This is a genomic window from Thalassotalea euphylliae (assembly GCF_042682785.1).
GTDB classification, from domain to species: domain Bacteria; phylum Pseudomonadota; class Gammaproteobacteria; order Enterobacterales; family Alteromonadaceae; genus Thalassotalea_F; species Thalassotalea_F euphylliae.
This window is the reverse complement of record NZ_JBHUIB010000012.1, coordinates 632879-863564: the sequence shown is the minus strand read 5'-3', so window position 1 is coordinate 863564 and position 230686 is coordinate 632879. Positions and strand designations below refer to the sequence as shown.

General features: G+C 41.7%; 233 protein-coding genes and 1 pseudogene (2 of these 234 cut by a window edge). 59 read left to right on the top strand and 175 right to left on the bottom strand.

Annotated elements, in window-relative coordinates; genetic code table 11:
• A protein-coding gene (locus ACFSJY_RS18335) for an NAD-dependent epimerase (RefSeq protein WP_386037826.1) crosses the window boundary here: on the bottom strand, nucleotides 1–340 show its start. The gene continues 668 nt to the left of window position 1, outside the view; 340 of the gene's 1008 nt are visible here — the first part of the coding sequence; the start codon lies at nucleotides 338–340; its stop codon lies off the left edge, out of view.
• Nucleotides 341–343: 3 nt separating this feature from the next.
• Nucleotides 344–1690 carry a UDP-glucose dehydrogenase family protein gene (locus ACFSJY_RS18330; RefSeq protein ID WP_386037823.1) on the bottom strand — a complete coding sequence of 449 codons (1347 nt, stop codon included), beginning with the start codon at nucleotides 1688–1690 and terminating at the stop codon, nucleotides 344–346.
• Nucleotides 1691–1974: 284 nt separating this feature from the next.
• Between ACFSJY_RS18330 and ACFSJY_RS18325 the strand changes: the two genes are divergently transcribed.
• The 4 genes from ACFSJY_RS18325 (at nucleotide 1975) to serA (ending at nucleotide 6219) form a co-directional block, all read left to right on the top strand.
• Nucleotides 1975–3462, top strand: coding sequence for a peptide MFS transporter (locus ACFSJY_RS18325; protein ID WP_386037820.1), 1488 nt, complete (start codon nucleotides 1975–1977; stop codon nucleotides 3460–3462).
• A 99-nt stretch (nucleotides 3463–3561) separates the two neighbouring features.
• Nucleotides 3562–4188, top strand: a complete 627-nt coding sequence (locus tag ACFSJY_RS18320) for a 5-formyltetrahydrofolate cyclo-ligase (RefSeq protein ID WP_386037817.1) — start codon at nucleotides 3562–3564, stop codon at nucleotides 4186–4188.
• A gap of 49 nt (nucleotides 4189–4237) precedes the next feature.
• The gene (gene rpiA / locus ACFSJY_RS18315; protein ID WP_386037814.1) at nucleotides 4238–4897 is read left to right on the top strand and encodes a ribose-5-phosphate isomerase RpiA; all 660 of its coding nucleotides are present in this window, start codon (nucleotides 4238–4240) and stop codon (nucleotides 4895–4897) included.
• Between the two features lie 92 nt (nucleotides 4898–4989).
• Complete coding sequence (serA, locus tag ACFSJY_RS18310; protein WP_386037811.1) at nucleotides 4990–6219, top strand: phosphoglycerate dehydrogenase; 1230 nt, start codon at nucleotides 4990–4992, stop codon at nucleotides 6217–6219.
• A gap of 79 nt (nucleotides 6220–6298) precedes the next feature.
• Here serA and ACFSJY_RS18305 read toward each other — a convergent pair whose 3' ends face one another.
• From ACFSJY_RS18305 to ribH, 4 genes are read right to left on the bottom strand one after another with little or no spacing between them, the layout of a single operon-like run.
• A complete protein-coding gene (locus ACFSJY_RS18305; RefSeq protein ID WP_386037808.1) occupies nucleotides 6299–6772 on the bottom strand; it encodes a phosphatidylglycerophosphatase A family protein in 474 nt (157 codons plus the stop codon).
• Nucleotides 6765–7730, bottom strand: a complete 966-nt coding sequence (gene thiL / locus ACFSJY_RS18300) for a thiamine-phosphate kinase (protein ID WP_386037805.1) — start codon at nucleotides 7728–7730, stop codon at nucleotides 6765–6767. Before thiL ends, ACFSJY_RS18305 begins: the two co-directional genes overlap by 8 nt.
• A gap of 26 nt (nucleotides 7731–7756) precedes the next feature.
• Nucleotides 7757–8173: a transcription antitermination factor NusB gene (nusB, locus tag ACFSJY_RS18295; RefSeq protein ID WP_386037802.1), complete on the bottom strand. Its 417-nt coding sequence runs from the start codon at nucleotides 8171–8173 to the stop codon at nucleotides 7757–7759.
• 15 nt (nucleotides 8174–8188) lie between these two features.
• Entirely contained in the window at nucleotides 8189–8653 is a 465-nt protein-coding gene (ribH, locus tag ACFSJY_RS18290) for a 6,7-dimethyl-8-ribityllumazine synthase (protein ID WP_386037799.1), read from the bottom strand.
• Between the two features lie 159 nt (nucleotides 8654–8812).
• Here ribH and ACFSJY_RS18285 point away from each other — a divergent pair, with 159 nt between their 5' ends.
• The 6 genes from ACFSJY_RS18285 to ACFSJY_RS18260 are packed head-to-tail and all read left to right on the top strand — an operon-like array spanning nucleotide 8813 to nucleotide 14644.
• On the top strand, nucleotides 8813–9088 hold the full coding sequence (locus ACFSJY_RS18285; protein WP_386037796.1) for a DUF6170 family protein: 276 nt from the start codon (nucleotides 8813–8815) through the stop codon (nucleotides 9086–9088).
• A gap of 6 nt (nucleotides 9089–9094) precedes the next feature.
• The gene (locus ACFSJY_RS18280) at nucleotides 9095–10351 is read left to right on the top strand and encodes a lipopolysaccharide biosynthesis protein (protein ID WP_386037793.1); all 1257 of its coding nucleotides are present in this window, start codon (nucleotides 9095–9097) and stop codon (nucleotides 10349–10351) included.
• Nucleotides 10352–10382: 31 nt separating this feature from the next.
• Nucleotides 10383–11297, top strand: coding sequence for a polysaccharide pyruvyl transferase family protein (locus tag ACFSJY_RS18275; RefSeq protein ID WP_386037790.1), 915 nt, complete (start codon nucleotides 10383–10385; stop codon nucleotides 11295–11297).
• 8 nt (nucleotides 11298–11305) lie between these two features.
• Nucleotides 11306–13057 carry a glycosyltransferase family 2 protein gene (locus ACFSJY_RS18270; RefSeq protein ID WP_386037787.1) on the top strand — a complete coding sequence of 584 codons (1752 nt, stop codon included), beginning with the start codon at nucleotides 11306–11308 and terminating at the stop codon, nucleotides 13055–13057.
• Nucleotides 13058–13867, top strand: coding sequence for a glycosyltransferase (locus tag ACFSJY_RS18265; protein ID WP_386037784.1), 810 nt, complete (start codon nucleotides 13058–13060; stop codon nucleotides 13865–13867).
• Between the two features lie 9 nt (nucleotides 13868–13876).
• The gene (locus ACFSJY_RS18260) at nucleotides 13877–14644 is read left to right on the top strand and encodes a glycosyltransferase family 2 protein (protein WP_386037781.1); all 768 of its coding nucleotides are present in this window, start codon (nucleotides 13877–13879) and stop codon (nucleotides 14642–14644) included.
• Here the strand turns inward: ACFSJY_RS18260 and ACFSJY_RS18255 are convergent.
• Both ACFSJY_RS18255 and ACFSJY_RS18250 read right to left on the bottom strand, forming a co-directional pair.
• Nucleotides 14641–15942, bottom strand: coding sequence for a hypothetical protein (locus ACFSJY_RS18255; RefSeq protein ID WP_386037778.1), 1302 nt, complete (start codon nucleotides 15940–15942; stop codon nucleotides 14641–14643). The two genes, ACFSJY_RS18260 and ACFSJY_RS18255, sit on opposite strands and share 4 nt — an antisense overlap.
• 7 nt (nucleotides 15943–15949) lie before the next feature.
• Nucleotides 15950–16879, bottom strand: coding sequence for a Wzz/FepE/Etk N-terminal domain-containing protein (locus tag ACFSJY_RS18250; RefSeq protein WP_386037775.1), 930 nt, complete (start codon nucleotides 16877–16879; stop codon nucleotides 15950–15952).
• A gap of 222 nt (nucleotides 16880–17101) precedes the next feature.
• On the opposite strand from ACFSJY_RS18250, the gene ACFSJY_RS18245 reads away from it, so the two are divergent.
• Nucleotides 17102–17938 carry a sulfotransferase family protein gene (locus ACFSJY_RS18245; protein WP_386037772.1) on the top strand — a complete coding sequence of 279 codons (837 nt, stop codon included), beginning with the start codon at nucleotides 17102–17104 and terminating at the stop codon, nucleotides 17936–17938.
• 3 nt (nucleotides 17939–17941) lie between these two features.
• Here ACFSJY_RS18245 and ACFSJY_RS18240 read toward each other — a convergent pair whose 3' ends face one another.
• From ACFSJY_RS18240 to ACFSJY_RS17985, 52 genes are all read right to left on the bottom strand, one after another.
• The gene (locus tag ACFSJY_RS18240) at nucleotides 17942–19171 is read right to left on the bottom strand and encodes an oligosaccharide flippase family protein (RefSeq protein ID WP_386037769.1); all 1230 of its coding nucleotides are present in this window, start codon (nucleotides 19169–19171) and stop codon (nucleotides 17942–17944) included.
• Between the two features lie 3 nt (nucleotides 19172–19174).
• The gene (locus ACFSJY_RS18235) at nucleotides 19175–20104 is read right to left on the bottom strand and encodes a sulfotransferase domain-containing protein (RefSeq protein WP_386037766.1); all 930 of its coding nucleotides are present in this window, start codon (nucleotides 20102–20104) and stop codon (nucleotides 19175–19177) included.
• Nucleotides 20105–20129: 25 nt separating this feature from the next.
• Complete coding sequence (locus ACFSJY_RS18230) at nucleotides 20130–20915, bottom strand: putative capsular polysaccharide synthesis family protein (RefSeq protein ID WP_386037763.1); 786 nt, start codon at nucleotides 20913–20915, stop codon at nucleotides 20130–20132.
• Nucleotides 20916–20949: 34 nt separating this feature from the next.
• Nucleotides 20950–21675, bottom strand: a complete 726-nt coding sequence (locus ACFSJY_RS18225; RefSeq protein WP_386037760.1) for a sulfotransferase family 2 domain-containing protein — start codon at nucleotides 21673–21675, stop codon at nucleotides 20950–20952.
• Between the two features lie 17 nt (nucleotides 21676–21692).
• Entirely contained in the window at nucleotides 21693–22595 is a 903-nt protein-coding gene (locus tag ACFSJY_RS18220) for a hypothetical protein (protein WP_386037757.1), read from the bottom strand.
• A gap of 4 nt (nucleotides 22596–22599) precedes the next feature.
• Nucleotides 22600–24282 (bottom strand): tetratricopeptide repeat-containing sulfotransferase family protein, encoded by a 1683-nt coding sequence (locus ACFSJY_RS18215; protein WP_386037754.1) that lies wholly within the window; start codon nucleotides 24280–24282, stop codon nucleotides 22600–22602.
• A 114-nt stretch (nucleotides 24283–24396) separates the two neighbouring features.
• Nucleotides 24397–26121 (bottom strand): hypothetical protein, encoded by a 1725-nt coding sequence (locus ACFSJY_RS18210; protein ID WP_386037751.1) that lies wholly within the window; start codon nucleotides 26119–26121, stop codon nucleotides 24397–24399.
• A 361-nt stretch (nucleotides 26122–26482) separates the two neighbouring features.
• Nucleotides 26483–28534 (bottom strand): type II secretion system protein GspD, encoded by a 2052-nt coding sequence (locus tag ACFSJY_RS18205; protein WP_386037748.1) that lies wholly within the window; start codon nucleotides 28532–28534, stop codon nucleotides 26483–26485.
• 28 nt (nucleotides 28535–28562) lie between these two features.
• Nucleotides 28563–29111, bottom strand: a complete 549-nt coding sequence (locus tag ACFSJY_RS18200) for a hypothetical protein (RefSeq protein ID WP_386037745.1) — start codon at nucleotides 29109–29111, stop codon at nucleotides 28563–28565.
• Nucleotides 29101–29721 (bottom strand): hypothetical protein, encoded by a 621-nt coding sequence (locus ACFSJY_RS18195; RefSeq protein WP_386037742.1) that lies wholly within the window; start codon nucleotides 29719–29721, stop codon nucleotides 29101–29103. Before ACFSJY_RS18195 ends, ACFSJY_RS18200 begins: the two co-directional genes overlap by 11 nt.
• Nucleotides 29718–30800 (bottom strand): hypothetical protein, encoded by a 1083-nt coding sequence (locus ACFSJY_RS18190; protein WP_386037739.1) that lies wholly within the window; start codon nucleotides 30798–30800, stop codon nucleotides 29718–29720. Before ACFSJY_RS18190 ends, ACFSJY_RS18195 begins: the two co-directional genes overlap by 4 nt.
• A 27-nt stretch (nucleotides 30801–30827) precedes the next feature.
• A complete protein-coding gene (locus tag ACFSJY_RS18185; RefSeq protein WP_386037736.1) occupies nucleotides 30828–31730 on the bottom strand; it encodes a type II secretion system minor pseudopilin in 903 nt (300 codons plus the stop codon).
• Between the two features lies 1 nt (nucleotide 31731).
• Nucleotides 31732–32409 (bottom strand): prepilin-type N-terminal cleavage/methylation domain-containing protein, encoded by a 678-nt coding sequence (locus tag ACFSJY_RS18180; protein ID WP_386037733.1) that lies wholly within the window; start codon nucleotides 32407–32409, stop codon nucleotides 31732–31734.
• Complete coding sequence (locus ACFSJY_RS18175; RefSeq protein ID WP_386037730.1) at nucleotides 32409–32849, bottom strand: type IV pilus modification PilV family protein; 441 nt, start codon at nucleotides 32847–32849, stop codon at nucleotides 32409–32411. Before ACFSJY_RS18175 ends, ACFSJY_RS18180 begins: the two co-directional genes overlap by 1 nt.
• A 14-nt stretch (nucleotides 32850–32863) precedes the next feature.
• On the bottom strand, nucleotides 32864–33283 hold the full coding sequence (locus ACFSJY_RS18170) for a pilus assembly FimT family protein (RefSeq protein WP_386037727.1): 420 nt from the start codon (nucleotides 33281–33283) through the stop codon (nucleotides 32864–32866).
• Nucleotides 33267–34469, bottom strand: coding sequence for a type II secretion system F family protein (locus ACFSJY_RS18165; RefSeq protein ID WP_386037724.1), 1203 nt, complete (start codon nucleotides 34467–34469; stop codon nucleotides 33267–33269). The genes ACFSJY_RS18170 and ACFSJY_RS18165 overlap by 17 nt, the downstream gene beginning before the upstream one ends.
• On the bottom strand, nucleotides 34469–36121 hold the full coding sequence (locus ACFSJY_RS18160) for a GspE/PulE family protein (protein WP_386037721.1): 1653 nt from the start codon (nucleotides 36119–36121) through the stop codon (nucleotides 34469–34471). Before ACFSJY_RS18160 ends, ACFSJY_RS18165 begins: the two co-directional genes overlap by 1 nt.
• Nucleotides 36121–36519, bottom strand: coding sequence for a type II secretion system major pseudopilin GspG (gene gspG, locus ACFSJY_RS18155; RefSeq protein ID WP_386037718.1), 399 nt, complete (start codon nucleotides 36517–36519; stop codon nucleotides 36121–36123). Before gspG ends, ACFSJY_RS18160 begins: the two co-directional genes overlap by 1 nt.
• A gap of 83 nt (nucleotides 36520–36602) precedes the next feature.
• Nucleotides 36603–37652 (bottom strand): UDP-N-acetylglucosamine--undecaprenyl-phosphate N-acetylglucosaminephosphotransferase, encoded by a 1050-nt coding sequence (gene wecA, locus ACFSJY_RS18150; RefSeq protein WP_386037715.1) that lies wholly within the window; start codon nucleotides 37650–37652, stop codon nucleotides 36603–36605.
• A 136-nt stretch (nucleotides 37653–37788) separates the two neighbouring features.
• Complete coding sequence (locus ACFSJY_RS18145; protein WP_386037712.1) at nucleotides 37789–40527, bottom strand: SLBB domain-containing protein; 2739 nt, start codon at nucleotides 40525–40527, stop codon at nucleotides 37789–37791.
• Nucleotides 40528–40648: 121 nt separating this feature from the next.
• A complete protein-coding gene (locus tag ACFSJY_RS18140; protein ID WP_386038453.1) occupies nucleotides 40649–41413 on the bottom strand; it encodes an MlaA family lipoprotein in 765 nt (254 codons plus the stop codon).
• A gap of 98 nt (nucleotides 41414–41511) precedes the next feature.
• Entirely contained in the window at nucleotides 41512–41982 is a 471-nt protein-coding gene (locus ACFSJY_RS18135; protein ID WP_386037709.1) for a DUF2802 domain-containing protein, read from the bottom strand.
• 47 nt (nucleotides 41983–42029) lie between these two features.
• A complete protein-coding gene (locus ACFSJY_RS18130; protein ID WP_386037706.1) occupies nucleotides 42030–42524 on the bottom strand; it encodes a chemotaxis protein CheW in 495 nt (164 codons plus the stop codon).
• Nucleotides 42525–42568: 44 nt separating this feature from the next.
• Entirely contained in the window at nucleotides 42569–43321 is a 753-nt protein-coding gene (locus ACFSJY_RS18125) for a chemotaxis protein CheW (RefSeq protein ID WP_386037703.1), read from the bottom strand.
• Nucleotides 43322–44098 carry a ParA family protein gene (locus ACFSJY_RS18120; RefSeq protein WP_386037700.1) on the bottom strand — a complete coding sequence of 259 codons (777 nt, stop codon included), beginning with the start codon at nucleotides 44096–44098 and terminating at the stop codon, nucleotides 43322–43324.
• A gap of 11 nt (nucleotides 44099–44109) precedes the next feature.
• On the bottom strand, nucleotides 44110–45075 hold the full coding sequence (locus ACFSJY_RS18115; protein ID WP_386037698.1) for a flagellar motor protein MotB: 966 nt from the start codon (nucleotides 45073–45075) through the stop codon (nucleotides 44110–44112).
• A complete protein-coding gene (locus ACFSJY_RS18110; protein WP_386037695.1) occupies nucleotides 45072–45818 on the bottom strand; it encodes a flagellar motor protein in 747 nt (248 codons plus the stop codon). The genes ACFSJY_RS18115 and ACFSJY_RS18110 overlap by 4 nt, the downstream gene beginning before the upstream one ends.
• Nucleotides 45811–46974 carry a protein-glutamate methylesterase/protein-glutamine glutaminase gene (locus ACFSJY_RS18105; RefSeq protein WP_386037692.1) on the bottom strand — a complete coding sequence of 388 codons (1164 nt, stop codon included), beginning with the start codon at nucleotides 46972–46974 and terminating at the stop codon, nucleotides 45811–45813. Before ACFSJY_RS18105 ends, ACFSJY_RS18110 begins: the two co-directional genes overlap by 8 nt.
• Before the next feature lie 20 nt (nucleotides 46975–46994).
• Nucleotides 46995–49106 carry a chemotaxis protein CheA gene (locus ACFSJY_RS18100; protein ID WP_386037689.1) on the bottom strand — a complete coding sequence of 704 codons (2112 nt, stop codon included), beginning with the start codon at nucleotides 49104–49106 and terminating at the stop codon, nucleotides 46995–46997.
• Nucleotides 49107–49120: 14 nt separating this feature from the next.
• Complete coding sequence (locus ACFSJY_RS18095) at nucleotides 49121–49861, bottom strand: protein phosphatase CheZ (protein ID WP_386037686.1); 741 nt, start codon at nucleotides 49859–49861, stop codon at nucleotides 49121–49123.
• Nucleotides 49862–49883: 22 nt separating this feature from the next.
• Nucleotides 49884–50267 (bottom strand): chemotaxis response regulator CheY, encoded by a 384-nt coding sequence (gene cheY, locus ACFSJY_RS18090; protein WP_115999548.1) that lies wholly within the window; start codon nucleotides 50265–50267, stop codon nucleotides 49884–49886.
• A 47-nt stretch (nucleotides 50268–50314) separates the two neighbouring features.
• Nucleotides 50315–51034, bottom strand: coding sequence for an RNA polymerase sigma factor FliA (locus ACFSJY_RS18085; protein WP_386037682.1), 720 nt, complete (start codon nucleotides 51032–51034; stop codon nucleotides 50315–50317).
• Between the two features lie 19 nt (nucleotides 51035–51053).
• A complete protein-coding gene (locus tag ACFSJY_RS18080) occupies nucleotides 51054–51896 on the bottom strand; it encodes a MinD/ParA family protein (protein ID WP_386037679.1) in 843 nt (280 codons plus the stop codon).
• A gap of 19 nt (nucleotides 51897–51915) precedes the next feature.
• Nucleotides 51916–53385 (bottom strand): flagellar biosynthesis protein FlhF, encoded by a 1470-nt coding sequence (gene flhF / locus ACFSJY_RS18075; RefSeq protein WP_386037676.1) that lies wholly within the window; start codon nucleotides 53383–53385, stop codon nucleotides 51916–51918.
• Between the two features lie 54 nt (nucleotides 53386–53439).
• The gene (gene flhA / locus ACFSJY_RS18070) at nucleotides 53440–55542 is read right to left on the bottom strand and encodes a flagellar biosynthesis protein FlhA (RefSeq protein WP_386037673.1); all 2103 of its coding nucleotides are present in this window, start codon (nucleotides 55540–55542) and stop codon (nucleotides 53440–53442) included.
• 119 nt (nucleotides 55543–55661) lie between these two features.
• Nucleotides 55662–56792, bottom strand: a complete 1131-nt coding sequence (gene flhB / locus ACFSJY_RS18065; protein ID WP_386037670.1) for a flagellar biosynthesis protein FlhB — start codon at nucleotides 56790–56792, stop codon at nucleotides 55662–55664.
• Nucleotides 56793–56794: 2 nt separating this feature from the next.
• The gene (gene fliR / locus ACFSJY_RS18060) at nucleotides 56795–57571 is read right to left on the bottom strand and encodes a flagellar biosynthetic protein FliR (protein WP_386037667.1); all 777 of its coding nucleotides are present in this window, start codon (nucleotides 57569–57571) and stop codon (nucleotides 56795–56797) included.
• A 2-nt stretch (nucleotides 57572–57573) separates the two neighbouring features.
• Entirely contained in the window at nucleotides 57574–57843 is a 270-nt protein-coding gene (gene fliQ / locus ACFSJY_RS18055; protein WP_386037664.1) for a flagellar biosynthesis protein FliQ, read from the bottom strand.
• 2 nt (nucleotides 57844–57845) lie between these two features.
• The gene (gene fliP, locus ACFSJY_RS18050) at nucleotides 57846–58571 is read right to left on the bottom strand and encodes a flagellar type III secretion system pore protein FliP (RefSeq protein WP_386038451.1); all 726 of its coding nucleotides are present in this window, start codon (nucleotides 58569–58571) and stop codon (nucleotides 57846–57848) included.
• A 29-nt stretch (nucleotides 58572–58600) separates the two neighbouring features.
• On the bottom strand, nucleotides 58601–58975 hold the full coding sequence (gene fliO, locus ACFSJY_RS18045) for a flagellar biosynthetic protein FliO (protein ID WP_386037661.1): 375 nt from the start codon (nucleotides 58973–58975) through the stop codon (nucleotides 58601–58603).
• Nucleotides 58976–59018: 43 nt separating this feature from the next.
• Nucleotides 59019–59429: a flagellar motor switch protein FliN gene (gene fliN / locus ACFSJY_RS18040; protein WP_386037658.1), complete on the bottom strand. Its 411-nt coding sequence runs from the start codon at nucleotides 59427–59429 to the stop codon at nucleotides 59019–59021.
• 13 nt (nucleotides 59430–59442) lie between these two features.
• A complete protein-coding gene (gene fliM, locus ACFSJY_RS18035) occupies nucleotides 59443–60510 on the bottom strand; it encodes a flagellar motor switch protein FliM (RefSeq protein ID WP_386037655.1) in 1068 nt (355 codons plus the stop codon).
• A 24-nt stretch (nucleotides 60511–60534) separates the two neighbouring features.
• Nucleotides 60535–61080: a flagellar basal body-associated protein FliL gene (fliL, locus tag ACFSJY_RS18030; protein WP_386037652.1), complete on the bottom strand. Its 546-nt coding sequence runs from the start codon at nucleotides 61078–61080 to the stop codon at nucleotides 60535–60537.
• Nucleotides 61081–61161: 81 nt separating this feature from the next.
• A complete protein-coding gene (locus ACFSJY_RS18025; protein ID WP_386037649.1) occupies nucleotides 61162–63072 on the bottom strand; it encodes a flagellar hook-length control protein FliK in 1911 nt (636 codons plus the stop codon).
• Between the two features lie 122 nt (nucleotides 63073–63194).
• Nucleotides 63195–63638 (bottom strand): flagellar export protein FliJ, encoded by a 444-nt coding sequence (fliJ, locus tag ACFSJY_RS18020; protein ID WP_386037646.1) that lies wholly within the window; start codon nucleotides 63636–63638, stop codon nucleotides 63195–63197.
• A gap of 9 nt (nucleotides 63639–63647) precedes the next feature.
• Nucleotides 63648–65018 (bottom strand): flagellar protein export ATPase FliI, encoded by a 1371-nt coding sequence (gene fliI / locus ACFSJY_RS18015; protein ID WP_386037643.1) that lies wholly within the window; start codon nucleotides 65016–65018, stop codon nucleotides 63648–63650.
• Nucleotides 65019–65038: 20 nt separating this feature from the next.
• A complete protein-coding gene (gene fliH, locus ACFSJY_RS18010) occupies nucleotides 65039–65833 on the bottom strand; it encodes a flagellar assembly protein FliH (protein ID WP_386037640.1) in 795 nt (264 codons plus the stop codon).
• Nucleotides 65834–65858: 25 nt separating this feature from the next.
• Nucleotides 65859–66917, bottom strand: coding sequence for a flagellar motor switch protein FliG (gene fliG, locus ACFSJY_RS18005; RefSeq protein WP_386037636.1), 1059 nt, complete (start codon nucleotides 66915–66917; stop codon nucleotides 65859–65861).
• A complete protein-coding gene (fliF, locus tag ACFSJY_RS18000; RefSeq protein ID WP_386038448.1) occupies nucleotides 66910–68601 on the bottom strand; it encodes a flagellar basal-body MS-ring/collar protein FliF in 1692 nt (563 codons plus the stop codon). Before fliF ends, fliG begins: the two co-directional genes overlap by 8 nt.
• Nucleotides 68602–68663: 62 nt before the next feature.
• Nucleotides 68664–68987 carry a flagellar hook-basal body complex protein FliE gene (gene fliE, locus ACFSJY_RS17995; RefSeq protein ID WP_386037633.1) on the bottom strand — a complete coding sequence of 108 codons (324 nt, stop codon included), beginning with the start codon at nucleotides 68985–68987 and terminating at the stop codon, nucleotides 68664–68666.
• 184 nt (nucleotides 68988–69171) lie between these two features.
• Complete coding sequence (locus tag ACFSJY_RS17990; protein WP_386037630.1) at nucleotides 69172–70509, bottom strand: sigma-54-dependent transcriptional regulator; 1338 nt, start codon at nucleotides 70507–70509, stop codon at nucleotides 69172–69174.
• Nucleotides 70502–71674 carry a sensor histidine kinase gene (locus ACFSJY_RS17985; protein ID WP_386037627.1) on the bottom strand — a complete coding sequence of 391 codons (1173 nt, stop codon included), beginning with the start codon at nucleotides 71672–71674 and terminating at the stop codon, nucleotides 70502–70504. The genes ACFSJY_RS17990 and ACFSJY_RS17985 overlap by 8 nt, the downstream gene beginning before the upstream one ends.
• A 265-nt stretch (nucleotides 71675–71939) precedes the next feature.
• Between ACFSJY_RS17985 and ACFSJY_RS17980 the strand changes: the two genes are divergently transcribed.
• On the top strand, nucleotides 71940–72230 hold the full coding sequence (locus ACFSJY_RS17980) for a hypothetical protein (RefSeq protein ID WP_386037624.1): 291 nt from the start codon (nucleotides 71940–71942) through the stop codon (nucleotides 72228–72230).
• Between the two features lie 43 nt (nucleotides 72231–72273).
• Here the strand turns inward: ACFSJY_RS17980 and ACFSJY_RS17975 are convergent, their stop codons facing one another.
• The 12 genes from ACFSJY_RS17975 to pseB all read right to left on the bottom strand — a co-directional run bounded on the left by ACFSJY_RS17975 (nucleotide 72274) and on the right by pseB (nucleotide 86440).
• Nucleotides 72274–73758 carry a sigma-54 dependent transcriptional regulator gene (locus ACFSJY_RS17975; RefSeq protein ID WP_386037621.1) on the bottom strand — a complete coding sequence of 495 codons (1485 nt, stop codon included), beginning with the start codon at nucleotides 73756–73758 and terminating at the stop codon, nucleotides 72274–72276.
• A gap of 99 nt (nucleotides 73759–73857) precedes the next feature.
• Nucleotides 73858–75768 (bottom strand): hypothetical protein, encoded by a 1911-nt coding sequence (locus tag ACFSJY_RS17970; protein WP_386037618.1) that lies wholly within the window; start codon nucleotides 75766–75768, stop codon nucleotides 73858–73860.
• Between the two features lie 8 nt (nucleotides 75769–75776).
• Nucleotides 75777–77003: an ATP-grasp domain-containing protein gene (locus ACFSJY_RS17965; protein ID WP_386037615.1), complete on the bottom strand. Its 1227-nt coding sequence runs from the start codon at nucleotides 77001–77003 to the stop codon at nucleotides 75777–75779.
• Complete coding sequence (locus ACFSJY_RS17960; protein WP_386037612.1) at nucleotides 76993–77757, bottom strand: SDR family NAD(P)-dependent oxidoreductase; 765 nt, start codon at nucleotides 77755–77757, stop codon at nucleotides 76993–76995. Before ACFSJY_RS17960 ends, ACFSJY_RS17965 begins: the two co-directional genes overlap by 11 nt.
• Nucleotides 77757–79526, bottom strand: a complete 1770-nt coding sequence (locus ACFSJY_RS17955) for a 1-deoxy-D-xylulose-5-phosphate synthase (RefSeq protein WP_386037609.1) — start codon at nucleotides 79524–79526, stop codon at nucleotides 77757–77759. The genes ACFSJY_RS17960 and ACFSJY_RS17955 overlap by 1 nt, the downstream gene beginning before the upstream one ends.
• Before the next feature lie 24 nt (nucleotides 79527–79550).
• Nucleotides 79551–80756 (bottom strand): class I SAM-dependent methyltransferase, encoded by a 1206-nt coding sequence (locus ACFSJY_RS17950; protein WP_386037607.1) that lies wholly within the window; start codon nucleotides 80754–80756, stop codon nucleotides 79551–79553.
• Between the two features lie 15 nt (nucleotides 80757–80771).
• A complete protein-coding gene (locus tag ACFSJY_RS17945) occupies nucleotides 80772–81692 on the bottom strand; it encodes a class I SAM-dependent methyltransferase (protein WP_386037604.1) in 921 nt (306 codons plus the stop codon).
• Nucleotides 81693–81755: 63 nt separating this feature from the next.
• A complete protein-coding gene (locus tag ACFSJY_RS17940; protein WP_386037601.1) occupies nucleotides 81756–82745 on the bottom strand; it encodes a hypothetical protein in 990 nt (329 codons plus the stop codon).
• On the bottom strand, nucleotides 82738–83598 hold the full coding sequence (locus tag ACFSJY_RS17935; RefSeq protein WP_386037598.1) for an N-acetylneuraminate synthase family protein: 861 nt from the start codon (nucleotides 83596–83598) through the stop codon (nucleotides 82738–82740). The genes ACFSJY_RS17940 and ACFSJY_RS17935 overlap by 8 nt, the downstream gene beginning before the upstream one ends.
• Entirely contained in the window at nucleotides 83591–84331 is a 741-nt protein-coding gene (locus ACFSJY_RS17930; RefSeq protein WP_386037595.1) for a cytidylyltransferase domain-containing protein, read from the bottom strand. The genes ACFSJY_RS17935 and ACFSJY_RS17930 overlap by 8 nt, the downstream gene beginning before the upstream one ends.
• Entirely contained in the window at nucleotides 84324–85442 is a 1119-nt protein-coding gene (gene pseC / locus ACFSJY_RS17925; RefSeq protein ID WP_386037592.1) for a UDP-4-amino-4,6-dideoxy-N-acetyl-beta-L-altrosamine transaminase, read from the bottom strand. Before pseC ends, ACFSJY_RS17930 begins: the two co-directional genes overlap by 8 nt.
• Nucleotides 85439–86440 carry a UDP-N-acetylglucosamine 4,6-dehydratase (inverting) gene (gene pseB, locus ACFSJY_RS17920; RefSeq protein ID WP_386037589.1) on the bottom strand — a complete coding sequence of 334 codons (1002 nt, stop codon included), beginning with the start codon at nucleotides 86438–86440 and terminating at the stop codon, nucleotides 85439–85441. The genes pseC and pseB overlap by 4 nt, the downstream gene beginning before the upstream one ends.
• A gap of 274 nt (nucleotides 86441–86714) precedes the next feature.
• On the opposite strand from pseB, the gene ACFSJY_RS17915 reads away from it, so the two are divergent.
• Genes ACFSJY_RS17915 through ACFSJY_RS17905 form a run of 3 tightly spaced genes read left to right on the top strand, consistent with a single transcriptional unit; the run spans nucleotide 86715 to nucleotide 90705 of the window.
• A complete protein-coding gene (locus ACFSJY_RS17915) occupies nucleotides 86715–87983 on the top strand; it encodes a motility associated factor glycosyltransferase family protein (protein ID WP_386037586.1) in 1269 nt (422 codons plus the stop codon).
• Nucleotides 87968–88252, top strand: coding sequence for a hypothetical protein (locus tag ACFSJY_RS17910; RefSeq protein ID WP_386037583.1), 285 nt, complete (start codon nucleotides 87968–87970; stop codon nucleotides 88250–88252). Before ACFSJY_RS17915 ends, ACFSJY_RS17910 begins: the two co-directional genes overlap by 16 nt.
• Nucleotides 88249–90705 carry a 6-hydroxymethylpterin diphosphokinase MptE-like protein gene (locus tag ACFSJY_RS17905; protein WP_386037580.1) on the top strand — a complete coding sequence of 819 codons (2457 nt, stop codon included), beginning with the start codon at nucleotides 88249–88251 and terminating at the stop codon, nucleotides 90703–90705. The genes ACFSJY_RS17910 and ACFSJY_RS17905 overlap by 4 nt, the downstream gene beginning before the upstream one ends.
• Nucleotides 90706–90792: 87 nt before the next feature.
• Here ACFSJY_RS17905 and ACFSJY_RS17900 read toward each other — a convergent pair whose 3' ends face one another.
• The 19 genes from ACFSJY_RS17900 to ACFSJY_RS17810 all read right to left on the bottom strand — a co-directional run bounded on the left by ACFSJY_RS17900 (nucleotide 90793) and on the right by ACFSJY_RS17810 (nucleotide 107994).
• Nucleotides 90793–91122, bottom strand: coding sequence for a hypothetical protein (locus ACFSJY_RS17900; protein ID WP_386037577.1), 330 nt, complete (start codon nucleotides 91120–91122; stop codon nucleotides 90793–90795).
• Nucleotides 91122–91562 carry a flagellar export chaperone FliS gene (fliS, locus tag ACFSJY_RS17895; RefSeq protein ID WP_386037574.1) on the bottom strand — a complete coding sequence of 147 codons (441 nt, stop codon included), beginning with the start codon at nucleotides 91560–91562 and terminating at the stop codon, nucleotides 91122–91124. The genes ACFSJY_RS17900 and fliS overlap by 1 nt, the downstream gene beginning before the upstream one ends.
• A gap of 23 nt (nucleotides 91563–91585) precedes the next feature.
• Nucleotides 91586–92956, bottom strand: coding sequence for a flagellar filament capping protein FliD (gene fliD, locus ACFSJY_RS17890; protein ID WP_386037571.1), 1371 nt, complete (start codon nucleotides 92954–92956; stop codon nucleotides 91586–91588).
• Between the two features lie 20 nt (nucleotides 92957–92976).
• Nucleotides 92977–93423 carry a flagellar protein FlaG gene (locus ACFSJY_RS17885; protein WP_386037568.1) on the bottom strand — a complete coding sequence of 149 codons (447 nt, stop codon included), beginning with the start codon at nucleotides 93421–93423 and terminating at the stop codon, nucleotides 92977–92979.
• A gap of 89 nt (nucleotides 93424–93512) precedes the next feature.
• Entirely contained in the window at nucleotides 93513–94331 is an 819-nt protein-coding gene (locus ACFSJY_RS17880; protein ID WP_386037565.1) for a flagellin N-terminal helical domain-containing protein, read from the bottom strand.
• 228 nt (nucleotides 94332–94559) lie between these two features.
• Nucleotides 94560–95381: a flagellin N-terminal helical domain-containing protein gene (locus tag ACFSJY_RS17875; RefSeq protein ID WP_386037562.1), complete on the bottom strand. Its 822-nt coding sequence runs from the start codon at nucleotides 95379–95381 to the stop codon at nucleotides 94560–94562.
• Between the two features lie 115 nt (nucleotides 95382–95496).
• On the bottom strand, nucleotides 95497–96723 hold the full coding sequence (gene flgL, locus ACFSJY_RS17870; protein WP_386037559.1) for a flagellar hook-associated protein FlgL: 1227 nt from the start codon (nucleotides 96721–96723) through the stop codon (nucleotides 95497–95499).
• A 9-nt stretch (nucleotides 96724–96732) separates the two neighbouring features.
• The gene (flgK, locus tag ACFSJY_RS17865) at nucleotides 96733–98709 is read right to left on the bottom strand and encodes a flagellar hook-associated protein FlgK (protein WP_386037556.1); all 1977 of its coding nucleotides are present in this window, start codon (nucleotides 98707–98709) and stop codon (nucleotides 96733–96735) included.
• A 46-nt stretch (nucleotides 98710–98755) separates the two neighbouring features.
• Nucleotides 98756–99706 carry a flagellar assembly peptidoglycan hydrolase FlgJ gene (gene flgJ / locus ACFSJY_RS17860; protein ID WP_386037553.1) on the bottom strand — a complete coding sequence of 317 codons (951 nt, stop codon included), beginning with the start codon at nucleotides 99704–99706 and terminating at the stop codon, nucleotides 98756–98758.
• Nucleotides 99707–99726: 20 nt separating this feature from the next.
• On the bottom strand, nucleotides 99727–100833 hold the full coding sequence (locus ACFSJY_RS17855) for a flagellar basal body P-ring protein FlgI (RefSeq protein ID WP_386037550.1): 1107 nt from the start codon (nucleotides 100831–100833) through the stop codon (nucleotides 99727–99729).
• 19 nt (nucleotides 100834–100852) lie between these two features.
• Nucleotides 100853–101536, bottom strand: coding sequence for a flagellar basal body L-ring protein FlgH (flgH, locus tag ACFSJY_RS17850; RefSeq protein WP_386037547.1), 684 nt, complete (start codon nucleotides 101534–101536; stop codon nucleotides 100853–100855).
• Nucleotides 101537–101550: 14 nt separating this feature from the next.
• Nucleotides 101551–102339, bottom strand: a complete 789-nt coding sequence (flgG, locus tag ACFSJY_RS17845; RefSeq protein WP_386037544.1) for a flagellar basal-body rod protein FlgG — start codon at nucleotides 102337–102339, stop codon at nucleotides 101551–101553.
• Between the two features lie 21 nt (nucleotides 102340–102360).
• Complete coding sequence (gene flgF, locus ACFSJY_RS17840; protein WP_386037541.1) at nucleotides 102361–103104, bottom strand: flagellar basal-body rod protein FlgF; 744 nt, start codon at nucleotides 103102–103104, stop codon at nucleotides 102361–102363.
• 134 nt (nucleotides 103105–103238) lie between these two features.
• Nucleotides 103239–104576 (bottom strand): flagellar hook protein FlgE, encoded by a 1338-nt coding sequence (flgE, locus tag ACFSJY_RS17835; RefSeq protein ID WP_386037538.1) that lies wholly within the window; start codon nucleotides 104574–104576, stop codon nucleotides 103239–103241.
• A 29-nt stretch (nucleotides 104577–104605) separates the two neighbouring features.
• Nucleotides 104606–105295, bottom strand: a complete 690-nt coding sequence (locus ACFSJY_RS17830; protein WP_386037535.1) for a flagellar hook assembly protein FlgD — start codon at nucleotides 105293–105295, stop codon at nucleotides 104606–104608.
• 16 nt (nucleotides 105296–105311) lie between these two features.
• Entirely contained in the window at nucleotides 105312–105731 is a 420-nt protein-coding gene (gene flgC / locus ACFSJY_RS17825) for a flagellar basal body rod protein FlgC (RefSeq protein ID WP_386037533.1), read from the bottom strand.
• A 2-nt stretch (nucleotides 105732–105733) separates the two neighbouring features.
• On the bottom strand, nucleotides 105734–106132 hold the full coding sequence (gene flgB / locus ACFSJY_RS17820; protein ID WP_386037530.1) for a flagellar basal body rod protein FlgB: 399 nt from the start codon (nucleotides 106130–106132) through the stop codon (nucleotides 105734–105736).
• A gap of 64 nt (nucleotides 106133–106196) precedes the next feature.
• Nucleotides 106197–107030, bottom strand: coding sequence for a CheR family methyltransferase (locus ACFSJY_RS17815; RefSeq protein ID WP_386037527.1), 834 nt, complete (start codon nucleotides 107028–107030; stop codon nucleotides 106197–106199).
• Between the two features lie 34 nt (nucleotides 107031–107064).
• Nucleotides 107065–107994 carry a chemotaxis protein gene (locus ACFSJY_RS17810; protein WP_386037524.1) on the bottom strand — a complete coding sequence of 310 codons (930 nt, stop codon included), beginning with the start codon at nucleotides 107992–107994 and terminating at the stop codon, nucleotides 107065–107067.
• A gap of 183 nt (nucleotides 107995–108177) precedes the next feature.
• Here ACFSJY_RS17810 and flgA point away from each other — a divergent pair, with 183 nt between their 5' ends.
• The 3 genes from flgA to ACFSJY_RS17795 all read left to right on the top strand — a co-directional run bounded on the left by flgA (nucleotide 108178) and on the right by ACFSJY_RS17795 (nucleotide 109696).
• The gene (gene flgA / locus ACFSJY_RS17805; RefSeq protein ID WP_386037521.1) at nucleotides 108178–108870 is read left to right on the top strand and encodes a flagellar basal body P-ring formation chaperone FlgA; all 693 of its coding nucleotides are present in this window, start codon (nucleotides 108178–108180) and stop codon (nucleotides 108868–108870) included.
• Between the two features lie 74 nt (nucleotides 108871–108944).
• Entirely contained in the window at nucleotides 108945–109259 is a 315-nt protein-coding gene (gene flgM, locus ACFSJY_RS17800; RefSeq protein WP_386037518.1) for a flagellar biosynthesis anti-sigma factor FlgM, read from the top strand.
• An 8-nt stretch (nucleotides 109260–109267) separates the two neighbouring features.
• Nucleotides 109268–109696, top strand: a complete 429-nt coding sequence (locus tag ACFSJY_RS17795; protein ID WP_386037515.1) for a flagella synthesis protein FlgN — start codon at nucleotides 109268–109270, stop codon at nucleotides 109694–109696.
• 111 nt (nucleotides 109697–109807) lie between these two features.
• On the opposite strand, the gene pssA is transcribed toward ACFSJY_RS17795, so the two are convergent.
• Nucleotides 109808–110707: a CDP-diacylglycerol--serine O-phosphatidyltransferase gene (pssA, locus tag ACFSJY_RS17790; RefSeq protein ID WP_386037512.1), complete on the bottom strand. Its 900-nt coding sequence runs from the start codon at nucleotides 110705–110707 to the stop codon at nucleotides 109808–109810.
• 181 nt (nucleotides 110708–110888) lie between these two features.
• Between pssA and ACFSJY_RS17785 the strand changes: the two genes are divergently transcribed.
• The gene (locus ACFSJY_RS17785) at nucleotides 110889–111371 is read left to right on the top strand and encodes a DUF4124 domain-containing protein (protein WP_386037509.1); all 483 of its coding nucleotides are present in this window, start codon (nucleotides 110889–110891) and stop codon (nucleotides 111369–111371) included.
• Here ACFSJY_RS17785 and clpB read toward each other — a convergent pair.
• From clpB to rluD, 3 genes are all read right to left on the bottom strand, one after another.
• The gene (clpB, locus tag ACFSJY_RS17780) at nucleotides 111361–113934 is read right to left on the bottom strand and encodes an ATP-dependent chaperone ClpB (RefSeq protein ID WP_386037506.1); all 2574 of its coding nucleotides are present in this window, start codon (nucleotides 113932–113934) and stop codon (nucleotides 111361–111363) included. The genes ACFSJY_RS17785 and clpB overlap by 11 nt on opposite strands.
• A 124-nt stretch (nucleotides 113935–114058) precedes the next feature.
• Nucleotides 114059–114832 carry a peptidoglycan editing factor PgeF gene (gene pgeF / locus ACFSJY_RS17775; RefSeq protein ID WP_386037503.1) on the bottom strand — a complete coding sequence of 258 codons (774 nt, stop codon included), beginning with the start codon at nucleotides 114830–114832 and terminating at the stop codon, nucleotides 114059–114061.
• Nucleotides 114813–115787 (bottom strand): 23S rRNA pseudouridine(1911/1915/1917) synthase RluD, encoded by a 975-nt coding sequence (gene rluD, locus ACFSJY_RS17770; protein WP_386037500.1) that lies wholly within the window; start codon nucleotides 115785–115787, stop codon nucleotides 114813–114815. Before rluD ends, pgeF begins: the two co-directional genes overlap by 20 nt.
• A 152-nt stretch (nucleotides 115788–115939) precedes the next feature.
• On the opposite strand from rluD, the gene ACFSJY_RS17765 reads away from it, so the two are divergent.
• Entirely contained in the window at nucleotides 115940–116701 is a 762-nt protein-coding gene (locus ACFSJY_RS17765; protein WP_386037497.1) for an outer membrane protein assembly factor BamD, read from the top strand.
• A gap of 74 nt (nucleotides 116702–116775) precedes the next feature.
• Here ACFSJY_RS17765 and glnB read toward each other — a convergent pair whose 3' ends face one another.
• A complete protein-coding gene (glnB, locus tag ACFSJY_RS17760) occupies nucleotides 116776–117114 on the bottom strand; it encodes a nitrogen regulatory protein P-II (protein WP_386037494.1) in 339 nt (112 codons plus the stop codon).
• A gap of 179 nt (nucleotides 117115–117293) precedes the next feature.
• On the opposite strand from glnB, the gene nadE reads away from it, so the two are divergent.
• Both nadE and ACFSJY_RS17750 read left to right on the top strand, forming a co-directional pair.
• Nucleotides 117294–118127 (top strand): ammonia-dependent NAD(+) synthetase, encoded by an 834-nt coding sequence (gene nadE, locus ACFSJY_RS17755; protein WP_386037491.1) that lies wholly within the window; start codon nucleotides 117294–117296, stop codon nucleotides 118125–118127.
• A gap of 95 nt (nucleotides 118128–118222) precedes the next feature.
• The gene (locus ACFSJY_RS17750; protein ID WP_386037488.1) at nucleotides 118223–118768 is read left to right on the top strand and encodes a GspH/FimT family pseudopilin; all 546 of its coding nucleotides are present in this window, start codon (nucleotides 118223–118225) and stop codon (nucleotides 118766–118768) included.
• A gap of 20 nt (nucleotides 118769–118788) precedes the next feature.
• Here ACFSJY_RS17750 and ACFSJY_RS17745 read toward each other — a convergent pair whose 3' ends face one another.
• The 13 genes and pseudogenes from ACFSJY_RS17745 to murJ all read right to left on the bottom strand — a co-directional run bounded on the left by ACFSJY_RS17745 (nucleotide 118789) and on the right by murJ (nucleotide 132782).
• Nucleotides 118789–119103, bottom strand: a complete 315-nt coding sequence (locus tag ACFSJY_RS17745; protein ID WP_386037486.1) for a hypothetical protein — start codon at nucleotides 119101–119103, stop codon at nucleotides 118789–118791.
• A gap of 4 nt (nucleotides 119104–119107) precedes the next feature.
• Nucleotides 119108–119512 carry a type IV pilin protein gene (locus ACFSJY_RS17740; RefSeq protein ID WP_386037483.1) on the bottom strand — a complete coding sequence of 135 codons (405 nt, stop codon included), beginning with the start codon at nucleotides 119510–119512 and terminating at the stop codon, nucleotides 119108–119110.
• Nucleotides 119502–123074, bottom strand: coding sequence for a pilus assembly protein (locus tag ACFSJY_RS17735; protein WP_386037480.1), 3573 nt, complete (start codon nucleotides 123072–123074; stop codon nucleotides 119502–119504). The genes ACFSJY_RS17740 and ACFSJY_RS17735 overlap by 11 nt, the downstream gene beginning before the upstream one ends.
• A gap of 2 nt (nucleotides 123075–123076) precedes the next feature.
• Nucleotides 123077–123550 (bottom strand): hypothetical protein, encoded by a 474-nt coding sequence (locus ACFSJY_RS17730; protein WP_386037477.1) that lies wholly within the window; start codon nucleotides 123548–123550, stop codon nucleotides 123077–123079.
• Nucleotides 123541–124386 (bottom strand): PilW family protein, encoded by an 846-nt coding sequence (locus tag ACFSJY_RS17725; RefSeq protein ID WP_386038445.1) that lies wholly within the window; start codon nucleotides 124384–124386, stop codon nucleotides 123541–123543. The genes ACFSJY_RS17730 and ACFSJY_RS17725 overlap by 10 nt, the downstream gene beginning before the upstream one ends.
• Before the next feature lie 66 nt (nucleotides 124387–124452).
• Nucleotides 124453–124521, bottom strand: a pseudogene (locus ACFSJY_RS17720) (prepilin-type N-terminal cleavage/methylation domain-containing protein); the annotation flags it as partial.
• Nucleotides 124522–124530: 9 nt separating this feature from the next.
• Entirely contained in the window at nucleotides 124531–125064 is a 534-nt protein-coding gene (gene pilV, locus ACFSJY_RS17715) for a type IV pilus modification protein PilV (RefSeq protein WP_386037474.1), read from the bottom strand.
• A gap of 291 nt (nucleotides 125065–125355) precedes the next feature.
• Nucleotides 125356–126285: a 4-hydroxy-3-methylbut-2-enyl diphosphate reductase gene (gene ispH / locus ACFSJY_RS17710; RefSeq protein ID WP_386037471.1), complete on the bottom strand. Its 930-nt coding sequence runs from the start codon at nucleotides 126283–126285 to the stop codon at nucleotides 125356–125358.
• A gap of 10 nt (nucleotides 126286–126295) precedes the next feature.
• Nucleotides 126296–126724 (bottom strand): FKBP-type peptidyl-prolyl cis-trans isomerase, encoded by a 429-nt coding sequence (fkpB, locus tag ACFSJY_RS17705; RefSeq protein WP_386037468.1) that lies wholly within the window; start codon nucleotides 126722–126724, stop codon nucleotides 126296–126298.
• Between the two features lie 3 nt (nucleotides 126725–126727).
• Nucleotides 126728–127246, bottom strand: coding sequence for a signal peptidase II (lspA, locus tag ACFSJY_RS17700; RefSeq protein ID WP_386037465.1), 519 nt, complete (start codon nucleotides 127244–127246; stop codon nucleotides 126728–126730).
• 62 nt (nucleotides 127247–127308) lie between these two features.
• On the bottom strand, nucleotides 127309–130131 hold the full coding sequence (gene ileS / locus ACFSJY_RS17695; protein ID WP_386037462.1) for an isoleucine--tRNA ligase: 2823 nt from the start codon (nucleotides 130129–130131) through the stop codon (nucleotides 127309–127311).
• A gap of 43 nt (nucleotides 130132–130174) precedes the next feature.
• On the bottom strand, nucleotides 130175–131101 hold the full coding sequence (gene ribF / locus ACFSJY_RS17690) for a bifunctional riboflavin kinase/FAD synthetase (RefSeq protein ID WP_386037459.1): 927 nt from the start codon (nucleotides 131099–131101) through the stop codon (nucleotides 130175–130177).
• Nucleotides 131102–131186: 85 nt separating this feature from the next.
• Nucleotides 131187–132782, bottom strand: a complete 1596-nt coding sequence (murJ, locus tag ACFSJY_RS17685; RefSeq protein WP_386037456.1) for a murein biosynthesis integral membrane protein MurJ — start codon at nucleotides 132780–132782, stop codon at nucleotides 131187–131189.
• A 241-nt stretch (nucleotides 132783–133023) separates the two neighbouring features.
• Between murJ and rpsT the strand changes: the two genes are divergently transcribed.
• The 4 genes from rpsT to ACFSJY_RS17665 all read left to right on the top strand — a co-directional run bounded on the left by rpsT (nucleotide 133024) and on the right by ACFSJY_RS17665 (nucleotide 137431).
• Entirely contained in the window at nucleotides 133024–133284 is a 261-nt protein-coding gene (gene rpsT / locus ACFSJY_RS17680) for a 30S ribosomal protein S20 (RefSeq protein ID WP_115999434.1), read from the top strand.
• Nucleotides 133285–133452: 168 nt separating this feature from the next.
• The gene (locus ACFSJY_RS17675; protein WP_386037452.1) at nucleotides 133453–135108 is read left to right on the top strand and encodes a dipeptidyl-peptidase 3 family protein; all 1656 of its coding nucleotides are present in this window, start codon (nucleotides 133453–133455) and stop codon (nucleotides 135106–135108) included.
• A 138-nt stretch (nucleotides 135109–135246) separates the two neighbouring features.
• Entirely contained in the window at nucleotides 135247–136848 is a 1602-nt protein-coding gene (locus ACFSJY_RS17670; protein WP_386037449.1) for a GMC family oxidoreductase, read from the top strand.
• 100 nt (nucleotides 136849–136948) lie between these two features.
• Nucleotides 136949–137431, top strand: a complete 483-nt coding sequence (locus ACFSJY_RS17665; protein ID WP_386037446.1) for a TlpA disulfide reductase family protein — start codon at nucleotides 136949–136951, stop codon at nucleotides 137429–137431.
• A 1-nt stretch (nucleotide 137432) separates the two neighbouring features.
• Here the strand turns inward: ACFSJY_RS17665 and ACFSJY_RS17660 are convergent, their stop codons facing one another.
• From ACFSJY_RS17660 to ACFSJY_RS17640, 5 genes are all read right to left on the bottom strand, one after another.
• On the bottom strand, nucleotides 137433–138596 hold the full coding sequence (locus ACFSJY_RS17660; protein ID WP_386037443.1) for a tetratricopeptide repeat protein: 1164 nt from the start codon (nucleotides 138594–138596) through the stop codon (nucleotides 137433–137435).
• Between the two features lie 140 nt (nucleotides 138597–138736).
• Entirely contained in the window at nucleotides 138737–140533 is a 1797-nt protein-coding gene (locus ACFSJY_RS17655; RefSeq protein ID WP_386037440.1) for an acyl-CoA dehydrogenase C-terminal domain-containing protein, read from the bottom strand.
• Nucleotides 140534–140729: 196 nt separating this feature from the next.
• A complete protein-coding gene (locus ACFSJY_RS17650) occupies nucleotides 140730–141155 on the bottom strand; it encodes a DUF3010 family protein (RefSeq protein WP_386037437.1) in 426 nt (141 codons plus the stop codon).
• Nucleotides 141156–141206: 51 nt separating this feature from the next.
• Nucleotides 141207–141809, bottom strand: a complete 603-nt coding sequence (locus ACFSJY_RS17645; protein ID WP_386037434.1) for a hypothetical protein — start codon at nucleotides 141807–141809, stop codon at nucleotides 141207–141209.
• Complete coding sequence (locus ACFSJY_RS17640) at nucleotides 141809–143236, bottom strand: amidohydrolase family protein (protein ID WP_386037432.1); 1428 nt, start codon at nucleotides 143234–143236, stop codon at nucleotides 141809–141811. Before ACFSJY_RS17640 ends, ACFSJY_RS17645 begins: the two co-directional genes overlap by 1 nt.
• A 93-nt stretch (nucleotides 143237–143329) precedes the next feature.
• On the opposite strand from ACFSJY_RS17640, the gene ACFSJY_RS17635 reads away from it, so the two are divergent.
• The 3 genes from ACFSJY_RS17635 to ACFSJY_RS17625 all read left to right on the top strand — a co-directional run bounded on the left by ACFSJY_RS17635 (nucleotide 143330) and on the right by ACFSJY_RS17625 (nucleotide 145641).
• Entirely contained in the window at nucleotides 143330–143956 is a 627-nt protein-coding gene (locus tag ACFSJY_RS17635; RefSeq protein WP_386037429.1) for a TetR/AcrR family transcriptional regulator, read from the top strand.
• Between the two features lie 93 nt (nucleotides 143957–144049).
• Complete coding sequence (locus tag ACFSJY_RS17630; protein ID WP_386037426.1) at nucleotides 144050–144775, top strand: SDR family NAD(P)-dependent oxidoreductase; 726 nt, start codon at nucleotides 144050–144052, stop codon at nucleotides 144773–144775.
• A gap of 8 nt (nucleotides 144776–144783) precedes the next feature.
• Nucleotides 144784–145641 carry an amidohydrolase family protein gene (locus ACFSJY_RS17625; RefSeq protein ID WP_386037423.1) on the top strand — a complete coding sequence of 286 codons (858 nt, stop codon included), beginning with the start codon at nucleotides 144784–144786 and terminating at the stop codon, nucleotides 145639–145641.
• 68 nt (nucleotides 145642–145709) lie between these two features.
• On the opposite strand, the gene ACFSJY_RS17620 is transcribed toward ACFSJY_RS17625, so the two are convergent.
• Nucleotides 145710–146228 (bottom strand): type II secretion system protein, encoded by a 519-nt coding sequence (locus ACFSJY_RS17620; protein WP_386037420.1) that lies wholly within the window; start codon nucleotides 146226–146228, stop codon nucleotides 145710–145712.
• Nucleotides 146229–146352: 124 nt separating this feature from the next.
• On the opposite strand from ACFSJY_RS17620, the gene ACFSJY_RS17615 reads away from it, so the two are divergent.
• Complete coding sequence (locus tag ACFSJY_RS17615; RefSeq protein WP_386037417.1) at nucleotides 146353–146979, top strand: hypothetical protein; 627 nt, start codon at nucleotides 146353–146355, stop codon at nucleotides 146977–146979.
• A gap of 60 nt (nucleotides 146980–147039) precedes the next feature.
• Here the strand turns inward: ACFSJY_RS17615 and ACFSJY_RS17610 are convergent, their stop codons facing one another.
• The 5 genes from ACFSJY_RS17610 to ACFSJY_RS17590 all read right to left on the bottom strand — a co-directional run bounded on the left by ACFSJY_RS17610 (nucleotide 147040) and on the right by ACFSJY_RS17590 (nucleotide 151971).
• Entirely contained in the window at nucleotides 147040–148293 is a 1254-nt protein-coding gene (locus ACFSJY_RS17610) for an amidohydrolase family protein (RefSeq protein WP_386037414.1), read from the bottom strand.
• Nucleotides 148294–148307: 14 nt separating this feature from the next.
• Complete coding sequence (locus ACFSJY_RS17605; protein ID WP_386037411.1) at nucleotides 148308–149690, bottom strand: amidohydrolase; 1383 nt, start codon at nucleotides 149688–149690, stop codon at nucleotides 148308–148310.
• A 180-nt stretch (nucleotides 149691–149870) separates the two neighbouring features.
• Nucleotides 149871–150455, bottom strand: coding sequence for a protein-methionine-sulfoxide reductase heme-binding subunit MsrQ (gene msrQ, locus ACFSJY_RS17600; RefSeq protein ID WP_386037408.1), 585 nt, complete (start codon nucleotides 150453–150455; stop codon nucleotides 149871–149873).
• 53 nt (nucleotides 150456–150508) lie between these two features.
• Entirely contained in the window at nucleotides 150509–151513 is a 1005-nt protein-coding gene (gene msrP / locus ACFSJY_RS17595; protein ID WP_386037405.1) for a protein-methionine-sulfoxide reductase catalytic subunit MsrP, read from the bottom strand.
• A gap of 89 nt (nucleotides 151514–151602) precedes the next feature.
• A complete protein-coding gene (locus ACFSJY_RS17590) occupies nucleotides 151603–151971 on the bottom strand; it encodes a glutaredoxin family protein (protein WP_386037401.1) in 369 nt (122 codons plus the stop codon).
• A gap of 145 nt (nucleotides 151972–152116) precedes the next feature.
• On the opposite strand from ACFSJY_RS17590, the gene ACFSJY_RS17585 reads away from it, so the two are divergent.
• Nucleotides 152117–154120 (top strand): tetratricopeptide repeat-containing diguanylate cyclase, encoded by a 2004-nt coding sequence (locus ACFSJY_RS17585; RefSeq protein ID WP_386037398.1) that lies wholly within the window; start codon nucleotides 152117–152119, stop codon nucleotides 154118–154120.
• A 192-nt stretch (nucleotides 154121–154312) separates the two neighbouring features.
• Here the strand turns inward: ACFSJY_RS17585 and ACFSJY_RS17580 are convergent, their stop codons facing one another.
• The 9 genes from ACFSJY_RS17580 to ACFSJY_RS17540 form a co-directional block, all read right to left on the bottom strand.
• The gene (locus ACFSJY_RS17580; protein WP_386037395.1) at nucleotides 154313–154939 is read right to left on the bottom strand and encodes a hypothetical protein; all 627 of its coding nucleotides are present in this window, start codon (nucleotides 154937–154939) and stop codon (nucleotides 154313–154315) included.
• Between the two features lie 616 nt (nucleotides 154940–155555).
• Nucleotides 155556–155765 carry a hypothetical protein gene (locus ACFSJY_RS17575; protein ID WP_386037392.1) on the bottom strand — a complete coding sequence of 70 codons (210 nt, stop codon included), beginning with the start codon at nucleotides 155763–155765 and terminating at the stop codon, nucleotides 155556–155558.
• Nucleotides 155766–155986: 221 nt separating this feature from the next.
• Nucleotides 155987–156403 (bottom strand): hypothetical protein, encoded by a 417-nt coding sequence (locus ACFSJY_RS17570; protein ID WP_386037389.1) that lies wholly within the window; start codon nucleotides 156401–156403, stop codon nucleotides 155987–155989.
• A gap of 112 nt (nucleotides 156404–156515) precedes the next feature.
• Nucleotides 156516–156806 carry a hypothetical protein gene (locus ACFSJY_RS17565; protein ID WP_386037386.1) on the bottom strand — a complete coding sequence of 97 codons (291 nt, stop codon included), beginning with the start codon at nucleotides 156804–156806 and terminating at the stop codon, nucleotides 156516–156518.
• A 95-nt stretch (nucleotides 156807–156901) separates the two neighbouring features.
• Nucleotides 156902–157204 (bottom strand): hypothetical protein, encoded by a 303-nt coding sequence (locus ACFSJY_RS17560; RefSeq protein ID WP_386037383.1) that lies wholly within the window; start codon nucleotides 157202–157204, stop codon nucleotides 156902–156904.
• A 140-nt stretch (nucleotides 157205–157344) separates the two neighbouring features.
• Nucleotides 157345–157668, bottom strand: coding sequence for a hypothetical protein (locus tag ACFSJY_RS17555; protein WP_386037380.1), 324 nt, complete (start codon nucleotides 157666–157668; stop codon nucleotides 157345–157347).
• A 104-nt stretch (nucleotides 157669–157772) separates the two neighbouring features.
• Nucleotides 157773–158381 carry a hypothetical protein gene (locus tag ACFSJY_RS17550; RefSeq protein WP_386037377.1) on the bottom strand — a complete coding sequence of 203 codons (609 nt, stop codon included), beginning with the start codon at nucleotides 158379–158381 and terminating at the stop codon, nucleotides 157773–157775.
• Between the two features lie 130 nt (nucleotides 158382–158511).
• On the bottom strand, nucleotides 158512–158889 hold the full coding sequence (locus ACFSJY_RS17545; protein ID WP_386037374.1) for a hypothetical protein: 378 nt from the start codon (nucleotides 158887–158889) through the stop codon (nucleotides 158512–158514).
• A 458-nt stretch (nucleotides 158890–159347) separates the two neighbouring features.
• Nucleotides 159348–160352 carry an MBL fold metallo-hydrolase gene (locus ACFSJY_RS17540; RefSeq protein ID WP_386037371.1) on the bottom strand — a complete coding sequence of 335 codons (1005 nt, stop codon included), beginning with the start codon at nucleotides 160350–160352 and terminating at the stop codon, nucleotides 159348–159350.
• Between the two features lie 174 nt (nucleotides 160353–160526).
• Between ACFSJY_RS17540 and ACFSJY_RS17535 the strand changes: the two genes are divergently transcribed.
• Nucleotides 160527–161135, top strand: coding sequence for a TetR/AcrR family transcriptional regulator (locus ACFSJY_RS17535; RefSeq protein WP_386037368.1), 609 nt, complete (start codon nucleotides 160527–160529; stop codon nucleotides 161133–161135).
• Nucleotides 161136–161228: 93 nt separating this feature from the next.
• Here the strand turns inward: ACFSJY_RS17535 and ACFSJY_RS17530 are convergent, their stop codons facing one another.
• The 3 genes from ACFSJY_RS17530 to ACFSJY_RS17520 form a co-directional block, all read right to left on the bottom strand.
• Nucleotides 161229–161990, bottom strand: a complete 762-nt coding sequence (locus ACFSJY_RS17530; protein ID WP_386037365.1) for a PEP-CTERM sorting domain-containing protein — start codon at nucleotides 161988–161990, stop codon at nucleotides 161229–161231.
• A gap of 212 nt (nucleotides 161991–162202) precedes the next feature.
• On the bottom strand, nucleotides 162203–164875 hold the full coding sequence (locus ACFSJY_RS17525; RefSeq protein WP_386037362.1) for a TonB-dependent receptor plug domain-containing protein: 2673 nt from the start codon (nucleotides 164873–164875) through the stop codon (nucleotides 162203–162205).
• 73 nt (nucleotides 164876–164948) lie between these two features.
• Nucleotides 164949–166565 (bottom strand): hypothetical protein, encoded by a 1617-nt coding sequence (locus ACFSJY_RS17520; protein ID WP_386037359.1) that lies wholly within the window; start codon nucleotides 166563–166565, stop codon nucleotides 164949–164951.
• A gap of 394 nt (nucleotides 166566–166959) precedes the next feature.
• On the opposite strand from ACFSJY_RS17520, the gene ACFSJY_RS17515 reads away from it, so the two are divergent.
• From ACFSJY_RS17515 to ACFSJY_RS17505, 3 genes are read left to right on the top strand one after another with little or no spacing between them, the layout of a single operon-like run.
• On the top strand, nucleotides 166960–167391 hold the full coding sequence (locus ACFSJY_RS17515; RefSeq protein WP_386037356.1) for a cytochrome b562: 432 nt from the start codon (nucleotides 166960–166962) through the stop codon (nucleotides 167389–167391).
• Nucleotides 167392–167408: 17 nt separating this feature from the next.
• Nucleotides 167409–168044 (top strand): cytochrome b/b6 domain-containing protein, encoded by a 636-nt coding sequence (locus ACFSJY_RS17510; protein ID WP_386037353.1) that lies wholly within the window; start codon nucleotides 167409–167411, stop codon nucleotides 168042–168044.
• 39 nt (nucleotides 168045–168083) lie between these two features.
• Nucleotides 168084–168425, top strand: coding sequence for a VOC family protein (locus ACFSJY_RS17505; RefSeq protein WP_386037351.1), 342 nt, complete (start codon nucleotides 168084–168086; stop codon nucleotides 168423–168425).
• Nucleotides 168426–168488: 63 nt separating this feature from the next.
• Here the strand turns inward: ACFSJY_RS17505 and rpoS are convergent, their stop codons facing one another.
• From rpoS to ACFSJY_RS17455, 10 genes are all read right to left on the bottom strand, one after another.
• The gene (gene rpoS, locus ACFSJY_RS17500) at nucleotides 168489–169418 is read right to left on the bottom strand and encodes an RNA polymerase sigma factor RpoS (protein ID WP_386037348.1); all 930 of its coding nucleotides are present in this window, start codon (nucleotides 169416–169418) and stop codon (nucleotides 168489–168491) included.
• Between the two features lie 83 nt (nucleotides 169419–169501).
• A complete protein-coding gene (locus tag ACFSJY_RS17495) occupies nucleotides 169502–170341 on the bottom strand; it encodes a peptidoglycan DD-metalloendopeptidase family protein (protein WP_386037345.1) in 840 nt (279 codons plus the stop codon).
• A 43-nt stretch (nucleotides 170342–170384) separates the two neighbouring features.
• Nucleotides 170385–170966 carry a YqaA family protein gene (locus tag ACFSJY_RS17490; RefSeq protein WP_386037342.1) on the bottom strand — a complete coding sequence of 194 codons (582 nt, stop codon included), beginning with the start codon at nucleotides 170964–170966 and terminating at the stop codon, nucleotides 170385–170387.
• Nucleotides 170963–171625, bottom strand: coding sequence for a protein-L-isoaspartate(D-aspartate) O-methyltransferase (locus ACFSJY_RS17485; RefSeq protein WP_386037339.1), 663 nt, complete (start codon nucleotides 171623–171625; stop codon nucleotides 170963–170965). Before ACFSJY_RS17485 ends, ACFSJY_RS17490 begins: the two co-directional genes overlap by 4 nt.
• Nucleotides 171622–172374 (bottom strand): 5'/3'-nucleotidase SurE, encoded by a 753-nt coding sequence (gene surE, locus ACFSJY_RS17480; RefSeq protein ID WP_386037336.1) that lies wholly within the window; start codon nucleotides 172372–172374, stop codon nucleotides 171622–171624. Before surE ends, ACFSJY_RS17485 begins: the two co-directional genes overlap by 4 nt.
• Before the next feature lie 15 nt (nucleotides 172375–172389).
• Nucleotides 172390–173442: a tRNA pseudouridine(13) synthase TruD gene (gene truD, locus ACFSJY_RS17475; RefSeq protein WP_386037333.1), complete on the bottom strand. Its 1053-nt coding sequence runs from the start codon at nucleotides 173440–173442 to the stop codon at nucleotides 172390–172392.
• Nucleotides 173442–173918, bottom strand: coding sequence for a 2-C-methyl-D-erythritol 2,4-cyclodiphosphate synthase (gene ispF / locus ACFSJY_RS17470; protein ID WP_386037330.1), 477 nt, complete (start codon nucleotides 173916–173918; stop codon nucleotides 173442–173444). Before ispF ends, truD begins: the two co-directional genes overlap by 1 nt.
• Nucleotides 173918–174616, bottom strand: a complete 699-nt coding sequence (gene ispD / locus ACFSJY_RS17465; protein ID WP_386037327.1) for a 2-C-methyl-D-erythritol 4-phosphate cytidylyltransferase — start codon at nucleotides 174614–174616, stop codon at nucleotides 173918–173920. The genes ispF and ispD overlap by 1 nt, the downstream gene beginning before the upstream one ends.
• A gap of 2 nt (nucleotides 174617–174618) precedes the next feature.
• A complete protein-coding gene (gene ftsB, locus ACFSJY_RS17460; protein WP_386037324.1) occupies nucleotides 174619–174921 on the bottom strand; it encodes a cell division protein FtsB in 303 nt (100 codons plus the stop codon).
• A gap of 111 nt (nucleotides 174922–175032) precedes the next feature.
• Nucleotides 175033–175656, bottom strand: a complete 624-nt coding sequence (locus ACFSJY_RS17455) for a hypothetical protein (RefSeq protein WP_386037321.1) — start codon at nucleotides 175654–175656, stop codon at nucleotides 175033–175035.
• Between the two features lie 122 nt (nucleotides 175657–175778).
• Here ACFSJY_RS17455 and ACFSJY_RS17450 point away from each other — a divergent pair, with 122 nt between their 5' ends.
• Entirely contained in the window at nucleotides 175779–176228 is a 450-nt protein-coding gene (locus ACFSJY_RS17450) for a RidA family protein (RefSeq protein ID WP_386037318.1), read from the top strand.
• Between the two features lie 187 nt (nucleotides 176229–176415).
• Here the strand turns inward: ACFSJY_RS17450 and eno are convergent, their stop codons facing one another.
• Nucleotides 176416–177714 (bottom strand): phosphopyruvate hydratase, encoded by a 1299-nt coding sequence (gene eno, locus ACFSJY_RS17445; protein WP_386037315.1) that lies wholly within the window; start codon nucleotides 177712–177714, stop codon nucleotides 176416–176418.
• A gap of 89 nt (nucleotides 177715–177803) precedes the next feature.
• Nucleotides 177804–179438: a CTP synthase gene (locus tag ACFSJY_RS17440; RefSeq protein ID WP_386037312.1), complete on the bottom strand. Its 1635-nt coding sequence runs from the start codon at nucleotides 179436–179438 to the stop codon at nucleotides 177804–177806.
• 215 nt (nucleotides 179439–179653) lie between these two features.
• Between ACFSJY_RS17440 and ACFSJY_RS17435 the strand changes: the two genes are divergently transcribed.
• Together ACFSJY_RS17435 and ACFSJY_RS17430 are read left to right on the top strand one after the other, a co-directional pair.
• On the top strand, nucleotides 179654–180238 hold the full coding sequence (locus tag ACFSJY_RS17435) for a DUF4202 domain-containing protein (RefSeq protein WP_386037309.1): 585 nt from the start codon (nucleotides 179654–179656) through the stop codon (nucleotides 180236–180238).
• 116 nt (nucleotides 180239–180354) lie between these two features.
• Nucleotides 180355–181959: a GGDEF domain-containing protein gene (locus tag ACFSJY_RS17430; protein ID WP_386037306.1), complete on the top strand. Its 1605-nt coding sequence runs from the start codon at nucleotides 180355–180357 to the stop codon at nucleotides 181957–181959.
• A gap of 28 nt (nucleotides 181960–181987) precedes the next feature.
• On the opposite strand, the gene ACFSJY_RS17425 is transcribed toward ACFSJY_RS17430, so the two are convergent.
• Genes ACFSJY_RS17425 through rlmD form a run of 4 tightly spaced genes read right to left on the bottom strand, consistent with a single transcriptional unit; the run spans nucleotide 181988 to nucleotide 186752 of the window.
• Complete coding sequence (locus tag ACFSJY_RS17425) at nucleotides 181988–182374, bottom strand: YbaN family protein (protein ID WP_386037303.1); 387 nt, start codon at nucleotides 182372–182374, stop codon at nucleotides 181988–181990.
• Complete coding sequence (gene mazG, locus ACFSJY_RS17420; protein WP_386037301.1) at nucleotides 182374–183180, bottom strand: nucleoside triphosphate pyrophosphohydrolase; 807 nt, start codon at nucleotides 183178–183180, stop codon at nucleotides 182374–182376. The genes ACFSJY_RS17425 and mazG overlap by 1 nt, the downstream gene beginning before the upstream one ends.
• A gap of 21 nt (nucleotides 183181–183201) precedes the next feature.
• Nucleotides 183202–185397 carry a GTP diphosphokinase gene (gene relA / locus ACFSJY_RS17415; RefSeq protein ID WP_386037298.1) on the bottom strand — a complete coding sequence of 732 codons (2196 nt, stop codon included), beginning with the start codon at nucleotides 185395–185397 and terminating at the stop codon, nucleotides 183202–183204.
• A gap of 38 nt (nucleotides 185398–185435) precedes the next feature.
• Nucleotides 185436–186752, bottom strand: a complete 1317-nt coding sequence (gene rlmD / locus ACFSJY_RS17410) for a 23S rRNA (uracil(1939)-C(5))-methyltransferase RlmD (protein WP_386037295.1) — start codon at nucleotides 186750–186752, stop codon at nucleotides 185436–185438.
• Between the two features lie 100 nt (nucleotides 186753–186852).
• On the opposite strand from rlmD, the gene barA reads away from it, so the two are divergent.
• Nucleotides 186853–189636 carry a two-component sensor histidine kinase BarA gene (barA, locus tag ACFSJY_RS17405; RefSeq protein ID WP_386037292.1) on the top strand — a complete coding sequence of 928 codons (2784 nt, stop codon included), beginning with the start codon at nucleotides 186853–186855 and terminating at the stop codon, nucleotides 189634–189636.
• 42 nt (nucleotides 189637–189678) lie between these two features.
• Here the strand turns inward: barA and ACFSJY_RS17400 are convergent, their stop codons facing one another.
• The 12 genes from ACFSJY_RS17400 to rpoE all read right to left on the bottom strand — a co-directional run bounded on the left by ACFSJY_RS17400 (nucleotide 189679) and on the right by rpoE (nucleotide 198845).
• The gene (locus tag ACFSJY_RS17400; RefSeq protein WP_386037289.1) at nucleotides 189679–189927 is read right to left on the bottom strand and encodes a hypothetical protein; all 249 of its coding nucleotides are present in this window, start codon (nucleotides 189925–189927) and stop codon (nucleotides 189679–189681) included.
• A gap of 70 nt (nucleotides 189928–189997) precedes the next feature.
• Entirely contained in the window at nucleotides 189998–190378 is a 381-nt protein-coding gene (gene acpS / locus ACFSJY_RS17395) for a holo-ACP synthase (RefSeq protein WP_386037286.1), read from the bottom strand.
• On the bottom strand, nucleotides 190378–191109 hold the full coding sequence (gene pdxJ, locus ACFSJY_RS17390; RefSeq protein WP_386037283.1) for a pyridoxine 5'-phosphate synthase: 732 nt from the start codon (nucleotides 191107–191109) through the stop codon (nucleotides 190378–190380). Before pdxJ ends, acpS begins: the two co-directional genes overlap by 1 nt.
• 2 nt (nucleotides 191110–191111) lie before the next feature.
• Nucleotides 191112–191792: a DNA repair protein RecO gene (gene recO / locus ACFSJY_RS17385; RefSeq protein ID WP_386037280.1), complete on the bottom strand. Its 681-nt coding sequence runs from the start codon at nucleotides 191790–191792 to the stop codon at nucleotides 191112–191114.
• Between the two features lie 13 nt (nucleotides 191793–191805).
• The gene (gene era, locus ACFSJY_RS17380) at nucleotides 191806–192717 is read right to left on the bottom strand and encodes a GTPase Era (RefSeq protein ID WP_386037277.1); all 912 of its coding nucleotides are present in this window, start codon (nucleotides 192715–192717) and stop codon (nucleotides 191806–191808) included.
• The gene (rnc, locus tag ACFSJY_RS17375; protein ID WP_386037274.1) at nucleotides 192704–193399 is read right to left on the bottom strand and encodes a ribonuclease III; all 696 of its coding nucleotides are present in this window, start codon (nucleotides 193397–193399) and stop codon (nucleotides 192704–192706) included. Before rnc ends, era begins: the two co-directional genes overlap by 14 nt.
• Nucleotides 193399–194331: a signal peptidase I gene (gene lepB, locus ACFSJY_RS17370; protein WP_386037271.1), complete on the bottom strand. Its 933-nt coding sequence runs from the start codon at nucleotides 194329–194331 to the stop codon at nucleotides 193399–193401. Before lepB ends, rnc begins: the two co-directional genes overlap by 1 nt.
• Nucleotides 194332–194338: 7 nt before the next feature.
• Nucleotides 194339–196129 carry a translation elongation factor 4 gene (gene lepA, locus ACFSJY_RS17365; protein WP_386037268.1) on the bottom strand — a complete coding sequence of 597 codons (1791 nt, stop codon included), beginning with the start codon at nucleotides 196127–196129 and terminating at the stop codon, nucleotides 194339–194341.
• A gap of 114 nt (nucleotides 196130–196243) precedes the next feature.
• On the bottom strand, nucleotides 196244–196708 hold the full coding sequence (locus ACFSJY_RS17360; protein ID WP_386037265.1) for a SoxR reducing system RseC family protein: 465 nt from the start codon (nucleotides 196706–196708) through the stop codon (nucleotides 196244–196246).
• On the bottom strand, nucleotides 196708–197667 hold the full coding sequence (locus ACFSJY_RS17355) for a MucB/RseB C-terminal domain-containing protein (RefSeq protein ID WP_386037261.1): 960 nt from the start codon (nucleotides 197665–197667) through the stop codon (nucleotides 196708–196710). The genes ACFSJY_RS17360 and ACFSJY_RS17355 overlap by 1 nt, the downstream gene beginning before the upstream one ends.
• Entirely contained in the window at nucleotides 197664–198254 is a 591-nt protein-coding gene (locus ACFSJY_RS17350) for a sigma-E factor negative regulatory protein (protein ID WP_386037258.1), read from the bottom strand. Before ACFSJY_RS17350 ends, ACFSJY_RS17355 begins: the two co-directional genes overlap by 4 nt.
• 12 nt (nucleotides 198255–198266) lie before the next feature.
• Nucleotides 198267–198845, bottom strand: a complete 579-nt coding sequence (gene rpoE / locus ACFSJY_RS17345) for an RNA polymerase sigma factor RpoE (protein WP_386037255.1) — start codon at nucleotides 198843–198845, stop codon at nucleotides 198267–198269.
• Nucleotides 198846–199096: 251 nt separating this feature from the next.
• Between rpoE and nadB the strand changes: the two genes are divergently transcribed.
• The gene (nadB, locus tag ACFSJY_RS17340; protein WP_386037252.1) at nucleotides 199097–200701 is read left to right on the top strand and encodes an L-aspartate oxidase; all 1605 of its coding nucleotides are present in this window, start codon (nucleotides 199097–199099) and stop codon (nucleotides 200699–200701) included.
• Here nadB and ACFSJY_RS17335 read toward each other — a convergent pair.
• Entirely contained in the window at nucleotides 200670–201179 is a 510-nt protein-coding gene (locus ACFSJY_RS17335; protein WP_386037249.1) for a hypothetical protein, read from the bottom strand. The genes nadB and ACFSJY_RS17335 overlap by 32 nt on opposite strands.
• Nucleotides 201121–201372, bottom strand: coding sequence for an FAD assembly factor SdhE (locus tag ACFSJY_RS17330; RefSeq protein WP_386037246.1), 252 nt, complete (start codon nucleotides 201370–201372; stop codon nucleotides 201121–201123). The genes ACFSJY_RS17335 and ACFSJY_RS17330 overlap by 59 nt, the downstream gene beginning before the upstream one ends.
• Nucleotides 201373–201496: 124 nt before the next feature.
• Here ACFSJY_RS17330 and ygfZ point away from each other — a divergent pair, with 124 nt between their 5' ends.
• Complete coding sequence (gene ygfZ / locus ACFSJY_RS17325) at nucleotides 201497–202447, top strand: tRNA-modifying protein YgfZ (protein WP_386037243.1); 951 nt, start codon at nucleotides 201497–201499, stop codon at nucleotides 202445–202447.
• 12 nt (nucleotides 202448–202459) lie between these two features.
• On the top strand, nucleotides 202460–202972 hold the full coding sequence (locus ACFSJY_RS17320; RefSeq protein WP_386037240.1) for an FKBP-type peptidyl-prolyl cis-trans isomerase: 513 nt from the start codon (nucleotides 202460–202462) through the stop codon (nucleotides 202970–202972).
• Between the two features lie 65 nt (nucleotides 202973–203037).
• On the opposite strand, the gene ACFSJY_RS17315 is transcribed toward ACFSJY_RS17320, so the two are convergent.
• From ACFSJY_RS17315 to prfB, 4 genes are all read right to left on the bottom strand, one after another.
• The gene (locus ACFSJY_RS17315) at nucleotides 203038–203304 is read right to left on the bottom strand and encodes a hypothetical protein (protein WP_386037237.1); all 267 of its coding nucleotides are present in this window, start codon (nucleotides 203302–203304) and stop codon (nucleotides 203038–203040) included.
• A 220-nt stretch (nucleotides 203305–203524) separates the two neighbouring features.
• A complete protein-coding gene (locus ACFSJY_RS17310; protein WP_386037234.1) occupies nucleotides 203525–204073 on the bottom strand; it encodes a YkvA family protein in 549 nt (182 codons plus the stop codon).
• A 203-nt stretch (nucleotides 204074–204276) separates the two neighbouring features.
• The gene (lysS, locus tag ACFSJY_RS17305) at nucleotides 204277–205836 is read right to left on the bottom strand and encodes a lysine--tRNA ligase (protein ID WP_386037231.1); all 1560 of its coding nucleotides are present in this window, start codon (nucleotides 205834–205836) and stop codon (nucleotides 204277–204279) included.
• A 197-nt stretch (nucleotides 205837–206033) separates the two neighbouring features.
• Complete coding sequence (gene prfB, locus ACFSJY_RS17300) at nucleotides 206034–207131, bottom strand: peptide chain release factor 2 (protein WP_386037228.1); 1098 nt, start codon at nucleotides 207129–207131, stop codon at nucleotides 206034–206036.
• Nucleotides 207132–207303: 172 nt separating this feature from the next.
• Here prfB and ACFSJY_RS17295 point away from each other — a divergent pair, with 172 nt between their 5' ends.
• Nucleotides 207304–208032 (top strand): hypothetical protein, encoded by a 729-nt coding sequence (locus ACFSJY_RS17295; protein WP_386037225.1) that lies wholly within the window; start codon nucleotides 207304–207306, stop codon nucleotides 208030–208032.
• Here the strand turns inward: ACFSJY_RS17295 and recJ are convergent.
• Both recJ and dsbC read right to left on the bottom strand, forming a co-directional pair.
• Nucleotides 208029–209753, bottom strand: coding sequence for a single-stranded-DNA-specific exonuclease RecJ (recJ, locus tag ACFSJY_RS17290; RefSeq protein WP_386037222.1), 1725 nt, complete (start codon nucleotides 209751–209753; stop codon nucleotides 208029–208031). The two genes, ACFSJY_RS17295 and recJ, sit on opposite strands and share 4 nt — an antisense overlap.
• A 117-nt stretch (nucleotides 209754–209870) precedes the next feature.
• Nucleotides 209871–210611, bottom strand: a complete 741-nt coding sequence (gene dsbC / locus ACFSJY_RS17285; protein WP_386037219.1) for a bifunctional protein-disulfide isomerase/oxidoreductase DsbC — start codon at nucleotides 210609–210611, stop codon at nucleotides 209871–209873.
• 171 nt (nucleotides 210612–210782) lie between these two features.
• Between dsbC and fldB the strand changes: the two genes are divergently transcribed.
• Nucleotides 210783–211310, top strand: coding sequence for a flavodoxin FldB (gene fldB / locus ACFSJY_RS17280; protein ID WP_386037216.1), 528 nt, complete (start codon nucleotides 210783–210785; stop codon nucleotides 211308–211310).
• 82 nt (nucleotides 211311–211392) lie between these two features.
• Nucleotides 211393–212637 (top strand): ATP-dependent RNA helicase SrmB, encoded by a 1245-nt coding sequence (gene srmB, locus ACFSJY_RS17275; RefSeq protein WP_386037213.1) that lies wholly within the window; start codon nucleotides 211393–211395, stop codon nucleotides 212635–212637.
• 119 nt (nucleotides 212638–212756) lie between these two features.
• Here the strand turns inward: srmB and ACFSJY_RS17270 are convergent, their stop codons facing one another.
• The 4 genes from ACFSJY_RS17270 to yaaA form a co-directional block, all read right to left on the bottom strand.
• Entirely contained in the window at nucleotides 212757–213383 is a 627-nt protein-coding gene (locus ACFSJY_RS17270) for a CCXG family PEP-CTERM protein (protein WP_386037210.1), read from the bottom strand.
• 207 nt (nucleotides 213384–213590) lie between these two features.
• Complete coding sequence (locus tag ACFSJY_RS17265; RefSeq protein WP_386037207.1) at nucleotides 213591–215378, bottom strand: TIGR03545 family protein; 1788 nt, start codon at nucleotides 215376–215378, stop codon at nucleotides 213591–213593.
• Nucleotides 215375–215893: a TIGR03546 family protein gene (locus ACFSJY_RS17260; protein ID WP_386037204.1), complete on the bottom strand. Its 519-nt coding sequence runs from the start codon at nucleotides 215891–215893 to the stop codon at nucleotides 215375–215377. Before ACFSJY_RS17260 ends, ACFSJY_RS17265 begins: the two co-directional genes overlap by 4 nt.
• A 53-nt stretch (nucleotides 215894–215946) precedes the next feature.
• On the bottom strand, nucleotides 215947–216726 hold the full coding sequence (gene yaaA / locus ACFSJY_RS17255; RefSeq protein WP_386037201.1) for a peroxide stress protein YaaA: 780 nt from the start codon (nucleotides 216724–216726) through the stop codon (nucleotides 215947–215949).
• A 286-nt stretch (nucleotides 216727–217012) separates the two neighbouring features.
• Between yaaA and tal the strand changes: the two genes are divergently transcribed.
• From tal to ACFSJY_RS17240, 3 genes are all read left to right on the top strand, one after another.
• Nucleotides 217013–217963 (top strand): transaldolase, encoded by a 951-nt coding sequence (tal, locus tag ACFSJY_RS17250; RefSeq protein WP_386037198.1) that lies wholly within the window; start codon nucleotides 217013–217015, stop codon nucleotides 217961–217963.
• Nucleotides 217964–218270: 307 nt separating this feature from the next.
• Nucleotides 218271–218444, top strand: coding sequence for a DUF3545 family protein (locus tag ACFSJY_RS17245; protein WP_386037195.1), 174 nt, complete (start codon nucleotides 218271–218273; stop codon nucleotides 218442–218444).
• 89 nt (nucleotides 218445–218533) lie between these two features.
• The gene (locus tag ACFSJY_RS17240) at nucleotides 218534–219043 is read left to right on the top strand and encodes a DUF6942 family protein (RefSeq protein WP_386037192.1); all 510 of its coding nucleotides are present in this window, start codon (nucleotides 218534–218536) and stop codon (nucleotides 219041–219043) included.
• A 48-nt stretch (nucleotides 219044–219091) separates the two neighbouring features.
• On the opposite strand, the gene ACFSJY_RS17235 is transcribed toward ACFSJY_RS17240, so the two are convergent.
• Complete coding sequence (locus ACFSJY_RS17235) at nucleotides 219092–220096, bottom strand: ABC transporter permease (protein ID WP_386037189.1); 1005 nt, start codon at nucleotides 220094–220096, stop codon at nucleotides 219092–219094.
• Nucleotides 220097–220098: 2 nt separating this feature from the next.
• Nucleotides 220099–220980, bottom strand: a complete 882-nt coding sequence (locus tag ACFSJY_RS17230) for an ABC transporter ATP-binding protein (RefSeq protein WP_386037186.1) — start codon at nucleotides 220978–220980, stop codon at nucleotides 220099–220101.
• A gap of 104 nt (nucleotides 220981–221084) precedes the next feature.
• Between ACFSJY_RS17230 and ACFSJY_RS17225 the strand changes: the two genes are divergently transcribed.
• Together ACFSJY_RS17225 and ACFSJY_RS17220 are read left to right on the top strand one after the other, a co-directional pair.
• Nucleotides 221085–221267 carry a hypothetical protein gene (locus ACFSJY_RS17225; protein WP_386037183.1) on the top strand — a complete coding sequence of 61 codons (183 nt, stop codon included), beginning with the start codon at nucleotides 221085–221087 and terminating at the stop codon, nucleotides 221265–221267.
• A 3-nt stretch (nucleotides 221268–221270) separates the two neighbouring features.
• A complete protein-coding gene (locus tag ACFSJY_RS17220; protein ID WP_386037180.1) occupies nucleotides 221271–221486 on the top strand; it encodes a hypothetical protein in 216 nt (71 codons plus the stop codon).
• On the opposite strand, the gene ACFSJY_RS17215 is transcribed toward ACFSJY_RS17220, so the two are convergent.
• Entirely contained in the window at nucleotides 221476–223575 is a 2100-nt protein-coding gene (locus ACFSJY_RS17215; RefSeq protein WP_386037177.1) for a tRNA(Met) cytidine acetyltransferase TmcA domain-containing protein, read from the bottom strand. The two genes, ACFSJY_RS17220 and ACFSJY_RS17215, sit on opposite strands and share 11 nt — an antisense overlap.
• Nucleotides 223576–223717: 142 nt before the next feature.
• On the opposite strand from ACFSJY_RS17215, the gene napE reads away from it, so the two are divergent.
• The 9 genes from napE to pdxH all read left to right on the top strand — a co-directional run.
• The gene (napE, locus tag ACFSJY_RS17210) at nucleotides 223718–223876 is read left to right on the top strand and encodes a periplasmic nitrate reductase, NapE protein (RefSeq protein ID WP_386037174.1); all 159 of its coding nucleotides are present in this window, start codon (nucleotides 223718–223720) and stop codon (nucleotides 223874–223876) included.
• 14 nt (nucleotides 223877–223890) lie between these two features.
• Entirely contained in the window at nucleotides 223891–224409 is a 519-nt protein-coding gene (locus tag ACFSJY_RS17205; protein WP_386037171.1) for a ferredoxin-type protein NapF, read from the top strand.
• Nucleotides 224406–224681 (top strand): chaperone NapD, encoded by a 276-nt coding sequence (locus ACFSJY_RS17200; RefSeq protein ID WP_386037168.1) that lies wholly within the window; start codon nucleotides 224406–224408, stop codon nucleotides 224679–224681. The genes ACFSJY_RS17205 and ACFSJY_RS17200 overlap by 4 nt, the downstream gene beginning before the upstream one ends.
• 1 nt (nucleotide 224682) lies before the next feature.
• Nucleotides 224683–227178 carry a nitrate reductase catalytic subunit NapA gene (gene napA, locus ACFSJY_RS17195; protein WP_386037165.1) on the top strand — a complete coding sequence of 832 codons (2496 nt, stop codon included), beginning with the start codon at nucleotides 224683–224685 and terminating at the stop codon, nucleotides 227176–227178.
• Between the two features lie 10 nt (nucleotides 227179–227188).
• A complete protein-coding gene (locus ACFSJY_RS17190) occupies nucleotides 227189–227644 on the top strand; it encodes a nitrate reductase cytochrome c-type subunit (protein ID WP_386037162.1) in 456 nt (151 codons plus the stop codon).
• Between the two features lie 10 nt (nucleotides 227645–227654).
• Nucleotides 227655–228242: a cytochrome c3 family protein gene (locus ACFSJY_RS17185; protein WP_386037159.1), complete on the top strand. Its 588-nt coding sequence runs from the start codon at nucleotides 227655–227657 to the stop codon at nucleotides 228240–228242.
• Between the two features lie 151 nt (nucleotides 228243–228393).
• The gene (locus tag ACFSJY_RS17180; protein ID WP_386037156.1) at nucleotides 228394–228573 is read left to right on the top strand and encodes a PA3496 family putative envelope integrity protein; all 180 of its coding nucleotides are present in this window, start codon (nucleotides 228394–228396) and stop codon (nucleotides 228571–228573) included.
• A gap of 84 nt (nucleotides 228574–228657) precedes the next feature.
• Nucleotides 228658–229959, top strand: coding sequence for an amidohydrolase (locus ACFSJY_RS17175; protein ID WP_386037153.1), 1302 nt, complete (start codon nucleotides 228658–228660; stop codon nucleotides 229957–229959).
• Nucleotides 229960–230047: 88 nt separating this feature from the next.
• Nucleotides 230048–230686 carry the 5' portion of a pyridoxamine 5'-phosphate oxidase gene (gene pdxH / locus ACFSJY_RS17170; protein ID WP_386037150.1) on the top strand. Its footprint extends 15 nt past the window's final position, so only the first 639 of its 654 coding nucleotides appear in the window; its start codon is at nucleotides 230048–230050; its stop codon lies beyond the right edge, outside the window.

Genomic DNA, 230686 nt, shown 5'->3' with positions numbered 1-230686 from the left:
AGCCTTCCAGAATCGTCAAATGGCCAACCAAATTTGCATCGGCATAAGCCATTGGGTTGTCTATAGAATAACGCACACCTGCTTGTGCCGCTAAATGGATTACCCGCTGAAATTGATGTTGCGTAAAAAGGTTCGCTACACCAGAGCGGTCAGATAAATCCAATTTACAAAACGTAAAACCTTCATGAATGTCGAGTTGCTTCAATCTCGCTTGTTTGAGCGCAACGTCGTAATAGTCGTTGAGGTTATCAATTCCGATAACCTCATGGCCTTGTTCTAGCAGCCTAGCACTGACGAAAAAGCCAATAAAGCCAGCTGCACCAGTTACTAAATATTTCAATGGCTAAGCACTCGTTACCTTAACGCTGTCACCACGCCCGATAGCATAATAGCTAAACCCTTGATTATTAAGGCTTTGCGGGTCGTAAAGGTTACGCCCATCAACAATAACCTTATGAGATAATGAAGAGGCTATTAATTCAAAATCAGGTGCACGGAATTGGCTCCACTCGGTACAGATAATTAATGCATCAGCACCCTGCAACGCTTGTTCCTTGGTACCAACAAGTGTCAAATCATCTCTATTACCATATATACGCTGACACTCTTCCATAGCCTCTGGGTCGAACGCTTGTACATTAGCGCCAGCAGCCCAAAGCGACTCCATTAAAACTCTGCTCGATGCTTCACGCATATCATCGGTTTGTGGCTTAAATGATAGTCCCCAAACAGCGAAAGTTTTTCCTTTTAAATCACCTTTAAAATGGTTATTCAAGTTGCCGAACAATTTTTGTTTTTGACGATAATTAACGCCTTCAACAGCCTCTAGAAGCTCAGGTTTGTAGTCAATCCCATGCGCAGTTTTTACTAACGCTTGCACGTCTTTAGGGAAACAAGACCCGCCATAGCCACAACCAGGGTAGATAAACTGATAACCAATACGCGAGTCCGAGCCTATGCCATGTCGCACAGCTTCTATGTCAGCACCCAACAACTCTGCCAAGTTTGAAATTTCATTCATAAACGAAATTTTGGTTGCAAGCATACAATTGGCGGCATATTTGGTTAACTCTGCAGAACGTACATCCATAAAAATCATTCGGTCATGATTACGGTTAAAGGGTGCATAGAGTTCTCGCATAGCAGAACGCGAACCCTCATTGTCTGTACCTACCACGATTCGATCAGGCTTCATGCAGTCATTAACTGCCGCACCTTCTTTTAAAAACTCTGGGTTTGATACGACATCATAATCGATAGTTTTATTACGCTCGTTCAGCACTTCTAAAATTTGCGCTGAGACCTTATCTGCGGTACCAACAGGTACTGTCGACTTATCAACGATGATTTTGGGCGACTCCATGTATGTTGCTATTGTTTTCGCAACCGCAAGCACGTATTTCAAATCGGCGGAGCCATCTTCATCTGGCGGCGTACCGACAGCAATAAATTGAATAGCGCCGTGCTCAACACCTTCTTTTGCATTGGTGGTAAAATTAAGCAACCCATCTTTGAAAGTCTGCTCAACAATCGGTGTTAACCCTGGTTCGTATATAGGGATAATTCCCTTTTTTAGGTTATCCACTTTGTTTTGGTCAACATCAACACAAACCACGTCGTGACCTACGGATGCTAAAATAGCGGCTTGAACCAAGCCTACATAGCCAATTCCAAAAACTGTAACTTTCATTACCTTAAAAACTCAAAAAACGTAAATCCATATAGATGTAGCTATCATACCCAAACTGGCTCTGTCTTTATAGTGGCCACTTAGCAATGTAGATGAAAAATATTTAACTAAAATTAAAAAGCAAAAGAATTGTTCAAAATGACAGCAAAAGTGAAATTATTGCATAAATATTTCATCTTATATTTCAGTGCCCCGACCTCTCGCCCCTTGCCTTTCGCCCCCCTCGCATGTATAACACGGGCTGTATTTGAAAATAATGATGCATTATTGGAAAGGATAATTATATGAATAACCCTAATACGGGGACTTTTTTAGGTCACCCGAAAGGACTCTTCCTCTTATTTGGTACTGAGATGTGGGAGCGCATGAGCTACTACGGTATGCGCGGTATCTTCGTACTTTATTTAGTGGCATTTGCCAGCAGTTTCGGTTGGGATATGGCGTACTTTGGTATTGATCCGAGTGCAGCTGATGCTCAGCAACAGTTAACAAAAGAATTAAACAAAAATGCGTTAGGCATCTTAGGTTTTTACGCGTTTTGGGTTTATGTAACGCCAGTGTTAGGTGGCTGGATTGCCGATAACCACTGGGGCCAACGCAAAGCAATTATCGTTGGTGGCGTGTTGATGGCATTAGGCCAGTTCTCTCTAGGCACACCGCACGCAATGATCCCAGGGTTAGAAGTCGAGTTTTTATACCTTGGTCTATTCTTGCTTATTATGGGTAACGGCTTCTTCAAGCCAAATATTTCTACCATGGTAGGCGATTTATACGAAGAAGGTGACAAGCGCCGTGACGCTGCATTTACCATTTTCTACATGGGTATCAATTTAGGCTCAATCTTGGGTTATTTCGTTGTTGGTACTATCGGTGAAAAAGTTAACTACCAATACGGTTTCTTGGTAGCAGGCATTGGTATGTTATTAGGTGTAATCTTACAGATGTCTATGTCTAAAAAGTTTTTAGGTGATGTTGGTGTTGAACCGGCAGCGAAAAAGACAAAAGGCAATCAACAAGCATCTAATGCACCTTTAACCTCTGAAGAACGTGATCGTGTGAAAGTTGTATTAATTATGTCTTTCTTCACGATTATTTTCTGGTTAGGTTTCGAACAAGCGGCAGGTTCTATGAATCTATTTGCTAAGCAGAAAACTGATCTGGTTATGTTTGGCTTCGAAATTCCTGCGTCTTGGTTACAGTCTGTAAACCCTATATTCGTTATTTTATTTGCCCCAATGTTTGCTGCTATGTGGCTTAAAATGGGCGAGGCAGAACCAAACTCTCCTAAGAAATTTGCGCTAGGTATGTTCTTCTTGGGCTTGGGCTTTATTTCTATGGTAATGGCAGCTATCCAAATTGGTGATAGCGAAACAGCAAAAGCAAGCATTATCTGGCTAATCCTTGCCTACATGTTCCACACCATGGGTGAACTATGTCTATCGCCAATTGGCCTTTCATTAGTAACTAAGCTAGCACCGCTTAAATACACATCACTACTAATGGGTATGTGGTTCTTCTTCTCTGGTGTTGGTAACTACGCGGCAGCTTGGGTCGGTCAAATGGTTGGTGATGTTGGTCCTTTCGCAGCGTTCATGGGCGTTGCTATTATGGCTTTCGTAGCAGGTATCATTCTATGGTTAATCAGTGGCAAGCTAGTTGACTGGATGCATGGCGCTGAAGACAGCCACCCAACCGACATTGACGAAGCTATTGCTAAAGAAATTGCGGTAACAGGTACTCACGAAGGAGCGCCTGAAAAACATACCTCATAGCTCGTAGAGAGCTACAAAGTTAAGGTTAAAAAAGCTAGTCGCGAAAGCCACTAGCTTTTTTGTTATTTGTCATTCATAAAAGTGAGAAATTGGTGAAAAATGACCAAAGCATTCGAAAGAACAGCCATAAGAGAGTCAGTACGAAGCATACGTAATGCGCTTTCCGCCTCTGAACACGTCGCGGCCAGCAAAGGAATTGTCAAAAACATTATGTCAAACGAACGCTTTAGTGCAGCGAGTGCTATCGCCATTTACTTAACGAATGACGGTGAACTGAGAACAGAAAAACTTATCGAAAAAGCTTGGGAGCTCAAAAAAACGGTAGCTCTCCCGGTTTTACACCCTTTTTGTAAGGGGCATTTATTATTCTTGCGCTACGACCGGCAGAGTAAAATGAAAACGAATAAATTTGGTATAGCCGAGCCAGTATTAGATGTAACAAAAGTAGTGCCTATTAATACTATAGACATAGTGTTTACGCCCCTTGTCGCGTTTGATTGGAAAGCTCAACGCTTGGGTATGGGAGGTGGATTTTATGATAGAACCTTATCAAGATGGTACAAGTCGGTTGCTCATACCCCAAGTGCCAAGCCCTATCCTATCGGCCTAGCTCTAGACTGTCAGCAGGTAGAAGAAATACCAACTGAATCCTGGGATATACCGCTACCAGAAATAATTACCCCTTCACAACAAATTATCTCAGATCATTTCCGTAATCTGATCTAAAATAGCGCCTATAAAAATAATCCAAATCATTCAATTCAACGAGCAAACTATGACACAAGATGAATTAAAAAAGTTAGTCGGCCAAGAAGCCGTAAAGTACGTTAAAGCAGACTCTATCGTTGGCGTTGGCACAGGTTCAACTGTTAATCATTTTATCGATGCTCTCGCCGAGGTTAAAGATAAAATCACTGGCGCCGTTTCTAGCTCAGAACAATCAACTGAACGACTTAAGTCATATGGTATTGAAGTTTTTGATTTGAATAGTGTTGATCAATTGGACGTGTATATTGATGGTGCAGATGAAATTACAGAACATATGCACATGATAAAAGGTGGTGGTGCCGCACTTACCAGAGAAAAAATTGTAGCGGCGGTTGCTAAAGAATTTATCTGTATAGCGGATGACTCAAAGCAAGTAGGTGTATTGGGTAAATTCCCTTTGCCTGTTGAAGTAATCCCAATGGCAAGAAGCTATGTCGCACGTGAATTAGTGAAGCTTGGTGGTGACCCTGTATATAGAGAGGGGGTTGTTACCGATAATGGTAATGTCATCCTAGACGTCCATAACATGAGCATTCTAAACCCTGTAGAAATGGAAAAAAGCATAAATGCTATTGTTGGTGTTGTTACCAATGGCCTATTCGCGAACAGAGGTGCTGACGTACTTCTACTCGGCACATCAACTGGTGTAAAAACCATCGAAAAATAGCTAAATTTTGCCAAAAATAAAGCTTTAGAGTTTTAACACTATATGTTAGTTTAGAAATCTAGCCATCTAAACTAACATATAGAACGTAAACCATGAACAAACCGTCACTAGCCAAAGATAAAATCAAAATCTTGCTTTTAGAAGGTGTACACCAAAGTGCCCTTGAAGAGTTAAAAGCAAAAGGCTACACCAACATTGAATATCTTAAAACTTCACTTGCAGAAGCGGATTTAAAAGAGAAAATTAAAGACGTTCATTTCATTGGTATTCGTTCTCGCACTCAACTCACTGAGAGCGTTCTCGAACACGCTAAAAAACTGGTAGCCATTGGTTGTTTCTGTATTGGTACAAACCAAGTGGAGCTGCCTGCCGCACAAATTCGAGGGATCCCAGTATTTAATGCGCCGTTTTCTAACACCCGTTCTGTTGCAGAACTTGTGTTAGGTGAAATTTTACTGTTGCTTCGAGGCATTCCACAAAAGAATGCTCAAGCACATCGCGGCGAATGGAATAAGTCTGCTGCTGGTTCAGTCGAAGCGCGCGGTAAAACGCTAGGCATCATTGGTTACGGCCACATCGGTACACAATTGGGCATTATGGCCGAGACCATCGGTATGCGCGTTCGTTTCTATGATATTGAAACAAAACTTCCACTAGGTAACGCCAGCCAAGCGCCATCCCTTACCGCACTTTTAAAAGAAGCTGATGTTATCAGTCTTCATGTACCTGAAACTGCTCAAACACAAAACATGATTGGCGCAGCAGAATTCGAAGTAATGAAACAAGGCGCTATTTTTATTAATGCATCTCGCGGTACAGTTGTTGATATTGACGCACTTGCAGAGGCGTTGGCCGACAAAAAAGTTGGTGGTGCCGCTATCGATGTTTTCCCTGTAGAGCCAAAGAGCAATGACGAAGAGTTTGTCTCACCACTTCGCGAGTTTGACAACTGTATTTTGACTCCACATATCGGTGGCAGTACGCAAGAAGCACAAGAGAATATTGGATTAGAAGTGGCTAGCAAATTAGCAAAATACTCTGACAATGGCTCTACGCTATCAGCTGTTAACTTCCCTGAAGTGTCACTGCCTGAACACGTAGGCACTTCACGACTGCTGCACATACACCACAACCAACCTGGTGTGCTTACTGCTATTAACAATGCTTTTGCGAAGCTAAACGTAAACATTGCAGCACAGTACCTTCAAACTGATGACAAAATAGGCTACGTGGTTATTGATGTTGAAACTGAAAATAGTGACGACGCACTAAAAGAGTTAAAGCTTATTGATGGCACAATTAGAGCTCGTGTTTTGCATTAGCAACTCATGGGTTAAATAGATATAAAAAAACGAGCTAAATGCTCGTTTTTTTATGTTTACGTTTATAAAGACTCTAATATTAAGCAATTATGAGCATAAACCCCAACGCCAAAACACCAGCTAAAACATCGTCCAACATTATCCCCAACCCACCATGCACTTTCTTATCAGCAATCGAGATGGGCCAAGGTTTCCAGATATCAAATATACGGAAAAGGATAAAGCCTAACAAAATATTTAAGGTGGTCAATGGGACAAATGCCATTGTGACGAGGAAACCTGCGATTTCATCCCAAACTATGGCAGGGTGATCATGCACCCCGACGTCATCGGCGGCTTTTCCGCAGATATAAACACCAACCACACAAGCTAACAAAGTCGCTACCACATAGACGGTTGTGCTAAATTGCATCAGCACTAAATACAACGGAATTGCTGCAAGGGTACCAAATGTACCTGGCGCTTTGGGTGCTAATCCACTACCGAAGCCAAGAGCTAAAAATTGTATTGGATCTTTTAAAGAGAAGAGTTCCCTAGCGTTTTTATTACTCATTTGAGAAGTGCTCGTATCCCTTCGAGTCTATTTGAATAGGTTCACTGTTAAGTGTGGTGGTAATTTTGTCGTTTCCATTCAACTGGCCAATACAGGTATGCTTGATGCCAGCATTTACCAACGCTGTCTCTAAACCTACTTTATTGGTTTCAGACACTGTAAACAGTAATTCGTAGTCTTCGCCACCTGTAAGCGCCAACTTAACAGCTTCTTGTTGTGGCAAAGTGTCTAGCATAGCTGTTGATAATGGTAAGTCATCTAATACGATATTTGCACCAACACCGGAGGCTGAACATATATGGCCTAAATCTGAAATGATGCCGTCTGAAATATCAATAGCTGCTGAGCCAAATTCACGAATAAGTTGACCTGCCAGCACACGTGGTTTTGGATAATGCAGCTTATTCAGCACATCGTCACGGTGAACACTGGCTAACTCTATTTGCCCTTGTAAGTGTTTAAGGCCAAGTGCTGCATCACCTACTTCACCCGTCACATAAATCCAGTCACCTGCTTTTGCACCATTACGAGATAGCTTTTTATCAAGAGACGTTAGACCTTGTGCAGTAATGGTTATACTAAGCGGACCTTGTGTAGTATCGCCACCAATAAGTTGAATATTAAAATATTCAGCCAGCTCGAAAACGCCTGCCGAAAATTGTTCAAGCCAGACTTCATCGACTTTCGGCAGCGTTATAGCAAGAGACATCCAAGCTGGTTCGGCGCCCATAGCTGCCAAGTCAGAAAGGTTAACGGCTAACGCTTTGTGCCCTATTGCTCTGGGATCTGCATTTTCATAAAAATGCACACCAGCAACTAACGTATCTGTTGTGATGGCAATATGGTGACGCTCATCCGGGACGATAACCGCACAATCATCACCTATACCAAGCAATACATCCTTTCGCTGAACAGATTGCTCAGCGAAAAAACGTTTTATCAAGTCGAATTCTTTCATGATTTGATTGAAGAGGTTTCTTCAGGCTATTCGTTAGGACGTAAGTCTTTAACTAATTTATCAAGTACGCCGTTTACGAATTTATGACTATCATCGGCAGCGAATGCTTTGGCTAATTCAATCGCTTCGTTGATGATAACGCGATATGGCACATCGCCACAGTCGCTTAACTCGTATACAGCTGTACGAAGAATCGCCTTTTCAACATGATCAATATCATCAAGCGGACGCTCTACATGCGGAGATATCATGTCATCAAGCTTTGATAACTTTGCGGTTACGCCACGAAACAACTGCTGGAAGTATTCAATATCAAAACGGCGTTTCGCATTCTCTGTTAAAAAATGCGCTTCAACATCAGCTATTTCGTTATCACTAATTTGCCAAGAATAAACTGCTTGGACCGCAAGTTCTCTGGCTTTTCTGCGTGGAGAAGGTTTCACTAATCTACCCTTAACTTACAGTTGAGACATAACGTTAACCATTTCTAATGCACCAAGAGCGGCTTCAGCGCCCTTGTTACCCATTTTTGTACCTGCGCGCTCAATTGCTTGCTCGATAGAGTCAGTTGTAATCACACCAAATGCCACAGGAATAGATGCGTTTAACGCAACTTGTGCAAGACCTTTGTTACACTCACCGGCAACAAAGTCAAAGTGTGGTGTGCCACCACGAATAACAGCGCCTAATGCAATAATGGCATCGAATTCATTTTTTTCAGCGACTTTTTGTGCCACTAATGGAAGTTCATATGCGCCAGGTACTTTAACAACTGTAATATCTGCATCGTTCACGCTACCATGGCGTTTAAGAGCATCAACCGCTCCGTCTAATAGAGAGCTCACGACAAAGTCGTTAAAACGAGAAACAACGATTGCAAACTTTTTGCCTTTCGCTTCAAAATTACCTTCAATTACGTTCATGAAAATCTACCTAGCGTAAAAAATTGCCGCGATTCTAACAAATATTACCGATTTTAGGTACTTGTTTATTTCAGTTAGACGCCAATGCGTAATCTAATACATTTTTGATGCTGATTACGGTAGAATCGACGCTGATTTTCAATTTTTTAATTTCTCGCTATGAAGCTCTACTTTTCATCTAAAGACATTCCCGCATTAAATGAGTGCTCAATCCAAGAAAGAAATGAAAAAATTCATACTGCCCAACAAAAATTAACAGTACCAGAAAAGCTGTTGCTTAATATATTAAAGCTGTTTTTGCTAGTACCTCCTTTTATCTATTTAGCAAGACAAGATTGGGGAAACCTAAGCGTAACCCTATTAATAAGTTTGATTGGCTATGGTTTCGCTTTTAGACCAATCATGTTCCGTATGATTGAAAAAAAGCTTAAATAATTATTAATGTTTAGGCGCATAGTTCAAACCTTAGGGTCTACCATAGGTATATTTTGCATCAGCTTTTTAACAAGTGTGCTTACTGCAAGGTATTTGGGTGCTGATGGTCGAGGCATTCTTGCCTCTTGGTTATTGATTGCAACGGTATCTGCGGGATTAAGTCAGTGCGGCTTTCACCAATCTTCTATTTATTTCTCTAGAAAGTTATCAAAAAACAAAGCGCTTCCTTTTTTTAATTTTTCTTTATTTATCGTAGTTACGTTAACTGCTATTACGGGCGCCGTTATACATACGTTTATCGAGCTTAGTGCTGTAATCCTTCCACTAATCTGCTTTAGCGTTGTTTATTCATTATTCTTTTTCCTATCAAACATTTTGCAAATCGAAAAAGATTTGAAAAAGTTCAACATAGTGAAACTTGTATATCCGCTCGTTATATTGATAGGTGTGCTACTCGCAGTATTCAGTGAGAATATTAATTTACAAGTCGCACTTTTTTCATATGGATTTAGCGCCTCTTTATGTGCATTTGTCATGTTAGTCTATTTTATCAAACGATATAAATGGACAACCCCAACATTAACGCTAAAGCGATACTGTGCATTTTCAGCAAAATATCATGGCACAGCAGCGTTAGGCATATTAGTCAATAATATTGACAAATTGCTGCTCATTTCTTTAATCCCCGCCGCGATGTTTGGTAACTATAGTGTAGCCTTTGCGACGTCTAGAGTTATTGGGACAGGGATAAACGCGATATCTACCGTTTTATTTTCACAATTTGCAGGGGAAGCAAGTGAAAAAGTAGATCCATTTACCCGCTCATTTAGGCTTGCATTCCCCATATTTTTGCTCCCAACGGCTGCATTGTCATTGAGCGCTTTTTTCTGGGTACCATTAGTTTTTGGAGAAGATTTTCAGCCCGCAGCACTACTGTTTAGCATTTTAGTGTTTGAAGCATTTCTTTCGGGAATGGGCTGGATCCTAGCACAGCGTTTTAATAGTGAAGGTAAGCCAGGAATTGTACTTTTAAGACAGATAATCTCTGTTCTACCGATAGGCCTTATTTTCTTTGTTCCTTCCGGATACGACATCGCTATTACAATGGCATACCTAATGTTGATTAGTGCCATTGTTAGACTCATATTAACAGCATGGTTATATCGACTTAGCTTCTCTGAAGTTGATATAATCCCCCGCTCCTCTGAATTTAAAGAATTACTTAGTCACCTAAACTCTAAGGTAAAAAACGTTGTCCGTTAATCAAGTAAAAAAACATAACCATCATATAATCATGGATAAGCTTTGTTCATCACACGATGTCATCTTGCCACTAATCCTGAATAAGCGAGTGCATTATGTTGACATGCCAGTGCACAATAACATTGGTGACTTGCTCATTATGTTCGGCACACTAGAATTTTTTAACAAAAACAACATTAATGTAGTGTCAAAGTCTGCATATTATAATTTTGTAGAATCTAACATAAGAAAAGGAGATGTTATTGTCTTTCATGGTGGTGGAAATTTAGGTGATATATATTTCGGACCGCAGAACCTAAGGGAAACAATAACAGAAAGATTTCCGAACAATACGATTATTATACTTCCACAAAGTATCCATTTTAACGAACAAAAGAACTTAGAGCGCTGCACTAACATTTTTAAAAAGCACAACGATTTACATATCTGTATTCGTGACAAAGAGTCTCTGTCAGTAGCCGATAGCATGACCAACAACACGTATTTGCTACCTGATATGGCTCATCATCTATGGCAGTCTAACAACTTTGACAGTACTCAAAGCGGCACTAAGCGTTTGGCAATAGTAAGAACCGATGGTGAAATCTCTGAATCATTTTCACTCGATAATACAGAATTTGACCTTGTTACTGATTGGCCTGCACTTGTAGGAAAAGGCACAAAAGTTATTAATCTATATGCTCGCCTCTTAAAATTAGCCCATAAACTAAAGATTGATAAGTACCTAAACAAGCCTTTAATGAAGCTCTTTGAACTTTACGCGAACCATTTGGTTGGTAAGGCGATATCGTTATATGGCTCTTCAAATTTCATTGCGACGGATAGACTACATGGCCATATTCTGGCTTGTTTAATGACAATCGAGCACTCTCCTCAAGACAATATCTACGGCAAGACTTCTCGTTACATGAAAGTTTGGACTGGTGATAGCCCTTATATCGTCTAGGAATGTTAATGAGCCAACAACCCTTAATCACAGTTTATATAACAACAAAGAACAGGTGTATTCTGCTCAAAAGAGCGATCAACTCTGTACTTGCACAAACCTGGTCAAACATCGAAATAATCGTTTGCGATGATGGTTCTTCAGATAATACGGCGTCTATACTAAGCGACTACAAAGCGAAGCACAGTAACTTTAGCTTTTTTATCAACGAAGAAAGTAAAGGCGCATGTTTTTCCAGAAATAGAGCTATTCAGGCAGCAAAGGGCAAATATATAACAGGATTAGACGATGACGACTATTTTTTACCTGAACGACTTGAAATACTCTATAAAAATTATAGCGACGATCTAGCTTTTGTCTGTTCCACTTATTTCCGAAAGACATTACATGGAACTCGTGCTGTAAAAGATAGTGTCGGCTTAATCGGTTTAGAAAAGCAACTACATTACAACCGCGTTGGTAATCAAATATTAACCACGAAAGAAAAATTTCTCGCAGTTGGAGGTTTTGACACCTCTTTGCCCGCCTTCCAAGACTATGACATGTGGGTTAGATTAATGGCAAGATTTGGCAACGGCCTCAAGGTAGATGTCCCACTTTATGTATTTGATACATCGCATGCCAATAATCGCATTTCAGCAAATAACAGTAATAGACAAAATGGCTACCAAATTTTTCTTAAAAAACATAAGGAACTCATGACAGAGCACCACTTAGAGTCGATGGAATTGCTCAGGAAAATTGTATATAACCAAAAGTTGGGTATAAGTGATGCAATGCGACTGATCAACAAAGGAAATTACAAATCCCTGTTGAATCAATTATTCAGTGGTTCGCAAGGCTCTGGCACACTAGAAATTGATATTAAAAATGCTCCTTTGGTGTCTGTCATACTACCTGTATACAATGCCGAAGACTACATTCACGAGGCGATTACGAGCATTCTCAATCAGACGTATAGCAATATTGAACTCATCATTATTAATGATGGTTCTACGGACAACTCAAATACAATTATCCAGTCGTTACTTGCCGACAATAGAATTAAATACCTCTCGCGAGAAAACAAAGGGTTAATTGCAACACTCAATGAATTGATAGCCAAATCAACCGGCATTTTCATAGCGAGAATGGATGCAGATGACGTTGCCTTGCCAACGAGAATTGAAAAACAGGTCTCTCACTTGCAAACAAACCCTGACGTAGGTGTGGTTGGTACGGGATACAGGTATATAGATGCTCAAGGAAACATAGAAGGTAAACGTAATATTTTTACAAACTCTGCAGATATTTTATCGAGCTTTTGTTTTGGTAATCCTATCGCTCACCCATCTGTCATGATAAACAAGCGACTTCTTGGAGATGCTTTTGTATATCAACCAGAGAATAAAACCATTGAAGATTTTGCTCTTTGGTTGAAACTATCAAAACAATCGAAAATTGAAAATATAAACGAAGTGCTTTTAAACTATCGTGTGTTAGAAAACAGTATTTCAGGTAAGAATTTAGACTTTCAGATAGCCAATGCCGCCAAATGCGTCAGTGAACACTTACCTATTGAATCAAACCAGTTAAGAAATGAAGTTGCTACCTATTTGTATTCGTACAACAACAACAAAGCAACGTACCCCCAATTCGTTTTGGCATGCTTACGATTGAATTGGTCGAATTTATGGAAAGGGAATTTCTCACGTAACTCGCTACTAAAACGTTCCCTCATTGCATTAGTAACTTCTAGAAAAAAGGCTATTCGAAATTAAATGAACGAAACAAAGCCTATATTAACGCTCGCCTTTTCCTCTATGGGCGAAAGAGTATTTACGTTACTAGAGTACCTTTCAACAATAAAGTTAGGGGACAAAACCGAAGTAATTATTGTTGTTCAAAAAGCACCTTCCACATTGCAAGATCTTTATTACTCAGCTGATAGCGTTCCTGTAAAAGTCCTTAAAACTAAAACCACTGGGTTGAGTAAAAGTAGGAATGAAGCCATTAACCATTGTAAAGGTCGTTTCACATGGTTTTTAGATGATGATATTCAGTTCGATGACCACCACATTAATCGTATTATTCAGTTAGTTTCAAAGGGTAATAATGACTTTTACCGATTGCAAATAGGGTGTTTAGAAGATCATACAAAAACCTTTAAGGTATACAAAAACGTTCAAACTCCCTCAAAGCTGAATATGCTACAAGTTAGCTCTATAGAGATAATTGCTAAGACTAAGTTCATTCAAGATAACCATCTTAGGTTTAATGAAAATATAGGGCTAGGTACTCAATACCCTGCTAATGAAGAAAACAACTTCCTAATCGATGCATGGGAAAACGGTGCGAAATTCGAATTTGTTGACGAAGTACTTATAAGGCACACCTGTCTATTTGAAGGTAGACTGTTAAGTTCAAAAGGTATTTTCGAAATCAGGGGGGCAACAGCGTCTCGACTAGGAGCGTTAGCCCTACCACTACTTGTATTTTGGAGCGTAAAATACATTTTAAAACGTGAACAGCCGTCAATGATACTCTCGATGGTTAAAGGCTTCTTCTCTGGATATAAAAAATATTGTTAAGGTTTTCAATTGTTAGTTTCTATTATCACGCCCTCTTATAACTCATCTGAATTTATAAACGCCACCTACCAGAGCATTAGAAATCAAACTCATCAAGAATGGGAATGGTTAGTCACTGATGACGGCTCGACCGACGATACAATGAACTTACTTGAAGAAATTAGCAATCGCGACTCGCGCGTCAAGGTAACGCAAAACAGTCAAAACTCGGGTGCTGCTGTTAGCAGGAATAGTTCAATTGCTAGAGCCAAAGGAAAATATTTAGCATTTTTAGACAGTGATGATTTATGGATGCCTGAAAAGCTTGAAAAGCACTTAGCATTTATGGAAAAGAAAAACGCTACCCTCTCCTTTACTCCATATGAATTAATCGATGAGCAAGGAAAAAGCCTAAACACACTAGTGGACGCAAACCTAAAAGGTTCATTTAGTCATCAGGACATGCTCAAGAAAAAGGCGACTATGGGCTGCTGTACAGTCATTGTAGACAAAAGTCATTTTGAAGATGTCTCTATGCCCTTAATAAGGGCTGGGCAAGATTATGCATTGTGGTTAAAGTTATTAAAACAAAGCTCTGTCGCCACTATATTTCCTGAAGTGTTGAGTCAATATCGAATTGTGTCTAATTCATTGTCACGAAACAAATATAAAAAAGCGCTGAAAATTTGGGAAGTATATCGTCATATAGAAGGCCTGAACTTTGTAAACGCTTCATTTGTTTTTTCTCACTATGCTATCAGAGCATTCTTCAAGTTAAATGAATCAGAGAAAATTTAATGGGTTTTAGCCAACCCCTTCATTTTTTTCTTTATCGTTATCAAAGATATCGAAATAAATAAGAAGTAAATAATTTTCATGTAGGAAACGTTATACATAATCAGCTCGCCTTTATAATGGTATACAAAACTCAGCGTACCTATTAATAAAATCAACCCACCAATTGCAGGTACATGCTCTTTGTTAACAATGTAGTATGAAAGTAATATCCAACAGAAGCCCGCATAAATGATAATATTAGGTACTAGGCCTAACATTAAAATAAACCGCATATAGCCAGCGTCTGTTTGCATATAATAATTACCGACACTCGAGGTATACCTGCCATCACCCCAGAAAATTTGCTCATTAGTTAACGGAAAATACATACTTTCTAGTGCGTCTAGTGAGGACTTCCCTACATAACCGTCATAGAAGTATTTATATATAAATTGGAACGCATACCTGTAATACTGATCGACAATATCAGCTAATGCAGGATTAGACATTATATAAATAATGACAGGCGACACTAAGATAAGTGAGTAAATAATTGACTTACCAACACCCGCAAAAAGTTGCTTTCGATTTAATAAAATCCAGTAAAAATAGAAGCCCATTGCTAAACCAGCAAAAGAGGTTCTCCCTGCCGAAATACCAGCAATAAATGCCATATAAAATAAAATGACTTTCCAAGGCAGGTGTTTCTGAGCTTTGTATACCGCAAAGTAATAATGCATCAAAAGCGCCAATAAGCCCATTAAAACAGAAAAGCCAAATGCGACGAAGCTCGTAAAACCTAACCCTCTAGCACCACCATAGGTTTCCATTCTAGCCATTGCAGCAGCGGATTTGGTGATTGATTGAATAGCATCCCTTAAAGGGGCTACAGCCAACATTAGCCAAACGATAACAACTTGGATGATAAAAACGATAAACAGTATTCTAAATACTGATTCATAATCATCCTTCTTAGTTAAAAAAGCACTCACTAAAATACCGATGGTTATATAAGCCAATAGATTGTTAATCCATGTCTTCACCATAGTGAAGTCAGACGTATTATGCACTATAGGTAAAATGATTGAAGAAACAAGCGCAGCGGTTAGCACCAATATTGGAAAATAAAAGAACTTCTGCCTTAAAAGCAGTTTAAAGTTAGTTGCTGCACCGTCAAATATGAGTAACAAAGACCATATCAAAGCCATCGACCAATATGCAGAGTTACCCACAATAGGCAAATTAAAAGCATATATACTGGCAAAAAGTAAAAACCCAAGAACAAAGTTCTTGGGGATTATTTTTGCAATTTTCAACATATAACGACTATTTCAGAATGAATCGAATAACGACGAATAAAACAGCTAAAATACCACCAACAAGTCCGCCAAAAACCACAATCAAAGCTCGTTTAGGCGATGTTCTCTTCTCTGGAACAACAGCAGGGGCAACCGTTTTCAGGACATACTCAGGACGAGATTCAACCAACATAAGCGTTTTCGTTTGCTCTTCTATCAGTTGATAAAACGTTTCATGCATGCGTCTATTATCAGTTTGTAGAATGACTTCGTTTAAGTAATCTAAACTACTCAGCGCCTCACGTTTATCTTGTTCCTTGACTACACTGTTAATCTCTTCTACAAGTAAAGTGAGCCATTGCTGAGCCAAAACAGGTGAAAAGAACTCTACAGACAATTGAACAAAGCCTGTTTTAGGTACTACTTCAATTTCTAAAATTTTCAAAAAGGCCTCAGATAACTCCTCAGCTGAGGGCTCAGGGGTTTTCGGCGCTTTAACTTCTCGAATCCATTTGCTTGCTTTTACATCGTACACTTTTTCGTTGAATTCAAGCTCATATGTAACAGGATCACTATTTTTAGCAGCCATTAAAGGAACAGCTAAGTTGTGCTTTTTAATAAAAGCTTCGATAAAGGTTTGAGACTTCAGTACCTCTAGAGCAATATCTGTTTTATCTGGCCCTCTATTTCGGCCTAGCTTTAAACCAGCCATACCTGCGAGCCCGCCGAAACTTTTTGCTAAAGAGGCTAAACCATCCTGCTCCTCTTTTATAGGAACTAATAATACCTTGGCGGTATATTTATTCGGTAGGCTAATTGCAAGAGCGATAGCCAAAGCAGTAAATGAGATACCAACGATAATTACAAAAATCTTTTTCTTCCATATTTCTCTCCACACATCCGTGAGAGATATCTCGTCTTTTTCTCTAACTTCTACCATGTCTATCAATATACTCATTAAATTCTAGAGGATGGCGATTATATCAGCTCGGCAGTTCAAGAAAACAAAAGAAATTACTAAGTTGGGTTAACATTTACCTTAAACTCTATTTTTCACGCATAAACGCAGCTCCTAAGCCAGAAGATTTATATATCAGAAATGAATTGTTAAAAAGAAAAATTAAACAAACAGTTAACTCTGAAAACGTTATAATAGTCAAAAAATCTTCGCTAAATCACGATGTCTAAAGTTCATTCTATAATAAGCACTCCACTGAAATATCTCTGGAAATCTGCTACACCATTTTTCAGACCACTCCCCAATACATTCATCGTTGGGGCCCAAAAGGCTGGAACATCTAGTTTGCATTCATATTTATGCCAACATCCGAAGGTTATCGGAGCAACAAAAAAGGAACTACACTATTTCAGCGGAGGGCTGAGACCAGAAGTAGATAATTTCTCAAAGAGTACAAATTGGTACCGCTCGCACTTCCCTATTTGCCCTCTTAGGTCAAGCGATTTGATTTGCCTAGATTCAACTCCAATGTACTTGTTTCATCCGTTAGTTCCACAACGAATCAGCGCTTTTAACCCTGCCAGTAAAATAATAATCCTACTAAGAAACCCTGTAGAGCGAGCAATTTCACACTACTTCCACACAAAAAAACATGGATTTGAAACATTAAAAATAGAGGATGCAATCAAAGGGGAACGTGACAGGTTATCAAGCATCCTTGATAAGAAACACTTTTCTCACCCCGACTTTCGAACCAAAAGTTACTGCATGAGAGGGTTGTATTTAGATCAAATCACGCGCTACATGAATCACTTCCCAAACGAGCAAATCAAAATAATCTGCAGTGAAGAGTTGTTCTCTTTTCCTGAAAAAGTAGTAAAAGAAACAATAGCCTTTTTAGATATCGAGCAAAGTCAAAAGAAAACCGACTATAAACCCGTTAACGTAGCACAAAGTCGGCCCAAGGCCCCTTTAGAGTTAATAAAATGGCTTGAGCAGTATTATGAGCCACACAATGAAAAGCTATTCAAACTCCTTGGGCGCTCATTTGATTGGTGATACCTAAAGTTTTAGTACCAGCTTATTTACATAAAAAGCAGAGACTATGTTTTTAATTGCAATAAAAGTAGACGTTATTATTGCAGCAGCCAAAACTCCATAAATTGGAATAAAAATAATTAGCGTAAGTACATTTAAAGTTGTCAGAATTAATACATTCCTTCTATGTATTCTTTCAAACCCGGCCATAATCAATAGATTTACAGAAGAGCCTGTTGCCAAATTTATACATTGCCCAAACATCAATATCAGAAGTAGCTCATACATTGGCATAAACTCTTGCCCTAAAAACTTTAAAATACCTTCACCACACAAAATTGCCAAAGCTAAGCCAAATATAGCAATAAAAGAGAGTATTTTTCTTACATCATTCATCAGTAACTTTAGTGCCAGAATATCCTTTTCTTTGTATAGCCTGGCAAAACTAGCGCTATTGATGGTGTTCGAAACCACTAAAGGGTAACTCATGATAAATGACACCTTTAACGCCAGTGCAAATACAGCCACTTGCTCTAAAGAAACATGTGCACCCAATAACAGTGTACTGGATTGCTGAGTAATAATTGCTCCTAAGGATACGAGCAACATATTAAACCCTGGACCGATCACCGTGCGGATGTGAGGCATGGTACCTTTAAATACAACCAACCTATACTTCGTTCGAGCTTTAATAGCCAAAAAGCTTAATAAACAAGAGATTACAGTCGAGCAAACTAAGATGATTAGCAATTCATTTGCTGTGCTTGGTTTTACAATCAGAGTAATCAATAGTGCGACCCCAAAGGAGAAAAAACCATTCAGTAATGTGTAAAGGACTGCTTCTGACAACCCTTTTAAAACTGCCGCATTATATGCCTGTATTGTTTGAAGAACATTTAGCACCGCAATGAAGCTGAAAAGGCCAACTAGCTCATGTTGTTCATTAAATTTAAGAAGTAAGCCAGATCCACAAAAATAGATAAAAAAAGCTACGATAGAACTAGATAACAACAAAAATAAAAAGTTCCCGGTGTAAGCATCTGAAGAAACATTGTTCACAGCAAAAAAGCGGGTCACTACTTGTTCTAAACCAAACTTGCTCAAAGTAACACTAAACAAAAGAATGGAAGAAGCTATTGCGAATAGGCCGTATTGCTCCAACCCTAAGAACTTAGCTGCCAAGAAGTTGAAACTGACAGTAATAGCAAGGATGATACACTTTAATAAGAGTAAGAAAATTCCGCGTTTGTACATCAACTATTTAAACCAAATAGATGTCACGTCGATATCCAAAACAGAGTTAATTCCCTCAAACTCTTTTTTAAAATAATCATCTAAATATTTTTTAGTATTATTTTTCATCGGTGGCAAAGAGCTATTTACCCGTGGGTTGACGAGATTATGCAGTCGCTCGATTAGTGCATTGTAGTAACGCAAATATTTATATTTTTTCGGTAACAGTGATTTATCTTGGTACTTGATAAATGCATGTTCTCTTAGAAGCTTATTTTTAATAAACAATAATGATGTTGATAAATACCTGGAGCTAGCATTTGAATGTGTTCGAATTATATTTGCAGGAAAAAGACTTACATCAATATTTAAAAATTTAGCTACTCTATCAAGCTCTTCTTCTGGCTTGACGACAAAGTTTTCAAAAACAACGATTAATACCTCGCTTGGTTCAAAGTATTTATAAATGACATCCAACTGTCGTTTATACATGCTTCTATCTAATAGCAACAACGGGTTATTCATAATCACTTTCTCAAAAGATTGGCTGACCCGCCCCGAGTTCACCAAATGCCAATACTGCGAATATGCCCGTTTACTAGGTTGTCGCAACATGACAATGAGCTTTGGTTTTTTAGATAGCTTGGAGAGGCTTCTTATTGCAACCTCTGATGCTAAATAAGTAGTAGAATCTTCGCCATAGAGGTTACCTTCAACTACTTTATCTAGTGTGCTGTTATTGGCTAAAGAGCGCCTCCCTCTCCAAACACCATCATGAAAAGTTGAAAAATCAGGGTGTTGAACAATATCGCACTCGTTGTAGTAGTGAACTTCTTTTGCTGGTATCAAAACATTTGGATGGGAATCAAGCATATGATGGAGGCTTGTTGTGCCACATTTCATCGCACCACATATTACAAAATCAGGTGAGGGCTTATTTGCTTGTTCATTCATTTGATTATTTACTACACATTGCTAATTAATAAAAATATTTTGAAAATTTACTCGATGCCATCAACTCTTTAATGTCGTTCGAAGGTAGATAGTTACTCTTAAAGGTTTTATATGCCTCACTGTACCACTTATTATCGCCATCATTAGAACGTTCTAAGTTAACCTGTTTGCCGAGAAAACTCTCAAGCAATGCTTTATTTTCGTGTAATTTTGATAACTCAAAACAAATAATAGATACGTTCTCCCTGTTCCACACACCAACACCTTTTTCTTTATCAAAAGTGTAATCATAGACATTAATTCCAAAGAATCGTTTAAACTCTCTGTCGAACCAATTAAGTGGGTAACTATGCTCGAATCTGGCGTTGAATATGTCTGCCAAAACGCTAGTAGAATGTTCTCTTGTTGAAAGAGGTTCTGATCCATCAATTCTAGAGTAGGCAGAAAATAGGTAAGCATCAATATCTTGAAAAAACATAGATATGTTTCTTTCTAATGGAGCCCTTACCAAAGTAATAACTTTAATGTGCCGTCTAGATTTAATTGCTCGGCGTCTGAGAAAATATCCAAGCCTCATTGAAAGCTTTTTAAATTCTCCTTTTAAACCGACTCCATACAAACCCTTCAACCTCGTTTTGCACGGATAATTATCAACATAAAGTGTATGAAAATGGAGACTCTCTTCTATAGCTTTTTCTAGCGAGGTAGAGCCCACTTTTCCCATCTGATAAATCAAAACGTTTGACTCAGACGCGTAACGCGTATAGTTCCAGTAATAGAAACGTTTAATTTTAGAAAATAAACTGTTCAAACTATATTGCACCACTCTTTATTTTATTGGAACGCTAATTCTGAGCTTCAAAAGTATATCCAAAGTTAACAATATCCTGACGATACAATTCCGCAACTTTCTGCTCAGTCTCATTATCATAGTACTGACTGTAGTGCTGTTTTATATCCTTACTTGTATCTTTGATAAAACGGTTAGCTAGCCAAGCAAAAAAGGAGTTACTCTTTTGAAGCTTTGTAATGTTTTCTCGCATCAGCTCTGTTTCTTCAACACCCAGTTTCTTACAAACAATAGAAAAATCAGCCTGCAGTCGCTCAAACCTTCCAATAAAATCTACAAGTAGCTCCCCATCTTTATCAAATAGAAAACTAGACTGGGGAATAACATGTCGGAATAAATCGCGAGCATTTACATAATCATCGTCAAACTTTGTGGGAAAACCATCCATTACAAAACGTCGAAAAGAACATTGATACTTTTCCAACCCTAGACTTTTACGATAATTGAATTCTGAAACTAACCTTTCCCAAGGGTTTCGCACAAATGCAAATTTATAGATATTATCGAAACTTGCTTGGTCTATATAACCACAACGTATGTACTCTTGGGCAGTTAAATGAGCAAGCCGAGGAGGTCCTTTAAGAGGGTTTAGATTCGGCTTTAATAACAGCTCGTTTCTTTCAGGTAAATCATCAAATATCGCCATAAGCGTCTTTTCAATGCTTTGCCCTGCCACCTTTGGGATATGAACAAACAAAAACTTCTTTTTTAGCGCTAGCATATAAACTTCTTACAGAGCTACTTAAATCTTATCTCTGGAAACAATCTCAGTATATTACTAAGCTGCTGATTATTGTTCCTGATGTTCGATTGCCACAACGTTTTTTCTTGGGTACCGGGTATTTGAATATATTCTCGGTAAGACAATGTATCTGGTACAATAACTGTGCTGGTCTTATTTTTAAGTGCCATACATTTAAACCAAAGATCGTCAGCGTTGGGACATGCCTCAAGGAAAAGTTCATCGTCGATTACCTCTTCAGCTAGGCTTCCCCTTGGATATAAAACGCCACCAAGACCAATAGGCACTACATTATCATTTGATTGTTCATCAACTTGTATTGATTCAATATGATAGCGCCACTTCTCGTATGGCTTCGGTTGACTATTTCTATCTGTTGTCACGCAATGTGCTAAATGACATACAACAGATTTTGGGTAGCGTCTTGACGTATTTACCAGTCGCTCTAAATGATCGTTTGGGTAAATAATATCATCATCAAAAGTAGCTATATCTCTATCAGGAAAGCACTTTAATGTTGGAATTAATTTCTTATATGAACGTAAATTTTTACAAAACCGAATAGACAACCCAAAAGGCACCAACATCTTTAGCTGCTCAGGAAGGCTGTCTTCCTCATATTCTTCTTTATCGAGCCAAAGTATCACGCTTTGGGGCGTCACCGATTGTGTTAACAAACTAAGTGCAGTTATATGAGCTACCTGTACCCGCTCTCCGTAAGAGGTGAAAGAACACAATACGTCAACATTTTCTTTTTCTTTCTGCGCCCCTAACATTGACAAAGATAACTGTTCAATGTACTCAACCATTAAAGCATTCTGCTGAGTCAATATTTCATGTTCATACCTGACACGTTTGATCCGAGAAATCTGTTTTAGCTTACTTAAAAAGTTTTGCATAAAACTATTGTTTATAGTCAAATTTTTCACAAAAGTAAGCTAACTCGCTTTTATATGGAGCAATCTTCTTTTCATAATTTTTCCATTTATACATAGAGTCTTTGTTCAGCTTCTTGTCAACTTGTCCTCTTGAAGCACTCGTAATAAACTTATCTTTGGATTTCTTGTCAAATGCTTTGTATGTATCATCAAAGTCAATTTGTAAATAAGAAAAAATACTCTCCATCTCTTTACTGAAGTTTTCTATCAAGTCTTCATATCTAAAACAAAAAACATCATGATGTTTTTGCTCAGTATACATTTCTAACAAGCTAAACACCTTATTATAACGACGCACAATATCATCAAAACGTACTAAGTGACTATTATAGTTGTTCAAAACAAATTCTTGCTGAAAGCAGCTAATTGCAACGTCTAAAGGATGTCTCAAACAAACAATAATTTTTGAGTCTGGAAATATTTGCTTTATAAGCGGTATATGCTCTGTCAGGTGCGGGCCTTTTTCAATAATGGTATGATGTTCTTCAGAACGGTAGCCCTGCTCATCGATAAACTCAAAAAACTTCTCTTGGTATTCAACGATTTGCTCAATCGATATTCGAGTAAGGTCTTGTGGATACTTTAGTCCTGTGCTCTCTATGTATTTTATTAATTTATAGAATATATTTCTTTCACTTAATACAAGAGCATCTTGTGTGTCTAAAATATTATCCAACAACGTTGTGCCTGAACGAGGAAAACCAGCTACAAACACTATTTTCTTATCCAATGCTCGCAAAGTGGGGGTTTTAAATTCCATCTTGGGATAAAGCTTTAATAACTTGTCCGCATATACTGATTTATTGCTCGCTTCTTTACGCTTGGAGACAATTTCCGCTCCTGCTTGAAAATTATCAAAGGCTTCATCGTAACGGCTTAGCTTATCTAGTACCTTTCCCTTAAGATAAAACATCGCTGAAAACGGCTGTACCTTCTTTTCAGGGTGATTTTGCGCAAATTCGATTGCGTCCAATGTTTCCGCGTATTTTCCTTTTTCGAAGAGCACTTTGGCTCTTTCAAACCATCGTTGTTCTTTATTTGCTAACTCATAACTAGAGAGTGCACTTTCAAACTCGTCTAGCATCCCTAAGCCAAGTAAATAGGTACCAAGATCAGCAAATTCTGTTGAATGGAGCTTATTAGCATACGGAAGAATTTTTGTGACCCTATCTAAAAGGATTTTTTTTGAGTCGACTTTAGCTGACTTTTCAATTCGTAAAAGTTGTGCTTTAGCAAAATATTTTTCCCAGGCAAGCAACTTTTCAGACATCAGCTCTAATTTTTCGTACTTTTCTAGTTGATAATAAGCTACGCACAATTCGTAACGGCTTTTGGCATTATCTATACCCTCATCATTTTGCAAACTCTCAACAAAAAAGCGTTCACCGTCATTAACTCTGTTGAGTTTAAAAGAAGCAACTCCCATATGATAAAGCATATTAGCTTTGGCTTTTTTATCTGCGATTTGCGGGATGAGTTGTTTTCCTAATTCAATAACTTTATTGAATTGTTCTAGTTTGAATGCGCAGCTTTGTAGCAATACATTTTCATCTAATGTTCTTTTTCTTAATTTTAATAACTGCTTGCTAGCCTTTTTATAATTTTCGGCTTTGAAGGAATTTAACGCATCCTGATATGTGTTAGACAAAATACATCCATAAATAATAAGGGGCTTTATGGGACTATTTTAAAGGTGGGGAACTGTAAAATAAATAAAAAAGCGAGCCGAAGCTCGCTTTTTTAGTTTAGGTATAGCTGTTAATTACTTAGCTGAACCGTGCTCACCGAATGTACCAACGAAACCGCGGTCATCAGCAGAGTTCTTAACGTTGTAACCAGCGTAAACAGTTACGTCAGCTTCTGGAACGTTAGTTGTGATTTCGATAGCAACTTTACCAGACTCAACACCTGCGTCAGCCATGATAGCATCGATTACTGCATCACGAATATCCATTACGCCGCGAGACGATTGTGCAACTTCACCAACTGAAACCCAGTTAGTAGATTCGCCTTCAAGCATGTAACGAACAGTTACTGCACCTTCTTGAACACCAGTGTTCGTGTGACGCATGATAACTCTCGTGTTAGGACCGAATGGCATGTATGGTACTGTAACAACAGAACCGTTCAAGTTCCACTCACCAGCTACAGTCGCTTCTAATACAGTTGCATCGTAACCAGCACCTGCTGCTGCAGAATCATCAGTGATGTCTAGTTTAGCAGTGAAAGTTTGCTCGTTTAAGCTTTCTGTGCCGAATGTTGAAACACCGTCACCTGGAACAGCCCATGCAAATGCGTGAGCAGCGTCAAGACCACCAGTTGTAGTCAATGTAACTGTTAACTCGTCCATTGCATCGTTAATAGCTGCAGAAGCTACTACGTCATCACCAGCTGCTGTGAAATCAGCTGACAACGCTTGGTAAGTGAAACCTGTTTGCAACTCAGCTGAAGTGATGTCTTCGCCATCATCTGTAGTATCTAACTGAGCCATCCAAGCGAAGTCACCAGTAATAGTAAGCGTCGCTTCGTCAGCTACTAGGTTACCTTGTGACGTGTTCTCAGAAATTGAGATAACTAATGTATCGTCGTTGATAAGCTCGTCTGCATCTAGTGGAGCATTGTTACCAGCATCAGTTAATGCGTTTGACGCATCGCTTGAGTTAACAGCAAGTGTTAAACGCTCAGTTGCTACATCGATAACACCATCGAATGCTGCATCAAGGTCAACAGACCACTGACCTAGTAGTTCAGTTACTTTTTCTGGGTCAGTTGTGTCATATACAACGTTAGCAGTGTTTTGCGTTTCAGCAGAAAGCACTAATGACGTTACGCCGTCGTTTGGAATTACTACAACACCTGAAATATCAATAATTTCACGTGCTTCAGCTAGACCTGCGCCAGTGTTAACTGTAAATAGGATTTCGTTACCTACAACACCTAGTAGAGAGAAATCAGAACCAGCTGCTTTATCAGAAGCCAATACAGCGCCTGCGCTTGCATCTTCATCGATAACACCACCAGTTACGGTAATACGTACTGTATCTTCATCACTGAAACCACCAACACCAGAAATAAGCTTAGCAGCAACAGTTACACCGTTAGCTTGAGCACCTTCTAATGAGTTAGCAACGCTTGACGCGTCTACTAGTGCATCTGAACCGATAGTGATTGTACATGCATCATCAGCTGTCCATACTGCTGTGTTACCAGCTGTATCGTATGCACCAACACCAGTATTACCAGTAGTAGCTGTTGCAGCATCAGTAACGGTTACTGTATCCGCGCCTGCAGTGTCTTCGAACGTGTTTGTACCAGTATTGCTAACTGTTAAACCTAAAGTCGCAGCAGCGTCAGCACAAGTCGTTTCAGCAGATGCTGCTGTAGTTAATGCAGCAGTTTCTGTGATCGATGCAGTTAAAATACCTGCATTAGCAGTGAATGCTGTAGCACCTGCTACAGATAATGCTAAAAGTGATTTTTTAAACATTTTTATTTCCTTCGTTTCATGAAACAGAGTTGATAAATTCTTCATTATCTTCTCTAAATTTTTTACGTTAATAAAAAAATCGTTTAGGCCGTCGCCTAAAGCGACTTCTAACGCCAAGTAAGTTTACGCTGTGTCACATGCTTGTCAACCTACTAATTAAAATTTGGTTGCCGCTTGTATAATACAAAACAGTTACTTGAACACATTTCGCACAACACAATCCTTTAAACTTACGTCAGCAAGAACGTAACTCAGATTTTAGTACAATTCAAGCGTAATACTATAAAATTACTCGCATATTTGTTTTTTTTATAAAAATTTCATCAATCATCTAGTTTTCAATCAAGATTACACGTTGATTCTAAAAATTGATGGCCTTCAAAGATGACAAAAATTTAGATTTAACATGTTCCCATTCATCGCCACTTTCGATTACACGCGGTGTTACTAGTACCACTAGCTCCGTTTTGGTTAATGTATCATTTTTAGAATCAAATAAATTACCGATTAGAGGGATACTGGAAAAGAATGGTACGCTGGTGTCGTTGAATGATTTGTTATCGCTTATCAAGCCCCCTAAAACCACTGTTTGTCCACTTTCAGCGATAACTTCTGTTTTAATAGAACGCTCAAATACGATAGGAGAACCAGCAACTGCATCGGTACCAGGCGATTGATTACTTATCTTTTGATTAATGTCCATGATAACAACGCCACGCGCATTGATTGTCGGCGTCACATCTAATTCCACACCTGTTTTTCTATATACAACAGACGTTTGTGAACCATTGACTGGATCTGTAATAATTTCACCAACGGTCGGTATATCGTCACCCACGTTTATGTTCGCAGTTACGCCATCCCTAACCAGCAATGATGGCCGAGACAACACATTTACATTCTCATTTGATTGGAAAAGTGTTGCTTCTAAACTACCATTGGTGCCAGACAATACATAATTAAGGCCAGTGCCGCCACTGGACAAGTTAAAGCCACCGGTCTTCTCTACCCCTTGGTTAGTAAGCACAAACTCCACACCGCTTTTAAACGTATCTGTCAGTGTTACTTCCGCTATCGTCACTTCTAGCATTACTTGCTTTGGCTGAATATCAAGACGCTTTATTAGGGGTAATATTTGCTGATACTCACTACCAGACGTAAAAAATATAACAGCATTGGCTCTTTCATCGATAACCATTTTCATTGACTTTGAGCTAGCACTTACTGTTTGACGTTGGTTACCTGTGCCTGCCTCTCGTTCAGCAGAAGTAACACCACTAACCCCACTTGAACTTCCAATTAGAGCCTGCAGGCTTGCCCCTAAATCAACAGCTCTTGAAAACGAAGGCTGATAAATGAAGTATTGTTTTTCTGCGGTAAGAACAGGTTTATCTACTTCTTTAGCCCAAAATACAGCCCTTTCAATGACGGTTGTATTGGCAGCGAAAAATATCAGCTGCCCTTGTTTATCTAGCTCTACAATAGAGAGTGTTGATGACGTGTTGCCACCACTTCCTGTTGAGATCCCTTCTTGCTTTAAAAGCTCTGTTAGCTTTCTAACTAAATCTTGCGTTTGTAAATACGAGACTTCATATATGCCTATTTCTCGTCCCTGGATTGCGGGTTTGTCCATCATTTGAACAAACTCTAACGCTCTAATAACTTCCTTTCTTTTGCCCTTAATCAAAACAGTGTTTCTTTTTTGATCTGGATAAGACTTCACCCCCAACAACAGTTTTAACGTGTTGGGCAGCGTCGCCTGCATACCATATTCAAAAGGGACCATTTGGATTATTTCTAAAGAAGTTTGTGGGACGCTTTCAATTGTTTTTCCATAGCCATAAACCACGTTACCTTTACTGGCTTTTTTATTTGCTTTGTGAATATAAAAAACATTGTCATCGTATTTAATAACGTAGTCTCTTTCCTTTAAGACATCTTCTGCTAATAAAAAAAGTTTTTTAGCGCTTACTTTGTCAGTAATGTTTAACGTTACATTTTGCGATTCATCGTTCACTTCGTCAGAAAGCACATAGTTAACAGCTAACTGCTCACCCAACACAAAATGAAGAAACCCTGCCAGAGGTAGTTCGTCACTGGCTACCGTTATAGACTCTTCTACTCCGAATCTAGCTAATATGTCCTCCGCTGAGGTTAGATTTGATTCTGCTAACTTCAGAGGAGGAACAAATCGTAACGATTTTCTAGTTGAAGTATCAACAGTTTGAGCAGCTTGTGACTGCCCATCACCTTGCTCTTGCGTTGTTGATTCGGCTGAGGAAACGTCTTTGTCTTGTTCAATTAGATATGACTGCTCCAGCTTTATTATGTTGTCTGAAGCATCTGGCGCCGCACAACTACTGACAAGGACTGAAAAAAAGATGCCGACAATCGTCTTACTTGATAATTTCATAATAATTTTATCCGTTGCACCAATACGGTTAATCTTTTTGGTACATTTTCATTTCAATATTTTGCTGCTTTCCAGCATTGCTTTTAGACAACACTAATGATTGAGCGTCGATTATTGTGAGTTTAAAGCCATATACTTCACTTTGATCATTAAACGTTTCAAACTTCTTGTCATTGCTATCTATTTGAGTTACTTCGAGGTAAGCCTGCTGAAGGCCCTTTTGTTTATCAACTAGAATTGCTCTAAGTTTTATTTTTTCGTTATCCGTAAATACTTCTGTCAGTAACCCGTTCTGCGAAGCAAGTTCTGCTGCTGTCTTTTTAACTAAACTTTTTTGTTTTGAATCAGAAGGTTCATTCTCTTTCTTGTATTTAGAGTATTGGGAGATAATTAACTGTTTTGACTCACCTGACAACCGAGAAAAATTTAGCTCTTGTTCTATAGCTTCTGCAATAAATTGACTTTTTCCCAAGGTAGAATTACTTGCATAGTTTTGTAGATAATCAGAGACGCACCAAATAACAACGACAGTTATAATTAAATAGTGGAGCAAAGTTGGTTTAACATTAAACATCATTCATACCACTCTGAATCACCTGCTGTTGTCTGCTACCTCCAGATAAACCTGCATCTTTTCCATGAGCTAATAAGCTCAGCGTTAAGCGAGCACCTCGAACGTCCATGGAGCTTTTTCCACTTATTGTGCGAAACGTATAATTGTAATCTGATACGTATATTTGCTTACCCATCTCTTCAATTGCTAAGGTCAATTCGATAGCATCTGGCAAACTACCTGAAAACCTTACATCTACATCATACTGTTTAAGGTCGAGTTCTGCGATTGACTTAGCCCTTTTCCATCCGATATTGTCTATTTGCAGATTATATTTCTTAAAAAGTTGCTCTAGAGCGATCTGTTGTTCTAGTTCAAATTCGGCATCTGGTTTTGCATCAAACAGAGTATCTTCCGCTTGACTAAGAGCTCTTAAAAGTTCTTTATTGGATTTTTGAAACGACTCAAGGTTTTCTAGCATATATTCTGCTTTGAATAACTTCTTTCGTTTTAGCTCCAATTCAGTAGCAGTATCTTTCTGCCATTCTTGCACTGGTATTAGCACAAATTTAACGAAAATAAGTACACCCATAACTGCTAGTAATAACTTGTGTTGTTTGAGCTCTTCTATCATGATGCACCCTTACTCACTGTTATTGAGTTGTCGATAATGATGCCGATGACATATTGCTCTTTTCCTCTGACGGTTCTCGTAGGGCTATCGAATTTAGCTTCTAACACTTGTGGTAATTTAGCTAAAGCCTCTAACAATAAGACCGCTGATTCAGTAGAGCCTCTAATGACAGTTCTTCCTTGAACATTCCTTATGCTTTTCAATTCACCGAATTGAAGGGCTTGCTCGATGGGGTGCCACATTTTGTAAGTTAATTGGTACTGTTCAAACAAACTTTTCAAATCGTTTAATCGGCTTTTTCTATCATCATATTTTGATTGTTCTGACAGTGCTTCAGAAATAGAGTCCGTATATTCTTCAAGCTCGTAATTAACAGAATAGTTAGAGGAAAATAGATAGGCCGATAAAAATAAGTAGTAGGCAAGAATTAAGGCTACTGGATATGTAAAATAGCTTATTATCGTATTACTAGTAATAGCTGTTCTTACAGGTTTAAAACAAGACAAGGCAGCTTTTAGCTTCATCTTTTGAAGTCTTGAAGGTATTGAGCCAACAAATTCCTGGTGACTAATGGTAGACAACTCGAATTCGCTTCCAAAACCTATTGATGTTGCAAATATGTCGCTTTTATTTATCAACCTTGTAGACAGAGTTGACTGACAGCCAGTACCTACCTTCGCTATGAAGCAATTTGTTTCATTTTCAAGTGTGACTACAGCTTTTTCGTTAAGAGCTTGCGCAACTAAGAGAGACTCAGGGATTCTGAAATGCGCCAATGGAACCGTGTCATGAAATTGCCAAACATTGACCCAAGTTACACTATCTTCGACTTTTGCAATAAAAAAACTATAGTTTTCTTGGCTGTAGCGAAGTTTAAGAACTTTTTGTAATTGTGCCATTTCCGTAATTGGAAATGAAACAAGTTCTTCCGAATAATACCTGCGATTAACTACAAGACATGGCAATATATCACTAGCTGACTTTGAATTATTTACATAGTCATTCGACGCAATTTTTGTTATTTCACCGTCAAAGTAATAAATTAAAGATCTTAATAGTTTCGTAAAATAAGTCATCATTCGTATTGATTCAAAGGCAAGCCGACACTACATTATTGTTCTAAGCAAGTTTATTGGAGTTTTTTTGGTCGCTAAAGGATTAATTTGTAAATATATTTTCTTCACTAGTAATGCGTCACCTACCCTACTTTCCAATGTTATTTCAAAATAGCTCGTAGGAGTAAAGTAAGTACTATCACTTTCCCTTATACCCGTTAGTTCAGTAAACAATTCCTTAGTCAACATTCCGTCATTGCGGAGTGCTAATATTTGCTCAGTAATAAAAGGGGTTGCTATTGCAGACAGTAATTCCCTGCTGGCATTCATAGGGTTAAAACTATTTGTACCATAAACAGTTAAATTATCGGCCAACAAACTATGCAGATGTTCCGGTATACCACTAATCTTGGTCAACTCTTCTACATTGGGTAGGGCTCCATTTCTTATTGGAATCGCGCCGCTTTCTCCGTCGAAGCCCGAGTCACGCGAAATAATATCAACATCTTGCCAGTCTAACAAGGAATCAAGTACTACAATACTCTCTGTATATGACGCACCATTTGCCTGAAGAAGCGACAATACTAGCTCTTTTTTAGGATAATGCGCATTTATTTTTCCATTAAGGTCTTGAAGCTTTACCAGCACATTATCATTTGTTGAAAAAGCCTCCCCATGAAAGTTCCACTTGTCATACAGTTCATATTCATCTGTCTCTTGATTGATACTTCGCAACAGAGGTTCTGTTAAAAGAGCAAAGAATAATTCAGATTCTACAGACTTAGACGCTAAAAAAGCTAAGGTTCGATCTTCAGTCCACTGGGCGATTTTCACCTGTTCTCTGGCTGTGGATGTTATGAATATTGCTAATACAGTCAGGATAGATGACAGTACCAATATTTGAATCAATGCTATTCCGCTTTGATTGCTAAAAAAGTTATATCGATTTATCAAACTATTGTTCCTCAATGTATGGAGAGAACAATTTTGATACATTTTGATCTAGCGATATTGGAATTACTGCGGCTTTACCATCCTTAAGAAACGATAGCTCGATAAGCAGCGGGAACAAGTCGCTTTCCAAACCAGAAAAATCATTAAACCAGCTAGGGTCTGTCGTTCCTATTAACTCTGAACTCCGCCAGCCATAATATCTCAATTCAGCGCTATCTAGGTCGCGAAAAAGAGTAATTTCGTAATCAAACTCAATTTCTTGATACGTATTGAGAAGCAAAAATACCTGAGTGTTTTTAGCCTGATAGATTATGTTAGTTTTTCCATCTTGTTCAATAAAAGATAAACGAAAGATTTCTACATCATTCTCACTAAAAATACCGCTGCTAGTTACCGATAATAAGCTTTGATTTTGACCAACAAAAAATAGTTTGGGTTGATTTTTATCGTTAGTTACTATGTAACCATGAACTCCTTCCAATACACTTCCAACTATATTGAGACCTTTAGAGACCTGCTCCTCTTTATAAAAATCAGATAATACAGTATCCCAACGATCAACGATAATCCTATAACTGTACGAAGCAGTAAGCATGAGAAGCAATAATATCGTTGTCGATATCATCAATTCTATTAGCGTAAATCCTCTTACACTGCTATGCGTTCCGTAGAGCATCATTATAGAATCCAACTTACTTCTTTGAAAATATAGTCCTTAGACCGAGACTTATAGTTAACGGTTAACTTAACATTCCAAAGTTTGAATTTGTTCGGGAAGCTTTCCATTCTTCCTGATTCTGGAGAAAATACCGGTATAGGAGGTCGAAAGCTTTCGACATAAGCCTCCCACTTATATGTGGTTTCAAATACTTCGCCGTTGCCAGAGGCTCTCTCTAATGAAGGATCTTCAATACTTCTGATCTGTTGCTGTATCTGTGCAGCTATAATTGGCACCTTACTACTCATAGTGACATTAACAGTAGCGGTTGAAGAACTTAATAATGCGCCACGATAAATCTCAGTCACTATTCCTATCGTAGACAGCAAAATAATAGTTGCTATCAGAATTTCCAACAATGTAAAGCCAGTTTGATTTCTTTTGGCACTTGCAAAATTCATTAGTTTATCGGGGACTACTTGGGTTGATTTATAAGAAGGTTCAGATCTATTACGTTGTCATTTGAGCCGACCAGAACATTTAGTTTATCAGTGGTAACGAATCCTTTGCTTGTAAAGGAGACAGATTGTGTGGGGAAAAACAAATATTCAAGAGTTTTTGTATCAGAAGCTATACCATCTTTATTTTTCCGTTCAAAGACTGAGATCTTCTTGCCTTCAAAAACAACCAAATTTGATGTACCAGTAGCATATGATTTAGAAGACAACTTCATCAGCCAGTTTTTTAGCTGCTCCATTTCTTGTCTCGCTTCAAACTTTTCCATAGCATTTACTGTCACTGGGCCAACAAAACTTAAAAGCGTGCCCACAATCGCCATTACTACAATTAGCTCTACTAAAGTAAAGCCTGTTTGTCGTTTAGATACCAAGCTCATTTATAGAGACCATGCTCATTAACATCATCACAACAACCCCACCAACGAAGCCCCCCATAAACAAAATCATAAGTGGCTCTAGCAGTGTAGTGACTCTCGACGTCCAACTCTCGAACTCTTGTCGTGAACGATTAGCTATTTCATTAAATACACGTTCTAAATTACCCGACTCTTCGCCCACTTCCAAAAGAGAAATAAAAAAATCAGGGTATATTGATGTTTGCTTTAACGCTGGCGTTAGAAGGCTTCCCGCTTTTACTTTTGCTCTTACTACGTTTATCTCTCCTCGTAGTACCTCATTTTTGATATTTCCACTAGCTAAAGCTAGTGCCTTATCTATTTGCACGCCAGACTTTATCATAAGAGCTAAGCCTGCATTAAACCTGATTCTCTCTATAATTAATATAGCGCTCGATAATACTGGTAGCTTCAGACTAAATTTCTGCCACCAATTCATTAGCTTCGGCTGCTTAAATAACACACTTGCACTGAAAAGCAGCATTGCCACTCCAACTATGAGAAATGATTGATACTGCAACATCCAATCACTGATGCTTAACATCGCTTGGGTGTACCACGGCAAAGAGTCGGCACCTGAAAACATCGAAGACATTTTTGGGATGATAAAGTTAAAAATAAAAAATATTGCTAAGATACAAACAAATAAGATCACTACAGGGTAGGTCAATGAGCTAATAACTTTACTACGAAGATCTCTTTTAAACTTCAGATCCTTAGATAGACCAGAAAAAATGTCAGCTAAATTACCTGATGCTTCTCCAAGTTCGATCAAGTTACAATACAGATCATCAAATGCATCAGGATACTCTCGGAAAGCTTGAGAAAGACTTTGTCCTTTCTTTAGAGAGGAGGAAACACCAGAAAGCAATCGTGACAGAGCTGGTTTTGCTTTCGTCTTTTTAATAATATCAATACCTTTGTCAATTTTGACTCCAGAGTCTAGCAATAAGCTTAGCTCAGAAGTCAAAAACTCAAGGTCTGCCAAAGATATTTTACTGCTAAAATTGAGAACTTTGCTTTTTACGACGGATTCATCTTTGATGTCAGTAACTAACAAGCCTTGTTCTTTTAACTGGCTTAAAGCAGCAGTCTTATTTTGCGACTCAATTTGCCCCTCAACTTTCCCTCCTGAAGAATCATAGGCTTTATAAACAAAGTTTGTCACTAGCCTGCCACTCGTATAACTTCTTCGATAGTCGTATGTCCGAGCAGTGCTTTAAAGAGTCCATCTTCCAGCAATGTTCTTCGATTTATGCCTTTGTTATATTGCTTAGCTTTAGAAATAAACTCCGCATCTTTTGGCATCGCTTTAATTTGCTCATCACACCTCAAATACTCCGTAACGGCCATACGCCCCTTATAACCAGAATAGCCACAAGACTCACAACCATCTCCCTTATATAACTGAGCTTCAGATAAATTAAACCTTTCAGCTAAAGATTCTAGGTCATATTTTTGCTTTAGCGCATCAGAATCGGGATGTTCAATTTTGCATTCAGGGCAAATTTTACGAGCCAAACGCTGTGCAACAACCGAGACCAATGCAGCATTTAGTAAAAACTCTTCAACCCCGAGATCTAACAATCGAGTATACGCGCTCGCAGCATCGTTAGTATGAACGGTAGAAAAAACCAAATGCCCCGTCAATGCTGATTGCAAAGCGATTTGTGCCGTTTCTCTATCACGTATTTCACCAAGCATTATGATATCAGGGTCTTGGCGTACAATTGAACGTAAGCCCGCAGAAAAATCAAACCCTATATCACTATTTACTTGAACTTGGTTAATACCCTCTAATTGGTACTCAACGGGATCTTCGAGAGTAATTATTTTGACGTCATTATTGTTCAATGCGTTCAAAAACGTGTAAAGAGTGGTGGTTTTACCAGAACCAGTAGGTCCAGTTAATAAGACTACCCCCGAGGTTTTCTTAATGTCCTCTTTTATCAAGGAATCAATATCAGAGGACAGACCAAGAACAGACATATCATACTTTACATTGTCTTTCCTTAAAAAGCGCATAACAACAGACTCCCCCTCATTGAGCGGCAATGAAGAAACTCGAATATCTAATTCTTGATTAGCTATTTTCATTTCTATCTTCCCATCTTGAGGCCTCCTTTTTTCAGCAATATCCATACCTGACAGTATTTTCAAACGAGTAACAATAGGTAATTGCATCGTAGGGGAAAGAGTCTCTGCTTCATGCAATACACCGTCAACTCTGAATCTGGCACGAAAACGACCTTGAAAGGGCTCGAGATGCATATCAGAAGCACCTTGCCTGAGAGCTCTTGTTATCAAAGAGTTTAGTAGGTTGACTGTTGGTGCCTCAGAAGCCAGTTCTCTGAGCTTTTCTTCCTCATCCCCACTATATAAAAACTCTTCTGCATCGCTTTCATGAATTGTATATTTACCCACTAGGGTTTGGAAGTCAGACTCACTTATTATGGAGATTAGTGGTTCAATTCCCTCTCTAACAATCCATTCATTTATTGCTAATTCTAGGGGATATTTGGCGGCAAAGTGAATCTGAGACTTACTGCGAGAAAGGGGTAGCCATTTGTTGCTTACGAAAACATCTAAATCCTGGTTAGACATGTCAGGAATATCTTGGTCTAACCACTCACTAATATTTAAAAGTGGTAAATTAAAGAACTTAGAATAAAGCAGTGGGAGCTGATCATCAGGTAAGCTACCCATGTTCACCAATATTTGCTCTAATTTTCCACCGAACTTTTTCTGATAATTTTCAGCGCGAGCGATATCGCTAGGAACTATACCAAACGAACGCTCAAGAATTTCTTTCAATTCCATTAGTTGTGGATTACATCTTCATTATTATCTGCCCCGCCAGGCTGTCCATCAGCACCATATGATAATATTTTATATGGATTCCCGTTGTCACCCGGTGTTGAGTATATATATGGGTTTCCCCATGGATCCAATGGCACATCTTTTGGTAAGTAAGGGCCATCCCAACGAGGCTTATCACTTTGTCTCAACTCTTCAAGCGAGGAAGGATAGCTTCCCATATCTAATCGATATGTATCTAAAGCAGTTTCAAAAGCGCTCATCTGCGCTGATGCGACACCTCGTTCAGCGTCACCTAACTGATCAAAAAATTTAGGAGCGACCAATGAAGCCAGTAGGCCAAGAATTACGATGACAATTAACAACTCAATCATCGTAAAGCCATTTATTCTTTTCTGCATATCTTTGATTACTTATTTGTGAGGTTGATACAGATTAAAGCAAATTAACGAAAGTAATAACAACAAAAATTGTTTCAATAATTTTACTTGCTTAACTTCTTTAAACGACAAAATTTGAGGATAGTGCTCGTATATAAGAAAAACACTAACAGGAATCCAACGAGCATGATATGTTCGGGAACATTTAACACGTCTCCAGTTATTCCAATCGCAGCCATAACAATTGCTAACGTACTAATGAACCATAGAGTTTTTCTAGGTGACATACCATTAGCTAAGCAAATGTGATGTATGTGAAAATTATCAGCTCTAAATGGTGATGACCCACTTTTTATTCTTCTTATCATAATCGCAAACATATCCATCAATGGGATTGCGATAAGCCACAACGCTGTGACAGAGTTAAAGGAAGGTAAATTAGCTTCTGTATTCTGAGTACCAAATGTCAATAACCAAATGACCGTCAATCCCATGTACATGCTACCCGCATCCCCCATAAAAATTTTTTTTCCTCGAGGGTTCCGCGTGCTTACGTTATAGAATAAATAAGGGATTGTTGAGACCACTATCAACATTGGCAATAACACATGTTTGTCAGGAGAGTTCAATACCGTAAGTATCGCTATAGACCCTATCGTGATTATACTCATAGAACCAGCAAGACCATCGATACCATCAACCATATTAAACGCATTAATAGCAGCGATAACCGCCAAAACAGTGAAAATCATGCCAAAGTTGCCAATATCAACGCCACCACTCCCCAGGATTTCTCCAAAATCACTTATATAAGTTTCAGCACCAAAAACAAGAATACAAGCCACTATTCCTTGGAAAACAATTCTAGAACCAACGCTTAAATCGTAAATATCATCCAACGTGCCAATGAAGACAATAAGCGCCGATGAGATCAAGTAAAGGTTAACGATTTGACTCTGTTCAACAAACAATGTTGAAGCGATTAATACGCCTGTAAAAATCGAGATACCACCTATGAGGGGAATAGCGCCATCATGTTTTTTTCTTTCGTTGGGAAGATCGATCAAGCCGATATGAGGGGCAAGGGGTAAAAGTACTTTTATAGTCAGTACTGAACAAAAAAACGCGACTAGTAGCGCGATAAAATCATACATTCTCTAAAGAGCCAACCAAGAATTATAGCGACTTTGCTTATATAAATTTGCCAAAATTATAGAGGTTTAAGCGTAACTTAGCTAGTCATCTGTCCCATGATAACCAGCTAAGTTACATTTTTTTACATTTCAAATATTACAAACCAGATACTGCTGCAATAGCAACGGCAGCTTGGTAAACAATTTGTGTAGCTGTTGCCCATAACGTCATGTTATCCATAAAGTATGAATCTAAAGGCACCACAACAGTATCACCAGGACTCAAATTTGAAGCACTATTAGCTGCAAACCAGCTTTCAGTTTCAGGGATTACAACTCGGCCATTTGCCTTGATAACGTAAATTCTCTCGTCGTCGGCTTGTTGTTTTATACCACCGCTCAGCTCGACGTAATCAAACGCATCAAGTCCACGCTCGTATAAATGTGATGTCGCTACCTGTACTTGCCCTACCACGTTAATTGAATTTTGTTTCGTTGGAACATATAGCACATCACCATCTTCTAACAGAATATCCGCATTTTGATCTTGCTCTATTCTCGGTAAATCAACGACTAGACGACCGACAGGCTGTACTTTCGTTAAATCAGCTAAAAGTAGTTTTGCTTGTTCATAATCTATTGATTGAGAGTCACGCTGAGAAAGACTTTTTGACGCTATCTCCATACGAAGGCTCTCAGACACTTTTAAGATATTTTGAAACTCTAATTGCTTTAACTTTTCTCGCGTAAATACAGACGCTTCTCTGTAAGCGAACTCAGTGAAACCACCCGCACGCTCGATTAGTTGACCTAACGTCTCACCTCGTTGAATCGTGTATTTACCAGGGAATAAAAACTCGCCACGCAATTCAACAATATGGTTTTCTTGCCAAGCTGGGATGACATGTATATTCAATCTGTCCTTACTTTGGATCGCAACATTATGCTCAGCAACGTCTTGCAATGCAGCGCGTAAATCTATATTAAACGAATGTTTGTGGGCCTTGAAACTTGTAACTTCATTTCGCGTGATCTCTGCACGCTCCAAGTATGCAGACTCCAATAACCCGCCAGCTGCTGCAACAAGATCATTCACTTGACTATTTTGCGCAAGCGGATAAATGCCTGGGTATTTTACAGCACCTACGACTTCGACAAGTTGAATTGGCTCACCAGAGGCTGCTTGACGTTGTAACTTTTTAATAACAGGCGCTAGCAACTTTTGACGCGAAAATAACGCTAAATCTTTTGGATCAATCTCTTCTTCATAAGTGCCTCCTGTCAATTCTTCCATCGACTTTTCAGCTAATTTCAGAGATTCATCAAGCTCATCAACTTCAACAAAAGGCTCTTCTTCACCATATTCCGACCAGAACATGCGATCTTTGTATTTTTCTTTTGCTTTGTCTTTTTCTTTCTTCAGAATTTCTTCTTGCGTCATCGCCAACTTATCTAACGACTCTTCAGCAAAGTTTGTCATTTCATTCAAAGAAAATATAAGAATTCTATCATGAGCTTGTAACGCAAGGTTTTCAGCAGAGTCAGGATCAGTTAGCGCTTTGAACAAGCTAAATTGCAAAACTTCTATATTGCGACCAATATCTTTTTCGCGAATAATCAGGCTGTAATTTAGGTCCGCATCGTCAAGCATATATGCATGGATATTCGGTAATAAGTCACTGACTCTTTGGCCCTCTTGCCACTGGTATTTACCCGGACGTGTAACGGCACCGATGACAGTCACAGAATCATCATATTGCGCAGACGTTTCCATTACCCGGACGACATCGCCACCGCGCACCGATTTATCCAACGAAGTTTGCTGTGTTAAATCTAAGTTCTCAATAGTACGAATATTACGGCGATTAAAACGCTCTACCACCGTAGCAGAAGGGTATGCTGATGGCAGCAAGCCACCAGCCATGTTCACAACATCAGCGAAAGATTCACCTGCACTGATTTCATAAATTGCCGGTCGTCGGACTTCTCCTCGTACTGTTACCCGCTCTCCTACTGGAGCGATAAATACAACATCACCTGATTTAAGCATAATGTCGTTTGACGAGTCACCAAAGATAAGTAGGTCATAAAGGTCAAGCGTTGTTACAAGCTTTCCTGCGCGTTTCACCTGAACATTTCGCAGTGAACCAATGTCATTAATGCCACCTGCTGCAAATATTGCATGCGTGACACTCGACAATGCACTCATCACGTAAGGACCAGGCTTAAACGCATCACCTGCGACAAACACACGCATTGAGCGTAAGTCTGAAATCGTTACAACGACATCAACACCCAATACTTTCTTTTTTATTTCAGTTGAGAAGTAGTTTTTAACTTCTTTGTACGTAAGGCCTGCGACCGTAAAGGGGCCTAGGTTTGGTAATACAATGTCGCCTTGCCTGTTAACAGGAAATTCATACTCATCGTTTTCTTTGCCGAAAATTTGGATACGAATAGTATCCCCAGCACCAATGATGTAATCTTCTGGAACTGCTATATCCATTGTAGGCGCAAACGTGTATGGGGCATTAGCAAACACCTCATAACCGAATGGTTTTGGTTCACCATCATCCTCTTCTTCCTCTAATAATTCATCATCAGGAAAAACGGGGTTACCGTATTCGTCAAATTTTGTGCCTCTGGGATAAACAGGTTGCTCCTGTTCGTCCATCTGCTCGTCGCTGCCTTTAGCACCACTTCTCAATTGTCTTTTGATAGTATTGAAGTCAATGCCCATGCTTTGAGCCAATGCTCGTTGTTGAGATTCAGGCAGTCTTTTAAATTGTTCCAATTGTTGTGGAGTAATCTGACTGGGTAGCTGGTTAGCCAACACATTTAGTGAAAACAATACACCTGCTGATAAACTGGCAAGTATCTTTAATGCATTTCTCATTGAAACAACCAATATCCTTAACATAGTACAAAACTCGACCGCGGCAGTTTAACACACCACGGTCGATATATTTAATTCTAAATTCGCCATATTCCGTGTGGATACAGCATGATTAGCGCTGTCAATCTAAGTCGTCTAGCTCATCTAGGTACGCATCGATTTCAGCTTCTTCATCTTCATTAACTTCTACCGGTGGATTACCGTCATACACTCGATAGCGCATGTTTTGGAAATATGCATTTTTAACAAATTCATATGGGTCGACTGCATCATTGATTAGCTGTTCTTGATCGCCAAGGGCTGCACGAGCTTCCATACCAATAATCGCACTTCGAACGACATTCGGCCAAAAATCGATGACAGCTAACGGCCAATAATAACGATCTACAAAGTCACCAACTTCATCTCTAACCGAGCTAGGCCCTAGGGCTGGAATAACGAGATACGGCCCATCACCCACACCATAAACTGCCAGTACTTCACCAAACTCCTCTTGAGAACCAGACCAGCCGAAATCACTTGCAGGATCAAAGAAACCTAGCAACCCTATTGTCGAGTTCAGCACGAATCGACCAGCACTTCTACCCGCGTCACCAAACTTTCCCTGTAATAGGTTGTTAATAAACGATGAGGGCTCGTTCAAGTTAAGCGCCATGTTATGAAGGCCTGTTCTTAAAAAGTCAGGCGTATATTCGACGTAAGCAGTTGAGACTGGCTTTAAAACGTACTTATCTGCGTAATCCCATGTAAATGTCCAAGAAGCACGGTTTACTGGCTCTAACGGATCTTTAGGATCGGCATCGGGTGCTGATGAACAACCAGCAAGCAATAAAAGAGAAAAGGCTGCAACTATTGAAAAACAGCGCGAGCTAATAAAACGCGGCATCGCAAATAATCCTTGGTTCATTATCGTTACATAAATCCGCGCAAGTTTAACACGGAATGCATATGTGACCACATGAAGTCACAAAAGTTTACATTAGTTTATGATTGTTGTTTGCGATAAATCGCCAATAGCATTTCAACTTCGGCGCGAGGAAGCTCACACTCTTTCATAATTTCTTCAACATCGGCCCCGAGGCCAGCGAGTTTATACGCTCTTGAATAGAGCTTATCTTGGGGTTGTTCTTCCTGAAGACTTTTTATTTGACTGGTTATATGTTCAAAACTTGATTGCAATTGCTTTATTCGATGCTCGAGTTGTCGACTCACTTGATCATTTTCTAACTGGCTGTCTTGTTGAGCGCTTTTATGCTGTTCAAGTTTATCCGAAAGCGTTTTAACGCTTGCTTGTACATCAGTTGTCAACAACTCTAGCGTGGATAATTGATTGGCGACTAATTCCTGCTGCCTGTTCAAAGATATAATTTTACTCACCACCACAGTCACAGCAATAGCAAATATAGATAGCACCAAAGCGGTGATGATGATTGGATTACTTAATACTTCTTCCATAAATTAAAAAAAGCCTGATAAGAACAGGCTTTTTACTCAGCTAATACTTAAAATTGTTTAAGCTCATCCCACTCATCGTCAGACAACAGTTTATTAAGATCAACCAGTATCAGTAGCTCGCCATCTCGGTTTGAGACGCCCTGAATAAAGCGTGCACTCTCATCATTACCGACATTTGGCGCCACATCAATTTCTGACGCTTTCAGGTAAACAACTTCCGCAACGCTATCCACCAATATACCAATGACTTGTTTTTCAGCTTCAATAATAACGATACGCGTATTATCAGTTACTTCAGCAGAATCCAAACCAAATCTCGAACGCGTGTCGATAACCGTAACAACGTTTCCGCGCAAATTGATAATACCAAGAACATAGTCTGGGGCGCCGGGCACCGGTGCTATTTCTGTATAACGCAATACTTCCTGAACCTGCATTACATTGATGCCGTAAGTTTCCATTTCCAGCTTGAAGGTTACCCACTGTAACACTTCATCATTTGTATCTACTGCGTCATTCGCACTACGTCTTTCTTCAGACATACATCTTGTCCTCGCGTTAATTAATATCGCAACTGTTAATCAAGCTAACCTTGATAAACGTCTAATCCACTTTCCAACATTACAATCAGTGAATCGACATCTAGCAATGCGCACATTCTATCTTTTACTAAACCTGCCAGCCAAGGTCGCTTGTTTTGTTGGGATTGCTCTATCCACTTCACATCGCCTTGCTCGAGTGTGACAGTATCAACTAATGATTCTGCCATCAATCCCCACTGGCTATTACTCAACATTATAATATATTGATAATCAAGTGACTCTTTCAATTTATCATCGCATTTTTCGGGCATTACCCACTGTGCAGTGTCCACGACATTAATCTTCTCGTCGCGATGTAACATGACACCTTTGAACCATTCTGGTTTCCCCATTAGCGAGTTTGTATCGCCTACGTTATGAATACCGCCTAGTTCAATTAGTGGTACAGCTATGGTTAAGCCAGCAACTTCAAAAAACATCGCCTGAAAGCTGTTTTCTCGATAATCTTTCTTAACTTCAACTTGCAGCGGCCCCTGACTTTTGTTGGTCGTCAGCGTTTCAGCTTCATCGATAACAGATTCATCCGCTACGACTTTTTCAGTGGCCTTTGCTTTATTGGTCGTAACTTTATCTTCAACAGGCAAGCGCTGGGTGGGCTGAACTTTTTCCAACAACTGCTCAAGCTGCTTCTTCTCTGGTTCTTTATGCTCGCGTGTTTGTACCTCCTCATCATCGGTGAGTAACTCCGACAAATAGGACTGCATAACTTTTTGACTTGCGGCTAATGACTTCGACATCTATTTATTGACCAAAGATAATTTAATTAAATGTTTCAACAAGCTTTTATAAGCATATACCCCTCTGCTTGCTCCTGCATAATCTGAAGGGACTTTTTGCGCCACACTGGCATTTCTGAAATTAGTATCGACAGGAATAACACCTGGCCATACTTTGTCACCATATAATTCCTGCAGCTTTTGGTAAGCCATTAATGACGCTTTTGTTCTTTTATCAAACATGGTCGGTACGATGGTATATGTGAATGGCTCTTGTTGCTCCCCTTGCATGATTTCCATGGTTTTCATCATCCGATCAAGACCTTTCAACGCTAGGAATTCAGTCTGTACGGGAACAATAATACGATCAGACGCTGCTAGCGCATTTACCATCAGCACGCCAAGAACAGGGGGACAATCCATCAAAACAAAATCATAGTCTCCCTCTAACTTCTGAATGGCTTTTTTAAGCACAAGTCCCATGCCACCTTTACTTCCAAGGGAGCGGTCAAGTGTCGCTAACCCCATTGTTGCTGGCAGAATATCAATATTTTTGTACTTTGTGGGACACAAGCTTTGTTCTATTTGTTCTTTCGTAGAAACCTGAACGAACAAATCGTAAACGCTTAATTCTAAATCTTCAGACTCGATACCAAAGTAGTAACTCAAGGATGCATGAGGGTCGGTGTCAACTAAAAGAACTCGGTGTCCTCTTTCAGCCAGTAAGCCACCAAGAGAAATTGTTGTAGTAGTTTTACCTACTCCACCTTTTTGATTTGCTATCGTCCAAACTACCAATGGCGCACCTTTTAATTTTGGTTATCGGCTTCTTCATCTCGTGTGGTAATACGTATACCACCATTTTCTAACCGAATAATTCTAATTTTATTATCTTCATCATTAGAATCAACTACTTCCTGAACTGTCTCTAAATCTTTAACAGAAATCGTAGGCGCGTTTAACAAGTTATCTCTATTCAAACCATACTTCGAAATAGCAATGACTACTTTTCGATTTTGTGCACGCCCTTCTGAAGTATCGTTGTCCGCATCCGGGTAATATTGCCCGTAGCCTTCAATTGCCATGCGTTCTGGTTCAATGTTCAAGGCTTCCATAATACGCAGCACCGATGTTGCTCTAGAAACGGACAACTCCCAATTTGACGAAAATATTTCATTATTTATCGGTTGGTTATCAGTATAGCCCCTGACACGAATATAGTTAGTGACGCCGGTCAATATTTCGTTAATTACTGTTAGAATCGCTCTCGCAGAGGGTGTAGGTGAGCTGGATCCACTAGGGAAAAGAAGTCCACTATTGAGTTCTATTTCTAGCCATTCGCCATCAACCTGTAATTGAGCGAAGCCTGATTCGATTAATTCATAAAGCGCAGTATTAAGTTCTTTTTCGATTGACTCAAGGTTAGTACCCACTTCGCTATCTGACACGTTTGATAGCACGGGTTCACCATCGGTAACTTCAGGGCCAGCTTCCTCTAATATACCGTCACCATATAGCCGTTTATTCGTTTTACTTGAATTGACAGGCAATATGTCGTCGCCATGGCCTCTATTTTTCGGCTTTTCGTCGTTAGCTTGGAATACGCGGCCAATAGACTCAGTCACTGTTTCAAAAGGCTCTTCATGAACCATTGCCATTGCGTATAGCACCACGAACAGTGCAAACAAGAGCGTCATGTAATCTGCATATGACACAAGCCACCGATGCACATCGTCATGTTCAACATGATGTCGCTGAACCTTTAAACGTCTCATTGCTGCAACCTAAACGCTGAAAGTCGATTAGTGATCGCGTGTGGATTTTCACCTTGTGAAATTGCAATTAACCCCTGTGCCATCATCTCACGATACATGGTTTGTTCATGAATAATAGCTCTGAGTTTATTGGCGATTGGAATGTACAATAGGTTTGCAAAACCAACACCATAAATTGTCGCTACGAAAGCAATAGCAATGCCCTGTCCTAACATATCAGGATCGGTCAGGTTACTCATTGCTTGAATTAGACCTAAAACAGCCCCTAATATTCCGATAGTTGGGCTGTAGCCCCCCATAGATTCATAGATATTGGCTGAACGAAGGTTATGTTCCCTGAACAATTCAAGGTCTAATTCGATTGCAGTGACCAGTTGGTCCGTTTCTATACCATCCGCAAGTAAGTTAAGACCTTTATTGACAAAACTGTCGTCAATATCCAAAGCGATGTTTTCTAATACCAGGTAACCTGACTCACGCGCCTGTTGTGCCCAATGTTCGATATCAGCCATACCTTTATCAATATCAAACTTAGGAGGTGTAAATACCCACTTTAACAATGAAAGGGCATGCATGAATTGAACACTGGAAGACTGCAACATGACTGCACCAATGGTACCGCCAAAAACAATAATAAATGCAGGCAGCTCAAATAACGTAGATACTGCACCACCTTCGATACTGAAGCCTAGGTAGATAGCAAGAATTGCAACGATAAGCCCAGTTATACTGAGCTTATCCATGGTCTAATTCCTTCAAAATTGTTGCTGCAACTTCTTCTAGCGGTAACGCAAGTTCTGAGATACCTGCCGCTGCTACGGCTTGCGGCATGCCATACACAACAGATGAAGCCTCATCTTGTGCCCAGATGGTAGCGCCTTTTTTCTTTAACATACGAGAACCTTCTCTCCCGTCAGCACCCATGCCGGTGAGAATTACCGCTAATACATCTCCACCATAAACCTTGGCTGCTGATCCAAAACTGATATCAACACTTGGTTTGTAAGCAACTCGAGAAGAGTTGTCTTCCATAACCCTCAGTTTAGCTGCATTTTCTGTACCATCTATTAGCATCTGCATACCTCCAGGTGCTAAATAAGCATGACCAGGTTTAAGTAGGTCTCCGTCTTGTGCCTCTTTGACAGATATTTGACACAGGGAATCGAGTCGATTGGAAAAAGCTGAAGTGAAGGCAGCGGGCATATGCTGAATCATCACTATAGGGAGTGGAAAGTCTTTTGGAAGTTGAGTAAGTATTTTCTGTAATGCAACCGGCCCACCAGTAGATGTACCTATCGCTAATAAACTGTATTTTTTACCTGAGCTTTTACGTAATTTAGTAGCCGTAAGCTTGGTCGCACTGGTTCTAGTTTCTTCGGTTACGCTTGCTCTGCTTTTCAAGGCAGAGGTGCTTCGTTTTAGTCCTGATTTCGAGGTGCTTAATGTGCTTTCGGAGAGAGGCCTTACACTCCGTCGCGCAGCGCCTCGTTTTAAAGTGCGACTTTTGCCCGCAAGTTCAAGTACCCTGCCACGTAATAAACTGCCAGCATCTTCACTATTTTTTGCTATTTCATTAAATTTTTTAGGTAAGAAGTCTAAAGCACCTGCATCTAAGGCATCTAATGTTGCTTTAGCGCCTTCGTGAGTCAGTGAAGAAAACATCAATATAGCGGTAGGAGAATCAGACATAATTTGACGCACTGCGTCAATACCATTGAGAACAGGCATCTCAATATCCATAGTAATTACGTCAGGATTTATCTGTTTCGCTTTTTCTACGGCTTCTTTGCCATTGGTGGCAACATCAATAACTTCAAGTTTTGGGTCACTATTTAGGATGTCGCTGACTCTACGTCTAAAAAAGCTAGAGTCATCTACCACCAATACTTTATACGCCATGATGTTCTCTTAACGCGCCGTTATTTACGTAGCTTTTTATGAACGTCTGACTTCTTCGCATAATGTTTCAACATACTAGGTACATCTAAAATTAACGCGATACCACCATCACTTGTAATAGTTGCTCCAGCCATACCGGGCGTACCGTGTAACAGCCTGTCTAACGGTTTGATAACCACTTCTTCCTGACCAATTAAACTGTCTACAACAAAGCCAAGTTGCTGCGTTCCTTGCTGAACGATAACAACATGCCCTTTGTCACGCGGTTTGTCCTCATGTCCTTTCACTAGCCATTGATCGAGGTAGAACAGTGGAATTGCCTTCTCACGAACGATAATAGTCAGCTGCCCATCAACCGTATTCGTATTGGTCAGATCTAAGTGGAATATTTCATTCACACCAGCAAGTGGTAAGGCAAAAATTTGCTCACCAACCACTACCATTAAGGTAGGTAAAATAGCTAGTGTTAATGGAACTTTAATCTCAAGTACTGTACCAACACCGCGCTCAGAATCAATATTCACCGTGCCGTTGAGTTGAGTGATTTTCGTTTTAACCACGTCCATGCCAACACCACGGCCAGACACTTCAGAGATCTCAGTTTTTGTCGAGAAGCCAGGTGCAAAAATCAGGTTAAACGCTTCTTTTTCAGGCATGCGCGCCGCTGCTTCAGCATCAAGAACGCCACGTTCAATTGCAATTTCCTTGAGCTTGTCAGCGTTCATACCTGCACCGTCATCACGGATGGTTAGCAAGATATGGTCGCCTTCTTGCGACGCAGAAAGAATTACGGTGCCTTCACGTGGTTTACCGTTAGCTTCTCGAACACCAGGCTCTTCAATACCGTGGTCAACAGAGTTTCTCACCAAGTGAACCAGCGGATCAGCCAACGCTTCTACTAAGTTCTTATCTAGATCAGTTTCTTCACCTTCCAAAATAAGTTTGATTTCTTTATTCAAACTTCTTGCTAGGTCGCGGACAACACGAGGAAATCTGCCAAACACTTTCTTGATTGGCTGCATTCGTGTCTTCATTACCGCACCTTGCAGGTCGGTAGTAACCGCATCGAGATTCGACACTGCTTTCGTTAATTCTTCGTCTTCTTTCGTCAGGCCTAAACTGGTCAAGCGATTTCGAACCAATACAAGTTCACCAACCATATTCATGATTTGGTCTAGTCGTTTTGTATCAACACGAACCGTTGTTTCAGCTTGCGGCGCTGCTGGTGTGGCTGGTTTTTTGTCTTTCGAAGCAGGTTTGGCTGGTGCTTTCGCTGCAGCTGCAGGTTTTGCAGCTGGCTTAGGCGCTGGTTTAGCAGCTGGCTTATTGGCTGAAGCTGGTGCTGCCGGTGCAGCAGGTTTAACAGGCTCTGCACCTTTGGCTGCGCTTGGTCCTTTACCTTTGCCATGAAGTTCATCAAGAAGAGCTTCAAACTCCATGTCATTAATATCATCAGAGTCTGAAGTTGCCGCAGTCGGAGTATTGCTTACACCTGCTGAAAATGCACCTTGTCCATGAAGCTCATCAAGCAACGCTTCAAATTCATCATCTGTAATATCATCGCCTTCAGCAGCGGGCTCAGGAGCAGCAGTTGGTTTAGAGCCTCCGCTAGGACCATGAAGCTCATCCAGTAACGCTTCAAATTCATCTTCAGTGATTTCATCACCTCCAGACGCTTCTGATACAGGTTCTTGGACGGGCTCTGGTTCTGGCTCAGCAACAACGGCAACTTCTTCTTCTCCCTCAGGGATACTTAGTCGGTGCAATTCTGCCAGTAATTCTGGATCAGCAGGTTCAGGCTGCTCACGGCTTTGAACCATGGCAAACATTTCATTGATGGTATCTAGTGCTTGCAAAATAACATCCATTAACTCTGGGGTTACTGAACGTTGGTTATTTCGCAATATGTCGAACACGTTCTCAGCACCATGACAGGCATCAACGAGTTCAGTTAAAGATAAAAATCCGGCACCGCCTTTTACGGTATGGAAACCACGGAATATCGCATTTAATAGATCGGCATTGTCAGGATCATTTTCTAGTTCAACCAATTGCTCTGACAATTGCTCGAGAATCTCACCCGCCTCTATCAAAAAGTCTTGTAGAATTTCTTCATCCGCTTCAAAGGACATGCACCAAACTCCTGCTAAAACCCTAGACTAGATAAGAGATCGTCAACGTCATCTTGCCCTGAAACTACGTCATCTCTTTCTTCTGTGTTAACAATCGGCCCTTCAACAAGGTTTTCACCTGTTTTAAGCGTTGCTTTATTTTGTTGTTCTTCTGTAACACCGAATGCAGTAAGCATGTTGATTAGGCTTTCTTCAACTTCGCGAACAAGGTCAATAACCTTGCGAATCACCTGGCCCGTTAAATCTTGGAAATCCTGTGCCATCAATACGTCGGTCATCAGCGCATGCATGCGTTCTGTTTCAGTAGAGGTAGTTTTCAGCAGCTTGTCTATGTCAGTGCACAATGCTTTGAATTCACCTAAATTCAAATCGTTATGCATAAGCTTTTTCCATAAAGGATCAACGGCTTTGACTTGCTGCTGGATAGTATCAACGACGGGAAATATAGACTCTACAGCATCCATTGTTTTGTTTGCTGCGTCTTCTGTGCGACTAATAACGTAATTGAGACGCTCTTTCGCATCGGGAATGTCAGCATTAGCTAAATCGTTTAGACGTGAGTCCAACTGGAAGTTCATCATCGAGTCGTGTAACTGACGCGTTAATTTACCTATCTCAGCAAACAACTCAGAGTTTATCGGATTTTGAATTTCAGCGAGCAATTCATCCGCTTTATCTTGCTGTCCGTTTTCTAAGAACTCAACTAATGACTTAGCCTGCTCTAACGTAATGTTACCGCCAGATACTTTACTCATTAAATTTCCTCACGCTTAGCGCTTATCCTAAACGTTCAAAAATTTTGTCGAGTTTTTCTTTCAGCGTTGCTGCAGTGAATGGCTTGACAATATAACCATTAACACCCGCTTGAGCGGCCATTACGATCTGTTCTTTCTTTGCTTCCGCCGTAATAAGTAGCACAGGAATATGAGCCAGCTTTTCATCGGCACGAATTGCTTTTAACAAGTCGATACCTTGCATGCCTGGCATATTCCAGTCAGTAACCACGAAGTCAAAATCGCCGCCTTGTAACATCGGTAGTGCAGTACTGCCATCATCCGCTTCTTGGATATTAGTGAAGCCCAAGTCGCGAAGTAAGTTTTTTACGATACGTCTCATTGTTGAAAAGTCATCAACAACAAGAACTTTCATATTTTTATCCAAAGCACCCTCCGGTGAAATGTTTTAAACAAAATTACTATATATTCTACTTAACTTTGCCAAGATTGCATACGTGCTTTTAATCGATGCATCGCTTGGCTATGAATTTGGCTTACCCTTGACTCACTCACGTCAAGTACTTGACCAATTTCCTTTAAATTCAACTCTTCATCGTAATAGAGAGACAGTACTAAAGCTTCTCTTTCAGGTAAAGTCGAAATGCATTCTGTTAACGCTTTTTTAAAAACTACTTGTTCAATACTCTGGTAAGGATCATCTTGCTGATAGTCTTCATCATAGGAGACCGCATCTTCGCTAACCCCTAGATCTTCGATACCAATGATTTTACCTGCGCTAACTTCATTAAGAATATGATGGTATTCATTTACTGAAATATCAAGTTTTTCAGCAACTTCAGCATCGGTTACATCGCGACCAAACTCAGCTTCAAGCTGTTTAATGGTGTCTGCCACCAATCGGGAGTTTTTATGAACAGAGCGGGGAGTCCAGTCACCTTTACGAATTTCATCAAGCATAGCACCACGAATTCTGATACCTGCAAACGTCTCAAAACTCGCCCCTTTGCTAGCATCAAAATTGTTGGCTGCTTCCAGCAATCCGATCATGCCTGATTGAATCAAGTCGTCGACAATAACACTAGCAGGTAACCTAGCCAGTAAGTGGTAAGCAATTCTTTTTACAAGCACAGAGTGCTCTTGCAATAAAGCTGACTTGTCGGTGTAGTTAGTGTAAGCGTTGGCTTTTACCACTTAAACTCCGTAATCGTAATTAGTGCTCGATTAACTGTTCAATAAAGAATTCGAGGTGACCTGTTGCTCTATTCGGTATTGGCCACTTGTTGACCTTGGTTGCCAATTGAGCAAATGCTTTTGATGCCGGTGAATCAGGGAACGCATCAACAATAGCTTGCTGTTTACGCACAGCTTTACGGATATTTTCATCAAACGGCACTATCGCAACCAACTCTAGCGCCACATCCAAAAATCGATCTGTGACTTTAGTCAGTTTAGCAAAAAGGTTTTGCCCTTCTTTGACGCTGCGTACCATGTTAGCAACAACTTTGAACTTAAACACTCCATGGTCGCGGCTTAGCAATTTCATGAGGGCATAGCAGTCAGTGATCGAAGTTGGTTCATCGGTAACAACCAACATAACGTCTTGCGCCGCTCTTGCAAAACTCAATACCATGTCAGAAATACCTGCCGCAGTATCGACAAGTAACACATCAAAGTCGGTTTGCATATCGCTAAAAGCACGGATGAGGCCCGCATGTTCCGATGGTGTCAAATCAACCATCGATTGGGTACCTGAGGTTGCAGGAATAATTTTAATACCACACGGTCCTTCGATGATAATATCATCTAATTCACATTCGCCGCTTAGCACATGAGATATATTTTTTTGTACACGTAAACCTAGCATCACGTCTACATTTGCCAAACCTAAGTCGGCATCCAGTACCAAAACCTTTTTACCTTGCTTAGCAAGTGCAATAGAAGTATTGAGTGACACGTTGGTTTTACCGACGCCCCCTTTACCTCCAGATACTGCGATAACTTTGATTTGTTTTAATTCTTGCATTCTTCGTAAACCGCTCGCCTGGTCTATCATCTATAAAACTACTTCTTAATTAACCCGCAGCTACATTTGCCACCGATTGTCTTTTCGAGCTGAAATTGAATTTCAGTGCTGATTTACTTGCTATTTTCTCTGCAAGACTAACCAATTTCTCAGCATTTGCAACTTTAATATCTTCAGGAACACGCTGACCGTCTGTTAGGTAACCAATTGGTAAACCATTTTGTATCGACGTTGTAATAATTTCACCCATGCTTAAGCTTTCATCTAACTTCGTAAAAATACAACCACAAAGTGGAATTTTCTTGAAGCGTTCAACATTTTCTTGCATCACAGCCTGTTGAGAGTTGGCCGACAGCACTAGGTAATTTCTTATACGCACTCTGTTATTGGAGACGAGTGTCGATAAGTGTTCTGCCAACCTTAAATCACGTTGTCCCATGCCTGCGGTATCGATCAGCACAAGCTTTTTGTTACTAAATTGTTGTAGCAACACTTCTAACGCCTCGGCATCTTTGGCTAACTTTACTTGGCAGCCGATGATTTTGCCGTACGTTTCTAACTGTTCAAAGCCACCAATGCGGAATGTATCCGTTGAAATAAGTGCTAATTGGTCTGCGCCGTGCATTTGTGCAAAGCGTGCAGCTAACTTAGCGAGCGTTGTTGTTTTACCAACACCAGTAGGACCAACCAAAGACACTACACCACCACGATGAATGATGTCATTATTGGTTGTATTTAATTGCTCTTTCAACAGCTGCATTGCGCTGTGCCAACTTTCTTCTGGCGAAAAATGTCCCGGTACAAATCCTGCAATTTGGTCAGCCATTTCTTCAGTGATACCAATCGAAACCAAACGGTCGATCAACATGGCACGGCTAGGGTCTTTTTGTGCCATGTCTTGCCACATTAGGCCTGACACTTGATGCTCTAATAATTGACGTATAGAAGCCATCTCGGCTTTCATTTGATTAAAGTCATCCATAGATACCACATTGTTGGGGTTACTCGCGATATCAGTTTTAGATTGGCTAGGAGGCGCGCTCCACTCATCTTGTTCAGCTTGCATCTGGGATTGTGTATCTGCTTGCTGTTCAAGTTTTGTCGTAAATGCCTTCAGTTGCTGTTCTAAACTTTCTTCCGATGGCTGTTGTGTTTGAGCTGTTTCACTATTTTGTTGGACATTTCGAGCAAGCAATGCGGCTAAGCTATCTGCTGGTGCAGGCTCGACACCCTGTTCATCAAGATTAATTTGTGGCTCAATGCGTTCAGGTTTAGCAGCAGACAGACTCACAACATCTTCTTTTAACGAACCGTCATTGTTTGTCGATATAGATCCTGTAGAAACAGGCTCATCAACCGTTTTTGAGATGGAAGGTTGGGATCCATCAACAGCCGCCATTAATTCGACACCTTCCGGTATCTTTTTATTGGACATAATGACAGCATCGGCGCCTAGCTCTTCTTTGATTTGCGCTAGTGCAGTTCTCATATCTTTTGCTACATAACGTTTGATCTTCACTGATAACCCCTTAATTCAGCTTTTGCGAACAACTTAACCTGTTGATGCTAGTGACTATTGACCAATTGCACTGACGATTCGAATTTGTTTGTCATCTGGAATTTCTTGATATGAAATTACTCGTAGACTTGGAATCGTGTATTTCACAAATTTAGCCAAAACGGTGCGTAAGATACCGGATGTCAGCAATATTGGTGTATCGCCCGATAATTCTTGCTGTTGAGCTCCATCGGTTAGCGACTTTTGCAAACGTTCCGCTAACCCTGGCTCTATACCCGCACCATCATCACCAGCCATTTGCATTGACTGATGCAACATCTGTTCCAGCTCTGGCGCCAAGGTTATGACTGGTACTTCAACAGCAGAGCCAACAAGGTCTTGAACAATAAATTTGCGTAAAGTGATACGTGCAGCCGCGGTAAGTACGTCGGTGTCTTGGCTCTTAGGTCCGTACTCAACCAAGGTTTGCACAATACTACGCATATCACGTACAGCAACACCTTCGTTCATCAAGTTTTGTAGTACCTTCACCACTGTACCAAGCGGTAATACATCAGGAATTAATCCTTCGACAAGTTTAGGGTAACTTTGGGCAAGCCTATCCAATAGGTTTTGTACTTCTTCATGACCAATTAACTGGGCCGCATTATTCGTTAAAATTTGGCTCAAATGGGTTGCCAGTACTGTCGCAGCATCGACAACGGTATAACCCAATGCCTGTGCCTGTTCACGTTGATTCTGCTTTATCCAAACGGCATCTAAGCCAAACGCAGGATCCTTAGTAGGTATGCCTTCAAGGCTACCAAATACCTGGCCGGGGTTGATTGCTAACTCATGGTCATGACGAATTTCTGCTTCACCGACAGCAACCCCCATTAAAGAAATTTGATAGGTATTAGGCTCTAAGTCTAGATTATCGCGAATATGAACAGCAGGGACTAAAAACCCAAATTCTTGCGACAACTTCTTGCGTACCCCTTTAATACGGTTTAGTAGCTCTCCGCCTTGCGCCTTATCCACGAGCGGAATCAGTCGATAGCCAATTTCTAAACCTATAACGTCAACATGATTAACATCATCCCAACTCAAGTCTTTGGTTTCTTCTTGCTGTTGCTGCGATTGAACTTGTTCTTCTTGCGCTTTTTGTTGTTCTTCAACTGCCTTCTTCGCTTTTACTTTTTCACCGAAATACGCAAGTGCAGCAATTACAGCGGCAAAGAATAAGAATGCTAGATGAGGCATACCTGGGACAATGCCCATAACGAACATAACTGCTGCCGCAATGTATAGAGAACGAGCATTCCCAAGCTGGCTGCTGACCTGCTCACCCATGTCTTGAGAAGTGTTTTGGCGCGTAACAACAATAGCAGTACCGACAGAAAGCAATAGACCCGGTATTTGTGCGACAAGACCATCACCAATTGTTAGTAAGGTGTAAATTTCAACCGCTGACGAGAAATCTAAGTCATGCTGCACCATGCCAATAACAAGGCCACCAATGATGTTGATAAATAAAATGAGTATCCCAGCAATGGCGTCACCCTTAACGAATTTACTAGCACCGTCCATGGAACCATAAAAATCCGCTTCGCTTGTCACTTCAATTCGACGTTCACGCGCTTGTTCTTGTGTAATAAAGCCAGCGTTTAAATCTGCGTCTATCGCCATTTGCTTACCTGGCATAGCGTCTAGGGTGAAACGAGCGGTTACTTCAGAGATACGTCCGGCACCTTTAGTCACAACCACGAAGTTAATGATAATAAGGATTAAGAATACAACGAGACCTACAGCATAGTTGCCACCAATAACAACCGAGCCGAATGCTTCGATAACAGCACCTGCTGCATCAGGTCCTTGGTGGCCTTCCAGCAATACAACACGCGTACTAGCAACATTGAGCGATAGTCTAAGAATTGTCGCTATCAGCAAAACAGTAGGAAATGCACCGAAATCAAGGGGCTTTAGTGTATAAACAGTGATTAGCAGTACAACCAATGATAATGCGATGTTAAACGAAAAGAGGATATCGAGTAAAAACGCCGGCATCGGTAAAATGATCATACCTAGTACCGCCATCACTAAAAATGGCGTACTTAGCCCAGATAAATTCTTGATTCGGCTTCTGTCAAATTGTGTAAAATTAGCTAATAACTGCATGCTTAATTGGTGATAATTTTTTGACGTTATCACAGGAACAGCAATAAGCAGACCAAGAATATTGTTAAAAAGTTAAGTGGCTAAATATCGCACCACATTTGATTCGATGTAAAAAGACATCAATATCGAAAGTCGTCTGGAATAGGTAAGTTCTTGTTAAGTGGGACGGGCTTTCTTCCTTTGCCTTCCTTATGCAGGTTCAGTTGATAAATAAATGCGAGTACTTGTGCTACTGCAGCAAAAAGCTCTTCGGGTATTTCTTGATTTACCTCTGCAGTATAAAACAATGATCGAGCCAAGGCTGGTGATGCAAGAATTTCTACGCCATGTTCTTTAGCAATAGTGCGAATATGGATAGCCATTTCATCAGCACCTTTCGCTGTCATCATCGGTGCGCCGCCTTGCTCGGCATCGTACTTCAACGCGACGGAGAAATGCGTAGGGTTTGTAATCACTACATCAGCCTCTTTAACGTCTTGCATCATTCGACGCTGCGACATTTCGTATTGGGTACGACGGATACGTCCTTTGATTTCTGGACTACCCTCAGTATTTTTCATCTCATCTTTGACTTCTTGTTTGGTCATACGCAATTGCTTTGTGTGATTCCAAACTTGGTATGGCGCATCAACAATTGCAATAATAATTAGCGAGCAAGCCAACGCCAAAAACATCCAAAGTAGCATACTGGTAGCGTGACCAAAGTTGCCAGGAACTGACTCTAAACTAAGATGTAGTATCTCCTCAAACAGTCCAAATAGCAGCGTTAGAGCGACAAAGAAGACAACAAAGAATTTGAGAACGGACTTTATAAACTCTACCCATGCTTGTGGGCCCAGCATTCGTTTAAAGCCAGCCAAAGGCGACAACTTACTGGCTTTGGGCGCCATTGCCTCCCACGAGAAATTAAAGCCCCCTAACAAGATATTACCGATAAATGCAGCTAACATAATGATGGCAAATATCCAAGCAAGCGGCATAGCCACTGTCGCTAAACTATCACCAATAATCGTCCCGAGTTTGCTACCATCCATGACTTCATCACGTGATAACGAAAAGAGCCGTCTCATGGCTGCAGAGAGCGCCAATACTAGTCGCTCTCCAACAAGCATCATGGCGCTGGCACTGCCAATCAACACAAACATGGTGCCAAGCTCTTTAGAACGTGCAACTTGGCCTTTTTGTCTAGCCTGCATCAGCTTTTTGGCTGTGGGTTCCTCGGTACGTTCACCCGAATCATTTTCAGCCATGGCTACCTACACTCCACAAGGTAACAGGTGAACTCAACTGCGCGTTGCCATTGCAATTCGAAATGGACTAAGAAGTTCCCCATAGTTAGCCACATGATTATTAAACCCGCTGTCATGGTAATTGGAAAGCCAATAGCAAAGATGTTTAGTTGAGGCGCTGCTCGCGTCATAATACCAAATGAAAAGTTTACTAATAGCATGGCAGTAAGTGGTGCTAATGCAAGTGAAAGTGCAGTAGCGAACATCCAACCGCCCCATTCCGCGACCTCTTTAAACTTAACAGCATCAAATCCGTCGCTAGGAATAGGAATTGTTTCAAAGCTAACAACGACGAATTGTATATAAGTCAAATGACCATCTAAGGCCCAAAAAAGAAGTGTCGTCAGTATCAAAAAGAATTGTCCAACTGCGGGTACATTCATACCACTGGCAGGGTCAACAAGTGAGGCAAAACCTAAACCTGTTTGCATCGCGATTATTTGGCCCGCCAACGTGAACGTCTCAACCACTAGCACAGTCACAAAGCCAATTAATACACCAATCAATATCTGTTCTACGACCAAGAGAAAGGTAGAAAACGCAAACAAGTTGTCCACCCTTACGGGCGGAATTGCAGGCATGATTGCCGCTGTTATCGCTAAACAAAGAAATAGCTTAACGCGCATAGGAATGGTTCTAGACCCCAGCCCTATCATCGCCATAATCAACGCTGATACGCGGGTAAACGGTAAAATAAAGTCAGCAATAAATTGATTTATTACCGACTCATTGAACTCCATGGTTAGCTCACCACACTCGGAATGCTGTTCACAAGCCGAATAGTGTAATCCATCAGTTTCTGCACCAACCAGTGCCCACCAACAATTAGCGCAAATAAAGTGACCACTAAGCGCGGTAAGAAACTTAGTGTTTGCTCGTTAATAGAGGTAGCGGCTTGGAATATAGCGACGGCTAAACCAACCAATAAGCTAGGAATAATAATCGCACAGACAAGTAAGATGACGAGAAATAATGCGTCTCTTAAAATATCAACAAAGACTTCAGGTGTCATCGCTAACTCCCCAAACCATAACTTGCAGCTATTGTACCTATGACGAGGTTCCAACCGTCAACAAGTACAAATAACATCAACTTAAAGGGCAGTGATACAATCATTGGCGATAACATCATCATACCCATTGCCATTAAAACACTGGCAACGACAAGGTCAATAATCAAAAACGGAATAAACAACATAAACCCAATTTGGAATGCCGTTTTTAGCTCGCTGATTACAAAGGCAGGCACGATTACTGTCATTGGCAAGTCTTCTGGTCTATCAACACTTTCAATACCAGCCATGTCTGCCAATGTAGAAAGGTCCTTTATCCGTGTTTGCTCTAGCATAAATGCCCTCAGCGGGACTTTAGCTTGATTGATAGCTTCGACCGACGTCATTTGCTCAGCAAGATAAGGTTGAATAGCAACTTCATCTATTTGATTGTACACAGGCGTCATAATAAAAATGGTCAAAAACAAGGTAATACCGATAATGACCTGATTCGATGGTGTTTGTTGTAAACCAAAGGCTTGGCGAAGAATCGCCATGATCACCACTATACGGGTAAAAGAAGTCATCATGATTACAGCAGCAGGTATAAAACTCAACGCTGTCATGAAAATCAGGATTTGCAGAGTAACTGAATACTCCTGTGAGCCATCAGGATTTGTCGTCAGCTGCAATGCTGGTAGATTTAATTCTTCTTGCGCAAATACGTGACCACTAAACATAACGGCCATCAAGGCTAATATAATAACTAACGGGTATTTCATTGTTTTTTTATTACGCTAGTAAAAAGGCTTCCCCACTCTGTTGGGATAGCTTGAGCAGGCTTTAAAGGGTTTTCTAAGGTTTGCAAGATAGAAATGTTGTGAGCAGTCACACCGAGTAACAACTGCTTATCATCAACCTCGACGACAACTAATCGCTCTTTCGGCCCCAAGTGCAAGGAAGTGACAACTTTCATTCCTTTGGTCGCTTGCGGCCCGATTTGAAAGCGTTTTAGCACCATTGCCGCAACAACGATCATCGCTAAAACAGCTAATAGGGAAAGCAACATGCTTAATACGTCTATGTTGCTACTAGCCACATGCTTCCCCACCTGTGGCGTCGACTCTTGTCCAAACACTGTAGTACTGGTCACAATTAAACTAAGAAAAACCAAGAGTCTCTGCACTGACATAACCTTATTTAAGCTTTTTGATACGCTCTACCTGGCTGATAACATCAGTCAATCGAATACCAAATTTGTCATTAACGACAACCACTTCACCATGTGCGATAAGTGTACCATTAACAAGTACATCAAGTGCTTCGCCGGCTACTCGGTCGAGTTCTACTACCGAACCTTGGTTCAGTTGCAACAGGTTTCTAATACTAATATTGGAGCGGCCTACTTCCATAGATATGGTCACAGGAATATCTAAAATAGCATCAAGCTTACGCTTTTCTTCACCTGTGAGAGCTGGATCTTGCGCTTCCAATTCTTCCAACTCAACGGGTTCAGCATCACCTGCATCGTCGGCAGCCTCGCGAGCTTCAGCCTGTTCATTTAAGGCCTCATCCCACATGCTTAAATCATCATCTTCAGTACTCATAACTGCCTCTTCTTTAATACTCTAAATCGTCTTCTAACAAGTGAAGTTCAGCGTCACTATCAAGACGTTTACCACCTTTAGTCAGAATGGTGAGCTCTGATTTAACGGATTCTGGACGTTTGATCTTCTCTTCAATTTGCAGCGCAACATTGTCACGGCTACGTCCTAATTTTGCTCGGAATGTCGGTAAGTCTTCAATCAACACGGTGACATGGTCAGGAATTTCAACAGGGATGATATCGCCCGCTTTCAAGTCCATCACTTTTTGTAATGATAAATCGACCTCAATAAATTTAGTTGTCAGTTCAACTGGTACATCAAGAATCTCATCACGAAGCGCCTTTGACCAACGCATGTCGGTATCTTCTTTATCACTTTGCACACCGGCATCAAGTAATTCGCGAATAGGTTCTAGCATCGAATAAGGCAGTGCGACGTGGAAATCACCACCACCACCATCAAGTTCAATATGAAAGGAACTGATTACGACAACTTCTGTCGGGCTAACAATGTTGGCCATCGACGGGTTAACTTCCGAATCCAAATACTCAAATGACACGTCCATAACCGGTGACCAAGCTTCTTTGTAATCTTCAAAAATAAGCTTGAGTAGCATTTGAATAATACGACGTTCGGTCGGTGTAAATTCTCGACCTTCAATCTTCGCATGGTAGCGACCGTCGCCACCAAAGAAATTATCTACTAAGATGAAAACAAGGCGCGCTTCCATGGTGATAAGCGCGGTGCCTTTTAATGGTCTAAAACGTACCATATTCAAGCTAGTTGGGACGAACAAGGTATGTACGTACTCACCAAACTTGATCATCTGAATACCGTTAATAGAAACTTCTGCTGTGCGGCGCATCATGTTGAACAAACTGATACGCATATGACGTGCAAATCGCTCGTTAACCATTTCAAGCGTAGGCATACGACCACGAACAATGCGGTCTTGTGACGAGAAGTCATAGTCAGAGGTCCCTTCTTGGGCCTCAAACTCCTCGACTATCTCTTCTTCTTCGACCTCATCGACGCCATGGAGTAGCGCATCAATTTCGTCTTGTGAAAGTAAGTCACTCACTTGAAATTACCTTATTCTCTCGCTTTACTGCATCACAAAACCGGTGAACAACACTTTTTCAACGATTTTACTGCCTGCAATTGACGTCATTTCTTTTTGCACTTCAGCTAACGCTTTTTGCTTTAATGATGCTTTCCCTGCACTCGTTGCTAAGTCATCAGCATTTGAAAGAGAAAACACGCCAAGTAGGGTGCTCTCTATCAATGGTACGTGCTTCTTCGCTTCCTCTTCGTTGTCTGTGCCACGCACTAACAACTGAACACGAATTTCTACAAAACGATCACGTGCCGCGCCCGGTACATTAAATCGAAAAGGTCTCGGCATTGGCACATATAAGGCTGAACCAGCTGAAGCCCCGCTCGCTTCTTCAGGTGCTGCATCACTTGCTTCGCCCTCGCCAGACTCTAATGCTGCTGCGACTTCTGCATCAGAGGGTGCCTCTTCTCCCCCCATGAAAAAGAATGCTGCACCGCCAGCCGCCAACAGGACAACAACGGCAATGATGATGATCATCATTTTTTTCTTTTTACCGCCACCACCGTCGACTTCTAAGTCTTTTTCATCTGCCATAATTGTTCCCAAAGATTTTCATTGTTACGTATGATTAAACTATATCCTTGTTAAGCGTTTACGCCAACGGCTTTTCGACATTTATGCATAGAAATCAATACCAGTTGCCGAAGGATTAATCAGTTGTGAAACATGGAGTTGCTGAGACACTACATCTTCTTGCTGCCCCCTATTTTGTCGGTTAGCCATTTGTCCGCCTTCTCGACCTTCGCCTTGCTGGGAGACGTTTGCGTCACCGACATCAACACCGCTCTCGCTGAGCATGTCTCGCAATTTCCCCATTTGCTGTTCAAAAGCTTCCTTCGCTTGTTGGTTCTGCACGGTAAAACTCACTGCCGCCTGTTCACCTTGTAAGTTCAAGCGCACATGAACATTACCTAGTTCAGGTGGGTCGAGCTGAATGTCGACTTGTTGTAACTTTTGACTAACCATTACCATCACTTTTTCTTTGACAGCATTTGCAAAGTCTTTCCTGAAAATATTGATAGTTTCGGTTTGTACAAACTGCTGCTTTTTCACAGCAACATTTCGCTCTACAACTTGCGCAGCAACTTCTTCAAGCTGCGTCACACTAGCATCATCAACTTCACGCTCTGTTTGCATTGATTGTTGACCTGAGGCTGATGTTAATCGCTCGGCAAAGAGATTATGAGCGGCTTTCACTTGCTGTTGTTCTGATGGTTTATTCTCAACCAGTTGCTGTTCTGCCCCCTGTTCAAAGCTTTGCTGTTCATGGTCGGTCAATTCCTGTTGACTAATCGGGTCTGCTTCTACAGCCGATTGTGTCGACACATTTACTTGAACAGGTTTGCTGTTATTCGGTTGAACTTGGGGAGCTTGCGTTACTAATTCAACTTCTCCTGAATCAGTAACATCTGACAACTCTGGCCCCTTTGCAGGCAGATTTTCATGCTTAACATTTGTTGCTTGTAAGCTAATCTCTTTTCCTGGTGAGCTATCAGTTTTAAATACAACTGGCTTAGCCGTTTCACTTTTTGCTCTAACAGAGGAAGCGACAACCTCTACCAACGCTTCATCACTAGTTTCTAATTCACCGCTATCTTCGCTATTAGCTTGCAATGAATTGGCACCAACTTCAGCCTTTGCTTTTTCACTAACTGGCATCACGCGTTTTGAAATATCGTCACCTTGTGTGGTGTTTTGTAACTTTGAAGTGTCTAACGCCAAAGCTTTACTTTCACCGGGCAACTGAGACGTTTCTCGCTGAACTGTCTTTTCTAGTGTGTCTGATTTGACGGGATCTAAGCCTTTGGGTTGCAAATTAATCGATTGCTCAAGCACATTTTGTTTTGTCACTTTGTCGACGCTATCTGCTCTTACCTTTATATCACCACTAGCCTCTAACGAAGGACTACTATTTTTATTAATAATAGCTTCATGACTAGGCTGGGCTGCCGATTCAGTGTTTTTTGCCTGAACGTTTTTAAGCAATGTCATGTCGACTCTTTTATCGTCAGCAATGCCAACCACGCCTTCTTTGTTTGCCGAAACTCTATCTTGACGTTGAACGGTTTCAGCGCTGCCAGCGCTTTCTGTGCTCAACACATGTTGAGATTTATCTAACAGATGGATAAATTTGAGATGTTCTTTATCGATAAGAGAGACTTCTTCGCCTTCAAGCCTACTTTCGCTTTGCGCGTCTACATGTTTAGGATTGAGTTCATCAGTATCTGAATGATCTGACGTTTCAGTTTCGATGGCATCAGCACCTTTGGCCTGATTCACTTTGTCAACGACTTGCTTAATTGCAGACAAGTCTTCGGAATCCTCGACAGTGCTTTCTTCAGTTGCCGTTTTCTTATCTTCAGTGCCTTTGCTTGGTGATTTTTTAATTTGATCATCTACGAGCTTTGCAAAGCTTTTCTGGTCACCACCAGCTGCATCAGTTCCTGCAGCGTCAACTCCAGTGGAATCTACGGCAATTTCGGCGTTAGAAACTATATCAAGTGAAAGCAAAGTAACTTGCGACATATCGAATCCAAATCTAGCGGTAATAAATGTTCAAATTAAGGATAAGGCGGCAAAAATTAGCTATTTACGTTGCTTATCCGTCCTGACAATAAGAGTTAAGCAATAAGTACGCCAAGCGTAAACTATGCGATATTTCGTCTTACAAACTGCTGTGTTGCTATCTCATCAAACATATTCTGTTCTCGTCGGTTGGCAGCAGCAGCCAATTTTTTCATTTGAATTTCCTTCAAATGCTCTACTGCTTGTACTTTTTGGCGCTGTTTTAACCATTGTTGTTTGCGTTGCTCCATCAATGCTTTAGACTGCTTTATAGCAATTTGTACTTGCTCGCCTGCATGGTCGAGCTTTGTCACGAAGGCATGAAAATGGTTAAACGTTGAGCTATCGACCCCCTGTTTAGTGCGCTCACTTAAACGGCGCATATATTCAAGTCGATATTCACCAACACCTTTAAGTCGATCTAAATTTTGTTGATAGTCAAGTTCTGCTGCTTGAAGCGCCTGAGCAGCTTTCATTTCCTTATCTTTTTCAAAACGATAGAGTGTATCTAACTGCTTTATAGACATAACTTACCTCTACTGTTGTGGTGCTTGTTGTGGAGCTTGGTTCTGAGCCTGCGCAGCACCGATAATTTCATTTAACTGGGCCAAGCTTTGATCATAAGGGATGACATCCGTCATCTTTTGCTGAAGATAAAAGTTGATAACAGGCAGCATATTAATCGCATTATCTATTCTTGGATCATTACCTTTGGTGTAGGCACCAATAGCAATCAAATCCTTGTTTTGCTGGTATAACGAGTAAATTTGTTTCAGACCTCTCGCTAAATCTTGATGTTCAGGGCTTGTCACCATTGGCATAACCCGAGATATAGATGCCTCAACATCAATAGCTGGATAATGACCGCTGTCTGCAAGCTCACGAGATAGCACGATGTGCCCATCCAAAATAGCCCTAGCTGCGTCAGCGATAGGGTCTTGTAAATCATCACCTTCGGTTAACACTGTATAAAATGCAGTAATGGAACCTTGGCCTTCACCACCATTACCTGCTCGCTCTACTAGTTGAGGTAATTTTGAGAATACTGACGGTGGATAGCCTTTTGTTGCAGGCGGCTCACCTACAGCGAGTGCAATCTCACGTTGCGCTTGCGCATAGCGAGTCAATGAGTCTAACAACAGCAAGACATTAAGGCCTTGATCGCGAAAGTACTCAGATATTTGTACCGCTGATTCACACCCTTTTAATCGCATAAGAGGAGAACAATCAGCTGGTGCTGCAACGACAACAGAGCGCGCACGCCCTTCTTCGCCAAGAATTTCTTCAATAAACTCTTTTACTTCTCGTCCACGCTCACCCACAAGCCCAACAACAATTACGTCAGCGTTAGTCCCTCTCGTCATCATCCCTAACAATACACTTTTACCAACACCTGAACCTGCGAATAGTCCCATACGCTGACCCTGGCCAACCGTAATGAAACCGTTGATTGAGCGCACACCAACATCGAGTGGTTCAGATATAGCGCGGCGCGCTAGCGGATTAAGTGGATCAATGGAAGGTAAGTATGTTTCGTCTTTTGCCACAGGGCCTTTACCATCAAGCGGGTTTCCAACACCGTCGATAACACGGCCAAGTAATTCCATGGAAAGTGGGAGTTGAGCACGAGAGGACAATGGTAAAACTCGTGCACCAGGCAGCACACCACGTAAACTTTGTTCTGGCATCAGGTACGTTTTATCGCCAGCAAAGCCAACAACTTCGGCAATTAATTCACCTTGCGATGTTTCTACTATGCATTGACTGCCGACATGTGCTTTGACGCCAACGGCTTCGAGCGTTAACCCAACTACACGAATTAATCTGCCGGCGACAGCAGAGTTGAATTTATTAATGTATTGTTGGCTTTGTTGTAACCGCTCACTAATGCGCGAACTATCGATCATGTTAACTTTTTGACAGGTAACTACTTATGTAGTGCTTCCTGCAAAAATGATTCCATAACCTGCTTAAGACGGGTTTTCATTGATAAATCAATACTTGATGTACTGTTTTCTATTTGGCAACTGCCCGGTTGAAGCTGAGGAGCTGGTAGCAATCGCCAGGCACTTTCTTGGATGTAGTTTTCACCAAACTGAGCTTCAACTAAGTGAATATCTTCAGGGTGCAAGTAAATTTCGGTTTGCGCTTCGCTGCTTGGTAGTGCCTTGATGCCCTCAGAAATTGCGGACATTAAGATATCGGGATTTGTTTTAACTTCCTGGTGAACAACCGCTTCAGCCAATTGGACAACCAAATGCAGCAGTTGCTGCTCTATATTTTTCTCGACACTATTCAAAGGCTGATGCAGCTGCTCTATTTGTGCTTGCCACTTCAGGCTCAACTCTTCAATTTGTGCTTGGCCCTGCTCTAAACCCTCGGTTAAGCCTTGCGACTGACCACTCTCATGCCCAGCATCATAGCCTTGTGCTTTACCTTCTTCGTACCCTTTGGCAAAGCCTTCTTCTTTACCTTCAGAAAAGCCCTCATCATATGCAGCCTGACGAATTTCTTCGATTTCTTCTGCTGTTAAAGGTACTGGTTCTGGTTCAGGCTCTGGTGGTGGCTCATAACGCCAGCCACGAGGTTTGCCAAAAGCATTAGTTTTATCTTGTTCTTCTTGTGTCGCTTCCTTTTCAACGTTAGGTAACTCCCACACCGAAGAGTCTTCTTCCAATGTTTCCTTAATGACACCTAAGTTGTTTTGCTTCACTTTAAACATAGATATTACACTACTGCGTTAAAGGCTATAGGAACTCGTCGCCGCCACCGGCGCCACCAAGCATAATTTCACCCGCGTCAGAAAGTCGACGGGCGACAGATAATATTTCTTTCTGCGCAGCCTCTACTTCACTAATGCGCACTGGCCCCATGGCTTCGAGATCATCAGCCAACATTTCTGCAGCACGTTTTGACATATTACCTAGGATTTTTTCTTTCAACGCTTCATCGGCACCTTTTATCGCCTTCATCAATGCATCTTGCTGTACTTCTTTCAGAATCGCTTGAATACCACGGTCATCGACATCAGCTAAGTTTTCGAAGACAAACATTAAGTCTTGAATTTGTTGACTCATCTCTTCGTCATGTTCACGAATTGAATCCATCAACATACCTTCAATATTGGTATCAAGGTAGTTCATGATGTCCGCAGCCGCTTTAAGACCGCCCATCTTAGCAGCTTGCGCACCAGCTTGACCTGCAAACTGTTTCTCCATTATCTCATTCAATTCTTGAAGTGCTGCAGGTTGAACTTCTTCTAAGTTCGCGATACGCATAGTTAAATCGAGTCTGACTTTTTCTGAGAACTGGCTCAGAATTTCAGCTGATTGCTCTGGCTCTAAGTAAGAAAGTACGATGGTTTGTATCTGAGGATGCTCATTGCGAATAATATTCGCTACTTGCTTAGAGTCCATCCATTTCAATGAATCAAGACCTTTAGCACCGCCACCCATGACGATTTGATCAATAAGGTTTCCGGCTTTATCTTCACCAAGTGCTGCCGTAAGTGCCTTACGAACAAACTCTTCGCTTTGGAAACCAATGGTAGAGAAATTTTGAATTTCATTAATGAAAAGCTTATGAACAGCCGTAATTTTTTCTTGGGTAAAATCATCCATACCGGCCATGATCATACCGACTTGCTGCACTTGCTTAGGCTCAAGATGCTTTAATATTTGCGCAGCATCTTCTTCTGACAAGCTCAATAATAAAATCGCAGCCTTCTCAGCACCGTCGAGCTTTTCTACATCAAAGCCTGGCGCACCAGCAGCTACTGGCGCCATTTGTTGTGATTCATCACTCATCTTCGCTCAACCAACTTTTCACTACTTGTGACGATAGTTCTGGCTCGTTAGCAACAAGCGCACGAACTGCTTTTAGTACATCTTCATCGCGATGCAAGTCTGGCAGCTGTAAGCTACCATCTGGCGCAAAGCCTACCGCCCCTGCATCAAAGTCCGATGTTAACATATCCATCGTTTCATCACCTAGATCAACATGCGAGTCGAGTGACTTATCACCGTAATCCGCAGGCGTTTGTTCTGGGTAGATTAAACGTTTCAACATTGGACGAATAACCGCAAGAATCAATACGATAATAACCAGCGCGCCCATGACAAGTTTAAGCGTTTGCATAAACCATGGTTGTTCATATACTGGCAATTCTTCGGCTTCACCAAGGTCAACGCGAGAAAATGGTAAAGTTACAACCTCAAGTGTATCGCCACGTTGCATATCAAACCCAATACTGCCTTGTAGAAGGCGACGAATATTGGCCAACTCTTGAACTGAGCGCGGTGATTGCGTTGGTTCGCCTTCAGCACTTGTGCCACCGACATAATCAAGTGCAACAGACACGCTAATACGACGAATAACACCGGTCTGCTGTTTGGTATAACTAATAGACTCGTCTAGCTCGTAGTTTTTAGTTGATTCAGAGTGCTTACGTGAAGGCATCACTTTTTGCGCGTTGCCACCGCCTGCTTGTTCAGGAATATCAGACTCTAATGGCGGCTGGTTGGTCAATGCACCAGGAATACCGCCTAGGCTACCACCAATGGAACTATCTTCTACTTTCATTTCACTGCGCAGCGCAGGTAAATCAGGATTATAGCGACGAGACGTTTCTTCGCTATTGGTGAAGTCCATCGTCACATCGACTTGTGCCGTATAGTTTCCTAGACCTACCACAGGGATTAAGATCGTATCGATTTTATCCATGTACTCTTGCTCACGCTTTTGTTCGATTTCAAACTCTTTACGAGAGCGAGAAGAAATAGAATCTTGACTACCCGAGTTCAATAAACGACCGTTTTGATCAGTCACCGTTACTCGGTTTGGAGACATGCCTTGTACTGCAGATGCGATGATATCAACGACAGAATCAACTTCTTCTGAAGACATTACACGACCGCGTTGAAGGTTGAGTACTACTGTTGCAGATGGGTTCTTTTGCTTACGCGCAAATACATTGTCTCTTGGAATCGCTAACAAAACTTTCGCACGGTGTACCGACTGTAACTGTTCAATAGTGCGTGCTAATTGCATTTCTCGACTATGCTTCAGTCGCTCACTTTCTAGGCGCTGGCTCACGCCAAAGCCCATGTCTTGCATGATAATGTCGTTACCTTGATTGGGCTCTTCCGTTAAACCCTCACGAGCCAACATCAGCTTAATATCTTGGTATTGGTCAACGCGAACCGAAATGGTATTGTTTTCTTGGCTGTATTCGACTTTGTTAGCGTCAAGAAAGTCCATGGTTTGAATAAGTTGTTGAGTAGGAAGCTTTGCCAGAACACGAAACTCTGGTTGGTTTGCCCACATGATCACAAACACAGCGATAGCCAAACATATTGCTAGCGCCATAATAAGCGTCACTTGACGCAGTACATCAACATTACCTAGTGTTGCTGCAAACCCCGACTTCTGCTCTTCAACGACATCATCGTTATCCACAATCAAGTCGTTGCCGCCATCTGCGGTTGCCATTGCTGTCGAACTATTACTTATATCAGCCACTCTACTTCTCCACTAATTTAGTAAGTCGACCGTTAAACCGGCATACTCATGATTTCTTTGTACGCTTCAACAAATTTATTTCGCACTTGCACTGTTGCTTCAAAAGCAACACTCGATTTCTGTGCGGCAATCATGGTTTCTGCCAAAGTCACTTTATCGTCACCCAACTCAAACGCAGTGCGTTTTGCACCCGCATCTTGTTGAAGCTCGTTAACCGTATTGATGGCTTGCTTAAACATATTGCCAAAATCTTGCGACGATGGATTAACTTGCTGCATTGGCATTGTTCGGTTGCCAGTCGCTTCCGTCGCCATACTTTGCATTTGTGCTAATAGTGAATTTGCTTTGATATCCATGACCATCTCGCTTATGTCAAAAAACTGTTGTTCAGCTTGTTAATGACTAATAAAGCAAGCATGGTGCCAAGGAAAAACAAAATTATTATAGAAGGGTATGCAATTGAAAAATAAAAGAAAAGTGCCACACTAGGCGATGGAAAAACCTAGTGTGGCTGGTGGAATTATTTTACGCGTTCAATAATTAAGCGGGTATTTCTATACCGTGATCACGCATTTTGGCAATTTTGTATCTCAACGTACGCGGACTAATACCCAGTCGTTCAGCAACTTCTTTTCTGCTGCCGTTACACGCCTGCAACGTATCTAAGATGATTTGGTGCTCTTGCTGCTTTAACTCGTTACCCAACTTGTCATCTCGCTCATCAACGGCTGGTGTGACTTGGATCTGCGTATCAAAGTTTTCGATGAGTATGTCGCCTGCTGTCACTTTTTCATCTGAGTGCAAAATCAACGCGCGCTGAATCACATTGTCCAACTCACGCACATTGCCCGGCCAGCCATATGCAAGCATTTTACTCCGTGCACAATTGCTTAACTCAGGAATGGCTTGGCCATTTCGCTGCGCATGAACATCAATAAGATGCTTGGCCAGCGGGATAATATCGTCACGTCGTTCGCCTAATGGCAGCCAAGTCAGTGGAAATACATTCAAACGGTAGTATAAATCTTCTCTAAACTTGCCTTCAGCCACTGCTTCTTTCAAATCTCGGTTACTGGTTGCAATAACGCGAACATCGAGAGAGATAGTTTTACGACCACCCAGACGCTCAACTTCTCGTTCTTGAAGCACACGCAGAATTTTAGCCTGTAAGCCTAAGTCCATTTCTGTGATCTCATCCAACAGAATGGTGCCACCCTGTGCTTGTTCAAACTTGCCAGGACACGCAGAAATTGCGCCTGTAAAGGCGCCTTTTTCGTAACCAAATAACGTTGCTTCAAGCATGTTTTCCGGAATAGCCGCACAGTTAATTGCGACAAACGGCTGTTCGGCACGAGCAGAATGATTATGAACGTATTGTGACAAAACCTCTTTACCCGACCCACTTGGGCCTAATACCATTACTGATGCATCAGTACTCGCTACTTTTCTTGCTAAGCTAAGTAACTCTAGACTTTTGGCATCAGCAACAATGGGCTCTTGCTTATCTATTTGGGTAATAGGTGCGTACTGCCCCACCATGTTGAGTAACACTTCGGGGGCAAATGGCTTCGCCATGTAATTGCTTGCGCCATCTTTCATTGCTTGCACCGCATCGTCGATGGTGCCATACGCTGTCATCAACAAAACAGGAAGCTGCGCAAACTGCGCTTTTATACTTTTAAGCAAAGATAGACCTGACATTCCGCCCATTTGAACATCGCTGACAACGAGATCAACGCTGTGATTTTTTAATTGCAGTAGCGCTTGTTCGCCAGAGTCAGCTTCAATGCATTGATAACCGCCAAGTTGTAATGTATCGACTAATGCTTCACGCAAACCTGCGTCATCTTCAACGACAAGTATTTTACTGTTAGCCATGTGCTACCTCCTGAAACTGCTGAGTAAGGTCGACAGGTTGTGACATTGGCGCGTTACCACCAACTAATAAGGGTAATTTGATGCAGAAATTAGCACCTTCTTCAGGCCCGCTAATTAATTTGACATCGCCTTGATGGGCAGTCGCTACCGATTTAACAACAGCTAATCCTAGGCCCGTACCTGTCACACGCGATGTGAAGAAAGGTTCAAATATTTTGTCCGCAAGTGATTTATCAATGCCTTTACCGTTGTCTTTCACACTGATGTAAACGTACTGACCATGACTTTCGACTGTGATAGAAATTTTAGCGTTACGCTTAATAACCTCTAAGCTGTTATGTATAAGGTTTTGAATGGCACCACAAAGCGCACTTTCGTTGCCAAGTACCTGGCAGTGACGTTCACACAAATTCAATGAAACTTCGCTTTCTGTTTTCTCTATCAGCGCTTCCATAGACGCGACTGATTTTTGTGCCAGCTCATTGACATTTAGGGTAGAAACAACCTGCTGATTACCACTTTTTGCAAACAGCAACATGTCATTTACTTGCTGCTCTAAATCTTCTAATCGAGACATCAACTTATCTTGAAAACTCGACTTGGCTGACTCACTTAAGCTATCACTCTTCAGGTTTGCACCGTATAACATAGCCGCTGAAAGTGGTGTTCGAATCTGGTGTGCTAATTTTGATACCATGCGTCCAAGCGACGAAAGGCGTTGTAATTGACCGAGTTTGTCTTGTAGTAATCGAGTTTCGGTTAGGTCAGTAATCATAATAAGCTGACCTGGCTGACTGCCTAGTGTGGTAATTTCTAATTTAACCCGTCGACCATCTTTAAGAGAGACCTCATGCCAATCGTCGGCACGTGGTTTAAAAGAGCGTTTGATGATGTCGAACCAAGGTTGCCCTAACAAAGGCTCATCCAATAATTGGCTCGCAAATTTATTCACTTTAACAACAACACCATTGCCGTCCAGAATGACGACACCTGTCGGCATCACATCAATAAGGTGCCCTAACTGACTACTTTGCTGACGTAAGAAAGCAAGCTCGCCCACAAAGGCTTCTTGACTTAAATTGTCACTGTGGTCTTCAAATGCAAAACTCGCTTGGTTAAACAAGTCGTTTGCACTGTCAACGGAGGTATTGAATGCTGTAGCCATAATGCTCACCCGATTACTAATTCAATCGGAATAAAGCATTTTTAATGCCAATGAATTTTTACTATATATATCAAGCAATAAGAGTAAAAAATCAGAGGTGACAATATTTTGTCGATCCCGAAATGAAGAATATATACATCGATGACCAATTCTCCAACAAGGGAAAATTAATTCATTTAAAACAATACATTACAAACACTTTACAAGTTGGCATAGAAAAAGCTTAGACACTATTCGCAACATTAACTTTTATAAGGTGTTTATTATGTTAGTAGTCAGTGGTTTTGCAGAATCAATGCAAAATGAACAAAGCAGCAACTTTATCAAAGGTAATCGATACAACTTTAACTTGTTCACCCAAAACGAAAGTCTTGACGAGCAATTAGAGACAATCGAAAGCTATATGATGAAAAAGGGCTGGGACAACATTGTTATTGAAGAGCAAGAGCTTTTAGATGAGCAGTTGGAAATCAATAACGATATTATCGCAACAGCGATTGAAGCGGCGAAAAAAGAAGGCATTGCAGGCGTCGTTCATCACGAGCCTGTCGCGTAGAAATATGCTGATGACATAAATTCAGTGGGTACAAAGATTTCGCTTACGCGTCTTTGTCCTTCTGAATGTCATATTTTCGCATTTTTTCAACGAGTGTGGTTCGACGCATCCCTAACAGTTCTGCTGCCCTTGCCACAACTCCCTCGTGCTTCTCTAACGCTTGATTTATCAGCGACACTTCAAGCTCAGCTAAATGCTCTTTTAGGTTGATACCTTCTGCAGGTAGATGCCCAGAATGGCTGGTTGGCTGCGGCTCATCTTCAAAGCCGACATTAAAGTCATCATCAACATCGTCGTCACTATATTCAAAGCCAGCAAACAATTCATTTATTGCTTCTTTTTCTTGTAACTCTTCGGGGTATTCTGGTTGGTACTCGTCGGCATCAATATGTTGGTATTTATGAGGCAATTCACTGACATTAACCACTTGCTCGCCATACATAATAATCATGCGCTCGATCAAATTAGACAGCTCGCGAACATTACCTGACCAAGGGTGTTCCATAAGAGATTCAATCGCTTTTTCAGTAAATCTTACTGTTCTACCTTGCTCTGCTTCGAAACGTGAAACGAGTTCTTGTAATAGCAACGGGATGTCTTCTTTTCGCTCTCGTAGCGATGGTGTTTCAATCGGAAAAACATTCAAGCGATAGAATAAATCTTCACGAAAATCGCCTGTCTTTATCATGTCTTCTAAGTTTTGGTGAGTAGCTGCAACAATGCGCACATTGGCTTTAATGCTTTTAGAACCACCTACACGTTCAAACGTTCTTTCCTGAAGAACCCGTAACAGCTTTACTTGCATCGGCTGTGGCATATCGCCTATTTCGTCAAGGAATAGCGTACCGCCTTCTGCCAACTCAAAACGGCCTTTACGTGAGGATATAGCCCCCGTAAACGCGCCCTTTTCATGACCAAAAAGTTCGCTTTCTAATAGCTCCCCGGGAATTGCACCGCAGTTTACCGGTACAAATGGACCTTTGTTGCGATCTGATAGGTTATGAATATTACGCGCGACAACTTCTTTACCTGTACCTGATTCACCAAGTACTAAAACGTTAGCTGCTGTTTTTGCAACCTGCTCAATTAAAAAACGCACTTGCTGCATAGGCTGGCTAACCCCCACCAATGAGCGGAACAGTGTTTGCTGGCTACCTTTGCTCGACTTGCTTGGCAACTTATTATGATATTGATGACAGTGGTGAATCATCTCTGTCAGTTGCGCATAATTTAGCGGTACAGACAAATCACCCACGATATTAACGCAGTTTTTAATACTGTGTTGATCAAGCAAATCGTGTGTTAAGAACGGAAATTTAGGGTTCTTTTGGACAAGTTCTAGCACAGGCGCTGGTGCGTTGCCTGCCACTATCACGGTAAGTATATTTTCGGTTTTTTGCAGCGTCGCGGGTAGGTCTTCATATTTGCAAGCAATGTAATGTTCACCGATGAATGCCAACACCGTTTCCAGCTGATGCAAACGCACCGCATCACTATCAGCAACTATAATTTGCTTCTGACCTTGCATACCTAACACATACCGCTTTTATAATGATTATTGCTTGATTCTAAAGTAGTAAACAGATTTCGCAACAAATAATTGACGGCTATTGCCGAGAAATTGACGTTACAAGTTGATATGGTATTGCAAGCTATGCGATAGCTGCTCTTGTGGCTTTAATGTATCGTCAAGTTCCTGCACGCTGAAAAAGATTCGCGTGAGCTTGTGATGCTTAGCTATCGAGTGTTGAAGCATAATAAACGGCATACCGACACTTTGCTCAATATTAACATCAAGAAGTCTGGTATCTCCTTGACCAATCACTATGCTTCCTTCGGTCGCACCAACACCATTTTTACAACTTTGAATAAGTGATTGGGGGAGATGTTGATCAATCTCATCTTGTGGCGACAGTTGATGGCGTTCAGCTATATGATGTCCTTGATGCAGCTCATACCAAAGAGGAGTGTCTTTGTCAGTTGGCCTACAGGTCAGCGTGCCCAGCCTTATTGCCCCTCTTACAAATTTATTGAGCTTCAAATTTGCTGAAAAAGTTAATCGTTTAGTAGCAGAGTCATATCGCCAAACTTTTTCAATGGATGCAACGTCTTTAAGTGGAATTACAGCAGACAACATAAAGCCGTCAGAACACTCTCCGAAATCGTAAGTTTTCACCTTAACGAGGTCTGATACTTTTCCTGTTTCAGCCGACTCAATTGTTGTTGTTCCAGTATAAAAGTCAGCACCGAAACCAATATCTTCCAATTCACCATGCTTAACTGTACCCACAGGTACTCGATTATCGTCGAAATAAATACCGTCGAGTGCTAATCCCCTAAGCGGATTAAACACAACCACAGTACCTGAATAAGAAATTTTGATTTGCTCATTTTCATGACTTATTTGCCAGCATTTATCGCCCTTGAGACTCGGTTTATTGACAATACTAGGGCACTGAAACTTACTGAGGAAAGATATGGCTTTGTGCCATTTTTTCTCAGTGGTGTGAGTACGAAAATCACTCCCCCAGTAGGTCAATAATGTTTTCCACTCATGTGCGTGACTATCCTGTTGGATAAGCTCCTGATAGTAGCGGTAACACAGAGTATTTATCCAGCTAGCACCTCTTCCACAAGCGGCCCAGCGACTTAGCGAGTACTTACGTTGTTTTTTTACGATAATAGGTGATTTGGCAGAAGTAAGCGCTAAAGGTTCAACGTTAAAATCAAACTGGCCAATGACATCTGAAGGCAGCGCAATATGACCATCGACTTTAAGTTGTTCAGTTACTTCTGCAACTAATTGCCACTCATCATTTTCAATAGTTGCTTCCGTTTCAAAGCGACCAGGCCGAAAATTAATGACCTCAATATCTGACGTGTAAACAGGAATTGCTTGATAGCCTCTAGCAACCATACTTCGCACAGCTGAAATATAATCTGAAATAGGTTTCTCACCATGAATGGTGCGCTGAAAAAATTGAAAGGCAATGCTGTCTGTCCAAAGCACAGGTAAAGTCGTTGATTGTCCTTTAACAACTTGTGGCCTATACGAGTTATCAGCTACCCAATTTTTATTGGCCAATGCGCCATTATTCCATTCCATGGCTATTGCCTCATAGCCTGCCTCAGCATACACATCGACCAGACTCTGAGAGAACGTTTGTTCATTGACGTAAGCAATTTTTGGAGAAACGCCTAGCAATGCGTTGTAGGTATCTAGGCCAAGTTCCTGATTTTTCGCATTGGCCTTATAAGGCATGATGGGGCCAATACATTGCATATAACCGCTAGCAACAATTTCCAGCAGTCGTTGAGACATTAATGATGTTGCTTTTTCAATCCAGCGTGGCCTGTGTTCTGTAATTTTTTCTAACGAGAAACCACTAAGTTCTAGACCAACAGGCGTTTTAGTTGCTTCAATCCAGTCAAGTAGTGGTAGATAACAGCGATCGATGACTTCAGGTAACTGTTCTTCTTCTATTGCAGAAAAAGCTAAATTGCCATGAAAAATAAAGTAAAACTGACAGTTATGCATGTTTGTTGTCAATGTTCAACGACTATATTGATGGTTTGGTGCACCCAAGCAACACGCTCTTCTAATTGTGCCGCATTGTCGGCAACTACAGTAAACACACCAAATCGGTCGGCGTGACTGCGAATCTGAGGTAATGCATCACCGGGTTGATACCAAACTTCTAATTTTTTAACAAACGGTTGTGCCTCTACTTCGCTGATACCTGACACTGACTTCAGTACACCAGCTGGAGGAAAAAAGTATCGGTTAGCAACATATTGCTGGAATTTGGGTTTCAATGAGGCTAAGTCAGGCGTTTCACCCAGCGCAACTTGTAACGCCACACGAACGTAATTCACACCGGTCCCCAATGGCACTAGACTCTCAGAAAAATCTCCACCGCTTAGCCGTGTTGCCACTTCAATAATTTTGGCGCCGTCATCAGTCAGCACTATATCGCCTTTGATAACACCATTTTTCACGCCAAGAGCCGCTGCTGCCATTTCTATCAACTGCTCGACGTCGGCTTTCTCCGATGGAGAAGCACTACTTGGCTCCCAGCCACCATCTTCAATAATGTTAGGCAGGTATGTCGGCATTCTATCGTAATTTCTATCGACAAAGCCTGGAGTATAAGCCTTGCCCTCTACAATAATGCTTTCAGAACTTATTTGACGACCGGAAAGATACTCTTCAACCATCACCTCGCCAGCGAAAGATTCTGCTAACGACAACTCGAATAACTCATCAACTTGTTCGCGCTCAGTTATTAGATAAACACCACGAGCGCCTGAGCGGTCAGTCGGTTTAATAATAAGCGGCAATCCACGCTCTCGTACAACACTGTGAAGCTGTTCAACACTCTCTACGCGCGCAAACCAAGGAATTGGTACACCATGTTCAGCGAAGCACTGTTTCATGTCGAATTTATGGGTCGCTTTCAATGCTGCTTCAACAGGAATATGCGGCACACTTAAGTACTCTGCCAACATCGCTACATATTGCGATATGTCGCTGCCCATTACAGAGACGCCATCAATTCTGCCACCTTTGGCAATATATTGATCTGCGAACGCTTTAAGGGCATCAAGATCTCTGGTGCTTACCACTGCGTGTTCATCAGCAATATCAAACCCTGGAGATTTAGGATTCCAGTCAACCACCAATACATTTAGCGACATTTCTTTAGCGGTCTTAATTGCAAAACACTGGTCAGCGCCCGCGCCCAGTAGAAGAATCGTTTTTTTAGCTGTCAAGGATAGCGCCTCCGCTCAACGCAATAACCTGTCCTGTCATGTATTGTTGTTCATCTGACGCGAGAAACACTGCTGCGCTTGCCACATCGGATAACTGTCCTTCCTTTTTCAACAGTGTCATGTCGATCACTTTTTGCCCTGCTGGACTATCAATTTCATCAGCAGTTTGATCGGTGCGAATAATGCCGGGGGCAATCGCATTGACATGAATATTGTGCTCCGCACCATACCGCGCAATCACTTTTGTTAAACTATTTAACCCTGCTTTTGATACCGCATAATGCACGGTTTTAGGACCGTGGTATTGGCCGGCCACTGAGGAGATGTTGATAATTCGACCACCTCCAGACGCTTTCATGTATTGAAAGACTTCTTGGCTGCATATGAATGGACCTTTTAGATTAACGCCCATAATCATATCCCAGTCTTCGTCGGTCACTTCGTCGAACCAGCCACGTTTATTAATACCGGCATTGTTAACAAGGATGTCAATTTGGCCAAATGTCTCTACGGTGGTTTCAAATAACTGTTGTATCTCAGCTCGAATGGATACATTTGCTTTCACAGCAATAGCACGTCCTTTACCATATTTCTGGGTAATTTCAGCGACACAACTTTCTGCTGATTGTTGGTCACTAACGTAATTGACAACGACTTTTGCACCTTGCTCGGCATACGCTATGGCGATTGCTCGCCCTAAACCACGAGATGACCCTGTTACAACAGCGACCTTATTTTCCAGACGAGATGTCATTAAGCAAAATCCTCGCCCCAACAATTTTCGATAGCATCTAAGATTTGTTCAGGCAATAAACCGCACTCTTGAGCACATTCGTTTTTAGCACCAGGCTGAACGAACATGTCATTTACACCGGCTCGATAAACCTTTTTTTGCAATCCCGCATCCGACATTGCTTCAATAACAGCCGAGCCTAAGCCCCCAACGACAACACTTTCTTCCATAGTGATAACGTGCTCAACACCCGCTATGAGTTCATTTAATCTATCAGCAGGGAAAGGTTTGATCGATTGAATGCAAATAACACCAAACGATTTTCCTTTATCATTCAATAAAGCTGATAACTGATATGCGTCAGCTAATTTGTTGCCAAGACAAACAATAAAACCATCAACACCTGATTTAGAAACAGCAAGACCACATGGCTCCATATTACCAAGTTCCGCTTCTGGTTCCGGAACGGGTTCGTAGGGATATAAAATCGTCATCGGTGACGTTGGGTTGTCTAACCGTTTATTGATGATTTTTGAAAATTGTTCTGCATTGCCTGGGTAGACAATTTGCATGTTTGGAAACGAGCGTAAGTACGGTAAATCGTACAATCCATGATGCGTAGCACCATCGTAACCTGCAAAACCCGCTCGCACACCAAACATAGTTACCGGCAAATCCATATAACACGCATCATGGATCAGTTGGTCGTAGGCACGCTGCATGAAGGTTGTTTGCATACAAACAACAGGTTTTTTGCCACCTAATGCTAATCCACAAGCCATACCAACAGCATGTTGCTCTGCCATTCCAACGTCTAAAGCACGCTCTGGAAATCTAGCCAAACATGCATCCATTGATGATGCATAAGGCGTAGCTGGTGTTATAGCATAAATTGACTCGTCAGCAGCCATAGCTTGTTCTAACTGCTCAGCAGCGATTACTGCGTATGTGCGACCAACCACAGTAGCTGATGCACCAGCACCAGTCTCAGGATCATAAGGCATTGAAAAGTGCATCTTGTAAGGGTGATCTTTAGCACACGCTAATCCTTTACCCTTTTCCGTTTTCACATGCACTACGGCTGTTTTTACAGACGATTTAGCCTGATTGAGCGCGTTGTTGATGTTGCCAATATCGTGACCATCTTCAACCACGATATAATCAAACCCCATGGCTTCAAAAAACGTCTTACAGCTTTGTTGCCAGCCATCTCCCGCCGTTAAATTTCTGACGCCACCTACAGACTTAGCAATTGCCATTTCATTGTCATTGATAACTATCGTTAGATTTGGATGCTGTTCTGCTGCACAATAATTTAGACCTTCAAATGCCATGCCTTCGACAAGCGAGCCATCTCCAATGACTGCAACAACTTGTTGGTTACCGTTGCCATGCAGGGCTTTAGCATAGCCACTAGCCAAGGACAACGATGTCCCCGCATGAGATGCATCAATAGCATCATGCTCACTCTCTTCACGCGCAACAAATCGACTCATTCCACGATATGTATTCAAGCTCGCAAACAAGTGCTCTCGTTCAGTAAGTAACTTATGCGTGTAACCTTGGTGCCCGGTATCAAAAATAATTTTGTCAGTCGGGGAGTCAAACATGGAATGAATAGCGACGGTCAATTCAACGACAGATAAGTTGGCGCCAATATGGCCACCCGTTTTCGCTATATTTTCTAGCAAAAATTGGCGAATAATATCTGCCTGCTCAGTTAACTGATTTGTAGACATCGTCTTAAGGTCGCGATGATTTGCAATCTTAGTGGTGACTGGTTGAGTCATAACGCAGCTTTAACCTTTTAATTATTAGTTACGTGGTTTAATACAAACAAGCACGGTGTTTGTGCCATACGGGTCGTTTTCGTCATAAATTATACCTGCTTTGATGCCGTATACCTTAACGACCATGAAATATTGGCCAACTAAGTCCAACAAGTCCTGCAATGTGTATTCGATTAAATGGCATGAGTTCACAGGAATATGGCCAATTGAATTTTGTGGTGTACTTAATACAAATACTCCGCCAGGCTTTAAAATACGCTTAACTTCTTTTAGACATTCATGATCCGGCACATGCTCTAACGTTTCGAAGCTCGTTACCGCATCGTAGCTTTCATCGTCAAACGACATTTTGGTAATGTCTTGTACAAAATACTCCGTGTTGTTCTGGTCGCAATGCTTCTTAGCAAACTCAACACTCTCAGGGTCCAAGTCTGCCCCATGCGATTCCTTTAAGTGCGGTGACATCATGCGCACGCCATAGCCATCGGCACACGCAATATCGAGAGCTTTCATGCTGGTGTTCATGTGACGCAGTGCCAATTCATAGTGGAAACCTAGTCGATCACCAGACGCTATACGCTTACTGTTGACTTCTTGACGTGGAATTTCATAAATGAACTCCGCCTGTTGACGACACGCTTTTAAATACTCGTCAGAGTAAGTAGGTAATTCTCGCAAAAATTCTGTAGTGAATTGCTCTGGATGCAAGACAAAGTAGCACTTCGGATGAACTTTAAACTTGCCATCTTCCTCGCTCGTTAACACGGTATCCAGTTTACGCAATGCACCTACGTTAAATATCTCAGAGCTGAAATGAACAGGAAAATCATCGGGTAATTTGACGCAATCTACACCTTTATCAAGGGCGATATTTAGCATCTTGTTGCTGGCTTCTGGGTCAAAGCAGAAATGGATACCATCAACACGAACTATGTAATCTTGCTCATCCATGTCTTCAGTCACTTCGATCATTCGATTCAATGGACTCGCATCATGCCCGTAATAAATCGACAATCGATTAGCATCAAGGTTTTTAACAACATCATCTAGCTCACCACCTCGGTCAAATTCAGGGGCGACCAACACCACTTCAGCATTTGGAAAATGCTCTAAAGCACGTTTAATCGTTCTAACAACTGCAGGCTCGCCTTCAACCTTCCCCATGCAAATATCTACACCACCGGCCCAAGAGCGCGAGCTTGCCTGTACGATTACTTTGTAATTACTCATTTAATAAATCTCCTGTTATCTCGCTAACTTGCGGGCGAAAATACATACTTCTCTACCCAGGCCTTGATTGGCCATGGCTTGATACAAGCCTCTTCTGACATGGTTTTGACCTGCTTTCGCCAATTGCGCTTCCATTCTCACCCTTCTGTGATGGCACGCTCGGCCTAGCTCATCATTGCCTATATAGTTTTCTCCCATCAATAAAAACATATCAATTGGAAACGTAGTATCGCGAAGAAACACTTCATATCCGTGTTTTTCTACCAACGAGGTCAATGAGTCAAAATTGAAATAATTCAAATGATGCGGCGCAGCTATCCACCAAGGCTCGTAATTCTCTACCTCTTGCAGCGCCAGCTGAAATGGACTGAAATCATTCGGAACCACCAAACACAATATCCCACCTGGTTTAAGTAAAGATGTCATCGTTTTAAGCACATCAATCGGGTTGGGAATATGCTCAAGCACTTGGCTTGCATGGACAACATCAAAAGTGCCAAGTGATGCTGCACTTTCAACCGTTAAAAAGTCATTAATAACGTTAACACCTAATGTGTTTTTGGCGTAATCACTGGCTTGAACTGATGGTTCTATACCGGTTACTTTCCAGCCTCGTTGCATACCGGCATGTAAAAAGCGACCTGGGCCAGAGCCGACGTCTAATATGGTTCTCTGCCCTTCGGACAACTCAGATTCAAAGGTGTCATAACGATCGTTGTAAACTTGTTGCCACCACGCTGCATCTTCTTCACTTTGTTGCAAAAACAAAGGCTTCTCTGTGTCGTAATATTCGTGCCTGTAAAGCTCATCTAGCTCTTCAGGTGTAGGCAACGGCATGACATGTTTAAAGCCACACTGTTCACATTCAATGACATCGAAGCCATTGCGATGATCTATAACCGGACCAGTATGTTCAGTAACGACTTTGTCGCTCATGATATCCCTCTGTGATTACTACTAAAAATGACAATTTTTTGTCTTTGACACGTACTGCAAATATTACGCCATAGCCTTAATCGACTTTGACTCGAGCGATGCCAGTATTTCGCTTGCTATTTTCTTTGCGCCATTACTGACACTCAACGGTATATCTATTTTAAACGGTACAATATGCCCAATATCTTCCAATAGAGCCTTACGCGCTAAACCACTTTCTGCAAAAGGTATGTGTGAAATATGGTGATCAGGCTCAATACAGACATGATAAGCAGGAACATTTAATGCAGCTAGTTCATATGCACTAACACCAAAGCTAATGATAGCCAGTGACATTGAGGCCATTAATGCTGCCATGTTTTCAACATGGGTATGGACTAAAACATTGGGTGACTTGGCATAACTATTTATCGTTTGAAAGTCAGGATGCGTTTCTCTACACACGACGTGTAAATTACATTCGGCAATATCAGGCAAGGTAACGAGCTGTTTTAGAATTGGCAAGGTAAGCCGTTTAGCGTCGGTACCACCTAACATTAACAGCCAGTCTTTCTTAGCACTTACCTCATAAGGCTTGTAAAAGTCTGGCCGTAAAACAATATAATCCCATCCTTGCGCAATTTCGCCAGTAAAGCCGGTCCAATCGAGTTGTTGCACAAAGGGGCTTGGCGGATAAAAAATCTTATCACATGCGACCCGGTAATCACTCGGTTCATCCAAACCTAAAGTCACTATTTGTAAACTTTTCAAAAAATTAATAAGCGATATTGGTAAACCATCTCTTACGTCGCCGATAAAAACGTCAATGTTTTCTTCCTCAACTATATTTTGAAAAAATTCAAGATAGTCGTCATCGTCACGACTAAATTCGACCCATCTAAAATCAAATTTTCTTATATAACTGCGCGCAGCATCAGACGGGTTAACAACAAATAATGGCTCAATATTTAGGGATTTAAGTTCTTGTGCTAAACAGCAACATCGAACAATATGACCCATACCAATAGCAGGTGACGCATCACAGCGGATAACAGCGCGATAGGTGTTAGCCATTAAACGTCTTTCTTACATGTTTAAAAGGGCGTAAACCGTCAGCAGGATCTGCACGCCATTCACGATCGGGTAGCTCACTTGGAACAGGCGCTTTCTCGCCATTACCATCAGCACTAAAACCGTCTCGTACGAGTTTAATTGTGCTTTCAATTTGGTGAGGTAACCAGCAATGTCCTGTTTGATACTCTTCGCCATGCTCATCTAGATCTAGATGAAACTCAACAGCACTTGCTTGCCAGCGGTGTATAGCCCTCAACAATACTGCTGGCGAAACAGAATGATCTGATAACCCCACCTGACAGCCAAATTTTGACCGTAATGTTTCTATGGCACTAACATTGGCCTCATGGATTGGTGTTGGGTAGGCGGAAATTGTATGGAGTAATGTTAACTCTGCACTCGAATGTCGGTTAAAAGTGGAAACAGCATGACCTATTTCATCGAGCGTCGCCATACCAGTAGAAAGCACCAATGGCTTATTTGTGCGCGCGCACTCAATGATGAGATCGTCCCACAACAACTCGTAAGAGGCAATTTTGTAGAAGTCTACATAAGGTTCAAGTTCTTCAACGGCTTTCAAATAAAATGGCGTACAGCTAAAGTCAATGCTGTGTTCTTTGGAGCAAGCGCTAAGCTCTGGCAGAAACTCTACAGGCAATTCCCATTGTTTTCTATCCGCATGCATTTTACTTTTCGACAATATTTCCGGCGCGAATAGCTGGTCTATTTTGAACAATTGGAACTTTACTGCATCGCAACCAATTTCAGCGGATTTACGAATAAATTCTTTGCTTCGTTCAAGGTCTTGGCTGTGGTTGCTCGATACTTCAGAAATAAAATAAGGCTTATTCATTGTTCACTTTCTTCTGTTCAATATGTCGATTAAGCCCTGATACCTCAGGGTTACTCTCTAGCACTTCCAACAACGTATCATAATTAAATGACACATCGTCATTAAGTAATTTGTAAAGCTTCGTAATCACCTCGTAATCTGCTTGTTCATCAAGCGTAATGCGATATTGAGAGGCGTCTATCGGCGCTTTTACTTCCGCAACACGGTATTTATCTTTATGAGTAAGGTAAATATAAGGAGTCACGTGCTCCTTTTCATAATCTAGTGTTGCGTTAAGATAGGCAGTTTCCAATAGGTCAAATCCGAATACCTCAGTATCAAGTCCTCGCGGAAAGCCACTATTGCTGCTTGCTGCGGCAATGTCGCATTGCCCCTGCTTATAAAGTTCAATAACTTGAGACGTAATATTGGGATCTATGAGTGGGCAATCTGACGTTAGCCTAACAATAATGTCGCCAGCTTTTGCGCCGAACTCTTTGGCAGCCAAATAGTAACGTGACAATACATTGTCAGTATCACCTCGGAAGACTTTGATGTCGTTAGTTTGACAAAACTCAACTATTGGCGCTTCGCTACCATCATTTGTTGTCGCAATAACGATGCTTTCTTTATAGGCTGATAAGCGCTCAATCATAGTGCCTAAAACAGTAGTGCCTCTCAATGGCAAAAGCACTTTACCTGGCAATCGTGTAGAGGTCATTCGCGCTTGGATAATAATGAATAAGTTAACCATCGACCTCACTTAACTCCTTCGCTACTGCAAGCACACTGTCAGCAACAAAAACCATGTCTTCATTGGTCATCTTCTGCTGACAAGGAATAGAAAGCTCCGCTTGATAAAATTTTTCAGCGTTTGGTAGCGCGCTATAGCCTAAGTTTTGATAGTACGTATTTTGATAAATTGGACGGTAATGCACCTGCACTAAAATGCCTTTTTCATGAAGCGTTGAGATAACCGAATCTCGTTTAGCAGACAGCTTTTCATTTAGCAAAACGGGGTAAAGGTGGCGCGCAGATTGAGTGCCTGGGTTAAGCTTTACTGGCGTAAAATATGATTGACCTGAAAATGCTTTATCAAAGTAATTTGCAATTTCTTCACGTCTCGAGATAAAACGCTTAAGCTTTTTAAGTTGATTGATTCCCAACGCAGAAGCGAATTCGGTAATGCGGTAGTTATGTCCAAAGTCAACCATATCCGCCTGCCAAAAACTCTGCTTTTGCATGCCATGAGAGGAGAATAGTCGCATTTTTTCCGCCAACGCAGAGGATTGAGTAACGGCTGCGCCCCCCTCTCCTGTCGTTATTGGTTTTATCGCATGAAAGCTAAAAATTGTAATATCGGCCAACGCGCCAACCGGCACATGCTCGACACTAGACCCAAGCGCGTGGCTAGCATCTGATACAAAGAAAAGTTTATGTTCGTTTGCTATATTTCTCAGCGCCTCATAGTTCACAGGCTTTCCTGCAAAATCGACACTCACAATCGCTTTAGTATTGTCGGAGATAAGTGCTGGAATGAGCGACTCATCAATATTGCCATCATCTTTGACATCACAAAAGACGGGGATAGCACCACAAGCAATAATCATATTAGCCGTCGCAACAAAGCTGATCGGTGTAGTAATGACTTCATCACCCGGCTGTAAGCCAATGGCGTGAAAGGCACAGTGAAGCGCAGAAGTCGCCGAATTAACAGCAACAGCATGTTGAGAATCTGTTGCCTTAGCGATCAGCGCTTCAAAGTTTTTAACAATTTGACCTTGTGTGAGGTGCGAGCCAGTGAGCGCATCTACAACGGATTGAACGTCGTCTTGTTCAATAAGTTGGGTAGAGTACGGAATCATTCCATTGTCACTGTTTTAAGTTTTTCGAGAAGCTGTGCAGCGTTCATCCATGTATCGTTCGTCTTCGAATTATACTCAAAACCTTTTGGCACTAGCTGGCCTTTTTCGTCTTTCGCATTTTCAAAATAGTCGACTTTCTTGTAAAAGATAATGCTTGGCATGATGACGAAGTGGTCATCAAATTCAATGGTAAGGTGAGCATCATCTTCCGGGCACATGGTTTCGTGCATTTTCTCACCTGGACGAATACCAATAATCTCGTGTGGCAAATCTGGCGCGATTGCTTTTGCCATTTCCTCAATTGTCATCGACGGTATTTTAGGAACAAAGGTCTCACCACCCTGCATACGCTGGAAGCTATTGAGCACAAACTCAACCCCCTCTTGCAGAGTAATCCAAAAGCGCGTCATTTCTGGATCCGTAATTGGTAGTGATTCAGCGCCACCAGCAACCAGTTTTTTGAAGTGAGGAATAATAGAGCCACGTGAACCTAATACATTGCCATAACGAACAACGGAGAACTGTATTGGGTTTTTGCCTCGCATGTTGTTGGCTGCTACAAACAACTTATCAGAAGCTAACTTTGATGCACCGTATAAATTAACAGGTGCAGCTGCTTTATCCGTTGATAAAGCGATAACTTTCTTCACTTTACTTTTTAACGCTGCATCAATGACATTCTGAGCGCCAATTACGTTTGTTTTTATACACTCCATTGGGTTGTATTCGGCGATAGGCACATGTTTAAGCGCCGCAGCATGGATAACAAAATCCACATCATGCATTGCTCTTCGCAAGCGTTCAGCATCTCTGACATCACCAATGAAAAACCGCATACAGGGGTCGGTAAATTCTTGCGCCATTTCGTACTGTTTTAATTCATCGCGTGAATAAACAATGACTTTGTTGGGCTTGAAGTTATTTAATACGTGTCGGATAAACGCTTTTCCAAAGCTACCCGTGCCACCCGTTATTAAAAGATTTGCGTTTTCAAACATCTTCCGACCTTTTGAGACACGTTAAAGTGGTGACTGTAATCTTGAGTAGACTTAGTGTTTTATCCCAAGTACAACCACGCTTCAATTTTAGTGTGAACATATACGCTAAATACAGCTAATGATAAAGTTTTAATTGTTCATCAATGCGTTAAGCGCTTTATTTACGTACACAATGCATTTTTTCTGCCAATTACTCAAGTCAAACATTTGACATGTGCTTATTGGCGTTTTTTTTGCTAAAACACAAATATAACTATTATATCGCTGACCTGATATGTCATTTCTTTCACAAAATTTAGCAGTTATCGAGCGACGTTGGCCGCAGCTACATGAATCACTATGTACTACTGCAACCAATAACCTTGACGTTGCTTATGAAAACAATACTGTGGTAATCAACAATATTCAATTAACTTCAAATTACGATCGCCTATCAGAGGCAAAGTTGTTAGTTGAACAGGTAGATGACAACCACTCTCCGGTGTTCGTGTTTGGTTTAGGTCTTGGTGACCATATTAATCGACTGATAGAAGTGTATCCGCAAAGAGAAATAAAAGTGTGCATCACTAATTTCAAAACGGCATCCGTTTCTTTATCTGCCGTTGAGCATCCTTGGATAACACATCAGAATGTTCAATTGCTGAACGCAAATGTGGTTAAACAAATACCGGACGATTTTGTAGCGTTAGTGAGCGAGCTTATTTTGGCAGATGCAGAAAATGAGCAATTACGAGATAACATATTTGCTGAGCTTGATGAGCGCAGTAAAGACAAACTGACATACGAAAAGAATTTTAATAATCTTGTTGCGCTAAACGAATTTAACATGTTGGAAAGTGGTGACTTTACTGCACTGCTTTCCAAATATTCGGGTAATCAAAAAGCTTACATTGCAGCGGCAGGGCCCTCGCTAGAAGAACATTTATACTGGCTTGAGAAAGAGCAAGACAACATACTGTTGATTGCGGTAGATACCGCAGTACCGGCTTTAATTGCAAGAAACATTGTACCTGACATTATCGTGATGATTGATCAGCATACTCATCTATTTTTAGAAAATGTAGATAAAGGAAAAATGCACCGTGCATCTTTAGTTTACTTTCCTACCGCTAATAACAATTTCGTTGAACAATGGTCAGGTGATAAATATTGTGCCTATGGTAATACTCGAGACTACAATGTTGTTAATGCCAGTAACCCAAAACCAAGACTTTTTTCAGCTGGTAGTGTCATCCACCCTACCGTTGATCTCGCCGCTCAGTTTGGCGCAAAAGAGATAGTGTTGCTAGGTACCGATTTTTCATTCATTAATGACAAGTCACACGCCGCAATGCCCATAAATATCTATACCGACGACGAAATAGCCAACACGAATCACTGGATTGAAAACGGCATGGGCACTAAAAATCGAACACTCGCGAACTACAGAACATATCTCCGCGAGCTAGAAAAATATATTGCCAAGAAAAGCCATATACGCTTTTTTAATGGCAGTGAACAAAGTGCCAAGATCGAGGGGGCGACACTTTGGAATCACTCATAAAAGACATAACAAATCAAACAACAACACTCGTTCGTTCACTCAGGCTAGGTTATGAAGGTGATGCAGGGCTACAAACAACAATATATATTGATTTATTGATGGAAGCCCCACTACCCAAAAGTAACCTAGAAGAATTGAGCAATTTAATAACTATTGCCCACAACGCGCTAGCAAATAGAGACTACCTTTTTGCCGCTGACATTTTCGAATATGAAATATCACCACGCGTTCTTGCCAACCTTTCACAGAGTACAGGTTCAAAACAATGACAGATGCATTAGCAAACCCACCTGAATTTTTTACGCAAAATAGCCATGGTGAACAGTATTTATATTCTGTGAATAGAAACGCGTTTATTAGCAAAAGCGCAGAAGAAGTGTTTGATAAATATTATGAAGATGAATTGTGGCAAGAACAAAAATTCAATGTAATTTCTGGCTGTGATTCTGGCCTACTACTTTTGTATGTTTATTATCGAGGTGTACCAGCAGACAGCAAGTTTCTGTTTGTTGAGCAACCGCATGTAATTGAAGCGATAAAACAGCTTATCGACCTTTCACAACTGGGTGAAAATATTGTTGTAGAAACACTTGATAATTGGTACGACAAAGCACATGAAATGAAGATAGAAACGTATCTTTATTCGGCAAACGTTGCCTATCATCGTTCAATCGGCTCAGTCGATGATTTTGACGATCAATACCATGCGATGCATCTAAGCATTCTAGAAAATATCGAAACATTAACGTTTCAGCAGAACAGTTCATTGGGCAACCAATTCTTTACAGAATCTCAATTAAATAACTTAACTGAAAATTATTATTCAGCGATTCCTCTAATGGGCGCATTTGAAGGGCAAACTGCGGTTGTAATTGGTGGTGGCCCATCTTTAGATGAATCGATTGACTGGATGAAAGCTAATAGAGAAAAAATTGTTATTTTAGCCGTGTCTCGCGTTGCAAAACGTTTAAAAGAGACCGACTTAATTCCAGACATTGTCTTTAGCGTAGACCCTTTTACGCCAAGCTATGACGTAAGTAAAGAGTTACTAACATTGCCCAGTTCTGTACTTTTTGTTTATAACAACAACGCAAACAACCGATTAGTGCACCAATGGCATGGTAGAAAAGCATATTTAGGGCTTTTATTTCCTTGGGAAACAAAACTCAATGAAAAGAACATGACAGGTATGGGGCCTACGGTAACCAATACCGCACTAAACTGCGCAATAGGATTTGGCTTTAGCAAAATATTGTTAACAGGAGTCGACCTTTGTTACTCAAAAACAGGTGTTTCACATGCTTCAGGTAGTGAAGAAGCCAAACATGGCGCAGCCTTACACCATGATGGCCTATGGGTAGAAACTTATGCGGGAGATCTCGTTGAAACCACTATTCCATATCATCAAGCAGCAAAGGTGATAGAAGCGCAGGCAGAAAAAGCAACAAGCATAGGGAGCCGGGTTTTCAACTTATCAATTAATGCAACCAAGCTTGACTCAATTCCTTATCAAGCACCTGACGAAATTGAATTATCTGATATATCAATAGATGTTAAAGAGCTTACCCATCAATTTTCATGTTCTTGGCAAAAAAACAAAAAGCATGTCGCGCAAACGCAGTCGGAGCTTCAGCAAAAGCAAGGTGATATCACTGAGATAAGAAAATTAGCGAAATCCGCATTGCAATTAAATGCAGCTCTGTATGACAACACATTAAGTGAAGAAAAAAAGGCTAAATCAAAACTTCAGCTCGACAAAATAGAACAAAAGCTAGATAAAAAATACGCCTCCGCAAGTGAACTCTGTAAACGGTACGGCATGAAATATTTCATTAAGGTAGTCACTCCACAATCGCACGAAAATTGGACTGACGACAAAATGAAGGAGTTAGGAGCACTCTACTATCAGGCCTATATAGATAGCTGTGACCTACTCAGTGAATTGTTCTTCAAGATAAAAAAACACATTTCTCTACGAAAAGATGAATTAGGATTAAAGAAATCAATTGTAGAGAGCATTGAGCATTGGCGAGAGACTAAAACACTCGGAAGGGCAAAGCTTTTCAAAAGCTTTATCTCACAAGGAGAACTTGATGCTACTTCAGAAATGGAAGAATTGTTAAATAACGCAGAGCAAGAGTTTATTGAGGAGCTTGAAGGAAAAACCACTTTCCAATTTATTGCAGCCCAAGAAAATGTGAAATTCCATCCACATTTATTGAAGCGAAAAATAAGGCGCTTACATAGCCAGAAACATGTAGATGGGCTCAAATTATTGATAGAAAACTTGAAAGCCAAATCAGATGATGAGCCTGGGTGGCACCAAATGTCACTTATTGCTCAAGCTTGCATAGCAAACATTAACAAGCAAGGTTTGCTTGCCATTTCTTTATTTGAAAGCGTGGATGATAAATTTATTGATGAAGACGAGTTGAGAATAATGGCAAGGCTTTATTTAGCAAATGCTCAACCAGAAAAGGCTGAATCTGCGTTACTCCGACTCACCTCACTGAACAAGCTATATGGCATACAACTGGCAAAAATTTCAACCCTTCATGAAAAGCCAGAACAAGCGATACACGCTTATTATGACTATATAGAAGTGAAAGGAAATGATATTGAGGCAATTGAGGCTCTTCATAAACTACTTATTGAAAACAATAAAACAGCAGAAGCGCAAAATGTTTTAGAGCATCTCACTGCTATTATGGGAAGTGCTTGACTAAGCTCCTATGCATCGGTGAGGAGCTAATCAAATAAAAAAGGCGATGCATATTCATCGCCTTTTTTATTTATATATTTTTTCAGGTTAGCTAAATCGATTCACCTTTGCGTAACTGTTAAGCGCCTTCGACGTTTTCTTTTGACGGATATTATCTTGCAACGCCTGATCTTTTAGACCGTTAAAATAATTAGCTTGCCGCTTGTCATCTTCTAATACTTCAGCAAGAAAACTTCTTAACTGAATGGCACTGTCTTCTGACGCCGGCAAAGAATTCATGGCTTCAACAATATCTTCTAACTTAGACTGTCTTGCTTTGAGCAATGCGTTACCTTGCTCAAATTCTTCCGCACGGAAAGCCTCTTTACATTGCTCGTTTAATTCACGAGCCTCTTCTACTAAAGAGGCATAATCCATTAGGCACCAACAGCGCTAGATTGTTGATTTTTTTGCTTTAGCAGATCAATACCTGTTTGTTTGTCGTCTTCTGACATTTGTGACCAAGCATCTCGAAGAGGACGCAAAAGGTCATCAATGTGCGCTAATGTATCAACATTCATATCAACATTTACGTCAATAAATTTGTCGATACAGTATGCATACAACTCATAGAAATTAGTCGAGATTTGTGGTTCGGCATCCATATCTAAGGCACTTTGAAGTGCTTCAAGTAATGCAATAGCTTTAGACACTTGAGCCGTTTTTAATTGAATGTCTTTACGCTCAATGGCACCTTTAGCATTGGCAATACAGTCAAGAATGCCGTTATACATCATTAGAATGACTTGATGAGGATTGGCGTCCATCAAACCGCTTTCTACATTGACGCGGGCGTAAGCTTTAATATTCTTTCTCATGGTACAACTCCTGTGAGTTAGCCTTAATCGTTATCACTCGTTGGTAATGTTAACGCTGACGTTAACCAGGCACTTGTTGCATTGTACTGCGCTACAGTTTGGTCTAAGAATGTAAAACGTTTTCTTAGTGTGTCTTCGTAATCTCTTAAGCGTTCTTCAAGCTCTGCATACTCATCTTGAATGCCAGATCTTTCTATCTGAAGTTGACTATTACGCTGAGTCAAAGAACCGTCGCTACCATTGTAGCTTTCTAGCATGGCCTGCATTTGTGCACCAACACCATCAGAACTAGCAAAAATCTCGCCAATTTCAGCTAAGCTGTTTTCTAGCGCGGCATCTAGTGTATCTTTACCACTGGCTAAACTGCCGTACTCAACCAGACTCGCCTCTAACAAACCTTCTTTATTGATAGAAATACCAATATCACCTAGCGAGTCAATGTCACCTCCTGAAAGGCTAGCTACATTGCTTGTCACGATGTTAACCATCTGCGATTTAATCGCACGGATATTTGGATCAAAAGCTAACTGACCATTTTCTGGGTTCGCCAAATCATCCATGGTTTGCATCAAACCATTGTATGAATTCATGAACTCATCAATTAGTGTTTGCCCGTTTTGCTCATCCTGAGAAATGCTAAACGATGTCGGGTCACCCACATTGGTTTTGTTGACGTTAATCGTGACGTCTTCAATGATATTCTTAAACTCATTGGTGTCGCTAGATATAACAATTCCATTGCCGTCGATTTCGATTTGCGCATCCTGTGCCGATTGAACAACCGTATTATTCGCCGTTGTTAATCCAGCTAAAGCTGCGTCACCCGAGGTAATTGAAAGCTCATTTGCTGCACCTGTTTTTTCAGATGAGAATGATAGAAATGCATTACTGCCAGTGTTAATGATGTTTGCGGATACGCCAAAGTTTTCGGCTTGCTCATTAATTTTATCGCGGATTGTTCCGAGGTCGTCGGTAGCATCAATAGTGACATCAAATGTATCTGAACCAGCGGTAAAAGTAAGCGTACCAGCACCCAACACAGTGCTTGAATCGGCAAATAGTGTCGATTGTTGCTTTGAACCGGTGGCAAGTTGTTGCACCTCTACGTCAAATGCACCGTTGCTGCCGAAGCCATTCGTTGTTACAGAAATATCGTCATCACCAACATTAACGATCTGTTGGTTAAATGCTCCTTCCTTAGCTAGCTTATCAACTACAGATTCAAAAGAATCTAACGCTGAACGCAGCTGTCCAAGGCCAGAGATTTCAGTATTAAGTCGGTCTTCTTTTTCTTGTAATCGAACTTCTACTGGAATCGCTTCAGCATTGATATAAGCCTCTACAATACCTTCTAAATCAAGGCCAGAACCAATACCAAGTGAAGTAATATTCATTACCGACTCCTAACGTTTATTTACACCTTTTCATCAAGAAGTATGCCAGTCTTCTTACCTACATCTTCACGAATTTGAAGAATGCGTTGGGCAATTTCCAGTACTTCTTCTGAAGGAAATTGTTTAATGAGCTCTTTGCTCTCTGAATCAAAGACTTTAATCACCGTCTTTTCTGAAGAATCATCAGTCAAGAAGTTAACATTTTTCATCGGTAGACTCATAAAGTCAGCTATAACTTCTACCGCTTCTTCAATTTCTTGCTTTGCTTCTTCGCTTGTTTTCTCTTCCGTTTCGGCTACTGAAAGCGCATCGCCGGTTTTACCAGCTTCCTGCACTCTCTGTTGTTCCTGCTTTTGCTCAATATTAGCAGCGTCCGCATTGGGTGACTGTTTAACATTGTTATTGGGGGCAAAAACACCACTAGATAGCGCATCGATAGAGACATCATTATTTACTTGAGCCGCCATAAATACCTCTCTTAATACTACCCACTTAAAACGAAAATGACACGCCTATAATAGGAGTGCCATTTCCATCAGCTTATTTCCTATTACTATTATAGTAATGATAAAGCTATCTGTGGTTGCTGGTTAGCCTGCGCTAACATCGAACTTGCAGCCTGTTGAAGAACCGTTGTTCTTGCTAGGTTTGCTGATTCAGAAGCAAAGTCAGTGTCTTCGATACGTGAACGAGATGCTGAAACGTTCTCTGCAGTGTTGTCATTCGAACGAATGATTGATGAGAAACGGTTTTGCTTCGCACCCAAGTCAGCACGTACACTGTTTACTGCCGCTAGTGCAGAGTCCATTTTATCGATAGCACTCTGTGCTGCAGAGAAACCACCAATTGAACCAACACCACCTGTTACGATGTTAGAAGCCGCGAAGTCTTGAGAAATCGTGATAGAGATTACTTGACCAGCGTTCGCACCGATTTGGAAACCTTCGTCATAAGAACCATTTAGAAGCGCAACACCACCGAACTCAGTATCATCAGAGATACGTGTTAATTCTGTTGCCAACTCGCTGTACTCAGCTTGAAGTGCAGAACGGTCAGATGTGTTGTTTGAACCGTTTGATGCTTGTACCGCAAGTGTACGCATACGTTGAAGCGTGTTTGTGTACTCATCTAATGCACCTTCAGCGGTTTGTGCAAGTGAGATAGCATCGTTAGCGTTACGAGTACCTTGGTTCAAACCGTTGATTTGTGCAGTCAAACGAGATGAAATTTGTAGACCCGCAGCGTCATCACGAGCACTGTTAATGCGCTTACCAGATGATAAACGTTGGTAGCTAGTTGATAAGTCATCTGTTGTACGAGCCAACTGACGCTGTGAATTTAATGATGCAATATTACTATTTACTACTAAAGCCATGATAAATGCTCCTGAGCCATTGTGCTCTTTCAGTTGTTAACTTTAGAGACCCAATGACTATCACTGTATGCCTCTTGAAACCTTTATCGGCGCTTAAAAAAAGATCTTTAAACTTTTTTAGAAAAAAAACACAAAAAAAGCGCAATTAATCTATAAACAGCTGAAATTAGTAGAAAATAAAAATGAAAAAAGACCCATAAAGGGTCTTTTTTTGCCTGCAAATGTCTATTATTGCAGTAACGATAGAGCGATCTGAGGCTGCTGGTTAGCCTGCGCTAACATTGAGCTAGATGCCTGTTGCAGAACTGTTGTTCTTGCCAATGCTGCTGATTCTGCAGCAAAGTCAGTATCTTCGATACGAGAACGAGACGCTGAGACGTTTTCTGCAGTATTCGTGTTCGAACGAATAATTGAAGAAAAACGGTTTTGCTTAGCACCCAGGTCTGCACGTACGCTGTTTACTGCCGCTAATGCGTCATCCATTTTGGAAATAGCACTTTGTGCCGCAGAGAAACCACCGATTGAACCCACACCACCAGCAACAATTGACGTTGCATCGAAGTTAGTAGAAATGGTGATTGAGATTACCTGACCGGCGTTAGCACCGATTTGGAAACCTTCGTTGTACGAACCATTTAGAAGTGCAACACCACCGAACTCTGTGTCATTCGAAATACGTGTTAATTCTTCTTCAAGCTGCGCATATTCTGCTTGCAGAGCCGCACGGTCAGACGTGTTGTTAGAACCGTTCGACGCTTGTACCGCTAGGGTACGCATACGTTGTAATGCATTCGTGTATTCATCTAACGCACCTTCAGCGGTTTGCGCTAGTGAAATACCGTCATTTGCATTTCGAGCTGCTTGGTTAAGACCATTGATTTGCGCAGTTAGACGGCTTGAGATCTGAAGACCTGCAGCGTCATCTTTCGCGCTGTTAATACGTTTACCTGATGATAAACGTTGAAAGTTAGTTTGTAAGTCATCGGTTGCACGGCTAAGCTGACGCTGTGCGTTCAACGATGCGATGTTACTGTTTACGACTAAAGCCATTGCTATCATCTCCTAAGTTATAGGTAGTGGTTCGATTGCTGATAACAACATTGGGTTGAACCACAGTGCATAAAAATTGACGCACTTAAACCAAAGCACTTTACGTGCCAAAAAATTAAATATAATTAAATAAAGATAAATCTTTCACTTGTACAAAGGTCTGTTGTGCCGCTTGTAGTGCCACTTGTGACTGCTCAAACTCGGCTATAGCCTTTGCAAAATCTAGGTCTTCAATATTTGACCGCCCCTGTTCTAAGTACAGAACCGTGTCTTGATGGTTATTGTCTTGATTCTCAATGAGGCTTAAACGAGTGCCCGCTTCTGTCCGCTGAGACGTCATGTGGTTGAGTGCGGCATCAATTTGCTCAAGAATTTCGCCGTAATCCACCTCATGTTGGAGTGGGTTTGCCGGGTTGTTGCCGGTATTTACCCAATCAATTGCCTCTTTCAAGGTTTGGAAGACACTAATATCTTCCTCTGGTGTAATGTCGAAACTGTCGCCCGGCAATGGATTGCCGCTTATCTGAACTTCCACACCATTTGCTAACGGTACTATTTGGCCTGGTACATAAGCAGCAGTGGTATAAAGCACATCACCATCTGCATCAGTGACGTTTAAATCTTGTGCCGTAGGGCCAAAGTTGAATTGGAAATCTGGCTGGTATGCGGGCGGTGGACCGACACTATCGTCATATAGGCCTGGACTCGTAATTTTTGCCGAGGTTACACTGATACCCGAATTGTTCGTGTTATACACTGGCGAGAAATCGCCAATCACATTCGGTACATCCTCAAACGCCTTATCACCCGGAATGTTAGTACCAACTAAGATATTTTTGGCAATTTGTAACTCGCGTTCGCCACTATCACCGTTGTAGTTAACCGTATTATCTGGCTGCAAAGAGAAAGGCTGCACATCAATCGCAAAACCGGCAAAAATATAGCCGCCTGTTTCGTCTTTTATATTGGCAATATCGAGCAACTGCTCTTGCCCATCTTGAATTAGGGCGCCTAAAGACTCTAAGTCAGCATCTGACAATGTACCGTTGTTCGCTTGAATAAACTTTTGCTTAATGTCTTGCAATAAGCGTTCTGCATTAGCAAATGAGGTATCAACCAAGCTGTTTCTATTTTCAGCTTGCGTGATGTTCCGTTGATACTTCTCTATTGCTGCAAGCTCATCTTTGTAACCAACTAACGTGCCAAATGCCACGGCATCATCTTTTGCCGTAAGGACCCGTTTACCTGAAGCAATATATTCAATTTGATCATTAACATCCGTTTGCTTGTTGCTAAGCTGCAAGCTGTTCTGAAAATAAAATTGTGCTGTAGAAACGCGCATGTTTTACTCCTACCTCGCTGCTGCCAACAAGGTGTCGAATATAGTATTTGCAGTTGAAATAACTTGTGATGCCGCTTGATACGCCTGTTGAAAACGGATCAAATTTGCAGCCTCTTCATCAAGGTTTACACCTGATGTTGCTTGGTTGCGGTTAAACGCTTGGGTATGTAATGCCTCGGCAGTATCTGCAATTAGCTCTGCAGATTTAGTATTTGAACCAACATCTGAGATGGTGATACCTAAACTTTCTGAGAAGCTTTCATTACCGTTATTTAAAACGCCCTGTTCTTGCGTCAATCCCATCAAGACCGCATTTTGACCGTTACCAATTCCCCAAGCGTCTTCTATCAAGAACTCTTCAGGTGCACTTGGTGCTATACCTGAAGGTGTACCACTGATTTCTACCGTAAACGCAAACGGGCCACCCGGCGGTAAATCAACAGATTGGGAAGGTGGTGTATAAGGGAATGGACCTGAAACAGTACCAGCACCATCAGTGAAGGTGTAATTCCACGTACCAACGGGGTCTTCAAGCACTTCAATCTTCATAGGATCTGGCTGTGCCAGCGTACGAGCAGCAACAGGATCAATCACATCAGTAATCGTAATAGCGCCTGCCGACACGTTGTTTGGCGATGGTTTTATTTCGACAGGCGTACTTGCCGCTATCGCGTTACCGTCATTTAGTGTGACGGCCATTAGCGCCGCGCTGTTTTCGTTCGGGCGAATAACAAACGTATCGCCAGCTACTGGCACTGCACCTGTTTCAACAAATTCAAATCCAAACGCAGTGGCGTAAGTACCACCACCCGCGGGGCCTAAATTGGTTTGGCTACCATCCAACTGATTTGTCATGATGTAGTTAGCGCCATCGTATTCAATTTCGAACTCATTGGTTGGCACTAAACCAATATCAGTAATAACAACTTCAGCGCTAACACCAGCAGAATTTGAAGAAGGCTCTAATACTCGACCAGCAGTCAATGTTGGGTCATTAATGTCAGTAAAAATATTGACGCCCTGCTGTTGATTTAAATCTAAACCATCCGCTTGTGCCGCGTTAATCGTTTCAGAAATCCCCATCGCCAAACGATCTATTTCTGCACGCGCCTGTTTTAAATCGTTATCACGAAAATCGAACTTAGCACCAAGCGAGCCCCCCAGGCTTCGCTCATCAAGCGCAATATTGCTGTTTGGGCCAACGAGCACTAATTCAGTTTGGTTTGGATCCGGATCACCAGAATTGATCTCAACAGTCAACGGAGTAATACCAGCAACTAATGTGTTGCCGCCGCCTATCATGACAGTCATTACACCATTGGCGTCAGTAACCGTATTCACCGATGTATATTGACCTAACTCGGTAATCAGCATGTCACGCTTATCAAGTAAGTCGTTTGGTTGTCCTGCTGATGAGAATGTCGGATTCTGCAAAATCGCTTCATTGATTTTTGAAAGCTCAATCGAAATTTCTGAGATCTGCTCTGCAATTTGTTCGATTTCGTTGTTGTTCGCTTGTTCAAGCTGTTCAAAGTTAGCGTTGAGAGAATTAAAGTCACTCGCCAAAATTTCAGCTTGTGTAAGGGCTATGTTTCTGAGGCCAGAGTCACTTGGGTTATCTGCAATACCATTTACCGCTTGGTAAAAACGGTCAATAGAATTAAGCACGGCATTGCCCGAAAAACTCATGATGTCATTAAGCTGGTCAAGGCTAGCAAACTTAGCATTTGCTCCACCTAAGCTGCTGGTGTTGATAAGCTGTTCTTTGTAGGAGAATTGGTCGTAAATACGCGTGATGTCTGTAATGTAGGTACCAGAGCCAATGTAGTTGTCGCCAAACGCGATACCCAACTGCGCTTGCTGTTCAGCGCGCTGTCGGTTGTAGCCTTCGGTGTTAACATTGGCAATGTTGTGACCTGTTGTAGCCAACTGTTGCTGGGCTGATAAAAGACCACTTACCCCAGTTTGATACAAGTTAATAGACATTCTCTATACTCCTAGCTACCGAGTACAGAGTGAAGTCGATAGCCTGCTAATTACTTAAAATGCCAGTCACTGTTTTTAGCGTGCCTAAGATCTTTTCAGCGTACTTAGGATCCGTCGCATAACCGGCTTTTTGTAATCCCTGCAGGAAGTGTTCCACATTGTCTGGTTTAGAAAGCGCATCTTGATAACGGCTACCAGATGAAAGGAAAGAAATATAGTCTTGAACGCTATCTTTCAGAGAATCATATACGCGGAAAGGCTCGTTTTTCTTGATTAGAGCACCATTTTCAAATTCCAACGTATCTTTGTTTGTTTTGTCCCCAGCCCAACGTTTATCGGCTTTAATATTAAACAAATTGTTTGAACTTGAACCGTCATTTTTTTGGATGACTTTTTTGCCCCAACCGGTTTCCAGTGCCGCTTGTGCGATAACCACTTCAAATGGCACACCAAGTTTTCGTTGAGCTTGTTTTGCAGGCTCTGTAAGCGCTGTCACAAAGTCTTTAGGCTGTTCAAAAGAATATGCTTCAGTCTGTTTAACAGTTGTTTCGGCTGCCGATGTATCAACACGACGAATATTTGACGGCACACTGTTTTGTGAGGTGCTGTCCATGTTTGTCGTTCTCACAACATCATCATTAGTTCTCAGTACTGAGCGAGGTGTAAAGTCACCATCGCCGCCGCCAAGTTGACGTTCAATAAGTTCGGCTAAACCGAGAGTACCATTGTTCGATAGCTCAACCGCTAACTGCTGATCATGCATATCGCGGTAAAATTTAGTCGATTGAGAATTAAAAGGACTATCTGACTCAAGTACTTCCTCAGCTTTACGCATGCTCTTTAGCAGCATCTGCATAAAAATAGCTTCAAACTGCTGTGCCGCCGTTTTTAGGGCTGCTTTTTTCGAATCAGCGTCAGTTTTATGTGACGCTTCACGAATATTGTTTAAGCTATTTAAATCGAAAAAGTTTTGAACTTCAGACAGCTTGCTATCCATGATAATCCCAGCCCTTTGCTCTAGATAATGACCAAGTCGCCGCGTAAAGCGCCAGCTTGTTCTAATGCTTCTAGAATCGCCATAACATCACCTGGACCTAAGCCCACCTCGTTAATGGCACGAACCAGCGTGTCTAACGTTACACCTGGATTGAATACGAACATGCGAGAATCGTCTTGATTAACGTCAACTATGCTGTTTTCAGTTACCGTGGTTTCACCATCGGCAAACGCATCAGGTTGCGACACTTCTTGCTGCTCGTTAATCGTTACGGTAATACCACCATGAGTAATCGCTGCAGCTAACAAGCGAACATCGGCGCCGATAACAATCGTACCTGTGCGCGAGTTAACAATAACTCTCGCTGCAGGCGAGTCTGGTTCAAACTCTAAATTTTCAATCATCGATAAAAAGGCAACACGATCAGCTGCATCACGTGGCGCGGTCACTTTTACCGATGTAGCATCAACAGCGCGTGCCGTTCCAGCAACAAAGTCGTTAATGGTATCAGCCATGCGTTTTGCGGATGTAAAATCAGATGTATGTAAGTTCAGTGTGATGTGATCACTGGATAAAAATGGTGACTTAACTTCGCGCTCCACCGTTGCTCCGTTAGCAATACGACCCACAGTTGGCGTGTTAATGACAATTTTAGAACCGTCTAAACCTTCAGCACCTAAGCCACTCACTACTAAGCTACCTTGAGCAACAGCGTAGGCATTACCGTCAATACCCATCATAATGGTTTGTAGTAACGTACCGCCACGCAAGCTTTGTGCGCTACCCATAGAGGAAACTGTCACATCAATAGTTTGGCCAGGTTTAGCGAATGCAGGTAAATCAGCGTGAACAGCTACCGCGGCAACGTTTTTGATTTTAGGCTTTAGATTTGCCGGCATCGTGATACCGAAGTTACTTAACATGGTTTTAAAGCTTTGCTCAGTAAACGGACTTTGTTCGCCCGTTCCCGGTAAACCAACCACTAAACCGTAACCGACCAATTGGTTCGAGCGAACGCCCTGTACATCCGTTAAGTCTTTTATTCGTTGTGCAGCCGCGCTTGAAAAACTTGTTAAAACCATCAAGCCCGTTAATACGATACGACAAAATGTAGATACTTTTTTCATATTAACCTCCCGCTATCAATTACAGCGGCCACCATTTGCCGTTGAAGAATTTAGTTAACCACCCCTGCTCTTGCGCATCGGCAAACGCACCGGTACCTGCATATTGAATGCGCGCATTAGCGACTTTGTGAGAAATAATGGTGTTCTCAGAGGTAATATCTTGCGGGCGGATAATGCCGGTTAGACGAATGTATTCGTCACCATTGTTAAGCGTCATCCATTTTTCACCACGAATCATCAAGTTACCATTGGGTAAAACCCGCAACACGTGCACGGAAATGTTACCGCTCAAGCTATTACCTTGATTGGCTTTCGAGTCACCTGTAAATTCGGTCTCTTGATTCATACCGAACTGAATTGAATCGCCTTTGTAGGTTACAGGATTTCCGCCAAGCCCAATTATGGGATCAAGCGTTGCCTCGTTCTCTTTTGACAATTCAGTCTTGGCATTTTTCTGCGCCTGCGTGCTCTCACTCAAAATCACAGAAATAATATCGCCAACCCGATGTGCCTTAGAATCAGAGTAGATATTGTTCACGTAGTTTGTTTTAAACAGTGAACCTGTAGGTACTACACTTTCTTCCTCTTCTTCCGGCAAAATTGGCGCAAAATCAGGATCGTCAGGCAGTATTTTTGTCATTTCATTGTTGCTAGCACAGCCAGCAAGCAACAGAATGATCAGCAAACTCACAAGGTGTTTCATCACAAACTCCTTAATTACAACTGCTGGTTGATATAACTCAGCATCTGATCGACCGCAGAAATAACCTTCGAATTCATTTCATAAACACGTTGGCTTTCAATCAGATTAACGAGTTCTTCTGTCGTATTGACGTTAGCCGTTTCAAGTGCCCCTTGAACCAACATACCGTAACCTTCAAGACCCGGCACACCTTCGGTAGGCGCACCACTTACTGCCGTCTCAGTAAATAAGTTCTGACCGATAGGCTCTAGCCCCGTTGGGTTAATAAAACGAACCGTATTGATTTGTCCCACTACCGCGTTTTCTGCTTGTCCTTGAAGACGAACTGACACTTCGCCGTCTTGTGAAATATTAATTTCTAACGCATCTTCTGGAATGGTGACTTGCGGCTGTAAAAGGTAACCCGCGCCCGGTGTAACCACGTTACCTTCTTCATCCATGGTAAACTGACCATTTCGGCTGTATGCCGAGGTGCCATCTGGCATCAGAATCTCAAAAAAGCCTTCACCTTGAATCATGATATCTAGCGAATTATCCGTTGTTATCATGTCACCTTGGGTGTGGATCTTTTGCGTTGCAACCACTTTAGAACCTGCACCAAGCATTAAGCCTGATGGCATTTCCGTATCTTGCGCGCTTCGGCCACCTGGTTGGTTAATTGTTTGGTACAACAAATCTTCAAAAACAGCGCGGCTTTTCTTAAAACCGACGGTACTGGCATTCGCTAGGTTATTTGAAATAACCGCGATATCCTTCGTTTGCGCATCTAAGCCAGTTTTACTAATCCATAATGCTGGGTTCATACTTCACCTCGTCTTAAAAAATTAGAAAGCACGCAATAACGAAGAACTTGCTGAATCAATTTCTTCTGCTGTTTTCATAAGTTTCAAATGCATTTCAAACTGTCGTTGTAATGCGATCATGTCAGTCATTTCAGAGACTGGGCTAACATTGCTTGATTCAAGCATGCCGCTTTGAATTTGTACGGTAATATCAGGTGGCTCAACAGTGCCATCTTTACGTCTAAACAGGCCATCAGTACCTTTTTCAATGTTTCGTACATCAGGGTTTACTAGCTTGATTCGCCCTACTTCATCTTGAATGTTGGCTGGTGCGCCATCCGGGCGAACCATAATGGTTCCGTCATTAGAAATTTGAATAGCATTTACCGGTAGCGGTAAAAATACAGGCCCAACTTCGCCCATGACCAAATCGCCATTCGCTGTTTGCAGAGAGCCTTCTTCGGTGATCGTTAAATGACCTGCTCGTGTGTAAGCCTCGCCACCATCAGGTGTTTGCACGGCAATCCAACCATCACCTTGTACAGCAACATCCAGCGGACGACCTGTCGCAAGCATCGAGCCGCCGTCAAAGTTTTGGCTAGCTCGTTCAGTCATCGAAAACACGCGCGTGGGCATACCTTCACCGAACGCTTGCATCGTTCTTGCTTGCGCAAGGTCAGCTTTAAAGCCCGTTGTCTTTGCATTTGCTAAATTGTTCGCAGTCACTGATAAGGCATGCATATTTTGTTTCGCACCGCTCATCGCGATATAAAGCATCTTATCCATAACGATTTTCGCCTGTAATTACTCTTAACATGAGAAATGCAAGTTAGATGCCACAAAGAAGTGACTACAAATGTTTGCTGTAACAGAAATGAAAAAGCCCCGATAATCGGGGCTTTGAAGCGGGAAGCTAGTTTTTATCGAATCTGTAAGATTGTCTGATTCAACTGGTTATCTACTTCTAGTGAACGTGAGTTCGCCTGGAAGTTACGTTGCGCAGCAATTAAGTCGATGAGCTCTGATGTTAAGTTCACGTTAGATTGCTCAAGTGCTGACGAGTTAATCGTGCCAAAGGTACCTGACCCTGCCTCACCCGCTAATGCCTCACCTGACAATAAACTCTCTTTCCATGACGTATTACCTACTTGGGTTAAGCCTTGGTTATTGGCAAAGCCCACTAATGCAACGCGCGATAGTGGCTCTGATGTACCATTACTGTAGGTTGCACGTACAAGGCCGTCGGTATCAATATCAAGGCCTGTTAAACGACCAACCGCTAAACCATCTTGCTCAAGTGACGTTACTTCGAAGTTTGATGCAAACTGCGTAGGTTCAGCTGAGTTCGGAGCCAATGGATCTAAGTTGAAATCAACGGTAATTGTCTGGGTTGGCTCAGCACCATTAGTCAAAATATTTGCGCTAAGAGCTTCTGTTGTAATCACCGCAGGATCTTGCGCGGTAAAGTCACCACCAGAAGTAAATGTCAGTAAAGCTGGACGGATCGTCGCGCTTGGTGAATTTGGCGTAGGTGTAGGAATCGCTGGTTGACCAGAAGTTGGAATATCCAACATTGTGCCATCAACACCTGTATACATGTGCCAGTTATTTGCAGACTCTTTTCGGAAGTAATAAGTCATTACATGGCTATCACCTAACGAGTCAAAAATAGTCACTGACGTTGAGTGGTTAAACGTTAGCGGATCAGACGGATCAAACGAAAACGCTGCTGGAATAATTTCATCACCAGCAGGTAGATTCATTCGAATATCTACCGTCGTTGATGCTTGAGGAGCACCTGATGCCGTTGGTATTTGAATGGGTGACGTAGTACTTAGTGCAACTGAAGATGATGAGCCATCAGGGTTAACTGGAAAGCCCAATAGAAATTCGCCGTTAGAGTTCACTACGAAGTTATCGGCATTAAGTTTGAACTCACCAGCACGTGTGTATGAGCGCTCTAAGCTATCTAGCTCAGGAACGGTTGTGAAAAAACCATTACCGGTAATGGCTAAATCAAGTGCGTTATTGGTAAAGCGAATACTACCTTGTGAGAATTGCTGAGCAACATCGGCCGTTAACACACCGTCACCTACTTTTGTTTTACCGCCAGCAAGCAGTGATGCTGCATATACGTCAACAAATTCAGCTCGTGATTCCTTGAAGCCTGTTGTATTTACGTTCGCAATGTTATTCGACGTAACATCCAAATCTTTCTGAGCGGCATTTAGACCACTTAACGCTATATTAAAAGACATAATTTCACCTCTTCGAAATCTGTGCTGATTTAACCTTGAGAAACTTCGACAACATCAGACAAATTCATGTTGGTGCCGCCGTTTAAATTCAATACTATGTTGCCGCCAGCACCCGCTAAGGTAACACTGTCGACTTTACGATATGTCATTGCTTGAAGCTCTGACGCTTGACCATCTACCAAACCGACAATGCGGTAACGATATGCCCCTTCAGGAGCCGGGTCGCCGCTTGCCATGTTTCCATCCCATGTAAAGATGTGCTCACCTGCTGCTACGTTGCCGACAGGTACTGTTTGCACAATTTCACCGGCTGTATTTTCAACATAAATATTCACGTTGCTAGCAGCTTGGTCGGTCACAATTTTGCCCTTCGGCTCTTCGCCTTCTACTTTTGCAAACACGTTGTCTTCAACCAGTACACTGCGCCCTACTAATGAAGACGCTTGTAATGCCTGACTAGACGACATAGTTGTTGCAAATTCAGTAAACTGATCGTTTAAGCGAGCAACACCATCAGTAGTAGAGAAGGCGGTCATTTGAGAAATCATCTCATTGTTTTCAACAGGTTTTGTTGGATCTTGATGCGCTAGTTCTTGCGTCATCAAAGCAAAGAAGTCTTCCTGGGTGAGCATGCCATTGTCATTCTCATCCGCAATTTGTACTTCTTCTTTTTGCCAACGTAGGCCGTCTAATCCGCTGCTACCACTTATAGAATCCATAACCTATCTCACTCTATTAACGTTGACCTAACGTTAGGGTTTTGTTGACCATATTCTTTGCTGACTCAGCCAGCTGAATATTGGTTTGATATGAACGTGATGCAGAAATCATATTGGTCATTTCTTCAATTACATTCACGTTTGGCTTGTAAATGTAGCCGTCCTTATCTGCCATTGGATGCTCTGGCGAGTATTCAATATTCAATGGCTTATCACTTTCAACAATACCTAACACTTGCACGCCAACTGACCCTTCTTGGCCAGCGGCAGCTTTTTGCAGCTCAGCGGCAAACACCGGATGTCTTGCTCGATATGTTTGGTCAATACTACTGCTAACACTGTCTGCGTTGGCAATGTTACTTGCCGTTGTGTTTAATCGTACCGACTGCGCCGACATACCAGAGCCAGAGATGTCGAAGACGTTAAATAAACTCATAATTACTGTCCTCCACCGATGGCTTTCTTCAAGCCTTTCACTTTAGAATTTAAAAATTGCACGCTGGCTTGATACTGCAATGAGTTTTCTAGATACAAGTTTCGTTCCACTTGTACGTCTACAGTATTACCATCACCTGTATCTGGTTGATCTGGAACGCGAAATCCTGTTCCATTGTTCAATTCCATGCGGACATCGAAGTGCTTTTCATGGGTACGGGACATCCCCATTTGTTGATTCTTTGCCGCCCCGGCAAGGGCTTCTTGAAAATTCATGCCTTTTGCCTTGTAACCAGGCGTGTCAGCATTGGCAATATTACTCGCAATTATTTCTGCGCGTTTTTCTCGCAACACCATTCCGTGCGGATGAATTCCGAATGCTTTATCGATACTAATGGCCATAGAATGCTACCTCCAGCGTTATAGAGGTGATTATTCAATTAATGTGCCAAGGGAAGTGTCAAATTTATGATTGCTTCTTATAAACGATGCCAGGATTGCATCGAATCATGTCGAATTTTTGATTTAATCCGGAGAGAGATTCAGAAGCGCCAAGGAATAAATAACCATCCTTATTTAGCACACCATGAATTTGAGAAAGGATCTGCGCTTTTATCTCTGGCGCAAAATATATTAGCACATTTCGACAGAACACAATGTCAAAACGCCCCATCAAGCTGTAACTATTCAGTAGGTTTAGAGGACGAAAGGAAACAAGTTTTTTCACATTGTCTTTTACTTTCATCATGCCGTTATCACCAGGTTCGAAAAACTGCCTTTTACGCTCTGCAGACAAGCCTCGTGCTAGAGCCAAACTGTCATAATGCGCATATTTGCAATGCTCAAGCATGGTATTAGAAATATCCGTACCGACTATTTGTACGCCCCCAGGAAAAGCGCCAGGTTTGCTTTGCATATATTCAAGAACGGACATCGCTATAGAATAAGGCTCCTGGCCACTAGAGCTAGCTGCTGACCAAATTTTTAATGGTGCACGCTGTCCTGCAAATTCAGGCAACAACTGATTTTTTAGGAGTTTAAAAGGGTAATCATCACGGAACCACAACGTTTCATTCGTTGTCATAGCATCAATAACTGCAGAGCGCAGTTGACGCTCCATTGGGCTCAGCGTTCGCTTAACAAGCTCACCCAAAGACTCAACATCAAACTTGCTCATTAACGGCGCTAGACGACTTTTGACAAGATACTGCTTATTCTCGCCCAGCACGATACCACATTGCTGCTCCAGAAACGTTCTGAAGTCGTGATAGCTTTTATCGTCGAGTTGTCTTGCCGGCACTACAATTTCCTATATTGAGATAACGACTAAACCGTTAGTCTTCAATTTTTAGCCACTTCTTAACAGCGGTAGCAAGTTCATCAGGATGGAATTTAGGAATAAAATCTTCAGCTCCTACTTTTTCTACCATGGCATTGTTAAACACACCACTTAGTGACGTATGCAAAATAACAGGCATTGAGCGTAACTTCTCATTGCTCTTAATTTCTGCGGTCAATGTGTAGCCATCCATTTCAGGCATTTCAATATCTGAAATCAACAATGCGACTTTTTCTTCAATACTGTTGACACATTCATCACCGATTGCTGTTAGTTGGTCTAAAGCGTCTTGCCCATTCTTGGCAAGGATCATTTTAAGACCCAGTGGCTCTAGTGCTCTTTTGACTTGGTTACGCGCAACAGTTGAATCATCAGCAATCATAATGACGCGTTCACCTAAACTTTCACCTACGGTAGCATCAGCAACATCTTCACTGAGCTCAGTAGACACAGGGCAAATTTCATTCAGGATTTTTTCTACGTCAAGAATTGACACCATTTCGTTATCAATTTCAGTCACCGCCGTTAAATAGCTAGACTTACCTGCTCCTTCTGGTGGCGGCATGATATCTGACCAACTTAACGTGGTAATACGCTCTACCCCAGCCACAAGGAATCCCTGAACACTACGGTTGTATTCAGCAATGATAATGAAACAGTTTTCATTGAGCGGAATTTCACGACCACCGGTCGCTTTACTTAAATCAATAACGGAAATAGTTTGCCCGCGAATATGTGCAACACCTTTGATAAACGGATCTTGGTTTGGTAATGACGTTAATGGCGGACACTGAAGTACCTCTCTAACCTTAAACACGTTAATCCCGAAGCGCTGCGGACCAATTAACTTGAACAGCAATAGCTCAAGCCTATTTTGACCAACTAGTTGTGTGCGCTGGTTAACCGAATCTAAGATGCCTGCCATAGTTACCTCTTTATCAACCTTACCTTATCCACCTTACTTTTAAGTCAATAAGGCACAATTCTTGTTTACCATTCTATACGGTCGTTTACCCGTCTGACTTTTGACGGCGTTAAACAAACGTTTTCTGCTTCCATTAAGCATAGACGAGTATTTAATTTTCAATAACCAATTGAACGTAAAAAAATGAGCAAAACCAAGATTTTTTTAACTTTTCTGTTTATGTGCTGTCAACTGTTAACAACAACAGTAGCAGACACATATGATCGTGAATACGTCGAAAACCTTGCTCACGAGACGGCTATGGCTTGGTTTGCCACTGACGACAGCAAACATGTTTCGGTAGAAGTCAGCAAATTAGACCCCAGAATCATTATCAAACCATGTGCTGCAGATTTGGTCGCAAATATACCTGAAAATCACTCTAGTAGAAACGTAAATATAAAAATTTCTTGTGTTAGCTCAACCCCTTGGCAAATGTATGTGCCTGTCAGAGTAAAAACGATGGTACCTGTTGTTATAGCCAACCAGACCATTTCAAAAGGCAGTATGTTGACCGAGGATAATGTTGAAGTTGCCATGATGGCAGAAACAAAAGTGCGTGGTGAACGAGTAACAGATCTGTCTGCGGTCATTGGTGCCAAAAGCCAGCGTAATATTTCAAAGGGTAGAAACATAACAAGACGAAACATTTGTATTGTTTGTAAAGGCGACTCTGTCACGTTAGTCGCGAAAAATAGCATATTGCAAATAAAGACCACTGGAACGTCAATCTCGAGTGGCCATTTAGGCGACAACGTCAAGGTACGAAATGACCGTTCTGGAAAGCTGGTAACAGGTCAAATCACAGGCCTAAATAAAGTCACCATTAATCTTTAAAAAATGGTAAAGTTTTAAAGCATAATGTCGATATAACTAGAGAATGATTAACGTTTTTTAGGCGAGATTTTAAAATGGCTATCAATATCAATAACTTGAACCAAAACAATCAGGTTTCAAGGACGGTACAGCAACAAACAGAGCGTCAATCGCAGGTTGCGAATGACGCAGCGAAAAGCACGCAGTCAACGAAAGTTGCTCAAGACTCTGTGTCACTAACGCCACAGGCAAAGCAAATGAGTGAACTGCAAAAGAAAAACGGTGATGCTCAACCTGTCAATCAAAAGAAGGTTGAAGAGCTGAAAGCAGCAATCCAATCAGGTTATTACAAAGTCGACGCTGAGAAGCTGGCTGAAAGCATCACAAAATTTGAATTTGATTTAATTTAAGGAATAGGATGTCTCAACCGAGTTCAGCAGATTTATTGGCACAACAACTATCGCAACTTTCTGCTCTGGAAACGTTGCTGCTCGCAGAAAAAGAAGTTCTGCAGAAAAATGATGCCGACAGACTCGTGGCGCTCACTGAAGAGAAATCTACCCTGTTAAAATCGATAGAAGAGTTCGACGCCTCCTTGGCAACCAATCAGCAATTTCTAGCAGACCGAAAAGGTGGTTTGTTGGAAAACGAAATGGCGCAAATTCAGGCCGCGTTGACAAAGTGCCAAGAGCTTAATGAAGTAAACGGCCAAATAATCAATCACTCACAACTCGCCGTAGAGCGATTGAAAACAAGTATTATTGAGCGTCATAACAAATCCAGCATGACATATGACAGCAAAGGCAAGAAAAGCGCAGGATTGAGTAGTTTAGGCCTCAAAGCGTAAACCCAAAGGCGTGTATTAGTAGATAGCCATCAAATACACACTTAACTGAACAAATAAAAACGCCACTTAAATAAGTGGCGTTTTTATTTTGAATATATTGTAGCCTAGATGCTATTTTTTATCTGCACCCTCTTGCTGCATCGCCTCTGAAGACTGAGCATCGTTGAGATTGATCGTTGATTTAGCATCTTCAAGCGTTTCTTTTGTCTCGTCAGTGCGGCTTACTTTATGGCTAAAGTCAGCATCTGGCTCATGGTCGTTATCGCCGACCACGTGCTCGAGTTTTAACTTTTTTACAGAGCGTACCGTGGTAATTGGACCTGAGCCGGCATACAAAAGGAATATTGCCATCAACAATTCCGCAGGACTTGATGCTACGACAACAAATACTAAAACGATAAGCAATACAACGATAAAGTTAACTTTTCCTTTCCAGTCAACTTCTTTGAAGCTGTTATAACGAAAGTTGCTCACCATTAACAAACCTGTCGCAATAGTAATTAACCCCATTATGAAGCCATATTCTTGGCCATCCATTTGGTACTCTGTACCTGTCCACACAATACTCGCTATAACACCGGCAGCGGCTGGGCTTGCTAAACCTTGGAAATAGCGCTTATCTGCCACGCCCACCTGTGTATTGAAGCGTGCTAATCGCAATGCAGCACCAGCGACAAAAACAAATGCAGCTAACCAACCAAACTTCCCCATGCCAGACAATGCCCAATTATAAGCGACGAGGCCAGGTGCAATACCAAATGACACCATGTCTGCCATGCTGTCGTATTCTGCACCGAATTCACTTTGTGTGTTGGTCATGCGGGCAACACGGCCATCTAATCCATCGAAAATCATCGCCACAAAAATAGCAATAGCGGCCGCTTCAAATCGACCGTTCATTGACGACACTACCGCAAAAAAGCCAGAGAATAAGCCAGCTGTTGTCAGCAAGTTTGGTAGCAGGTAAATACCGCGACTCTGTTGACTTCCCTTAGGAGAAGAAGACGTCATAAAAAACCTTAACCCGTTGTATTAAAAAGCGCTAATTTAGCATATTAAAAGTATGGTCGCATTACGTAATTCTGACACAGGTCTGAAAAAGTGCTGTTATTGTCGACACATAATGTTTAGTATTATCGACAATCGCTATCTGTAAAGCGATTTTGAAGTTTGTCGATACAAGGCTGTTAATATGCGCAAAACTTTACTCACTTTATCATTATTGTCTTTTTCTGCACCGCTACTGGCGCAGAGCTCAACCATCTACCGTTGGGTAGACGAAAATAATATTGTCCACTTTTCTCACGAACATCCCGATGATAAAGACTATGCGGTAGTTGATGTACAGGTTTCTTATGCGCCAATTGAGCCTGAAGAGGCAAGCGAAGCAGAGAAATTTTTTGCTGAAAGACAAGCACAACAAGAAGTCGCTGATAAGGCATCACAAATAGAGAAAAACGCCGCGCTAATTAAACAAAATTGTGAAGCAGCAAAAATTAACCTTAAAATACTGAGCGGATTTGAGCGTATTTTGTATACCGATCCAGACGGGAATAAACGTTTGCTGTCAAATGATGAAAAGCAAGAACAACTGGCGTTAAGTAAAAAACACGCTGAGGTCTACTGCGAAAGTGAAGAAGAAGACCCCAACTTGTTTGAAGGGTTTAGCTACTAAAAGTAAACCCTTGTTCTGAGGCTTCAACCATAATGGTAGCGCCTTTATCAAATTCTCCCGCCAATATCTTTTGCGCCAACGGGTTTTCTATATCGTTTTGAATAGCCCGTTTTAACGGCCTTGCGCCAAACAACGGATCAAAACCAACGTCGGCAATTTTTGCCAATGCACTGTCTTCCACTTTTAAGGTCAACTCTTGATAAGCTAAGCGCTTCGACAGCGACTGTATTTGAATTTTGGCTATCGCTTTTATTTGCTCTGCTATTAGTGGGTGGAACACCACAGTATCATCAACACGGTTAATAAACTCTGGTTTGAAGTGATGCCCTAGTTCATTCATCACCGCTGTACGCATATCTTCATATCGCTCGTCTGAGCCAAATTGTTGGATAATGTCTGAGCCGATATTTGAAGTCATTATGATAACCGTATTTTTGAAATCGACCGTGCGTCCTTGTCCATCGGTTAAGCGACCATCATCAAGTACTTGTAGAAGTATATTAAAAACGTCTGGATGCGCTTTTTCTACTTCATCTAACAACACTACAGAGTATGGCTTTCGACGAACCGCTTCAGTTAAGTAACCGCCTTCTTCATAACCAACATAACCAGGAGGAGCCCCGACTAAACGCGCTACAGAATGTTTCTCCATAAACTCTGACATATCAACGCGGATGAGTGCATCTTGCGTATCAAACAGGAATTCGGCTAACGCTTTTGTTAATTCTGTTTTACCCACTCCGGTTGGGCCGAGGAATAAAAACGAACCAATCGGTTGATTAGGGTCTGCAAGCCCGGCTCTCGAGCGTCGAATCGCATTTGATACTGAAACAACTGCCTCTGATTGCCCAATCACACGTTTGTGTAACTCGCTTTCCATACCCAATAGCTTTTCTCTCTCTTCCGAGAGCATTTTCGCCACAGGGATGCCTGTAGCTCGACTAAGCACATCAGCAATTTCTACGTCAGTGACTTTATTACGAAGCAAGGTCATCTCTTGCATTTCTGCCTGACTTGCCAAGTCCAGCTGCTTCTCAAGCGCAGGTATTTTTCCGTACTGGAGTTCTGACATTTTATTGAGATCACCGGCACGACGTGCAGATTCTAAGTCAATTCGCGCCTCTTCTAGTTCAGCTTTTATCGTTTGTGTGCCGTGAAGAGCGGCTTTTTCAGTCGTCCAGACTTCATCTAATTCATCATAACTGTTTTGCAGCTTGTCTATTTCTGCCGAAATAGCCTGCAAGCGGAGAACAGATGCGTCATCATGCTCATCTTCTAAGGCTTTTTGCTCTAACGTGAGCTGAATAATTTTGCGTTCTAGTTTATCCAAGTCCTCTGGCTTTGAATCCATTTGAAGGCGGATACTAGAAGCAGCTTCATCAATTAAATCAATGGCTTTATCTGGTAATTGACGATCGCTAATGTATCGATGAGACAAAGTGGCTGCGGCAACAATCGCGGGGTCAGTAATGTCAACAGAGTGATGCAATTCATACCGCTCTTTTAAACCGCGTAGAATTGCAATGGTGTCATCTACTGAAGGTTCATCAACAATGACTTTCTGAAACCGTCGTTCAAGCGCAGCATCTTTCTCGATATACTGCCGGTATTCATCTAGTGTTGTTGCCCCCACACAATGTAAATCACCACGCGCAAGTGCTGGTTTTAGCATATTGCCTGCATCCATCGCACCATCGGTTTTGCCAGCTCCCACCATAGTGTGCAGCTCATCGATGAATAGGATAATTTGGCCTTCAAGCTTCGCTAACTCATTCAGCACTGCTTTAAGGCGTTCTTCAAACTCTCCGCGGTATTTAGCGCCGGCAACTAAGGCTCCCATGTCTAAACTGAGTACTTGCTTATTCTTCAACCCTTCTGGTACTTCATGGTCAACAATGCGCTGTGCTAACCCCTCAACAATGGCCGTTTTACCAACACCAGGGTGGCCTATCAATACAGGATTGTTTTTCGTTCTACGTTGGAGTACTTGAATGGCACGACGAATTTCGTCATCACGCCCAATAACAGGGTCCAACTTGCCTTGGATAGCTCTCTCTGTAAGATTAACCGTGTATTTGTCCAATGCTTGGCGGACATCTTCAGCATTTGGGTCATTTACTGCCTGTCCACCTCTCACGTGGCTAATTGCATCTTTGATACGTTGTTCTGTCGCGCCTAAGTTTTTTAAAATTTGTCCTAGTGTGCCAGCATCTTCGAGCGCAGCTAACAAGAACACATCAGCAGATATAAAACTATCACCAAGCTTCTGCGCGTATTTATCACATAAATTTAACAGTTTACCTGTTGTTGCCGACAGTTGAACCTCTCCGCCAACGCCATGAACTTGCGCCAACCCTTCTATTGCTTTTTCCACCTGCTGCTTAAGCGAGTTGACATCAAGACCTGCACTTTTGAGTAAAGGTAAAACACTGTTACTTGATTGACTAAGTAACGCTGCCATTAAGTGAAGGGGCTCTATAAATTGGTGGTCTTTTCCTAACGCTAACGATTGCGCATCTGAAATTGCCATTTGAAAGGATTGAGTAAACTTGTCTAATCGCATGCCATTTCCTCCGCTAACACTAAAAAACCAATGGATTGCTGATTATCTACAATGAGTTATAAGGGTAATAGTGTCAAAATCAAGACGCTTTTGAACAATCTTTTGATTTATAACAAATATATAATCAATAGCGGCAAATAACCGTTGCCATTCGACCTGTTTGACCGTCACGTCGGTAGGAAAAGTATAAAGAAGGTTCACTGAATGTGCAGTCAGGTTTTGAATAGACTTGTTTAACGCCTAACTGTGCCAATTGAGCGCGAGCTATCTGATGTAAATCCGCAAAATATTTATTATCGGACACGCTGTGAGGCAAGAAAGCTTTTTCGAATAGTGCAGAAGATGAAGTAAATGCCTCTCTAACGTCTTCTCCTACTTCAAAAGCTGTTGGCCCAACGCAAGGTCCAAGCCAGGCAACAATCGACGAAGGCTCAGGAAACAAAGAAACAGTATTATCAATTATATTGCCGGCTAAACAACGCCAACCGCCATGAATGGCAGCCACGTACTTGCCATCGATTGAACTCAGCAAAATAGGTAGACAATCTGCCGTCATCACGGCGAGTGCTATACCTTTTTCATCAGTAAAGGCAGCATCAGCGACTATCGGCGATTCAGAACATTGCTTGATATGAGCAACAGTACTTCCATGAACCTGATCTAGCCACTGAATTTTGGTGTTTTGGGGTAGGTTTTCAGCGAGCAATGTTCGGTTTAGATTTACCGACTGAGGATCATCACCAACATGCAAGCCAAGGTTAAAAGTTTGATACTTTTTCCAAGCATGTTGGTTACAATCTTCAAAATTTCGCAGCGAAGTGAAAGCCTGCACATTCTGCACAGGCCAACTGATTTGGGCGTGAGGGAAAGGCTGAGTACTAATACTCTTCTTCTGCATTTAACTTTGTGTCTTCTTTTAAAAGGTTAACAAGCTTAACAAAATCGTCTGGTATATCTGCTTCCCACGTCATTTTTTGCCCTGTAATTGGGTGATACAACGAAAGCATTCTAGCGTGCAAAGCTTGTCGCTTAAACTCTCTCAAATATTGCAGCAATTCAGGGGTCGCATTTTTAGGTGGGCGGGGACGACCACCATATAAAGGGTCTCCCACAAGTGGATGCGCTATATGCGCCATATGCACCCTAATTTGGTGAGTACGACCTGTTTCCAAACGCAGCCTTAAACGCGTATGGAGCCTAAACTTTTCCATGATACGGTAGTGCGTCATTGAAGGACGCCCCGAGATTGTCACAGCCATGTGTGTGCGTTTCGTTGAATGTCTACCGATAGGCTCATCAACCGTGCCACCTGCCGTCATAATACCGTTAGCAACGGCTTCATATTCACGCGTAATCTCTCGAGCTTGAAGCGCATCAACAAGATTTGTTTGCGCGGCAATGGTTTTTGCGACAACCATAAGACCGGTCGTATCTTTATCAAGTCGATGAACAATACCTGCACGTGGGATAACTTCTAATTCAGGGCAATGATGAAGCAAGGCATTTAACACAGTACCATCAGGGTTACCTGCACCAGGATGCACGACCAAGTCTGCTGGTTTGTTGATAACGAGGATGTCCTCGTCTTCATAAACAATATTTAGCGGAATATCTTGAGGCTCGAATCGCACTTCCGCTTCTATTGTCGCGTTAATTTCTACCGTTTCACCACCAAACACTTTTTCACGCGCTTTTGTTATTACTGTACCGTTTATTTCTACATTACCACCGACAATCCATTCTTTTAGTCGAGAACGTGAATAATCAGGAAACATTTCAGCCAAAGCTTGGTCTAAACGTTTTCCTAGTAGTTCTGCGGGTATGGTTTCTTGGTGGTGAATATTTTCGGCCATTTATATCTCTTTGCTATCAAATTGGTATTAGCACTGTGCAAGGCAAGATTGCTAGGTTAGAATGCGACTCAATAATAAGATGCGTATTTTACCCTGTTGTCAGGGGCATTCATAATAATTTTAACGAAAACAAAGTGGTGATAACCAAGTTTATGGAAAAATTGACCCTCAGAGCCATATTCCTTGCGGCTGTGATTGGCCTCACAGGTTGCTCTTCCTCTGATACTGACATTGAGAAAGTGCCAGATCGCTCGGCACAAGCCTTATTTGTAGATGCTCGAGAAGCACTTGATAATGGTTTGTATCAAAAAGCTATTCAAATATTATCGGCAATCGATTCTAGATTTCCTTTCGGTCCAATTTCTCATCAAGTTCAGCTAGACTTGCTATTTGCTTATTACAAAACAGGTAATGCTGAACAAGGGATCGCCTTAGCGGATCGCTTCCTGAGATTAAACCCACAACACGCAAACGTTGATTACGTTTATTACATGCGCGCATTGATAAACCTCGATACAGAAAAAAACCTATTTCAGGATTTAGCAGGGATCGATCGTTCAGATAGAGATCCAACAGCATCTCGTTCAGCTTTTAGTGACTTTCGTAAAATCGTAGACGATTACCCTCAAAGCAAGTATGCCGCCGATGCACGTAAACGCATGATATCGATAAAATCTCGATTGGCTAAGTATGAACTTGCCGTAGCTGAGTTTTATTACAAACGCGAAGCATATGTGTCAGCGGCTAACCGCGCGCGTTACATTGTAGAGTACTACTCGCCTAGTCATGAAGTTGAACAAGCACTCGAAATGATGGTTGATTGCTATCAACAGTTAGGGTTAGAAAAACTGAGAGCTAATGCAATGCAAGTACTGGCTGCTAACTACCCAAACAACCGCCTGGTCAACGAGTAATGAATGACCAATAAAACAGATAATGTTTACACAAAAAAGCCGCTTATAAGCGGCTTTTTTTATGATTTAAGGCACTATATTGCCGCGTCGTTTTCTTCACCGGTCCGGATACGAATCACGCGCTCAACATCAGTTACAAAAATTTTACCATCACCAATTTTGCCTGTTTGTGCTGTTTCCACGATGGTGTCTATACATCTATCAAGCTGATCAGCAGTCACCACTATTTCAAGTTTCACTTTAGGTAAAAAATCAACCATATATTCGGCACCGCGATACAGTTCGGTATGTCCCTTTTGACGACCGAAACCTTTTACTTCTGATACTGTCATACCAGTTATGCCGATATCACCAAGTGCTTCACGCACATCATCCATTTTAAAAGGTTTAATAATAGCTTCTATCTTTTTCATTATTTTTGTTCGACCTTATTTGTGGAAACAGAAATCTTAATCTGAGTATTAAAAGTATACCCTAATATCTCGAGCAAAAACGCCATGTATGTGAATAATTTTCACCTATAAATTCACTCTACACCTCATGTCGTTTTTGCTACACTGAGCGCGATTAAGATACCCAATGAGGAAGAGCAATGGATCCACAGTTAATCATTGAAGAAATGAAAGTTTTACCTGAAATTGATGTCGAATATGAAGTCGACCGCCGTGTCAGTTTTATCAAAGCAAAACTAGTGGAGTCTGGGCTAAAAAGTTTAGTGCTTGGTATTAGTGGTGGTGTTGACTCTTCCACATGTGGTCGATTGGCGCAATTAGCGGTCAATGCGTTGAACGCCGAAAACAATACAACTGAGTATAAATTTATTGCCGTTCGCCTTCCTTATGGTACACAAGCTGATGAAGACGATGCTCAAGCAGCACTTGGCTTTATTCAACCCAGTCACATCGTTACTACTAACGTTCAGGCTGGTGCCGATGGTGTCCATCAAGAAACGCTGACTGCTCTAGATAAAGCGAATCTACTGAATGCTTCAGATAGCCAGATTGATTTTTCGAAAGGTAATGTAAAAGCAAGAACGCGGATGGTTGCCCAGTATCATATTGCAGGGATACTTGGTGGTTTGGTCATAGGCACAGACCACTCTGCAGAAAATATCACAGGCTTCTTTACTAAATGGGGAGATGGCGCATGTGATATGGCACCACTATTTGGGCTTTCAAAACGCCAAGTGCGCCAATTAGCAAGATATTTAGGTGCACCTGAAGTGCTAATAACTAAAGCGCCAACAGCAGACCTAGAAGACTTAGATCCAGGCAAGAAAGACGAAGACGCACTTGGTTTAAGTTATGATGAACTTGATGACTTTTTGGAAGGAAAAAAGGTCACTGCTAAGGTGTTAGATACAGTACTCGCTATATATGCACGAACACAGCACAAGCGCTTACCCATTCCAACAATCTACGACTAAGTTGCTTACGATTTAAAGGGGGACACATTTGTTGTCCTCTTTTAATAGTGGTATAACTGTATCAAGGATAATCCGCTAGAAGTAAGGTGGTTAGTATGAAAAAACAAAAAGGATTTACGCTCATTGAGCTGATGGTAGGTATAGCTATTCTTGGTGTAATGCTCACAATAGCAATCCCAAATTTCAGTCACTGGACGGTGAAAATGCGAGTTGATGATGAAATAAATTCGCTGCAGAGACTAATCCTAACAGCTAGAAATACTGCGGTGAATATGGAACTTCCCGTTAGAGTTTGCCCTCTAGTAGGCAATGAATGTACGAATAGTTGGGACAAAGAACTCACCGTATTTATTGATATTGATGCTGATGGCAAATATAACGCTGCAAACGATGAAGTGCTCATTAGAACAAAAGCAGCAATAAAGTCAGGAGACACACTCACTTTTAATTCAGCTAGTGTTATTTTCCGCTCTACTGGCCGTGGCGGGCCCGCTGGTACATTTACGTATTGCCCTGCAGATTATCCAGACAAAAATAGGTCTATCGTACTATCCAGCTTCGGACGCACCTATCTTAGTTCAGACACAGATAACGATGGAATTGACGAGGATATTAGCGGCGCTGAGCCTAGCTGTAGCTAGGCTCTAATTATAAGACCTAATTAGTGGTCGTACTCTTCTTCGAATTTGAGTGCATGCACATCTACAAACGTGTCTTTTCCTTTTCTACACTCTACCACTGAGCTTATTCTAGCCATTTCATCTTCATACCTGACTTGCTTATTCAAAATGCGTTGAGCCAACTCTTCAGGAGTTCTATTCGGATTCGCTGTAGCAAGTCGATATAAATATGGTTTATCGTTGTCCAGTTTCGTAAAACAACGGATTTGAAATGATTTTATGCTAGCGTCATTCGCGACTGTCAATGGAGAAGCCAATACTGTAGCAATAAAAGGCAAGACTATAGATTTTTTCATGGTTTTACTCCCAACAACCAGTTGAAGGTGTTCGAGTGCCAGCATCTGTTACTTTGAGTTCTTTACATGCCGCATCATTAGTAGCTTGATTACCTTGAGCTGTCGCTGTCAATTCGAATGTATCACCAGTAACAGAGGAAGAAAGCTTATACAAACCGCTTTCTGTTGCCCAATTATCTGCGCTAGATAAACCTAATTTGGTCAAATCCTCTGTATACGCGCGATTATCAAGATAGTATTGTTCCATTAAATTTGCTACACGTAGCAACTCCCTTTGTCCCTCAGTTCGATTAGATTGCACAACGTACTCAGTATATGACGGGTAAGCTATCGCAGCCAATATGCCAATAATAGCCACTGCAATCATGGCTTCGATTAACGTGAACCCTTTAGCTGACTTAATTACCATTTGCTTGTCCTTCATCAACAACCATACTATTGCGCATAGTTTTCAGTTTAATACCTGTGCAATCACCTGTTGCATCACAAAGTTTTAAAGCGTCTCCAGCTAAAATACGAGTAGTACTGCCTTTAACTCTATTAGACCCTAGTTCTTCTAGTTCCTCTTCAGTAAGGTTTTCTTCAGTAGTGACAATTGTAACGCCATCCGACAAAGCGCTAGTCGTCTCCAAAATGCGTTTGTCATATATCTGAGTACCAAAGGAAAGGTCTACCGCGTACAAATACCCCGTTCCCACAGAACTTATTTCACATGTATTCGCTGAGTCTGCTGGCGGCGCAAACGTATTGTAGTAGGCAACACCTGCAAAGGCTTCCGGTCTTGCCACATTCTTTTCGCCTTCACTTTGCGCCAAATCGATATACCAACCTTTTTTCTCGCTCAACTTTACCGCTTCAACATTAAATTGTTCCTCATAATCAGAGGCCTCTTTATCAAGATTTCCGAACGGATCTAGAGTCAAGTCGTAAAGGTCATCTATATTTATCACGGCAGGAGCTGTAGTAAATTGCTGCGTAAGTATATTTTCATCTTTAATCATGAAAATCGCATCATTGGTTAACGTATCTAGGGGGTTAGTTCTGTCACCACTACCAATTAATATAGCATCATAAGGTTTCTCTACTTTGAAGGTTTTCGTCGTTAGTACACCCTCTACTTCAACTTCTTCCGTAAACGTTTCTGTTATAACAGCCCTAGCAATAGTTGGCTCAGCAAAAAAACGTCTATCCGTTTCATGGGTAGTGCCCCCAACGTAAGCTACCTTGTGTGCTGCCCACACATCAGTTGTCGCTGTAGGCATATCTACACGCCAAAGGTTACCGCCTGTATCACCAACATATAGTCTATCTGTAAACCCATCTGAGTCGCTATCAAGTGTCGCTATAGCAGATGCTATGCTATCCGTTCCTGGCCAAGTTTTTCCCCCCCCGTTTGCATCTGGTGTCAAACTCCAAATCAAGTCACCAGAGAGAGCATCTACCATAAAGACACCAAGCCCATTTGAATCATCGGTGCCAACTGAACCTTGAGTATCCTTTGCAGGATCATACCCTGCCGCAAAAAACAGAACCGGTTTTGGAGTACTACCTGACATATTTGCACGCGAGTAGGCAATCCGAGGTGTTGACCATGATTGTTTTATTTGACTAAAAGCGGAGTCAGAACTGTCTATATGCCACTTTAACACTGGGTTGTCGGGATCTGTTACGTCTAGCGCGTAATAAGAAGACCCTCCTCTACGAAGACCAAAAAATACCATAGCAGTATCAGTTCCAGTCTCTATTTTACCGTTGCCATTAGCATCAACAATCAATGAAACCGGCGTACCGTCAATACCATATACCTTATCCGAGGAAGTGAAGTTATCACGTAATGTCCGAATTTGACTAAAGAACTCTTTTGGCATAAACGCCCACTTTTCAGTAATCGTATCTGCCGTGCCACTTTCTGAGTTATCTACGTCATCATTAAACATGTGTAGTGCACCAGCATTAGTACCAATAATAATGCGCAAATCTTGATCTTCTTCGCTTGTGCCGTAGTTGATAACCAGAGGCTTCGAGTGAAGCGGATCACCAAACACATCAGGTCTCATATCTGTTGTGTCATTATTCGCATCACCATCTGCATTATCTTTGTCATAGCCTTTTGCCCAATCAAGATAATCTTGTACTTCAGATGTTTCAACTCCCATTGCAGAGGCTAACGCTTCGAGAGAAGCAAACGCGTTTGTGTTACCACTTGTCGCTTTTGCAAGAGTGAGTTCATCTAAACCACTCGAACCGATATCACTGTATATAACGCGATCTGCTGGGTCCATATTACGGAACATTTCGACAACACCACCTTGACTGACATCGTTTCCATCTGGTGCGTCATCATTAGTCCAGAATGTTGTAGCAGTACTGGTAATATTCCCTTCTGGGTTAATGGCTGACTGAAGATCTTTGCCCACTAGCCCACTTTCTCTAATTTTCAGCTTTTTAAGGTTGCCTTGCCAACGTGGTCCTTTATCAGGCGTAAACATCGCATAATATACAGAATCCAGAGTCTCAGTCCGGTCAAAATTATTTGATGCAACTGAAGGTGCAGTGAAGGTCGAGTCTTTTTGAAGGATGGTTACAATTGCAGATTGTAGCTGCGATAAAAGATCACTTGGATCGGTAGCGTCCAAAAATCGCCCGCCCCCTGCAGCAGCAGATTCAATTAGCAGATTTACGGCATCTTCATCTTCAAGTGCAAACCCTACAGTAAACAGATCGATGGTTTGGTCACCATCTGCTGGATTGCCATTAATATCATTGGTATGCATCCACCTTGCTAGATTGGTTAGATAACTATTGTAATAGTCTGAATCATTGCTATCGCCTGTAAGAGCTGTAACTAACGAGTTCGCTTCAGAATCCCTAACAGGTATACCATCGGTCATCAAGATAACGCTAATGTTATTACTACATGTATCATAAGGAGAGATATAAACTTTGTTTCCATCTTCGACACTTGTATCCCTTGCAGGTGCTCTGTTTGGGTCGTTGTCACCATAGAATACAGCACTACCGGACAAATATTTGTATGCTTCATATAGCGTTTCACACAGTGGCGTTGCACCATTTGCCGTTAAGCTATCAACCATATCTTTATAATCGTCAACTTCAGTTACACCAAAGTTTTCACGGAAGCCATAGACGATTCGTCCACCATGCCTATCCGTATTATTGCTGTTACGGTTAAATGCACCCAGCGCAAAATCGACAGTAGGTGCCGCATCAACTAATTCGGTAATGGCATCTTGTGCAATGATAAGCTTTTGAATGTCATCAGTACCAATTTTGGGATCATTCAAATCACCTAGTGACCATCGGAGGTAATTTGCAGTATACAAAGTGACAATTTCACCAGCGCCAAGATTAGTATTCGAAGAAGCAACATCATCAACAAATCGCTCTGGGGAACTAGTATTACCGAGTCCGTCAACAGGATAACCCGCCCCTATCGCAGAAAATGTACCATCATTATTTTTATGATAAGCGTTGACATTATCTTCCAATCGAACATCGTCCCAACACTCAACAGTCTTTATCGTAGATCCATCGAGTTCTGGTAACTCTTTCCAAGAACCCGATTCGCCAACAAAAGTGTATTCACGCACGTAGCCAATGTAATAGCCCACAGTAGCCAACTTGTTACGGGCGGTATTACAACTGTTAATTGCATCTACAAACCGACGGTTATCGGTTCCAGGCTGAGGCTTTTCATCCACTTCACCTTTTACATAGAAAATGTCGCTACTGGCTGCAGTGTCTCCTGATAAAGCATTGTAGTTTTCAGATGGGTTGTAAGGATTTCGGACTTCTACTTCTCCGCCCATACTACCTGACGTGTCAAACAAAATAAGTACTTTCGGTCTATCTTTGTCCGACAGCGATGTGTCACCAACATACAGTTCAATATCTTCCGCAATGAGGGAAAGCGGCAAGAAAGCACTTAGAAAAAATAAGACTCGTTTCATCACTAATTCCCCACGTTTAAAATCTGTTGTGAAATACCAGCATTTATGACTACTGAACTGGTATCTTTTCTTCCATAATTATTCGTTACACCCAAATTAAGCACATTACATTTAACCACTTTTGTTGATGACGCTAATTTGGAATGAGGACAGTCAGGCAAAGCAGTATCAAAGTTACGGCTAGTTACGCGAACAGTGTCTACTGTAACGCTATTGATAGTAGTAATATCAAATGGGAACGTTTGCCTTGTAAATAAATTTGTATCAGACGTAACCTGATCTGCGATGGCCTCATCAGTAGCACTAATTGCTTCTTGAACAGCAATAAGTTTTTGTTCACTAGCACCGGCAATTTTCAAATCGGTAGTAGAGTTCAACATTAAGGCCGATGCAACGGCAGTTAATGAGATAAGAAAAACCAAGGCAACTACAAGCACTACGCCCTGTTGCTTATTCGGTAAACTAGTTAATCCCATACTTTTACATCTCCATTGAACAGACTTATAGTGGAGCTAAATAGCATTCTGCGGTAGTTATCATTAACAGAGTACTTCCCTGCTACATCGTTGCCAAGAAAGTAGTCATTTGTGTTGCTGTAATCTGTATCTTCTTCTAAATCCCTGACTAAAACATAGATTTTAACTGCCATAATTCTCGTATCAGCATTGTCCCAGTATCGGCCAGTTCCTGAACCAGTGGCATTCATTTCTGTTGCAGATAAGTAGGTATTAACGATGCCGTCTAAATCAGTGTCTACACCGTAGAGAAAACGGATACGCTCAACACCATCGATAAGAGGCATTTCTGATACTGTTGTCGCAAGTGACTTCATTTTCAATACTGGATATTTTTTAGCTCCACGACTCTCTTCAGTAACATAATAAATATGGTGTTGGTACTCATATACTTGTGCATCATTTATTACTGGAGCTGGCAACGTTCCACCAACAATAATTTGCCCTTCCACTGAATTAGTGTACAAATAGTAACGTGATGTCGACTGTGCTCCGGTAAAGGGAGAAGTTATGGTTCGTTTTAACTGTAAAACATCAGATCCAATAGAAGCATCATCAATACAGGAAATCGGTGTGGCATTTACCGAGCTTAATCCCCATAGCGTTCTAAAAGTACCTAAGTCCCCTGGAAAAGTACCGTTATTAAGGCCTTCACCCACGCACTCATTAGTGGGAGCCCCCATATATGGGGTTCTCAAATTTGAACGGCTAATAGGTACAACTAAGTCTCCAAAATAACCTTGCCTCATAAGATCTTCAGACAGCAAGCTCACTGCGAAGCGCCCTGTCTCTTGCATAATACCGTACCTACTAGTGTCCCCAGAAGTACTTTGCATACTCACAAAAATAGCTAAAACACCTGAAAACAAAAACACACCAATAGCCAATGAAATTAAGAGCTCAACAATGGTAAAACCGTTTTTCTTTATCATTTTCGCGCCCTAAAAAACGTAAGCTGTCAAACTTAATTGACGCCTTTTGTTACTGCTTGACCCGCACTCTCCTGCACCGCCATCCGAGGTTTCCGTTCTACCCTCCCAAGATATAGTTACAGTTATTGTCTGATCGACTAAGCTGACACATCCAACTGCATTGACTAGGCCACCGACATTAGCCGTGCCAGATTTAGCCTCTGCACCACGAATAAGTTCTGTCCATTCATAAAGATCATAACTCGCAACTTGTGCAGGGGTACACGTTGCAGTTTCACCTGAGCAGCTAGGGTTAGGAGCGGTTAAACTATTTGCACCGAACGTTCCTACATAATCATCTAATATAGCGGTATCGGCATTATTGTTTCGAATACGTTCAACAATATCTTGAGCTAAAGATGAAGCAATGGAACGCTGCATGGCGTCAAAGCTCCCTTGCTTCGCAGTTGACTGCATAGCTACTGCTCCTAAAACGCCAGTTACAATAATAAACAGAGCGACAAGCACTTCGATAAAGGTCATGCCTTTTTGATTAGATATCATAAAGATACCTCACAAAGGTCTAAAAGTTTGAGATTAGTATAGAGCGATGAAGGCGCAGATGTGAAGAGGCTATTTATCTTATTAATAAATATCCTGAAAGTAAGGCCAACATATGTGTTAAATATCACCATAGTGAACTGCATTAACCCATACCTATATCCATATAATGGGTAGTCGATAAAATCACTTTAGTGCACAGTTACTACCCACGGTTGCATTTAAAAGTCTTTGCACATCCGAAACTGCGATCGAATAATTTATTTGCTGATTAACTTTTATCCATTATTAAGATTATCGTAATTCTAACGGAACGGCAAATACAATGTTCTCTTCTCGCCCCGGATGTTCGATAACTTCATGACCTCCAAGAGATTTAAGCTTATCGATAACCTGTTTAACCAACACTTCGGGTGCTGAAGCGCCAGCTGTAACACCTACCTTGTTAATATTTTGCATCCACGCTTCATCAATATCATCTGCAGTATCGATAAGGTAAGAGGTTGTACCCATTTTATCAGCAAGTTCACGTAATCGATTGGAGTTCGAGCTGTTTTTCGCTCCGACTACGAGCAGTAAGTCTACTTGTTCTGCTATGCCACGAACGGCATCTTGACGATTCTGTGTTGCGTAACAGATATCATCTTTGCGTGGTCCTTCGATATTTGGAAAAGTCTTACGCAATGCATCAATAACATCGCTTGTATCATCAACAGACAAGGTAGTTTGACTACAATAGTAGAGCTCATCAGGATTCTTTACGGCAAGCTTATCAACATCTTCTGGTGACTCTACGAGGTAAATACCACCTTCGTCACTGTCGTATTGACCCATTGTGCCTTCCACTTCAGGATGACCAGCATGGCCAATAAGCACACATTCAATGCCTTTTCGGCTGGCACGTGAAACTTCCATGTGCACTTTAGTAACTAGAGGACATGTTGCGTCAAACACTTTTAAACCACGCTCTTTGGCCTCGTTACGAACCGCCTTTGATACGCCGTGAGCACTGAATATAACCGTTGCATCGTCAGGTACTTCCACTAACTCATCAACAAATACGGCACCACGCTCCTTTAAACCATTAACAACAAATTTGTTGTGAACAACTTCATGACGGACATAAATGGGGGCATCGAATAAATCTAAAGCCCTGTCGACGATACTGATAGCGCGATCGACGCCTGCACAAAATCCTCTTGGGTTTGCTAAGATAATTTCCATCAAAAGTGCCTTATTTAATCTCTACAACGTCAATAACAAAGGTAACAGCTTGTCCAGCTAGCGGATGATTAAAATCCACTGTAACAGAATTACCTGAAACTTCTGTCACCATACCTGGAACTTCGCCACCTGGAGCAGTAAATGTGATAATGCTACCGACTTTCGCAGGCGTATCGGCATCGAATTTTGCAATGTCGACATAATGGATGTTATCAGGATTTTTCTCGCCAAAAGCATCTTTTGCTTCAAGTGTGAACTCTTTAGATTCGCCCGCTTGCATACCAATAAGCTCCGCTTCAAAAGCCGGAGAAATGCTCTGATCACCCATGTTAATAATAGCGGGTTTATTATTTACTTTAGTACTATCAGCAGCAGAGCCATCTGATAGCTTCATTGTAATGTGAGCAACTAGGCTTGAATCTTTTTCTACGTAAGACATAAATTAACTTTTTTGTTCTGTTGTTGTTTCTTGTCGAAACGAATCAATAATCATCAAAGCGGCACCAACAAAAATCGCTGAGTCCGCTATATTAAATGCTGGCCAATGTGCTTCACCAATATAAAAATCTAGGAAATCGATAACATAGCCAAACAACACGCGATCTATTAGGTTGCCCATTGCACCACTTAACATCAACGCAAAGCCAATGCCCAGCACTTTGTTTGAAGCAGGCGTTTTTGCCAACCAATATAAAAATAACCCACTAGCTAGGGTTGCCACTGCCGAGAAGAACCAGCGTTGCCAGCCACCTTGATCAGCTAAAAAGCTAAACGCAGCGCCCGTATTTTGCATGTAGGTTAAGTTAAACGAAGGAAAAACAGGAATAGATTCATACAAATTGAATGAAGCAACGACCCATTGTTTAGTGACTTGGTCGAGTACCAAAAATACGAGTGTTAGCCATAACCATCGCAAGGCTGTTTTGGAAAAGAGCTCAGAAGGTGAGAACATTGATGCCATTACTAAATACTACCTTGATAATACAAAAGGAGCAGCAACTGCTGCTCCTCTTTTAGTTTGTACTAAGCGTACTGTCGTTGTTCGCCTTCGCCATCAACATTGGTCACACAACGGCCACATAATAATGGATGTGCTTCTGTTTGACCGACATCTGTAGTCACATGCCAACAACGATCACATTTAACACCTTCCGCTTGCGCAACCTTAAGTGCTAAACCAGACACTTCCGTCGCCGATGCATCAGCAGGTAATTCATCAACTACCACTAATTCTGCCGCAGAAGTTAACAACACGAAACGTAACTCATCACCAAGTTGTGATAGTTTTTCATTCAGCGCTTGATCTGCAACGTATAAAGTTACTTTCGCTTCTAAGCCTTTACCTACAACTTTATCTTTACGAGCAAGCTCTAACGCCTTATTCACTTCACCACGAACAAGTAATAACTCGTTCCAGTAGTCATTGTTTAAAGTCGCATCTGCTGGCAATTCAGCTAAACCGTCAAACCAAACATCAGTGAAGACGAATTCATCACGCTCACCGCTCTCTGGTGCTGGTAGCGCTTCCCAGATTTCTTGCGCAGTAAACGAAAGAATTGGTGCCATCCAACGCGTGATTGATTCAGCAATTAAGTACATGGCTGTTTGACATGAACGACGAGCAACACTGTCTTCTTTCGCGGTGTACTGGCGATCTTTAATGATATCTAAGTAGAAACCACCTAATTCGTTAGTACAGAAGTTCATCAACTTCTGAACTACTTGATGGAATTCATATTCATCGTAGGCAGCAACAATTTCATTTTGCAGCTCCGCTGCTTTACCTACTACCCAACGATCCAACGCAACCATATCTCCTAGCGCGACCGAGTGATTGGCTGGCTCAAAACCGTTAATGTTCGCCAACAAGAAACGCGAAGTATTACGGATACGACGGTATGCATCTGCTTGACGCTTAAAGATTTCTTTTGAAACCGTAATTTCTTGTGTGTAGTTAACCGATGCTACCCACAAACGTAAAATGTCAGCACCGTATTGTTTGGTGATTTCATCAGGCGTAATAACATTACCTAATGATTTCGACATTTTGTGACCTTTCTCATCAACCGTAAAACCGTGAGTCAGCACTTGTTTATAAGGCGCATTACCATTGATAGCCATTGCTGTTTTCAATGACGATTGGAACCAGCCACGGTGTTGGTCAGAACCTTCAAGATATAAATCTGCTGGGTAGCTTAGGTCGTCACGTTGCGCTAATACCGAATAATGGGTAACACCTGAGTCAAACCAAACATCCAGCGTATCGGTTACTTTACTGTAAGAATCGGCTTCATCGCCTAAGTAATCTTTTACGTCTGCTTCAAACCATGCGTCCATCCCCTCTTTTTCAACACGGAGGGCAACTTCTTCGATTAAACGAGATGTTTCTGGATGCAACTCTTGAGTTTCTTTGTGCACGAACAATGCAATTGGTACACCCCACGTGCGTTGGCGAGAGATACACCAGTCAGGGCTAGACTCTAACATTGAATCGATACGTGCTTGACCCCAATCAGGAATCCATTGAACGCCTTCTACTGCATTTTTCACTTCATCGCGAAGACTGTTTTTGGTCATGCTGACGAACCACTGTGGCGTCGCACGGAAAATCAGTGGTGTTTTAGTGCGCCAGCAATGAGGGTAGCTGTGAACAAATTTTGTTTGATACAACAAGTTACCATGCTCTTCGACGACTGCGATGATTTTTTCATCAACTTTGTATACATGCTCACCAGCAAATAATTCGACATTTGCACGGTAAAGACCGTTATCGTCAAGGTAGTTTAAGGTCTCGATGTTGTATTTTTTACCCACCGTGAAATCTTCAACACCATGGTCTGGTGCTGTATGTACGCAACCAGTACCGGCATCGGTGGTAACATGGTCACCCAGAATTACAGGTAATGTGCGCTCATAAAATGGATGGTGTAATTGTAAAAGCTCTAATGCGGCACCTTGTACACGACCGACAATTTCAAATTCTTCAATGCCTGCACGCTCCATCACACTTTCATGCAGCGCTTCAGCCATTAATAGACGCTCTTCACCCGCTTGCACAACAACGTATTCTAATTCTTCATGAATACTGACTGCTTGGCTCGATGGTAAGGTCCATGGTGTCGTTGTCCAGATCACAACAGACACTTTGCCGCTGCCCGCTAAATCAGGAATTGCAGCTGCTAACGCAGACTCATCAACAACAGGGTATTTCACATCAATCGAGAAAGATGTTTTATCAGCGTACTCTACTTCTGCTTCTGCTAGCGCTGAGCCACCAACAACACTCCAGTAAACTGGCTTGAAACCTTGTTGAAGATGACCGTTTTCAGTAATTTTTCCTAAAGCACGGATAATGTTCGCTTCAGTTTCAAAATTCATCGTTAGGTATGGGTTTTCCCAATCACCAAATACACCTAAACGTTTGAAGTCTTCTCGTTGACCGTCAACTTGCTTGGCCGCGTATTCACGACATTTTTGACGAAACTCTGCGGCAGATAGCTTGTGACCTGGTTTGCCATGCTTTTTCTCAACAACAAGCTCAATAGGAAGCCCATGACAATCCCAGCCAGGTACATATGGAGAATCTAAATCAGATAACGTTTTCGCCTTCACGATCACGTCTTTAAGGATTTTATTGACTGAATGCCCTAGGTGGATATTACCGTTCGCATATGGAGGACCATCGTGCAAAATAAATGACTTTTTACCCTTTTTTGCCGCGCGAATCTTGCCGTAAAGATCCTTGCTAGCCCAGTCTTTCAGCATTTGCGGTTCACGATTTGCCATGTTGCCTTTCATTGGGAAAGACGTATCAGGCAAATTGAGGGTATGTTTGTAATCGCTCATTTATGTAGATATCCGTCAATTAATCTTTTCGTTTAAATAATGGTTATAAATCTTTCAGATAAAGACGCGCCTCAGCACTGTCTCTAGCTATTTGTTCTCTTAATTCATCAATACTGGCAAACTTCTTTTCATCTCTAAGTTTGCGCAATAAAACAACTTCCAAAGAAGCGCCATAAATATCTTGATTAAAATCAAAAATATGGACTTCTAGTTGTTGCCTAACCCCGGCTACAGTTGGCCTAGCACCTATATTGGCTACGCCATAGAATTTACCACAACTGGCCTTTACTTGAACAACATAAACCCCGGAAACCGGTGATACACGTCGCTTTAACTTGATATTAGCTGTCGGAAAACCGAGTTGTCTGCCGCGTTTATCGCCGTGGAACACCCTTCCATGAATAGAATATGGGCGCCCAAGCATTTTTTCAGCCCCTGCAAGGTCATCTTTCTCGAGAAACTGCCTAATTTCAGTACTGCTGATGCGGCAGTCTTCTAATTTGAAACTTGCCGTATCAGATACGCCAAAACCAAAATTTTCACCGGCACTGCACAATGTTTCAAAATTACCGGTGCGATTCTTACCAAAGTGAAAATCATCACCTATGATCAAGTGCTTAATACCGAGTTTCTCAACCAACAAGTGCTCAACAAAATGCTCAGCACTTTGACTGGCAAATTTTTTATTAAAATTCACACAAATTAGTCGGTCTACACCCAGCTCCTCTATCAAAGCGTATTTATCACGCAACCGAGTTAACCGAGCTGGCGCTGTTTCTGGGCTGAACAACTCTTGTGGTTGCGGCTCAAAAACCATCACTGCTGATTTGCAATTTAGTGCTTCAGCTTTACTAATTAAGGCCTTAATCACACGTCGATGGCCTAAATGCACGCCATCAAAGTTGCCAATGGTTAACACACAGCCATGATCTTCTGCTTTGATATTATGGATGCCACGTATTAACTGCATGAAAGAATAAAAACCTTGTAAAACGCGCTACTAATATTTACGCCGTTAAAAAACCGACGAATTATATATTAGTCTGATCAAAGAATCAGCCCTTATTGGCGACAATTCCTGCTGAATTTTCTACCCTAAAGTCAGCCAATCTAACCCCAAGCACAACAAGCAATGCAAAATAAGCAGCAACGCCTGCAAAGATGTATAACGCTACACGCAGTAATTGTTCGCCGAAGTCCATCATAACCCATTGCTCAAAATCAGGAGAAAGATAATAAACAAGTGTTCCCATTGCTGCCGCAGCAAGAAGTAATTTCACGAAGAAGCGTTTCGTTTTTGAAGGCAAGGTAAATACCTCGCTTCTCTTTAAACCACGGTACAATAAAAACGCGTTTAGGGTTGCTGACAAGGTTGTAGCGATTGCCAGACCAACATAGCCGAAAATAGGGGCTAATATAAGATTAAACGCCATATTAGCTACCATGGCAATAATACCTATTTTGACTGGCGTTTTGGTATCTTGACGTGAATAAAACCCAGGGGCTAATACTTTAATAAACATAAAACTAATTAGCCCTGACAGGTACGCATACAATGCGAACGATACCTGCTGAACATCGGTTGACGTAAACTCACCACGCATAAATAACAACATAATAATCGGCTGTGCTAATACCACTAAACCTATCAGTGCAGGCACTCCCATTAGTGAAACAATGCGTAATCCCCAATCAATGGTGTCACTAAATTCTTGTTTATTCTCGCGCGCATGCAACCCCGATAGACTTGGCAAAATAACAGTCGCTATCCCTATGCCAAATAGACCGAGAGGAAACTCAAGTAATCGGTCAGCATAATACAGCCAACTAATAGAACCTGTGACCAAAAAGCTAGCAATCAAGGTATCAAGTAATAAATTTATTTGGGTAACCGAAACACCGAAGAGCGCTGGGATGATCAGTTTTCGAATCTTAGTAACCCCCTTCTCATGCCATCCCCAAACAGGCTTAACTAATACCCCGGCTTTGTACAAAAAAGGAAGTTGAAAGAAAAACTGAACCGCACCACCCAAGAATACGCCCCATGCAAGCGCAAACGCAGGGTTATCAAATTGAGGAGAAAGATAAATTGCAGAAGCAATAATGCAAACATTTAGTAGCACGGGCGTAAAGGCCGCGACTGCAAACTTACCTAAGGTATTTAGTACCGCACCAGCTAATGCTGTTAAACTGATAAACCACAAGTATGGAAAGGTAATTTTGAGTAATGTGCTGGCTAGTTCAAACTTTTCTGCATTCTCGCCGCCAGTGTACCAATCCATAGCCCAACCAAAACCAAAAATAGCCACAATAATTGGAGATGCAATAACGCCTATCGCCGTTACTATCGTCACTAAAACACCGAGCGTACCAGAGACCTGCGCAATAAGTTTGCGCGTATCGTTTGAGCCATTCTTTTCATCAATTGCTTGATACTCACTAAGGACTGGAACAAACGCTTGAGCAAATGCTCCTTCAGCAAATAAACGACGTAAAAAGTTGGGGATTTTATTGGCGAAAAAGAAGACATCAGCACCTGCGCCAGTACCCATAAAATTCGCAATAACTACGTCTCTAACCAATCCTAAAACACGAGAAATCATTGTCATAGCACTGACAATAAGGCCTGATTTTATTAATTTTTTACTCAAAATGGCTTCCAGTGCCTAACACAAAAACAATATTATGAGGTGATAGACACCGGATAAACAAGCGCATTCCGTTAAAATTCACGCATTAGGCCAACAGCTCTCGCGAGTACCACATATCTCACACCAAAAACCATAGAATTATAAAATTAATTGCTAAATCATTTGACAATTCGCTGGAAAAAAGGCATATTTCGTCGCCTTAAATTTAGGCTATATTTTTATCATATTTTAGGAGTTCACCTTGGCTAACTCAAAGCAAGCTAAGAAACGCGCGGTACAATCTGAAAAGCGCCGTCAACACAATGCAAGCCGTCGTTCAATGATGCGTACTTTAGTTAAAAAAGTAATCGCTGCAATTGAAGCCGGTGACAAAGAATTGGCAACAAAAGAATTAGCAGCTGCGCAACCGATCCTTGATCGTTACGCAACTAAAGGTCTTATTCACAAAAACAAAGCTGCTCGTAGCAAGAGCCGTTTAAACGCTGCTATCAAAGCACTTTAATTTTTGTTTTTGCATTGACTTTGAAAAACCGGCCTCGGCCGGTTTTTTTATGCCTCAAATTTGCGTGGCCTGAACGTTAGGCAACAAAACTTGCCTACAGGTTCCACGTTCCTTGCACTCCCCTATCATATTCACTAGTCTTGAGCCGTTAAACCAAAGGAAACACCTATGAAACTCACAAACATTGCTGCAGTTGTTTTGTTAGCAACAACTGCGCTGGCTGGCTGCAATAAAGAACATGTTGCGCAATCAACATCCCCTCAGCTTATTGAGGGTTATGAGAATAGATTAGATATCTATCAAAACGTCACATTGACGGCAGATTTAAGCCACTTATCTGACAATCAGAAACAGATGCTGTCGTTATTGATTGATGCTTCTAAAATCATGGATGATTTATTCTGGAAACAGGCGTTTGGTGACGATAAAAATGCCTTCTTAGCCAGCATCCAAGATGAAAAAGTCAGAGCATTTGCAGGCATCAATTACGGTCCTTGGGATAGGCTGAATGGCGACAAAGCATTTTTGTCCGATTTTGCTCCAAAACCACACGGTGCTCAATTTTATCCAGCGGACATGACAAAATCAGAATTCGATGCTGCTAGCTTCAATGACAAAGACGGACTCTACTCTATCGTGCAGCGTGACAAAAACGGGGCGCTTACCTCTGTTGCCTACTCTGAAGTATATGCCGATGAAATAGATCGCGCAGCAGCAATTTTGGAAAAAGCTGCGACATTTGCCGACAACGAAGAATTCGCTAACTACTTAACTTTGCGTGCAAAAGCATTACGTACCGATGACTACCAGCCGTCTGATTTTGCATGGATGGATATGAAAACGAACCCAATCGATGTTGTCATTGGGCCTATCGAAACCTATGAAGACCAGCTCTTTGGCTATCGTGCGGCCTTTGAGTCATATGTACTAGTAAAAGATCTCTCTTGGAGTGAGAAATTAGCAAAATTTGCTGACTACCTGCCTGAACTGCAACGTGGCCTGCCAGTTGCCAAAAAGTATAAAAAGGAAATGCCAGGCTCTGACGCAGATCTTAATGCCTATGACGTTATCTATTATGCAGGTCATTCAAATGCAGGTGGCAAAACCATAGCTATTAACCTACCAAACGACGAACAGGTGCAGCTTGAAAAAGGTACGCGACGTTTACAACTGAAAAACGCAATGCGCGCTAAGTTTGACGCTATCATGCTACCTATTTCAGAACAGCTTATTGTGCCTGAACAGCGCAAACATGTAACTTTCAATGGCTTCTTTGCTAATACCATGTTTCATGAGGTGGCACACGGTTTAGGGATTAAAAACACCATTAACGATAAAGGTACCGTTCGCCAAGCCCTAAAGGAGCATGCCTCTGCGTTAGAAGAGGGTAAAGCTGATGTGCTGGGCTTGTATATGGTTAAGCAATTACTCGCTAAAGGTGCAATTACTGAAGGCTCACTAGAAGATTACTACGTCACCTTTATGGCGGGTATTTTCCGCTCAGTGCGCTTTGGCGCAAGTTCTGCGCACGGTAAAGCAAACATGGTGCGTTTTAACTATTTCCAAGAGCAAGGTGCCTTTAGCCGAAATGAAGCGGGTCAGTACAGAGTTGATATAGAGAAAATGACCCAAGCAATTGATGCGTTATCAGAACTTATATTGACCTTACAAGGCAATGGCGACTACGCAGGTGTTGATAAACTCGTTCAGGAGAAAGGTCTAATAAAAGAAGACTTAGCAGAGAGTCTTGCGAAGCTTGAATCAGCTAATATTCCTGTCGATATCGACTTTACACAGGGCAAGAAAGTGCTTGGCTTACAATAAGCGTCAAATAAACACTTATCATATAAAAGCCGCTAGTTAGCGGCTTTTTTGTGACCAATCGAATATTTTTCTCGCAAGAACGATACATATTCGTTATAAATTCTTAAAAAGAAAAAACGAAAATAAACGATAAGCACTATGGAACAATACGACTTTATCATTATTGGCGGTGGCTCGGCTGGCTGTGTGTTAGCGGACAAACTATCAGAAAGTGGACAATTTACTGTTTGCCTTTTAGAAGCAGGTCCGAAAGATTCTTCTCCACTAGTGCATATTCCAGCAGGTGTTGTTGAACTGATGAAAAGTCAAAAGTACAACTGGCTTTATGATTCTTCACCTGAGCCTTCTCAGAATGGCAGGCAAGTATTTAACCCCCGAGGAAAAACACTTGGCGGTAGTAGTTCGGTAAATGCCATGCTCTATATCCGAGGGCAACATCAAGACTACGATGATTGGGCAGCACAGGGTAATGCAGGCTGGGCCTGGAATGATGTGCTCCCCTATTTTAAAGCAACACAACATCAAGAACGTGGAGCCAGTGAATACCATGGTGTCAATGGCCCTCTCAATGTTGCTGAGTCTCGCTCAAAATTACCCATTTTTGATCGTTTCATTGAAGCTAGTGTCAATGCAGGCTTTCCAGCTAATGATGATTTCAACGGTGCTGAACAAGAAGGCGTGGGCTATTTTCAGGTGACGCAAAAAGACGGTAAACGCTGTAGCGCAGCCAAAGCCTTTCTAACGCCTAATCTAGAACGTACAAACCTTACCGTAATCACTGATGCACTTGTTGAAAAAATACTGTTAGACGGTAAACGAGCAACTGGCGTGCAATTTAAGCGAAAAGGTGAACAAACCGTTATCCATGCATCGAAAGAGGTGCTACTTAGTGCTGGTGCTTTTAATTCGCCTCAAGTCCTCATGTTGTCGGGAATAGGACCCAAAGAAGAGCTTGAAAAACATGATATCGCGTTACTTCATGAATCCCCTGGCGTGGGTCAAAACCTGCAAGATCATGTCGATGCATTAGTCGTTAAAGAATATAAAGATACTGACATTATTGCCTATCGTCCAAAAGCTCTGGCTAAACTAGCCCCAAGCGCGATGAAGTTCTTTACCGAAGGCACTGGTGTACTAACCAGTGCCATTGCAGAAGCTGGTGGTTTTATCAAAACATCACCACAAGTCGACAGACCTGACCTACAGCTGCATTTCATTCCTGCCGCTATGGATGATCATGGTCGTAACATGAAGATGTTGTTTCAATACGGGGTAGCTGTCCATGCGTGTTTATTGCGGCCAAAAAGCCGAGGCAGTGTCACTTTGTTTGGTAAGGCCCCTCACCTTCACCCTAAAATCCATCTTAATATGCTTGATCATCCGGACGATCAAAAGTTAATGATTGAAGCTATTCGCCGGGTGCGCGATATTTACGCTCAAGACCCTATCGCTAGTAAGGTGGGTAACGAGATAATGCCGGGTGAACAATGCCAGTCAGATGAAGATATTCTCGAATTTCTGCGCAACAAAGCAAACACCATTTATCACCCTGTCGGTACATGTAAAATGGGAAATGATGACATGGCCGTAGTCAACAGCGAACTCAAAGTCCATGGTATCGAGAGCTTGCGAGTTATCGATGGTTCTATTATGCCAACGCTCATCAGTGGCAATACGAATGCCCCTGTCATTATGATTGCTGCGAAAACTGCTGATAAAATTTTGGCGACGTACCAATAAGGTTTACAGATATAAAATTACACATAGCGTGAATAACTATAAGCGCTTGTACGGTCAATATCTTTAACCTGATATTGTCATTAAACTTGGATAGTTATTTATGAAATCATTCGTCACTCTATTGCTGACTACATTCCTATTTTCATTCAGTGCTTTTGCGAACGACAGTAAAAGTGCTGTGCCTGATTGGTCATTGAATACGCAACACGGCGATACAATAAATTGGGGCGACTATGAAGGAAAACCCGTGATCCTTCATTTTTGGGCCACATGGTGCCCTTACTGCAAACGCTTGCAGCCAAAACTCGATGAATTGCAAAAGCAATTTGCGCAGCAAGATACACAAATTGTTGCGGTAAGTTTTAATGAAGACCAAGGCGCTACGCCACAAGACGTGTTGGCAGCTAGAGGTTATACGTTTAAAACAGCAGTTGATGGCGACAAGCTAGCAGAAGAAATGGGCGTTGTTGGTACACCTACAACTTTTTTTGTAAATCGCAAAGGTGAAATTATTTTTAAATACACCAGCTCAGATATTAACGACCCGCGCCTTGTCAAAGCCATGCAAGTGATTACCGAGTAAGTTACTCGCTCTCTAAAACCTCGACAGCGGCGTTCCTGCCATACAACTTGTATTTAAGCTGCTGTCGCTCTTTTGTTCCATGTGTCCACTCAAGGGCGCGCGATAACGTATTTTTAGCCAAGGTTTCCTGCCCTTTTTCCATATAGATATTATATAAACCCACATAAGCCGGTTTCACATAAGGCGCTAGTTCAATCGTTTTCTTAAAATAGGTTATAGCTTGTCGGTTTTTCCCTTGGCTTTTTGCCAAGTAAGCTTGGTCTAGCCAACTGTATGGGTTGGGGTCATCTAACTGAGCCATTTTAGTAAGAATAGTGCCAGCTTCAGCTTGTCGCCCTTGCCTCTCTAGCAACACCAAATAGTTACTTAACAAAGAGATGTTATTAGGCGCTAATGAAACAGCGTGTTGATATATGCGCTCTGCTTCTTGTTCTTCGCCTTGACGACGGTATATAACCGCCAAGATATTAAGCACTTCAGGACTATCATGCGCTTGGTCATACGCAGCTCTCGCGTATGCAAAGGCTTCATCAATTCTTTTTTCTATCAATGCATCAGACGCTTTATTGACATAAAACTTCGCTAAAAACTGAGGGTATTTGAGATACTGACCTTTAATATTGTTCGAATCCGGGAAGTAATCAATCAAAATACCGTCTCGGACAAATATACTGAATTTTTCGGCGTCTTCGCTAATCGGCTCAAATAGCTTAGTTTGTACATGAGAAGAAGAGAGTAACAACCCACTGTGCTTTTCAAAAACTGGCAGCGTACTCACTTCTCTGTAGCCATATTCAACACCTACCAAGTTTGCCAACGCTGTCGTTAAGATAGCAAGGCTCATGCAATTTCCCTTTGAATGCGCCATCGCCTCAGATGCTGTATATGTTTCACCAAAGTAAGAAAAGTTATTGAGCTTAGCCAGTAAGAAGTCGCTAACCGCCTGATGTGCATTTTTTCCTTGCGAACGCTTTTTTTCGTAAAACCGCATGAAGTCGGCTTGTTGCTCTGGTGTTAATGCAAAGACTTGCTCTTCGAAGACAACTTCAGCATTACTCGTGACAAAAGGGGCATCTGATAAAATCAGCTTGGTAGTATTGGTGTCACTCGGGACGCTCGAACACCCAGATAAGAAAAGAAAAACAGATAAGACGAATATACGCATTACAACTCCCTATAACGTAACTGCCATGCTGTACGTTAGTAAAGTTTTTTGCTCATTACTAGTACCGCCAGTAAATAATATATTTCAGACATAAAAAAAGCCGGTAAAACCGGCTCTTCAACTGTAGGCTAAGCTAGAGACTATACAAGAAACTCTTCTTCGCTGTGCGCCATCATTGCGTTAGCACCATTCTCGATACACGCTGCGTGACCATGAATTCTCGGTAGCACACGGTCGAAATAGAAACGCGCTGTTTTGATTTTCGCTTCATAAAAGGCTTTATCATCTGTGCCAGCAGCAAGTTTGTCTAATGACACTTTCGCCATTTTCGCCCAGAAATACGCAAGCGTTAAATAACCCGAGTACATCAAGTAATCTACCGATGCTGCTCCAATCTCATCCGGATTTTGCATCGCTTTCATACCAATTTCTTGGGTCATTTTCTGCCAGTTTGGCGCTATAGTAATCATCGGTTTGATGAATTCACTCATTTGCTCATCGGTAATCGCATCTGTACAGAATGCTGTTACTTCAGCGGCAAATGGCTTAATCAATTCACCTTTCGAACCCAAAATTTTACGTGCAAGTAAGTCTAATGCTTGAATACCAGTTGTACCTTCGTACAAACAGCTAATTTTTGTATCACGCATCAACTGTTCCATGCCCCATTCTTTGATGAAGCCATGACCACCGTATACTTGAACACCGTGGCTAGTACATTCTAAACCTAGCTCAGTTAAGAACGCTTTTGCAATTGGCGTTAATAGCGCTAGCTTGCTATTTGCCTCAGCTACTGCTGCATCGTCTTTACTTGCTTCTACAACATCAACAAGCTGACTTAAATAACCATTTAAGGCACGGCCGCCTTCGGCTATCGATTTTTGCGTCAATAGCATACGACGCACGTCTGGATGCACAATAATTTTATCTGCAGGGCCGTCTGGGTTTTTAGGGCCTGTCAAAGAACGACTTTGCAAGCGATCTTTTGCATACGCCAATGAGCCTTGGAAAGCTGCTTCCGCCGCAGCAACACCCTCATTAGCAACACCTAAACGCGCTGCATTCATGAACGTGAACATACAGTTCAAACCACGGTTTACTTCACCAATTAAGTAGCCTTTTGCACCATCGAAGTTGATTACACACGTAGCATTCGCATTGATACCCATTTTGTGCTCAATAGAGCCACAGTTTACGCCATTGCGCTCCCCTCGCTCACCGTCTGGTGTCGCATCGTATTTAGGTACGATAAATAATGAAATACCCTTGGTTCCATTAGGGGAGCCTGGAATGCGCGCAATCACAATGTGGACGATATTATCTGATAAGTCGTGCTCACCCGCGGAAATGAAAATTTTAGTACCTGTTAATGAGTATGTACCATCTTCGTTAGGCTCAGCCTTAGTGCGAAGCATACCTAAGTCGGTACCACAATGTGGCTCAGTTAAACACATAGTACCTGTCCACGTACCTTCAACAAGTTTAGGCATGAACATCGCTTTTTGTTCTTCAGTACCGTGCGCTTCTAACGTTGCTAAAGCACCATGGCTAAGGCCCGGGTACATAGCGAAACTATGGTTGGCTGCCGAGCTAAACTCGCCAATTGCTGTGTTTAATGAGTGCGGTAGGCCTTGGCCACCAAATTCGATAGGTTGAGATAGAGTTGGCCAGCCACCTTCAACATATTGTTGATACGCTTCTTTAAAACCATCAGGTGTTGTTACAACACCGTCATTCCACGTACAACCTTGTTCATCGCCAATTTGGTTGATAGGTGCTAAAACTTGTTCGTTAAATTTAGCCGCTTCACTCATGATTGCATCGATCATATCTGGCGTTGCTTCCTCGTAACCAAGTGTTTGATAGTGCGTTTCACAATCGAGTAGCTCTTGCATTACAAACTGCATATCTCGAACGGGCGCTTTATATTCTGGCATTGTTTCTTCCTCAATTCTTGACCACTGGTAAGTGGTCTGACTTGTTGTTATACCCGATTAAATCATTTTCGCAGACGTTTGAAAAGTGATAACTACGCTCGGGTAAGCAATATAAATATAGCTTATGGTGAGCTATTTCTGTGGATAATAAAAAAGGGAAGCATATGCTTCCCTTTCTCATTTCTTTGGTTAATTTTTATCGCGCTTCAAAAGATGCAAACACGGTTTCAAAGGCCGTTTGTTGGAACTTCTTCAACCCTGTGTCCCTAAAATCAATGTCTACTTGGCTTTTAGCTAGCGCGTTTTTCACAAAGCTGCCAGATAGAATCTCTACTTCTAACTCTTCAATCAATTGAATAGCCGCTTCTAGTTTAAAGCCAACAGGTCCGCCAGCAAATTTTCCTTTTAACGCTCGCCCTTTAATGACCACTTTGTTGATGTCGTAATCTTGCATCAGCTTTTTGAAAGTAAATTGAAATTTACGCACTTCTTCAGCATTTCCTGCATCTGCAATGCTTATTTTTGGAACGCGGATACTCGGGATATCATATAAACCATTTTCTAGTGACATTACGCACACAATGGCATCGTTTCCTTTAAGCTCTACACCACATACTTTCATCAATTTAGCCTCTGTTTTTCACAATGCGCGTATTATGCAATTTACCGCAATTTAATGACAGCCTTTAGTCTTTATTTCAGACATTTGTTGCCAAATAGGATGAACGTTAGGTTGCGGCGATACTTGCACATAAAGCTGCACTTCACCGTTCAATTCGCATTGCTTTTGCGTATAGATAAATTGCAACTTTTGAGGCTGTTTAGTCACAAAAGGCTCAACCCAATGAATACTTCCAGTCCCTTGCGAATTTGAACCACTGACCCTAATCGACAAGGTTTTGTTCGATACCTGTTTTGCAACTGCTTGATACAAGCCATCGTAATAACGGTAAAAATCTGCTTCGATCTGTTCAACACTAAGCAGTTTTTTGGATTTTACCTGCCAAACAAATACATAAGAGAAAAAGTTTTCACTGTCAGCATCGTACATCTCTGGAGCAAACAATAGTTCTTCGTCGCCAATAAGCTTAATGTCAGGCGCAAAATCTAGTGGAAACGGTATGAGTTCAACTTTCCAAGATTCAGATACATTCTCTACTCTGCTTTCTATTGGCTGCTCAAAATAACGCGCTTGTTGCGCATTTGAATGAGCCAATGGCAACATCATCACCGCAACAGCCAGCCATATCTTTATTGAAGAAAGTCGTTTGAGCATTAGTGTAAACCTACGGTATTTTTCATTGCCGTAAATATGGCCTGCGAATTATAACCAACACCTGCTTTGAAGACAGTCGTCACCGTAGAGATGTCATCAATATTTTTGTGTGGCGAACCTTTAAACAATACTAAGTCAGCGCGTTTTCCGATACTGATACTGCCAATCTGCTGGTCTTTCCCTAAAAATGTCGCACCATTGATGGTAGAAATTTTAATCGCCTGCTCAAAGCTGAAGCCCGCCTCGACTAATAGTGCAATTGCACGCAGGTTACTGAACCCCGCGATTACCCCACCATAACCAGTTGGGTCAGTGCCTACCATTAAATGGCCACCCATTTCGACAAACAACTTTTCCCATGCCATTTCTTTTTTAAGTAGCTTCAGCCAGTCTTCGTTATCACTCGTTTGAATACGGGACCAATGACCTAGGTATTGAAATTTAACGTTAGTGGTTAATACATCAAGTGCCTGTTTCGGCGCAATAGGGCGCGATTTAGCAAACGTCTCAAAAACGGTTAAGGTAGAGGTGATGGCCACGTCATTATCAACCAAATGTTTAATTAATTTCTTTATTTTAGGATCATCATCTGCGAGCGCTAAAATAGAGTCTGTTTGTTTTTTTGAATTCGGGCACTTGTTCTTTACTTTGTCTTCAACAAAATCGCTAGCTTCAATAAACCCATGCTCAATATTATCGATACCCAAATTTGCAGCTTCTTCAAAAGTTATGGAGCAAATATGCCCAGTTACCTTCCGGTTATTCGAGTGCGCTAGCTTATTTACACGCGCCAATTCGTCCTGGCGAATTTGCATGTACACTTTATAGGAAGAAGCGCCTTCGTGTGACCAGTATTTAACCATTCGTTCTGCGTCTTCAGCACTCTTTAATGATTTTATCTTTTTTATAGGTAAACCCGGACCATTTAAATAAGGCGCTGTAACATCCATATCTGGACCAAAGGTTTTACCGTCAATAATAGCTTGTCTCAAATTTAAGTCTGCGTACGGAGCTGTTGTACCAGCCGTCCGAATAGTGGTCGCCCCGCCCGCTAAATAAAGCTTAGGGAAGCTATATATCATTTCGGTGTAGTTAGCCTTACCTGTTGGATAAAACATATGTTCATGCATCATCACAAATCCTGGGGTCACCGTATAACCTTCATAATCCAAGACCTTATACTCACCGCTCGCATTCTCAGAACCGTCAGTTATGTCGGTGATCACCCCTTCTTTGACGTATATAGACTGCCCTACTTTAGGCGCTCCACCCAACCCGTCTATCAGGGTAACGTTTTGCAGCACAAAAGTTGGTTCATTGTGGCTAACAAAATCCTCAGCGAGTACAGGAAGTGAACAAGTCAAAATAGCCATGGACAATGCACTGGCCATACTTTTGATGGCTCGACTTAATGGGTTGGTTAACATAAACTGCCTCTGAACAGAGAAAAGAAATTTAGCGGTAATTTACCTAAGCAAACACAATATGTAAATCCGCATTCACATTTTAGTTTAATGAACATGCAAGACGCTCCTTTTATCGAAGCAAAACAAACCCGCAGCCAACAGACACAGAAAAAGCTGTTAACGGCGCTAAGTGACTGTTTACAAGAACAGTTTTTTGAACATATCAGTATAGCCCAGCTCACCGAAATGGCCGGTGTATCGGTAGGTACTTTTTATCGCCGCTTTAAAAACAAAGAGGCCCTGTTACCTCTGCTTTATCAAGAATTTTCTGAGCACTTAAAAAGCTGGGTAAATACATTAGAGCAACAACCAGCGAGCAATTTGCAATCGCAAGTAGAAGTTTTAGTGAACGAAAGCCTGACATTTTTAACTGACAATGCTGGTGTTTTACGGACCTTGCATTTGAATGCTCGCCTGTATCCAGAGATTCTAACGCCAGAGCAATTAAGCACGCGAAGCAGCGAATATAAACGAATGTCATCGTTATTAATGGCACATAAAAATGAGATCAATCACGCCAGCCCACAAGAAGCATGTGACATGGTTGTGTTTATGCTAACCAACAGCTTGATCGATAAAGTACTATATCGTGATCTCACGCCAGCTATCGCCTCGCAACTATCGCTACAAGACACTTGTCGAGAGCTTAACGCGATGCTTCACAACTATCTAAGCCATTAGTGTTATTGAAACAGCAACGATTGTTTATCTACATATTTACCACACAATTTAATCGTATTATTGATGCAAAGACATCAGGACAAGGGTATTTTCATGAAAAAAGTATGCGTCATCAGTGGCGGTAGTTCTGGCATAGGCCTTAGCATTGCCCAAAAATTTGAACAAGAAGGTTTTACGGTATTTAACTTGGATATTACCCCTGGTGATGCTGGCACATTTGTCGAATGTGACATGAGAAACTACCAGCAAGTTATTGATGCTGTTACCACTATCGGGCGAGACCATGGCATTGATGTTTTAGTGCCTAATGCTGGTATTCATTTATCAGCCAATATAGAAAACACGAGCGAAGAAGATTTTGACCGTGTACTGGACATTAACGTTAAAGGCGCATTTGCCTTTACCAAAGCTGCAATGCCATTTATGCGCGAAAAGCAGCAAGGCTCTGTTGTTTTCGTAGCCAGTGATCAATCATTTATCGGTAAGACAAATTCGTTTGCATACAACTTATCTAAAATGGCTATTGCTTCCATGGCTCGTACGACAGCACTGGACTACGCTGAATTTAATATTCGTGCAAACGCTGTTTGTCCAGGCACTATTGAAACCCCTCTTTATCACAAAGCCATAGACAACTACTGCGCAAAATCAGGCGCGGATAAAGCTGAAGTTCATCGAGAGCACGAATTGATGCAGCCGCTTGGGCGATTAGGACAACCAGAAGAGGTCGCAGATCTTGTGTTTTTCTTAGCGAGTGACAATGCACAATTTATTACTGGCAGTCTTCACGCAATTGACGGTGGTTTCACCACACAATAGAGCCATTCATGAATATTATCGACCCGCATGTTCACTTATTTGACTTAAGCCAAGGAAAATACCTTTGGCTTAAGCCTGAAAACCCGCCGCTATGGCCAGACAAAGCAATCATCGCAAAAGACTTCTCACAGCAAGATTTATCCGTCGATAAGCCATATCAAGTTGCTGGATTTGTTCATATTGAAGCCGGCTTTGATAACGAGCAGCCATGGCGCGAAATTCAATGGCTTGAAAGCACCGTATTAATGCCATTCAAGTCTGTTGCTACTATCGATATCTCACAAGATATTAAACAAGTGCATGAAGCTGTTTTAAAGCTAAAAGAGTATAAATCAGTGGTAGGCGTTCGACACATACTGGATGACGACGCGCACCATATAATGAGTGACCCTGATTTTGCCGACAAACTCGATATGCTCGGTTACTACGATCTCCATTTCGAGTTACAAATGCCCATCAGCGACTTAACGTCTATTCACCTATTAACAACTGCACTAGAGCAAGCACCAAATACAAGAGTGATCGTCAATCATGCTGGTTGGCCGAAAGAAGCCTTAGCTCAAGATATTACCTGGCAACAAGGCATGAAACAGCTAGCAGCATTACCCACAATCGCAATGAAGTGCTCAGGCTGGGAAATGACAAATCGCACATACGAATTTGAATGGGCAAGACAGACGATAGACTTTGCCATTAGTTGTTTCGGTGCGCATCGCGTTATGCTAGCCAGTAACTTTCCGCTATGTTTATTCAGCCACTCGTATCAATCGGTTTGGAACACGTACTGCCAATCTTTAGCTGATACCTCATTACTCCAGCAAATCTGTTTCGACAACGCTTACCATTGGTACGGATTTAATAGTTAATGCCCCAAAACAAAAAAAGCTAAGAAAGGATTACCCTTCTTAGCTTTTTAATGAATACTCGCACCTGCTTAGCAGTCTTCGGCTACCACGGTCACTGTGCAGTCTGGATCGCCAAAGGAATCGTAGATTATGTAACAGCCTTGGTCAGTAGGCACAGAGAAGCCTGTAGGTATGTCATAACCAATCAAGGTGTACTGGTTATTTTCACGGTCAGTAATGTCTTCACTATCTAAGTTAATAAAGTCGATCATATCAAGCTGATCACCCAATTCTGCACTACTTTCAGGACATAGGTTTCGCCAATCGATCTCAGCTGAACCAAATCCGAAATCGACAATGTAATCAGACTGCTCGCTCCCGCCAGGGTTAGTTTCTGATGCTTCCAAACCCTTAACAAGCGCTTTAGCTTTCACTAAATCAATTGTGGACTCCATTGTCCCCTTGATCGAATTTAGCGTTGCGATTTTAGCATCGCGGCTTAAATCTAAAAATTTCGGCGCAGCGGTAGCTGCCAAGATGCCAAGAATGACAATCACGACAACCAGCTCAATCAAGGTAAAACCTTGAGCACGTGATGATGAACTCATAATATCAATACAGCATAAATATGTAATTTAATGTCACTAGTATATACGTCTAACGTTCTTGGAAACAACCATGCACTTATAGCATACTGATTTACATAACATTTAAATCAAAGGAACTGAACGCATGTCTAACTTTCAACGCGACTTCCTCGAAAATTACCTCAAGTTTGGGTTAGGCTCTATGCCTAAGTCTGATATTGATGCATTGGTTATGCACTTACTTGATTTATATGGAGTTGAAAACTCTGGGCCTTTAGCAATTCATAGCAATCAAACCGTCAGTGAGCGCTTGAAGACACCCGTGAATAAAGTGAAAAAAATGCGTTACGACGCAGCACTCAAATTTGGTGGTCGTATTGAAGATCAAGCAATGGGGCGTTTATTGGCTGCACTCAGTAAAGCAACACTCGAGCCTGACGGTAACAAGGTGCTGCTAATTATCGAAGACGCGCTTGCCAAAAATTGGCTTCAAGGGCAGCTCAAAATTCACCAGCACATCTTTGACCACTCATTTAACACGGAAATCATCAAAGTATCTGTTTCGGGCTTATTTGAAGTGCTTGAATCTGTTTTTGATAAGCAGGAGCTATTAGACTTCAAAACCGGCTACGAAGCCGCTAAGAAAGAGCAAAACACTGAAAGAATGATAGCCACATTCAAAGGTGTGGCTCAAAAATTTGCTGAAGGTGCAGCAAAAGCTGCGGGGAAAAACGTTGTTAACGTGCTAAAAGCACAGCTCGGCCTCGGCTAATACAGCTCTTCATACAAAAAAAGGGGCTATAAGCCCCTTTCCCCCAGTAAACTACACTTGTTATTTAGTGTAGCCTCGTGGCATATCTGATTTAGTCATATAGCGATCACGCAGTGCATCTTGTCGGCTCTCTAGCTTTTGCAGCTTGCCATCAATCCACAACATTTCTGCGCTTGTGCTCAATTCAAACGGGTCTGCTCCCCAAAGTACAAGGTTTGCAGGTTTTCCTTTTGCAATACTGCCACTATCAAGCTTGAATACCTCTGCAACATTTGCTGTTACAGCTGCCAGTGCTGCATCGTAATCCATACCGTTTGCCACAGCGTTACCTACAGTAAAGCGAAGAAGGTGTCCATTGTGCGTATCACCGTTAGTGGTGAGTACAACTTTTACACCAGCCTTCGATAGAACGCCTGCACTGGTTAAGTCGACATGCAATGAATCAAAGCTACCCGGTAAATTGCGCATTGAGTTCATCACAACCGGCACTTTAGCCGCCGCGATTTTATCTGCAATCAAGATTGCATCTGCCGCGCCTGCTAGCACCAGTTCAAAACCAAACTGTTCTTTCAACTTAAGCAACGCAAGAATATCTGTCGCTCGATCTGCATGTGCAACTAACGGCTTTTCACCATTCAGTACAGCGTTCAACACTTTCTCACTGCGCTTAGGTTCTTTGCCTTCTTTCTTGTCTTCTTTATTAGCTTTTGCAGCCTTATCTAAAGCCTTTTGTGCATCTTCTAGCTGTTCAGTCAACTTTAAGATAGCCGATGCGCGAGAACCTTTAGATTCACTGCCAAGTTCGACAACCACCGCATTTCCAGCCGCCTCGACACTATCAAACTGACCCGATAAATTTGCTACAAATGTTTGACCGGCGAAGATGTCATCACCACCAGATGGTGTCACTATAGCTTGTGTGATACCACCCTTTCTTGTCATAGGGATGACTGTAGATTTAGGGTTAAAAGCAACACTTGGATCGAATGTGATGTTAGCTTTTTTATCGCCTGCATCACGGCTACGCGCTACGGCACCCACTTCAACTAAACCCAAGTTATCTAATGAGACAATGAAGCCTGGTGTTAACACTTTACCTTTTGCATCGATAACTTCTGCGCTATCAGCCGAAAAAGACTCTGGGTTGATCGCTGTAATCACGCCATCTTCAACAATAACAGTCGCGTTTTCTAACACGCCTGCATCAGTCACGGTATGCACTTTAGCATTAGTGATCGCAAGTGTTGCGGCATTCGCTGTAGTTGCAGAGGCAAGTGCTAGGGCTACTAATGATGCTTTAAATACGTTTTTCATTGTTTTTCCTCGCCCTACTCTTGACCTAACATGAAATCACTTTTCGCTTGGTACTTGTCATCAGCTCGGTCGTAAACCTTAGCGCCGTCAACAAACACTTGTTCTGCAAGTGCATAAACACTGAATGGACTGCCGTTCCATACCACAACATCAGCATTTTTACCTTGTTCCAAGCTACCTGTTTTGTCTTCGATACCTAATGACTTAGCAGCATTCGATGTAATCCAACGAATAGCGTCTGCTTCTGTCAGCGCGAAGCCATTTTCGTTCGCACGGAAAAGAATTTTACCTGCTTCTTGGTTCAAGCGTTGGATAGTAGTGCTTGAGTCAGAATGAACAACCGCACATGAGTTTTTCGCCGCGTCAACAATTGCTACGTTCTCTTCCACCATGTCGTAGGCTTCCATTTTAAAGCCCCACCAATCAGGCCACATTGCGGCACAGTTGCCATTTTCACCCAACATATCAGCAATTTTGTATGCTTCAATGGCATGATGGAAAGTACCTGCGTGGTATTCAAATTCTTTACTTAAATCAATCATCATCGCCATTTCTTCTGCCTTATAGCAGTGGTTGTGAATCAAGATTTCTCCGTCTAGCACACCTCTAAGCGTGTCTAGCTCAATATCGCGCACTGGCGCTTCTGGATTTTTGCCCATAGCATAATCAGCATCGTACTTTTCCCAAGCACGCTTATATTCTGCGGCTTCAGCCCATGCCATGCGATAACCAGCCATGTTGCCCATACGCGTACCAGGTGCTTCTTTGCGTTGACCATAAACACGCTTTGGATTCTCACCACATGCCATTTTTAACCCATAAGGTGCTTCAGGAAACTTCATCCCTTGCATAGTGTGGCTTGGTACGTTTTTCAATGTGACACTTCGACCACCAAACAAGTTTGCCGAACCTGGCAAAATTTGAAGAGTTGTAACACCGCCAGCGCGAGCTGCTTCAAAGCCTGGGTCTTGCGGCCATACACTGTGCTCCGCCCAAACTTCTGAGGTATTAGGTGACGTCATTTCGTTACCATCAGCATGAGACTCTACCGACGGACTCGGGTAAACCCCCAAGTGTGAGTGCACATCAATAACACCAGGTGTTACCCACTTGCCTTTGCCGTCAACAACCGTTGCACCGTCAGACGCTAACCCTTGTCCTACTTGAACAATTTTTCCATCAGCAAATAACACATCTGCATTGTCGATGCGCTCGCCGTTACCAACAAGCACAGTAGCTCCTTGGATAAGCGTTTTTTGTTGTGGAAGTGATTGGTACGTACTCGGGTACGGATTTTTATTGATAGTGACTTTGGCGTCTTGTTTTTCTGACTGCATACAACCAGAAAGCGCAACAGAAACCGCAGCCATCACAAGCGATGGAACAATTTTATGCATTGTTATTTCCCGTTAGAATATTCTTTTATTTTTGTAAATTGCCTTTGGCTAGAGAATAGCTGAAAGGTTTCAAAAACGTTAACTTGATGACGTTATTATGCCGGTAAGATTGCAACAAGGAATATTGTTATATTATCGCAGTGATTTGCGGTGAATCGACATTAATTTGCGGTAAGTGGCTCAGACTCTTTTTAACCAGCGTTTCAACTTTTCTCTACGTAGATACAGCAACCACAATAAAATAACCGCATAGAGGCCAGGTTCATAGATGTCTGACTTTATCGACCAATAAAAATGAATGACAACAGCGACTGCGCCCACATAAACCCAGTTATGTAGTTTCTGCCATGACTTACCCATCGTTTTCTTCACGCGATTAAATGACGTTACCGCCAACAAAAACAGCACACAGAATGCGAACATCCCCATGGTAATGTAAGGACGCTCGATCACTTCATCAACAAAGAGTGACAAATCTAACTGCAGTTCAAAAGCGATAAAATTTGCTAAATGCAGAAGCGCGTAAGTAAATGCCCACAAACCCAACAAGCGTCGGCACTTCATGAACAAGGGTTGCTTAAAGCGTTTGGTTAACGGAGTAACAAGTAAAGTGATAAGTAGAATATTGAGCGCGCCAATACCGGTAAAGTGAATCACGCTTTCTACCGGATCGGCACCAATGGTATCGTTAAAAGCGCCCCAGTATAACCACACTAGCGGCAAGGCTGCACTTAAATGTATGATAAATTTTAGGCCTAACTGCATACCTAATTCCTGTACTTACTATTGCTTAACTATTGACTAAAATAGTTGCTCGATTAGTAGAATCTCTTCAAATCCATATTTTTATACATGTGCGCAACTTCTTCACCGTAGCCATTAAACGGTAACGTCGGAATTCGGTTACGTGCAAACAAGCCGCCTGTCGTGATACGACGCTCACTTGCTTGGCTCCAGCGGGGATGATCAACATCAGGGTTTACATTGGCATAAAAACCATATTCATTAGGCGCCAATATATTCCATGTTGTCGGAGGCATGCGCTCAACTAACTTTATAGACACTATCGATTTAATACTCTTAAAACCGTACTTCCAAGGCACAACCAATCTTACCGGTGCGCCATTTTGCGGGGGTAGCGTTTTACCATATAAGCCAACACTCAATAGTGTTAGCGGATTCATCGCTTCATCAAGTCGTAAGCCCTCTACATAGGGATAATCTATACCACCACCAATACGACGACTTCTCTGCCCTGGCATTTGTTCAGGGTCATATAGCGTTTCAAATGCCACATATTTTGCTTTCGAATTAGGTTTGGCTTGTTTGATAACGTCTGCTAGTGAAAAACCAATCCAAGGCACTACCATTGACCACGCTTCAACACAGCGTAAGCGGTAAATACGCTCTTCCAAGTCAAATTTGTTGAAGAGGTCGTCATACTCAAGCGTGATAGGATTATCGACTTCGCCAGATACTTTCAGTTGCCATGGATTAACTTTTAACCCTTGGGCATTTTCGGCAGGATCTGATTTATTTAAGCCAAACTCGTAGAAATTATTGTGGGAGGTTACTTTCGCTTCAGGCGTCAGCGTTTCGCCAATATCTGCACCTTTACGATAAAGTAACTCTGTTTGTTTGAAGGTGCCTTTTTTGTCATTGCCCCAAAAATCTAATGGCGCGGCAGATGCGCTTTGTGACAATAAGGTACCAGCTCCTATAAAGCCCATGCCTTTGAGCAGCTGTCGACGATTAAGATACACTTTTTCGTCGGTTACCTGACATTCTTTGATATCAGATGGTTTAATTGTTTTGATCAGCATAGCACCTCCAGATACAACAATGCTGGCGATTGCCAGCATTGAATAAGTAGACCTGAGAAGTGGACTTTTATTTCGCGATAGCCGCTAACTTAATTAGCCGTTACAGTTTTCAGATACGAAATAATGTCATTTGATTCGTACAGCCACTCCACTTCGTCGTCGCCTTTTTCTATACGCAAACATGGCACCGTTGGTTTGCCACCACCTTGCATTAATTGTTCGCGATAATTCGAATTTGTATCTTTTATGTTACGTAATTCTAGTTCAATACCCTCACGCTTCATCGCTCGTCTTACCTTCACGCAGAAGGGACATGCAGTTAATTGATACAGGCTTAAGTGTTGTGTTTTTTCACTCATTATCTGCTTCTGCTCAGCAGATAACTTAGGGCCTCTAGGCATGGTCAGAAAATTAACAAGCAAGATTATACGACCTAAAATCCAACGAATAATGAACATCTAAAAACACCTCTAAAAAATTTCGCGGGGAGTTTACCACAGATTCAGTCATACAAACGATTACGTGAGCGTAAATTTCAGTAACAACTTATCGCCAAGCACTGATGTAAAATTGACCAGTTATATTTATTGAGGTGTTGTCTTAATGTGCTATTTCGCGCGTTTCGTATCCGTTATTGTTTTTAGTATTACATTCACGCTGCCAAGCCTTTCTGCACGAGCGGTAGAAGCAGCAGTGCCTGCTGTTACCGATCCTGTTCAAATTTTAAAAACAACGGAAATAGGAAAAGAGCTTTTTCATCTCAACCAGTTGGTCACCAGTGAACCTAAAAAAACCCTAAAACAACTGGCCGAATTGGAGCAAACGGACGCGCATAAAATGTCGCAATACGAGATGGGTTTTGTGTTAGTAATCAGAGCAAATGCGCACCTATTACTCGACCAACACGACCTCGTTGAAGACCAAATATTCACCATGCAACAGCTTGCGACCGAAGGCAATCATGACTGGTTGCTCCCTTATATTGAATACTGGAAAGGCACCTTGCTCGTCAACCAAAGTGAATTCACTCGAGCTATAGAACACCTTAACCAAGCAATAACACTGTCCCAGCAAGGGAGAAATAGCTCGCTTTCATTACAAGCCCTTAATTCTCGAGCCAATGCAAATAAAGAACAAGGTCAGTATCATCATGCCATCGAAGACTATAATCGTGCGTTGAATTTTTTTGACGACAATAGTGTCGACCAAAAATATGGCACCATACTAAATAACTTATCAACGTTATACATCTACATCCGTGAATTTGATAAAGCATTAAAGCTCAATGTAAAAGCGGCAACAGTCGTTAAAGCAAGTTCGCTGAAGAAAGCGCGTCAGATGGCTACGCTATTAGTGAACCGAAGCTACATATACGGTGAACTGGGTCAACGCCAATCGGAAATCATGGCAATGGAAAAAGCCAAAGAATATGCCTACTCGACTGACTCTGTTCGTCTCCAAGCGACCATAATGGTCAACCTTTCAGATATTTACACAACAGAAGGAGACTATGCTAGAGCTGAACAAAATGCCAAAGATGCACAAACATTGGCTAAATCTTTCAATAACGACCATCTATTTATGGTTGCCCAGGCTAACCTTGGCTTAATAAAGTCGAAACAAGGCCATGGCGAGGAAGGACTCGCTTTGTTGCGAGGTGCACATGAGTATTTTGAATCAAAAAACAAAGAGCCGTACGTTGTCGAAGCCCTAAAAATGCTCGCTAACGCCTACGCTGAATTAGGCCAGTATGAGCAAGCATTTTTGCAACACAAGATATTTCATGAAAAATTTAGCAAACAGCAGTTCGACGAACGAGAAGAAAAACTATTGGCTATCGAACAAAAATACGAAGCCGATAAAAAAGAAAAAGAAATTGCGCTGTTAACGCTAGAAAAAAGTTTGCGGGCAGCGGCAGATGAAAAGCGTATTTTGCGTCGAAACATCTTCTTTTTACTGTGTGTTATTGCGCTAATTTTTATGATTCGTTTTTATCGTCATTACATTAGTACCAAGCGTCACAATAGAGATTTACTGAAAGACAATGCCGCACTTCAAGGTAAAACGTATCAAGACCAACTCACCAAACTCTTCAATAGACGGTTTCTGGAAGAGTCATTGTCAGCCATTGCCGAACGAGAGAAAAAAACGCCAAAACCTTGCAGCTTGGTGATAATGGATATCGATAAATTTAAACGTATAAACGACACGTTTGGGCATGATGTAGGTGACCAAGTACTTACAGAATTTGCACAGCGACTCACGTCAATAACACGTAAAGAAGATATTTCAGTACGCTGGGGCGGAGAAGAGTTCTTGCTAATTGCGCGAGAAAGCAATGGCGAAACCGGCGAGCATCTTGTTAATCGCATATTAGAAAGTGTCCGAGAAAAACCATTTAGTACCAGTAAAGGTGAAATTGTCGTCACCACGTCGGCCGGTATGGTACACGCCGACAGTTTGCAAACACTTCGCCAGCAATGGGATAAACTTTTACCTCAAGCAGATAAAGCGTTGTACTCTTCAAAAAACAATGGCCGCGATCAAGCTCACTTGGCGCTTCAGCATAGCGAATACGATTGGCAGTACATCTCGCTTTGCGCATAAGTGTAGAAGGTTTTATTGAGCATTAAATATAGGTAACTATTGATCTGTCAGAGCCGAATAATAGAGCGCGATCAAATCTGACAGTCGCATATGTACCAAAAGCGAACTGCTGTATCGCATTATTTATGGGCGCAGAAATGCTAGGCTATAGTTAGGGACAAAAAAGCGTTTTGCGCCCTTTTGTCAAACTTGTCAGAAAGCTAAGCGCTCGCTACGACTAATTACATCAAATACGCCATTAATCATTTCTTCAAAAGAGTTAGTTAGTTCCTCAGCATAATGTGGAACATGCTTGGTTTCACCTTCTAAGTTCAGAATATAAAAGACAACTCTTTTTCCTGATGGGCTTACTTCATTAAGAAACTCAGTCGCTTTAATAGGGCCTTTTGAGCAAGAACCCCAATCGATATCTGATAAAATCACATCATAGTGGTGCTGAATTAAATCCTGAGCACCTGATTTACAAATGCCAACATCAACTGCCATTCCTAAACTTCTAAAGGTATCTGCTAGCCATAGGGCTTCGAACTCATTGTCATGTATGACCAGCATATTGGATTTACGTAGTTTAGGAGCTAAAAAAGAAAGTCGATCTCTTAATGCCTTATTAGGGTGAAAATTAGTTATATCTTTAGAATACCCCTCTGGCACCTTGGTCTTATCAAATTCAAATGTTACACCTGCAACTTCTAATTTGGTTAAGCTATTGATATACCCTTCAATACTTTCAGAAAAAGTAAGAATAAATAAAACAAACAATAAAATTCCAACAAAGGAGGGGGCTTTATCGATAATTGCTACTTTAATTTCAGTTTCCATCTCAACCTTCCTTAGCTTTCCAATACTTTGCAAAATAACAGTAAAAAGTTTTTAAAAATTAGCGGCTCAGGAGCGAAAACTAAGCATTTCGCGTCCTTTTAAGTAACTTGTTAGCTGCACTTTTTCATTATGTAATACCGTTGTTTATATGCCAAATGAGCAGTTACGACGAATGGCAAAATAAACACATAAGACCACGGGTTATGAATACGAACAATAAAAATGCTTACAATCAACGAAGCCAATAACCCTAATAACAAATATACACGTAGGCGAAACGGGCTTGTATTCTCATTTTCTGGGTGCAAGGTTAAAGTAAGCAAACTTATTGCGCCCCAAAAACCGAATGAGCCAGAAATAACCAAGAACAAATATAGCAAGACTTCTGGAGCACCAGAAAATAATCCAACGAAATATATAGGGCTAAAGATTATACCTACACAAAGAATTAGAACTGAAGGTGCAAAACCTACAAAGAATTCTAAAAGGTAAAGTGCTCGCAAATTTTTCTTCATGTGCAGCTAACGCCCCATTCAGGGGTTGATAAAAGCTTGCTAAGATGTGCAGCGAATCGGAACCGAGCAAGCTGTTAACAGTCCCGCACTTAATTGGCTTGTTATATGCCTAAATCGAAAGCTTGATCCTTGTACTTAACGACAAACTCCTTGGCTTGTTCCAATGTACTTGGATATTTCTCACGATACGATAAAGGGCCTTCTTTACGATAGACTTTTTGAAAAAAGAAACCATGAGAAACAAGGAATTCGACTTTTTTCCATTGCTTGTCATCTCGTTTCTTGGGAGGTCGGAATCTTATGTCCATCATTAAAGCATCGCTTTTACATGTTGGGCATTTCCTCAAGAATATATCCCTTTCAAATTCTCGTTTAAATGTACATCTGCATTCAAAGCAGGTAAATGGAACAAATTTAGGCACAATCTACTCTTGGCATATAACGCCCCATTAAGGGGCTGATAATGCTTGGCTATACTGTGAAACGAAGTGGAACTGAGCCAAGCTTTAGCAGTCCCGCCTTGAATGGCTTGTTATATGTACTTTTTAACTAGCATATCGATTGGTTTTTTAATTAAACTGAATATTATTATTGCTATAAATATGCCTAAATATATATTCTTTATCGAGTCGTCAGTTTTAACCAATTTACCATCGATTTCTAATTCAACTATCGAATTATTTTTAACTAGATATATGACACGAATATCTTTATTCGCCATTTCTTTATAGGTTTGTTCGCATGATTTGTAAGTTGAGCCAATGTAGTACCTTTGATCTTCTTTTAAAAAGTAAGATCTAGATTTACTTTTAGATTCGCTACACAAAACTTCGCTTTTTGAAAGCTTTAAATCTGCTCTTTCATCATATTTAAAAGACCAACTAAAAAGTATGCAAATCACTAGTAAGAGTAGAAACGAACCTAAATGTATCTTCGAAAGTTTATCCATAAATCTGCGTGTACATATAACGCCCCAATAAGGGGCTGATAAATGCTTGGCTAAACTGTGTAACGTAGTGGAACTGAGCCAAGCTTTAGCAGTCCCTCACTTGATTGGCTTGTTAGGTATACGGTGCCACTTTATAATCAATTTTATTAACTTTATGAAACTCGTTAATTTCACTCACCGCTTTTTCTACAACTTCAATTGATGCTTTATCTGCAAAATACAAAACGTAGTCGCCAGTTACATCTTCATTGGAACAAAAAGCATAATCTAAATCGAAATGCTCGCATAAAACGTCTTCAATGTAATCTCTATGTTCATAATCAATGAGTTCAATATAAGCTCCCCATTCGGGGTGACTTTTGACACTTATTGGTGACAAGATGTATCGAAACTCTTCGAGCATGATTGTATACCTAACGCTTTGCCAAGGGGCACGCGCTGTTTGCGTGTCCCGCGGAGGCCATGTTATTAGTGGCCGGAGTGTATTTGGGCAACTTGTTATACGTCATTGGCATTATTGAGTGTCAGCTCCAAACTAAACACCCTGGTGTAAAGCCACTGCCCGATTACCGCTTGAACCGCAAGAAACCCAGAAATAAAACCGATGATAAATGGCATTGCTATCAGACCAAACAAAAAGCCAGGAACGGTGTTTGCTGAGTAGCCAAAGAACTCTGTCGATGACTCTCTACCGAATAGAACCATTGGTAGGGTGGTAATTATATATAGAAAGAAAATGGCTGTTCCGGATGTAACGAAAGTAAATTTGAAAGCAGAGCCAACAGTCAAACCTTTTTCCATGTCTAAATTTCCTTATTTTTGTGTGATTTGTACGTGTAACGCCCCAATAAGGGGCTGATAATGCTTGGCTAAACTGTGTAGCGAAGCGGAACTGAGCCAAGCTTTAGCAGTCCCGTACTTAATTGGCTTGTTAGGTAACGTTACCAATTATCCCATGATACTTGGGCGGTAAAACCATGAAAGTGAATATTTAGGTTTTTATTACAGTAAGTTTGCTCACTATTTTCATAGTTAATATCGCCCGAATAATCAGCGCGATAAAGACCGTATCCATGTTGGTTAATTTGCTCAATTAAATGCTCAACTTTAGTAATTAAATCGCGAGATATTTTTTCTCGACTCTCATTATTAATTGACCGAAAGCAATCGAGTAACTCATTGTTGAGATACTGTTGTAACTCTAAGAGGAATTCATAACTCAGTTCATTTGGAAGATTTAGGTTTCGGTATTTAACAAATTCCATTTAGTTACCTAACGCCAAGCTAACAGGAAAAATTAAGTAAGCTAAAATTGAACGAAGTGAATAGTTTGCTTAATTTTTTCCTAGTTGAGCGCCTTGTTATACAACTAATTATTTAGCAATTTATGTACTTCAGGGTTAGCTAAAAGGTTAAGTGTTGCCATTTTTACTGAAGCTACGAATAATTCTGTATCACCTGCTTGAACAAACTTAGGGTTACTGCTAGTTCCTTGTGTTTTCAGCGTTAGAGTCTGATCATTTTTTTTGTTATAAAGCTCCCAAGAAACCTCGGCATACACATCACCTTTTTGACCATCAATAGATAGGCAAAGGTTACCTTTCATGTCAGTTACACTTCCCGCAATTAGAACATTAGCTTCGTTTCTTGCTTTTTCTTTCAGGAGGCTAGAAGAAACATTGTAATTTAAATCTTTAAAAGTTGATTTAACAGTTGTGTCCATAGCAGCCACTGTTGGTGTATGTCCTGTCCAAGTTAAGTCTGTTCCACCTACGCATAAAGTACCTGTTTTGGCTTGCCCAATTTTCGGTGATGGTAAATTTATAGAGAAATCACTTATGTAAGCCTTAACATCCGTAGAGTTAGCTTCAATTCCTTTTAAATTGGATACTTGTGGTATATCGACTGGTTTTACTGTGGCTGCACAGCCTGTCAATAATGCAACAGCTATTGATATACTTAATATTCCTTTTTTCATTTTTTACTCCAAATTATGATTGATTATTTTTGTTGTATAACGCCCCATTCAGGGGCTTCTAATTGTTGGCTAAAATAACGAGCGCAGTGAGGAAAGCCAACTGTTAAAAGTCCCGCACTGCAATGGCTTGTTATGTGTGCTCTGCTGCCTCTTCATCCAAAAAGTTCTGCACGCTTACTGCGGAATCTAAAAAATATGTAGAGGGAAATTTATCTGGAAATTGATCTACCTTTCCGTGCCATACCAAATGAACACAAGCAAAACGTCCGTCATTTAAAAATACTAAAATATCATCACCTGCACTTGAACGTGCAAATACAATTGGGTCAAATTCAAAAAGAGGATGTTTTGAACCGATTTCAGCATTCAACTCTTTTTGTAACCCAATTTTTCCTCGTGAACCACCTTCTAATAAATGCCAAGGATGCCCCCAATTAAATTCATCTTTTGGAAATGAATTTTCGTGTAATTCTGTATTTTTCTTTTTATTAAAAAGGTTGAATAACACGACTTACTACCTGTACACATAACAGCATATTATGTAGACGTCTCAGTAATATCCGTCCACGATTAGCCAATTAAATTACCAGAAATCTATTGCAATTCAATCCGTTAACAACAAAACCCAATCAATTATTAGCGTTTTTTGGGATATTACTGAGACTTCATAGTAATATCCCGATGTATTTATCGGTTTTTATTTATATATTTCATAGTGTTAAGGAAATATTTTGTATAGTTTGGGGATTTACTGAGAATTCTCAGTAATGTCGAGGTCGATGTCCGCTTCTCGCACATTGCTGCCTGCAAAATAACATCTAAATCTAATTGCGTATACTGTGAGTGCAGATATGAGCTACTGCATATAAACAACCTTCAGAATAGCGTCTTAAAGTATTTGCCAACCAACAAGGCACAAAAAAGCAGGCAAATATGCCTGCTTTTCTATTTTCATTGACTTAACAGTTACTCCATTAAGCGCCACCAGCGTATAGGCCTATTAACTTGCTGTATCTCAAATATGTCGCCAAACACTGGAGTAGCAAGTTCTATATTATGCGTCTTTGCTAATTCGGATACACGCTCTAGAGGCTCATCCCAGTCGTGCATCGCTAAATCAAATGTCGCGTTGTGAATAGGCATCATCACTTTACCCTGCAAATCAAGATGCGCTTGTACAGACTCTTCAGGCATCATGTGGATTTCTTTCCATAATTTGTTATACGCACCGGTTTCAACCAAAGTGAGATCAAACGGCCCATATTTATTACCTATCTCTTTGAACCCTGAAAAGTAACCACTGTCGCCCGAGAAATAAATATTCACGTCTTCACTTTGAATAACCCAACTTGCCCATAGTGTTTCATCTCTATCAAACAAGCCTCGACCTGAAAAATGTTGAGTCGGTGTTGCTATATAAGTCACACCATTTAATTGGTGCTCTTGCCACCAATCAAGTTCAGTAATTTTGTCTTTGCTAACGCCCCATTTTAGCAAGTACTTTCCAATTTTTAGTGGCACAACAAAATGACCAACTTTTTGGTTTAGCGCTTTTATTGTCCCTTTGTCGAGGTGGTCATAATGATCATGACTTATGACAATAACATCAATGTACTCTAGCTCATCCAATGTAATGGGAGTTTGATGAAATCGTTTAGGCCCCGCCCACTGGACAGGAGAAGCTCTATCACTAAATACGGGGTCCAATAATATGATTTGGCTATTAATTTTTAATAGCATTGATGAATGTCCCAACTTTACCGCACTGTTTTCTTTAGCTTGTTGAATTTCTGCAAATGTTAATGGCTTCACAGGCATTGTTGATGTTGGCTCTGGCGCAACGCGTTTTATAGTGAAACGCTCTTTAATAATCTCCCAAATAACGCCCATATCTGTTTTATACTCTAATTGCGTATTTTTAAACTTTGAAATTTGTTGCTCGTTTTGATTACAACCTGCCAAAATCGCCATAAGAACTACAACTCCTACTAACCAAACTCTCGATTCTTTTAAAAACGTATGCATGTTTACAGCCTATTTCTACACACAAAATGTAAACTAGTCGGTGTAGTTTACTTTATAACCATTCAAAAAGTAAACTACTCAGTGTAAAATAAGTGAAATTTCCATTGAAGTGTGACCGTAGTGAAGCAAGGATTAACCCGAAGCGAACAGAAAAAGCAGGACATCATTGTTGCTGCAAAACGCATGTTTAAAGAGCATGGCGTGCAGTCAACCAGTATGGACAAACTAGCAGAAGCCGCTAATGTATCTAAGCGAACTGTGTATAACCATTTCGAAACAAAAGAAGCACTGGTAATGCATTTAGTTACCGAGCTTTGGCACACGGCCATGGTCAATGTTGATGCAAATTATTGTAGTGATGCTCCACTTGCCCCTCAGTTAGAGGCACTATTACGAGTAGAAGTAGAGCTACTCAGCAACCCTGAATATATTGATTTATCTCGCGTTGCGATTAGTCACTTTTTCTTTAAACAAGACGCTTTGCAAGAAGAAGTTTCAAAAATTTCCAAGCAAGAAACCGCAATTTATAAATGGATAGAGCTGGCCATAAATGACAAGAGGCTCGCTATTGACGATGTGATGTTTGCTAATACCCAATTACATAGTTTGATAAAAGGCAGTGGCTTTTGGCCACAAATTATTGGTATGACGGGAATTTTGAGTGATAAAGAGCGTGAGCAACTTATCAAAGAATCAGTGAAGATGTTTTTATTACGTTACGAGAAATAAATTCACTTAGATTCCCCCGATGCATTCTCCTGTTATACAATGTTACGCATGCACCCAATGAATAAGGGTCGCATAAAGCGACCCTTAAATTGATTACTTATTCAAAGAATTTCTTCTTACAACCATTAAAGATAAGGCTAATACAAAGCCTAAATATGTGCTTGGCTCTGAAACCCCAACAACATTAATATCGTTTACACCACCAAAACGGATATTATCAATCGCGAAACCGGCCGGTTCTGCACCAACTAAATCTAAAAACACACCAGCGATTCTCGCAGTATTGTCGTCAGTAACCAAGCCCAAAAACTCAATTCCTGTTACTGTATTCGCAACTGAACCTATTAAACTTCCATCACGCGCAAATGCAGTAATAGCAGTAGAACCAACAGCGTTAAAGAAACCGCCATCAAACCCAACGCCAAATTGATCAGTACTAAATAAAACAGCGATACCGCCATTAAAAGTTGGCGTTCCACTAAGTACCGGAGAAGTAGGGTTAGAGCCATCGCCAACAATGAATGTATTTGGAGAGTTTGTATCAATTCCTAGCGAGTTTGTTGGGTTACCGACGATACAAGCACTAGCCGCAGCTCCAGGGCAATCAATTAATGGGTTTGCACTTAAGCTTTGACCATTAAACCACCCACCAAAATTTACGTCTGGGTCACCAGCATCACCACCATAATCAGCAGCAGTATACGCAGGGTTGGTTGTTCCCAGAGCAAATTCGGAGAACGTAATGACGCCAGCACCAGAATTAAAATCGCTATCATCAACTTTAATTATGCCGGCCTGAGACAATGAGGTAGTAGCAATCAACAATAAGCCACTAAATAGAGTTTGTTTAATCATGCTTTCTATTCCTTTAAAAACACCAATAAAATGTAGCCACTTATGTAAGCAGACTGAGCAAAATTATAGCAATATGTATACCATCACACTGAAACGCTCATGATATCTGAGGTCTAAATAGTTTGACTATTGAGCCACCAAGCTAATGTAAAATATACAGACAAAAAGGCCGACAATAACGTCGGCCTTTTTTAATTCACGTTTATCTAACGTTAGAAGTCGTACGTATAGCTAAGGCTAAATGTCGTGCCAATTTCTTTAGAACGAACAACTACGTCTGACTGCAACACTTCTTGGTCTTCAGCTAGCATATTTTGAACTTTAAACTTCAATTTCGAGCTAAATGATGGATAGTAAGTGTAAACCAAGTCTAGTGAGTGGAAAGGCTGCTCGAAAGCATCGTCTCTATCCGCTACACCTGACGCGATAATACGCTCACCAAACACATTGTAAACTAAAGAACCACTGTGGTTACCGTCTGCAGAATCATAGTTTAACTGTAAGTTAACTACGTACTCTGAGTGACCTGTCAAACGCTTAGTTGGGTTTGTTAAGTTACCCGCAAGTGATGGGTCGATAGATACTTCAGAGTCACTAAGTGTGATATTACCTGAAGTAAAGAAGCCATCTGCTAGGTAGCTAAGGTCATGAAGCCATTCAGTTTCAATACCGTAGACCTCCCCCTCTTCACCGTTGATGAATGATAAGCTGTAATCTTCATCACCAATGCGAAGAATATTCTCGATTGGGCTGTCGATATCTTTGTAGAATAACGCTACCGACCAGTTGTCACCATTAGCACTGTAGCTTTCGTAACGAAGGTCAAAGTTCTTCAAGTCACTTGACTGAAGGCCTACACGACCCGTTGTACGAATATCCGTTAATGGATCGTAGTACGCTACCGGGATAACTTCTCGAAGATCTGGACGAACAACAGTTTCACCGTAACCAAAACGAACTTGGTAGTCTTCACCGCCGATGTAAGTCATCGAAAGTGCAGGATAGAAGTCGTCATCGTTGATAGTACCTTCAAGAATAGTTTCTTCATTGTACAATCTTTCAATGTCGTCTTTACCAAACACGAGACTAGACGAGCGAAGCGATACTTGGCGGAACTTCTCATAACGAATACCACCACTGAAGCGCCATGTACCTTGATAAATAATATCAAATGCACCGTAGCCCGCATCAATCTTCTGACCCGCAATGTAGTCATCGGCATCTGGAATGCTTGGTTCGTTGAAGGTGATTCCCATGCTGTTATCTGAGATAAAGCTATCAGATAAGTATGCTGGCAATTCAAGTATGTCATCACCAACAGTCACACCAGCACCAGAGTTGTTGTTCACTTTGAAGCTAGACGTGACATATTGTCTTGCTTTATCAGTGAAGTCATAACCTACTTTGTATTCCATTTCAAAGTCGCCAGCATAGATTGGCAGTGTTAAGTTACCTGAGTAAGACTTAACTTGCTCTTCCATGTCAACGAATGAGTAAGTTGCACGGTTTTGGTCACCTGTAATACCTGAGCTCAGGTAGTTACCTGTGTTGCGATCGTAGCTATCGCGGAAAACATACTCAACTTCTGTCGGAATTTCTGTTGTTGCTTCAGACTCCGTGTACTGCCAGTCAAAGCCAATTCCCCAGTAGTCTGTGAATGTATGCTGGCCAACAAATTGGTCAACATCTAACATTCTTTCTTCATAGTTAAACGAAATTAAACGGTCAGCAGTACCCGTTCCAAAAATAGTACGGACAGTACTACCACCTGGTGCTTGTTTAACGGCAATCTCTGTTTCATCTTCAGAATCTTCTAAATAGATTTTTGAGTAAGAAACATTATGCTGACCAAGCTTGTAACCAAGGGTAAACACACCACTGATACGTTCTTCTTCTGTCGTCACTTCTGAATCAGTTGTCGCATCAAAGCAAGAGTTACTCGTTGCATCGGCAGAATCGAGTGATTCACTACAATTGTCACCTAAGTTTTGACTGATGACATTGTTAGACTTTTCTGAAAACTTCCATTTATTGTCGTATGCACCAGATGCGAAGAAACCAATAGTGCCACCGAAGTAATCTTCGTCAAACGAATTACCGATGCTTGCTTTGATGTTTACATCTGGGTCAAGCGACTCACGCTTAAGCGCCATGTCACGGTCAAGCTGACTTAACAAGCCTTGATTGATCATTTCAGCGCCGGCCGCATCAATATCGTTTCCTAAACCTTGCTCTTTGGTAATAATACTTGCAAGGCTGAAGTCACCACGATATTTCACGATAGCGTCTTGTAATTCTGAAGGTAAGCCAGAGTGACCAGAGCTATATGTAAAGCCCTTGTCAGCTTCGGTATTCATACCCACACCAACTTCAATGTTACCGACAAACTGTGACGGTACAGACTTAGTACGAATATCAATTGAACCACCACCAAATGCCGCTGGCATTGAAGGTGAATACGCTTTTTGTACCGCTAAGCTTTCAATAATACTTGATGGGAATAAATCAAGAGGGATTACGTTTCTTGTTAAGTCAGGGCTTGGTACTGAAGCGCCATTTAATCTAGCGCTAGAATATCGTTCACCTAAACCACGAACGTAGATAAACTTGCCATCTACAAGAGTCAAACCTGTTACACGACGTAAAGCAGCAGCTGCATCGCTATCACCAGTTTTAGATAGTTGTTCAGAGCCTAAAATATCAGCGACGAACGCTTGGTTCTTTCGCTCTTCAATGACAGCAACTGCACTACCCTGCAAACGTGAAGCTTTAACAACTACTTCTTCGATTGCACTATCTTCAGATTCTTGTGCGATAGCAAAGCCACTGCTTACTGTAAGCGCTACAGCTAAAGCAATTTTGTTAACTTTGTATTGCATTCTCATACCCTTTTCTTGCATTAATTTTTTAAAAAATAGGCGCTTCGCAGCGCCTATCTCAGCTTTCTAATTGCAAGAATTAGTCGTTTGCAGCAGCAGTTAATGCCGTGTTAACCCAGTTGTACCAATCACTTGACGTATCTGTGTAGTCAACAGCACCGATAAATGCTGCAGCATCCATACCTTCTGGTAAAGAAGCCGCTGGAGTAGCTGTGAATGATGCACTGTCAGCACGGATACCGTCAGCTTGAAGAACAGTCATTGCACCTACGCTCTCGTTACCAGTACCTTGCGCTAACCACTGAGCACGTGTTTGGCCTGGAGAGTCTGTGTCTGCGTCATCAAATACTGCAGTGTCGCCAGCTACGAAGTCTTGAGCACACGCTAAAACAGTGTTGTTAAAGCTGTTTGCAGATGCATTAATTTGACCGTCGCCAGAGAATACAACACAACCGTCGTCGCTAGCTGGGTCAGTTACTACTAAGTCAGGCTTAATGAATAAAGCGTTGTAGTACATTGATTTGATGCCGTCGTCGAACTTAACTGCGCGTGAAGGGTCACCGTCACGAACTGAAAGTTGGTCAGAGCCGATAAACGTGATGTTTGCTAATTGAGCGTTAGAAACAGGTGCTTGTTCAGATGTAGTACCTTTCTTACCATCAGTTTCGAAACCGTGGTTACCCATAGGAGACATTACACCGTCAAACTCTGCATCACCGTGAGTGATGAAGATGAATTGACCTTGACCTTGCCAGCCAGCGTCGATGTCGATAGCGTCATCTTGGTTTTCAGTAACAACAATGTGCTTGATATCCACTGCACCACCGAAGAACTCGATACCGTCATCGTAACCTTGGTGAATGTGGATGAAGTCGATTTCAGTACCTGAACCAACGGCATTTAATAGTAATGAGTTGAAGTCGTTACCGTCACCGCCATCAATTGGGCCTGAACCAGCATAGTTGATTTTAGTGTACTTAATTGCGCCAGAGCTATCAGTGTTGTCACCGCCACCGTATAGAGAGCCGTCACCTTCTGACTCAGCATTACATGTACCTGCATTACGCTCTTCGTCCGTACATTGGTCAGTGATGCCAAGACCGTTAACAACGATACCAGCCCAATCACCGAACGGGCTAGGACCTTTACCTACTACGTCTAAGTGTGGGATAGCTGAAGTAGATGTGAATGTAATTGGTGCAGCCATAGTACCAACAGCTTGGATATCCGCACCACGACCGATACGTAATAATGCTTCACCAGAACGGAATGCAACAGTAGCACCCGCTTCAACAGTTAACGTTGGGCCGTTTGTTTCGATTGAACATGACGTTGTTGTGTCACAGTCAGCACCCATTTGTAGAGCAGATTCGAAGATGTGAACACCGCCGTTAGGTAACGAAGCTAGCGTTAAGTCTTCAGTAATTTCAATGCTCTTAGAAGCAAAGCTTAAACCGTAGCTACAGTCACCATCAGCTGTCACTGTACCTTGTTTCATATCGTCGCCTTCGCCGTATGAAGCACAGATGTTTTCAACTGGATCAGGAGTCGTTGTCGGTGGGTTAGTGATTGTGTTGTTAGAGTCGTTCACGCTGTTGTCGTTAACAGTTGGTTGAACTTTGATGTCACCGTCACAACCCGCTAACGCGATTGCACAAGCTACAGCACTTACTTTTAAGATTTTAGAGGTTTGCATTTTGTTATCTGCTCCGCAGTGTTTAGTGTTTACATTTGCATGTATTTATAAAAATTTGCGGACATGCTACGGAGCAAAAATGACAGAAATGTTTTAGAAATATGTACTTTTTGTTTACGCAAAGTTACATGCAGATTACAGGTATTATTCAAAACCATTAAAAACGGATGTTTAACACTGGTTCACCAAATGTACAAATCGACTTTGTATACAACTATTATTCATCTAGACATTTGTTCGTAGTAAAAGAATTCATCAAAAAAGACAATTTGATGACAAGAAGTACGTAAAGGCGTCGCTAATTTTGTAAAGATTTTTATGTTTTATTGCGAACTGATGAAAAGCTCCTTAGTATGAGGCGACTTCATAAAAACATTATGCTTGGAAGATAATAATGAAAAAGACCACAATTTCTGTAGCGCTAGCTTCTTTCCTGTTTGCAATGCCAGCAATGGCTGCTCATCCAATGTGCGGTAAAACCGATTTAGCTGACATCATGGGTAATATGAAAGACCAAATGAAAGTCATCAAGAAAGCTGCTAAAACAGGTGATATGGCAACGTTAAACGAAACTGCGCAGAAACTACTTGCACAAGTAGAAAAAGCTGACAGTTACGTGCCTCTAGCAATTAGCGATAAAAAAGAGTTAGACGCAACCCAGCAAGCTGATTACGAGAAATACCAAAAGGGTATGGGCTTTTTAAAACAATCAGTTGAAGAACTTATTGCAGCAAAAGATCCTGCAGCAATTAAAGCAGCACTGGGTAAAATTGGTAAGTCAGCCAAAAAAGGCCACAAAGCATTCAAAATGGACTGTGACGACTAGTCGTCAGGAGATATAGAATGCGAATTTGGGACTACTTTACCCAAATCTACCATACAAGCCAGCTAATATTGCTGGCTTTATTATGGTACACCGGTACTGAAGGTGATTTTGAAACCCATTTTATTTGTGCTTACCTGATGTTAGCTTTATGGATAACGCGCATGATATGGGGAGTGATTGGCAGTGAAACAAACCAATTTCACAAGTTCATTAAGTCTCCTGTAACCGCATTTAAGTGGTTAAAGCAACCACATAAACCACACCCTGGTCACAATCCTATTACCGGATATATGGTAATAGCGCTGATCATTTCTCTGGGTATACAACTATTTACAGGGCTATTTGCAACTGACGACGTCTTTGCAGAAGGGCCATTTATATATAGTGTTAGTGAAGACTTCGCCGAGAAAATGGATAGTTTGCATCACAGTAACTTTGATATTTTACTTGCGTTGATTGGCATCCATGTCATCGCAGCTATCATTCACAGTTGGCGCGGTGACAATGTCATTAAGACAATGTTGACTGGCAAGTCTGATGATGTAAATACCTCACAAGCTATAACATTCAAAAACAGCCTGATACCACTAGTGATTTGGATATTGTTGTTTGGTCTATTTGGATATCTATGGCTCGGTGACGCTGAGCTATAGTTATCATTTCATACCAACATCATCAGCTAAGGAAATAGCATGACTGTTAAGTCTATTCGCTTTTGCCATGTCACAGAACAATCTGAAAAATTCATTCAATTACTTAATGATATTGGTGTCAAACAGAAGGATGTCGACTGTGGTAACGGTGCTATTTTCGATGCTGGGGAAAGTTGGGTTGAGATTTGGCAACAAAACGATGAAATGCCAGCCGGCACTATGCTTCAAATAATTGTTGATGATATTAACTATTACGCACAACACGCAAGAGAGCATGGTGTAGAGCTGCAAGGCCCGTTCGAGCAGCACGGAGAAAAAATATTTTTTACTCAATCGCCAGACGGACTACCTATTTCAATTCAATCGTTATCGTCAACCTAAAAGTGTCGCGCCACCCAATAAAAAAGCCAGCAAACCGCTGGCTTTTTTTGTTGGTAATGTTTGTTACTGCTCTTGGAAAATTGATTCGATTGACAAGTTCTGTTGGCTAAGAATGTCGCGAAGACGCTTTAATGCCTCTACTTGAATCTGGCGAACGCGTTCTCGCGTTAACCCTATCTCAGTGCCAACATCCTCTAGTGTTGCCGCTTCATACCCCATTAAACCGAAACGACGCGCAAGTACTTCGCGCTGCTTGCTGTTTAGTTCGTTAAGCCATTCAACAATATTATTATTCAAATCTTTTGTTTGTAAGTCGCTCTCTGGGCCTGAACCTTTCTCATCAGGGATAACATCTAATAACGCTTTATCAGAGTCTCCGCCAAAAGGTGTGTCGACAGATGTAATTCGTTCGTTTAAACGAAGCATCTTACTGACATCTGCAACGGGTTTATCTAATGCTTTCGCGATTTCTTCCGCTGTTGGCTCATGATCTAGCTTTTGCACGAGCTCACGAGATGCACGTAAATAAATGTTCAACTCTTTTACTACGTGAATAGGTAAACGAATAGTGCGCGTTTGGTTCATGATGGCACGTTCAATCGTTTGACGAATCCACCAAGTTGCGTATGTTGAGAATCTGAATCCACGCTCAGGGTCAAACTTTTCCACTGCGCGGATAAGGCCAAGATTGCCTTCTTCAATAAGGTCTAGAAGCGGGAGTCCTCGATTGTTATATCGTCGTGCAATTTTCACTACTAGTCGAAGGTTACTTTCAATCATTCGCTTACGCGATTTTTCACAGCCTTTTAACGCTTTTCGCGAAAAATAGACTTCTTCTTCTGCTGAAAGTAATGGAGAAAATCCAATTTCACTTAAATACAGTTGTGTTGCATCTAAGCTTGTTGTTGTCTCTTCCTGAGATTTTACTGAAGTTTCCGTATCCGATGTGCTTGCTTCAACGGCTACTTCGTCGATTTCTTTTTCTAAGCCCATAACACTTCTCCCAACTAGCTAAAGCTAAATTCATTAACGACTAAATATTCACAATAACTCCATTGTTATTCTTGTTTTTTAAACTAACGTTTTGGTAAGTACTTCAAAGGATTTACAGATTTTCCACGAAAGCGAACTTCAAAATGAAGCATGACTCTTTGCGCGTCTGAATCCCCCATCTTAGCTATAACATCACCCGCTTTAACGGCTTGCTGCTCTTTAACCAAAATCTGGTCATTGTGGGCATATGCACTTAGGTAATCATCGTTGTGTTTGATGATGACTAGGTTGCCATATCCACGCAACGCGCTACCTGCGTATACTACACGCCCATCAGCTGCCGCCTTTATCCGATCACCTCGGTTTCCGGCGATGTCGATCCCCTTGTTTCCTTGGGGAGCAGTCGAGAAAGTTGCAATTACTTTCCCTTGATTTGGCCATAACCACCGCCTTATTTTTTGCGAAAAGTTACTAGCCGTTGCAGTAGGTTTTTTGCTTGTTTTTTGCCCACTTGCAGTTTTACCATACTCCTGCTTTTTATTCGTTGCAATAGGTTTTTTATTACTGTTTTTGGTGGTTGTACCAGAGCTTTTAGTCGAATTTTTAGCTGAAGGCTTATTCGCTCTAGGCTTGCTCGGAGATCCGCTAATTTTTAGTTTTTGACCAGGGAATATACGATAAGGAGGAGCCAAATTGTTCAGTGATGCAATAGTGCGTACGTCGCTACTGGCACGAAAAGCAATGGAGTAAAGCGTTTCACCTTTTTTGACCTGGTAAGTACTCGATTTGATGCTCGACTTTGTTTTACTGCCAACGCTTACTGTTGTTTTTGACTCCACAACAGGTGCAGGCGTATGGCGTGAACTACAGCCAAACACCATAAAACTTAACATGATTAATGTAACGTAATGACGTTTAAACATCCTGTAAAAGCTACACCTTCTGTTTTGAACTAGTCGTGAATAATTATGCTTTATAAATAACGTAAGCAACGACGATTAATGCTACCAAACCCCAGCCAATAATATCGACCCATTGTCGTAATTTTTGTTCCATACGCGCACCGCCCCACTTTACTAGACCTGCAACAAGGAAGAAACGCATACCACGACCGACAAAAGATGCGAGTAAAAATGGTAAGAACATCATGTTTAAGAAGCCCGCACTTAAGGTGAAGACTTTGTAAGGAATTGGTGAGAAACCAGCAAGGAATACTACCCAAACGCCCCATTCTTCAAACCATGCAATCGCTTGGTCCATTTTCGCCTGATAGCCAATCTCCGTAATGATGGGCTGAATCCACGCATCAAACATGAAATACCCCAACACATAGCCAACGACTCCGCCAATTACCGATGCCATGGTTGTCAACGTGGCATAAAACCATGCTTTTTGTGGTTTAGCTAGTACCATAGGGGCAAGTAAAACGTCTGGCGGAATAGGAAAGAATACAGACTCGGCAAATGTGATGACAGCAAGAATACGTGGCGCTAATTTATGCTCTGCCCACTTGAGAGTCCAATCATATAAGGCTGAAAAAATCTTCACAGTAACTCTCCAGGTACCAGTGGTACGAAGCGCACTGCTTCTATTTGCTGTTCTTTAAATGCATCCCCTTCACGTGTAATCAGCTTAAGCACTTGCGCTTGGTCGCCCACAGGAATAATCATGCGACCGCCATCAGCAAGCTGCGATAAAAGCGCCTGAGGAACTGAAGAGGGTGCGGCTGTCACGACAATGGCTTGATATGGACCTTTGCTTTCCCAGCCTTGCCAACCGTCACCATGTTTCATTGATACATTATGCAAGTCCATAGCCCGTAGACGGCGTTTTGCTTGCCATTGCAAAGATTTGATACGTTCAACAGAATAGACTTTGCTGACGAGTTGCCCAAGAATTGATGTTTGATAACCAGAGCCTGTGCCTATTTCTAGAACACTCTCTGGCACACCATCTGCAAGGATGAGTTCTGACATTCTTGCGACAATATAAGGTTGCGAAATTGTTTGTCCTTGCCCTATGGGAAGTGCTGTATTTTCATAGGCTTTGTGGGCAAGAATTTCAGGCACAAAAATATGCCTTGGTGACATTGCAATAGCGCGTAAAACATCCTGATTAGTGATTCCCTCTTGATACAGCTTTTGAGCAAGTAACTCACCACTTCGCCCAGATTTTCCGCCAATACTGCTTCCTACTTTGACATTCATACTTCTACTTCACTCATCCAGGCTGTCATCTGCTCCATACTTTTATATGCAGTCATATCCACAGTCAACGGCGTGACCGATGCATAATTATTTGCTACGGCATTAAAATCTGTCCCAGGCCCTGCGTCAAGCTCTTTACCCAACGAACCATACCAGTAAATCGAACGACCCCAAGGGTCTTCCATACTCTTCATCGTTTCCGCTTTGTGACGATGGCCTAACCGTGTCACTTGAATACCTTCAATATCCGCTAAAGGTACATCCGGCACATTGATATTGAGAATTTGGTCTGCTGGTAAAGGGTGCGCCTTTAATCGTTTAATGATATTGGCTGCAATGACAGCGGCAGTCTCATAGTTGCCTTCCGATTTACCGACCAAAGAAACGGCTACTGCAGGCAACCCCATATGCCTGCCTTCTGCTGCTGCTGCTACCGTACCAGAATACAAGGTATCATCGCCCAAGTTGGCACCATTGTTTATACCAGCAACGACAAGATCAGGAAGAGGATCCATCAATTGACTCAATGCAAGATGAACAGAGTCTGTAGGGGTGCCGTTAACAGAAATAAAACCGTTATCTAGTTTTTGGGCTCTTAATGGGTTAAGCAAAGTAAGAGAGTTACTCGCGCCACTGCAGTTTCTATCAGGCGCAACTAGTGTCACCTCAGCAAATTTAGCGAGCTCTTCGTACAACACTTTAATGCCTGGTGCATGCACACCATCGTCATTACTCAATAAAATTTTCATCGAACTTCCCACTTATTATTGCTGCCCTTCACTGGCATCTTGATAATTAACCACTTCTCTTAACACAGTTGTTGCGTAACAACCCGCAGGTAACATAAACGCTACCTTGATTGTTTTATCAACTAATTTAGTCAAACTTGGCTGGGTAACGTTGAGTCGAATTCGTCGACGCTCTTGTTTAAGCCCCTGTTGCTCAAGCCCTACCGCTAGCTGTTCATTTTCTTTTGCAATGCGACTTTCTAGTTGTTGTATTTCACCGCTAGAACGCAGCTCTCCTCGGCCCCACATTGGCGCGGTCACATCAATATCATGCGCGATAAAACGTTGCTGTATGTCATTCATTTCATCATCGTTTTCTACGTTAAAAATTGATTGACTGCCCGCTAGCATAAAAACGTCATCTACACTTGGCGCTAAAAATGCGTTATTTAACACCCTTGCGCTTACCGTTTGATTAAAAAGATACGAGCGAGCCGCTGACAAATACATACTGCGCTTTTTCTTATCTCTTATTTTTTGACCTTCGAATAAGGACAAAGCTTTTGATAAATTGTTCCCGCCGTGCCCAAAACGTTGCTCACCAAAATAATTCGGTACGCCCGTTTGGCAAACTTCCGTAAAGCGTTGTTGAAATTCCGTAACATTGCTGACGTTTCTAAGAGTTAATTCAAACCGGTTACCAATCAATGCGCCTATTTTAAGCTTTTTATTGTGTCTAGCGTGCTGAAGTATAGTGACGCCATCCAGTTGAAATGCGGACAAATCAATATTGTCTTTGCCAGGGATATGTACACCAAACCATTGGCGAGTAACAGCGTGCCTATCTTTGAGGCCAGCATAGGTCACCTGCAGGTCTTTAACACCAAAGAATTTTGCGAGCTGTTTGGCGACAAAACCAGTATTGCAACCAGACTTTTCAACTTCAAGCATCAAGTGTTCCCCCTCTCCAGAAGGAGCAAAGGGTAACAATTCAAAGACTTTAAAATCTGTATTTTCCGTTCTTAAGTCAGCCGTTCCCTCAGGCTTACCATGCAAGTATTGTAAGTTTTCGTAAGGAATAAAATTCATTAGTCTGCTTTAACCAATAGAACAACACTGTGAACAGCAACACCTTCTTTGCGACCAACATAGCCGAGCTTTTCTGTGGTTGTTGCTTTGACATTAACTTGGTCGATTTCAACATTCAGATCGGCCGCTAAAATAGTGCGCATGTTTAACAAGTGCGGCGCCATTTTGGGTGCCTGAGCGGCAATCGTAATATCTGCATTACCTAGCAAATATCCCTTCTCAGTCATCAAACCAACAACGTGACGAAGCAAAATACGGCTATCTATGTTTTCATAATCAGCATCTGTATCAGGAAAGTGGTTACCGATATCCCCCAACGCTAATGCTCCTAAAATAGCATCACAAAGCGCGTGAATAGCCACATCGCCATCTGAATGCGCCAAAAAACCTTGATCGTAGGGAATTTTTACGCCTGCAAGTGTAATAGGACCTTCACCACCAAATTTATGAACGTCAAACCCGTGTCCAATTCTCATTATTTTTCCTGTTGATTCGATAAGATAAAGGCCGCCAACGCAAGATCTTCCGGTTGCGTCACTTTTATATTGTCGCTACTTGCTTCGATAAGATGGCTAGGTAAGCCTGCAGCTTCTATTGCCGATGATTCATCAGTGATCGTAATACCGGCTGCAAGACCGTTTTCAATTGCGCTGCACAACGCACCTGTTTTATACATTTGTGGTGTATAAGCATGCCATAACAGACTTCGGTCGACCGTTAATTCAATCGTTGTTGTAGCACTGCGCTTTATTGTGTCTTTAGCACGAGCCGCCAAAATGCCCCCCTGGTCACGAGCAATACACGCCTCCACCAAAGTATCTATATCGCTGACTTTTACACAAGGACGGGCAGCATCATGAACCATCACCCAGTCACTATTCACAGACTTCAAACCAGCTAACACAGAGTCAACACGCTCTTTTCCGCCGATAACGGTGTTAATATTCGGATGATTAAATAATGATGTGTCAGCAAAATATTCGTCTTGCTCGCTGATAGCGACAATGACTTGATTAACGTATTTGCTGGCAAGCAATTTATCTACGGTATGCTCTAATATCGTGCGCTCGCCAAGCATCAAATATTGTTTAGGACATTGGCTCTGCATTCGTTTGCCCGCGCCTGCTGCTGGCACTACAGCAGTAACACTGGGGCTGATATCATTCTGATTCATTATTACTGGTTATTTCCGCGCTGCTCACTTTTGTCATTTCCAACAATGCGGAAGAAGGTTTCGTTTTGTTTGATCATGCCGAGTTCATTACGCGCTCGTTCTTCGATAGCTTCAACACCTGACTTTAAATCGTCTGTATCGGCATACAACAATTTATTACGCTGAATAAGCTTGTCATTGTCTGACTGCTGACGCGCAACTTCTTCTTTGAGGGATAAATAATCAGGAATGCTGTTTTTGCCAAACCACAAGCGATGTTGTAAAAACACCAAAAATACCAGCAATGTCGCGGTAATCAATCGCATTTTGAAGCCAACAGCCTAAATGAAAAAAGTGAATAATAGTTATACCGCTATTATAAGTAGCGCGGTTACAGAGTAAACCATAAATCCACTGTTCGACTAAACGCTGAGCGATTAATGGGGTTTTGAGAGCAAAAGAGGCTTTTTTAAATTTCGCCAGTTGATGGAACAAGACAGCAGAAGCTCGCGCAAACTTGGTAGTACCGGCCTACTTGGGCTACTTCCCTGCCATTGATGACCTGCACACCCCGCCATCATAACTTTCTTCGTTGGCTTGAGCAGTTGTGTATCACTACTCGCCATACTTTCAGGAGAAAACCAGCCATGCACATTAGTGCGAAAACGTTTTTTATCAGCATCTATGCGGTCGATACAATCAAGTACGATACGATCGCTTTCTTTAATGGGAATGACTAAACCTAATGAAAGCGGGTTTGATTGATACCATTGCCAAATTTCGTCACTCGACTGTCCTGTCAGTGGCATACTTCTGCTTTGTTTGGTTGACCACGTCGCATTCTGGCTATCAAGCTCTAGCGGCGTTTGCGCATTAACCATTGCATGAGCCGTTTTTTGCACGTAATAAGGCAAGCTCTTAAGGCGAGATTGAATGGCGTTTGGATTATCCGTAGATAGCGTGCTAAGCAGCAATAACTCCCGCTCATACAAAGCATTACACAATTCAGCATAGGAACTAGATTGCTGCTGACTTTGCCATAGAGAAGATTGTTCGGTCATTTAAACAACTTTTACGCGAAAATTTAACCACTTAGTGTATAAGAGTTAAGCATACTGGATAATTTTGCCAATTTCATTATTGTTAGTGACACAATAACGATAATTTTGCGAGGGAGATAACAATGAAAATAATGAAATCAATACTTGCTGCAACATGTGCCCTTGTTACGTGTTCAGTGTTTGCAGGTAAATCAGGCAATGTCGAGTTCTTAAACAGCAACCCAGATAACCCTTATCCATTTTCTGAGGCAGTAAAAGTCGGCGACTTAGTATTTCTATCAGGAAAAATCGGTACAGATCCCAAAACGGGTAAATTGGCAACTGGTGGTATCGAGGGTGAAAGTCACCAGACATTGAAGAATATTAAACAAAGCCTAAACAACCATGACCTAACAATGAAAGATGTCGTTAAATGCACGGTAATTCTGACTGACATTAAAGAGTGGCCAGCATTTAATGAAGTCTACAAACAACACTTTTCAAAGCCTTACCCCGCCCGAAGCGCATTTGCCGTCAGTGGTTTAGCATTGAATGCAAAGGTTGAAGTGGAATGTATAGCAGCAGCTAAATAAAACTGATTAACCAAGCCACACAAACAAAAAAGCCAGCATTAGCTGGCTTTTTTATTAATACTATCTTCTCGATAACGATATAAATTGAAGCTAATCTGCTTGAGAGCAAAGAAGCTGCGCGGAGCCTAGTAAAACTAGGTGAGCACAGCTGATGAAGCTATCAAGTTAAGTAGCAATAATTTAGTCGTTATTGGCCTTTAACTTCCGAACGACCATTGAATATAGCTTTGTCACCTAAGAACTCTTCAATACGTAGAAGTTGGTTGTACTTAGAAACACGGTCTGAACGACATAAAGAACCTGTCTTAATTTGACCTGCCGCTGTACCAACCGCTAAATCAGCGATTGTTGCATCTTCAGTTTCACCTGAACGGTGAGAGATAACAGCTGTGAAACCTGCTTCTTTCGCCATGCGTATTGCTGCTAATGTTTCAGTTAAAGAACCGATTTGGTTGAACTTGATAAGGATTGAGTTACCAATACCTTGCTCAATACCACGCGCTAAAATCTTAGTGTTTGTTACGAATAAGTCATCACCAACGATTTGTACTTTGTCGCCGATTAGGTCAGTTTGGTATTTGAAACCACCCCAGTCCGACTCATCTAAACCATCTTCGATTGAGATAATTGGGTACTCAGCACATAACGATGCTAAGAAGTCAGAGAATTCGTTAGACGTGTACTTCTTACCTTCACCTGATAAGTCGTAAATACCTTCTTCTTTGTTGTAGAACTCAGAAGCAGCACAGTCTAGTGCTAACGTGATGTCTTTACCTAACTCGTAACCAGCCGCTTCTGTTGCTTCTTTGATTACAGCTAATGCATCAGCATTTGATTCTAAGTTTGGTGCAAAACCACCTTCGTCACCAACTGCAGTGTTCATACCTTTTGACGAAAGTACTTTCTTTAGAGCATGGAAGATTTCAGCACCCATGCGTAATGCTTCTTTGAAGCTTGGCGCACCAACTGGCTGGATCATGAATTCTTGGATATCAACGTTGTTATCAGCGTGCTCACCACCGTTTAAGATGTTCATCATAGGTAGTGGTAAAGAGTACTGACCTGATGTGCCGTTAAGGTCTGCAATGTGTTCGAATAATTGAACTTTCTTGTCCATTGCTGCAGCTTTAGCGTTCGCTAAAGAAACGGCTAAGATAGCGTTTGCACCGAAGTTTTCTTTGTTTTCAGTACCGTCTAAATCGATCATCACTTGGTCAACTTTCGCTTGGTCTAACGCATCAACACCTTTAAGTGCGCCAGCAATGTCGTTGTTAACTGCTGCAACAGCTTTTAAAACGCCTTTCCCTAGGTAACGTGCTTTGTCGCCGTCACGCAATTCTAACGCTTCGCGAGAACCTGTTGATGCACCAGAAGGCGCACACGCGCGGCCCCATGCACCTGACTCTAAGTAAACGTCTGCTTCTACTGTTGGGTTTCCGCGAGAGTCCATCACTTCGCGCGCAATAATTTTTGCAATGTTTGACATTTTTATTCCTCTAAAGCCCTATTTCAGAGCCAAATTCACACGATATAAAATTAAAAAACCGTAGCAGGGCTACGGTTTTTAGAATGCTATTAAGCTTGTTGCTTGTGGAAAGTAAACGCTGCTGCGATAAAACTTTCAAATAATGGGTGACCATCACGTGGAGTTGAATTGAACTCCGGGTGGAACTGACCCGCAACAAACCATGGGTGATCTGGTATTTCAATCACCTCAACTAACTTCTTGTCCGCAGACAAACCTGAGAACACTAAGCCAGCGTCACTTAATTGATCTCGGTAGTTATTATTTACCTCATAACGGTGACGGTGTCTTTCATTAATGGTTTCACTACCATATACGTCACACGTCTTGGTACCTTTCACAAGGTGACACAATTGCGAGCCAACACGCATTGTACCGCCAAGGTCTGAGTTGTTATCTCGGTATTCAACTTGACCCGCTTCATCTAACCATTCGTTGATTAAACCGACCACAGGGTGCGGAGTTTCAGGGTTGAATTCCGTTGAATGTGCACCTTCTAAACCAGCAACGTTGCGTGCATACTCAATAAGCGCAACTTGCATACCTAAGCAGATACCTAAGTAAGGTACTTTATTCTCACGAGCATATTGTGCTGCGATAATTTTACCTTCAACACCACGCTCACCAAAACCACCTGGAACCAAGATAGCATCCAAGTCTTTCAACATCTCAACGCCTTTCACTTCAAGGGCTTGTGAGTCTACATACTTGATTTTAACCGTGACTTGGTTTTGCAAACCCGCATGTTTCAACGCTTCATTCACTGATTTGTAAGCATCAGGTAATTCAATATATTTGCCTACCATACCGACGACAATTTCATCTTTCGGGTTGGCTTCTTTATAAAGAACTTGTTCCCACTCACTTAAGTCAGCTTCTGGGATGTCTAACCCAAAGCGTTTAGCAACAAGTTCATCGGTACCTTGTGATTTGAGCAACGCAGGAATTTTATAGATAGAATCAACATCTCGCATTGACACTACCGCACGCTCTTCAACATTGCAGAATAACGCTATTTTTGCGCGTTCATTTGCTGGAATAACATCTTCTGAGCGACAAACAAGAATGTCAGGGAAGATACCGATAGAGCGTAACTCTTTTACCGAGTGCTGCGTTGGCTTAGTTTTAATTTCGCCACTTGCAGCTAAATAAGGCACTAACGTTAAGTGCATGAACATTGCGCGATCACGGCCAAGTTCAACACCTAATTGACGAATTGCTTCTAAGAATGGCTGTGACTCAATATCACCCACGGTACCACCGATCTCAACCATTGCTACATCGTAGCCTTCAGCACCTTCAATTACACGACGCTTAATGTCGTTAGTAATATGTGGAATAACTTGAATAGTTGCGCCTAAGAATTCACCTTTACGTTCACGCGCCAAAATATCTTGGTAGATACGGCCTGTTGTAAAGTTATTGCGCTTCGTCATTTTGGTACGAATGAAACGTTCATAGTGACCTAAGTCAAGATCCGTTTCAGCACCATCCTCAGTCACGAATACTTCACCGTGCTGAATAGGACTCATAGTCCCTGGGTCAACGTTGATATAAGGATCAAGTTTCAGCATGGTTACTTTCAAACCACGCGCTTCGAGAATAGCTGCTAATGAAGCTGCAGCAATACCTTTTCCAAGCGACGAAACAACACCGCCCGTCACAAAAATATATCTTGTTGTCATGTTAAACCCAGAAGTTTAGGAAGTTTGGAAAATGGCCAAACTTGAAAGCAAAATAATAAAGTTTCAAGTATAGCAGGACGGGGCGGCATTATACCCAAATGCCTGTCCAACAACAAGTTGAAATACGTTTAAATTAGCTGATTTTAGTACGTTGGTTTTATCTTTCGCTCGCGGTATTATTTATCGTAATCTAAAAGACCCGCTTGGAAACAAAAATGCCTTCTTCTTTAGACAAAGTACTTGCTGAAATCGACGCGATCAATGCGCAAGATCCAAACCTTGAACACGATGGTGAAAAAGACGTAGCAAAAGAGCTGCTTTACGGTCAGCGCATGTCAGCGTGTCTTGCCGAATATTGGCCAAACGCAAACGAGTATGTTGCTATCGCTGTACGAGCCCAACATATTAAACGCTGGTCAATAGCTCGCGGTGAATATCCCGAAAGTAAGAAAGGGTATCTGGATTGGCGAAAAGCACTGGGCGTCATGCATGCAGAATTAGCGTCACAGTTGATGCTGGAAAATGGCTACAGCGAGGAGGAAGCAAATCGCACCGCTGCTATCATTCGGAAAGAAAGACTAAAATCGAATGAAGACAGTCAAACACTTGAAGACGTCGCTTGTTTAGTTTTCCTTATGTACTACTTTGCTCCCTTTGCCGCCAAACACGAAGATGACAAAGTTGTCAGTATTGTTAAAAAAACATGGAAAAAAATGTCATCACATGCGCAAAACATAGCACTCGCTTTTACGTTGCCTGAACACTTAGGAAAATTGGTCCAACGAGCATTATCAAACTAGTCTTTTACTAGGTTTCTGGTTTAAACTTGCTATCCTTATAAGAATCTCAATGGAATGAGTATCCCACTATGGGGCATTTTTCTGGTCGATATATCATAGCTTTCGGTAATTAGTTGATGAATTCGGAATTAAGTAGTCAAGACATCAATACTCTCAAACGCACGAATACAGAGTTAAAGCGCGCTTTAAAACACTTTCTTGAAAGTGCTCCTAACAGTGGTCCTCTTGGTGTCCAAGTAACCAATATCAAAGAAGCACTCAAGTCTAACGAGGCGATGTTTACCTTTGCGTCACTGGTTGAACAGTACGCAAAAATGAAGAAAAACTTCGACAATGTCGACTTTCAAAATCAAAAGAAAGATCTCAATACGTTCAAAGCACAGCTAAAAAAAGCGTCTAGTAAGAACTTATCAACTAATCAACTTGAAAAAATAGAAGACATTTTATCTGAGGTATCGCTTCACCAACCACCACATACCCTATTAGCCGTGGCTGGCAAAGCACTTGAATATTTTGCTAGTGATCTCGCTAATATTCGTGAGTCTTCGAGTATCGTTGTCACTGACGGAGAAGTCACAAGTGAGGAAACTGGTGTAGTTGCCGCCGATATTCATTTGGCGAGTAAAAAGCTCATTAAGGATGTGGTAATTGTTTCTAAACAACTTGCCAAGACGTACCCCAATGATAAGTTCATATCCGGCGTACTGCATGAAGCTTCACAAGTCAAAGACGGCAAAGGCAGCTTCTTTAAAGCAATAAATTTACTGGAACGCACCACAACATACCTTACATTGTTGATTCAACAAGAACGTTGTGCAGCTGAAGAAATGCTAAACGATATTCACGCAAATTTGGTGGATGCATTTAACCGTACGACGGTAATTCAACGGGTTGTAGAATCAAGCAAAGAAGACGGGCAAAACGTTACTAATCACATGGTAACGGAACTGAAGAATATGGAAGTCAAAGCCCGTGCGATTGATACCATAGAAGGTATGCAAAGGCACATCAAAGACAGTGTTAACTTGCTGTCAGATATCATGAATGATTACGCCAAGCGACAAAGCGAAATCAATCTAAACAATGAAAACACGATTCGTGAGTTGTCATTAAAAATTGAAAACACATCTAACTTCGTCGACAAACTCGAGAAAAAGTTAAACGTCGCAGAAGAAGTTAGCCTTATTGACGAACTTACTACTGTTGGTAACCGCAAAGGTTACGTACTCCGTATCAACAAAGAACGTAAAGATTGGCAGGCCGCAAAGCAACCGTTGGCATTACTTGTTATTGACGTTGATCACTTCAAGAGTATCAACGACAACTATGGTCACAGTATAGGTGACCAAGTATTAAAAGTGCTCGGTCAAACATTGCGTAAGAATGTTAGAACAACTGATTATGTTGCCCGTTATGGCGGTGAAGAGTTTGTGATTATTTTGCCAAACACCGAACTTTCAAAAACGGTTCAAATTGCGAAAAAAATCCGTGAAGTCGTTAACAGCTTGAAGTTTGAGATGCGCAAGAAAAACAAGGTACTAAAAATTACCTGTTCGTTTGGCTTATCCGCCTTTACTGAAAAAGTGAGTAACAGTACTGACGTATTTAACGCTGCAGACAAGGCGCTTTATCGTGCAAAAGAAAATGGTCGAGACGCTATTGTTGTCGCAAAAGAGGACCAGCTGATTGATATTGAATTAGACAAAGAAATTACCGAATAGCGTATTAAAAGGCATAAAAAAAGCGAGTCTAAGACTCGCTTTTTTTATGCTCTTTGATTTTATCTTCTGACAAAGGTAGTCGGTAAATGAAGATAGCAGAAGGCGTTACCAACGCCACAACTAGCAATTGCCAGTACCAACTGTTTAGCACATAGCAAGACCAAGAAACGGCTAACACAATAGACATCAACGCGATAACTTTTCCACGCTTTGGTATGGCCTTGTATTCTTGCCAGTCTCTAATTAATGGCCCAAATACTCTATTATCGAGTAGCTTCTGGTATAGATAAGGAGAGGACTTGGCAAAACAAGCGGCAGCAACCAGCAAAAATGGCGTAGTGGGTAATACTGGTAGAACAGCCCCTAAAGCAGCTAGCCCAACAAAAAACAATCCCGCAAGCTTATACAAAAACATTAGCGATGTGCTTTCGTCTCGCGCTTAGCAACTTGCCACAATTGCTCTAGTTCATCTAGGCCGTGTTTTTCAAACGCTTTCCCAGACTCAGCCACTTGTGATTCCACATGGTTGAAACGTTTGGCAAACTTTTCATTGGCGTCTCGTAATAACGCTTCAGGATCGTATTTTGCGTGACGACAGACATTGACAACAGCAAATAATAAATCACCAAGTTCCTCTGCTAAATGCTGACTATTGCCTGCCAATTCAGCTTTTACTTCGCTAACTTCTTCTTCAACTTTTTCAAAGCACTGATTGATATTGTCCCAATCAAAACCGACATGTGCGCAACGCTTTTGGATCTTGTTTGCTCTAGACAATGCAGGTAGTGCCTGCGGGATATCTGCAAGAATGCTGATTGGCGCATCATTGTTCTTCGCTTGACGCTCCTTTGCCTTTTCATTTTCCCAGTTTGCTTTTATGTCGGCATCCGTTGTGAGGTTGGAACCGCCAAAAACATGAGGGTGGCGTCTAATGAGCTTCTCACAAATAGCCGCAACAACAGAATCAAAGTCGAATCGCTTTTCCTCTTGTCCAAGTTGACTATAAAAAACCACTTGAAACAGTAAATCACCAAGTTCTTTTTCAAGTTCGGAATAGTCTTGATCAGCAATTGCTTGTGCGACTTCGTAAGCCTCTTCTATGGTATGCGGCACGATAGATGCAAAATCTTGCTTAATATCCCAAGGGCAACCAGTTTCAGGATCGCGTAATTGCGACAGAATCCATCGAAGCTTATCCATCGAAGGTTTAGCGTCTAACATCTATTTTCCTAATTTTGTTATCTAATGTGAAAGTCGTTTAACGTCGATAATATCGTCTAGCTGGCGCAGCTTTACGACGATTCTATTAAGCATGTCACTATTGGCAATTTCAATCGTAAACGTCATGCGTGTACTTTGTTTGAATTTATCTGAATGGCTTGCCATTCCAACAATGAGCACTCTCTCGTTTGCAATAATTGTCGAGATATCACGAAGCAAACCATGACGATCGCTTGCAGTAACTTGTAAAGTAGCTTGGTAGCTTTTTTGTTGTTGCTCACCCCATTGCACTTCGATCTCACGTTCAGGGTGCTGCTCTAACGCATGCGCCAAGTTATCGCAATCTCGGCGGTGTACAGAGATTCCTCGCCCTTGTGTAATAAATCCTAAAACATCATCACCGGGCACAGGTTGGCAGCACTTCGCCATATGGGTCATTAAATTACCTACACCCGATACCGTTATGCCATCACTGTTCGTATCTTTTTTAGGTGTTGATGTTGCGATTACCGATTCTGGTGCAACATCAGGTTCGGGATCAACAGCGCTAAAACGCTGGCTGATAAAATTAACCACTTGCTGCAAACGTGCATTACCCGAGCCAATTGCGGCATATAAATCATCAACGTTACCAACATTGAATCGACTAGTTACTAATTTTAAATCAACAGTTTCCAACGTAAGTTTCGATAATTCGGTCTCTAGCGCTACTTTTCCGTTCTCAATGTGCTTATCGCGATCGAGTAATTTAAAGAAATGTGAAACTTTTGCGCGTGCGCGAGCAGAGTAGATATACCCTAAGTTGGGGTTTAGCCAATCCCTGCTGGGATTGGGGTGCTTACTGGTTAGTATTTCTACTTGATCGCCGGTTTGTAATTGATAAGTAAACGGCACAATGCGCCCGGATATTTTCGCTCCTATACAGCAATGACCGACATTTGAGTGGATATAGTACGCAAAATCTAAGGGGGTTGAGCCAACAGGTAAGTCAATGACATCACCATTTGGCGTGAATGCGTAAATACGATCTTCGAATACTTGGCTACGTAATTCATCAATCATTTCACCACTTTCAGAGACATCTTCTTGCCACTGGAGAATTTTACGCAGCCATTCAATTTTTTCGTCAAAACCGCTAGTCTTGCCGTGAGCGCTTCCCTCTTTGTAACGCCAATGCGCGGCCACACCAAGCTCTGCATCTTGATGCATTTGTTCGGTGCGAATTTGAATTTCAATCGCTTTACCCTCTGGCCCTAACACTACTGTGTGGATAGATTGGTAGCCATTAGGCTTAGGTGTTGCTACGTAATCATCAAACTCACTGGGTAAATGCTTCCAGTTGGTGTGCACAACGCCCAGTGCGGCATAACAATCCTGCAGTTCATCAACAATTACGCGTACAGCACGCACATCAAATAACTGCTCAAAATCTAAGGATTTTTTCTGCATTTTCTTCCAAATACTGAAAATGTGTTTAGGCCGACCATAAACTGTGCCCTTGACGCTCATTGACGTTAACTGGTTTTGCAGTGCGTCTACAAAATCCTTCATGTACCGTTCACGATCGAGCCTTTTCCCATCTAGCCATTTGGCAATTTTCTTATAGGTGTCTGGATGCAAATAACGGAAGGCTATGTCTTCTAACTCCCATTTCAGCTGTCCTATCCCTAAACGGTTAGCTAGAGGTGCATAAATGGTAGTTGTTTCCTTGGCAGCAATGACCCTGATGTCTTCATCAGCATTTTTAACTAGTCGCAGGTAACATAAGCGCTCCGCTAGCTTGATAACAACAGCACGCACGTCCTCAACCATAGCAAGGAGCATTTTACGAATGTTATCAACTTGATTGGCAGCGACCTTGTTCGTTTGCGAAGGCTGTAAAGATCGTATTGCTTGCATTTGCTTTACACCTTTGCAAAGCAAAAAAATGTGTTGTCCGAACTGCTCTTTTATCGTTTCTAGGTCCAACTGCTGATTATCGACAAGAGGCACAAGAAAAGCGGCGCATAAAGAGTCTTTATCTAAATTTAACTCTGCTAAGATTTCGACCATTTCAAGGGACTTTATTTGGTCATCACTGTCTTCGTTAAATTTGTCTTTAACGCTTTGCCATAGTGACTGCAAAGCCACTGATTTGGCTTCATTAATCTCTAATGAAGTAAGCCATTGCTCAAAACTTGTTGTCGACATTTGGTGAGATTTACGAACTGAAACCATGAAAGTCCCTGAAAATATAAAACTGGTTAGCGGTATATCTAATTACGCTCAAACAATACCATAGTTTCGACATGCTTTGTCTGCGCAAACATATCAATCAAACCTATTTTTACAATTTTGTAGCCATTTTCGATCAACACAGTACTGTCTTTTGCAAGTGAAGTTGGGTCACAGCTGACATAGAGAATTTTATCTGCAGAGAACTTTGCAAGCTGCTGGCAAGCTTCAAATGCGCCAGCTCTAGCTGGGTCTAACAATACTTTATTAAACGCTTTATTCGCCCAAGGTTGTTCGTTCCATGCGTTATTCAAATCAAGCTGATAAAAGTCGCAATTTTCTATGTTATTGGCTATCGAGTTTTTGCCAGCTTTATCGACCATCGCCTGAACACCCTCTACACCAACAACCTGCTTTGCACGCTTCGCCATGCTCAAAGAAAAGTTTCCTAGACCACAAAATAAATCCAAAACCATATCTTCGCTGTTAAGTGCTAACCATTCACATGCTTGCTCTACCATACGTGTATTAACGGCATGGTTTACCTGAATAAAATCATCACTGCTATATGCAATATTAATTTCCTCAAGTGAATACCTTAAACGAGGAAAGCTGGGAGTAAGCGGCACAACTGACTTCCCATCATCGATAGCAACATGCCAACTATTTTCTTGTGCAGCAGACAACCAAGTATGTTTGGTTACATCGGATAGTTTATGAAGTTGTCTGACGATAATAAAAACTTGTGATTCAAACAACACCTCAATATGCCCAATACTTTTGGGTTGATTAATCAGCTCTATTGTCTGTTTTAACTTTGGAAAAACATCAGCGAGTTCTGGTAGAAGCACTTCACAATAACTAATCGGGGTTAGGTTATTTGTTCCGGTTTGACGAAAGCCGACAGTTGGCTCTCCAAGCTTGTTGTACTGAACACCGATTCGGGCTTTTCGTCTATATGACCAAGGTGACTCAACAACTGTTTTTTGCCACGGTAATTGACTGAGCCCCACACGAGACAGCAACTCGGAAACTTTACCTTGTTTAAAGCTCAACTGTTCTTCGGCGCTTATGTGCTGTAAGTCACATCCCCCACACTGCAAAAAAAAGCGACATTTGGGCGTGATTCTCTTTTCAGATACTTGGGATATTTTTAACGGTTTTGCTTTAATAAACTTGCTCGTTTGTTCGGTCACTTTAGCCTGTACTTTTTCTCCAACCAATGCATTGCTCACAAAAACAGACTTATTTTTAAATTTGCCTACGCCAATGCCATTAATATCAAGCCGCTCTATGACAACATCAATTGATTTGCCAACCAAAGAGAGAGATTTTGCTGGTTTGAAAATTTTCGCCATGAAAGCTGTGCCCTAAAACTTGTCAGTACCTGTAAATTTGGGTGCTGTTGTGACATGATAGATTTATCAAGGTAGATTTTACACTAAGTTCCAGACAAACATGCATAAAATAAGTCTTAAAGACTGGGTAGTTTTATTGACTATTGTGCCGACAACTATCATCGGTTTAACCATAGGCAGCTACTTCTCATATAACCGTTATGTTGAACTGGATAACTACTTAAGCCTGCGTGCTCAGAGTATTCTTGAACCTATCGCTATTGTTGGCGTTGAGCCAATTGAAACCAAAAACCGAGAATTACTTCGTAGGCTTATTGGTACTGCCCACCGAAATCATTCAGACATTGTAAAAAACATTACGGTGTTCACTGCAGACAACCAAATTTTTGTCACAAGCGCCTACCATGGTGATACGAGTGTTATGCGCTTAAAGCCCGGAGAGTCAATACCGAATAAAACAGTTGTCGAACATATTCCAAATTTTTCAATATTCCGTACCCCAATACTTAACGAATCTCGACAACTCACACCTACTAGCATCTATGAAAATGCTTTGGGCTACATCAGTATCCAGATAGACCGAAATAAACTTCAATTTCAACAACAAAGCCAAATTATTATTGCACTATCCATTGTTATTCTCGGCTCAATCATCAGCGCGCTCTTTACCTTTAGGCTGATTAAAAATGTGACACGCCCTGTCAGTTCAATGGTACAAGCGGTAGATAGGATACGAGAAGGTAAACTAGAGAGTCGTGTTAGTGGCCAACTTATTGGTGAACTTAATTTTCTTAAAAATGGTATTAATGCCATGGCACAAAGCCTAGGTGATTATCATGATGAAATGCAGCGCAGTATCGACCAAGCAACGGTAGATTTGAGAGAAAGCTTAGAGCAGTTTGAGATTCAAAACGTTGAACTTGATATGGCAAAGCGCAAAGCGCAAGACGCCAACAAGGTCAAATCTGAATTTTTAGCTAACATGAGTCATGAACTTCGCACACCGCTTAACGGCGTTATCGGTTTTACTAGACAAGTCTTGAAAACTCCACTTTCGGAAACACAACGCGACTATCTGCAAACGATAGAACGAAGCGCAAACAACTTACTCGCCATCATCAATGACATTCTCGATTTCTCGAAGCTTGATGCAGGAAAAATGGTCATTGAGAGTATTCCTTTTGCTTTACGTGAATCAATAGAAGAAACCCTAACTCTGCTCGCACCGAGTGCTCATAAGAAAAATATCGAGCTGTCATTACGCATCGCTTCACAGCTACCTGACTCGCTTATTGGCGATGCTATGCGTATCAAGCAAATACTGATCAACTTAGCGAATAACGCCATTAAGTTCACAGAAAAGGGCTCTGTTTGTATTGATGTTGAAGCTGAAAATGTCTCTAACAATCGTGCTCTACTTAAAATAAGTGTGACCGATACTGGTATTGGTATGAATATGGAGCAACAGAAAACCATATTCGAAGCCTTCGGCCAAGCTGATAAGAGCGTTACTCGCTTATACGGAGGCACAGGCTTAGGACTTGTAATATCGCAACGGTTAGCACGAGAGATGAAAGGTGACATTGGCTTTGTCTCAGAAGAGCGAAGAGGTTCCACCTTCTGGTTTACCTTCGACTGTGAAGTTAACCAGATGTCATTTGCACAAGAGCTTCACGTTGATGGTTTGATGCAAAAGTCCATCTTGTACTTTGAGCCTCATAACCATGGCCGTTTAGCACTGGGCGATACGTTATCTAGTTGGGGGATGACGGTAATGCCGGTAGAAACTATTGATGAACTCAACACAATCATCAATGAAAAACAACCTTATGATTTCGCGCTTATCAGTCATGAAGTAACCCCGACGGCACTACCAGATTTAAAAACATTGATTGTATCGCTAAAAGAAAATATTGGCTCCATTCACTTAGCAATAAACAGTAACTCACCTAACTTACAAGAAGTGTTAATTAGTAGCGGGGCAACGTCATGTTTGAGTAAGCCACTTACCCCTACTCGCTTGGCTAAAGCATTATTACCGGCCGACAATTTAGATCCTTTGACTATCCAGCAGCAACCAGGCCAAGTGGTGCCTATTAAGGTGCTTGCGGTTGACGACAACGAGGCTAACTTAAAACTAATAGAAGCCTTACTTAGTGAGCAAGTTCAAGAGGTGACCACGGCGACCAACGGCGAAGAAGCATTTGAGTTATGCAAAAGTGAAAAATTCGCAATGATTTTTATGGATATACAAATGCCAGTCATGGACGGGGTGACAGCCTTAAAGAAAATTAAGTTAAATACGTTTAACGATCAAACCCCCATCATCGCTGTGACTGCCCACGCATTAACCGGTGAAAAAGAGAAGTTGCTAGTCGAGGGTTTTAGTTCTTATATGACCAAACCTATCGACGAATCAATGCTAAAACACACGCTATATGAATACTGTGATCTAGAGCTATTGAATGCGCCAAGCTTACCTGAGCAACTTGATAACATCGCCAACGCATTGAGCATTACGACAGAAGCAATTGATTGGGACTTAGCATTGTCTCGAACAGGCAATAAAGTACATCTTGCAAAAGACATGTTGAGTGGCCTGATAGGAAGTTTACCTGAAACGCGTACCCATATAGACGAAGCGATTATCTGCCAAGATGTAGAGCAAGTAAAAGTACTTGTGCACAAATTAAATGGCGCATGCTGTTATACAGGCGTGCCGGCACTGGGGAAAATTACGCAACAAATCGAAACCGCACTCAAGCAAGGACAATCGCTAGACGACTTAGAACCAGAGTTTTTTGAATTTTTTGAGCACATAGACCGAGTGCTTATGGAAGCACCAAGTGTGCTTAAAAATATAGAAGAAATGACAGAAAGCTAGTGAATACAATGTTCACTAACTATAAAAGTTCGTTGTGTAACGCTATCTTCGCAGCTGAATACTTGGTGAAGTGTTTATTTCACCATCTTCAGCGATAACCGCAATACCACCATTGCATACCAAGACCGCGTAACTTTTACTGTTCTCGTTACGTATAAACTGCAACTCATAGCCAAACTTTCCTAAACTACTCGCTGAAAATTTCTGTGCTAGCGTTAATCGATCCCACCAAATAGAATGTTCTGGCGGCTCCCCTCTTCGTTCGATTAGTGGCTTATTCTCCGGTTGCATAACTACTTCCCTTCACTACAAATAATGCGGCTCATTCTTAAGTATAGTCCAAGCTTTATCAAATCGTACTTTATTTGGATAGGACCACAAAGGCAAGCGCATAGTGCTTTTCATCAGAAATTGAAATATGCCATGAGTTGGCACCTAGTCGGTGCGCCAACTCGAGCGCCCGGTCCGATAGGTCAATAATTGGCGCGCCCATGTCGGTATTCGTTATATGAAAATGTTGAAAGGAAACACTGTCAGCTATCCCTGTACCTAACGCTTTAGAGGCTGCCTCTTTAGCAGCCCAGCGCTTTGCTAAATAACTATCGGCTTGAGGATGTTCAGCAAACACAGCCAACTCCTCTGGCGTTAGCACGCGTTTTGCTAGTCGTTGTTTAGCCGCTTCTGCCATTGAAGCAATCCGGCCAACTTCTACAATATCGGTACCAACGCCAACGACTGACATTACGCTCTTGCCTCAAGCATCAAACGTTTCATATCACGAGTTGCCTTTTCCAATCCATCAATAGCAGCTCTTGCGATAATAGCGTGGCCAATATTTAACTCGATTAACTGAGGAATGGCAGCGATAGGCTTCACATTGTGGTAATTCAGTCCATGACCAGCATTCACTTTCAAACCAATACTATCGGCATATTCGATGCCTTTAGCCAATCGATTGAGCTCTGCTAGTTGCGCTTCTTCATTAGTTTCATCCGCATAATGACCAGTATGAATTTCGATAAACGGTGCTCCAGTCGCTTTCGCTGCATCAATTTGTTTTGTATCGGCATCAATAAAAAGACTCACTAAAATGCCCGCGTCAGCGAGTTCTTTTACTGCAGCAGTCACTTTATCAAGCTGACCAGCTACATCCAATCCGCCTTCTGTTGTTAACTCTTCGCGTTTTTCAGGTACTAAACAAACAAACACAGGCTTGACATCTTTGGCAATCGCAATCATTTCTTCGGTAACTGCCATTTCCAAATTCATACGCGTTTGCAAAGTCTCTTTCATCACGTGTACATCACGATCTTGAATATGACGTCGGTCTTCACGGAGATGAATAGTAATGCCGTCTGCACCCGCATGTTCACATACACTAGCAGCATGAACAGGGTCTGGATAAGTAGTTCCCCGAGCTTGTCTCAAGGTAGCAATGTGATCGACATTAACACCCAATAAAATATCTTTCATATTTATTCTCTTTTCTCAAAAAGCTTTCTGCTATTTAACGGTCTGTGACCGAGCAATTGATTCAATATATTACGCATCAGAAGCTTACAAGTAGCAAGTACATCCGCTGAAATTAGCTCTTGTTCTGCAATAGCCTGTAAATGCGGTCGAAAATACTGTTGTAACCCCTCTATAGGTTCAATAAACCCGTGTTCGCTACTGAAACTTAAATGCGAACTTTGTGATGTAAATGCTGGAGTAAAGTCCAGAGCTAGCCCCAATTCATCAAGCAAGGTAAGTTCAAACCTGCGAAGAATAGCCTCTAAAGGGCGATTATCCGTAATGCTAATAAGTGCTTTTACATAGTGTTGGTACAAGCTATCACAGGGAATATGTTCGGGTAATAAACGGACCAAAAGTTCATTCATATAGAAGCCGCAGTAAAGAGGAGTGCCACTTAACATAGAGGATTTGCCAGCAGCTTCAACTTGATGCAATTTTTTAAGGTTACTTCGCCCGCTGAATTCAATAATCAGTGGTGTAAAAGGCTGCAACAACGCTTTTTTATTATTTATTTTGCTTTGCGTTGCGTAGGTGACTGCGGCAATTTTTCCATCAAACTCGGTGAGCAACTCAACAAGTAGCTTGTTCTCTTGGTAGGGACGCGTATGTAGAACAAACGCGTTTTGCTGCTCTGTCGCCAACTAGATGTCTCTTTTAACCAGAGTAGTCGTCACCATAGCCTAAGCTTCGCAATGCACGTTCATCATCTGCCCAGCCAGTTTTTACTTTAACCCATGTTTCCAAAAATACCTGTTGTCCAAACAACGCTTGCATGTCTCGGCGAGCTTCTTGCCCGATGACTTTCATCTTCTCGCCTTTGTTGCCGATAATCATGCGTTTTTGACTATTTCTTTCAACCAATACCAGCGCATTAATGTGCAACACGCCTTTGTGATCTTGTTTGAACTGTTCTATTTCTACGGTAGTGGAATAAGGCAATTCATCACCTGTAAAGCGCATTAACTTTTCACGGATGATTTCTGACGCCATAAAGCGGCTTGAGCGGTCTGTAATGTAGTCTTCAGGAAACCAAAATTCACTCTCAGGCAGCGCGTCAAAACAGAGCTGTTTTATCTTTTCAACGTTGTCACCTTTTGACGCTGAAATTGGCATAATTTCTTTGAAATCATGCATCTCACCTAGCTTTTGTAGATGTGGTAATAACGCTTCTTTGTCCTGCACATTATCAATTTTGTTGATAGCAAGAATACAAGGCACGCCCGCTTGCTTTACCTTAGTCAAAACAAGTTCGTCGTCTTTTGTCCAATGCGTTCCCTCGACCAGAAAAACGATCAGTTCCACTTCAGAAATAGAGCTACTGGCGGCCCTATTCATCAAACGGTTAATCGCACGTTTTTCTTCAGAGTGAAGACCTGGCGTGTCGACAAGAATGGCTTGATGATTTTCTTCTGTAAGAATGCCAAGGATACGATGTCTTGTGGTTTGAGGTTTACGTGATGTAATACTAACTTTTTGGCCAAGTAAGGCATTCAGTAGCGTCGATTTGCCAACGTTTGGACGTCCAACAATAGCGACGAGTCCACAATGTGTATTATTTGCTGCCATTGTTAATAATCTCCAATACTTTTTCAGCCGCTGCTTGCTCTGCTTTTCGTCTACTTGTGCCTTTGGTAATAATTTCTTTATCAGTAATCTCTGTTGTACACTTGACGGTAAATTCCTGATTATGAGACTGGCCTTTAATATCTACCACTTCATATTGAGGCAGCGGTATTTTTCTCGCCTGTAAATGCTCTTGCAAACGCGTTTTAGGGTCTTTTTGCGCAATACCTGGCTTGATTTGTGCCAATCGTGGTTCAAACCATGTCAACACCAGTTGCTTAGTGACATTTATATCTGCATCTAAGTATACCGCACCAATAATTGCCTCAACCGCATCTTCTAGAATTGAGTCTCTGCGGTGACCGCCGCTTTTCTTTTCACCTGGCCCCAAAATAAGGTGTTCGCCTAACTTAAAATCACGAGCCATCTGCGCGAGTGTTACGCCACGCACTAAGCTTGAACGCATTCTGGTTAGATCACCTTCACTTTCTTTTGGGAATTGTGTGAACAAGCGCTCAGCTATTACAAACCCCAAGATAGAGTCGCCTAAAAATTCTAAACGTTCGTTATGGATACCTTTAGCGCTTCTGTGCGTTAATGCTTGCAGCAATAATGATTCATCTTTAAAGGTATAGCCTAAGCGCTTCGATAAACGTTGTAGCGCTTCGGGAGTATTGCGTATCACTACTCAATACCACCTATACGTGAAAAACGGACGCTTGACGGGATCCAACCTGGCATCCAATCAGGTACCCACGAGTCTTCACCACGTTCAAAGGCAAAACTCATCCAAATAGCAACCGCTTGCCCTACAAGGTTTTCTTCGGGCACAAAGCCCCAAAATCGACCATCCAAGCTATTATCGCGGTTATCACCCATCACAAAATATTGTCCTTCTGGAACAACAAATTCATCACGAGCGGTACCCGGTTGTGGGAAGTAATGTTGAGTACGAGGTAAAGTATTGTTATTAATCAAAATATCATGAGTTTGATTTGGCATGCGCGACGTGTAGCGACTCAAATCAAAGCGACCATCATTGTATTCACCCGTTCCTACAAAATCTTGAACGACTTGTTCGAATTCAGGGCACGTCTCATGTTCTGGTGTACATACGGGTTTAATGTATAAGGATTTATTACGGTAAATGACACGATCACCTGGTAAGCCAATAACACGTTTAATGTAGTCAATGTTTGGATCTACTGGGTATTTGAATACAACGATGTCACCACGCTCAGGCAGACCGTTTTCCCAAAATTTATTGCGGGCAACAGGATCTTTCAAACCATAATTAAACTTGTTCACAAGAATAAAATCACCGTCCAACAGAGTTGGCATCATAGAGCCTGACGGTATTTGAAATGGTTCGTACAAAAATGAACGCAGTACCAACACAAAAGCGATAACAGGGAAAATTTGTACCGCTGTATCCACCAATGCAGACGGCTCTTCAATTTTTGACTTTTCTTTATCTGACAAGTCTTCAGCACTGTCGGCAATTGCCGCTTCAAGCTTTAATTTTCGTTGAGGCGCCAGATAAAATTTATCAGCTACCCATACAATCCCTGTTACGAAGGTAACAATCACCAAAAAAATTGAAAAATAAACAGCCATGGAAACCCTAGTTCTCTAATTTCAATACAGCTAAAAACGCTTCTTGTGGCACTTCCACATTGCCAACTTGCTTCATACGTTTTTTACCTTCTTTCTGTTTCTGCAATAGCTTCTTCTTACGGCTAACATCACCACCGTAACATTTAGCAGTTACGTTTTTACGTAATTGCTTAACGGTTGTTCTGGCAATAATGTTGTTGCCGATTGCCGCTTGAATAGCAATATCAAACATTTGACGGTGTATAAGTTCTCGAAGTTTCTCTACAAGCATGCGACCACGCGCTACAGAGTTCGAGCGGTGAGTAATCATCGCTAATGCATCAACTCGATCACCGTTGATCATAACATCGGCTCTTACCATGTCAGACGCTTCAAAACGTATAAAATGGTAATCCAAAGAGGCATAGCCGCGACTTGTCGACTTCAATTTATCGAAGAAATCCATCACAACCTCTGCCATTGGCAGCTCGTATGTCACCGCAACTTGGTTGCCATGGTAAAGAATATCTTTTTGAACACCACGCTTTTCAATACAGAGTGTAATAACATTACCTAGGTGTTCTTGTGGAACAAGAATGTTTGCTTGTACGATTGGCTCACGAATTTCCGCAATCTCGTTTACCGGTGGCAAATCGGCAGGGTTATCTACCGAAAGCACTTGTCCTTTCGTCGTTTCAACTTCGTAATTTACGGTAGGCGCTGTAGTGATCAAATCAAGGTCATATTCACGCGCCAAACGCTCTTGAATAATTTCCATGTGCAACATCCCTAAGAAGCCAACACGGAAACCAAAACCTAGTGCAGAAGAGTTTTCTGGTTCAAAAAACAAAGACGCATCATTAAGGCTCAACTTATTCAGCGCATCACGGAAATTTTCATAATCATCTGAGCTGATTGGGAAAATACCCGCGTATACTTGTGGTTGTGCCTTTTTAAAACCAGCTAGCGGTGCATCCGCTTCTTTCTTGTGGATAGTGATCGTATCACCCACCGGTGCACCGTGAATTTCTTTAATACCAGCGATGATGAAGCCCACTTCACCTGTGCGCAAGATATCCGTTTCTGTTTGTTTAGGAGTAAAAATACCCACTTTATCGATAATGTGTGTTTGCCCTGTCGACATTACCAACATTTTATCGCCTTTTTTCACTTCACCATTCATGACACGGACAAGTGAAACAACACCTTGGTAATTATCGAACCAAGAGTCGATAATTAAGGCTTGAAGGTTTGCATCTGGATCACCCTCTGGCGCGGGAATATTGTGCACGATCGTCTCTAACACATCTTCAATGCCAATACCCGTTTTGGCCGAACATGGCACCGCACCTGTGGCATCGATGCCAATGATGTCTTCAATTTCTTCACATACGCGTTCTGGATCAGCCTGCGGTAGATCAATCTTATTCAAGATAGGCAGAACTTCTAAATCCATTTCAATAGCGGTATAACAGTTCGCTACCGTTTGGGCTTCAACACCTTGGCCTGCATCGACGACTAATAAAGCGCCTTCACATGATGCAAGAGAGCGCGATACCTCATAAGAGAAATCCACGTGACCCGGCGTGTCGATGAAGTTCAACTGGTAGGTTTCACCATCTTTGGCTTTGTAGTCTAAGGTAACACTTTGCGCTTTGATGGTAATACCGCGTTCACGCTCAAGGTCCATAGAGTCCAAAACTTGAGCTTCCATCTCACGATCAGACAAACCACCACAGTGTTGGATTAATCGATCGGAAAGTGTCGATTTACCGTGGTCAATGTGGGCAATAATGGAAAAATTTCGGATATGTTTCATAAACGGGAATGCAATAAATCAAGGTTCAAATTCTGGGATGGCGAGATTTTAGCTAATTTACAGCGCGGGGGCTATCTTTACTTGCGATATTGACCTTCGACGAGCAATAAAACGTCAATTTGCAGGTACAACGGAGATAAGTTTCTGTTTAATGACAGGTTGCAATGCGCGATTCAATGTCTCGTCTCGGTTGATAAGATAGCGACCGAATCGAAAACCTAGATAACCACCCACACCTGCCATAACCATTACAGCAAGTTCTCCTGCTGGGATAATAGACTGGGTAACGAATTGAGTAATTCCAGCGAACACCATCAAACCAAACAAAGGCCAGAAATAGACTTGCCAAGCAATACTCATCACTGCATTCTCTGGAATTGAAATAATGACTTCATCACCAACATTGAAAGTATCATTAGTATCAATCGTTAATGAAAGCGTTTTATGTGGTAGTGCTTTAGCTACTTGCCCACTGCCGCAATTATCCACTTGCTGGCATTGACTACATGTCGACTTAACTTCACTTTGAACAGTCACCGCCCTGTTATGGACAGCGACTACTCGAGCTTTTTCGTCCACTATGGCGCTCCTGCAGCCTTAAATGCAACAGAATCAGCAATAGCTTTGGCTGTTGTCGATGGAATTTTCCCCACTACACTGACTTCAAAACCATTGGTAACTTGGTTTAACACTACTGTCGCTCCGTTCATTACGTATTCAACAGGACGTTGCTTTTCGGCACTTGCGTTCACATAAACCGACACATCGACCAATCCGTCATTGAATAGCATAAATTCGACCGGCTGTTTGGTATGAGCAATACGGTGTCGATTAGACTTTACTTGCTTAAAGCCTGACGGTAGCCAGTTCACTTTCCAGGCGAACTCTTGCGCTTCATTGTCAGGTAAATCCAACACCTGAGGTAACTCAGCGTCAGCCAGTTGAAGTAAGCTTTCGGCAGGCGCTTCTGTGATTTCTAAATGGGTAAACTGTATTTGCTCTAATAATTGCCCTTGTCGCGTGAGCAACGCCAGTTTAAGGGGTAATCCGGTTTCCATGTCCAACCACACCCAATGACCAAATCGATGTGTATCTCGCGACACAATTCGCACAAGCTGTGCTGGCTTACCTAAAACACGACTTCTACCCACTGAAATAAATTCATAGTTTTCAACAAGCTTTGATACATCTTGGCTGAATATAGCTGGTATGGGGCTACTAATATGGCTTGCATTAACCGAGTACGGAGGCATCTCAGGTTCTATATATGAGACGGTGTTACCTTTTCGGAGTACATCTTTGCGTGGGCCGTTTAATAACGACAGAATTTCAACTTCAGTATTGTCTTCAGTAATACCATGAAACCAGTGATATGGCTCAGCTTGGTTGTTTTTGACAACAACAAAGGATGTATTGAAGTTGAGGGAATTTAGAGAATCTGATAATCGTTTAAGCCACGATTGAGCTTGGTCGCTTTCAACGGCTGATGCTGAAAAGCTGACGCTCAACAGCAACAACCAACTACTCATTGATTTCATTTAGGGGTATCTTCAACCTTTCCGGTATTTTCTTCAGCCTTGGTAACAGCACTTAGTTTAACTTGTTGCTGGTGGTCAGCCAACAATGCTTGAAAACGACGTTGCTGTTCAATATACGCTTGTTTTTGCGCAGCACGATCTGGCGTTTGGTAATTCAAGCTAACTGGATCTGCTGTCCCTACAAATGGACGTGTTTGTACAACTTGTTGGCTTGGGATCGTCGCTTCAGTGTCCGCTACATTTGACGTTTGAACGCCAATAATCATCAGGCCCGCAGCTGATGCTGCTATCGCCACTTGCCCAAAAGGTCTTGCAAGTTGAACCACTTTCGCTTTTGCACTATCGATAAACTTACGTCGGCGTGGTGCAAGTACAGTCGGCTCATCTTGAATGGCGGCTGCAATGCGCTCTGATAAATCGATATCGAGTTGTTTTGGCACATCGTCACGCAGCACATCACCAATTAGGTGGTAGTTTTCCCAGCGCTCTGCTAGATGCTCATCTTCCAAAATACTCGCAAGTTTTTCATCGCCTTTATGACTGTTATCCATCACAACTGAGACGGTTTCAAACTTATTTTCACTCATAAATATAACCTTTTAGCGCTGTAGTAACGGGCTTATTTTTTTATCTATCGCATCCCTCGCACGGAATATGCGCGAACGAACGGTACCCACTGGGCAATCCATAATGGTGGCAATTTCTTCGTAACTTAACCCTTCAATTTCCCTAAAATTAATCGCTAGGCGTAAATCTTCGGGCAATTGTTCCATGGTTTCAAATACCACACGTTTTATTTCATCTGAGAGTAATACTCGCTCTGGAGAAGCATTTTCTCGCAGTGCGTCACCACCTTCATAAAATTCTGCTTCATCAACGTCAACATCTGATCCAGGCGGCTTGCGGCTGCCCGCTACCATATGGTTCTTTGCACAGTTGACTGCTATTCGGTATAGCCACGTGTAAAAAGCACTTTCGCCTCTAAAATTAGGCAATGCGCGATACGCTTTAATAAACGCTTCTTGCACGATATCAGGGACATCAGCTTGGTTTTTCACATAGCGAGACACCAAACTTGATACTTTAACTTGGTATTTTTTTACCAGTAAGTTGTAGGCGCCCTTATCTCCCCGTTGTACTTTCTCAACCAATTCCTGGTCGATATTCTGTTCGCTCATGTGAGCCACATTCTCCTACAAAAACTTCTTTTTCTTACATCTGGCTCAAGACAAACGCAACTGTTATGACTACAGGTATGCGAGAAAGTTCGAAAAAATATAAAAAATTTCGTTATTTATTTGCTAATAGCCTTATTTTGGCTATGCCCAATGTGAATAAAACGCTAAAATTCGCTGCTAGTAAGAGTAACCTAAAATCGCGCTGAAATACACGTATTCTGGGCGTAACATGCAAACTTCTAAGGCTTTTTATGAGTAAACAACATAATTGTGACGTGCTGATTATTGGTAGCGGTGCGGCAGGTTTAACACTTGCTCTGCATTTAGCACAAACAGCAGATGTGATTGTTCTTAGTAAAGGGCCAATTAACGAAGGGTCTACATTTTACGCGCAAGGCGGTATCGCAGCAGTGTTTGACGAAAATGACAGTGTAGACTCCCACGTTGACGACACACTTATTGCCGGCGCCGGAATTTGTGATGAAGAGATGGTGCGTTTCACGGCTGAAAACGCCAAAGCCTGCCTAGAGTGGTTAATCAAACAGGGGGTTGTATTCGATAAAGAAGAGAGTGATAACGGTGACGAAAAATACCATTTAACACGTGAAGGTGGCCACTCTCATCGCCGTATCCTCCACGCTGCAGATGCCACAGGGCAAGCGGTCCAAGAAACACTTGTCGATCGAATTAACCAGCATAACCGTATTCGCGTGTTTGAGCGCTATAATGCAATCGACTTAATAAACCAGCATGACAGTAATGGTAAAAACAACTGTGTCGGCGCTTATATATGGAACCGAAACAGTGAGAAAGTTGAAAGTATCCACGCACGCAAAACAATTTTGGCCACAGGTGGAGCGTCTAAAGTTTACCAATATACGTCAAACCCCGATGTAGCAAGCGGCGACGGTATTGCAATGGCCTGGCGTGCTGGCTGTCGCGTAGCGAACATGGAATTTAATCAATTTCACCCCACTTGCTTATTCCACCCAGAAGCAGGAACATTTTTGCTCACCGAAGCCTTGCGTGGTGAAGGAGCGATTTTACGCCGACCAAATGGCAGCCGCTTCATGCCTGAATTTGATGAACGTGCCGAATTAGCACCACGAGATATTGTTGCTCGTGCCATTGATTATGAAATGAAACGCCTTGGCGCTGACTGCATGTACCTTGACATCAGCCATAAGTCGGCAGACTTCATCAAGCAACATTTCCCAACAATTTATCAAAAGACTAAATCGCTAGGTATCGACATGACACGCCAACCTATTCCTGTAGTGCCAGCGGCGCACTACACGTGCGGTGGTGTTATGATTGATAAACATGGCCGCACCGATGTTGAGAACTTGTATGCTATTGGTGAAGTAGCCTATACCGGGCTGCATGGTGCTAACCGTATGGCCAGTAACTCGTTATTAGAATGCTTGGTATTCGCACGAGCAGCAGCCACAGATATAACCACTTCACTTAAAGCACCGCACAAATACATTAAACTCCCTAAGTGGGACGAAAGTCGCGTTACTGACTCGGATGAAGAAGTGGTTATTCAGCATAACTGGCACGAATTACGTCTGTTTATGTGGGATTACGTAGGCATTGTCCGCACCACAAAACGCCTAGAAAGAGCATTGCATCGCGTTGAATTATTGCAGCGCGAAATAGATGACTATTATCGCCACTTTAGAGTGAGTAACAACTTGTTAGAATTGCGAAACCTTGTTCAAGTAGCAGAGCTTATCATCAACAGTGCTATGCAGCGTAAAGAAAGCCGAGGTCTTCACTACACTCTAGATTATCCAGATCTACAGGAAAACTCTGGCGCAACTATTCTTTCACCTCATACACCTGCGAACTAGCATTGTTTGGATGTTTCACTTGGCTAGCCTTGATAAAAAGAGCAAGACATGATTTTTGTGTGCGATCCAGCTGGCTCGCGCACAACAGTATTTTGTGTCCTTTTTGTCCCTCAATATCAGCCTCCAATGACAACCAAAAGCCAAAAAATGTCATTCGGCTGGTGTTGCCCAGACGATACGTTTTACCGTCATACTCAACCGAGTAACCAGGGCTTATAAACGAAAGCTGGACGCCGGACTTTTCAAAAAGTAAACGCCAGTTGCTTTTCAGCGCTAATGCAGCAACAACAAAAAGTAGAAAAACACATTGCCACAATATGAGAGCATGTGATGTAAAGTAAAGAACAATGGTGACACTAGATAACAGTGTCAACAGAAAGAAGAATACGTTAGTTTGATCGACAGGTGTGATGCTTACATCACACCTTGACGCGGTTAAGAATGATTTGCACGATAGCGTTGAGTGCTTCGTCTTCACAAGTTTCATGTCCCATAAACCATGCAAACAACTCAGGATCATCACACTCTAACAGGCGTTCAAAATCTTTCTGTTGTTCGTCAGTTAATTGGTCAAAAGCCTCATCAACAAACGGCATAAAAAGTACATCTAGTTCTAACATGCCTCTACGGCAAGCCCATTTGAGTCGAGCTTTGTTACTAGCTAATGACATAAAAATTCCTTCACAATAAATGATGGCACATTCTAACAATTTCACAAACAAATTCGCAGTGTTAGCTTGTTTTTTTTGAAACTGCCTATACTTTCTAGTCAAAGCACTTTACGAGAAGTATTCCATGAGCCTAGCGCCAAACGCCCTCTCCCATTTTCCTGAAAACTTTGCGATAACATTAACTGACGTTAGTGCCATATCGCTGCATGGTCCAGAACAAGTAAAGTACCTCCAAGGTCAAGTGACCTGCGATGTTAGTTTACACAAAGAGAATGATTTAACGATTGGTGCCCACTGTGATGCAAAAGGTAAAGTGCTTAGTGTATTTAGACTCATTTCGCATCAAGAAAAACTGCTGTTATTACAGTCAAAAGCAAGTTTAGGTTCATCGCTACCAGAACTAAAAAAGTTTGGTGTATTTGCCAAAGTAGATATTGAAGAAGCTACAGAGCTCTCAGTATCGTTATTAGTAGGCACGCAAGTAACAGAAAAGTTATCTAATAGCTTCGTCACTATGCCCTCTAATGATGCTCCGGTTGCGCATTGTGATAACCTGACCCTTGTAAAACTGAGCGTTGAAAATACTTATCTGCTTGTTGGGGACAGTGAAACACACAAAGCACTGATAGCTTCTTTAAATCTAGATGCAGCAGACCAGAGTGCTTGGCCATTATTAGAGTTAGCAACGGGCTTTCCTCAACTTAGCGAAGCGAGTGTTCAAAAGTACGTCCCTCAAATGCTCAATGTTGATAAGCTGAATGGCATTAGCTTTACCAAAGGCTGTTATTTAGGACAAGAAACCGTTGCTAGAATGGAGTATTTAGGCAAAAACAAGAAAATGATGGCTTTATTAACAGGCAACGTTAATGGCGAACTTAGTGACTTAGCCATCGAAAAGCAACTTGGAGAAAACTGGCGAGGCGCTGGTGATGTGCTCGCCCACACTCAAACCAAAACGGGTGAGCTTTTTGTCCAAGCTGTGATTAGTAACGACCTTACAACAGACGATGTTATTCGTGTGAAAGATAATGATGACATTCGCTTAACTCTACAAACAGAATCTACGACCAACTAAATTGGGAATTTTATGAAGATCGCAAACAATTCAGTAGTGAAACTTCACTACGCCGTATCAGATAGTGAAGGCACAACCATTGATAGTTCATACGACCATGAGCCTTTAGAAATTATTCAAGGCACTGGTTACTTAATTCCTGGTTTAGAAAAAGCACTTGAGGGTCGTGAAGCGGGCGAGACATTTGAAGTAGATGTCTCTGCAGCAGATGCTTATGGTGAGCGTTTTGACGAATATGTGCAGACCGTTCCAAAAGAGTTAATGCAAGGTGTAGAAGACTTAGAAGTGGGCACACAGCTTCGCGCAACGACCGATGAAGGCGAGCAGACTGTTATCGTTATTGATGTTAACGACACAGAAATCACGGTAGATGGTAACCATCCGTTAGCAGGAATCGACCTGCACTTTGATGTAGAATTATTAGCTGTCCGAGAAGCCACAGCCGAAGAGCTAGAGCATGGCCATGTTCATAAAGAAAGCAGCTGTTGCGATGCCAACGGCAAAGGCGAAAGCTGCTGCGACTAAGTCGTCTAGCTAAAAACAAAAAGCGCCAAGATGGGCGCTTTTTTTGTCTCGAATAAACGATAACCTTACAAACTATCTATTTCTCTTTTTAGCTGCTCTTGAGGGTCTGTGACTATGCGCTCAAGTGTCGCCACTCGCTGCTTTAACGCTTCGACTTCTGCTGATTTTTCTTTAAGCGCTTTGTTCAATCTAGACTGCCCGCCAAATCCGTCAGAGCAATCCATCCAGCCTTGAGTAAACAAGCTAAGGTTGAATCGTTTATCAGCCCACGCTAACGCGAAAATACTGCTTGCGATTGCAAAAATGATCATGACTTTTTCCATGGTTTCCATATCAAGCTCCTAAAGGACACATTTTGTTTTCTAATACCTCTAGTCAATAAAAACCGGAATTTATTACAAAAAAATTTACGTTTTTGTTGAGTTAAATTCTACAAACTCAAAAGACACATCATTATCACCGTAAACAAGTACGCTGCAACCTTGTCACGACTTCGATAAAAAGAAAAAGCACCATTAGGTGCTTTTTCATATCGACAATTTAGCAAACTGACTATCTAAAAATAGAACGGAACCCTGAACCACTGCGACGGCTTGAACGGCGGTTACGCATGCGGCTGTGAAGCTCACGACGTTTGGCGTCTAGCCAATCTTCCTGTGTGATGACTTTGTCACCCATGCGGTCTTTTTCACGCTCGCGGTATGCGCAAAACTCTTCGAATGCTTCAATATCGTCTTTCAAGTCTTCCGCAACGAGTTCAATCATGATTGCATCATCTAAGTAACCCAGTGCTGGAATGTGATCAGGCACTAAGTCTTCTGGGTCAGCGAAATACGCCAAAGCGCTTAATACGTTAGTGCGCTCTTCGCCTTCCAAGTTCCACTCACTGTCTTCAATCATTGCAACCAATACTTCAAGTTTACGAATGCGGTCAATGACAAACTTAGGAACATCACCTTGAACGCTGATACTTAAATCTTTGGCGTGTTCTAAAATATCTGACTCACTTAAATTCGCTGCGCCATCAATCGCTTTGCGCATGACGTCTCTGAAATGTTCTAAATCAGAATCTTGTAATTCAAAGGTAACTTCAAATGCCACGGTACTCTCCTTGCCTTATTATTTTTTACATCAGTCGATGTTTTCTTTAGCCATACAATAGCAGAAGTAGGCGCTGATAAAAGCATCTGATGTAAAATTTTAGTAAACAAAGAATACAAGTCATGAATATTTCATCCACTAAAAACCTTAGCGATAAAAAAAGCACCATACGGTGCTTTTTAATATATGAATAGATGATTTGCTTATTCAGCTAGAGGACGCATATGCGGGAATAAGATAACATCTTTGATCGTTGGTGAATCGGTAAACAGCATGACTAAGCGATCGATACCAATACCTTCACCAGCTGTTGGTGGTAAACCATACTCAAGCGCCGTAATGTAATCATCATCGAAGTGCATGGCTTCGTCATCACCAGCATCTTTCTCCTCTACTTGCTTACGGAAACGTGCCGCTTGATCTTCTGCATCGTTAAGCTCAGAGAAGCCATTTGCTAATTCACGACCACCGACGAAGAACTCAAAACGATCTGTGATGAATGGGTTTTCGTCGTTACGGCGCGCTAATGGAGACACTTCCCACGGGTATTCTGTAATGAAAGTTGGTTGATCAAGTAAGTGCTCTGCAACTTCTTCAAAGATTTCACAGATGTACTTACCTGGGCCCCATACTTTCGCTGCATCACCTTCTTTCACGTGAACTTTCTTAGCAAGCGCTTTGATTTGATCAAAGTTGTTCTCTGGATCACGAAGTGCAGCTTCGTCGTCGCTAGTTACAACACCGTCTTCAGCGTATTTTAAAATCGCATCAACCATAGATAAACGTTGGAACGGCTTGCCGAAATCGTAGAACTTCTCTTCTACGACTTCACCATCTTCGTTTTTGACTGTGTTACGAATAACCGATGTACCCATTACATCTTCAGCTAACGTGCGAAGCATGTCTTCGGTCAGGTTCATTAAGTCATGGTAGTCAGCGTATGCTTGGTAGAATTCAATCATAGTGAATTCTGGGTTATGACGCGTTGATAAACCTTCGTTACGGAAATTACGGTTAATCTCGAATACTTTCTCAAAACCACCAACCACTAAGCGCTTAAGGTAAAGCTCCGGCGCTATACGCATAAACATTTCAACGTCTAACGCATTGTGATGTGTAACGAATGGCTTAGCCGTTGCGCCACCTGGAATCGTTTGAAGCATTGGCGTTTCAACTTCCATGAAGTCACGCTCTGTTAAGAACTTACGAATGCCATCAACAATTTTAGAACGCACTTTGAACGTGTTACGCGTATCTTCATTGATAATTAAATCAACGTAGCGTTGGCGATACTTAGTTTCTGTATCTTGTAAACCGTGGAACTTTTCCGGTAATGGACGAAGTGACTTTGTTAAAAGCTCATATTCGTTCATGTTGACGTATAAATCGCCCTTGCCTGATTTATGCAAAGTACCTGTCACACCTACAATGTCACCAATATCTAATACACCACCAAGGTTTGCTTTAATTTCTTTTTGAACGTTCTTGTCGGCATAGGCTTGAATGCGACCAGTCATATCTTGTAATACCAAGAAAGGACCACGTTTCGCCATAACACGACCAGCAATACTGTACGTTTCCGTTTCAGCTTCAAGCGTTTCTTTATCTTTATCACCGTGTGCAGCTTGTAAATCAGCTGCATAGTGTTTTCGTTCAAACTGGTTTGGGTGGCCGTTAGCCGAACAGTTTTCTCGAATTTGCGCTAATTTTCCACGACGCTCGGCAATTAATTTATTTTCGTCTTGATTTGCTTGGTCTGTCATTTTCAGTCTCAAACTTGGTTAATGTTTAAAATTGCTTATTGCAATTTTAGTTAAATAATATTTCTTTCAATTCTCTTGCTTTGCTATTTGTACGAATAGGCTAACTTATTCGTTTTAGAACAAAGAAAAAGCGCGGAGCTTACAAGTGTAAGTGAGCACTTTTGATGTCGTTATCAAATGAATAACGACGCATATTCTTATAAACCCGACTTTAAGGATGCCTCTATAAACCGGTCAAGATCGCCGTCTAATACGGCTTGCGTGTTGCGATTTTCAACACCCGTACGTAAGTCTTTAATACGACTATCATCTAGAACGTAAGAACGAATTTGGCTACCCCAGCCAATATCCGATTTACCGTCTTCTAGTTCTTGCTTACCTTCGTTTTGCTTTTGAATTTCCATTTCATATAGCTTGGCTTTCAAAAGCTTCATCGCAGTCGCACGGTTTTTGTGTTGTGAGCGATCTGCCTGACAAGCAACCACAGCACCTGTCGGAATATGCGTAATACGAATAGCAGAGTCGGTTTTGTTAACGTGCTGACCGCCAGCGCCGGATGCACGGAAGGTATCTACACGTAAATCTGCTGGATTGATATCAATCTCTATATTGTCGTCAATTTCAGGATAGATAAACGCTGACGCAAATGAGGTGTGGCGACGGCCACTTGAATCAAATGGCGATTTACGTACTAAACGGTGAACGCCGGTTTCAGTACGCAGCCAGCCATAAGCATATTCACCTGAATACTTAATGGTACAGCCTTTAATGCCAGCTACATCGCCATCCGTTACTTCAATGACTTCAGTTTTAAAGCCGTGCGCCTCGCCCCAACGCAAATACATGCGCATTAGCATTTCAGCCCAATCTTGTGCTTCAGTACCACCAGACCCTGATTGAATATCCAAGTAGCAATCACTTTCGTCTTGTTCGCCTGAGAACATGCGACGAAACTCAAGCTTGTCTAGTTGCTGCTCAAGCTCCTCGACCTCGCCTGCAGCATCGTTGAATGTATCTTCGTCTTCTTCTTCAACCGCCAGTTCAACTAAACCTTCAACGTCTTCACAGCCAGCATCAAGATTCTTGATCGTATCTACTACAGCTTCTAATGCCGAGCGCTCTTTGCCCAGCGCCTGTGCTCTTTCTGGCTCGTTCCAAACATCAGGTAACTCTAGTTCACGAGAAACTTCCACCAAGCGTTCAGCTTTGTGGTCGTAATCAAGATAACCACGCAACATATCTGTACGTTCACGGATTTCTTTGATTTTATTTAGAACAGGATTTACTTCAAACATTCGGCGCGAAAACTCTTACGAAATTGCTCTACAAAAAAGAGCGGCATTGTAGCTTTTATGGGCGTTCAAAACAATCGTCTTTGCAGGTCGAGAAAAGATATTTTTCAGACTTATTTTTTATGACTAAACTTATTTTAAATCGAATAGATACAAGTTTTACGGTCATAAAAATATGCATGTTAGACATTTGCTATTAACCGTTTGGGCATTTCTTGCGTCTCAGTCAGCGAATGCCCAGCAAATTATCATCGCTGATTACATAATATTCCCCCCCTATCAACAAGCAGACAATGGGCTTACTGCCGACTTTAGTGCGCTGTTAACGAAGAAATTAACGAGTGTCTCGTTTGAATACCAAAGAATGACTAAAAGCCGGCTCCGTGTATTAATCGAACAAGACGTCCCACTGCTTATTCCCTTCAGTCAAACCTACTGGTTTAACCCAACGACACCGTTTAATGTGTCACAAACAACATTACGCGAAGCCGTTCACGTCGTTTCTCACAAAAGCAGACCAATTACCGTTGAGGACGTGAAACAAAAAAACTTAATGTTTCTTGGGCGAGATGGGTATAACTACAAAGTCATTGATGATTTGGTCGAAACCGAGAGAATCAAACGATACTCATGTGACTCTAACGACCTGTGTTTAACTATGCTATTGGCCAAACGTGGCGACTTTCTGGTCATGGCCAAGGCAACGTATTATCAATATTTAGAACAGATACCAAACTTAAAAGGGAAACTTACCATTAGTAAACGTCCCCTTTATTTTGACCATAGGGCAATGCTTGGTTTGAACATTACTCATGCGGATTGGGTGAAAATAAATCAGTTTGCTAACGAGCTTTCGTTAAGTGCAGAGTGGCAAACAATTAAAAGCAAACACAATATTGATTAAGCAGTTAAATGGGCCACCATCAACTGAACTGACTGCTTACCACGAAATTCATTAATATCAAGGCTATAAGCTAAACGAATCGATCTGGCTTTATGATTTGGCCACTGCTTTAAATCGACATTAAACGCAATGGCATCAAACGCGACGCCACTCTTTTGGACAACTAACTTTAAGTGTTTTTCGCCCACGATCCGCTGTTGAAGCAACTCGAATTCATCGTCAAATATCGGCTCTGGAAATTGTTGTCCCCAAGGGCCAGATTCTCGGAGGTGATGAGCAAACTCTATCGTCATCAAATTGGCTGGTAAGTCACCATCTGTCCATATGGTGCCTGTTAATTGCTCCTTCGTCAGCCACGTTTGCGCATAGTTATTGAATAGCTGAGCAAATTCGTCAAACTGTTCTGTATAAACTGATAAACCAGCAGCCATGGCATGGCCGCCAAACTTAATAATAATTCCTGGATGTTGGCTATCGATATGTTCTAACAAGTCACGGATATGAAGGCCTGGAATGGATCGCGCTGAACCTTTTATTTCATTATCATTGCTATCACTTTTAGCAAATACGATACTTGGACGGTGATACTTTTCTTTAATACGGCCAGCAACAATACCAATAACTCCTTGATGCCAATCGGGTTGATACAGTGCGATAGCAAAAGGTAGCTTATCATCAGCTAGCGACAAAGAAGCGAGTACTCGCTCAGCTTCAGCTTGAATGCCTTGTTCAATTTCACGGCGCGCTTTGTTTAATGTATCCAGCTCGCTCGCCATGCTTCTTGCCATCATTAAATCTGGTGCAAGTAAGCATTGGATGCCATAGGTCATATCATCCAAACGCCCAGCGGCATTAATACGAGGCCCCAACGCAAAACCAAAATCATTTGCCACAAGTTGCTGCTGATTTTTTCCTGCGACTTCAATTAATGCTTGAATGCCCGGCCTAGTGTGCCCTGCTCTAATACGCTTAATGCCTTGCGACACCAAAATTCGATTATTTGCATCTAAAGGTACAACATCAGCTACCGTGCCTAAGGCGACTAGATCTAGCAGCTGACCTAAATTTGGTTCTTGAATTTGGCGTTTGGTAAACCAGTCGTTGTCTCGCAAATGTTTGCGAAGTGCCGACATAAAATAAAACGCTACCCCGACACCAGCTAATGCTTTAGATGGGAAATTACAATCTGGCTGGTTAGGGTTAATTATTGCATCGGCGGGCGGTAATTTTTCACCCGGCAAATGATGATCCGTGACAATAACAATAATGCCAAGCGACTTGGCTCTTTCAACACCAGCCATACAGCTAATGCCATTGTCTACCGTAATAATAACGTCAGCGCCTTGCTGATGCGCTATATCGACAATTTCTGGAGAAAGACCATAGCCGTAATCGAAACGGTTTGGCACCACAAAGTCATGGTTAATACTGCCAAGTAACCGAAGGGCGTCCATCATCAATGCCGTGCTAGTTGCGCCATCGGCATCAAAATCACCGACAATAGTAATTTTTTTATTCTCTAATAATGCTTGATAAACCAGATGACAACCAGCGTCGACGCCAGAAAGTGAGTTAATAGCGGCAATATTACTGAGAGTCAGCGCAAGTTCTTGCGCATTAGTAACACCACGATTCGCGTAAATTTGTTTGACGATAGGGTGAAGCTCTTGAGGCAAGTGACTTGCGTCCTGATTCACTCGTCGTTGAATATGTTTTTCCATGGCTGCAGTGTAACTGAATACCAGAGTAACCCGCAGTAATTTTTAGCAAAGTCTTTTCGAAGAGACATAAAAAAACCGCATATTTGCGGCTTTTTCTCAACATATTGTCAGCGAGGCTTAAAGGCTTTCTAATAACTGCTTCAAGTCGTTTGGTTCACGATAGCCAGGTACCATGTAACCGTTTGCCAGAATAATTGCCGGAGTGCCGCTCACGCCTACCTGACGGCCGAAGTTAAAGTTGTCTTCAATTGGCTTATCACAAATACGACGCGCGACAGTAGAGCCAGCTTTCGCTTTTGTCATCGCAGTATTTGGATCTTCGTTACACCAAATTGAACGTAAATCTTCAAAACCTTGCGTAAACTGACCAGGACCTTGGAAAACGCCAGCGCGAGGGTATGCTAAGTAACGCACGGTAATTCCTAAATCATTGTACTCGTCCATTTGGTTGTGCAATTTACGGCAATATCCACAAGTAATATCAGTGAAAATTGTCACAACGTGCTTTTCGTCTTTAGCAGGAAAAACAATCATATCTTTTTCATATTTAACCATGCCGTCAACACGCACTTTCGCCAGACTTTCTTCGGTTAAGTTACTGACTTCTGCACCTAGAGAAAATAACTTTCCTTGAATAAAGTACTTTCCGTCGTAGCTGGTGTAGAACAATCCTTGATTAGTCACAACCTCAGCTAAACCAGGCATTTCTGATTTACGGGCACTAGATACGTTTAATCCTAATTTTTGACTGATCGATTGCTTTAATTGTTCGGCATTAAATGCCGACGTTTCTGCTAGGGAAACTGAACTGAATAACAAAGTGCTTGCGCACGCGACTGCAGAAAACCATTTTTTCATGAATTATTTCCAACAAGTTAATTAAGGATGCAACCAGGAGACCCGATTTCCTGCGCTAAAATTACAGTTTTCAATAGTAAAAAGCAAACCAAATAGGGTTATTACTGGCGCATAACTAACCATTTCTGGTAAACTCGCGCCCGCTTTTAATCCACCAGGACATCATCACCAGTGAAAATAGGCTTATTTTACGGTTCGACCACCTGCTACACCGAAATGGCAGCAGAGAAAATTCAAGCTGAAATGGGCGCTGATATTGTGGTTATGCACAATATTAAAGACGTACCGCTGAGTGAATGTGTCGACTATGACTTTCTCATCTTCGGTATTTCCACATGGGATTACGGTGAGTTACAAGAAGACTGGGAGTCGCACTGGGAAGACCTAGCTAAGCTGAACCTTACGAATAAAGTTGTCGCGCTTTACGGCATGGGAGACCAAATTGGATATACCGAATGGTTTCAAGACGCTTTAGGAATGCTCCATGACGTCATTACCGAACAAGGTGCATACGCTATTGGCTATTGGCCAAATCAAGGTTATGAATTTGAAGCGTCTAAAGCGTTAACCGACGATAAAAGCCAATTTGTCGGGTTAGCCCTTGATGACGATAATCAATACATGTTGTCTGACGAGCGCATTGCTGCGTGGTGCCAACAAGTATTGACAGAAATATCCGAAATATTAGATCACGCTTAAGTACATAGAGATTACTTAGGCTTTTCATTCTATTACCACTATAATCAGCACTATATTGTGCGCAGGAAAAACGAAGACATCCATGTTTGAGCAGTTTGATTTAGACCAAGAGTTAATTGGCGGCATCCAAAAAGCAGGCTTTAAAAAGCCAACTTCTATTCAGCAACTTGTGCTACCTGAAGCAATGGATGGCAAAGATATTCTCGCTTCTGCACCGACAGGTACGGGGAAAACTGCATCGTTTTTATTACCAGCCGCTCAACACTTGCTAGATTACCCGCGCACCAAACCAGGTTTTCCACGCGTTTTAGTGCTGGCACCAACGCGTGAACTTGCTTTGCAAATTAGTGAACAAGCAGAATTGCTTACAAGCCACACGAACATTAAAACAGGTGTTATCACTGGTGGCGTGAATTACGGTAGCCACAAAGAAATTTTGACCGCAACGACCGATATGTTGATTGCCACGCCAGGTCGTTTACTAGAGTACATAGACAATGAACAGTTTGATGCGCGTGACATTGAAATCCTAATCATTGACGAAGCGGACCGTATGCTTGATATGGGATTTGCAGACACTATAAACCGCGTTGTTGGTGAATCACGCTGGCGTAAACAAACCATGCTGTTTTCTGCAACGCTCGAAGGTGCGGGCGTTATCAAGTTCTCCAAAGACATTCTTAACGAGCCTGTATTTTTAGAGTCAAACCCCTCGCGTAAAGAAAAAGCTAAGATTCACCAATGGATTCACTTGGCTGATAACAAGCAGCATAAATTTCAGTTACTAACGCATATCCTCAAGCAAGAGGAAGTCGAGCGTGCAGTAGTCTTTGCGAATAAACGTGAAACGGTACAATTCTTATCTGGCAAACTTTACGGTGAAGATATTCCAGTGGCGTGGCTTGAGGGCAACATGCCGCAAGACAAACGTAACAGCGCTGTAGATCGCGTCAAGAACGGCGATGTGAACGTACTTGTTGCAACAGACGTTGCAGCCCGTGGCCTCGATATTGACAATATTACCCATGTCATTAACTTTGATATGCCACGAAAAGCCGATATCTACCTTCACCGCATTGGTCGCACAGGCCGTGCAGGAAACAAAGGTACTGCTATCTCGCTAGTAGAAGCGCATGACATGTTATCAATCGGAAAAATTGAGCGTTACACCAAAGAGCGCCTTCAACGACGAGTTATTGAAGAATTACGACCAAAGAATAAAGAAGCTCGTATTCCGATGAAAAAGCCTAAGGTGAAAAAGACCACGGCTCAGAAAAAAGGTAAGGCAAAGAAAATAGCCAAGAAAAAAGCCAAGAAATCAGCATAACGTCCAATTAATCCGACAAAGAAGCCCGCTATAGCGGGCTTTTTATTATGTTAGTTCATTGAAAAATTTATACTTTTAGCTTGTTAAATCATAACATTCTGATGAATATGAAAAGCAACCTATGGTGTAGGGCTTGCTTTTCGTCCCACTCGAGAACCCAACGCTAACAACCCTACACCGAACAGCGCGTATGTATATGGCTCTGGTATTTGTGCCTGTCCCTGCGCAGCCTGAACTGCGTTGACGCTTAAAAAAGAGATAGTTGATCGCGTTTGGTCTATCAAGCGCACACTGTTGTATCCATTACAGCAATTCTCTAACCAAAATAATTCTATTTTATGTTTCCCTGTATTCAGCGAAATATCTTCTACACGTATAACGTCTTCGTGGTTCCAATTATACTTCCACCAAATGTTTGTTGGATCCTTTAATACAGAAACACCATCAACATACATTTGCGCACCAAAGCCAGCGTCTAAACCCGCTTCCAATGTCCATACACCAGCCTCCGCCATACTAACGTCAATGATTAAACGACTAAAGGTATAGTTGCCAGAATAGACTTGCTCAAAAGAAGTCAACGCTTGCGACGTTTGTGCACCGCCTCGAGCGTACCACTCTGTCATCAAATCTGACATTGAAAAGTTACCTGTAAACGCTTGAGTCTCATAAGTAATTAACGTTGCATGGCTATAAGTAGAGGCTAGAAGCAATCCAGCCGCCAATAACTGCTTAACTATTTTCATAACTCCCCGTCCTTTACTTCATCGGCTTAAACACTGTGGATAAAAGCAAAGAAGCAAAACAGACACCAATATGAAATTTAGTAGAAAGGTCATAGAGTTAAAGAGAGGTGGCCAATGAATTGTCTATCCGTAGCCAATCAATTGTGGGTATTTTGCAACCTGATTTGCAATTTGCAAGTCAGGTTGCAAAAGCGTCATTCATCTTGACTAACCGAAGAGATCACTGAGTTTATCTTTCAATTTATCTTTTGCTTTATCTTCTAGCTTTTTCTTGTGTTGTTTTACAACATCATTGTCAGCTAGATCTTCAAACGCTTTATCGCTGTCATTGAGCAAGGCCTCTAGGTTAAGTAACTCATCTAACTGCCCTTCACCAAGAGACAACGAGCCTGCCATCTTTTCATTCAAGCCTGACTGTAAATCCTGCTTGAACCCTGACAGCTTGTTTGCCACCTGTTGTTTGAATGCGTTAGAAAGCATGTTGTCGAGGTCAGATTTAATACCCCAAGAAGGCGCCAACCAGTCACCGTTGGCGTTTAATGTTACCCCTAATGCTTGATTTGCTTTGAGCGTATCTACCACTATTTGAGCAAGCTTTGAGCCACCGCTTCCGTCAAATTGACTGTTCGCTAAATCAAAGTCGCTAACCAAATTAAGCTGGCCGTTTTCGACTGACATTTTTCCAGCCACAGACAGAAGCGCATAAACCAACTGTAGCTGCATGTTTTTGGTTTCCTGTAAGTCAACATCAACTAACGGTAAACGTTGAAGAGACCAATCCCCCATACTGGTTAGTTGCTTTGCATTGTCTAAAGAAAAATCGAGTGCAGCAGTCAACGCTCCTTCACCTTTAATGCCTTGTGCCGCTATTTTGATATCGCTGCGTTTATTAATAAGCCAATGCTGCATGGTAATGTCAGATAAGTTAGCTTGATAATGTGTATCAGCCATGATGACTTCGATTGCACCACGTTTTAACCAAAAGTCTGGTAGTGGATTGTCTTCATCAAAATGCACAAATCGACCTTGCTCCATTGCTAATGGTGATTGCTCAGGTTGCGCTTTATCGCTGCTTGCCAACAACGGTTTTACATGAGTAAACACAATGTCCGCCCACTGGTAATACTCCCGCGCTTTTTCACCAAACAATATATGCGCAAAATCTTCAGCTTCTAACGACTGCAATTGATACTTTTGTGAAATATCTTGCCAGTCCTCTGCGGGTGCATTTTTCAAGGCTGTCACTTGTGCAGCAACTTTGTCTTTTGCTGCTAACACTTCGTCTTTTGCTTGTTTTATTTTGACTTGTTCTTGCTTAAAGTCAGCTTTTAACTTGTCAAAATCTGCCTTGACCTTTTCTAAATCAGCTAGCGATTTAACTTTTACTTTTGTTAGCGCTTTAACGCGAGCTTCATATTCTTTGAGCGTTTCTTTAGTCGGAAGTTTCGCTTTGGTGCGCTCGACGATATCTTTCTCTTGTCGGTATGTTGCCTCCAACGCTTGTGCACGTTTTACCGTTTTTAAGTTACTTTGCGCCAAAAGTTCTTCAGGATCAGGCAACGCCGCTTGCACTTCATCCTGCCAAGGCGTTTTATTGGCTGTTTCTGCATCATCACTATCGGGTAGTCTGAAGACCGAGCCTTCGGATTTTCGCAACGTATTAAACGCTAAACCTTTCACCTCAACATTGTCTATGATGGTTTTACCAAACAAAAATGGCCAAAGCTCAACACTAGCATCGGCATGTTGAAAGGCAACCATGTTGTTTTTAGGCGACTTAGGATCAGTTGCTTGTAAGCCCCAAATTTCAACACCAAACGGCGCTAAATGCACATCTACCCTATCAACATTAACTTCCGCTCCTGTATAGTCTCGACCAAAGCGTTCAATAGCGGTTTTAGCTAACGGCCCAGCAAACAGCATCACTAAGCCAAAAAGCAAAGAAAGAATAGCGATAAAGGCAATAAGTCCCTGCCAACGAAGAAATTTACTCATGAACGATCTCCAACCGACAGTTGCTGGTACAGTGTAAATACGCGTGTCGCTTTCAACGTTTTCACAATAGCTAATTTCTCAAAGAATGCTTTGATATGGACTCGGTATTTTTCAATCAATATTTTAGCGACAAAGTACAAAGGAATCGCGACCAATACACCGACAACGAGCGCACCTAGATTAAAGGTATGATGCAGCTGAGCCAGCTTGAACCAATCAAATTGGTATAAGCTGCTGAAAAATCCGTGTAAGCCATCATTGGTCAGTAAAGACTCGCCTGTACTTATAATTGTTGTATTAAGTAAAACACGCACGCCTTCAAAAACGGTAATAGCGACGATGAAAGACGCCAAATGAACGCGGATGATCAGTACAATAAATAAGATAAAGATTGCTTGTGCTGATGCCAGAGGCGACAAAGCAAAAATGAAGGCTAGCGAGATCGCTAGCGCAATTTGACGCGTCGAATTTTCCGAGTGAAGCGCCTGAAATAACTTTGCTATTAATGTGAGCATATACTCTCCTGTTCACTCACCGAAAATATGATAGGGTCGGTAAAAAGGAAGCCTTAAGCTTCCTCTCGTCTTGTAAAGACAAAATCATCGCCTTTACTTAACTCTTCATTGTAACTATAGCCTGCTACATCAAATCCTTTCAGTTGCTCAGCTTCAGTCAACTGATGTTGGATAATGAAGCGAGCCATTAAACCACGTGCTTTTTTGGCAAAGAAGCTGATCATCTTGTATTGACTGTTTTTCCAATCTTTAAATTGCGGCGTAATGACGCGCTCAGCATCAAGTGACTTTTTCTTTACTGACTTGAAGTATTCATTTGATGCAAGATTAACGAGCACTTTGTCGCCTTGCTCAGCCAATGCTTTATTCATAGCATCAGTAATTAACTCCCCCCAAAATTGGTATAAGTTATTACCGCGCTCATTGGCTAGCTTCGTGCCCATTTCAAGGCGATATGCTTGCATTAAATCTAGTGGTTTTAACAGACCATAAAGACCCGACAGTATTCGCATATGTTGTTGTGCAAAATCAAAGTCTTTTTCGCTAAATGTTGCTGCATCTAATCCGGTATAGACATCGCCATTAAATGCTAACACTGCTTGGCGTGCATTATCTGGCGAGAACGGCGTATGCCACTCACCAAATCGCGCAGCATTTAGCCCTGCTATTTTATCACTTACGCTCATCAACGAACTGATATCTGCTGGCGTTAACGTTTTGCACACATCGATGAGCTCTTGGCTGTGTTCCAGCATTGTCGGTTGCGTAAACGTTTCTGTCGCAAGTGGTGATTCAAAATCTAAATTTTTGGCAGGAGAGACAACAAGTAACATAAATTTTAAGCTTCTTTAATACAATTGTAGCCAATATAGCACAGGCTAAATTTCGTAAAAATGACAATCTTGAGATAAAAATTGTCCACTTGGTCAATTTTTTATTAACAATAGCGATTTATTCTAGGTATGCTAGTAGGCACAGCAGATAAAATTTGGTAAAAGTAATACAACAAATTATTTGTTATCGGTTAAGCATTACGCAAGTTGCTCGCGCCTTGTGGTAATTTTCTAACATTTTGACCGATCACACCCGAGTTTCAGGACAGTTTTTCAGGATATAAAGATGAATCAACTAGAGCAATTAAAACAGATGACGACGGTTGTTGCAGACACTGGTGACATCGAAGCCATTGCAAAGTTTCAACCAGAAGACGCTACAACAAACCCTTCTTTGCTGCTCAAAGCTGCAGCAATTCCTGCATACCGACCATTACTTGAGCAGTCAGTAGCGTGGGCTAAAGCACAGTCAGATGACGCGAAACAGCAAGTAATTGATGCTGCCGATAAATTGTCAGTATTGATCGGTTTAGAAATCTTAAACGTTGTACCAGGTCGTATTTCAACGGAAGTTGATGCGCGCTTGTCTTTTGATACACAAGCAAGTGTTGCTAAAGCAGAAAAGCTGATTGCACTATACAACGAGGCAGGTATTAGCAACGATCGTATTTTGATTAAACTCGCTTCTACATGGGAAGGTATAAAGGCGGCTGAAATTCTAGAACAAAAAGGCATCAACTGTAACCTGACCTTATTGTTTAGTTTTGCTCAAGCACAAGCCTGTGCAGAAGCTGGTGTTTACCTTATTTCTCCATTTGTGGGACGTATCTTGGATTGGTACAAAGCAAATACTGATAAGCAGGAATATGCGCCACTTGAAGATCCTGGTGTTGTCTCGGTAACCGAGATATACAACTACTATAAGGCAAAAGGCTACAATACAGTTGTTATGGGTGCGAGCTTTAGAAATACAGGTGAAGTGTTAGCTCTTGCTGGTTGTGACCGTTTAACTATCAGTCCTGCGTTAATGGATGAGTTAGCGAATAATGATGCTCCGGTAACACAGCATTTGAATGCTGATCAACCGAGTTTGCCGGCAACAGATAAGCTGACAGAGCAAGGATTCCGTTGGGAAATGAACCAAGATGCGATGGCGACCGAGAAATTAGCAGAAGGTATTCGCAATTTTGCAGTTGACCAAGAAAAGTTAGAGAAGCAACTTATCGAACTTTTCTAACAGCGAAAAGAAGTAAAATTTTGAACGGCTTGCACGCGCGTGTAAGCCGTTTTTTTATGCGTAAAATTCTAAACTCGCAACAGTTTCTTATCGTTTATAACCACGGTAAAAACAAAAAGTTAATATTCTGATGACTTTTTAACCATCATTTTTCCAAGCTATTGATAGTAAATAAAGAATGTTTTTTTGTGTAACTGAGTCGTTAAAAAGGTTCATTTTTCTGTAAAAAAAAGATCACAAAAATTGTTTTAATATCCACAGTAGTGTGATATTAAAAAGATGCAGTTGTAGAAAAAAGGAGCATTCCATGGATAAACTTCAAGCGGTATTGGATTCTTTGGACAAGCAACCAAAATCCAAAGCAAGTACAAACAAAAAAAGAAAATGGCGTGAAATCGAACAACTGAAAGAAAAGTTCCAACTTGAAAAAGAACTGAGGATCTACGAAGACTCGTTGGAATACATGTTAGATGAGTTTTAAGCGCTAAAAACACTTCTAATCATACAAAAGCCCGGTACAATCCGGGTTTTTTATTGCCAGTCATTTCTATAAAGCGATAGCTTAATTTTATGTCACTTATCGGACTCGGTCAGCCAGCAGCTGATACGTATATTTATATCCAAAACACGCCACCACTTTCTCAATATCAATCACTCGATGACTTGCATGCGATGACAGATGGCGAGATATATCAAATAGGGCAGCAAACCGGCAATCACTGGCGTAAAATATTCAACGTGTTTGCCAAACTTGAGTTTGAGCGAAGGGAAACGACTTTCAATACGTGGCAAGAGCTACGAGACAAACAACTGTTGCAAGCAAATGGGCAACAGTGCTTGTTGTTTTCTCCATACGATTCAACTGCTCCCAAGGATAAGGTGCATATTATTATGGGGAAAACATACGCCACAGAGTTATGCGTTGCTAATAGGTGCACTTGGCTAAACGAGTTCTTTGCTTACAACGCGGAGCACAAACTGATTATTTGTCCTTATTTCGATTACAGGCAACTGTCGAATGTGAAGATAACGCAGCTAGTCAGCCTGATTAAGCATATAGAACAGGGCAAACTGACATAATACGCTGTACAACTTATAAGGCAATCGACAATGCTAAGAAGAGCGCAATTAGCGCTCTGTATTCCAACTAAATAAATAGGAACCTAAACCTAAGAAAAGCGCGGACATTAACGCCATAACTAATAAATGATCATTAACATCTGCCAGTGTTGCCCCTTCTGTCATTATCTCTCTCGCGGCACTAACTAAGTGTGTTAACGGTAAAAAGTCAGCAACAAGCTTTACAGCGTCCGGCGCGCCTTCTAGGCTAAACCATACACCAGATAAAATCATCATCGGCCATGATGTCAGATTTAGTAAACCGCCAATCAATTCTTCACTTTTGCTGCGAGCAGCAACAAGTAGTCCCAGAGAAATTAAACTTAATGCGCCCAACGCACCGACAATAATCAAGTCGACAAAACTACCTAACATATAGAAATCAAACAAGAAGTTGCAACCAACAAATACAACTGAAGACATAAACAACACAATGAAAAGCCTTGAAAGTAGCTGTGCAGAGACAAACTCAAAGGCTGACAATGGTGTGGCTTTCAAACGTTTTAATACATGGTTTTTACGATACCTAACAATCACATAGCCCACACCAAACAAACAGCTAAACATCATATTCATGCCCAGTATGCCAGGCAAAACCCAGTCAACATAACGAATAGCCTTGCCGCTTACGGTTTGCTCTTTGAATCCTTTATCCACCGAAAGAAACAATTGTTTTACTAAGTAACTATTTGGAGAGAGAGTGTTGTGCCAATATATTTGCTCATTATGATCAATGATCAAATCAATACTATGACGTTGTAACTTTTGTTGAGCTGTAGAAAGCTCGTCATACTGAATCTTGTCGATATAGTTTATACCATTGAATGGGTGCTCAATAGCTTCACCAATAACACCTACTTTGTAGATAGCTTTTTCATCATTGCCAAACACAAAAGCAAAACCGACAAGTAACAAGACAGGAAAGAATAAGTTCCAACCCAACGATGACTTATCGCGGAAAAATTCGAGGTTTCGGGCCTTAAAAACCGCCATAAAACGCTTGATACTAAACATGCTTACTCCCGCAAAGAATGACCAGTGAGCTTTAAAAACAAATCATCAAGATTTGCTGATTTGACATGTAGCTCTTGCAAGCTTACACCGGATTGGGTCAATAACATCAGCGTTCCTTCTACGTCTTGCGTCGCTATTTCCACTTGATTATTAGATACTTGCCAGCCCTGCTTTTGTACAAGTGATGTAGGGATATTATCGTATGGCAGGTAAATAAAGACATGTTCAAAATGCTTCTTAAGCAACTGACTTGGCTTTCCTTCCTCTATTAGCTGTCCCTTATCCATTACGACAATATGATCACATAGCTGCTCCGCCTCATCCATGTAATGTGTCGTTAGTACGATGGTTTTATTTTGTGCTTTGATATTTCGAATGAGCTTCCAAAAATTACGACGTGCTTGCGGATCTAACCCTGTTGTTGGCTCGTCCAGAAACACGATATCAGGATCATTAATCAAGGCCAGCGCCAACAGTAAGCGCTGCCGTTGGCCTCCTGAAAGCAGACGGTTATCGCGATTTAAAAAGTCCCCCAAATCACAAAGCTCTATTAACTTTTCTTGCGATAAACTTTCTTGATAAAACGAACCAAAGAGATCCATAGTCTCTTTTACCGTTAAAAAGTCTTGCAGTGCCGTATGCTGAAATTGGATGCCTATTTGATGTTTGGTGGCATTAGATACAGGTTTTCCATTAAACAGTACCTGCCCTTTTGATTGCTTAATAATCCCTTCCATAATTTCAATGGTGGTTGTTTTTCCGGCTCCGTTTGGCCCCAACAAACCAAAACATTGACCGCGGACTACATCAAAGCTGACATTGTTTACGGCTTTTAAGTCTCCGTACTGCTTTACTAATTGTTGAACTTGAATAATCGGTTGCATGATGTCTCGTTACACTAAAAAACACTTAATGAGAATAATTATCATTTACAAAACAAAAAGCGTGCGCTAAGGTTGGAATATGATTGCTTTTATGGAGAAAGACTATGCCACTAACCGCTATGCCATTACCAGCAAAAGTCAAAATTGAAATATCCACCGACATGCTGATGCAGCTGATTAATGAAGGCAATTTAAAAGGCGACGAATGTCGATGCCTTGATGCTGACAGTAAACAAGCCCTCTGGCTCTCACTACTTAATTCATCTTCATTTTCTGATGAGGGATAGATAATGGCACGAATAAAAACAACTGAACTGGACATTCTAGAGCAATGGGTAGAGGTGTTATTAACGAGTTACCAATGCCAACCACAAACACAAACAGCGCGATATATAGCATATTACATTCAGCGTATATTGGCCGATGACGACTGTCAGCTTGGCTCAACTAAATGCTGTACTTACTCGTCAATGCTGCGCTATTGGCAACTTGCCGCTAGCTGTTAACTAATAACGATTTAAGGAGCTGTTGGCACTTCAAATGGAGCGCTTTCTTACCTGTTATATCATAATGCTTACAGAGAGATTTATCGTCGGCCAACTTGAGCCACTTTGCATCCAATAAAGAAGGAATAGAGACGTTCTGTTGTTCACTTAACTTTTCCAACCAACGAGCAATTGCCACACGAGTTAAGCTGAACAACGTGGCGTTATTAATATACGCATTGACAAAAATCCTGTCACGTTCATCAACAACAAGTGGTTGCCACGCATCTGCTTCCTGCATAATTTGCTCTTTTAACTGGATAGGTAACATGAAAAACTCATGCTCAAGCCAATGAGGCATATATGAGAAAAATTGGACGGCGAGGTTTGTCAGTAATGTTTCGCTTTGTGTGTTTGTCGATTTGAGCATCAGCAGTGAATGTTCCCCACTCGAAGCATCAGCTTTAAACCCTAACTTAACACTGCTGTATCGATTCTTTTGCCAAAAACGAACAACCTCTGTACTTGCAGCGAAGCTTGTTGCAAAAAAATCTGTGTTGTTTTTTTCTGCAGCTTCAATGCACGCCAGTAATTGGCTGCCTATGCCTTGCCCTTGGAGAAGTGGATGAACGGCAATTCGCATTACTCGTAGGTAGTCAAAGTTAAGTGCTTCAGATGTTAGGGCCTGTTGCGCCAGTGATTGCGGCACCATATGCCCTTTGACACGTCTTTTTCCAGCGAGAATGTCGCTTTTCAGTGCTGGGGCAAATCCTCCCTCTTTCGACAGCAAAGCAACCGCATAAACTGACTGTTCACTAAACAAAACATGTATTTGGATACTAGCATCATCCAAAAGGCGCTTTAAATCGCTTGGTTTTGTCTGGTAATGCGCCGTCACTAAAATTGCAAAGACTTCTTTCAACAACTGCTCATTGACAGCCAATAATGCTTTATTCAGCTTCAAATACTTTAACGCAGACAATTTGCTTCGTTCTGCAACAACAGGCAAATCAGCATTCAACACGCAGGTATCGAAAATAAACGCTTCTTGCGGGTCATGCTCCGCCCAACGAATAGGTGAACTCAAAGTGAATTTGTTTACGCAGCTATATGCAGCGTCGATGTATGGCAGTAGTTTAGCGGTAAACCCTCGGCCAGCGCCCTCATATCCGTATATTGTTGTCGCTAACGCAACTTTTTGATGGTGTTGTAATAGCTGTTTTAACAAATAGACAGGAATACCCGCCGCCTCGTCTATCAACAGCAGATCAATCGTTGGATTTTTATCAAGTAATTCGTCTACTGATAGAAAAGATATGCAGCTATTGTTTACATTAAGCTTGTTTCCTTTGACTTCAACACCCAGCTCTTTTTCTAGATGGGAGAAGAACACATTACAGGCCATTCTGTGTGGCGCTGTAATGACAATATTTTGATGCGCGTAGTTAGCACGAACAATATTAATGACGCTCAATGCCAATGCAGACGATTTTCCCCTGCCACGATCAGCCGTGATAATACTGATATCCGCATTACCTTCGCTATTCTGCTGCGTTAGATGATGAATAATATTAAGTTGCTGTTGATTCGGAAGCTGTTGCGAATATTGCTGTCTTAGTTGCTGCTCGGTACAGTACAGTTCATCGATAACGACTTCTTGCTCGAACAACCAGACATCCTGGTTCATTTTACTCTTGGCAATCAATCGCTGACAAAATAATGAAGACGCTACTAGTTGTGGTGGTAACCACAAATACATCACACCACCCGCAATAATGACACCGCTGAGTGCTGCAAATGCGTCAACATTCAGGTTTTCATCAAAAATGCACACCACCGATTGCTCGGTACCTAGGTGATGACGGTAGGTTTTGCTGTTAACGGGACTACAAAGTCCGCCGTATTCCGAAAAAATGAGACTCTGTTGCGCCAGCTCTTCTAGCGTTAAGCTTTTAGCGCCTCGAGCTTCTAGACTCAGCACATTATCTAATGCCCAAGAAAACTCGCCAAGCAAAATCACAGTGCGCCTATGTCGACGTGTAAGGAAATACTTACTCGCTTTTTCAAACCAGTTTTTATCTGCGTGCGCTGAGTTCAAGAATTTAGCCATCTATTTGATATTCTCATCATTTTACGCGATCAAGAATACAAAAAGAAATTTACTGCTAATTAACATTTTGTTAATGCAAATCAAAAAATAGTTGTCTAAGATTAGGTCTAATAGGTTGATATTTAATCAACAGGGGGCACTTATGGAAAAACTTACTTCCGAACAACAAAAGAAGTATGAACGGAACTCATTTATCTTTCTTACGGTCTTCTTAGGGCCAATTCTTGCCGTCGCCATCGTAGGTGGTTATGGCTTTATTGTATGGATTACTCAGATCCTTACCGGTCCGCCAACCTCATAATAGACTGTTAAGCTGTGGAACAAGTTGCGAATCCTGCGCGGCGTCGCCTTTTTAAAGGTAGAGTAAACTCGTTAGCTTCAACACCGAAGCTTCGATTGCCCTGGGTTATCAGCGAACAAGTGTTTGTTGAACAATGCACCCAGTGCAACGCCTGTGTCGATAACTGCGAAACAAAAATCATCAAGAAAGATGATTTCGGATTCCCATACGTCGATTTTAGCCAAGATGAATGTACATTTTGCAATCAATGTCAGTCACATTGCGAACAACCGTTATTCATCGATAAAACAGAACAAAGCAACACGTTACCTTGGCATGCGTCTATCAGTATTAGTGATAAATGTTTGGCTGAAAACAACATTTATTGCCAAAGTTGTCGAGACGTCTGTGATTCACGCGCCATTAAATTTTCATACTCCAATGGCCCTATCCCAACGCCTGACATCACGCTTAGCGATTGTTCACAATGCGGCGCTTGTGTTTCTACTTGCCCTCAAAACGCCATCGCTATTCAGATCAAGGAAGTTATATGAGTGAAGTAAACGAAGAATACCATGTGGCTAGCTTTGTCGCCCAGGTGGCACCAGCAGAGTTAGACAGTAGAAGTAAGTTGCTAGATAAGTTTGATGGTACAGAAGTACACGCCAGCAGCCCACAAGGAAAAATTGTGTTTACCGTAGAAGGTGAAAGCCAAAAAGCGATAGCACTAGTTGTTGATGAAATTCGATTAACCGATGCATTTTTAAGTATTTCACCGGTTTATCACCAATTTTTAACCGAGCCCCAAGCGATAGAGGTGAACTAACATGACGATAAATCGCCGCGAATTTTTAAAAGCTAACGCTGTTGCAGCTGCAGCAGCGGTTGCAGGTGTATCCGTACCTGCACAAGCATCCAACCTGATCACTGCAAGTGATGTCACCAAGATTAAATGGGACAAAGCTGCGTGTCGTTTTTGTGGTACGGGTTGCAGCGTTAATGTTGGGGTAATGGATGGCAAAGTAGTTGCTACTCACGGTGACATTAAGTCGCCAGTAAACAAAGGTCTAAATTGCGTAAAAGGCTACTTTCTATCGAAAATAATGTACGGCAAAGACCGGTTAACGTCGCCGTTACTGAGAATGAAAAACGGTAAGTACGATAAGAATGGTGAATTCACTCCGGTATCATGGGACAAAGCATTCGACGTAATGGAAGAAAAGCTCAAGAAAACCATGAAAGAAAAAGGGCCAACTGCGGTAGGTATGTTTGGCTCAGGTCAGTGGACGGTGCATGAAGGTTACGCTGCTGCCAAACTGATGAAAGCAGGTTTTGGAACCAATAACATTGACCCTAATGCGCGCCACTGTATGGCCTCTGCCGTCGTAGGGTTTATGCGTACCTTTGGTATTGACGAACCTATGGGCTGTTACGACGATATCGAAGCAACAGATGCGATGGTATTGTGGGGCTCAAATATGGCAGAAATGCACCCTATTTTGTGGACACGCATTACCGACCGCCGCTTGAGCGCACCGCATGTTAAGGTTCATGTATTATCGACCTTTGAGCACCGTAGTTTTGATCTTGCCGACAATGGCATGATTTTCACTCCTCAAACCGATCTAGCGATTCTTAATTTCATCGCCAATTACATTATTCAAAACGACAAAGTGAATAAAGACTTTGTCAACAAGCACACCAACTTCAAAATGGGTGCTACAGACATCGGATATGGTTTACGCCCTGAGCATCCGCTTGAGAAACGAGCCAAAAATGCTGCAACTGCGGGTAGTGCCAAGAAAATTAGTTTTGATGAGTATGCAAAATTCGTCAGCACATATACCGCAGAATACGTATCAGAGTTGTCTGGTGTACCGGTAGATAACCTGAACGCACTTGCTGATTTGTATGCAGATCCAAAACGGAAAGTGTGTTCATTCTGGACAATGGGTTTTAACCAACATACACGTGGTGTGTGGGCAAATAACTTGGTTTACAACATTCACTTGCTTACCGGTAAGATTTCTACGCCAGGCAACAGTCCGTTCTCATTGACTGGCCAACCATCAGCCTGTGGTACAGCCCGTGAAGTGGGTACGTTTGCGCACCGCCTACCTGCAGACATGGTGGTCATGAATCCAGAACACCGTAAAAAAGCAGAGAAAATTTGGAAGATTCCATCAGGTGTTATCCCTCCAAAGCCTGGATATCACGCCGTATTACAAAACCGTATGTTGAAAGATGGCAAACTCAATTTCTACTGGGTGCAAGTCAACAACAACATGCAAGCGGCAGCTAATATGAACGAGGAAGGTTATCCCGGATACCGTAATCCGGATAATTTTATCGTTGTTTCAGAACCCTATCCTACGGTTACAGCACAGGCCGCAGATTTAATTCTACCTACCGCAATGTGGGTGGAAAAAGAGGGTATGTACGGTAATGCGGAGCGACGCACTCAGCATTGGTTCCAAATGGTTGAAGCACCTGAAGGCGCAAAATCTGATTTATGGCAACTTGTTGAGTTTTCCAAACGCTTCAAGACAGATGAGGTCTGGCCTAAAGATGTGTTGGCGAAAAATCCACAGTACAAAGGCAAAACCCTGTATGACGTGCTATACGCCAACGACCAAGTGAACAAGTTCTCTCTAAATGAGATCCCGACAGATCGCCTAAACGACGATTCTCGCCACTTCGGTTATTACATCCACAAAGGTCTATTCGAAGAGTATGCTGCTTTTGGTCGCGGTAAAGCGCACGACTTAGCCCCATATGACGTTTACCACAAAGAAAGAGGTCTACGTTGGCCGGTTGTCGATGGTAAAGAAACGTTATGGCGTTTCAAAGAAGGCTCTGATCCTTACGTTAAGCCAGGAAAAGATTTCGAATTTTATGGTCACAAAGACGGACGTGCGGTTATCTTCGCTTTACCGTATGAGCCTGCAGCGGAAGTACCTGATGCAGAATACGATATGTGGCTCTCAACCGGCCGTGTGCTAGAGCACTGGCATTCGGGCTCTATGACACAGCGAGTCGAAGAGCTCTACCAATCTATGCCCGACGCCTTGGTCTATATGCATCCAGATGACGCTAAGAACCGTAATTTAAGAAGAGGTGACTTGGTTAAAATCGTATCTCGTCGTGGTGAAGTGCAGACACGCGTAGAGACACGAGGACGAAACAAGCCACCGATTGGTTTAGTGTTCATGCCTTGGTTTGATGCCAGTCGTTTAGTTAATAAAGTAACACTAGATGCTACTGATCCACTTTCTAAAGAAACCGACTTTAAGAAGTGTGCAGTTAGAATTGAGAAGGTATAGGAGCAAGAACATGAAAAATTTTATTAGCACATGTTTATCACTACTGATTTGCTCTGCAAGTTTTGCCTATGCAGCTGATAATATCGCCACCTTGCGTGGTGAAGCCCTAGATAAGCAAAAGGCACCCTCTGCAATTCCAAAAGTCATCAATAGTGATATCAAGCAAGTTCGCAACTATCCTATGCAACCACCGGTTATTCCTCATACAACACGAGGTTATGAAGTTAATCTGAATAACAATAAGTGTATGGCATGCCATAGCCGTGAACGCACGGGTGAATCACAAGCACCGATGGTGAGTGTGACCCATTTTATGGATCGCGAAGGTAACTTCTTAGCGGAGCTATCACCACGTCGTTATTTTTGTAACCAATGTCATGTGAACCAGTTTGATGCTAAGCCAGAAGTTGAAAATACGTTTGTCGATATGCACACCCTGACAAAACGTAATTCTCAGGCAAAATAGGAGACAGTAAATGAAACGTATGCTGTTAATTGCCTGGCAGGTTATCCGTCAACCCAGTGTCCATTTTAGTCTTGGCGCACTGGTCATTGGCGGGTTTGTCGCCGGCATTATATTCTGGGGTGGTTTTAACACTGCCCTTGAAGCTACTAATACAGAAGAATTCTGTATTTCCTGTCATGAAATGAAAGACAACGTTTATGAAGAAATGAAAACCACTATTCATTTCACCAATCGTTCAGGCGTCAGAGCCACATGTCCTGACTGTCACGTACCGCACAACTGGACCGATAAAATCGCTCGAAAGATGCAAGCCTCCAAAGAAGTATGGGGCAAAATTTTTGGCACGATAAGTACCAGGGAAAAGTTCTTATCTGAACGAAAACGGTTGGCAGAGCACGAATGGGCACGACTAAAAGCAAACGATTCGCTTGAGTGCCGCAACTGTCACAACTTCGACTATATGGACTTCACTGTTCAAAGCGCACGTGCGGCTCAAATGCACTCAACGTCGTTAGCTGACGGGCAAAAAACGTGTATTGATTGTCATAAAGGCATTGCCCATCAACTACCTGACATGGCAAACGTCGAAGGTTGGTAATCAATAACATCCATCAACGATTAAATTTTCAGAAGTTTTTTATAAAATTTGAAAAATTAAAATTTGTTGCCTATGTTCAAAATATAACCGCCCGGACTAATCAGCGGGCGGTTATTTGAAGCTGGTCTTGCAGTACATAGGAGATGAATTAATGACCTATCGCTCTACCGACAATATCGTCAATGAAAAAGACTCACCTGACTATGAAAAAGACCTAGCAACAGGTGAAGAAGCCATTAAAAACACGAAAGTACGTAAGCGCATCGATGAACTGCTAGAGAAAAAACGTCTCAAAGAGTTATTAGACGATTCTGATGATTGGGATGTTTAATAAAATACCTACCGTTTAGATTAGAAAACCACCACATATTCCAGTAAGGTAGAGTTATTGTTGAATAACAAAAATAACACTACCATGAAGAAACTTTTCCTAGCTTTATCTATTTCATTTGCCTGTTCATCGGCTTCTATCGCTGCTGATTTAAAATCAGAGGTTGCCGATAAAGCAACACAAGTAGAACCTAAAGTGATTGAGTGGCGCCGCCATTTTCACCAAAATCCAGAGCTTTCAAACAGAGAGTTTGAGACCGCAAAATACATTGCTAAATACTTAAATGACTTAGGCTTAGATGTGCAAACTGGAGTCGCCAAAACAGGCGTTGTTGCCGTATTGGATTCTGGCAAGCCGGGGCCTGTCGTTGCGCTTCGCGCTGATATGGATGGTCTCCCCGTGACAGAAGCGACGGGCCTTCCATTTGAATCAAAAGTAAAAGCTGTTCATGAAGGTATGGACGTTGGGGTTATGCACGCATGTGGTCACGATACTCACATGGCGATGTTAATGGGCGCTGCAAAAATTTTAACCTCAATGAAAGATAAGCTAACCGGCAAAGTGAAGTTTATTTTCCAGCCAGCTGAAGAAGGTGCGCCGCGTGGTGAAGTTGGTGGCGCAGAAGTGATGGTGAAAGAAGGCGTACTGAAAAACCCTGATGTAGATGTTATTTTTGGTCTGCATATTAGCTCCGATCAAGACGTCGGCACCGTTGAGTACAAATCAGAAGGCATAATGGCAGCCGTTGACCCCTATCGAATAGTCGTCAAAGGTAAGCAATCTCACGGCGCGTATCCTTGGTTAAGCGCCGACCCTATCGTTTCATCAGCACAAATTATTATGGGTCTACAAACGATTGTTAGCCGAGAGGTGAAATTAGTAGACAGTGCGGCTGTGGTAACTGTTGGTATGATAAATGGTGGTAATCGCTCAAACATTATTCCTAACGAAGTGGAGTTTGTCGGTACTATTCGCACGTTAAATCCAGACATACGTAAACATATTCATGAAGCTGTTCACCGCAAAGCAACCCATATTGCGTCAAGTATGAACACATCAGCTGAAGTGACACTGCCACTTGATTATAGCTACCCTATCACATACAACGATCCAGCGTTGATGGATAAAATGCTGCCGACACTGGTAGCAACAGCAGGGGAAGGAAATGCTGTTCAGACAAAAGCGGTTACCGGCGCTGAAGACTTCTCGTTCTTCCAAGAAGAAGTGCCAGGACTGTACCTATTTGTTGGCGGTAAAAGTAAGGACATGGCGGCAAGTGAAGCTCCTGGTCACCATACACCAGAGTTCAAAATTGATGAAAGTGGCATGAAGTTAGGTGTTGAGTTACTGGCCAACTTAACTATCGATTATATCAAAATGAACTAATTTAGTGTTAAGCCAGTAGTAATTGCTACTGGCTAGCAACCTTTACTCGTTGCTAAACTATAACAATACTTCACTCTTTACTATCAATATGACTTTCTTAGAAAAAATTCGCTGTTTGTTCACTTTTGGTCAAGGCGTTGCGTTGCCTCTTCCTGAGTTTGATGATGCTACTGACCCATTCACCTTATTTGCTTCTTGGTTTGAAGATGCCAACAAATCAGGCATTTTGTTACCCGAAGCAGTGTCAGTGAGTACCTGCAGTAGCGACGGTCAGCCAAGCTCACGCATGGTATTAATGAAATCGTTTGATAATGACGGCTTTGTTTTTTATACCAATTACGGCAGCAGAAAAAGCCAAGAGTTAGAAGAGAATCAAAAAGTCGCATTATTGTTCCACTGGAACGTACTCCAACGTCAAATTCGCATTGAAGGTACCGTGGAAAAAACCACCTTGGAGCAGTCTTCAGGTTATTTTAATAGCCGAGACAGAGGCAGTAAAGTGGGAGCATGGGCATCAAAACAAAGTGAAAAGTTAGCTCATCCTGACGAACTGAAAGAACGCGTCGCTCAATTCGAACAAGAGTTTTCAGGCAAAGACGTACCGCACCCAGAGTTTTGGGGAGGCTGGCGTGTAAAACCACATTACATAGAGTTTTGGCAAGGAAGAGCCAGTCGACTACATGACAGGCTTTGCTTTGACAAGACAGAGCAAGGATGGGAAACCTTT

What these genes read in the sequence shown, in the direction of transcription:
- ACFSJY_RS17430 (WP_386037306.1), top strand. Translation starts at nt 180,355, where the DNA reads ATGAATTCGGAATTAAGTAGTCAAGACATCAATACTCTCAAACGCACG.
- ACFSJY_RS17225 (WP_386037183.1), top strand. Translation starts at nt 221,085, where the DNA reads ATGCCACTAACCGCTATGCCATTACCAGCAAAAGTCAAAATTGAAATA.
- ACFSJY_RS18195 (WP_386037742.1), bottom strand. Translation starts at nt 29,721, where the DNA reads ATGATAGAAGAGCTCAAACAACACAAGTTATTACTAGCAGTTATGGGT.
- lysS (WP_386037231.1), bottom strand. Translation starts at nt 205,836, where the DNA reads ATGACAGACCAAGCAAATCAAGACGAAAATAAATTAATTGCCGAGCGT.
- flgC (WP_386037533.1), bottom strand. Translation starts at nt 105,731, where the DNA reads ATGAGTTTATTTAACGTCTTCGACATCTCTGGCTCTGGTATGTCGGCG.
- ACFSJY_RS17330 (WP_386037246.1), bottom strand. Translation starts at nt 201,372, where the DNA reads ATGTCATTAGCTAGTAACAAAGCTCGACTCAAATGGGCTTGCCGTAGA.
- ACFSJY_RS18240 (WP_386037769.1), bottom strand. Translation starts at nt 19,171, where the DNA reads ATGTACAAACGCGGAATTTTCTTACTCTTATTAAAGTGTATCATCCTT.
- flgF (WP_386037541.1), bottom strand. Translation starts at nt 103,104, where the DNA reads ATGGATAAGATGCTTTATATCGCGATGAGCGGTGCGAAACAAAATATG.
- fliL (WP_386037652.1), bottom strand. Translation starts at nt 61,080, where the DNA reads ATGGCAGATGAAAAAGACTTAGAAGTCGACGGTGGTGGCGGTAAAAAG.
- ACFSJY_RS17510 (WP_386037353.1), top strand. Translation starts at nt 167,409, where the DNA reads ATGCGAATTTGGGACTACTTTACCCAAATCTACCATACAAGCCAGCTA.
- napE (WP_386037174.1), top strand. Translation starts at nt 223,718, where the DNA reads ATGGAAAAACTTACTTCCGAACAACAAAAGAAGTATGAACGGAACTCA.
- ACFSJY_RS17905 (WP_386037580.1), top strand. Translation starts at nt 88,249, where the DNA reads ATGACAGATGCATTAGCAAACCCACCTGAATTTTTTACGCAAAATAGC.
- flgH (WP_386037547.1), bottom strand. Translation starts at nt 101,536, where the DNA reads ATGAAACACCTTGTGAGTTTGCTGATCATTCTGTTGCTTGCTGGCTGT.
- fliE (WP_386037633.1), bottom strand. Translation starts at nt 68,987, where the DNA reads ATGGATATCAAAGCAAATTCACTATTAGCACAAATGCAAAGTATGGCG.
- ACFSJY_RS17260 (WP_386037204.1), bottom strand. Translation starts at nt 215,893, where the DNA reads ATGCTCACATTAATAGCAAAGTTATTTCAGGCGCTTCACTCGGAAAAT.
- serA (WP_386037811.1), top strand. Translation starts at nt 4,990, where the DNA reads ATGAACAAACCGTCACTAGCCAAAGATAAAATCAAAATCTTGCTTTTA.
- pseB (WP_386037589.1), bottom strand. Translation starts at nt 86,440, where the DNA reads ATGTTTGAAAACGCAAATCTTTTAATAACGGGTGGCACGGGTAGCTTT.
- ACFSJY_RS17525 (WP_386037362.1), bottom strand. Translation starts at nt 164,875, where the DNA reads ATGAGAATGCAATACAAAGTTAACAAAATTGCTTTAGCTGTAGCGCTT.
- ribH (WP_386037799.1), bottom strand. Translation starts at nt 8,653, where the DNA reads ATGAACGTAATTGAAGGTAATTTTGAAGCGAAAGGCAAAAAGTTTGCA.
- tal (WP_386037198.1), top strand. Translation starts at nt 217,013, where the DNA reads ATGAATCAACTAGAGCAATTAAAACAGATGACGACGGTTGTTGCAGAC.
- ACFSJY_RS17960 (WP_386037612.1), bottom strand. Translation starts at nt 77,757, where the DNA reads ATGACATCTCGTCTGGAAAATAAGGTCGCTGTTGTAACAGGGTCATCT.
- barA (WP_386037292.1), top strand. Translation starts at nt 186,853, where the DNA reads ATGCATAAAATAAGTCTTAAAGACTGGGTAGTTTTATTGACTATTGTG.
- ACFSJY_RS18145 (WP_386037712.1), bottom strand. Translation starts at nt 40,527, where the DNA reads ATGAGAAATGCATTAAAGATACTTGCCAGTTTATCAGCAGGTGTATTG.
- fliH (WP_386037640.1), bottom strand. Translation starts at nt 65,833, where the DNA reads ATGTTTAAAGTGAAGCAAAACAACTTAGGTGTCATTAAGGAAACATTG.
- ACFSJY_RS18115 (WP_386037698.1), bottom strand. Translation starts at nt 45,075, where the DNA reads ATGAGACGTTTAAAGGTTCAGCGACATCATGTTGAACATGACGATGTG.
- ispH (WP_386037471.1), bottom strand. Translation starts at nt 126,285, where the DNA reads ATGGAAATTATCTTAGCAAACCCAAGAGGATTTTGTGCAGGCGTCGAT.
- acpS (WP_386037286.1), bottom strand. Translation starts at nt 190,378, where the DNA reads ATGTCAGTCGTTGGCGTTGGTACCGATATTGTAGAAGTTGGCCGGATT.
- ACFSJY_RS17315 (WP_386037237.1), bottom strand. Translation starts at nt 203,304, where the DNA reads ATGGAAACCATGGAAAAAGTCATGATCATTTTTGCAATCGCAAGCAGT.
- ACFSJY_RS17505 (WP_386037351.1), top strand. Translation starts at nt 168,084, where the DNA reads ATGACTGTTAAGTCTATTCGCTTTTGCCATGTCACAGAACAATCTGAA.
- ACFSJY_RS17435 (WP_386037309.1), top strand. Translation starts at nt 179,654, where the DNA reads ATGCCTTCTTCTTTAGACAAAGTACTTGCTGAAATCGACGCGATCAAT.
- fliP (WP_386038451.1), bottom strand. Translation starts at nt 58,571, where the DNA reads ATGGCCGTTATGTTTAGTGGTCACGTATTTGCGCAAGAAGAATTAAAT.
- ACFSJY_RS17670 (WP_386037449.1), top strand. Translation starts at nt 135,247, where the DNA reads ATGGAACAATACGACTTTATCATTATTGGCGGTGGCTCGGCTGGCTGT.
- ACFSJY_RS17885 (WP_386037568.1), bottom strand. Translation starts at nt 93,423, where the DNA reads ATGGCGGCTCAAGTAAATAATGATGTCTCTATCGATGCGCTATCTAGT.
- ACFSJY_RS17940 (WP_386037601.1), bottom strand. Translation starts at nt 82,745, where the DNA reads ATGGCTAACACCTATCGCGCTGTTATCCGCTGTGATGCGTCACCTGCT.
- ACFSJY_RS17655 (WP_386037440.1), bottom strand. Translation starts at nt 140,533, where the DNA reads ATGCCAGAATATAAAGCGCCCGTTCGAGATATGCAGTTTGTAATGCAA.
- lspA (WP_386037465.1), bottom strand. Translation starts at nt 127,246, where the DNA reads ATGGCATCAATGTTCTCACCTTCTGAGCTCTTTTCCAAAACAGCCTTG.
- rlmD (WP_386037295.1), bottom strand. Translation starts at nt 186,752, where the DNA reads ATGGCGAAAATTTTCAAACCAGCAAAATCTCTCTCTTTGGTTGGCAAA.
- ACFSJY_RS17665 (WP_386037446.1), top strand. Translation starts at nt 136,949, where the DNA reads ATGAAATCATTCGTCACTCTATTGCTGACTACATTCCTATTTTCATTC.
- ACFSJY_RS17495 (WP_386037345.1), bottom strand. Translation starts at nt 170,341, where the DNA reads ATGTTTAAACGTCATTACGTTACATTAATCATGTTAAGTTTTATGGTG.
- ACFSJY_RS17935 (WP_386037598.1), bottom strand. Translation starts at nt 83,598, where the DNA reads ATGAATAAGCCTTATTTTATTTCTGAAGTATCGAGCAACCACAGCCAA.
- ACFSJY_RS18025 (WP_386037649.1), bottom strand. Translation starts at nt 63,072, where the DNA reads ATGTCGCAAGTTACTTTGCTTTCACTTGATATAGTTTCTAACGCCGAA.
- pdxJ (WP_386037283.1), bottom strand. Translation starts at nt 191,109, where the DNA reads ATGAAAGATATTTTATTGGGTGTTAATGTCGATCACATTGCTACCTTG.
- ACFSJY_RS18160 (WP_386037721.1), bottom strand. Translation starts at nt 36,121, where the DNA reads ATGGAATTGAAAGAAATTCTTGAGCGTTCGTTTGGTATAGTTCCTAGC.
- ACFSJY_RS17185 (WP_386037159.1), top strand. Translation starts at nt 227,655, where the DNA reads ATGAAACGTATGCTGTTAATTGCCTGGCAGGTTATCCGTCAACCCAGT.
- ACFSJY_RS17590 (WP_386037401.1), bottom strand. Translation starts at nt 151,971, where the DNA reads ATGTTCATTATTCGTTGGATTTTAGGTCGTATAATCTTGCTTGTTAAT.
- lepA (WP_386037268.1), bottom strand. Translation starts at nt 196,129, where the DNA reads ATGAAACATATCCGAAATTTTTCCATTATTGCCCACATTGACCACGGT.
- fliJ (WP_386037646.1), bottom strand. Translation starts at nt 63,638, where the DNA reads ATGTCTATAAAGCAGTTAGATACACTCTATCGTTTTGAAAAAGATAAG.
- eno (WP_386037315.1), bottom strand. Translation starts at nt 177,714, where the DNA reads ATGTCAAACATTGCAAAAATTATTGCGCGCGAAGTGATGGACTCTCGC.
- fliR (WP_386037667.1), bottom strand. Translation starts at nt 57,571, where the DNA reads ATGGAGTTCAATGAGTCGGTAATAAATCAATTTATTGCTGACTTTATT.
- ACFSJY_RS17400 (WP_386037289.1), bottom strand. Translation starts at nt 189,927, where the DNA reads ATGCAACCGGAGAATAAGCCACTAATCGAACGAAGAGGGGAGCCGCCA.
- flgJ (WP_386037553.1), bottom strand. Translation starts at nt 99,706, where the DNA reads ATGGATAGCAAGCTGTCTGAAGTTCAAAACTTTTTCGATTTAAATAGC.
- ispD (WP_386037327.1), bottom strand. Translation starts at nt 174,616, where the DNA reads ATGAATCAGAATGATATCAGCCCCAGTGTTACTGCTGTAGTGCCAGCA.
- ACFSJY_RS17610 (WP_386037414.1), bottom strand. Translation starts at nt 148,293, where the DNA reads ATGAAAAACGTATTTAAAGCATCATTAGTAGCCCTAGCACTTGCCTCT.
- flhB (WP_386037670.1), bottom strand. Translation starts at nt 56,792, where the DNA reads ATGGCTGAAAATGATTCGGGTGAACGTACCGAGGAACCCACAGCCAAA.
- ACFSJY_RS17270 (WP_386037210.1), bottom strand. Translation starts at nt 213,383, where the DNA reads ATGAAAATAGTTAAGCAGTTATTGGCGGCTGGATTGCTTCTAGCCTCT.
- ACFSJY_RS17975 (WP_386037621.1), bottom strand. Translation starts at nt 73,758, where the DNA reads ATGCAAGGTCAGAAGCAAATTATAGTTGCTGATAGTGATGCGGTGCGT.
- ACFSJY_RS18220 (WP_386037757.1), bottom strand. Translation starts at nt 22,595, where the DNA reads ATGCAAAACTTTTTAAGTAAGCTAAAACAGATTTCTCGGATCAAACGT.
- ACFSJY_RS18245 (WP_386037772.1), top strand. Translation starts at nt 17,102, where the DNA reads ATGTCTAAAGTTCATTCTATAATAAGCACTCCACTGAAATATCTCTGG.
- msrQ (WP_386037408.1), bottom strand. Translation starts at nt 150,455, where the DNA reads ATGCAGTTAGGCCTAAAATTTATCATACATTTAAGTGCAGCCTTGCCG.
- ispF (WP_386037330.1), bottom strand. Translation starts at nt 173,918, where the DNA reads ATGAGAATTGGACACGGGTTTGACGTTCATAAATTTGGTGGTGAAGGT.
- ACFSJY_RS17615 (WP_386037417.1), top strand. Translation starts at nt 146,353, where the DNA reads ATGTCTAACTTTCAACGCGACTTCCTCGAAAATTACCTCAAGTTTGGG.
- flhA (WP_386037673.1), bottom strand. Translation starts at nt 55,542, where the DNA reads ATGCAGTTATTAGCTAATTTTACACAATTTGACAGAAGCCGAATCAAG.
- fliN (WP_386037658.1), bottom strand. Translation starts at nt 59,429, where the DNA reads ATGAGTACTGAAGATGATGATTTAAGCATGTGGGATGAGGCCTTAAAT.
- ACFSJY_RS17580 (WP_386037395.1), bottom strand. Translation starts at nt 154,939, where the DNA reads ATGGAAACTGAAATTAAAGTAGCAATTATCGATAAAGCCCCCTCCTTT.
- era (WP_386037277.1), bottom strand. Translation starts at nt 192,717, where the DNA reads ATGGCAGCAAATAATACACATTGTGGACTCGTCGCTATTGTTGGACGT.
- ACFSJY_RS17575 (WP_386037392.1), bottom strand. Translation starts at nt 155,765, where the DNA reads ATGATGGACATAAGATTCCGACCTCCCAAGAAACGAGATGACAAGCAA.
- ACFSJY_RS18330 (WP_386037823.1), bottom strand. Translation starts at nt 1,690, where the DNA reads ATGAAAGTTACAGTTTTTGGAATTGGCTATGTAGGCTTGGTTCAAGCC.
- fliF (WP_386038448.1), bottom strand. Translation starts at nt 68,601, where the DNA reads ATGGCAACCGCAGATGGCGGCAACGACTTGATTGTGGATAACGATGAT.
- ACFSJY_RS17785 (WP_386037509.1), top strand. Translation starts at nt 110,889, where the DNA reads ATGCGCAAAACTTTACTCACTTTATCATTATTGTCTTTTTCTGCACCG.
- ACFSJY_RS17540 (WP_386037371.1), bottom strand. Translation starts at nt 160,352, where the DNA reads ATGGCGATTTTGGCAGGTTGTAATCAAAACGAGCAACAAATTTCAAAG.
- surE (WP_386037336.1), bottom strand. Translation starts at nt 172,374, where the DNA reads ATGAAAATTTTATTGAGTAATGACGATGGTGTGCATGCACCAGGCATT.
- ACFSJY_RS18305 (WP_386037808.1), bottom strand. Translation starts at nt 6,772, where the DNA reads ATGAGTAATAAAAACGCTAGGGAACTCTTCTCTTTAAAAGATCCAATA.
- ACFSJY_RS17900 (WP_386037577.1), bottom strand. Translation starts at nt 91,122, where the DNA reads ATGGATTATGCCTCTTTAGTAGAAGAGGCTCGTGAATTAAACGAGCAA.
- ACFSJY_RS18255 (WP_386037778.1), bottom strand. Translation starts at nt 15,942, where the DNA reads ATGTTGAAAATTGCAAAAATAATCCCCAAGAACTTTGTTCTTGGGTTT.
- pssA (WP_386037512.1), bottom strand. Translation starts at nt 110,707, where the DNA reads ATGACGTCTTCTTCTCCTAAGGGAAGTCAACAGAGTCGCGGTATTTAC.
- ACFSJY_RS17955 (WP_386037609.1), bottom strand. Translation starts at nt 79,526, where the DNA reads ATGACTCAACCAGTCACCACTAAGATTGCAAATCATCGCGACCTTAAG.
- ribF (WP_386037459.1), bottom strand. Translation starts at nt 131,101, where the DNA reads ATGCAGTTAATACGTGGCATCCATAATATCAAAGCAGAAGATCATGGC.
- ACFSJY_RS18210 (WP_386037751.1), bottom strand. Translation starts at nt 26,121, where the DNA reads ATGTTTAAAAAATCACTTTTAGCATTATCTGTAGCAGGTGCTACAGCA.
- ACFSJY_RS18175 (WP_386037730.1), bottom strand. Translation starts at nt 32,849, where the DNA reads ATGAATTTTGCAAGTGCCAAAAGAAATCAAACTGGCTTTACATTGTTG.
- ACFSJY_RS17200 (WP_386037168.1), top strand. Translation starts at nt 224,406, where the DNA reads ATGAGTGAAGTAAACGAAGAATACCATGTGGCTAGCTTTGTCGCCCAG.
- ACFSJY_RS18205 (WP_386037748.1), bottom strand. Translation starts at nt 28,534, where the DNA reads ATGAAATTATCAAGTAAGACGATTGTCGGCATCTTTTTTTCAGTCCTT.
- fkpB (WP_386037468.1), bottom strand. Translation starts at nt 126,724, where the DNA reads ATGTCTTACGTAGAAAAAGATTCAAGCCTAGTTGCTCACATTACAATG.
- ACFSJY_RS18285 (WP_386037796.1), top strand. Translation starts at nt 8,813, where the DNA reads ATGAAGCTCTACTTTTCATCTAAAGACATTCCCGCATTAAATGAGTGC.
- rpoS (WP_386037348.1), bottom strand. Translation starts at nt 169,418, where the DNA reads ATGGGCTTAGAAAAAGAAATCGACGAAGTAGCCGTTGAAGCAAGCACA.
- ACFSJY_RS18170 (WP_386037727.1), bottom strand. Translation starts at nt 33,283, where the DNA reads ATGAGCTTGGTATCTAAACGACAAACAGGCTTTACTTTAGTAGAGCTA.
- ACFSJY_RS17830 (WP_386037535.1), bottom strand. Translation starts at nt 105,295, where the DNA reads ATGGATTCTATAAGTGGTAGCAGCGGATTAGACGGCCTACGTTGGCAA.
- ACFSJY_RS17455 (WP_386037321.1), bottom strand. Translation starts at nt 175,656, where the DNA reads ATGACCGAACAATCTTCTCTATGGCAAAGTCAGCAGCAATCTAGTTCC.
- ACFSJY_RS17175 (WP_386037153.1), top strand. Translation starts at nt 228,658, where the DNA reads ATGAAGAAACTTTTCCTAGCTTTATCTATTTCATTTGCCTGTTCATCG.
- ACFSJY_RS17945 (WP_386037604.1), bottom strand. Translation starts at nt 81,692, where the DNA reads ATGAGCGACAAAGTCGTTACTGAACATACTGGTCCGGTTATAGATCAT.
- yaaA (WP_386037201.1), bottom strand. Translation starts at nt 216,726, where the DNA reads ATGTTACTTGTTGTCTCTCCTGCCAAAAATTTAGATTTTGAATCACCA.
- rpoE (WP_386037255.1), bottom strand. Translation starts at nt 198,845, where the DNA reads ATGAGCGAACAGAATATCGACCAGGAATTGGTTGAGAAAGTACAACGG.
- flgL (WP_386037559.1), bottom strand. Translation starts at nt 96,723, where the DNA reads ATGCGCGTTTCTACAGCACAATTTTATTTTCAGAACAGCTTGCAGCTT.
- ACFSJY_RS17675 (WP_386037452.1), top strand. Translation starts at nt 133,453, where the DNA reads ATGAAACTCACAAACATTGCTGCAGTTGTTTTGTTAGCAACAACTGCG.
- glnB (WP_386037494.1), bottom strand. Translation starts at nt 117,114, where the DNA reads ATGAAAAAGATAGAAGCTATTATTAAACCTTTTAAAATGGATGATGTG.
- fliG (WP_386037636.1), bottom strand. Translation starts at nt 66,917, where the DNA reads ATGAGTGATGAATCACAACAAATGGCGCCAGTAGCTGCTGGTGCGCCA.
- ACFSJY_RS18190 (WP_386037739.1), bottom strand. Translation starts at nt 30,800, where the DNA reads ATGATGACTTATTTTACGAAACTATTAAGATCTTTAATTTATTACTTT.
- rluD (WP_386037500.1), bottom strand. Translation starts at nt 115,787, where the DNA reads ATGGCCGAAAATATTCACCACCAAGAAACCATACCCGCAGAACTACTA.
- ACFSJY_RS17915 (WP_386037586.1), top strand. Translation starts at nt 86,715, where the DNA reads ATGTCATTTCTTTCACAAAATTTAGCAGTTATCGAGCGACGTTGGCCG.
- ACFSJY_RS17740 (WP_386037483.1), bottom strand. Translation starts at nt 119,512, where the DNA reads ATGGTAATTAAGTCAGCTAAAGGGTTCACGTTAATCGAAGCCATGATT.
- ACFSJY_RS17565 (WP_386037386.1), bottom strand. Translation starts at nt 156,806, where the DNA reads ATGCTCGAAGAGTTTCGATACATCTTGTCACCAATAAGTGTCAAAAGT.
- ACFSJY_RS17190 (WP_386037162.1), top strand. Translation starts at nt 227,189, where the DNA reads ATGAAAAATTTTATTAGCACATGTTTATCACTACTGATTTGCTCTGCA.
- dsbC (WP_386037219.1), bottom strand. Translation starts at nt 210,611, where the DNA reads ATGAAAAAATGGTTTTCTGCAGTCGCGTGCGCAAGCACTTTGTTATTC.
- ACFSJY_RS18110 (WP_386037695.1), bottom strand. Translation starts at nt 45,818, where the DNA reads ATGGATAAGCTCAGTATAACTGGGCTTATCGTTGCAATTCTTGCTATC.
- ACFSJY_RS18130 (WP_386037706.1), bottom strand. Translation starts at nt 42,524, where the DNA reads ATGTCTGAAGAAAGACGTAGTGCGAATGACGCAGTAGATACAAATGAT.
- ACFSJY_RS17485 (WP_386037339.1), bottom strand. Translation starts at nt 171,625, where the DNA reads ATGAATGTCAAAGTAGGAAGCAGTATTGGCGGAAAATCTGGGCGAAGT.
- ACFSJY_RS17265 (WP_386037207.1), bottom strand. Translation starts at nt 215,378, where the DNA reads ATGAGTAAATTTCTTCGTTGGCAGGGACTTATTGCCTTTATCGCTATT.
- pilV (WP_386037474.1), bottom strand. Translation starts at nt 125,064, where the DNA reads ATGATATCTAATCAAAAAGGCATGACCTTTATCGAAGTGCTTGTCGCT.
- ACFSJY_RS17560 (WP_386037383.1), bottom strand. Translation starts at nt 157,204, where the DNA reads ATGGAAAAAGGTTTGACTGTTGGCTCTGCTTTCAAATTTACTTTCGTT.
- ACFSJY_RS17520 (WP_386037359.1), bottom strand. Translation starts at nt 166,565, where the DNA reads ATGCAAACCTCTAAAATCTTAAAAGTAAGTGCTGTAGCTTGTGCAATC.
- ACFSJY_RS17765 (WP_386037497.1), top strand. Translation starts at nt 115,940, where the DNA reads ATGGAAAAATTGACCCTCAGAGCCATATTCCTTGCGGCTGTGATTGGC.
- ACFSJY_RS17220 (WP_386037180.1), top strand. Translation starts at nt 221,271, where the DNA reads ATGGCACGAATAAAAACAACTGAACTGGACATTCTAGAGCAATGGGTA.
- fliQ (WP_386037664.1), bottom strand. Translation starts at nt 57,843, where the DNA reads ATGACACCTGAAGTCTTTGTTGATATTTTAAGAGACGCATTATTTCTC.
- rpiA (WP_386037814.1), top strand. Translation starts at nt 4,238, where the DNA reads ATGACACAAGATGAATTAAAAAAGTTAGTCGGCCAAGAAGCCGTAAAG.
- relA (WP_386037298.1), bottom strand. Translation starts at nt 185,397, where the DNA reads ATGGTTTCAGTTCGTAAATCTCACCAAATGTCGACAACAAGTTTTGAG.
- ACFSJY_RS17810 (WP_386037524.1), bottom strand. Translation starts at nt 107,994, where the DNA reads ATGGCAGGCATCTTAGATTCGGTTAACCAGCGCACACAACTAGTTGGT.
- ACFSJY_RS17990 (WP_386037630.1), bottom strand. Translation starts at nt 70,509, where the DNA reads ATGGCTAACAGTAAAATACTTGTCGTTGAAGATGACGCAGGTTTGCGT.
- ACFSJY_RS17230 (WP_386037186.1), bottom strand. Translation starts at nt 220,980, where the DNA reads ATGCAACCGATTATTCAAGTTCAACAATTAGTAAAGCAGTACGGAGAC.
- ACFSJY_RS17855 (WP_386037550.1), bottom strand. Translation starts at nt 100,833, where the DNA reads ATGAAAAAAGTATCTACATTTTGTCGTATCGTATTAACGGGCTTGATG.
- flgB (WP_386037530.1), bottom strand. Translation starts at nt 106,132, where the DNA reads ATGGCCATTAGTATCGATAAAGCATTCGGAATTCATCCGCACGGAATG.
- ACFSJY_RS17725 (WP_386038445.1), bottom strand. Translation starts at nt 124,386, where the DNA reads ATGCAAGAGACAGGGCGCTTCGCAGTGAGCTTGCTGTCTGAAGATCTT.
- ygfZ (WP_386037243.1), top strand. Translation starts at nt 201,497, where the DNA reads ATGAGCCTAGCGCCAAACGCCCTCTCCCATTTTCCTGAAAACTTTGCG.
- ACFSJY_RS17985 (WP_386037627.1), bottom strand. Translation starts at nt 71,674, where the DNA reads ATGGCTACAGCATTCAATACCTCCGTTGACAGTGCAAACGACTTGTTT.
- flgK (WP_386037556.1), bottom strand. Translation starts at nt 98,709, where the DNA reads ATGTCTATTAACTTGTATCAAACTGGGGTAAGTGGTCTTTTATCAGCC.
- ACFSJY_RS17650 (WP_386037437.1), bottom strand. Translation starts at nt 141,155, where the DNA reads ATGAAAGTATGTGGTGTAGAGCTTAAAGGAAACGATGCCATTGTGTGC.
- ACFSJY_RS17180 (WP_386037156.1), top strand. Translation starts at nt 228,394, where the DNA reads ATGACCTATCGCTCTACCGACAATATCGTCAATGAAAAAGACTCACCT.
- ACFSJY_RS17660 (WP_386037443.1), bottom strand. Translation starts at nt 138,596, where the DNA reads ATGCGTATATTCGTCTTATCTGTTTTTCTTTTCTTATCTGGGTGTTCG.
- ACFSJY_RS18125 (WP_386037703.1), bottom strand. Translation starts at nt 43,321, where the DNA reads ATGTCGAAGTCATTAGCCGCAAGTCAAAAAGTTATGCAGTCCTATTTG.
- ACFSJY_RS18180 (WP_386037733.1), bottom strand. Translation starts at nt 32,409, where the DNA reads ATGATGCTCTACGGAACGCATAGCAGTGTAAGAGGATTTACGCTAATA.
- ACFSJY_RS18325 (WP_386037820.1), top strand. Translation starts at nt 1,975, where the DNA reads ATGAATAACCCTAATACGGGGACTTTTTTAGGTCACCCGAAAGGACTC.
- ACFSJY_RS18080 (WP_386037679.1), bottom strand. Translation starts at nt 51,896, where the DNA reads ATGATAGACCAGGCGAGCGGTTTACGAAGAATGCAAGAATTAAAACAA.
- ACFSJY_RS17215 (WP_386037177.1), bottom strand. Translation starts at nt 223,575, where the DNA reads ATGGCTAAATTCTTGAACTCAGCGCACGCAGATAAAAACTGGTTTGAA.
- ACFSJY_RS17635 (WP_386037429.1), top strand. Translation starts at nt 143,330, where the DNA reads ATGCAAGACGCTCCTTTTATCGAAGCAAAACAAACCCGCAGCCAACAG.
- ACFSJY_RS18320 (WP_386037817.1), top strand. Translation starts at nt 3,562, where the DNA reads ATGACCAAAGCATTCGAAAGAACAGCCATAAGAGAGTCAGTACGAAGC.
- ACFSJY_RS17880 (WP_386037565.1), bottom strand. Translation starts at nt 94,331, where the DNA reads ATGGCTTTAGTAGTAAATAGTAATATTGCATCATTAAATTCACAGCGT.
- ACFSJY_RS18235 (WP_386037766.1), bottom strand. Translation starts at nt 20,104, where the DNA reads ATGAATGAACAAGCAAATAAGCCCTCACCTGATTTTGTAATATGTGGT.
- prfB (WP_386037228.1), bottom strand. Translation starts at nt 207,131, where the DNA reads ATGTTTGAAGTAAATCCTGTTCTAAATAAAATCAAAGAAATCCGTGAA.
- ACFSJY_RS18275 (WP_386037790.1), top strand. Translation starts at nt 10,383, where the DNA reads ATGGATAAGCTTTGTTCATCACACGATGTCATCTTGCCACTAATCCTG.
- ACFSJY_RS17620 (WP_386037420.1), bottom strand. Translation starts at nt 146,228, where the DNA reads ATGAGTTCATCATCACGTGCTCAAGGTTTTACCTTGATTGAGCTGGTT.
- ACFSJY_RS17605 (WP_386037411.1), bottom strand. Translation starts at nt 149,690, where the DNA reads ATGCATAAAATTGTTCCATCGCTTGTGATGGCTGCGGTTTCTGTTGCG.
- ACFSJY_RS17585 (WP_386037398.1), top strand. Translation starts at nt 152,117, where the DNA reads ATGTGCTATTTCGCGCGTTTCGTATCCGTTATTGTTTTTAGTATTACA.
- ACFSJY_RS17515 (WP_386037356.1), top strand. Translation starts at nt 166,960, where the DNA reads ATGAAAAAGACCACAATTTCTGTAGCGCTAGCTTCTTTCCTGTTTGCA.
- ACFSJY_RS17640 (WP_386037432.1), bottom strand. Translation starts at nt 143,236, where the DNA reads ATGTTAACCAACCCATTAAGTCGAGCCATCAAAAGTATGGCCAGTGCA.
- ACFSJY_RS17645 (WP_386037434.1), bottom strand. Translation starts at nt 141,809, where the DNA reads ATGCTCAAACGACTTTCTTCAATAAAGATATGGCTGGCTGTTGCGGTG.
- srmB (WP_386037213.1), top strand. Translation starts at nt 211,393, where the DNA reads ATGTTTGAGCAGTTTGATTTAGACCAAGAGTTAATTGGCGGCATCCAA.
- ACFSJY_RS17730 (WP_386037477.1), bottom strand. Translation starts at nt 123,550, where the DNA reads ATGGGATTAACTAGTTTACCGAATAAGCAACAGGGCGTAGTGCTTGTA.
- ACFSJY_RS17440 (WP_386037312.1), bottom strand. Translation starts at nt 179,438, where the DNA reads ATGACAACAAGATATATTTTTGTGACGGGCGGTGTTGTTTCGTCGCTT.
- gspG (WP_386037718.1), bottom strand. Translation starts at nt 36,519, where the DNA reads ATGCAGAAAAGAATAAATGGCTTTACGATGATTGAGTTGTTAATTGTC.
- ACFSJY_RS17735 (WP_386037480.1), bottom strand. Translation starts at nt 123,074, where the DNA reads ATGAAACGAGTCTTATTTTTTCTAAGTGCTTTCTTGCCGCTTTCCCTC.
- flgE (WP_386037538.1), bottom strand. Translation starts at nt 104,576, where the DNA reads ATGTCTTTTAATATAGCGTTAAGTGGTCTAAATGCCGCTCAGAAAGAT.
- clpB (WP_386037506.1), bottom strand. Translation starts at nt 113,934, where the DNA reads ATGCGATTAGACAAGTTTACTCAATCCTTTCAAATGGCAATTTCAGAT.
- pseC (WP_386037592.1), bottom strand. Translation starts at nt 85,442, where the DNA reads ATGATTCCGTACTCTACCCAACTTATTGAACAAGACGACGTTCAATCC.
- ACFSJY_RS17450 (WP_386037318.1), top strand. Translation starts at nt 175,779, where the DNA reads ATGAAAATAATGAAATCAATACTTGCTGCAACATGTGCCCTTGTTACG.
- ACFSJY_RS18265 (WP_386037784.1), top strand. Translation starts at nt 13,058, where the DNA reads ATGAACGAAACAAAGCCTATATTAACGCTCGCCTTTTCCTCTATGGGC.
- flgA (WP_386037521.1), top strand. Translation starts at nt 108,178, where the DNA reads ATGAGCAAAACCAAGATTTTTTTAACTTTTCTGTTTATGTGCTGTCAA.
- fliI (WP_386037643.1), bottom strand. Translation starts at nt 65,018, where the DNA reads ATGATCGATAGTTCGCGCATTAGTGAGCGGTTACAACAAAGCCAACAA.
- ACFSJY_RS18095 (WP_386037686.1), bottom strand. Translation starts at nt 49,861, where the DNA reads ATGAGTAAAGTATCTGGCGGTAACATTACGTTAGAGCAGGCTAAGTCA.
- ACFSJY_RS17555 (WP_386037380.1), bottom strand. Translation starts at nt 157,668, where the DNA reads ATGGAATTTGTTAAATACCGAAACCTAAATCTTCCAAATGAACTGAGT.
- ACFSJY_RS17425 (WP_386037303.1), bottom strand. Translation starts at nt 182,374, where the DNA reads ATGTTTTTGTATAAGCTTGCGGGATTGTTTTTTGTTGGGCTAGCTGCT.
- ACFSJY_RS17745 (WP_386037486.1), bottom strand. Translation starts at nt 119,103, where the DNA reads ATGAAAAAATCTATAGTCTTGCCTTTTATTGCTACAGTATTGGCTTCT.
- truD (WP_386037333.1), bottom strand. Translation starts at nt 173,442, where the DNA reads ATGAATTTTATTCCTTACGAAAACTTACAATACTTGCATGGTAAGCCT.
- ACFSJY_RS18250 (WP_386037775.1), bottom strand. Translation starts at nt 16,879, where the DNA reads ATGAGTATATTGATAGACATGGTAGAAGTTAGAGAAAAAGACGAGATA.
- ACFSJY_RS17980 (WP_386037624.1), top strand. Translation starts at nt 71,940, where the DNA reads ATGTTAGTAGTCAGTGGTTTTGCAGAATCAATGCAAAATGAACAAAGC.
- ACFSJY_RS17240 (WP_386037192.1), top strand. Translation starts at nt 218,534, where the DNA reads ATGTCACTTATCGGACTCGGTCAGCCAGCAGCTGATACGTATATTTAT.
- ACFSJY_RS17320 (WP_386037240.1), top strand. Translation starts at nt 202,460, where the DNA reads ATGAAGATCGCAAACAATTCAGTAGTGAAACTTCACTACGCCGTATCA.
- ACFSJY_RS17530 (WP_386037365.1), bottom strand. Translation starts at nt 161,990, where the DNA reads ATGATTAAACAAACTCTATTTAGTGGCTTATTGTTGATTGCTACTACC.
- ACFSJY_RS17245 (WP_386037195.1), top strand. Translation starts at nt 218,271, where the DNA reads ATGGATAAACTTCAAGCGGTATTGGATTCTTTGGACAAGCAACCAAAA.
- ACFSJY_RS17630 (WP_386037426.1), top strand. Translation starts at nt 144,050, where the DNA reads ATGAAAAAAGTATGCGTCATCAGTGGCGGTAGTTCTGGCATAGGCCTT.
- ACFSJY_RS18135 (WP_386037709.1), bottom strand. Translation starts at nt 41,982, where the DNA reads ATGGAAGAAGTATTAAGTAATCCAATCATCATCACCGCTTTGGTGCTA.
- wecA (WP_386037715.1), bottom strand. Translation starts at nt 37,652, where the DNA reads ATGTATGATTTTATCGCGCTACTAGTCGCGTTTTTTTGTTCAGTACTG.
- ACFSJY_RS17350 (WP_386037258.1), bottom strand. Translation starts at nt 198,254, where the DNA reads ATGAGTGAAAATAAGTTTGAAACCGTCTCAGTTGTGATGGATAACAGT.
- recJ (WP_386037222.1), bottom strand. Translation starts at nt 209,753, where the DNA reads ATGGAAAAACATATTCAACGACGAGTGAATCAGGACGCAAGTCACTTG.
- ACFSJY_RS18105 (WP_386037692.1), bottom strand. Translation starts at nt 46,974, where the DNA reads ATGGCGTATAAAGTATTGGTGGTAGATGACTCTAGCTTTTTTAGACGT.
- ACFSJY_RS17625 (WP_386037423.1), top strand. Translation starts at nt 144,784, where the DNA reads ATGAATATTATCGACCCGCATGTTCACTTATTTGACTTAAGCCAAGGA.
- ACFSJY_RS17875 (WP_386037562.1), bottom strand. Translation starts at nt 95,381, where the DNA reads ATGGCTTTAGTCGTAAACAGTAACATCGCATCGTTGAACGCACAGCGT.
- ACFSJY_RS18140 (WP_386038453.1), bottom strand. Translation starts at nt 41,413, where the DNA reads ATGCCGCGTTTTATTAGCTCGCGCTGTTTTTCAATAGTTGCAGCCTTT.
- fliS (WP_386037574.1), bottom strand. Translation starts at nt 91,562, where the DNA reads ATGAGAAAGAATATTAAAGCTTACGCCCGCGTCAATGTAGAAAGCGGT.
- nadE (WP_386037491.1), top strand. Translation starts at nt 117,294, where the DNA reads ATGGATCCACAGTTAATCATTGAAGAAATGAAAGTTTTACCTGAAATT.
- ACFSJY_RS17750 (WP_386037488.1), top strand. Translation starts at nt 118,223, where the DNA reads ATGAAAAAACAAAAAGGATTTACGCTCATTGAGCTGATGGTAGGTATA.
- napA (WP_386037165.1), top strand. Translation starts at nt 224,683, where the DNA reads ATGACGATAAATCGCCGCGAATTTTTAAAAGCTAACGCTGTTGCAGCT.
- ACFSJY_RS17950 (WP_386037607.1), bottom strand. Translation starts at nt 80,756, where the DNA reads ATGAGTAATTACAAAGTAATCGTACAGGCAAGCTCGCGCTCTTGGGCC.
- ACFSJY_RS17795 (WP_386037515.1), top strand. Translation starts at nt 109,268, where the DNA reads ATGTCTCAACCGAGTTCAGCAGATTTATTGGCACAACAACTATCGCAA.
- ACFSJY_RS17930 (WP_386037595.1), bottom strand. Translation starts at nt 84,331, where the DNA reads ATGGTTAACTTATTCATTATTATCCAAGCGCGAATGACCTCTACACGA.
- ftsB (WP_386037324.1), bottom strand. Translation starts at nt 174,921, where the DNA reads ATGCGATTGATTACCGCGACATTGCTGGTATTTTTGGTGTTTTTACAA.
- ACFSJY_RS18200 (WP_386037745.1), bottom strand. Translation starts at nt 29,111, where the DNA reads ATGATGTTTAATGTTAAACCAACTTTGCTCCACTATTTAATTATAACT.
- ACFSJY_RS18280 (WP_386037793.1), top strand. Translation starts at nt 9,095, where the DNA reads ATGTTTAGGCGCATAGTTCAAACCTTAGGGTCTACCATAGGTATATTT.
- ACFSJY_RS18270 (WP_386037787.1), top strand. Translation starts at nt 11,306, where the DNA reads ATGAGCCAACAACCCTTAATCACAGTTTATATAACAACAAAGAACAGG.
- ACFSJY_RS17235 (WP_386037189.1), bottom strand. Translation starts at nt 220,096, where the DNA reads ATGTTTAGTATCAAGCGTTTTATGGCGGTTTTTAAGGCCCGAAACCTC.
- fliD (WP_386037571.1), bottom strand. Translation starts at nt 92,956, where the DNA reads ATGAATATTACTTCACTTGGTATTGGTTCTGGCCTTGATTTAGAAGGT.
- msrP (WP_386037405.1), bottom strand. Translation starts at nt 151,513, where the DNA reads ATGCTGATCAAAACAATTAAACCATCTGATATCAAAGAATGTCAGGTA.
- flgG (WP_386037544.1), bottom strand. Translation starts at nt 102,339, where the DNA reads ATGAACCCAGCATTATGGATTAGTAAAACTGGCTTAGATGCGCAAACG.
- mazG (WP_386037301.1), bottom strand. Translation starts at nt 183,180, where the DNA reads ATGTTAGACGCTAAACCTTCGATGGATAAGCTTCGATGGATTCTGTCG.
- ACFSJY_RS17970 (WP_386037618.1), bottom strand. Translation starts at nt 75,768, where the DNA reads ATGCATAACTGTCAGTTTTACTTTATTTTTCATGGCAATTTAGCTTTT.
- ACFSJY_RS18100 (WP_386037689.1), bottom strand. Translation starts at nt 49,106, where the DNA reads ATGTCCTTTGAAGCGGATGAAGAAATTCTACAAGACTTTTTGATAGAG.
- nadB (WP_386037252.1), top strand. Translation starts at nt 199,097, where the DNA reads ATGAGTAAACAACATAATTGTGACGTGCTGATTATTGGTAGCGGTGCG.
- pgeF (WP_386037503.1), bottom strand. Translation starts at nt 114,832, where the DNA reads ATGCAGAAGAAGAGTATTAGTACTCAGCCTTTCCCTCACGCCCAAATC.
- lepB (WP_386037271.1), bottom strand. Translation starts at nt 194,331, where the DNA reads ATGGCTGTTTATTTTTCAATTTTTTTGGTGATTGTTACCTTCGTAACA.
- ileS (WP_386037462.1), bottom strand. Translation starts at nt 130,131, where the DNA reads ATGAGCGATTACAAACATACCCTCAATTTGCCTGATACGTCTTTCCCA.
- ACFSJY_RS17550 (WP_386037377.1), bottom strand. Translation starts at nt 158,381, where the DNA reads ATGAAAAAAGGAATATTAAGTATATCAATAGCTGTTGCATTATTGACA.
- ACFSJY_RS17570 (WP_386037389.1), bottom strand. Translation starts at nt 156,403, where the DNA reads ATGGATAAACTTTCGAAGATACATTTAGGTTCGTTTCTACTCTTACTA.
- flgM (WP_386037518.1), top strand. Translation starts at nt 108,945, where the DNA reads ATGGCTATCAATATCAATAACTTGAACCAAAACAATCAGGTTTCAAGG.
- ACFSJY_RS17295 (WP_386037225.1), top strand. Translation starts at nt 207,304, where the DNA reads ATGCATGTTAGACATTTGCTATTAACCGTTTGGGCATTTCTTGCGTCT.
- ACFSJY_RS18225 (WP_386037760.1), bottom strand. Translation starts at nt 21,675, where the DNA reads ATGCTAGCGCTAAAAAAGAAGTTTTTGTTTGTTCATATCCCAAAGGTG.
- thiL (WP_386037805.1), bottom strand. Translation starts at nt 7,730, where the DNA reads ATGAAAGAATTCGACTTGATAAAACGTTTTTTCGCTGAGCAATCTGTT.
- ACFSJY_RS17355 (WP_386037261.1), bottom strand. Translation starts at nt 197,667, where the DNA reads ATGAAATCAATGAGTAGTTGGTTGTTGCTGTTGAGCGTCAGCTTTTCA.